Genomic DNA, 196,950 nt, shown 5'->3' with positions numbered 1-196,950 from the left:
CGCCGATGAAGCGCTGAGGGATGATTCGACGCGGCTTGTCGCCCGCGCGCGGCAGGCGGGCGTCGACGCATGGCTCGAAATGTGGCCCTGCGTGCCGCACGCATGGCAGCTAATGAGCTTTCTCCCCGAAGCGCAAGAGTCGCGCGCGAAAGCGATCAAATTCTTGAAGGCGCACGTAGCATAGAGCCGGCGTCTGCCGCGCGCTTGGCGTCCGGTAAGCCACTCATTCGGCCGCGAGCGGCATGTCGTCCGGCATGCTCCGTCCGGAGCGCGTGAGAAAGCGATGGCACTGCTGTTCGCGGTCATAGCCGAGCAGCGTGCCGAGCATGAAGTCTTCCTCCGCGGTGAGCGCATTGAGCGGACGGGTGACGATGGCGCGCGCCACGGCGACGAAGGCCGGCCGGCCAAAGAAGAGATTGGCCTTGACCGGGCTGAGATCCTGGACAAAGCGGGGGATGCCATGCGCGTCCAGCTTGGCGAGCGCCAGCGCCAGCTCCGGTCGGGTGACGGTCATCAGAAACAGGCCGCGAACGCCTCTCCCATATTCGTAAATATTGTGGTGAATGAGCCGCAGCACCGGCGCGGTTTCGACGGACCGATAGGGCGCCGACGAGAGCGGCGGAGCGCCGTCGCAGATCAAAGTAACTGGCTCAGCCATGCGGTCACTCTTTTTTCGGTCATGCCGGATTGGGTGTCCTGGTCGAGGGCGAGGCCCACGAACTTGCCGTCCCGCTCGGCGGTGGAGCCGACATAGTCGTAGCCGGCGGTTTCGGTGAAGCCGATTACCTCTGCGCCGAGCGCCGACACTTCGTCGTAGAGGATGCCCATCGCGTCCACGAAGGAAAGCGGATAGGTCTGCTGATCGCCAGTGCCGAACAGGGCGACCTTCTTTCCCTTCAGATTGGCGCCGCGCAGCTTGTCGATGTTCTCTTCCCAGTCCGTCTGCAGCGTGCCGTCGCCATAGGTTGGCGAACCGAGAATCAGCAGATGGCAATTCTCGAAGTCGTCGGTCGTGGCCTCCTTGATGTCGATCGACCGCCCCTGACATTTTTTCGAAATTTTGGAAGCTACCCCCTTCGTCGCGCCGCCGTCGGAACCGAAGATAACCGTGATGCTCATGCCCGCGCCTCTTTCCGCGAAATCGAGAGCATTTTCCGCCGAAGCGGCTGCCGGTTCGGCGTAGAAAATGCGTCAATTCAAGAAACTAGATCGCGTTCATGAATCGATGATTCGTGAATGCGATCTTGTCGTCAATTTCAGCGGTCAGTAGGAAGCCCCTAACAGTCCTTCCATTGATAAACGCCGCTAATGACACGCATAGCGTATCGCATGTTCAGTACTGATAAAAAGCATATGTTTTGGAAAATGTGTAACGATCCAGTTTATACTCTGGATTTATTTTAATTACGAAACATGGAGCTGCTTTCGTGGCGGCCACAATGAGCTGGGCGCGCCGATCAGTGGCTCGCGCCGCCCCACGGTCCTTGCGGCGGCGACAGCGGCGCAAGTCCATCTTGAGGCAGGAAGGCGGCTTCGGCCTTGCTCGGCGCATCGGCGGACTCGGGCGGCGCTTCTCCCTCGGTCGCGACCGGTAGGTCCCGACCGCCAGCAAATTCGACCAACGCCGCGATGCGTGCGTCGACGCTCGGATGAGTCGCGAACCAGCCCGATCCGGGATGAAGCGCCGGCGATTCGATGAAGAAATATTGCATGCGCGACGGCATTTTCGGAATCGCCGCATGCGCCTCGATCTTGCGCAGCGCCGAAATCATCGCGTCGGGGTTTTTGGTCAGTTCGACGCTGCCGGCGTCGGCGAGGAATTCGCGCGAGCGCGAAATCGCGAAGCGGATCAGCACCGAGGCGCCCCAACTCAGCGCGATGATGAACAGCGCGAGAAGAATGGCGAGGGCGGCGCCGCCATTGCCCCTGCGGCCATTGTCGCGCTCCGGACGATGCGGCGAGAAACCGAACGGGAAATCCCAGCGGCGAATGGTCAGATCGGCGACGAAGGCGAAAATGCCGGCGAAGATTACCGCGATCACGAGAAGCTGGGCGTCGCGGTTGCGAATGTGCGTCAGTTCATGCGCGAGCACCGCCTCAAGCTCGGCGTCGGTCAAATCGCGCGTCAGACCGCGGGTCACCGCGATCTTGTACTGGCCCTCTTTCAGCCCGGAGGCGTAGGCGTTGAGCGAGTCGCTTTCGATGATCTGCAGCGCCGGGATTGGCACGCCGCGCGAGATGCAAAGGTTTTCGAGGAGGTTATATATGCGCGGCGACTCGGCGCGGGACAGAGCCGCCGCGCCTGTCGCGAAATCGATCATCTTCTGATGGAAGCGATAGGCGATGGCGAACCAGATCGCCGCCGCGATGACGCCGATCGGCCAACCGCGCTTCAGATCGTCGACGGCGAGCATGAAAATATAGTCGAAAGGCGCGCCGGGATGCACGCTCATCGCTTCGATGATGAGCGCGAAGGAAAACATCAGCGCCAGCAACAGGACGACGAAGCCGGCGAGCAGAAAGGTCGAGCGCAACTCATTGGCGCGAATGTAGGAGTAAAGGCCGTAGGCTTTGAACATGATATTTTCCGCTAAAGTCGCCGCTGTCGTCCCCGACGCGAAAGAAGCGCGCGATCGGGAATCCGCCGAGAACTCGAACTGCGTTCGGCTGAATCAGGATTCCCGATCGGGAATTTCCGCTCGTCGCTTGCTCGCGCCTAAAACTCCACTTTCGGGGCGGTTTCGATCGCGCGCTGCTGGGTCTCGTCGAGTTCGAAATAGTCGAGCGGCTCGAAGCCGAAGCGCTGCGCGATGAGGAAGCCGGGAAAGCCTTCCCGCGTGGCGTTATATTCGGCGACGGTGTTGTTGAGGAACCGCCGCGCCGCGGAAATCTTATTCTCGATATCCGACAATTCGCTCTGCAACTGCTGGAAGTTCTGGTTCGCCTTCAGATCGGGGTACGATTCGGAAAGCGCGATCAGCCGCGACAGGGCGCCGGTCAACACGCCTTCGGCGGCGCCCTGCTGCGCCGCTCCCTGCGCCGACACGGCGGCGTTGCGCGCCTTCACCACATCCTCGAGGGTGCTTTTCTCATGAGTGGCGTAGCCTTTCACCGTCTCGACGAGATTGGGCACGAGGTCGTGGCGCTGCTTGAGCTGCACATTGACGTCGGAATAGGCCTGTTTGCCGCGCTGGCGCAGCGACACAAGGCCGTTGTAGACGCCGACCAGCCAGAAGCCGACGGCGGCGATGAGCCCCAGAAAAATCAGCAAAGCCATGGCGCGCGCTCCCCGTGGCGCGCCGCCTCCGCGCGGCGGCGATCGCTTTTTGCGCCTGTATGTTATCCGCCTTTCGCGGCTTGGCAAAGACGCGGTTTGGACGATCACGAAACCTTTTTATGCTGACTGCGTTGTTCTATCGCGATCGTCCGGCGCTGCGGCGGCGGCGCCTTTTTATAGAGGAGTTATTTCCATGCGTTGTTCCTGCATCAACTGCATCGTTCCGCCACATATTCTTTTGCGGCTTGTCGAGAGCGACAAGAAGGAGTTGCGCCAGATCGCCATGCGCACTCTGCTGACGACCACCCGTTTGCGCGGCCAGAGATCGGTTCGCGCGAGTCTGACGCTATCAAACATGGGCGCAGCGCAGCGCACGGTTTTTGATTGCCGCAATTCGACCAATCTGTCCGCAGCGCGAGTCGCGCGCACCGAGGAAGGGCCGGCGTCGTCCGACGCAGCCATTAACCGGGTGTTCGATGGTCTCGGCGCGACGCGCGATTTCTACAAGGAGGTCTACAAACGAGACTCGATCGACGGCCGAGGCATGCGTCTTAACGGCTTCGTCCATTACGACCGGGAATACAACAATGCGTTCTGGGACGGGAGCGAGATGGTCTTCGGCGACGGCGACGGCATGCTGTTCAGCGATTTCACCGGCTCGCTCGACGTGATCGGCCATGAGCTGACCCATGGCGTCACCGAAACCAGCGCCGGCCTGGTCTATCACCGGCAGTCCGGCGCGCTGAATGAGTCGGTCTCCGACGTGTTCGGCTCGCTGGTCAAGCAATGGAGCTTGAATCAGTCCGCCGAGGACGCCGACTGGCTGATCGGCGCCGACATTTTTACGCCGGCGATCGCCGGCGACGCGCTCCGCTCGCTCAAGAATCCGGGGAGCGCCTATGACAACGACATTTTCGGAAAGGATCCTCAGCCCGACCACATGAGCCGATATGACGACCTGCCAGATACGGAAGAAGGCGACTTCGGCGGCGTTCACATCAACTCGGGCATTCCCAACAAGGCCTTTTACCTCGTCGCGACAGAGATCGGCGGCTACGCCTGGGAAGCGCCCGGCCAAATCTGGTATGAATCGCTGAGGGCGTCGAGTCCGACGACCGACTTCAGAGGCTTCGCCGAACTGACCTTCATGATGGCGGACCGTCTCTACGGGACAGGGAGCCGGGAACAGCAGGCGGTTGCTTCCGCCTGGCAGGAAGTCGGGGTTCGCATCGCTCCGGTCGTCGCGCGCATGGAGACCCCGCCACGGGCGCGTCGGGGCAATGGCCAGACGCAACGCGAGGAGGATTCGCTCGCCGCGCTATCGCGGCAGGTCGCGGCGCTCGCGGAACAGGTGTCGGCGCTCTCGCGGGAGGTGAACGGCGCCAAATCGCGGCGCGTTTCGGCGCGCAATTGAACCGGGCGCCATCGGCGGAGCGCTGACGCGATTATTACGGGAGAACGATGATCGTATCCTTGTCCAAGCATGGCGGTCTGGCGGCGGGCATACGCCTGCGGCAGCCGCCCGTCGTGGTTGACGCGAAGGCGCTGCCGCCGGAAGCAGCGCGCGATCTCGGCAATATGATCGACGCCGCCGTCAAGGCGAGCGAGCCTCCCTCGCCCGCCGAGCCGCATCCCGACAGCATGTCCTATACAATCACGGTCGAGCGGGAGGGGACTACTGTCACGCTCAAGGCGCGAAATTCAGCGATGAGCTCCCCCTTCCGCGAGTTGCGCGACTGGATAGAAAGGCACGGCCGACGAAACTAGGCGAAGGCCTCCCGGTTGCGTTTGACGCACGCTCCAGGCGCGCCTATCTCTTGGAAACTCTCTCGGAAACGCAAAGAGCCACGGCGAACATCAATGGCCATTCTGCCGATCATCACGCTTCCTGATCCGCTGTTGCGGAAGGTCTCCGAGCCGGTCGACCGGGTCGACGACGCAGTGCGGCGTCTGCTCGACGATATGCTGGAGACGATGTACGAGGCGCCGGGCATCGGCCTTGCCGCGATCCAGGTCGCCGTCGCCAAGCGCATCGTCGTCGTCGACATCGGCAAGACCGAGGAGGAGCGGGCGCCGCTCTTCCTGATCAATCCGGAAATCATCTGGGCGTCGGAGGAGCTGCGCGTCTATCAGGAAGGCTGCCTGTCGGTGCCCGACTATTACGAGGACGTGAAGCGCCCGGCGCGCGTGCGCGTGCGCCATCTCGACCGGGACGGCGCCGCCCAGGAATTCGACGCGGATGGGCTGCTCGCCACCGTGGTGCAGCATGAGCTCGATCATCTCGAAGGCGGCCTCTTCATCGACCATCTGTCGCGCCTGAAACGCGAGCGCGTGGTCAAGAAGTTCAACAAGGCGGCGCGCTACGACGAAATCGCCGCCGAGCGTCGCGCCGCCGCCGACCGCCAATCGGAACAAGCCGGGGCCTGACGATTGCGCGACCGCTTGCGCGTCGTCTTCATGGGCACGCCTGACTTCGCCGCCCGCCTGCTCACGGAAATCGTCTCGCGAGGCCATGAGGTCGCGGCGGTCTATACGCAGCCGCCGCGTCCCGCTGGGCGCGGCATGGGCGAGAAGAAGTCCGCCGTGCATGTTCTGTCGGAGAGTTTGGGCCTCCCCGTCCGCACGACGAAAAGCCTCAAAAGCGCCGAGGCGCAGGCGGAATTCGCGGCGCTCGACAGCGATGTCGCGGTCGTCGCCGCCTATGGCCTGCTGCTGCCCCAGCCGATTCTCGATGCGCCGCGATATGGCTGCCTCAATCTTCATGGCTCGCTCCTGCCCCGCTGGCGCGGCGCCGCGCCGATCCAGCGGGCGATCATGGCGGGCGACGCCGAGAGCGGCGTCATGGTGATGAAGATGGAGGCCGGTCTCGACACCGGGCCCGTCGCCCTGACCGCCAAGACCCCGATCGACGCCGAAATGACGGCGGGCGAATTGCACGATCGTCTCGCCGAACTCGGCGCGCCGCTGATGGGCGAGGCGCTCGATCTGCTTGCGACAGGCGAGTTGCATTACACGCCGCAGGCCGAAGAGGGCGCCTGTTACGCGCAAAAGATCGACAAGGGCGAGGCGCGGATCGATTGGCGGCGGTCGGCGGCGGACCTCCACAATCTTGTGCGCGGACTCTCGCCCTTTCCGGGCGCTTTTTTCGAGGCCGACCTCGGCCATGGCGTGGAGCGCGTGAAAGTTTTGCGCACGCGGGTCGAAGCGGGGAAGGGGACGCCGGGCGCCGCCCTCGACGATGACGGGCTCATCGCCTGCGGCGCGGACGCGCTGAGGCTGTTGCGCGTGCAGCGCGCCGGCAAGGGCGAGATGGATTTTGGCGAATTCGCCCGCGGTCGCAGGCTGACGAAGGGCGTGACATTGGCATGAGTTCGAGGCTCGGCGGGCGCCTTCGGCGACGGCGGCCGGCTAAGGGAAGTTTTGAGTTCGAATAGAGTGTGAAATTCATCGTGAATATGTCAGGTTTTCACAATGACGAAACCGCCAGTTCTCGATCCGATCCTTGCGCGCTTCCGAGCCGCGCTCATACAGGCCTATGGCAAGAGGCTCGTGCGCGCTGTCTTATTCGGCTCGCGGGCGCGAGGCGACGCTCGGCCGGATTCTGATTACGATATCGCGGTTTTCCTGCAAGAGCCCGAAAGCTTGTGGCAAGAAAGCGGACGTCTCGCCGAGATTGAAACCGACATTCTCTACGACACCGGCGCCGTGATTAACGCGCTCCCCTTTTCCCTCGGAGCCTATGATGCGCGCACGCCGCTCATGCACGAGCTTCGGCTCGATGGCCTCGACCTGTGACTCAGCCGGAAACGGGCGCTTATCTCGCAAAAGCGCACCAAGCATTGAAGGAGGCGCGCATCGTCGCCGACAATGATCTCGCCGAGGCGGCGGGCCGAGCAGCCTATCTTGCCGCCTACAATGCGGCGCAGGCTTATATTTTTGAACGCAGCGGAAAGATTGCAAAAAGTCACAATGGCGTTCGCAGCGAATTCGCGCGCCTTGCCAGGGAAGAACCCCGCATCGACAGGCGCTTCGTTACTTTCTTGGCGCGCGCATACAATCTCAAGGCCACGGCTGATTACGCCACTGGCGCCGACGGGCGCATCAGCCTTTCTGAAGCGGCGCAGGCGATCGAAAGCGCCGGAATTCGTCGACGGCGTTTCTCGAGTGCTAGCCTCGGAAAATTGAAGTGAACCCGCATTCCGTCGATGAGACTCCGCGAATTCGATACAGCTTCCGACAGCGTAAATGCCCCGCTTCGCACTGACCATCGAATATGACGGCGCGCCTTTCGTCGGCTGGCAGCGGCAGGCGAATGGCGTTTCCGTCCAGCAACGGCTCGAAGAGGCGATCGCCGCGATCAATGGCGGCGCGCGCGCGGTCGTGCAGGGCGCCGGCCGCACCGACGCCGGCGTGCATGCGCTGGGTCAAGTGGCGCATGTCGATCTCGCCCCCGACTGGCGCGCCGATCGGCTGCGCGACGCGATCAATGCGCATCTGAAGCCCGATCCGATCGCGGTTTTATCGGCGCGCGTGGTCGGCGACGATTTCGAGGCGCGCTTTTCGGCGATTCGCCGCCATTATCGCTATGTCATCGACAACCGCCGCGCGCCTCTCGCGCTTGGCCTCGGTCGGGCCTGGCACGTCAAGCGTCCGCTCGACGCGCAAGCCATGCACGACGCGGCGCAGTCGCTCGTCGGCCGTCACGACTTCACCACCTTTCGCGCCGCCGAATGCCAGGCGAATTCGCCGCTGCGCACGCTGGAGCGTCTCGACGTGCGTCGCGACGGCGAACGCATCGAGATCGTCGCTTCGGCGCGCTCCTTCCTGCATCATCAGGTGCGCTCGATGGTCGGCTCGCTGGAACATGTCGGCGGCGGCAAGTGGCGCATCGAGGATCTGGCGCTGGCGCTTCACGCAAAAGACCGCGCGCGCTGCGGACAGGTCGCGCCGCCGCACGGTCTCTATCTTGTCGCGGTCGATTATTAGCGAGCGGCGACGCCCGTCACCGCTTGTCGCCCGTTCCCGCGGCGCCGTCGGGCGAGGGCGTGGCGGCTCCGCGTTTTGAGGCTTGTGGCGACGTTGCCGGATGTTTGCGGGCGCCGGGCGGCTTCGCGGACCGCGCTTCCTTGGCGAGCGCGCCATGAATGGGGAGAAAATTCGCCGACAACACGGCGGCCAAAACGCCGTTCACGCTGGGTCGCTGATTCATCGCTTGATGGTCCCCTCGAAGATGAGACCCCCCGCCGAATCGTCCGGCCCGCCCCGCAGACATCAGAGCGGCGAACAGCGATCAAGATGCGTCGCGGTCAAGCCTGCGCTGCGGTGATTTTATGGCGGAATTCGCGCAGTCAATCGCAATGTGACGAAGCGCTTAATGAATTCTTAAGATTGCGACCGATTATTCGCCGTCGCCCGCTTCCGCATCTTCCGGCTTGATTGCCTCGCTCGGCGATGTTTCGTTCTTGACCGGCAGAGTGGCGGGAAGCCGGACGACCGGCCGCTGCGCGGTCGGAGTCTTCTCCTGCGCCAGCGCGCCGTGAATCGGGATGATGCTTGCGGACAGGACCGCGGCGAGGATGCCGTTTACGCAGGGCCGACGATTGGTCATGTGTCCTCCCTCGACGTTGCGGCCCCGACTCAGCTGCCGCGGCGCCTATTGAGAGTCAAAAAAATGGCAAGAAAACGTCGTGATCCGATGAATGCAGCCCGATCCAGTTCAAGAGCCGCTGAACCAATTGTAGCCCTTGTCCTCCCAGTAGCCGCCAGGATAGTCGTTGGTCACGAAGATTTCATGAATGAATTTGGGGTTCTTGAATCCAAGTTTCGTAGGAATTCTTAGGCGTAGCGGAAAGCCATATTTGGCGTCCGTGAAATCGAGCGCGAGCAACGTCTGCGGATGCAGCGCGCTCGGCATGTCGATGCTCGAATAATATTTGTCGGCGCATTTGAACCCGACGTAGCGCGCCGTGAGATCGGCGCCGATTCGTTCGAGAAAATGCCGGAAGGCGACGCCGCGCCATTGGCCGATCGCGCTCCAGCCCTCGACGCAGACGAGGCGGGTGATCTGGCGCGACTGCGGCAGCGTGCGCAGGTCGCCGAGACTCCAAGGCCGCTTGTCGGCGATCAGGCCCGAGAGCTGCAGCCTGTAACTCTCGCCGTCGATGCGGGGAACATCCTTCTCTTCATAATAGGCGTTGAAGGGGTAGGGCGTCGCGATGTCGGCTTCGGCATAGGTCGGCGCGAGTCTTGTCGGATCGAACAGCGCCGCCTGCATTTTGTCGTTAAAGCGCGACATGGCGAAAAGCAGCCGATCGACGTCGTCGTCATCCTTCAAGGTGCAGCCAGAGAGCAGCGACAGCGCGCCGAGCGACAGGCCCTGCTTGAGAAAGAGCCGGCGCTCCAGTCGCGCGATCTTAGGCCCGAAGGCGGAAAGGCGAGACCGCTTCATCAAGGCGCCTCAGCGCGGCCGGTGAACATCGGCGCGAGCACGCCTTTCACGCCGAGGGCGAGGCCGATATGGACGACAAGGAAGGCGACGATCGCCGCCATGGCGAAGAAATGCACGAGTCGCGCTGTCTCATAACCGCCCATTAGCGCCGTCAGCCCTTGCAGCTGCACGGGCTTCCAGATGGCGAGGCCGGAGAAAATGGCGACGATCGCGGCAAGAATGACGCCGACATAGAGCAGGCGCTGAGCGGCGTTGTAGCGGCCCGGCGCATGGTGGAGACGGCCTTGGACTGCGAGAATGACGTCGTCGAGCACGCGCCCGAAGGAAATCGGCAGAAAGCTTTTTCGGAAGTGACCTGAAACGACGCCATAGGCGAGATAGGCCGCGCCATTGAACGCTAAGAGCCACATGCCGGCGAAATGCCAGGCGAGCGCGCCGGCAAGCCAGCCGCCAAGCGTAAAGCCTCGCGGAAATTCGAAGCCAAAGAGCGGCGAGGCGTTGTAAATGCGCCAGCCGCTCAGCACCATGACGAAAATCGCGAAGGCATTCACCCAATGAGTCACCCTCACGAAGAGCGGGTGGATTACGCGCGGCGCCCTGGCGCCGGCCGCATCGAACATGGCGGGTCCCCCTTGTTCGCAACCATGCGAGCCTCCAGGCTCGCGAAAGCTCCGGCGACCGATCCAGTAATTCCATCCGCATCGCCTTACGCGCCAACATATGGCGCGCGGGCGCGAAAGCCAAAGGCGACGGGCGCGCGCGTTGACAGGCGGACCGCCTTCGCCCATGACGGCGAAGCTTTTATCACGCGGGAACATGGCGGCTCATGCGCGTCTTCGTGACCGGCACAGCCGGCTTCATCGGCTTTCATCTGGCAAAGCGACTGCTGGAGGCCGGGCATCTCGTCGACGGCTACGACGGCATGACGCCCTATTACGATTTAACTCTTAAGGAGGCGCGCCGCGCCATCTTGCTGCGAACCAACGGCTATCGCGATACGATCGCGATGCTCGAGGACATGGAGGCGCTGACCCGCGCCGCCGAACAGGCGGCGCCCGACGTCATCATCCATCTCGCCGCGCAGGCGGGGGTGCGCTATTCGTTGGAAAATCCGCGCGCCTATGTCGACGCCAATCTCGTCGGCGCCTTCAACGTGATGGAGATCGCGCGTCTCTTGAAGCCGCGTCATTTCTTATGGGCCTCGACAAGCTCGGTCTATGGGGCGAGCCCCACCGTGCCTTTTCACGAGAGCGACCGGACCGATTTTCCATTGACGCTTTACGCCGCGACCAAGAAGGCGGGTGAAGCCGCGGCGCATTCCTATGCGCATCTGTGGTCGATCCCGACGACGATGTTTCGCTTCTTCACTGTTTATGGACCTTGGGGCCGGCCGGACATGGCGCCGCTAAAATTCGTCGACGCGATCGAGAACGACCGAATCATCGACATCTACAATCACGGCGACATGTCGCGCGACTTCACCTATGTGTCGGACTTGGTCGAAGGCGTCGTGCGCCTGATCGATTGCGTTCCGGAACGCGACTCAGGCGACGACAGCGTTTCGCCGGTTGCGCCCTATCGCATCGTCAATATCGGTCGAGGAGAACCGGTCAAGCTTCTCGACTTTATCGATACGATCGAAAGAGCGCTCGGCAAGAAGGCGAAGCGCAACTATCTCGACATGCAGCCCGGCGACGTGCCGCGCACCTTCGCCAGCGCCGATTTGCTCGAGCGCCTGACCGGCTATCGTCCGCATACGTCGCTCGACGAAGGCGTCGCGGCGCTCGTCGAGTGGTATCGCGAGTATCGACGCGCGCATGGGGCATTGGCGTATTGAGCCCGTCTTTGCCGGCGCCGGCGCCGTCGTCGGCCGGTGCGGCACATGAGGCGGGCGGCGCCGGGCTCGACGAAAAACGCGAGCTCTCGCCGGGAGGCGCCACATCATGCGCCTTGTCGTCGTTATGCGGCGAGCGCTTCGAGAACGGCTTTGGGATTGCGTCTTAGAACGAGGAGCAGCGTGCGAGCGGCGCCGCTCGGCGCGCGGGACCCATCCTCCCATTTGCGAAGCGTGCCGACGGCCGTTCCGAGAATTGCCGCGAATTGCTTGCGCGTGAGGCCAGCCTGCTGACGAATCGCAATAATATCGGCGGCGCTTGGCGCCGGGTGAACCTTTAGGCCAGGAACCGCCTCGTTCCGCGCATGCGCCGCCGCTTGTTCCAGGCTCTTTACAAGATCGTTGAACAGCGCTTCTTTCATGTTCGTTTCCTTGGGCGGATGATTTCGACGAGCCGCAGCAGCACGGCCTTCTGCTCGCTGGAAAGATCGTCCCGCTCGTTCTTGGCGTAGGCGAGCAGCAGATAAATCGGCAACGTCTGGTCATGGAAGTAGTAGATGACCTGTGCGCCGCCTCTTTTTCCTCGACCCGCCAGGGGAACTCTGACTTTTCGAAGCCCTCCGGTTCCGGGGATCAGATCGCCGACGTCCGGGCTTGCAGCCAGGAGATCGACTATCGCGCTCCGCTCGCTTTCGCTCATCAACCCTTCGGCGCGAGACAGGTAGATTTGCGTCTCGGCGACGGTATGAAGCGGCTTCTTCACGCGCCGAATGTGCCCCATTGGGGCTTCTAAATCAAGCGCGGTCCAAGCCGCAGAAGTCTTTCACATTCCCGCTGGTTGGGTGAGATTGACCCTGGGGCTCCTCGACGCCGAGGCGCCGATGCTGGGCTAGGCGCCGGCGCGACCTAAAGCCAGTCCGGCACATGATCCATCGCGATGATCTCTTCGACGCTCTGGCGCTTGCGAATGACGGCGTAACGCGCGCCATCGACCAAGACTTCCGGAACGAGCGGGCGCGTATTGTAAGTGCCGGACTGCACCGCGCCATAGGCGCCGGCCGTCAGCACGCCGAGCAACTCGCCGGCGCGCGGCTTGATCATCTCGCGTCCATGGGCGAGAAAGTCGCCGGTCTCGCAGACTGGCCCGACGACGTCGGCGACGATTCTTTGCCGATCGGCGCTCTCGCGCGCGGGGATGATGTCGTGCCAGGCGTCATAGAGCGTCGGGCGCACCAGATCATTCATGCCGGCGTCGACGATGACGAAGGTCTTGGCGTCGCCATGCTTCACATAGATGACGCGCGTGACGAGCACGCCGGCGTTGCCGACGATGAGCCGTCCCGGCTCCAGCGCGAGCCTGCAGCCGAGACCGCCGAAATGTTTGCGGACGATCTTCGCGTATTCCTCGGGATGGTAGGACTGCGGATCGTCGCCCTCATGATAGGGAATGCCTAAGCCGCCGCCGAGGTCGACATGCGAAATCGCATGGCCGTCGGCGCGCAGGTCGCGCACCAGCTCGGCGAGCAGCGAAAAGGCTTCGTCGAAGGGCGCGAGATCGGTGAGCTGGGAGCCGATATGCATATCGGCGCCGGCGATCTCGATGCCAGCGAGCTTCGCCGCGAAGGCATAGACCTCCCGCGCGCGCGACAGCGGCACGCCGAATTTGTTTTCGGCGAGGCCGGTGGAAATCTTCTTATGGGTGCGCGCGTCCACGTCCGGATTGACCCGCAGCGACACGCGCGCGGCGCGCCCCAACGCGACCGCCGCCTGCGACAGGGCTTCAAGCTCCGGCTCCGATTCGACGTTGAAACAAAAAATGCCGGCATGAAGCGCTGCGGCGATCTCCTTCGCCGTCTTGCCCACGCCGGAAAAGGTGATTTTTTCGGGCGCGACGCCAGCGGCGAGCGCCCGCGCCAGTTCGCCGCCGGAAACCACATCCATGCCGGCGCCCTCTTTCGCCAGAAGACGCAGCACGGCCTGATTGGAATTGGCCTTCACCGCATAACAGACGAGCGCGTCGAGGCCGGCGAAGGCTTGCGAGAACACGCGATAATGGCGCCGGATGGTTGCCGCCGAATAGCAGTAGAAGGGCGTCCCCACCTCTTCGGCGAGCTTATGCACGCCGATCTCTTCGGCGTGGAGCGCGCCGTTCCGGTAAGCGAAAAGATGCATCGGCTTAAAGCAGCGGGTCGAGCGGGAAGGGGTATTGATCCGGCGGTCGATTGCCGATGGTTCCGGGGATTGGCGGCGCCGGGGCGTTCTCCGGCGCGGGCGCCCCAGGAGCCGCCGCTTTGGTTTGGCCGGCCTCGGTCTGGGCTCGAAGATAGGCGCCGCGCGCCTGGGTCTCGGGCGGAAGCTCCAGCGGGCCGCGCCGGCCGCAAGCGCCAAGGCTCGCGGCGGCGAGCGCCAGCGCAAGAGCCGCCGCGGCGCGGCGGGTAAGGAGCGGCAAACGAGGCGTCACGGCGATTCGTCCCAAAGGAATGCCGGCGCACTATAGCGATGAAGCGAAAAAAGGCGAGGGCGCCGCCGCGAAGCGCCAAGCTTCCCTTTCGCGCGAAGACGGTTCTTCTTGCGATCGATTCCGGCCGGGCGACATCCGCGCCACTCTGGCGACATCCTCATAACATGCTTAAGGAATCATTGATCGAACCTTCGCGGTTCGGGACGGCGCGCGCCGGGAAACGGCTGAATTTGTCGCCTTGGAGGATTGCTCGCTCCGCCCTCCGTTAACCGAAAAAGCTCGAAAATCCAGGCTATTCATCGGTTCGGCTTTACGATTGGGCGTCGCCGTGTTTAGGTCCGGCATGGTCAGCGTTCTGCGTTTATTCGCCATTCTCGTCGCGGTCGTTCTTCCGACGACCCTCCCCGCAGGCGCCGCGGTGCGCATCCGGATCGATCTTGCGACCCAAAGCCTTGAGGCGGTGACCCCCCAGGGCGAGACCGTGAGATGGAAAATCTCAAGCGGCCGGCGGGGTTACGAGACGCCTGCGGGCAGTTACGGCGTCATGCGCATGGAGGCCGACCATCATTCCGACGAATATGAGCAGGCGCCGATGCCCTATTCGATCTTCTTTTCGCCGCGCGGCCTCGCCATCCACGGCAGCTACGAGCGCGGGCTGGGCCGTCCGCTTTCCCATGGCTGCGTGCGGCTCGCGGTTCCCAACGCGCGGCAGCTCTATGAGTGGGTCGAAAAACATGGGGCGACGATCGAAATCACCGGCGGCGGCCGGACGATCGCCCGCGACGAATTCGAGCGCCCGCGCGAGGCGCGCCAGCCGCGCGCCCAGCCGCGACCGATTTACCGCCCCGCCGATCAGGAGCCGACCTACCAATCCAGCTTCGGAGACTTTCCCTTCTGACCGCCGCCGCCTTTGCCCGCCGTTGCATCTCGGCAACAGTCGTCGACAGAATCGCGGTGAATGCTGCGGCGCGTTTGCTGGGGCGCCGCTTAGCGAGTAATGCTCGGATTTCTGGCGCTTGTTGATGACCGAGCAGAGTAGAGCCATTGACGACATCCAAGACCCCCCTCCTCGACCGGATCGCCACTCCCAAAGATTTGCGCAAGCTCCGCCCCAATGAGCTCAAGCAGGTCGCCGACGAATTGCGCCATGAGACGATCGACGCCGTCTCGGTCACCGGCGGGCATCTCGGAGCGGGTCTCGGCGTCGTCGAGCTGACGGTCGCCCTGCACTATGTGTTCGACACGCCACGCGACAAGGTGATCTGGGACGTCGGCCACCAGACCTATCCGCACAAAATCCTCACCGGCAGGCGCGACCGTATCCGCACGCTGCGCATGGGCGGCGGCCTCTCCGGCTTCACCAAACGGGCCGAAAGCGAATATGACGCCTTCGGCGCCGGCCATTCCTCGACTTCGATTTCGGCCGGTCTCGGCATGGCGGTGGCGCGGGACCTCGCCGGCGGCGACAATCATGTCGTGGCGGTGATCGGCGACAGTTCGATGTCCGCCGGCATGGCCTATGAGGCCTTGAACAACGCCGGGGCGCTGCATTCCCGCCTGATCGTCATCCTCAACGACAATGACATGTCGATCGCCCCGCCGACGGGGGCCATGTCGGCCTATCTCGCCCGCTTAGTGTCCGGCGGCGCCTATCGCTCAATCCGCGAGGCGGCCAGACAGCTCGCCAGCCATTTGCCGCGGTTCATCTATGACAAGGCGCGCAAAGCCGAGGAGTTCTCGCGCAGCTTTATCACCGGCGGCACGATGTTCGAGGAGCTCGGCTTCTATTATGTCGGGCCGATCGACGGGCATAATCTCGACCATCTGCTGCCGGTGCTCAAGAATGTGCGCGACAAGGACGACGGCCCGGTGTTGGTGCATGTCGTCACGCAAAAGGGCAAGGGCTTCGGACCGGCGGAGGAATCCGCCGACAAGTGCCACGCCGTCAATAAGTTCGACGTCGCGACCGGCATTCAGATCAAGCCCAAGGCCAATGCGCCGACCTATACCAATGTGTTCGCCAAGGCGCTGATCGCCGAAGCCGAACATGACGACAAGATCGTCGCGATCACCGCGGCGATGCCGTCGGGCACCGGCTTAGATATTTTCGGCAAGGCCTTTCCGCACCGCACCTTCGACGTGGCGATCGCCGAGCAGCACGCCGTCACCTTCGCGGCGGGGCTTGCCTGCGAAGGCTACAAGCCGTTCTGCGCGCTTTATTCGACGTTCCTGCAGCGCGGCTATGATCAGGTCGTCCATGACGTGGCGATCCAGAACCTGCCGGTGCGCTTCGCCATGGACCGCGCCGGCCTGGTCGGCGCCGACGGCCCCACCCACGCCGGGGCCTTCGATCTCGCCTATCTCGGCTGCCTGCCGGGCTTCGTCCTCATGGCGCCCTCGGACGAGGGCGAGCTGATGCATATGGTGGCGACCGCGTCGGCCTATGACGCGGGACCGATCGGCTTCCGCTATCCGCGCGGCGAGGGCGTCGGCGTCGAACTTCCGGAGCGCGGCGAGATTCTCGAAATCGGCAAGGGCCGCATCCTGCGCGAAGGCTCAAGGGTCGCGATCCTATCGCTCGGCACGCGGCTCGCCGACGCGATGAAGGCGGCGGCGGAGCTAGAAAATTACGGTGTGTCGACGACGGTCGCCGACGCCCGTTTCGCCAAGCCGATCGATCGCGACCTGCTGCGCGGGCTCGCCGCCAATCACGAAGTCCTCATCGCCATCGAGGAAGGCGCGATCGGGGGCTTTGGCGCGCAGGTCTTCCAGGCGCTCGCAGAAGACGGGCTGCTTGACGGCGCGCGCGGCGCGTTCAAATTCCGCAGCATGATTCTGCCCGACGCCTATATCGACCACGACAAGCATGAGCTGATGATCGCCAGGGCGATGCTCGACAGCAAGGCGATCGTCGCCAGGGTTCTCGAGCTTTTGGGCGATGAAAAAGGCGCCGCGCGGGTGATGATCGCGTGAGCGGAACCTGTCCGTTTCGCGTCAGGGCTCCGAACTCGGATTAATTTGAGCGCACTTTCAGCCGTCCTGGCCGAGCTTGTCCCGGCCGCCCTCGCTGGACAATCGCGAAACGCTTCGCGCAGAGACGGCATGTCCAGCTCATGTTTTTACAATTGCTGGGCCTCCTTGCGAGGATGGCCGCGACAAACCCGGCCATGACCCGGTGAAATGGCGCCTCCTTAACCTGGATTCGGAGCCCTGTGACTCGCATCGGACGCGTTGACGCGGCGTGGTTCTGTCGTCTAGAACTAAACAATTGCGGCGCGCGGCTTTAGGAGCCGCGAGTAATTTTTTGAAAGGCGATTTCAATGACGTCGTCGGAGGAACTGCGACTTCCTTCCCAGTGGGAAGGCTTCGAATCATGGCAAAAGGACGCGCGCGGCGCGACGCTTGTCGTCATCCTTCATGGACTGGGAGTGTCATCCGGTCAAATCCAGCTCCCGGCCGGCGCCACCCGCGACAGTATGGCCGACGCGATCGATTTGGCGAAGAAAGCGTTTAACGCCGGAGGCGCCGACATTTACGCGCCGACGATGCCTTATTTCAGATGGCGCGATGGCACGGGCGCCGCCGCGATCGTCGAAATGATCGCGGACGATCTCGATCACTTATGGAGGACGCGCGGCGGCTATTCTCGGATCGTTTTCGTCGGCCACAGCATGGGCGGCGTATTGCTGCGCCGCGTTTTTCTGCATGGCGCGTCGCGTTCGCCGGATTTCGCCGGGAACGATCGCGACGACATTCCCGGCGTTCCGCGCGACTGGTCGAAGAAGGTGGAACGGCTTGTGCTCATTGGCACATGGGACAAAGGGTGGAGCGTCTCCGACCGAGATTCCTGGTGGGCGGCGGTCGGTTTGAACCTGCTCGGATTCTGGTCGCGCGCCGTCAGGTTCCTTGGCCAACTCGGGCCGCAGAAGGCCGACGCCGACAAGGGCTTTATTCGAAAATTCATCGACAAGGCGAGCAATATCGGCCGCACGATGTTCGATATGAGGCGAGGCTCGACGTTCATTGTGCAAACGCGCCTGAAGTGGATGGCTTACCGCCGCTGGTTCGACGAGAAGTCGATCGAGCAATACAACAATATCCAAGCCGTATCGGGGCGCGAACTCAAGCGTGCGCCCGACGGGGAGAACAACCCGCTTGTCGTCCAAATAATCGGCACGACCGACGATTTCGTTTCGCCGCTCGATCAGGTCGACAATGACGTCGACGGACGGTTTGAGAAGGATCCGAACGAGCGCAAGTTCTTCCTTCTGGAAATGCCCGAGACCAACCATATGGAGGCGATCAGGTATTCCAGAACCGAGGACGGCGAGAGGAAGAAGGCCTTTCTGACCGCGCTAATCGGCGAGAAGACCGCGCCGACGAAATTTTCGTCGAACAAAGAAGAAATAGAGATTCCGGCGCTGATCGACGTGACGAAAAATCCGGTGTTCTTCGAAGACAATCCGATGGAGCCGAAGCACGATGTCGAAAATGTCGTCTTCATCATCCACGGCATTCGCGACAATGGCTATTGGACGCATCGGATCGCCAAAGCGATTAAGGAAACCGACGCCCGGCGGCGCAGTCCTGCGCCGCCGCAGCTCGTCACCTGCACGCCGACTTACGGCTATTTTCCGATGGGCGAATTCCTGCTGCCCTGGATTCGGCAGCAGAAAACCGAATGGTTCATGGACCTCTACGTCAATGTGAAAGCGCGATATCCGAACGCAAGACTCCATTATGTCGGACATTCGAACGGCACTTATCTCGCCGCCAACGCATTGGAGAAATATCCTGCGGCGCGCTTCGCCAATATTTATTTTGCGGGCAGCGTCGTGAACCAGAATTTCGAGTGGACGAAGCACCTCAATCGAGGCGCAATCGAACGGTTTCACAATGCGCGGGGCGCGACAGATTGGGTGGTCGCCCTGTTGCCGAAAAGCGTGGATTATTTCTCCGATCTTGGCGGGGGCGGATTTGACGGCTTTACCGAATTAGGCGACTCTGCCCATGACGCGCGCCTCACGCAATCCGAATATTTCGCGCTCGGCGGCCATAGCGGCGCGATACAGGAAAGGCATTGGAACGGAATTGGCAATTTCATCGTCAACGACCTGAAACCGGACGAAAACCCGCGTCTGTTCGTAAAGGCGCCCTATCGGTTCCTGAGCGTTCTTTCCGATCTGCGTATCGGAATCCCGGCTGGATTGCTCTTCGGCCTCATCCTGATCCTGTCGCCGGCTTCGATCGCCGTGGCGATCGACTGTCTGACCGAGTTTTTCGTCACTTTCGCGAGTCTCCCGCTGCACCTGTTCAATTGGCTGCTTGCGCTGGTGGACAAGCTTTTTCCATTCAAATGGCATTGGCTGAGCTATGCGATGCTCGCCTTCGCGGTCGTCATTCTCACCGGCCTGCTGGGGCGATTCGTCAAATGGGTCAATGCGAAATATTCCGCCCTCGTCGCCTTGGCGCGTTCAAAGGGGATCGACTTGAGCTGGACTCGAATTGTCGAGGTAAAGCCGATACATATTCTGGTCGGCGGTTTTCTCGTGACGGTCTTCGGGACGCTGCTGCCGCTGATCGCCCATGAGGCCCAGCTCATTCACGCAGGCTCCAAGAGCTTCGCGGTCGGCTCCGCGCTCACTCTTGCCGGGGCCATGGCCTTTGTGAGCTTCGTGCTCACGCGCTTTTAGGCGGGCTGACGTCGAGAGAGAGCTTGGGTGATCCGCTTCATTCGCGAAACGGGAGCGGTGAATGCGGCTCCTGGCGCCTATGCTCTCTGGCTCCGGCTTGGCGCGCCGTTGACCGCGACGGCCGGCGGAATCGCCGTTACGCTCGAATCCGGCGATTACCTCTACTGCGGCTCAGCCAAAGGCCCCGGCGGATTGCGGGCGCGGCTCGCGCGGCATAGGCGCAAAGATAAGCGCGCGCATTGGCATGTCGATCAGCTGACCCTGCAGGGGCAGGTTCTCGGCGCTTTCATTGTCGAAGGCGGCGACGAATGCGCGCTCAACGCCGCGCTCTCCGCCTTGCCGATCCCCCTGCTGGGCTTCGGCAGTTCGGACTGCTCTCGATGCGCCGCCCATTTGCGGCTCTGGCCAAAGGGCGCGGCGCTTCCCTCCGACTGGGAAAATGCTAGGAAGGCGGCCGAGTCGCCGCCTCCCGATTGAGGGAGGCGCGCCGAACGGGCATAGGCCCCTTCGGCGCCTGTCACCCCACCCCGGACTGCTGCGCAGTCCGACCCTCCCTCTCAAGGGGAGGGTGAGAACCCGTCGCGGGTCGTCGTTTATGTCCAAAGACGAAAGTAAAACCAAAGTCGAAGCGCGAACCCCTCGCGGGCTCGCTGACCGCGAGGCTGGCGAACTCGCGGCGACCTCGCGCATGCTCGACGTCATCCGCGAGGTCTATGAGCTTTACGGCTTCGAGGCGCTGGAGACGCCGTCGATCGAATATACCGACGCGCTCGGCAAATTCCTGCCCGATCAGGATCGGCCGAACGAGGGCGTCTTCTCCTTTCAGGACGACGACGAGCAATGGCTGTCGCTGCGCTATGATCTGACCGCGCCGCTCGCGCGTTTCGTCGCGCAGAATTTCGAGCGGCTGCCAAAGCCCTATCGCTCCTATCGGGTCGGCCCGGTCTATCGCAATGAAAAGCCGGGGCCGGGGCGTTTTCGCCAATTCATGCAGTTCGACGCCGATACCGTCGGCTCCGCCTCGCCCGCCGCCGACGCCGAAATCTGCATGATGGCCGCCGACGCGATGGAGCGGCTCGGGATCGCGCGCGGCGACTACGTCATCAAGATCAATAGCCGCAAGGTGCTCGACGGCGTCATGCAGTCGATCGGCCTCGCGGGCGAGGAGAACGCCGGCCGCCGCCTCGTCGTGCTGCGCGCGATCGACAAGCTCGACCGGCTTGGGCCTGACGGCGTCCGGCAATTGCTCGGCGCGGGCCGCAAGGACGACAGCGGCGATTTCACCAAAGGCGCCGGCCTCGATCTGCCGGCGATCGACACGATCCTCTCCTTCAGCCTCGGCGGCCAGTATCGCGACGGCGCGCCGGCCTTCGATCTCTTCGGACTGCTCGGCAAAAGTGAGGTCGGCGCCCAGGGCGCCGAGGAGCTTCTGGAAATCGAGGACCTCGCGCGCGACGCTGGCTTCGGGCCGGACCGCATTCGCATCGACCCCTCGATCGTGCGCGGGCTCGAATATTACACCGGCCCGGTTTTCGAAGCTGACCTCACCTTCGAGACCCGCGACGAGAAGGGACATCCGGTGCGTTTCGGCTCGGTCGGCGGCGGCGGCCGCTATGACGGGCTGGTCGGTCGGTTCAGGCCCGAAAATACGCCGGCGACCGGCTTCTCGATCGGCGTCTCGCGGCTCTTCGCGGCGCTAAAGCTGATCGGCAGCCCGATCGTCTCGGCCCGTCCCCATGTCGGCCCGGTGGTGGTGCTGGTGCTCGATCGCGACCGGCTCGCCGATTATCAGCGGATGGCGGCGCAGTTGCGGGCCGCCGGGATCGCCGCCGAACTCTACCTCGGCGCGGCGGGGATGAAGGCGCAGATGAAATACGCCGACCGGCGCAACAGCCCGCTCGTGATCATCCAGGGCTCGGACGAAAAGGCGCGCGGGGAGGTCACGCTCAAGGACCTCGTCGCCGGCGCCAAGGCCGCCGCCAATATCGCCACCAATGAGCAATGGAAGGCGCTGCGCCCGGCGCAATTCGCCGTTCCCGAAGAGGAACTCGTCGAAGAGGTCAAGAAGGCGCTCGACGAACAATTTTAGGCTGCGGCGAAACCCGTCATTGCCACGCGCGCCGGCGCGTATAGGCTTCGCCAAGCGATAGAGGAGCAAACCCGATATGAATGGCGACACGCCCAAGTCAATCGTTCATCCGACCGATCTCTCCTTCGCGAGCCTCGACGCCTTCGCCCATGCGCTGCGCATCGCCGTGGCCTGCAAGAGCATGTTGCACATTCTGCATATCGAGGCGCCCGAGACCGAGGAGGACGACTGGGATCGCTTTCCGCAAGTGCGCGAAATGCTGGCGCGCTGGAAGATGATTTCGCCCACCGCGACGCGGGCCGAGGCGGTCGAAGCGCTCGGCGTCAAATTCGTCAAGGCCGCGGTCGAGTCGGAGTCGCCGGTGATGGGGGTGTCCGCTTATGCCGAGCGGCACCTCTGCGATCTCTTGGTGATGATGACCCGGCCGCGCAGCGCCCTGGAGCGCCTGCTCGAAGGTTCAATCGCGGAGGAGACGGCGCGCGAGACTCATCTGCCGGCGCTGTTCCTGCGCGAGGACCAAAAGGGATTCGTCGATCGCGAAACCGGCGCGGTGTCGCTCAACACCGTGCTGATGCCGGTCGAGGCGACGGTCTCGCCGCTCGACGCCTTTCGCCATGTCGCCGACATTGCGCATCGTCTCAACCCCGCCGCCGACGTCATGCTGCTGCATGTCGGCGACGAGTTGCCGATATTCGAAGGGCTGCTGCCGCATATCGAACTGCGCCAGGGGCCGGTGGTCGAGACGATTCTCGACTACGCCAGGGAGATCAAGGCCGATCTCATCGCGATGCCGACGCGGGGACGCCAGGGATTGCTGGAAGCCCTGCGCGGCTCGACGACGGAGCGCGTGCTGCATGAAGCCCCGTGCCCGCTGCTCGCCTCGCCGGCGAGATGAATGCACTTAATGGGTTGGCTGAACGTATTCGAGGATACGGTCCCATGTGAAAACCCTAATACCATGCGACTGATATAACATAGTACTTCGAATAGACAGAGACTCCCGTGCCTTATCGGAAGCTGTAATATCTCCATGGCTTTCAATCATGCGGTCTTTGCTGCGACCTATAATAATTCCTCCAGCCTTGATGTTTCTCGTGTGCAGTATGTTAAACCTTGCTCTGAAGTTGTCATCATTGACGGCGTGATAAACATAGTGTATTAACTGATTTTCTCCCTTAAAAAATTCTTTTGTTGGTCTGCAACGATTTTTGTTATCGTCAAACTCAAATAAATAACACTGAGGAGCCTTCAGCTCCAAATGTATGCTACCTGCTCTTCATGATTTTGATCGGTTTTTATCGTCGCTGAAATAATGAAATCCGTTGATCCAAAGAAATTGCGATCTTCACGAGCAAAGTTTCTGTGCAACGGAGTTTGAGGGATGAGGAGCCCCGCCGCATGATGAAGAAATGTGGCGCATTGTGTTTCTGTATGGCTTTCGGTCGAGTTAACCAGACGCTCGAATTCGTCAAATTCTGCAGCGTCCATGATTTTTTAGTATCCATCTCGAAAATGGCGAGCAAGTAGAAAGTCGATATGCTCAGAAATATTTTCAAGATTTATATTCGAACCAAGCTGCATAATGTATAGAGTTCCAGATGATGACCAGTTTTGTTGTTCATTTTTATTTCTTATATTTGGATTTGAAATAACTATTGAAGAACCAGGTTGAAGAGAAACAGCGCACTTCTCGAACGCATCAAGTTCAATCCTCCGTAAAATTCGTCCTGAGTTGTCGAGGGTAACCATTTCTTGTGCATTCACGTCTCCAATAAGACCTGGAAACGGGTCGCCAAAAAGCGCAAATCTTTTCTCTGCGGCATCGATGTCTTCTGCTGCAGACACCTGCAAGATTATACTATTACCTACTGCCCAAAGCTGTTCTCTCGTTTCGGAAGTGCCGTATAAGTTTTGCAACAGGTCTGGAGGGGCCTTGTCTATGCGATTTGCGAGGACCCATTTCAATCGCTCTGTTCCAGGCAAAATTGGGTTGGGTTTTTTTGTAAGTTGGCTAATGAGCATGCTTTCAAGCATTTGCTCCATAACGGTGACATCTATGATGCCCTTTTTGGCTGCAGCATCCGCTGCTTCGAGAGCGTCGTAGTAAGGACCTTTATTAGATGCGATTTGTTCAGGAATCGTATGAGTTCCAGGCAGCAAAGTACCGAGTTTCACCAATAATACCAGATAGGAAACCGCCCTAGCCGTTCTTCCATTTCCGTCCGCAAACGGATGAATCCAGTTCATCCTCCATAGAACATATGCAGCAAGATGTATGGCTGTTTTAGTCGACCACTGCGTGTTGACATAGTCGCAGAGACCGGCCACCTCATCCGAAATGTCCAAAAAGTTTGGCGGTGCGTGACTGCTGCCAGAAATCGCTACAGGTGAATTTCGATATGTTCCCGCCAAATGATGAATGCCTTGGAGGGCAACGTTCTGCAAATCAACAATCATCCTCTGTCTTAATTTCCACGAGTCGCCGAGGTCGACCGCTTCATTAAATAATTCAAAAATTTTTTCATACTGTTTTATGCCATTTTCGGCTTCTTTCAATGCTTTTTGTAGCGGATCTTCGATCAGATCCCGGTCTTGTGCTTTTCTATGCCTGTCTTCACTCATTTTTTAGGCTGCGTGTTGCTTTCTTTGTCGTGAAGTTTGGCGTCAGCAACTTCGACTATTTCCCTGGTTATGAGCGGGTTTTCTATGTATGTGTTACCGTAGACAAAGCTTTTCCGTTGAGCTCTTCGCTCAAAGACGCTCATTTCGATTTTGCGGGCCTGTGCGATCAACTGAGATAGCACTTCAGACATTAAACCCTCCTCTACGTTTTTTGATTCGCCAAGTTACCGCTTCGGCTTGGTTATGTGTAGCCGGAATTAAGAGATCGTGCAGAAGGTTGAGAAAACAAGCGTTCGCAGGCGTTACAGCGAGCGCTGGAAATGCAGCACGCCGCCTTGGGCGCCCTTCAGGATCAGGTCGTCGCCCTTGGTGTCCCAATAGGGGCCGGAGAGCAGGACCGCCCAATAGTCGTGTTCGAGGGCCGCGAGCGGGCCTTCGCATTTACGTTCATTGATCGCCGGCATGGTGCGCGGCCCGAGCCGGTTGGGGCCGATGACGAAAATCCCCGACCAGTTCTTGCAGCCTGAGAACCCATTGGCGCGGCCCGTCGAATCGATCGAAATCCACATTTCGACCGGCGGCGCTTTGCCATTGATCTCCTTGAGCACGAAATTCTGATTGTGCGGGAACGGCTGATAGCGGGGAATGCCGCCGGTCTCCTTGTTTTCGTCCTGCGGCTGCTCCGTCTCTTGTGGCGGCTTTGCGCGGCTCTTGGCGCCGGACGGCGCGGCGGCGAGCGCAACGGCGCAGAGCGAGGCGGATAAGGCGAGCAAAATCCTCTTCATCGCGTCAATCATCCTCTCATCAGGCGCCCGGCGCCGGCCCCTCCCGTCCGCGGCGCGGCGCCTTTATAGCATGCTCGGCAGGACGCGGTCAGGCGGGCGGTGGCCGTCCATGAAGGTCTTGATATTGATAATGACTTTCTCGCCCATATCGATGCGGCCTTCGATGGTCGCCGAGCCCATGTGGGGCAGCAGCGTCACCTTGCCGGCCTTGGCGAGCTTCAACAATTTCGGCGAGACGGCGGGCTCATGTTCGAAGACGTCGAGGCCGGCGCCGGCCATCTCGTCGGCCTCCAGCATGCGCACCAGGGCGTTCTCGTCGACGATCTCGCCGCGCGCGGTATTGACCATGATGGCGTGAGGACGCAGATGCGAAAGTCGCCGCGCGGAGAGCAGATGATAGGTCGCTGGCGTATGCGGGCAGTGGATCGATACGATATCGACGCGCGCCAGCATCTGATCGAGCGACTCCCAATAAGTCGCCTCCAATTGCTCTTCGATCTCGGCGCCGAGCCGCCGGCGGTTGTGGTAGTGGATCGAGAGGCCGAAGCTTTTCGCCCGCCGCGCCAGGGCCTGGCCAATCCTGCCCATGCCGACGATGCCCAATCTCTTGCCGGTGATCCGATGGCCGAGCATCCAGGTCGGCGACCAGCCCGGCCAGGAGCCGTCCGGGATCGCATTCGCGCCTTCGACCAGACGGCGCGCCACCGACAGAATCAGCGCCATCGTCATGTCGGCCGTGTCTTCGGTGAGAACGCCGGGCGTGTTGGTGACCGTGATCGAGCGGTCGAGGGCCGAGGCGACGTCGATATTGTCGACGCCATTGCCGAAATTGGCGATGAGCTTCATTTGCTCGCCGGCCTGAGCGATCAGATGGGAATCGATGCGGTCGGTGATGGTGGGCACCAGCACGTCGGCGGTGCGCATGGCCTCGACGAGTTCGTCATGAGTAAGCGGCTTGTCGCTCTCGTTGAGGCGCGCGTCGAACAGCTCGCACATGCGGGTTTCGATCACCTCGGGCAGCCGGCGGGACACGACAACGAGCGGCTTCTTTTTCGGCATATCCCTGGTCCGCCTCCGCGTTTATGTTGTGTTGCAGCAGCGATTCTGCGATTGCGATGATGATCTTCGCCGCTTGGCGGCGGCGGATGAAAAGGCGCCGGCGTGTTCCGCCGGCTTCAACCGGGTCTTAACGGCGGTCGGCGACAAAACCAATACGTCCCCTCTGGCGGGCGCATTCGACTTCCTAGCAGATGACAGGCCAAAGACAAGCGAGCGATCGATCCACCATGTCGCGAATAAAAGCAGAATTTGCGCCAATTTCGAGGGCTTTCGCCGAGGCTTCGAAACATTTCGGAATTCGTCCGCAGAGCCGTGTCGCCGCATTCGTCGCGGCCATCCTCGCGGCGTTTTGTTGCGCGATGCACGCGCACGCTCTGGAGCCCCAGAAAGGTCCGGTCAGCGGCCTGCCCTTGCCGCGCTACGTGAGCCTCAAATCCGATCGCGTGAATGTGCGCGAGGGGCCGAGCAAGGAACATCCGACCCTGTGGATTTACGAACGCGCCGCGCTGCCGGTCGAGATCACCGCCGAATTCGAAACCTGGCGCAAGATCCGCGATTCGGAAGGCACGGAAGGCTGGGTGCTGCATTCGCTGCTGTCGGGACGGCGCACCGCTTTGGTCGCGCCGTGGAAAAAGGAGCCGCAACTGCTCGTCGCCGAGGACCGTAAGACGCCGCTGGCCAAGCTCGGCCCCGGCGTCATCGGCAATTTGCGCGACTGTGACGGCAAATGGTGCCGCATCGCCGGCAAGGGATTCGACGGCTACATACAGCAGGAAAATCTCTGGGGCGTCTATCCGGGCGAGAAATTCGAATAGTCACGCCGACGGCGTCGCCGACAGGCGGCTCTTGAGTTTCTCGAGCGCCGTCGAAATGGCGCCGCGACTGAAGGGCTTGGCGACGACCGGCGCATCGGCGTGCGCGCCGAGCACGCCCTGGTCGCCATAGCCGGTCACGAAGGCGAAGGGTTTATGCCGGCGCTCGAGGACGCCGGGGAGAACATGCGCCTTCTGGCCGTTAAGATTGATGTCGAGAAAAGCGAGGTCGAAGTCTTCGCTTGTCGCCTTTTGCAGGGCGTCCTGGACATTGCCGGCGGTGGCGACGACCTGCGCGCCAAGCTCCTCGAGGAACATTTCGAGCGCCATGGCGATGACCGCCTCGTCTTCCACGATCAGGACCCGGGGCGCGCTCATTTCAGCAGGTCCACGGCGAGAGGAATATCCATCGCGCAGCGCAGCCCTTCGGGCGGAAATTCGATCGAGACTTGCGCGCCGGCGTCGGACGCCAGCGTTTTCTCGATCAGTCGCATGCCGAATCCCTTCTTTTTCGGCGGCGACACGGGCGGCCCGCCATGCTCGCGCCAGACGAACCGGAGCATGGGCGTTCTCCTGTCGGAGTCAATGGTCCAGTCGACGGCGACCCGTCCCCCGGGCTTTGACAGGGCGCCATGAGCGACGACATTGGCGCATAATTCATGCAGCGTCATCGCGAGACTCGACGCGATGCGCGGGCTGACGTCGACGGCGGGTCCCGAGATTTCGAAATTTTCGTGGCCCGCCGGCGTAATCGCCACGCCCACGAGTTCCCGGACTTGCGCCTTCGCCCAATTTTCGCGCGTGAGAACGTCATGCACGGCGGCGAGCGCCAGCAGGCGGTTCTCGAACAGCTCCACCGAATTGGGCTTGAGCTCGCGCAGCGAATGCATGGCGAGCGAGTGAACCGTCGCCAGAGTGTTCTTGACGCGATGATTGAGTTCGTGAACGAGCAGCTGCAAGCGCTCGCGATCGCGCTCCTGTTCGGTGACGTCGGTGTTGGTGCCGAACCAGCCGACGATCGCGCCATTCTCGCGCAAGGGTTCGACGCGCGTCAGGAAGGGCCGAAACAGGCCGTCGGCGCCCCTGAGCGGAAAGATCATCTGGAAGAATTCGCCATGTTTGAGCGCATGCGTCCAGCGCTCCAGAATTTTAGGCAGCACATCGGGGTGATGGACGGATTGCCATCCCCATCCCGCCATCTCCTCGGGAGTCGTGCCGGTATATTTATACCAGCGGTCATTATACCAGAATATCCAGCCGTCTGGACGCGCCATCCAGACGAGGTTCGGGACGGAATTGGCGAGCGCTTTAAGCTGCGCGCAGGTAAGATCAGATTCTCTTTCCTTCGCCAGTCGCGACATTTCCCCCGCCCGACTCTCGATGAGGTCGGCGCCCCCCTAAAGCAACGCCGAACTCTTTATGGAAGTTTATCATCCTTTCCTCAACTAGGGCGGCGTCAGGCGCGGCGTAGACGCACGACAACATCAACGCGCGCGACGCGCAAACCCTCCGGCGGCCGGGGAAGATCGGAAACCGATATATTCGCCCCGGAGATGTCGTATAGTTCGCCGTCGTCTTCAAGCAGAAAATGATGGTGGTCGGCGGTGTTGGTGTCGAAATACACGCGCGCCCCGTCGACGGCGATTTCGCGCAACAGGCCCGCCTGAGTGAACTGGTGCAGCGCGTTGTACACGGTGGCCAGCGAGACCGAGAGGTCGGCCGCGAGCGCTTCTTCATAGAGCCGTTCGGCCGTCACATGGCGGTCGCCGTCCTGACCGAACAGCAATTCGCCGAGCGCCAGCCGCTGGCGCGTCGGCCTCAAGCCGGCGTCGGCCAGCAGTTCGCCGACCGGCTTGCGCGGAGCGGCGTCGGGCGGACCGATCGGAGTTTGGTCGGCGTCCATTCGCGGCCTTCTACTGGCGATTTTCCTTTGGCATCATAGGGACACTGGCGGGAAATTCAACGCCGCTCAACGGTTGCGGCCGGTTCGCCACGACGCTTTCGGCACGGGCGAGCCTATGTTACGGATCGCTTCGCCCAAAAGCGACGCCCATGCCGGCGCCGATAAAGATTAAGGGCGCGCCCGAAGGCGCTAAGGGAGTATGGGCCTTAGAGCCCTAAACGCGAGGAATAAGGAAATATGGGCGAAAGGCGCTCCTCATTCGGCTACGAGGACTTACTGGCGTGCGGCGAGGAGAGGCTGTTCGGCCCAGGAAATGCGCAGCTGCCGCTGCCGCCGATGCTGATGTTCGATCGCATCACCGAAATATTCGAAGAGGGCGGCGAACACGGCAAGGGCTATATGCGCGCCGAACTCGACGTCAAGCCGAGCCTGTGGTTCTTCGACTGCCATTTTAAGGGCAATCCGGTGATGCCCGGCTGTCTTGGCCTCGACGCGCTGTGGCAGATGGTCGGATTCTATCTGGCTTGGCTCGACAATCCGGGGCGCGGCATGGCGCTCGGCGTCGGCGAGGTGAAATTTTCCGGCCAGGTCCGGCCGCATACGAAGCTCGTCACCTATGGCGTCGACTTCACGCGCCTGCGCACCGGCAAGCTGGTGATCGGGCTCGCCGACGGCTGGGTGGCGGCGGACGGCGAGCGCATATATGAGGCCAAGGACCTCAAGGTCTGCCTTGCCAAAGAAGCGACGGCCGCCTGAAACCGATAGCAAGATCGCGCGGGACATGCGGCCTGCGCCAGGGGAGAGCGAGATGAGACGAGTCGTCGTCACCGGCATGGGCATCGTGTCGTCGATCGGCAACACCACGCAGGAGGTCGTCGCCTCGCTGCGCGAAGCGAAATCCGGCATTGTGCGCGCCGAGAAATACGTCGAACTCGGCTTTCGCTCCCAGGTGCACGGCATGCCGACATTGGACCCCTCGACGGTCGTCGATCGCCGCGCCATGCGCTTCCATGCGACCGGCACGGCCTGGAACCATGTCGCCATGGATCAGGCGATCCGCGACGCCGGCCTGACGGAAGCAGAAATCTCGAATGAGCGGACCGGCATCATCATGGGCTCCGGCGGCCCCTCGACCCACACGCTTGTCGAAGCGGCCGACATCACCCGCACCAAGGGACCCAAGCGCGTCGGACCTTTCGCCGTGCCGAAATGCATGTCCTCGACCGCCTCGGCGACTCTCGCCGTCTGGTTCAAGATCAAGGGCGTCAACTATTCGATCTCATCGGCCTGCGCCACGTCCAACCATTGCATCGGCAACGCCTATGAGCTGATCCAATACGGCAAGCAGGACATGATTTTCGCCGGCGGCTGCGAGGAGTTGGAGTGGGAGCTGTCGGTGCTCTTCGACGCCATGGGCGCGATGTCGTCCTCCTACAATGATCGTCCGGCGACCGCTTCGCGGGCCTATGACAAGAATCGCGACGGCTTCGTCATCGCCGGCGGCGCCGGGGTGCTGGTGCTGGAGGAACTCGAACACGCCAAGGCGCGCGGCGCGAAAATTTACGCCGAGGTCGCTGGCTATGGCGCGACCTCCGACGGTTACGACATGGTCGCGCCGTCGGGCGAAGGCGCGGTGCGCTGCATGAAGCAGGCGCTGGCGACGGTGAACTGCCCGATCGACTATATCAATCCGCACGCCACCGCGACGCCGGTCGGCGACGCCAAGGAGATCGAAGCCTTGCGCGAAGTCTTCGGCGTTGGCGACAAATGTCCGCCGATCGCGGCGACGAAATCGCTCACCGGCCATTCGCTTGGCGCGACCGGCGTGCAGGAGGCGATTTATTCGCTGTTGATGATGCAGAACGGCTTCATCTGCGAAAGCGCCAATATCGAAGAGCTCGATCCCGATTTCGCCGACATGCCGATCATGCGCGCGCGCCGCGACAATGTGAAACTCGGCGCGGTGCTGTCGAACTCCTTCGGCTTCGGCGGCACCAATGCGACATTGGTGTTCAAGCATCCGGACGCTTGAGGCGAGAAGGTTGCGGCAAATTTTTCGGACAAACTTTTCATGATCGAAACTGGTGAAGAGAAGCCAGATCGTTCGTCACCATGGCATGAACCGGAGGCGATACGGGCGGCGCTCTTGACGTCGGCGTTCGCTCTACTCGTTGCGCTCGTCAGCGGCGCAGCCTATTTTTACGCTGCGTGGCCCGTCGCCTCGGGAAAGAATCGCGAACTCGACATCAAGCTCGTCGAAGTCGGCATCGCAATCCTGTGCGCCGATCCCAAGGACGAAAATACCGCGAAAATCCGCCGCTGGGCGATTGAACTCGTCGAAAAGAACTCGCGCGAAGCATTCACGCCGGAAGAGAAGGTCGAGATGCTGGGCAGGGCGGTGATTGCCAATTTCGCTGTCGACCCCCTTAGGGACCCCCGAAATTTCGCCGTGCCAAACCCTGGCTCCGATCGAAAAGAAAATGCGCCAGCCTAACCACCAAAATAGCCGCCTAAACTCCCTCTCCCCGCTTGCGGGGAGAGGGCTGGGGTGAGGGGCCTGGATATTACTCGGAGCGTTTCTATGCGCGGAATCCATTTCCACGAACGCCATCGGAGCCGCGAGTTGCGGGCGGCTCAGACCAGCGCCGAACAGCGCCTGTGGGGCGCGCTCAGAGGCCGGCGCCTCAGCGGCTACAAATTCGCGCGCCAGGAGCCGATCGGGCCGTTCTTCGCGGATTTTGTCTGCCGCGAACATGCTCTCGTCGTCGAAATAGACGGCGCGACGCATTCGAGCGACGAAGAACTGGCGCGGGACGCGTTTCGCGAAGCCTTCTTGCGACAGCAAGGCTACAGGGTCATACGGTTCACGAATGACGAGGTCTATCGAAATTTCGAGGGTGTCTGTGAATCAATCCTCGCGGCTCTGGAAAAACGAGAGACGTTGTAGCCCAAATCCCATGCCCCTCACCCCGGCCCTCTCCCCGTTTCACGGGGAGAGGGAGTGCGCCTGACGCCCTATTGACCAAGGCGGGAGCATCAGGGAAGAAGCGGTATGTTGTTCATCGTGGGCGGCGCTCCGCACCCCATCTTCGAGGAAAAAGATCCGAATGACGGCTGCGACCGGTCTCATGCAGGGTAAGCGCGGGCTCATCATGGGCGTCGCCAATGATCATTCGATCGCCTATGGCATCGCGCGGGTTCTGGCGCGCCACGGCGCGACGCTCGCCTTCACCTATCAGGGCGAGGCGGTCGCAAAGCGCGTCAAGCCGCTTGCCCAGGAGCTTGGGTCGAGTCTCGTGCTGCCTTGCGACGTCGAGGATCTTTCGACCGTCGATCAAGTGTTCGCCCGTCTCGAATATGACTGGGGAGAAATGGACTTTCTCGTCCATTCGATCGCCTATTCCGACAAGAGCGAATTGAAGGGGCTTTACGCCGACACGTCGCGCGAGAATTTCATCCGCACGATGGTGATTTCCTGCTTCTCCTTTACCGAGGCCGCGCGCCGCGCCGCCGCTCTGATGAAGAAAGGCGGTTCGCTCTTGACGGTGAGTTTCGGCGGCGGCACCCATGTCATGCCGAATTACAATGTCATGGGCGTCGCGAAAGCCGCGCTCGATTCATCGGTGCGCTATCTTGCCGCCGATTTCGGCGATCGCGGCATTCGGGTCAATGCGCTGTCGCCCGGTCCGGTGCGCACCATGGCCGGCGCCGGCATCACCGGCGCGCGCGCGATGGGTTCCTTTCAAAAGAAGCACTGTCCGCTGCGTCGAATGATCACGCTGGATGAAATCGGCGGTTCGGCGCTCTATCTCTTGTCCGAGCTTTCGGGGGGCGTCACCGGCGAGGTCCATCTCGTCGACGCCGGCTACAACATCATGTTGCAGCCGCGTCCCGAAGACCTCAACGGCGAGGAGTGAGCGAATGAGGATTGCGGCGTCCTTGGCCCTGGCCCTGTTTGCGGCGTCGGCGATGGCCGCGGGCGCCGATCCGTCGACCGGCGAAAAAATCGCCAAGTCCGAATGCGCGTCGTGCCACGCGATCGGACGCGACGCCAAGGCTACGAGCCCCGATCCGAAAGCGCCGCGTTTCATAGACGTCGCCAAAATGCCGTCGACCACCGAATTGTCGCTTAAGGTGTTCCTGCGCTCGTCGCACCGGAACATGCCGAACTTCATTCTCGCCCCTGAAGAGATCGACTCGCTTGCCAGCTATATTTTGGAGCTTGGCGGAAAATAGCGCGCCGCGATTCCGATTCAAATGACGCCTTGCTCCATTGACCCGTCGGCGCCACAATCGGAGCGACAGGCTGGATACCCGCCAGTTCGAATGGCTGCAAGGCGGCCGATAAATTTATCAGGAACTGGACGCGCAGAGTTCCATATTGCTTGGAGATTCGATGTCACCGGATGTGTTGCGGCGGATTGAATAGGACAAAACACGAATACTCTTACGGATGGTGCGGCCCCTACGTTCGAGCTGGATCGCGCAATGGGCGCGCCGGCAGCGAACATACTCAACGAAGTTGCGGCGGACTGGCGATTGCCTGCTTTCCGTTTCTCGCAAAGAGCCCAATCGGCGAATCAGCGGACGCTCTGATTGGCGATTGTCCGGCTTGGCGAACGAGGAAGAAGGGGGAACATCATGGAGCCGGCATCTTATGGCGTCGAAGGAGTAGCCAACGAGGACCGCGCCTACCGGGGGTCTCGGTTTGCGGAAGTTCGCGATGCGATTTTCGCCAATCCCTATCAGAAAATCTGGGGCGCCGCTGGCGAGCCGCCCCTGCCGCAATCTAATGTGACCCTCTCCGGCGCGCTGCGCGGCCTCCTCAAATTCCGACCGCCGCAGATCGCGCAGGCTTCCAGGCGAATTGTCGATTCGCATGCCGACCTGCGCTGGGGTCCGGATCGATTGGGCTACCGCCGTCTCCTGCACCCCAACGGCATTTGTCTGACCGGCCTGTGGGAGATCACCGAGGATTCCGGCTATTCGGGCTATTTTAAAAAGGGCAGCAAAGGCTTGGTTATCGCTCGATATTCCACCTGCTGCACCGCAACCCGGCGCGGAGAAACCCGGTCTCTGTCGCTCGTTGGAAAGATCTATCCGACGATCGACTCGGGCCATCTCGAGCCGCTACGGCCCGCGAGCTTTATTACCCAGGAAGACATCGGCGGAGATTATACGCGCTACATTAACGATGCGCGGCTGCACAACGCGCCGAGCGTGACGCCTTGGCGACGCGGCAAAGGCCTTCTCCTCATCGCCATTGAGGGAATAGTGTTTGCTCTGGTCGACAAGAGAAACAGCGAACGCCAGCTGCATCAGATCGCCGAGCTTGGCAAGCCGCAGGGCGAACCGACATGGACGCCGAGAGTCATGCGATTGTCCGTCGCGCAGCGCCAACCGAGAATCAAAGGCGACGAACTCGATTTTCGCGACGAAATTCTCGGCCAGATATTCGATCCGGGAGACCCGGAGCCAAAGCGCACGCTCGCGTTCGATATAGATGCGACGGACGAATTGACTGAATTCGAGGCTCTGGGCTTCACCAGACGCAAATACGCCAATTGGCGCCGCCTTGGTTCGGTGACGTTCGACAACGCCGTCGCCTCCTATAACGGCGATCATGTGATTCATTTCAACCACCCAGGGTGGCGAAATGACAGAAACGACCCCAGCACCGCCGTTAGACGCGGCTTATCGGGTTAAATGCGCCGTCGACATTGGGCGTTGTCAGGTCAGCTGAACCGATGGCGCCCGAACGTAGGCTCGAAGGTCAAGATTTGCGCTTTGAAAGGCGGTTGGGGCTTGACGCCGGCGCGCGCGACGCCAAGCTTCATGGGAAGCTCGAACGTCTGCGTTTCTCACGCTCTTCAGTCATCGCCCGCCAGTCATCGCCATGACATGATTGAGGGATTGAACCGGACGAGGCGAGAAGCGACAAAAAACGAACATCAAGCGAAACGTCGATTGAGAGGATTGTCGATTGAATGCTCCAGGAACCTGGCGGCGGCTGGCGCGGGGGCAGCGTGACTCAGCAGGATAACGAACTGATGCAGGCCGACGCGCCGGGACCGCCGGTCGTCAGGCCACGAGAAAACGCTGGATTTCTTGAGTCGTTTCGCCGCCGATTGCCCAAAGGCGCATTGAGCGCGCTGGGCGTCGGGGCCAGTCTCGCGGTGTTTGCGCTCGCCGCTTACATTCTCGGCAAGACGCTCTCCAACCTGAGCTACGCCGATCTGATGAACGCGTTCCGCGCGACGAGCGCCACGCAAATTCTCGCGGCGCTCGCGCTCTCGGCTCTCTCCTATGTCTTCCTCACCGGCTATGACGTCGTCGCCCTGTGGCACATGCGCGCGCATGCGCCCTATCGCGTGGCCGCGCTCGCCTCCTTCGCCAGCTATGCGATTTCCTTCAATCTCGGATTTCCGATCATCACCAGCGCCGCCGTTCGCTACTGGATTTACTCGCGCGTTTCGCTGAGCGCGCTGCAGGTCGCCAATATCACCGTATTCGCCGGCGTCACCTTCTGGCTCGGCATGACGCTGATGATGGGCGTCGGCTTCGTTTACGGCGCGAGCGCGCTCGCCGCGCTTGACGGCGCGCCAGCCCTTCTTCACGCCATTCCGGGCGTGCTGATCCTCGGCGGCGTGCTGTTCTATTTCGGTTGGGTGACCTTCGAGCGCCGCAGGATCGAGCTGCGCGGCCATGCGCTCGATCTGCCGGGCTTTGTCCCGACCGTGGCGCAGTTCGCGCTCGGCGTCGCCGATCTATGTTGCGCCGCCGGCGCGCTTTATGTGCTGCTTCCGCCCGGCGTGCCACTGGATTTTGTGCCATTCGTGGCGGTCTATATCGTCGCCTGCATTCTCGGCGTCATCAGCCATGCGCCGGGCGGCATCGGCGTCTTCGAAGCGACCATGCTGCACGCCATTCCCGCGGCGTCGCAGGAAAGCGTGCTGGCGTCGCTGCTTTTGTTTCGCATGGTGTATTACTTCATTCCCTTCGTTGTCGCGCTTGCGCTTCTGGGCGCCGACGAAGGCGCGCGGCGCTGGACGACGTTACGCGAGGCGATCGCGCGCATTCTGGAGGAGCGCTCGAATTGAACGGCGCGGGTTCAGTCGCCATGACCCTATCGGCTCAGCAACGCAAATGGCGCGATCAGGCGATGGATCTCCTGGCGCCGGTGATCAATGCGCTTCCGGAGCCGATTTTCGTCATCGACTCCGAAACCCATGTCGTCGCGGTAAACGCCGCGGCGCAAAGCCTCTCGCCGGCGATTCGGCTAAACGAGCCGCTGTCGCGTGGTCTTCGCTCGCCCGACATGCTCGACGCCGTCGCCCGCGTGCTCGGCGGCGGCGAGACGGAGAAAACCGTCTGGGTCGAACGCCTGCCGGTCGAGTGCTGGTTCGAGGCCCATATCGCGCCGATGCAGATCGAAGGATTCGAGTCCGCCGCCATCGTGAGCCTTCGCGATCTCACCGAGTCCCGGCGAGTCGAGCGCATGCGCGTCGACTTCGTCGCCAACGCCAGCCACGAATTGCGCACCCCGCTCGCCTCGCTGCTCGGTTTTGTCGAGACCCTGCAGGGACCGGCGCGAGAGGACAGCGAAACGCGCGACAAATTTCTCGCCATCATGCGCGAACAGGCGCAGCGCATGGCGCGGCTGGTCGACGATCTTCTGTCCCTGTCGCGCATCGAGCAACATATGCACCTTCGACCGGCGACGCCTGTCGATCTGACGCTGCTCGTCGCCCATATCGTCGACACGCTGTCGCAGATCGCCGAGGAAAGGGGCGTCGCGATCAATCTCGATCTCCAGCCGAACGTCGTCGCGCCGGGCGATCGCGACGAACTCGCCCGCGTCATCGAGAATCTGGTCGAGAACGCGTTGAAATATGGATGCGCCGAGCACGGCGCCTGCAAGCCGATCGACATCTCGCTCGTCCGCAAGGGCGCGCTCGTCGTTCTGTCGGTGCGCGATTACGGTCCCGGAGTCGCGCCGGAGCATATTCCGCGACTGACCGAGCGCTTCTATCGCGTCGACGCGGGCAAGAGCCGCGCCAAGGGCGGCACTGGCCTGGGGCTCGCCATCGTCAAACATATCGTGTTACGACATCGCGGCCGGCTGGCGATTGAGTCGGCGCTCGGCGAAGGGACGCTGTTTCGCGTCATTTTGCCGGGAAGCGAGGCGGCGTGATTAATTTAAAAAGCTGATATTTAGGATGTTTGCTTGTCATAAAATTGTAATGATTATGTCACAAAAACCTATTGTCGGGCCGCTAGTTTCTCGCGCGCGATGACGCGGGGCGCGCATCGCTTAGTCTGTTCTCGAGCGAAAGAGACCTCCAAATGATCTCGAAGATTTTCAGGCGCGGCGCTGGCGCAGCGCTTGCGCTTGCCGTCTTGGCCGGCGCGGCGAGCGCGCTGGACATTTCCGGCGCCGGCGCCACCTTCCCCTATCCGATCTACGCCAAATGGGCCGAGGCCTATAAGAAAGAGACCGGCAACGGGCTCAACTATCAGTCGATCGGCTCCGGCGGCGGCATCAAGCAGATCAAGGCGCGCACGGTCACGTTCGGCGCCTCCGACCAGCCGCTGAAGGCCGCAGACCTCGAGTCCGCCGGCCTCATTCAGTGGCCCCAGGTGATCGGCGGCATCGTGCCGGTCGTCAATCTCGCCGGCGTGACCGGCGGCGAACTCACGCTCAGCGGCGACGTGGTGGCCAAGATTTTCCTCGGCGAAATCGTCAAATGGGACGATCCGGCGATCAAGAAGCTCAATCCGAAGGCGAAGCTTTCGTCGGAGCCGATTGTCGTCGTCCATCGGTCCGACGGATCGGGAACGACCTTCAATTTCACCAATTACCTCTCGAAGGTTTCGCCCGACTGGAAGTCGAAGGTCGGCGAGAACACTTCGGTCGAATGGCCGGTCGGCATCGGCGCCAAGGGCAATGAAGGCGTCGCGAACAATGTCGCCAACACCAAGGGCGCGATCGGCTATGTCGAATATGCCTACGCCAAGCAGAACAAGCTGACCCACACGAAGATGGTCAACAAGGACGGCAAGGTCGTCGCGCCGAGCATGGATTCCTTCCAGGCGGCCGCGGCGGGCGCCGACTGGGCCCATGCTGAAGGGTTTTATGAAATCCTGACGAACGAGCCTGGCACGAAGGCCTGGCCGATCACCGCCGCCACCTTTATTCTTCTGCCCAAGGAGCCCACTGACGCGGCGGCCGCGGGGGAAGCTTTGAAATTCTTCAGCTGGGCCTTCGCCCATGGCGGCAAAATGGCTGAAGAGCTCGACTATATTCCGATGCCGAAAACGGTGGTCGAACTCATCAAGAAGACTTGGGCCGGCGTCAAAGGGACCGACGGCAAGCCGCTCTCGTCGCTTTGACGCGGCGAGCCGAGGCTTGCTTCAACGAACTCAGATGGCCGCCTCAGGCGGCCGTCTGCGGGCATTGGCGCCCTTCCAATCCGGGCGGCGCCGGGAGTTGAGCGAATGTTCTCGATCGAGCCGAGCCGGCGAACCGGCAATGGAGCTGGCGGGGAGGCGGATTCGGAAATGTCGGAAGTAGTCTTGCAACAAGTATCGTCGCCGTCAGCGACAGCCGATCGATCGCGCGCGCTGAGCAGGATGGCGCTTGTCGACAGGATATTCCGCGAGGCGACGCGCGGCGCGGCCGTGATCGTGCTGGTGATCCTCGGCGGCGTCATCGTTTCGCTCGTCTATGGCTCATTGCCAGCGATGAAGACTTTCGGTTTCGGCTTCCTCGTGTCGCAATCGTGGAATCCGGTCACCGAAAATTTCGGCGCGCTGCCGGCGATCTACGGCACGATCATGACTTCGGCCATCGCCATGCTGATCGCCGTTCCCGTCGGCCTCGGCATCGCCATCTTCCTTACCGAGCTTTGCCCTTATATCCTGCGCCGGCCGATTGGCACGGCGATCGAACTCCTGGCCGGCATCCCGTCGATCATCTACGGCATTTGGGGCCTCTTCGTGCTGGCCCCGTTTCTGCAGTCGCATGTGCAGCCGGCGCTGATCGCGGCCTTTGGCGACATTCCCGTGTTCTCGATGCTGTTCGCGGGCCCGCCATACGGCATCGGCATGCTGACGGCGGGCTTCATTCTCGCGATCATGGTGTTGCCCTTCGTCGCGTCGATCTCCCGCGACGTTTTCGAGACGGTGCCGCCGGTGTTGAAGGAAGCGGCGAGCGGAATCGGCTGCACGACCTGGGAAGTGATGCGCTATGTGGTGATGCCCTATACGCGCGTCGGCGTGATCGGCGGCGTCATGCTCGGGCTCGGCCGGGCGCTCGGCGAGACGATGGCGGTCACTTTCGTCATCGGCAACGCGCACAAGATTTCCGGGTCGCTGCTCGCGCCGGGCACGACGATTTCGGCGACCATCGCCAATGAATTCACCGAGGCGGTCGGCGATCTCTACACGTCGGCGCTGATCGAACTCGGCCTGATCCTCTTCGTCATCACCTTCATCGTTTTGGCGATCGCGCGTTACATGCTGATGCGCATCGAACAAAAGTCAGCGTAGGGAGACGCTCATGTCGCTTTACGCAACTCGACGCAGCGCCAATTCCATCGCGACGACGCTCTGCTGGGTCGCCGCGATATTCGGGTTGGCGTGGCTGTTTTTGATCCTCGTCGCGCTGCTTTACGAAGGCGTCCGCGGCCTGTCTCCGGCGGTCTTCGCCGAGATGACGCCGCCCCCCGGCAGCGCCGGCGGATTGCTCAACGCCATCGCCGGCTCGCTGATCATGACCGCGATCGGCGTGGCGATCGGCACGCCGCTTGGCATGCTGGCCGGCACTTATATGGCGGAATACGGCCGCTATTCGAAGCTGACGCTCGTCGTTCGCTTCATCAACGACATTCTGCTGAGCGCCCCCTCGATCGTCGTCGGCCTGTTCGTCTACACGATCCTCGTGCATCCGATGGGCCATTTCTCGGCGATTTCGGGCGCGGTGGCGCTGGCGCTGCTCGTCGTTCCGGTCGTCGTGCGAACCACCGAGGACATGCTGCTGCTCGTGCCCGGATCGATGCGCGAGGCGGCGTCGGCGCTCGGCGCGCCCCGTTCGCATGTCGTCGGCCAGGTCGCTTATCGTGCCGCCAAGGCGGGGCTGATCACCGGCGTGCTGCTGGCCGTGGCGCGCGTGTCGGGCGAGACCGCGCCGCTTCTGTTTACGGCGCTCAACAACCAGTTCTGGAGCACCGATCTGGCTGCGCCGATGGCGAGCCTGCCGGTGGTGATCTTCCAGTTCGCGCTCTCGCCCTACAAGGATTGGCAGCAACTTGCCTGGACCGGCGCGCTGCTGATCACCGTCGCAGTTCTCGCCCTGTCGATCGCCGCGCGCACGCTGAGCGCCGGCCGGAGGAAATCGAAATGAACGCCGCCGTCCACGCCCCGAAAGAGCCGCCGACAAAAGTCACGGTGCGCAGTCTTGATTTTTATTACGGCGCCGATCGTTCGCTCAAGAACATCAACCTGCCGCTTCACGCCAATAAGGTGACCGCCTTCATCGGTCCTTCGGGCTGCGGCAAGTCGACCTTGCTGCGGGTCATGAACCGCATGTACGACCTCTATCCCGGACAGCGGGCGGAGGGCGAGGTGCTCCTCGACGGCGAAAACATTCTCGACCCCGCGATCGACCTCAACGCCCTGCGGGCGCGCGTCGGCATGATTTTCCAGAAGCCGACGCCCTTCCCGATGTCGATTTACGAAAACATCGCCTTCGGCATTCGGCTCTATGAAAAACTGCCGCGCGCCGATCTCGACCAGCGGGTCGAAGCGGCGCTGCGCGGCGCGGCGCTTTGGGACGAGGTCAAGGATAAGCTTCAGGCAAGCGGCCTTGGGCTTTCCGGCGGCCAGCAACAGCGGCTCTGCATTGCCCGCAGCGTCGCCGTGCAGCCGGAAGTGATCCTGTTCGACGAGCCCTGTTCCGCGCTCGATCCGATCTCGACGGCGAAGGTCGAGGAACTCATCGACGAGCTGACGAACCGCTACACGATCGCGATCGTCACCCACAACATGCAGCAGGCGGTTCGCGTCTCCGATTACACCGCCTTCATGTATCTCGGCGAACTCGTCGAATTCGGCGAGACGGACGACGTGTTCAACAAGCCGAAAGAGAAGCGAACGCTCGACTATATCACCGGCCGTTTCGGCTAACCGCGATTCAAGGACGGCGCCCATGAGCGATCATATTGTGAAATCCTACGACCGCGATCTTGAATCCCTCGGCCGCCGCATCGCTGAAATGGGCGGCGTCGCCGAAAAAATGCTGGCGGAGGCGATGGATGCGCTGTCGAGCTTCGACGTCGACCTCGCCCATCGCGTCGTCTCCAGCGATCCGCGGCTCGACGCGCTGCAGCGCGAGATCGAGGAGAACGCCATTCTCACCATCGCGCGACGGCAGCCGCTCGCGGTCGACCTGCGCGAATGCATCGCCGCGATTCGCATTTCCGGCGATATAGAGCGCGTCGGCGATCTTGCGAAAAACATCGCCAAGCGAACGCTCAAGATCGTCTCGGAGGCCCGCGTGCCGCGCGCCATCGTCGGTCTGAAGTCGATGCATGAAGTCGCGGCGATGCAGCTGAAGGACGCGCTCGACGCTTACGCCCTGCGCGACACGGAGCGCGCGCACGCGGTGTGGCAAAATGATTCCGATCTCGACGCGCTGGAGGATTCCGTCTTCCGCGATCTCCTCACCTTCATGATGGAGGATCCGCGCAACATTTCCTTCTGCACGCATCTTCTGTTCTGTTCGAAGAATCTGGAGCGCATCGGCGATCACACGACCAATATTTCGGAAACGGTGATTTATCTCGTCACCGGCGAGGCGATGCCCACCGAGCGGCCGAAATCGCGCGTTCCCGATTTCGGCGTGAAGGATGAGGCGGCGCAATGAACGAAGTGACTTCCGTCGTCGTACAGCGCAGCGGCAAGAGCGATCGGGCGCCGCGCATTCTGGTCGTCGAGGACGAGACATCGCTCGCGACGCTGCTCGTCTATAATCTCGAGGCCGAGGGCTATCAGGTCGAGCATGTCGACAATGGCGACGAGGCGGAGCTGCGACTGGCCGAGTCGCCGCCCGACCTCGTCATTCTCGACTGGATGCTGCCGGGGGTTTCCGGTCTCGAAATCTGCCGGCGGCTGCGCGCCCGCGACAGCGCCAAGGACATGCCGGTGATCATGCTGACCGCGCGCGGCGAAGAAGGCGAGCGCGTGCGCGGGCTGTCTGTCGGCGCCGACGACTATGTCGTCAAGCCGTTTTCAACGCCCGAGTTGATGGCGCGGGTGCGGGCGCTGCTGCGCCGGGCGCGGCCCGAGCGCGTCGCCTCGCGGCTGACCCTTGGCGACATCGATCTCGATCGCGACACCCGCCGGGTGCGGCGATCGGGACGTGAAATTCACCTCGGTCCGACCGAGTTCCGGCTGCTCGAATATTTCATGGAGAAGCCGGGCCGCGTGTTCACGCGCGCGCAATTGCTCGACAGCGTCTGGGGCATGTCGGCGGAGATCGACGAACGCACCGTCGACGTTCATGTCGGACGTCTGCGCAAGGCCATGATCCGCGGCCGCGAGAAGGATCCGATCCGCACGGTGCGCGGCGCCGGCTATTCCTTCGATGAAACCTTCGGTCACGAATGACCGTGGTTATGGCTTACGCGTAGCGCTGCGCCCTGAGTTGATCGCGCGCGCGGCGGCGATCCTGGGCCGGCTGATAGGCGACGCGCGCATGATAGGCGCAATAGGGCCCGCCGCCGATGCTTGATTTGCCGCCGCAGAAGCGGAATTCCGCCGATGTCGGATCGCCCATCGGCCAGCGGCACATGGATTCGCGCAGCTCCATGAGCGTGACGCGCTCCGACATCGGGATCACCACTTCTTCTTCAGGCGCGCGCCGCGGCGCGGCCAGCGCATGCGGCGCGAAAGCAAGCGCGAGATTGCCGTGCGACGCGGCGCCGTTGATGCGCGGCTGCGGCTGACGCGGCGCTTTGGCGACCCGCGGCCGCTGCGCGCTGACGGTCTTGGCGCGCTCGGCGAGCCCGAGCCGGTGGATTTTGCCGATGACGGCGTTGCGCGTGATGCCCGGCCCGAGTTCGGCCGCCACTTGACTGGCGCTCAGCCCGTCGCTCCAGAGTTTGCGGAGCAGTTCGACGCGTTCGTCGGTCCATGACATTAGGCTTCTCCATTCTTTCGGGTCGAGCGCGGATCGGACTCTTCCTCCGACCGCTGCGCAGGCCTGAAGCCCAGCGGCGATGTGACGCGCATCAACACTCGAGAGAACGCGCCCGAACAAACGACGCGGGCGCCGACTAGAAACTTTCTGTTTACTTTGAATCACGCGCGAGTCGCGCTGGCAAGCGCGCGCTGGCGTTCTCAACAGTCTTTCACAACGACTGTTGCCGGAAGGACTCACCCGCGCGCTTTGCCGCGATGCAGCTTTTTTCGCCAATGATCCTGCGGCGTCATGGATTTGACCGCGTCGGGCGGCAAGCTTAAAATCCCCGTCGAACTGCCGCCCTCAACAGGGCGGCGCTTTGTTTTTTTAAGCTTCCACCGGTCGAAGCCGGCGACAGGAGGCGTGGAGCAGGGCTGTTGACGTCAGCGCTTTATCCGACCTATCCGCGCGCCGATCTCGCGTTCAAACAGGGAGAAGGCGCGTGGCTGACCGCGGAAAACGGCGACCGCTATCTCGACTTCAGCGCGGGCGTCGCCGTGTTGTCGCTCGGCCACAATCATCCGCATCTCGTCGAGACCTTGAAGCGCGCCGCTGACGCGCCCTGGCATGTCTCCAATCTGTTTCGCATCCCGCCAGCCGAGCGGCTCGGCGAGCGGCTCTGCCAAGCGACATTCGCCGATCTGGTCTTTTTCACCAATTCCGGCGCCGAGGCCGTGGAATGCGCGATCAAGACCGCGCGCAAGTTCCACGCCGTCAACGGGCAGCCGGAACGCTATCGGCTGATCACTTTCGAAGGCGCCTTCCATGGCCGTACGCTGGCGACGATCGCCGCGGGCGGCAACCCAAAATATCTTGACGGCTTTGGACCGCCGGTCGAGGGCTTCGATCAGGTTCCCTTCGGCGATTACGACGCTGTCGAAGCGGCGATCACGCCAGAGACCGCCGGCGTGCTGCTCGAACCGATTCAGGGCGAAGGCGGGTTGCGGGTCTTTGCGCCGTCGTTTCTGGCGCGGCTGCGGGCGCTGTGCGACGCGCGCGGCCTGCTGCTTGTCCTCGACGAAGTGCAATGCGGCGTCGGCCGCACCGGCAAGTTTCTCGCCTGCGAACATGCCGGCGTCGCGCCAGATATCGCGGCGCTCGCCAAGGGGCTGGGCGGCGGCTTTCCGCTCGGCGCCTGTCTCGCGACGCGCGAGGCCGCCAAGGGCATGACGCTTGGCGCCCATGGCTCGACATTCGGCGGCAATCCGCTGGCGACGGCGGTCGGCGGTGCGGTGCTCGACGTCGTGCTCGCTGACGGATTCCTGGCGCGCGTCTCGCGCCTCGGCGCGCTGCTGCGCCAGCGGCTGGCTGAACTCGAGGATCGTTATCCGTCGCTGATCGAAGAGATTCGCGGCGAAGGTCTGATGTTCGGGCTCAAGACGAAAATTCCCAACGTCGATTTCGCCGCCGCGGCCCGCGCCGAGGGTCTGCTGACGGTGCTCGCCGGAGACAATGTCGTGCGTCTGTTGCCGCCGCTCGTCATCGACGAGAATGACATCGCGGCGGCGGCGGCGCGCCTCACCGCCGCATGCGCTCGGCTCGCCGCGCCCGCCGAAAAGCTCGGAGCCGCGTGATGACCGCCCATTCGCTGACGCGGCCGCGCAGCTTTCTCGACCTCTCGGATCATTCCGGCGAAGAGCTGCGCCACATTCTCAATATCGCCAAATCGCTGAAGTCGCGCCGCGTCAAGGGCGCCGAGCCGACCGAACGGCCGCTCGCCGGCAAATATCTCGGCATGGTGTTCGACAAGCCGTCGACCCGCACGCGCGTCTCCTTCGATATCGCAATGCGCGAACTCGGCGGCGAGACGATCATGCTGACCGGCGCGGAAATGCAGCTGGGCCGCGGCGAGACCATCGCCGATACGGCGCGCGTCCTCGCGCGCTTTCTCGACGCCGTGATGGTGCGCATTCTCTCCCATCCCGATCTCATGGAACTGGCGCGCTACGGCAATCTGCCGGTCATCAACGGGCTGACCAAACAGTCGCATCCCTGCCAGGTGATGGCCGACGTCATGACGTTCGAAGAGCATCTCGGTCCGATCGAAGGGCGCACGGTGGCCTGGAGCGGCGACGCCAATAATGTGCTCACAAGCTGGGTACACGCCGCCTGCCGGCTGGGCTTCACGATCAATGTCGCGACGCCGAAAGAATTCGCGCCGTCGGAAGAACTCATCGGCTGGGCGAAGGCCAATGGCGCGAGGATGAATCTGACGCGCGACGCCTGGGAAGCGGTCGCTGGCGTAGACGCGGTGATCACCGATTGCTGGGTGTCGATGGGCGACGCCGACGAGGATGAGCGCCGCGCCGCGCTCGCGCCCTATCAGGTCGACGCGAAACTGATGGGCGCGGCGGCGAAACATGCGCTCTTCATGCATTGCCTGCCGGCGCATCGCGGCGAGGAAGTCGCCGCGGAAGTGATCGACGGGCCGCAGTCGGTGGTCTTCGACGAAGCGGAGAACCGGCTGCACGCCCAGAAGGGGGTGTTGTGCTGGTGTCTCGCGCCGGGGCAGGTCTGATGCCGCAAGGCGGCGATCCGGCGCCGAGCCGCCCGGCGGCGCTTTATTCCGAGGATGACCGGATATTGCCCTTCGCGGTCGAGGCGCTTGACCTGCGCGGCCGCATCGCGCGCCTCGGCCCCATCGTCGATTCCATCCTCAATCATTACGCCTATCCGCCGCAGGTCGCGCGACTCCTCGGCGAGGCGGTGACGCTTGCCGCGCTGCTCGGCTCGATTCTCGAATCGCATGGACGCTTTCAGCTGCAGACGCGCAGCGACGGCCCCGTCGACATGCTCGTCGTCGATTATGACGCGCCGGGAAAGCTGCGCGGCTTCGCCCGTTTCGACGCCGAGCGCGTCGCGCAGATCCGCGACGCCGCGCCGGCGGCGCTGTTTGGGCGCGGCCATCTCGCGCTGACCATCGAGCGCGAGGAAGACGCCGCGCGCTACCAGGGCGTCGTGCCGCTCGAAGGAGAGAGCCTCGCCGAGGCGGCCCATCTCTATTTCCAGCAATCGGAGCAGATTCCGTCTTTCGTCAGACTGGCCGTCGCCGAAAGCGTCACGCCGCAGGGACGCAGCTGGCGCGCCGGCGGATTGCTGCTGCAATATCTGCCCTCCGGCGGCGCCCGCGCCCGCGATCTTCCTCCGGGCGACGCGCCCGAAGGCGCGGAGGAACTCATGGAAGAAGATGACGATGATCATTGGACCGAGGGCCAGGCGCTCGCCGCCACCCTCGAAGATCACGAACTCGTCGATCCGGCGCTGTCGGGCGAGCGACTGCTTTACCGCCTGTTCCATGAGCGCGGCGTCAAGGTCTTCTCTGAGCGCGCGCTCGAGGAATTCTGCCGTTGTTCGCATGAGCGCATCGACAAGCTCCTGAAAAGCTTCTCGCCGCAGGAGCGCCGCGACATGATCGGCGACGACGGCCGCATCGGCGTCACCTGCGAGTTCTGCGGCACGCTGCGCAGCTTCGATCCAGCCGATTACGATTGACCCGGAGGCGGAGTAAAGTCATGTCCGCTGAATTCATTTTCCCGCCGCCGCCATGCCCAAGCGTCGCCATCGCCCATGACGCGCGGCGCTTTCCGGTGCGGCGAATTTTCTGCGTCGCGCTGAATTATGCCGCCCATGCCCGCGAGATGGGGAAAGAGCCGGCGAAAGGCGGAGAGCCGCCGGTGTTTTTCGCCAAGCCCGCCGACGCGGTCGTCGAAAGCGGCGGGACGATTCCCTATCCGTCGCTGACGCATGATTTCCACTACGAGATCGAACTGGTCGCGGCGCTCTCCCGCGGCGGCGCCGATATCCCCGTCGAGCGGGCGCTCGACTGCGTCTTCGGCTATGCCGCCGGAATCGACCTGACGCGGCGCGATCTGCAAACCGCGGCGCGAAACGCCGGCCGCCCGTGGGACATGTCGAAAGGCTTCGATCATTCCGCGCCGATCGGCGCCATAAGCCCCGTCGCCGAGATCGGCCATCCGGCGCAAGGTCGCATCGCGCTTTCCGTCAATGGCGTCCTGCGACAGGAGGGCGATCTTGGCGATCTCATCTGGAGCGTGCCCGAAATCATCGCCGCGCTGTCGCGCAACGTCGCGCTCGCACCGGGCGATCTGATCTTCACCGGCACGCCCTCAGGGGTCGGACCGCTTCTTGCCGGCGACCGGGTCGACGGCGAAGTCGAACATGTCGGGTCCGTGGCCGTAAGCATCGGAAAATAGATGATGTTGCGCCAGACGGGGAAAGCCGGCTATTTGCAGGAGCGTGAAACGCCTTCGCGCGACCTATCGCAGCCGTCGTTGCGCCTCCCCCGCGCCGCCGGCGCGCGAGGCTGTGGACATGCCGGTCAATCTCGATCCTGAAGACTGGGACGAATTTCGCGCCGAGAGCCATCGCGCGCTCGACTTGATGCTCGACCATCTGCGCGATTTGCGTGAACGCCCGGTCTGGACGGCGCCGAGCGAAGAGGCGTTGGCGCGATTCAAGCGCGGCCTGCCCCAGGAGGGGCGCGACTTCTCCGCCATGCTCGAGGATTTCGACCGCTATATCAAGCCCTTCGCGACCGGCAACACCCATCCGATGTTCATGGGCTGGGCGCAGGGCGCCGGCACGCCGGCCGGCATGATCGCGGAAATGCTCTCCGCCGGCATGAATTCGAACTGCGGCGGACGCAATCACATCGCGATCGACGTCGAGCGCCAGATCGCCGCCTGGATGGCCGAGGCCTTCGGCTTTCCGGCGGAGGCGAGCGGCATTTTCGTCACCGGCACCTCGATCGCCAATTTCCTGTGCCTGCTCGTCGCCCGCGACCAGGCCTATGGCGATAATGACGTGCGGCTCAATGGGCTCTGCGCGCAATCTGGCCAGCTCATCGCCTATGCCTCGCGGGAGGCTCATAATTGCGTCCGCCAGGCGATGGAGCTCGCGGGACTCGGCGCGCGTCATCTGCGCCTCATCCCTTCCGACGAGCGCCGGGCGATGCGGGTGCGCGATCTTCGCCGCGCCATCGCCGCCGACCGGGCGGCGGGCTTCAGGCCCTTTCTGATCGTCGGCACGGCGGGGACGGTCGACACCGGCGCGATCGATCCACTGGACCGGCTCGCCGACGTCGCCCATAGCGAGGACATGTGGTTCCATGTCGACGGCGCCTTCGGCGCGCTGGCGGCGCTCTCGCCGGCGCTGAAACCATTAATCAAGGGGCTGGAGCGCGCCGACAGCATCGCCTTCGACTTCCACAAATGGCTGCATGTTCCCTATGACGCGGGCTTCTTTCTGGTGCGCGATCCAGAGGCCCATAAGCGCGCCTTCGCCGCCAACGCCGCCTATCTGACCCGTGCGCCGCGCGGCCTCGCGGCCGGCGATATCTGGCCCTGCGATCTCGGCCCCGACCTGTCGCGCAGCTTTCGCGCGCTCAAAGCCTGGTTCACCATCGAAACCTTCGGCGCGAAGCGTCTCGGCCAATGTATCGAGCAGACCTGCCGCATGGCGAAGCGGCTCGAATCCTGGATCGTCCAATCGGACGCCTTCGTGCTGCGCGCGCCGGTGACGCTCAATATCGTCTGCTTCGGCGTCAAGGATGACGAGGATGGTTCGCTCGCCCGCGAAATCGTCATGGAGCTGCATGAGCGCGGCGAAGCGGCGCCGTCGCTGACCATCCTCGACGGGGTTCCGGCGATCCGCGCCGCGATCATCAATCACCGGACCGAAGAACGCGACATCGACGCCTTTACGCAATTCCTCGACGCCGCGCTGAGGCGCGCCCGCAAGGAGCCGCATGATTTCGGCGCCCTCGTCGAGCCGCACGGGCCGGGCAAGACAAGGCTGTCCGAAGATTGACGCCGCGCCTGTCGTAAGCCTGTCATATTCCCCCGGGCTCTCTTTCTAACCTTCCCGTGAGCGCCGCCATGATCCCAGACCGCCTCGTAACAGCGCCCTATCCGCACATTCCAGGCTGCCAGTGGCTCCTGCGGTTTAACGGCGAGGGCGAAGCTGAGGCGGGAACCGCAGAGGATTTCGAAACTCTCGGCGCGCCGCGCGAGGGATTCTTGTGGCTGCATATGGATCTTACGGATGTGCGCACGCGCCCGCTGCTCGCCCGGATTAAGGCGCTTCCCGAAGAAGCCTGCGAATCGCTGTGCGATCCCGTCGATCATCAGCATCTTGAATATTCAGAAGGGATGTTGAACGGCGCGCTGCTCGATCATGAGCGCGATCTCAGCGGGCCGACCTCGCGCACCGATTATGTCCGCTTCGCCTCTGGCGCGAGCTTCTTCATTAGCGCGCGACGGTTGCCGATGGACAGCGTCGAGCAGACGCGCATCGCCGTCGATCGTGGCGCACGGATCGCCTCGCCGATCGATCTGTTCGAATATCTGACCGACGCGCTGATCGACGGGCTGGCGCGAAAAGCCGCGGAGCTTGGCGCGGCCTTCGATCGCGTCGAGGACCGCATTATCGACCAGCGTGGGCGTCTGGCGCGGCCGGCGCTCAGCGCCGCGCGCCGCGAGGCGGTGCGCCTGGCGCGCCAGATCAGCGGCCTGTCGACCACCGTGGCGCGGCTCGAAAACATCGAGGAGGAGGAGGGCGAGCAGCGCGACGACGACCTTCGCGCGGCCGCCGCGCGACTGGTTCAACACGCCGGCGCCCTGAACCAGGATGTGATGAGCCTTCAGGAGCGCGCTCGTCTGCTGCAGGACGAGCTCAACGACCTCCTCAGCCTGGAGACCAACGACCGGCTCTATGTGTTGACCTTGACGACGATGCTGCTGCTGCCGGCGACCTTCGTCACCGGCTTTTTCGGCATGAACACCAAGGACCTGCCGTTTCTCGAGACCGACAATGGCACGCTCTACGCGACCATTCTCTGCCTGCTCGCCTCGGCGACGGCGCTCTTCCTGATGCGCCGCTGGGGCCTCGCCGGCGTGCCGGAGGGCGACGAGCCGCGCCCCCGGCGCGAGCGCCAGGACCGCCCGGCGGACCGGAGTTTTTGAGGTTAGCCGCTCGAATTGCGGGGTTTACAGTCGCGCGTGCGCCGCCTAATTTCCGCGCCGATCGCGGCGAGGCCGCTTCGCATACCCGCAACTGGAAAGATCATGCGCGCCGAACCGCTTGCGCTCAAAGCCGACATCGAGCAGTCCATCGGACTGCTGAGGAGGCATCTTTGACGTCGATACGTCGCAACGCCGCCTCGCCGAATTGAACGTCCGCGCGGAAGACCCCGCGCTCTGGAACGATCCCGAAGCCGCGCAGAAGCTGATGCGCGAGCGCACCCAGCTCGAGGAGCAGATGGGCGCGCTGTCAGGCCTCGCGCGCGAACTCGACGACGCGCTGACCCTCGTCGAGCTGGGCGAGTCGGAAGGCGACGCGGATACTGAGAAAGAGGGCGTCGAGGCGCTGAAAAGCCTGTTGAAACAGGCCCGCGCCCGCCAGATCGAGGCGCTGTTTTCGGGCGAGGCCGACGCCAATGACACTTTCATCGAGGTTCATTCCGGCGCCGGCGGCACCGAGAGCCAGGATTGGGCGCGCATGCTGTTTCGCATGTACGCCCGCTGGGGCGAGCGCCATAAATTCAAGGTCGAGGTGATCGAGGAGACGCCGGGCGAAGAGGCGGGCATCAAATCCGGCACGATTCTCGTCAAGGGCCACAACGCCCATGGCTGGGCGAAGACCGAGTCCGGCGTGCACCGGCTGGTGCGCATCTCGCCCTTCGATTCGAATGCGCGTCGCCATACGAGCTTCGCCTCGGTCTGGGTCTATCCGGTGGTCGACGACCGCATCGAGGTGAACGTCAATGAGTCGGATTGCCGTATCGACACGTATCGATCGTCGGGCGCCGGCGGCCAGCACGTCAACACCACCGATTCGGCGATCCGCATCACCCATTTGCCGACAGGGATCGTCGTCGCCTGTCAGGCCGAGCGCTCGCAGCACAAGAACCGCGCCACCGCTTGGAACATGTTGCGCGCAAGGCTCTATGAGCTGGAGATCGAAAAGCGCGAGGCCGAGGCCAATAAGATCGCGGCCTCGAAGACCGACATCGGCTGGGGCCATCAGATCCGCAGCTATGTGCTGCAGCCCTATCAGCTGGTGAAGGATTTGCGCACCGGCTTCACCTCGGGCACGCCCGCCGACGTCCTCGACGGCGAACTCGACGACTTCATGCAGGCCTCTCTGGCGCAGCGCATATATGGCGGAGGCCCCGAGAAGGTCGAGGACGTCGAGTAGCGGGTCTTACGCCCATTTCTCGACCGTCAGGCCGGGAATGTCGTCGAAATCATCGGTGTTGGCTGCGACCAGCGTCAGGCCATTCTCAAGCGCCTGGGCGGCGATCATCCGGTCGAGAACGCGGCGCCGCTTCTGGTCGACCTTGCCGAGCAGCGCGCCATAGGCGTCGGCGGCGCCGCGATCGAAGGGCAGCACGTCGATATTTTTGGCGATCAGCGCGATATTCTCGGCGAGCCGTCCGTGGTTTTCGGCCCCGGTCGCGCCGGCGAGCGTTTCCGCGAGGCTGATCGCCGAAATCGCCACATCGCCAATCTCAAGCGCCGACAGCCGATCGAGCACGCCGGGCAGGCCGAGCGCCGCGGCGATGACGACATTGGTGTCGAGCAGATAGCGGGCCATGGCGCTAATGCGGCTCGAACAGGCGCTTCGGCGGCTTGAACTCCGGGCGCGCGATGGCGACAGGCGCCGGCGTCGCTCTCAGCCGCGCCACGAGTTCGGCCATGTCGAGCCGCAGCGGCGTCACCACGAGGCTTCCTCCCTGGCGGCGCACGACGACTTCGGCGCCCTCGTCGAAGGCGATGCCGCGCGGCAGCCTGACCGCGAGACTATTGCCGGATTTGAAAATGCGAGTCGCGCTCATGACGCAAATGTGACGCCGGCATCGCAAACTGTCAATCTATGTATATATTTTTGACGGCTGCGATTCCGGCCAGCGCGGACATGCCGCACAAAACCAACTGCCGGCTGACGAGGATTCGCCGTCCGCACAACGGCGGCAGTCGACTTGATTGCCGCTTCCGGCGCATGCTATTTGCGGCAGCCCATGGCTGCGGAGAGGTGGCTGAGTGGTTGAAAGCACCGCACTCGAAATGCGGCATACGGGCAACTGTATCGGGGGTTCGAATCCCTCCCTCTCCGCCAGTATCTGATAATAAAAAGTTGAATTTAAAGTAACTTCTGCGGCGACTGCAGCCGCACTCGAAATCACGGACTGGCGGGAAGCAGCGGCTGCTGCAAAATCGTCGAGTTTGTGGGATGCGACCGGCTGTTGATCCAGGCGCCGAGACCTCCGCCGACGCCCGCGGCCGGCAGCAGGAGCATCCCGGCAGTGTCTCCATCCGACAAGGCCTGCCCGTTCTCCTGGGGCGGCTCAAGCTGCGAAAACTCTTCTTTCGAGCACAGCGCCGGGCTGGTGGCGCAGGCTTTTGCATATATTTGAGAGTTCGCCGCCGCCATCGCAGGTTCCGCCGCCGCTTCCGCGCAGACGGCGCCGGCAGCTCCGGATTGCGCCGCGAGGGCCACCGAGAAAAAGCTATGTGGCTCGGCGCTGAACAGCTTCATGAAAAAATGCGAAAGGGACGCCGCCGCCCTATCCTGCGAAGCCGCCGCGGTCGAGAAGAAATTGGCCGGCGCCGCCAAGGCGAGCTTCACCAAGAAATGCGTCAAGGACGCTACGGCAAAGCCGAGCGGGCAATAAGGCGAGCAGGCCTGCGCGCCGCGATCAAAAATCATCATCCTCGAGAAATACGTTGCGGTCGTTAGGCCGCCACTTATTGTTCGCCGCATCTTGAATTCTTTGGTGCGATCTTGAGAGCACATGGCGAAGCCCCTCGCCGGGCGCGAGGTCGAAACTCTGTTCCAGCGCCGTGCGGCTGACATAGACGCGGACCAATTGGGCGCCATATTGCGCTTCCCAAAAATAATAGGCCCGGCCATCGCGATAATGCATCGTCGGCGGATCGATCTCGCCGACGACGACATCCAGCAATTGCAACATGTCCGCTCCTTGCCGCTGAATCATGCGTCGTCGAAACCGGGTCGTCGCGAGACTGGCGGCGGGCCCTAAAACCGCGCCGCGTCGACAAACCGAGGAGTTGAAGGTCCCGCGACCAGTCCGAATGGAAATGGCGCGCTCTTTGTAGCAGATCGGCGCCTTCGCCCTTTTACGCAAATGTGTCGCGAATATTGCGCGCATCGCAACGGCTGTGACGAAAAAGCGTTCGCGAAAGGGGCAAATCGACTCCACGCAAAGCGGACACGATTGGAAAGGTCGGCGTCCGCGCTACGCGCCCCAACGAAAAGCGGCGGCCTCTAAAAGGTCCGCCGCAAGTCGATAGCCGACGCCTGAAAACGGGGGACGGACGCCTGCTACCAGTTCCCACCTTCAGTGGTTGCCACGTCATAGCACAATGGCGCCTCCGCCCATTTTTCGCGATTGTGTCTCGACTATTGCGTTTCGCTCGGCGGTTGTGGCGAAAAATCGTTCGCGAACCTCCACGGCGCGCTGAATAGGGGCGCAATCGCCCGAATGCAGAGGACTCATTGCCGATGGAGTTTGCTTTTCAGCAGTTTCCATAAGTCGATGACGTGCGGCCTCGCCCATTCGAAGAGGGCCTTCGCGCTTTTGAACGCCAGGCGGCTCAAGGTTTTCACCAATTCAACCGCTCGGTCGAACCATGGTAAAAACCAGCTGTCATGCGGGATTTTCGCCCGCGCCCAGGCGACCCAGTCGTCGCCGATCTGCGACGCCGCGCGCCCCAACACGCCCCACGGATCGTCAACCGACGCGCGCGCCACTGCATCACGAAACCGAGCAAACTCGGCCACAACCTCGGCCCGCATGCGACGCTCGTCGTCGAGCTGGCGCGAAAGCTCCACGGCGTGCGTGGCCTCTTGCTCCGCATGGCGCTCGCTCGCCTCGGCCTTTTTTTCGCTGCGCTGTGCGTCCAGCACATCGGCGGCGATTTCTCTAACCGACTCGTCGACTTGCAGCGCCATGGCCTCGTATTTGGTAAGTATATTGTCGCGCTGCTCGGTCACATCGCGCAGGAGGGCGAGCAATTCCTCGCGGCTGAGATTTTCGTGCTCGATGTCGGCGGGGACCTTTGGGAGTGGACTGCCGGGCAAATTCGCCTCCGGATGAGCTTTCCTTGCCGCCGCCGTTGGCCGCGAGAGCAAGGCCAAGATGGGCCACGCTATTAAGTAATGCGGTTAACGCGCGCTGTCCAACGCGACGCGTTGGATTGCTTATCCGCTGAACGAGAAAAGTTCGGGCGTGCTCGGCGGCGGTCGCCGGCTATCGCGCCAGCGCCGCGACGCCCGGTAGAATCTTGCCTTCGAGCCATTCGAGGAAGGCGCCGCCCGCCGTCGACACATAGGAAAATTCCTGCGCGGCATGCGCCTGATTGAGCGCCGCCACCGTGTCGCCGCCGCCGGCGACCGAGAGCAGCTTCCCCTCGACGGTCAGCCGCGCCGCCGTCTGCGCCACAGCATTGGTGCCCTCGTCAAAGGGCGGCAGCTCGAAGGCGCCGAACGGGCCGTTCCACACCAGCGTCTTGCATTTGGCGAGAAGCGTCTCGACATGGGCGATCGACTTCGGTCCGACGTCGAGGATCATGTCGTCATCGCCGACATGATCGACCGAGACGATATGCGAGGGCGCATGCGCCTCGAACTTTTGCGCGACCGTGGCGTCGATCGGCAATACGATGTCGCAGCCGGCCTTTTCCGCCTTCGCCAAAATCTCCCGCGCGGCGCCGGCGAGATCATGTTCGCACAGCGATTTGCCGACGGCCTTGCCCTGCGCGGCGAGGAAAGTATTGGCCATGCCGCCGCCGATGACGAGATAGTCGACCTTCGCGACGAGATTGCCGAGGAGTTCGAGCTTGGTTGAAACTTTCGCTCCGCCGACGATCGCCATCACCGGGCGCTCGGGATGGGCGAGCGCCGATTCAAGCGCTTCGAGCTCCGCCTGCATGGCGCGGCCGGCAAAGGCGGGCAGCCGATGCGCGATCCCCTCCGTCGACGCATGAGCGCGATGCGCCGCCGAGAAAGCGTCGCTGACGAAAATGTCGCCATTCGCGGCGAGCGCCTCGACGAAGTCGGCGGCGTTCTTTTCTTCGCCCTTGTGAAAGCGCGTATTCTCGAGCAGCGCGACGTCGCCGTCGTTGAGCGCGTCGACGACCCGCGCCGCCGCTTCTCCGACGCAGTCGTCGGCGAAGGCGATTTTGCGCTTGAGCGCATGTTCGAGCGCCGGAACGATTTGGCGCAACGAGTCCTCCTCGACGCGCTGGCCTTTCGGCCGGCCGAAATGCGAAAGCAGCACGACTCTGCCGCCTTTTTTCGTGATCTCCTCGATCGTCGGCAGCGCGCGCTCGATGCGCGTCGCGTCGGTGACGCGCCCTCCCTCCATCGGCACGTTGAGATCAACGCGCAGCAGCACGCGCTTTCCTTTGACGTCGACATTGTCGAGAGTGCGGAAGGCGGTCATGCTATCTCTTCAGAAAATTCATCGCAAAGATCAGGATGCCCGAGCCGAGCGCCCAAGTCGTGAAGACGATCGCAAGCATCGTCCAAGTGCTGGGGAGCGCGGCGAAGCGATGACCAATCCCGCTCAATTCGCCGTCCATCTTTGCTAAACGGCCTTTGACGTCGGCGAAAACCTCGACCAGACCCTTGATGTCATTACTTAAGCCCTTGAGTAAGGTCTTTATTTCGGCCAAGTCAGATTCGAGTCGCGCGACGCGCTGCTCAAGCATGGGATCCTCCGGGCCGCCGCCGTCGCCAGAACCACCTTTGTTTCGTGGTTCGCCAGGAAACGGGACGACGTTATTCATCGCCGACCTCAGCGCCATATTCTTCGGGCCTGGCGCCGTCCAACACGGCTTCCGCGAATTGTTCCAGATGTCCGCAGTGTGTGCAAATAAGCGTGAGAAGCTTCTGAGAGATGGATTTTTCGTGGTACGATCCGTCGACGCCTTGGTAGCGACGCAGATAGGTCCGAAATTGCGCCTTAGGTTCTTCGACGAGGCCGAAATCCCGATGACCGCACATTCGACATGCCATATCTGGCGCGCGCGCCCGTAGTCTGCGCGCCAAATCCTCGGCTATTTCGTCCGGCCGCGATCTAATTGTCAGGCGATCCATTCGATCCTCCAGACCAACCCTCGGCTCCGCGCTTAAATCAGTTTCCCGATCGTCGCCGCGACATCGGTCATGCGGCCGGAGAAGCCCCATTCATTGTCGTACCAGGAGAGGATCGACACGAGAGTGCCGTCCATGACCTTGGTCTGGTCGAGATGGAAGCAGGACGACAGCGGATTGTGGTTGAAGTCGATCGACACGAGCTTCTCGCTCGTATAGCCGAGCACGCCCTTGAGCGGCCCGTCCGCGGCGGCCTTGATCGCGGCGTGCACCTCGTCCTTCGTCGTCGCGCGCTTGGCGAGGAACTTCAAATCGACCGCCGAGACATTGGGAGTCGGCACGCGAATGGCGTAGCCGTCAAGTTTGCCGTTGAGTTCGGGCAGCACCAGCCCGACCGCCTTCGCCGCGCCGGTTGAGGTCGGAATCATCGACAGCGCCGCGGCGCGGGCGCGATAGAGATCCTTGTGCATCGTATCCAGCGTCGGCTGGTCGCCGGTGTAGGCGTGGATCGTCGTCATGATCCCCTTGTCGATGCCGACCGCCTCATGCAGCACCTTGGCGACCGGCGCGAGGCAGTTGGTCGTGCAGGAGGCGTTGGAAATAACGAGATGGTCTTTCGTGATCTTGTCGTGATTGACGCCATAGACGACGGTGATGTCGGCGCCCTCGGCGGGCGCCGAGACCAGCACGCGCTTCGCGCCGGCGTCGAGCAGCAGCTTCGCCTTGTCGCGCGCGGTGAAGAGGCCGGTGCATTCCAGCGCGATGTCGATCTTGAGGTCCTTGTAAGGAAGCTCGGCCGGATTCTTGATGGCCGTCACCTTGATCGGGCCGCGGCCGACGTCGATCGTGTCGCCGGCGACTTTCACCTCATGCGGAAAGCGGCCGTGAACGGAATCATAGCGCAGCAGATGGGCGTTGGTCTCGACCGGGCCGAGATCGTTGATGGCGACGACTTCGAGGTCCGTGCGCCCGGTTTCGACGATGTAGCGCAGGATATTGCGGCCAATGCGCCCGAAGCCGTTGATCGCCACTCTCACCGTCATTTCATAACTCTCCTTGCGCCGCGGCAAACTTGCGGGGCCCTCGTGCTTCGCGCCCTGGGCTGCGAAGTCTGGCGTTTGATAGCACCTCGCGCCCCCCTGTCAACGCAATGAGGCCGCGCCGTTGCGAGCGGTTTCGATTTGCTTGAATCATGCTAGGAACACAGCTGGCAGGCGAATCGCCCGGCGGGGTTCGCCGCGCCGAAAGCCTTGTGAGTCCGGCGACCGGCGATGAACCATTCAGATAAGCGCGACGACGAAAACGCCAAGAGGTTAGCGGCCGACATCGCCGAATTGCAGACGGCGATCGCGCAATTGGAGCGCACCGTCGCCGCCAGGCTCGAAGACGAGCTGTCAAACGCCGAACTTCAAGAAGAACTCGCCATCATGCAGGACGACCGTTCGCGACTCGCGCTCGATCTCGACGCCGCGCTGGCGCGGCAGAACGCCTTGGAGATGAGCCGCGACGAAGTGTTGCGCCGGCTTGAGGCCGCGAGCCAAGGCGTCGCCGCCGCGCTCGGCGCAGTTGCGGCGGCGCCGGCTCGGGAGGGCTGACATGGGCTCCGTCGTCCTCTCCATCGCCGGCCGCACCTATCGTATGTCCTGCGAGGACGGCGAGGAACGGCGGATCGAAGAAATCGCCCGTTATCTCGAGGGCAAGATCGAGTCGATGCGCGCGAATTTCGGCGAGATCGGCGAGCAACGCATCATCGTGATGGCGGCGCTCGCCATCGCCGACGAGGCGACCGACGCGCGCGCCAAAGCGCAAGCCGTGGAAGGCGAGTTCGCCGGCTTGCGCGCCGAACTCGACGCCGCGCGCAAAGCGAATGACGCGCTGTCGGCGCGGGCGTCCGAGGCGCTCAGGGACGCGACGCGCCGGCTCGTAAAGCTCAACGCCGATCTGTCGAAGCCGGTCGCGCCGGCGGACGACCTTCCGTAGAGTGACGTTCCGGAACTCTTCGAATTACTTCGCCGCCCAGTCCAAAATGCTCGGATCGGTCTTGGCCTTTTCGAGATTGTCCGCCTGTTCGGACAATTGATAATTGCGATGCTGCGCCGTCATCGCCTCGGCGCCGTCCGACATGATCGCGATTTTCATTTGCTCGGTGGCGAGACGATTGAGCTCGTTGATCCATTGATTGAGATGGAGCATCAGCTTGCGTTTGCGCTCGCTTTGAATCTCATGCGACGAATCATTGTTCTCGGACAGCGCCAGTTCCGCTTCGGTCTCCGTGATCATCCCGTCGATCTTCTTAAGGTTCTCCTCGGCGGCGGCGAGCTGGTCGGCGGCGCCGGCCTTCGCCTTTTCCACCGCCGCTTCGGCCTCGGCGCGCGCCTTCTTCAAATTGTCGAGGCCGTTCTGCAGCCATTTCGACTGAAGCTTGAGGAGCGAGTCGCGCGGCACGCCGCTGATGCCCAGCGAATTCGGAATGGGGAAATATTGACCAAGCTGCGCGGCGGCGGCGGGCGTGGCGAAACCCGCCCCAAGCCAAGTCGTGGCGGCGATCAGGCCGAGAAGCGACAACGTCCTGCGCAGGCCGACCGTTTTGCGACGGAAGCTCATGATTTCTCTCCCCATAGGCAGCGCTTTTCGACGCGCTTTTCTCGCTCAAACTGGGCCATCGATCGGCTTCTGGCAAGTGACGAAGCTCGGCGCCCCCTTAAGAAGCCGGCGCGCAACGCTTGACTGACGCGTCGTTTTCGCGCGAGCCTGCGTGCGCCGGGGGAACCCCGCCCGGCGGCGCGCGTCAGAACCGCCGCCAGGGGGCTGAGAGGCCGCGAGATGCGCCGAGAGGCGCGGGCGCGGCGACCCTTCGAACCTGATCCAGTTGAGACTGGCGGAGGGATGGTGTCGGCAAAATTCATAGAGGAGCGCCGTTCATGCGCGTGCGCGTGATCGGCGCCGGCGTGGCCGGCCTTTGCGCCGCCTATGCGCTTGCGCGCAAGGGCGTCGACGTCGAGATCGTCGAACGGGAGCGGGGGCCGGGCCTGGGCTGCTCGCGTTTCGCCGGCGGCATGATCGCGCCCTGGTGCGAATTGGAAAGCGCCGAGCCTCTGGTCGCGACATTGGGCGAAGAGGCGCTCGACTTCTGGTCGCGCGACATCGGCGTCGCGACGGTCGCCGGCAGCCTTGTCGTGGCGCCCCGGCGCGAGCGCGCCGAGCTTTTCGATTTCGCCCGACGCACCAGAAATTTCGAAACGCTGGACGGCGCGGAAATCGGCGCTCTCGAGCCTGATCTCGCGGGGCGTTTCGAGGCGGGGCTGTTTTTTCGAAAGGAAGCGCATCTTGATCCCCGCGCGGCGATGGCCGCGCTCGTCGGCCGCCTCGCGCGAATGCCGAATGTGGCGTTTCGTTTTGCGCAGGATGGCGCGGAGCCGGCGCCCGCCGCGGATTGGACCGTCGACTGCCGCGGCCTCGCCGCGCGCGAGGCGCTTCCCGGCCTTCGCGGCGTCAAGGGCGAAATGCTGATCTTGCGCGGCGAGGAGATTTCTTTCACGCGTCCGGTGCGCATGCTGCATCCGCGCCGGCCGGTTTACGTCGTTCCGCGCGGCGAGGGACTGTTCATGGTCGGCGCGACGATGATCGAGAATGAGGAGCGAGCGCGGGTCACCGCGCGCTCGATCGTCGAACTCGTCAATTCCGCCTTCGCCATCCATCCGGCCTTCGCCGAGGCCGAAATCGTCGAGACCGGCTCGGATCTGAGGCCGGCTTTCGCCGATAATCTGCCACGCCTTTTGAAACGGGATCGCGCACTCTATATCAATGGGCTCTACCGCCACGGGTTCCTGCTCGCGCCGGCTATGGCGCGCCGTGTTGCTGAAGTCGTCGTTAACGACGGGTATTTCCCCGAGGTGATGGATGCTCATTCAAATCAACGGGCGGCCCCAGGACGTGCAGGCCACCACATTGCAAACGCTGCTGCAGGAACTGGGGTATGACGAAAGGACGGTCGGCACCGCCTTGAATCAGGAGTTCGTGCGCGCCAAGGATCGCGCCGAGACGCCCCTTCGCGAGGGCGACGCCGTCGAAATCGTGACTCCGAGACAGGGCGGGTGACGATCGCCGCCTTCCGGGGAATCCGGCTTCGTGCTAGGAATAATCCATGAGCACAATGATTTCCGAAATCTATGACGTGCGTCGTGACGCCGGCGCTAGCGAGGAAAAAGCGCGCAAAGCGGCGGAGTCGATGGCTGGCGTCGACAACAAACATCAGGACGTGAAGCATGAATTCGCGACGTTGCGCGGCGAATTCAACACAATCAAATGGATGTTGGCGACAAATCTCACGCTGACGCTTCTCGTGCTCGGAAAGCTCTTCCTGAGGTGACTTGCGGGTCACTTGCGGGTGGAGGCGACCAATGACCAGCGCCGATCCCCTCACCCTCTATGACGTCGCGCTGTCCTCGCGGCTGCTGCTCGGGACGGCGCGCTATCCTTCGCCCGCCATCCTCGCCGAGGCCATTCGCGCGTCGGGCTGTGAAATCGTCACGGTTTCGCTGCGGCGAGAGGCCGGCGGGGCGCGGGCGGGGGAGGCGTTCTGGAGCCTGATCCGCGACATCGGCGTCCTTGTGCTGCCCAACACCGCCGGCTGCCGAACCGCCAGGGAGGCGATCGCGACGGCGCAGATGGCGCGGGAAGTCTTCGCGACCGATTGGATCAAGCTCGAAGTGATCGGCGAGGAGGACACGCTCCAGCCCGACGTCTTCGGGCTCGTCGAGGCGGCGCGGATTCTCGTCGACGACGGCTTCAAGGTTTTCCCCTATACGACCGACGATCTCGTCGTCGCGGAAAGACTGGTCGACGCCGGCTGCCGCGTGCTGATGCCCTGGGCGGCGCCGATTGGCTCCGGACGGGGCGTCAATGATATTTTCGCTTTGAGGGCGCTGCGCGCGCATTTTCCGGATACGCCGCTCGTCGTCGACGCCGGGATCGGCGCGCCCTCCCACGCCGCGCTGGTGATGGAGATGGGCTATGACGCGGTGCTGCTCAACACCGCCGTTTCGCGCGCCGGCGACCCGGTTCTGATGGCGCGCGCCTTCGCCCTCGCAATCGAAGCGGGGCGGGCAGGCTTCCGCGCCGAGCCGATGACTCCGCGCGACATGGCCGAACCGTCGACGCCGGTCATCGGTCGCCCCTTCGACAGATTGGCCTGAGGGAACCGGAGAGTGGCGGCTCTGAAGCTCGATCCCTTCTATCTCATCGTCGACGACGCCGACTGGCTGAACCGCTTGCTGCCGCAGGGCGTCAGGCTGGTTCAATTGCGCGTGAAGGATCGCGACGAGGCCGAGACGCGCGCGCAAATTGCGATGGCGCGGGACATCTGCGCGCGAGACGGCGCGCAGCTCGTCGTCAATGATTACTGGCGGCTCGCGATCGACGAAGGCTGCGACTTCGTCCATCTCGGCCAGCGCGATCTCGACGGAGCGGACATTGCGGCGCTGCGCCGCGCCGGAGTCAGGATCGGCGTTTCGACCCATGACGAAGCCGAACTCGACCGCGCCCTCTCCCTCGTCCCCGACTATGTCGCGCTCGGGCCGATCTATCCGACGCTCCTGAAACAGATGGCTTTCGCGCCGCAGGGCCTCGCCCGGATCGGCGCCTGGAAGGCGGCGATCGGCGAGACGCCGCTGGTCGCCATCGGCGGCCTTAGTCCCGAGCGCGCCATCGCCGCGCTCGCCGCCGGCGCGGACAGCGCCTGCGTCGTCACCGATATTTTGCGCAATCCTGAACCAGAGGCGCGCGCGCAGGAATGGTTGTCCGCGACACAGGCCTGGCGCCTTGGCGAGGGCTTCTTCGCGCCGGATTACGACGGCGCCAGAATATGCCCCTCGCCCAATCACGGCCCGCGGCTCCGGCCGATCTCGTCGTTGGTGCTCCATTACACTGGGATGAAAACCGGCGAATCGGCGCTCGCCCTGCTCTGCAACCCCAACTCGAAGGTCTCGGCGCATTATGTCGTCGAGGAGGATGGCCGCGTGCTGCAACTCGTGCCTGAGTCGCGGCGCGCCTGGCACGCGGGGGTAAGCTTCTGGGCCGGCGAGACGGACATGAATTCAACGTCGATCGGAATCGAAATCGTTCATCCCGGCTACCTCGACCCGCGCCCCTATACAGCCGCGCAAATCGAGGCGACGGCGGCGCTCGCCAAGGACATCTGCCGGCGCCGCGCGATACCCCCTGAGCGCGTGCTGGCGCATTCCGACATCGCCCCCGACCGCAAACGGGATCCCGGCGAGTTCTTTCCCTGGGAGGAGCTCGCCAGGCGCGGCGTCGGGCGCATTGTCGAGGAGATCGACTGTGAAGGCGCGACGACCGTCGCGCTCGGCGATGAAGGCGCGAAGGTCACCTCGCTCCAGCGCGACCTCGCCGCTTACGGCTATGGCGTCGAAGCGACCGGCGTCTACGACGCGCAGACGGTTTTGGCGGTCGAGGCGTTTCAACGCCACTTCCGCCGCGCCAAGGTCGACGGCCGCGCCGACGGCGAAACCCGCATGGCGCTCGCCCATCTGCTCGCGGCGCTGGGAGAACGCGTATGAGAGCCGTCGTCGTGACAGGCGGGTCGACGGGGATCGGCACCGCCTGCGTCGACCTTCTGGTCGAGAAGGGATTTCTCGTTTTCGCCTCGATCCGCAACGACGCTGACGCCGAGTCGCTCGCTGAGCGGTACGGCGGGGCCGTCGTTCCACTCTATTTCGACGTCACCGACGCCGACGCCGTCGCCGACGCTGTGCGAAGCGTCGAGGCGCGGCTTGCCGGCGAGACGCTCGCCGGCCTCGTGAACAACGCGGGCATCGCGGTTCCCGGACCTCTGTTGCATCTGCCGATCGAGGATTTCCGCCGCCAGATCGAGGTCAATCTCATCGGCCAGCTCCAGGTCATCCAGGCCTTCGCGCCGCTGCTCGGCGCGGGCGAAGCGCGGCGCGGCGCGCCGGGGCGCATCGTCAATATGAGTTCGGTCGCCGGGCGCTTCGCCGCGCCCTTCCTTGGCGCCTATAACGCCTCGAAATTCGGGCTTGAAGGCATGTCGGACGCGCTGCGTCGGGAGCTGATGGTCTATGGCGTCGACTTGATCCTGATCGAACCGGGGATGATCGCGACGCCGATCTGGGACAAGGCCGAGGAAACCGATTTCAGTCGATTCGAGGGCACGCCCTATGTCGCTCCAGGCCGCAGAATGCTGAAATGGCTTGTCGAGGAAGGCCGCCGCGCCCCCGGGCCGGAGGTCGTCGCGCGGGCGGTCTTGCGGGCGCTTACCGACCGGCGCCCGCCCGTCCGCATCCCGGTCGTCAGAAGCCGCTTTGCCGACTACACGCTGCCCAGCCTGTTGCCGGCGCGACTTGTGGACTGGCTGACGGCTCGGCGGCTGGGGATGTTGAAGAAGGTTTCAGGTGGCTCACCGCATTGAGTGCGATCACCTCAGCGTTTCGCGAAGATCAGATAGCGTCGCCATGAGCGTCAAAGCTTCGAAAGGCGAAGGCTCGAAGCCGAGCGATACATAGAAAGCGGCAGCTTCAGTGGAGATCGCGTGAACCAGGACGCCTCTGATGCCGATCGTCTCCGCCGCCTGCAGGACGCGCTGAGTGGCGTCGCGGATCAGCGCGCGTCCAAGACCCTGCCTTTGTCGAGTGTGATCGATTGCTAGGCGGCCGAGCACGGCGACAGGCACGGGATCAGGCATATTGCGACGAAGCCTTGCCGACGCTGCGCCGATCGCGACCGCGCCGGACGCGAGCGCATAGTATGCGATGACGCGAGGACCATCGCAGACGACATAAGTCCGGGACGCGCCGCTCGCTTGATTGGCGCGGGCGCGGCGTCTGAGCCAATCGTCGAGAACGGGAACGCCACAGTCGAAGGCGGTCAGTTCGTCAGCGTTGGTAATGGGGCGGGGCGGACTGGGCGTCACTCCCAGGGCGCTTTGGTTGTCATCATGCGCCGCAGCCTCTCATTTGGCGCGGGCGGCGCATCGAGCCGTTCGACGAAGCGCGCATAATCCTGCGGACTGACGTTGAACAGGGTTCGATCCAGCAGAGCGTCCTGGGCCGCCCGGCGCCCGGCCTCGAGCAAAAATTCGGTTCGGGTCTTGCCGAGCAATTGCGCGGCGCGCCCAATAAGTTCGCGATCCTCGGGCTTGACTCGAAGATTGAGCGTCTCGCGCTTCGCCGTTGAATGATTGCCGGCCATAGGTGTTTTCTCGTGCCTTTTAGCCCTCTTAGCATGCCGTAACGCCGATGTCATTACAGTCACAAGCCGGGAACGCCCTTCAGTTTAAGATGATTCTTGAACGAATCGCTCTCTGCCGAAAAGGACCGCCATGTCTCCCGTTCCCGATCGACTTTTCATATGTTTCGGCCAACTATTTGAAGGCGCCGCCGAAGGGCGTTTCGCCATCGGCGCGCTCATCTTCGCCTTCTCCTTAAGCTCCATTATAGTTTCGATCTGGCTCTTTAGCGGCGCTTGACCTTGACGCCGTTACGGGCGACCTAAAGCCAACGCAACAGCCGCGACGAGAACCATGACCGACGCCGTTTTGATCGAGGCTCCCGAGACCCGCCTGCCTGATCCGGTCGCCGCCGAGCCTGCCGCCCGCCGGCGCACCTGCGCGGTCGAGATCGGGACCGGACCCGGCGCCGTGGCGGTCGGCGGCGGCGCGCCGGTGGTCGTCCAGTCGATGACCAACACCGATACGGCGGACGTCGAGTCGACCGTCGCGCAGGTAACGGCGCTGGCCCAGGCGGGCTCCGAGCTGGTGCGCATCACCGTCGATCGCGATGAGGCGGCCGCCGCCGTGCCGCACATCCGCGACCGGCTGGACCAGAAGGGCGTCAACGTCCCGCTGGTTGGCGATTTCCATTACATTGGCCACAAGCTTCTCGCCGATCATCCGGCCTGCGGCGAGGCGCTCGCCAAATACCGCATCAATCCGGGCAATGTCGGCTTCAAGGAAAAGCGCGACAAGCAGTTCGCCTCGATCGTCGAGCTTGCCGCCAGGCACGGCAAGGCGGTGCGGATCGGCGCCAATTGGGGCTCGCTCGACCAGGAGTTGCTGACCTATCTCATGGATTTGAACCACGCCTCCGACCGGCCGCTCGACGCGCGCGCCGTGACCCGCGAGGCGCTGGTCCGCTCGGCGCTGATGTCGGCGCGCCGCGCCGAGGAGATCGGCCTCGATAAAAACCGCATCGTCATTTCGGCGAAAGTCTCGGCAGTGCAGGACCTCATCGCCGTCTATCGCATGCTGGCCGAGCGCAGCGATTATGCGCTGCATCTCGGCCTCACCGAGGCCGGCATGGGCTCGAAGGGCGTCGTGGCGTCCTCGGCGGCGCTGGGCGTGCTGCTGCAGGACGGCATCGGCGACACGATCCGGGTGTCGCTGACGCCCGAGCCCGGCGGCGACCGTTCGCTCGAAGTGCGGGTCGCCCAAGAAATTCTGCAAACCATGGGCTTTCGCACCTTCGTGCCGCTGGTCGCCGCCTGTCCGGGATGCGGGCGCACGACCTCGACGGTGTTTCAGGAACTTGCGCGCGACATCCAGGCGCATATCCGGGAGCGCATGGCCGTCTGGCGCATGCACTATCCCGGCGTCGAGACGCTCAATGTCGCGGTGATGGGCTGCATCGTGAACGGGCCTGGCGAATCGAAACACGCCGACATCGGCATTTCGCTTCCGGGGACCGGCGAGACGCCGGCCGCGCCCGTCTTCATCGACGGCAAGAAAGCGATGACCCTGCGCGGCGAAGGCATCGCCGAGGACTTCACCCGCATCGTCGACGATTACGTCACCCGCCGCTTTGGCGGCGAGAAGGGCGAGGCGGCGGAGTAGGCACACGCCCACGGTTTTTCGCGCGTCATGCCCGCGCTTGTCGCGGGCATCCATGCGGCGCCGCCACGCGAGCCTTGCAGCTTTCGCGCATCGTCCCGGCGTGGATGGCCGGGACAAGCCCGGTCATGACGTGTGATACGAGTTCCGGTTGATCTGCTCGGCTGTCATTCCAGACGCGCGCAACGCGCGCGATCTGGAATCCAGAGCAAAACCAGCATTCTTGAATTGGCTTTGGATTCCCGATCAGGCCTTCGGCCTGTCGCGAATGACACAGCCCCAGCGAACCGATCAGCCGGAATCCGTGTGACGGTTTCCGGTAGCGACGGCCTGCCCCTGTTGCAACGCCTCCGCCGCCTTGCGCAGGTCGCGCCAGGCGGCGGGCTTCAGCGCCGCGCTTTTCAGCATCGCTTCAAGACTCGAAAAAACGAAGGCGCGCGCGACATGCGCGCCGCAGCGCGCTTCATGAATTTTGCCGCGCAGCTTGCCGACCGGCTGGTTCGTCGCGAGCATGGCCCGCGCCGGCGTCTCGCCAAAGAGCAGCAGAATTTCCGGCTGCGCCAATTCGACCCGGCGGCGCGCGAAGGGCGCGAAAATCGCCGCCTCATGCGGCGTCAGCGCGCGATCGCCGGGCGGTCGCCAGGGCGACACATAGGCGAGCGAAGCGCTGGCGCGATCGAGGCCGATCGCCGCGAGCATATTGTCGAGGAGCTTCGCCGAAAGCCCGCCGAACGCTTCGCCGCTCGCTTCTTCGGTCGCGCCCGGCGCGGCGTCGAAGGCGATGATCCGCGCGTCGGCCTTCCCGGCGCCGAACAGAAAATGCTGGGCCATGTCGCGAAAGGGCGCGTGGGGAAATTCGGCGAGACGCGCGGCGAGGTCGTCGAGACCGCGCGCGCCGGCCGCAGCCTCCTCCGCGGCGCGAACGGCTGCATCGGGCGCGACGATCGGCGCCGCTGCGGGGCGCGGGCGTTCCATCGCTATTGACGGCGGCGGTGGAGTCGGTCGCGCGGCCGGCTCCGCGATTTCCGCGACTGGCGCAACGCTCGCCAGCGCGCTGTCCGCATAGCGGTCGTGCGGCGCCTCATCGAGCGCGAGATCGACTCCGCTTTCGACATACCAGTCGAGAAGCGCGAGGAGCGCGGCGCGGGTTTCGGGAGCGGAAGACACGAGGCAACTTACCTCACCCGCCCCTTGAGGGGGAGGGTCGAACGGCGAAGCTGTTCGGGGCGCAGTGAAAAGTTCAAGCGATCCTTTGGTCACCCCCTCCCGGCCGCTTATCAGCGGCCGACCTCCCCGCTCAAGGGGGAGGTGGCGCGCGCTTCATGGCGGGGTCAACAGCAGCGAAACGCCCGCTCGCCGCTGGCGCCGAAGCGGGCGTTCTCTCGGGCGCGGAAAAATTCGTCGCGCGTCATGATCGGCGCGCCTTCGTGCTGCGCTTGAACATGCGCGACATAGGCGTCGTAATCGCCTTGCCCGACCATCAGCCGCGCGCCGTCGCGCAGCTTCCGCGCAAGGCGATTGAGATCAAGCCCCAGCGGGCTGCAGATCGTGCAATTCATCCTCGGTCTCCCGCGTAGTGACATGCTGCGCGGCGCGCGCGGCGCGAATCGCTCTGATCGCGAAGCCGAGCATCGCCAGAACCAGCGTGACATAGATCGCGCAGAGCGTCGCGTCGACATAGTCGTTGAAGATGACGCGCTGCATTTCGGCGAGCGACTTCGCCGGCGCCAGCAGCTGACCCTTGTCGGCGGCGGCCGCGAATTTTTTCGCATGCGCCAGAAAGCCGATGCGCGGGTCGTCGTGGAAGATTTTCTCGAACGCCGCGGTCAGCGTACAGATATAGAGCCACGCCGTCGGCGCAATCGCGACGAAGGCGTAGCGCTCACGTTTCATCCGATAGAGCACGACGACGCAGAGCGTCAGCGCGATCGCCGCCAGCATCTGATTGGCGATGCCGAACAAAGGCCACAGCGTATTTATGCCGCCGAGCGGATCGATCACCCCCTGATAGAGGAAATAGCCCCAGCCGCTGACCGCGATCGCGGTCGCGGCGAGATTGGGCGCCCAGGCGCGCGTGTTGCCGAAGGCCGGGAAGAAGGCGCCGAAGAGATCCTGGATCATGAAGCGCGCGACGCGCGTGCCGGCGTCGATCGTGGTGAGGATGAAGAGGGCTTCGAAGAGAATGGCGAAATGATACCAGAAGGAGCGCATCGCCGTTCCGCCGACGGCGGAAGAGAGAATATGCGCCATGCCGACGGCGAGCGTCGGCGCGCCGCCGGTGCGCGACAATATCGTCTTCTCGCCGACCTCGTTCGCGACGCCGGACAGCGTCTCCGGCGTCACCGCGAAGCCCCATGCGGAGATCGCCGCGGCGGCGGAATCCGGCGTCGCGCCGATCAGCGCCGGCGCGCTGTTCATGGCGAAATAGACGCCGGGCTCCAGAACGCTCGCGGCGATGAGCGCCATCACCGCGACGAAGGATTCCATCAGCATCGCGCCATAGCCGATGAAACGCGTCTGCGTTTCGTCGCCGATCATCTTCGGCGTCGTGCCGGAGGAAACCAGCGCATGAAAGCCCGACACCGCGCCGCAGGCGATGGTGATGAACAGAAACGGAAACACGCTGCCGGCGAAGACCGGGCCCGTGCCGTCGATGAACCGGCTGATCGAAGGCATTTTAAGTTCGGGCCAGACGATGAAAATGCCGAGCGCCAGCGACAGGATCGTGCCGATCTTCAAAAAGGTCGAGAGATAGTCGCGCGGCGCGAGCAGCAGCCAAACCGGCAGGACCGAGGCGACGAAGCCATAGAAGATCAGCATGAAGGCGAGAGTCTCGCCCTTGAAGGTAAAGAGCGGCGCGAGCAGCGCGCTCTCGGAAACCGTGCGGCCGAAACCGATGCTTGCGAGCAGCAGAACGAAGCCGATCGTTGACATTTCGGCGATGCGCCCCGGCCGCAGATAGCGGCCGTAGATTCCCATGAAGACGGCGATCGGCAGCGTCGCGAAGACGGTGAACGCGCCCCAGGGACTGTCGGCGAGCGCCTTGACGACGACGAGCGCCAGCACCGCGAGCAGGATGATCATGATGGTCAAAATGCCGACCATAGCGATGACGCCGGGCACGCGCCCCATCTCGGTCTTGATCAGATCGCCGAGCGAACGCCCGTCGCGCCGCGTCGAAATGAACAGGATAAGAAAATCCTGCACGGCGCCGGCGAAGATGACGCCGGTCAGCAGCCATAATGTTCCCGGCAGATATCCCATCTGCGCCGCGAGCACGGGACCGACCAGCGGGCCGGCGCCGGCGATGGCCGCGAAATGATGGCCAAACAGCACAAATTTATCGGTCGGCACATAATCGAGCCCGTCATTGCGGCGAAGCGCCGGCGTGCGCCGGCGCGCGTCGAGTCCGAGCACGCGCTCGGCGATGAAGCGCGAATAGAAGCGATAGCCGATGACGTAGGTTCCGATCGCCGCGGTGACGAGCCACATCGCGTTGACCGGCTCGCCGCGCGACAGGGCGAGCGTGTAGAGCGAATAGAGCACGAGCGCGAAGACGAACGCCCAGGGAAGCAGCTTCAACGCGTGACGGTGGTCGGCGATGTTCGTTATCGACATATGGCCCTCGGATGGCGCCGACGCCCGGCGCGCCGGCGCAACGAAACTTATAATTTCGCTAGGGTCAAGGGATCGCGACGGCGGTCGAAATTTTTGCGTACCGCCTCGGCAAATGGCGGCTCTTGCGGCGCGACCGCCGCAAACAGAGTCATCGATGAATGAAACTTCAAATCATCCATTCACCGAGCATTGAGGACGCGCTTGAAAATTTCTTGGATCGTCGGCGTCATATGTAGCGCACCGTGGCGAACATGCCTGCCGCCTGATGGTAAAGGAGATGGCAGTGGAACGCCCACCAGCCGGGATTGTTCGCGTCAAACGCGAAGACGACGCGTTTCCCTGGCGTCACCATCACCGTGTCGCGCACCGCGCCGGGGAAGCGCTTGCCGTCGATCTCCACCACTTGAAATTGGTGCCCGTGGAGATGCATCGGATGAGACATCAGCGTCTTGTTCTCGAGCACGATCTCGACGCGCTCCCCTTCCGCGACGGCAAGGGGCGGCTCCTCCCGGCTCCAGACAACGCCGTTGATCGACCAGACATATCCGTTCATGTCGCCGGTCAGGTCGATGTGATGAATTCGGTCTGGTTTGCGTTTGGCGAGCGGCTTCGTAGCGCGCAGCCGCGATTCCAAGTTGAGGGTGAGCGCTGGCGAAGGCGTCGGCGCGATTTCCGGAACGCGAGTCACCGGACCGCGTCCCGCCACAAGGATCACGCCGGTCTGTCGGCGTTCGCCTTCGACAATCGCGAGAACCGGAAAAGCGCCGGGACCGCGTGGAACGTTGACGAGGATGTCGAGGCGCTGAGCGACCGAGATCGGAAAGCGACGTCCCGTGATTGGGCGCACGCTGAATCCGTCAACCGCGACAAGATCGCCGCTCAGCGCGCCAAGATCGATGTGATAGGCGCTCATGCACGAACTGTTGATGACGCGCAGGAGTATCGGTTCGCCAGGCTCGACGCGGATCGTTTCGGGGTCTGCGAGCGTGCGGTCATTGGCGAGATACGCGTCATAGCGCACGTCGTTCAGGTCGGGCCTTCGAACTTCGCCTTTCTTCGCCCGAAGACCGGGCGCGGCGTGTTTCTTTCGCAGCTCCTCATAAATCTGCGCGGCGGGCGTGAAGCTGAAATCCGCCAGCATGATCGTCGCTTCCTGCTGAGCCGGCGGGTTGCGTGCGTCGCGAATGATGAGCGGCGCCGCGAGCAGAGATTGTTCCTGGAGGCCTTCATGCGAATGCATCCAGAACGTGCCGCCGAAGCGCAGCGGGAAGTCATATTCGGCGCTGGCGCCGGGCGCGATCGGCGGCCCGGAAATGCCTGGAACGCCATCCTGGCGCCAGGGTGGCGCCATGCCATGCCAGTGAATGAGAGTCGGCGCATCAAGTGCATTGTCGACGCGAACCCGGAACCGCCGTCCCACTTCCGTAACCAAACCCTGCATGCCGTCCGGCTGACGAATGCCGAGCGCCGACGCGGGCTTTCCGTTCACTTCGATGCCGCGCCGCTCGACGCGCAGGATGGTGACGGGCGGGGGTTTTTCCCCTGGGGCGACCGAAGTCGGCTGCGCCCACAAGCGGTGCGGCAAAGCCACGTAGGAGGACAAGGCGCCGAGCAGCGCGGATCGACGTGACAGCATGGCGGTTGCCTGTTCAAAGGGTCCTCACGCGAGCGAGAACCCGGCTATGGGTGGTCATCCATGAGGATTTCCGATCGAACCGCCTAATTTTGCAAGGGTCAAGGGATCGCGCCGACCGTCGAAATATTTGCGCAGCGCTTCGATGAAGAGCGGCTCTTGCAGCGCGGCGGCGGCGAAGAGAGTCATCGACGAATGAAATTTCAGATCGTCGGGAGAACCGAAAATCTCATGCGCGCTGCGGTCTTGGACCTTGTTGACGAGCGCTGCGCATTCCTTAAGCCGCGCGCCCAATAGGGGATGATGGAGATAGGCGCGCGCTTCAGCCAGCGATCCGATCGCGTAGCGCTGCGCCATGGCGCTCGCGCCCAGCCCTTCGATCTGCGGAAAGACGAACCACATCCAGTGACTGCGCTTGCGACCGGCGGCAAGCTCCGCCGCCGCCTGCGCATAGATCGGCGCCTGCGCCGTGACGAAGCGATGGAGGTCGTAAGGGTCGTTCGAAGCGCCGGTCATGACCAAATCCGTTGATCAATTCTGCTGTCATTCCCGACGCGCGCAACGCGCGCGATCGGGAATCCAGAGCAAGACCAGAATTCTTGAATTGGCTCTGGATTCCCGGTCGGACCTACGGTCCGCCGGGAATGACAAGCCAATCAATTCCCTATCACTCCGCCGCTTGGGCGGCGACGGGCTCATAGTTCAGGATCGGCGCGAGCCAGCGTTCGGCTTCGCGGGCGTCCATGCCCTTGCGGCGGGCGTAATCCTCGATCTGATCGCGCTCGATTTTGGCGACGCCGAAATAATGCGCGCTGGGATGCGCGAGATAGAGTCCGCTGACTGAAGCCGCCGGCGTCATCGCGAAACTTTCGGTCAGCTTGACGCCGGTGCGCTTTTCGGCGTTGAGCAACTCAAAGATCGTCGCCTTTTCGGTGTGATCGGGCTGGGCCGGATAGCCGGGCGCCGGGCGAATGCCGGCATAGGGCTCGCCGGCCAATGCGTCGGGCGCGAAATTTTCCTCCTGCGCATAGCCCCAGAACTCCCTGCGCACGCGCTCATGCATACGCTCGGCGAAGGCTTCGGCGATGCGGTCGGCGAGCGCCTTGACCATGATCGACCCATAATCGTCATTGGCGCGGGCGTAGCGCGCGGCGATCTTTTCTTCCTCGGCGCCGGCGGTGACGACGAAGGCGCCGATATAGTCCGCCTTGCCGCTCTCCTGCGGCGCGATGAAATCGGCGAGCGCGAGATTGGCCTTGCCGTCGCGCTTCTGCAATTGCTGGCGCAGCGTGTGCAGCGTCGCGATTTTTTCATTGCGCGACTCGCCACTGTAGAGCGCGATGTCGTCGCCGATCGCATTCGCCGGCCAGAAGCCGATGACGGCCTTCGGCGTGAACCAGCGTTCCTCGACGATTCGCTTCAGCATGGCGCGGGCGTCGTCGTAGAGCGTCCGCGCCGCCTCGCCGCGTTCGGGATCGTCGAGCAGCGACGGATAGCGCCCCTTGAACTCCCAGGTCTGGAAGAACGGCGTCCAGTCGATATAGGGAACAAGTTCGCCGACGTCATAGCTCGCGAATGCGCGCGGCCCGGTGAAAGTCGGACGGACCGGCTCATATGCCGCCCAATCGATTTTGAAGCCGTTGGCGCGCGCCTGTGCGAGCGGCACCCGCAACTTGTCGGCCTGCGCACGCGCATGCGCCTCGGCGACGCGCTCATATTCGGCGCGCGTCTGAGCGATATAGTCGCCGCGCGATTTTTCCGAGGCGAGCGCCTGGGCGACGCCGACCGCGCGGCTCGCGTCGGTGACATAGACCGCCTGGCCGCGCTTATAGTTCGGGCTGATCTTGACCGCGGTATGCACGCGGCTCGTCGTCGCGCCGCCGATGAGGAGCGGCGTGTCGAGGCCTTCGCGCTCGAGCTCCGAAGCGACGAAGCACATTTCATCGAGCGAGGGCGTGATGAGTCCCGAAAGGCCGATGAGATCGACTTTTTCCTTTTTCGCCGTTTCGAGAATCTTCGCCGCCGGCGTCATCACGCCAAGATCGATGATTTCGAAATTATTGCAGCCGAGCACCACGCCGACGATATTCTTGCCGATGTCATGCACGTCGCCTTTGACGGTCGCGAGCAAAATCTTGCCAGCGGTCGATCGCGCGTCCTTCTCCTTCTCCATGAAGGGCATGAGATAGGCGACCGCCTGTTTCATGACGCGCGCCGACTTCACCACTTGAGGCAGGAACATTTTGCCGGAGCCGAAAAGATCGCCGACGACATTCATGCCGGCCATCAGCGGCCCTTCGATCACGTCGAGCGGACGCGTCGAAGTTTGCCGCGCCTCTTCGACATCGGTTTCGATATATTCGGTGACGCCATTGACCAGCGCATATTCGAGACGCTTGCCGACGGCGGTTTCGCGCCAGGCGGCGTCCTTCTCCTGAGTCCTGGCGCCCGCGCCCTTGAACTTCTCCGCGAGTTCGACAAGACGCTCGGTCGAATCCTTGCGGCGGTTCAGCACGACGTCTTCGCATAAGTCGCGCAGTTCGGGATCGATCTCGGCATAGACCGCGAGCTGGCCGGCATTGACGATGCCCATGTCCATCCCCGCTTGAATGGCGTGATAGAGGAACACCGAATGCATCGCCTCGCGCACCGGCTCATTGCCGCGGAACGAGAATGACAGGTTCGACACACCGCCCGACACATGCGCATGCGGCAGATCGCGCTTGATGACCCGCGTCGCCTCGATGAAATCGACGCCGTAATTTTCATGCTCTTCGATGCCGGTCGCAACCGCGAAAATATTGGGATCGAAGATGATGTCCTGAGGCGGAAAGCCGACCTCTTGCGTAAGGATTTTATAGGCGCGGGCGCAGATTTCGGTCTTGCGCGCCAGCGTATCGGCCTGGCCTTTCTCGTCGAACGCCATGACCACGACGGCGGCGCCGTAGCGGCGCACCTTGCGCGCGTCGGCGATGAATTTCTCCTCGCCCTCCTTCATCGAAATCGAATTGACGACGCCCTTGCCCTGCAGGCATTTGAGGCCGGCTTCGATCACCTCGAATTTGGAGCTGTCCACCATCACTGGCACGCGGGCGATGTCGGGTTCGGCGGCGAGCAGATTTAAAAACTCGACCATGGCGCGCTCGGAGTCGAGCAGGCCTTCGTCCATATTGACGTCGATCACCTGGGCGCCATTCGCGACCTGATCGCGCGCGACGTCAAGCGCCGCGGCGTAATCGCCATTGGTGATCAGCTTGCGGAATTTCGCCGATCCGGTGACATTGGTGCGCTCGCCGACATTGACGAAGGGAATGTCCTTCGTCAGCGTGAAGGGTTCCAGGCCGGAAAGCCGCAGCATCGGTTCGGTCGCCGGAATGTCGCGCGGCGCGACGCCTTTGACGGCATTGGCGATCGCGGCGATGTGATCCGGCGTCGTGCCGCAACAGCCGCCGACGACATTGACGAGGCCGGAGCTCGCGAATTCGCCGACGAGCTCCGCCATATATTCCGGGCTTTCGTCATAGAGGCCGAATTCATTCGGCAGGCCGGCATTGGGGAAGGCGCAGACGCGCGTGTCGGCGACGCGCCCGATGTCGGCGATGTGCTGACGCATTTCGCGCGCGCCGAGCGCGCAGTTGAAGCCGATCGAAAACGGCTTGGCGTGGGCGAGCGAATTCCAGAAGGCGATCGCCGTCTGGCCGGAGAGCGTCCGGCCCGAGAGATCGGTGATCGTGCCGGAAATCATGATCGGGAAACGCGTGCCGACGTCGTCGAAGGCGTCTTCGAGCGCATAGAGCGCCGCCTTGGCGTTCAGCGTGTCGAAGACGGTTTCGACGAGCAGAACGTCGGCGCCGCCTTCGATCAGGCCGAGCGCCGCTTCCTTATAGGCCGCGCGCAGCTCGTCGAATGTGACGGCGCGAAAGCCGGGGTTCGATACGTCGGGCGAGATCGACGCGGTGCGGTTGGTCGGCCCCATCGAGCCGGCGACGAAGCGGCGCAGGCCGGTCTTCGCCGCGACTTCGTCGGCAGCCGCCCGCGCCAGCCGCGCGCCGGCGCAATTGAGTTCGAAAGCGAGATGTTCGAGCCCGTAGTCGGCTTGCGCGATCGTCGTCGACGAAAAAGTATTGGTTTCGATGAGGTCGGCGCCGGCTTCGAGATAGGCGACGTGAATCGCCTTGATCGACTCAGGCTGGGTCAGCGTCAGCAGATCATTGTTGCCGCGCAAATCCCTGGCGTGGTCGGCAAAGCGCGCGCCGCGGAAATCCGCTTCCTTGAATTTGTGGCGCTGAATCATGGTGCCCATGGCGCCGTCGAGAATGAGAATGCGGCGCGACGCCGCCTCTTCGAGCGCTTTGAGAATATTCGGGCCGTGAGATTTATCGAAGGTCATGCAAGCGCCTTTTCACGCAAGGGGCGGACGCCGAGGAGATGGCAGATGGCGAAGACGAGGTCGGCGCGATTATTGGTGTAGAAGTGGAATTCATTGACGCCGGCGCGCGCGAGACTCATCACCTGTTCGACCGCCGTCGTCGCGGCGATCAGCGCGCGGGTTTCGGGATCGTCGTCGAGGCCGTCGAAGCGTTCGGCGAGCCAGCGCGGCACGCTCGCCCCGGCCTTCTGAGCAAAGCCCGCGACCTGTTTGAAATTGCGGATCGGCATGATGCCGGGCACGATCGGAATCGTTATGCCCCGCCCGCGCGCTTTGTCGAGAAATTTGAAGTAGACGTCATTGTCGAAGAAGAACTGGGTGATGGCGCGCGTCGCGCCGGCGTCGACCTTCGCCTGCAGCGCGTCGAGGTCCTGTTCGATCGAGGCGCTTTCCGGATGGCCTTCGGGATAGGTCGAGACCGAAATTTCGAAGTCGCCGATCCGGCGAATGCCGGCCACGAGATCGGTCGAGTTGGCGTATCCGTCGCGATGCGCCTCGAATTTCGTGCCGACGCCGGTCGGCGGATCGCCGCGCAGCGCGACGATATGGCGGACCCCGGCTTCCCAGTATTCGCGCAGAATGGCGTCGATCTCTTCGCGCGGCGAGGAGACGCAGGTCAGATGCGCGGCGGGTTTCATGTCGGTCTCGCGCACGATGCGCGCGACGATCGAATGGGTGCGCTCGCGGGTGGTGCCGCCGGCGCCATAGGTGACGGAAACGAAATGCGGCTTGAGCGCCGCCAGCCGATTGATCGTCTGCCAGAGCTGGGTCTCCATCTCCGGCGTCTTCGGTGGAAAGAACTCATAGGAGATCGCAAAATGATTTTGCGACGACATGGGATGAAGCGCGTTAAACATCAGACTGTCTCATAGGATGCGGCGGGAAGGGGATCGGCGACGACGCGCGGATCGCGCGCGAGCCACAGGGATACGGTGAGCTTGGCGCCTTCTTTCGCGTCGGGGGCGAGTTCGCGACGCTGGACCACGTCAAGGCCCGCCTGCGCCAGCAGACCGGTGATTTCGGCATCCGAAAACCCCAGGCGGCGATGCGCGTGCTTGTCGCGCAGCGTTTCCTCATCATGGGGCGCGAAGTCGATGACGAGCAGGCGACCGCCAGGCGCGAGCACTCGCGCCGCCTCGCGGAGCGCGCGGCCGGGATCGTCGAGAAAATGCAGAACCTGATGCATGACCGCGAGATCGATCGAGTTGCGTTCGATCGGCAGCGCGTAGATGTCGCCCTGGCGCAGCTGCACATTTCGAAGGCCGGTTTCCTCCAGCCGGCCGCGGGCGGCGGCGAGCATGGCCGAGGAGAGATCGACGCCCACGGCCCGTTCCGCCTGGGGCGCGAAGAGCTCCAGCATGCGGCCGGCGCCGGCGCCGAGATCGAGGAGATTGCGCACCGGCCGGTCGCCGACGATTTCGCGCATTGCCGCTTCGACGCGCTCCTCCGGAACATGCAGCGCGCGAATGCGGTCCCATTCCTCGGCGTGGGCGGCGAAATAGCGGGCGGCGTTTTCGGCGCGGGCGTGACGCACCTGTGCGAGCCGGGCCCTGTCGCCAGCAAGAAGGGCGTCGTCGGCCTCGAGCCAGCCGACAATGGCGCGCGCCAGGGCGCCCGCTGGCCCGGCCGGCGACAGGCGAAAGAACGCCCACGCCCCTTCGCGACGGCGCTCGACGAGGCCTGCTTCGACAAGCAGCTTGAGATGGCGCGAGACGCGAGGTTGAGACTGGCCGAGGATCGCCACGATTTCGCTCACCGTCAGTTCGGATTGGGCGAGCAGCGCCAGGAGCCGCAGGCGGGTTTCCTCTCCGGCGGCGTTCAGCGCCGCGAGCGTCGGTTCCAGGGATAATCTGGCTATGGCCTTCATGATCGCTCCGCGAGATATAAAGATATCTATATACGTCAAATCAAACCTGCGCAACTGCCGTCGGATTTTTTTGGCGACTGAGCGCTTGACCGAATGGGAAAGCAGGTTCATCCTTCCTGTTACGTCGCACCCGTCGATCGGACAGCATGATCGGCAGGCTCGCTCGGGCGGGACCTCGAAGCGAAAGCGATCCTGGACAGGCCTGCAATTCCCCTGTTGTCAGGCCGGACCGAGCAACATCGTTGCGAGAGGAGCATGACGCCACCGGGTCAGACCTGTTGACCGGCGTTTCGTTCCGGTCACTGGGCGGTCAGGAACAGCTGCCTGATCCGCCCAACCCCAAAAAATTCGACATTCTGTCGGGCGGCCGTAGCAAAGGCCAAGCGTCGGGCGCCCGAACCCAGACTGGACAATCCAGACCTGCTTCCGCTTGAGGAGCAAACGGCCCCGTGAGCTTTCGCGCCACGGGGCCTGATTTATTTTAAGCAGACGGAGCGGGCCGATCGGCGCCGCCGCCTGATCTTCTTCCTGCCGAACTTGCCGGTCTTCGCCTGCGCCGTCTCGCGCCGGCGACCCGACGGCCATGGGCGCTCGACCGGCTTGTGCGGCGACGCAACGCCGCCGCCGCCGCCTTTCCCTATGCTTCGCGCGGTCTGGTCGAAAGCGAAACCAATTCGACCCCGCATGTTGGAGAAGGCGAATGACCTGCGAGACGCATGAAAGTGGCGCGAGCGCCAAGACTTGGACGATTATCGTCTGGGCGTCGATGTTGCTCGGCCCCGTCGCTTTCTTCTTGTCGCTTCTATCGTTCGGCGTTTGGCTCGTCGGCATGGGCGCCGGTTGGTGGGGCGCCTCGGAGAACCCGCCGTCCGATTCCGCGATCTTCGGTCCGATCATCGCGGTTATTCTCGCCGAAGCGATCGGCGCCATCGTCGCCTATGTGAGGCGTGGCGAACTCGCCGGCTCGCCCTTCGCATCGCACGCAAACTCGGCAATCCAGACATTCTGGATCATGTTCGCGGGCTTCGCGGTCTCGATTTGCCTGGCGTTCTCGCTGATGTTCGTTCCGAATATCGAAGCGGCAGGATTTGGCGTCGGGGCGCTGCTTATCGTGCTCTTCACCCTGCCGCTGCTGTTTATCTGGAAGACTTTCCGCGTCGCGAAAGGATTGCGCCGCGCCATGAAAGGCGAACCGATCGCCGACGATCCGAACCGCTGGTCTTAAGCTTGCGCGGCGAGCCGGCGCGAACGCCGGCTCATCATTACCGCTTCCGAGCGCCGATCTTAAGCCGGCGTTTTTTCTTCTTCCTTGCTGACGACTTCGAGGAAGGTTTCCGCCGCCTCGCGCCGCTCGAAGACATGCGGCTGCAAACCGCGCTTGGAGAGCGCTTCCTTCATCTTTAAGCGCGCGAAGGCGCTCGTCGCATAGCGGGTCGTCGTCAGATAATATTGCTGGCTCATCACGTCGATCATTTCGGCGTAATCGTCGTAAAGCGCCTCATTGATCTTCCAGCCGTCGTGATTGACGACCGAATTGACCCGCTTGCCAACCTTCTCTGACGCCTCGATCAGCGTCTTGCGTAGTTCATCGATGTCTTTCTTGGTGCGGGCGTGCCAGCCTTCGAGATTGACGAACAGGATGTTGCGGTCGGCGTCGTAAGTGACGCGATCCGACATGTTGAGATTGATGAGGTCAGCGAGCAGCCCCATCGGCTCGTCGATGAAGATGCGCTTATCCATCAATTCGGGATGTTCGACGATCGGCTTGAAGTCCATATGCGCCAGAATATCCTTGTCGATATCGATCCCCGGCGCGACCTCGATCAGTTCGAGACCCTTGTCGACCAGTTTGAACACGCAGCGTTCGGTGACGTAATAGACCGGCTGCTTGCGCTTTTGCGCGAATTTGCCGGAGAAGGTGATCTGCTCGACGGCGTTGAGGAACTTCTTGTTCCTGCCCTCCTGCAGAATATTCACCTTGCCGTCGGCGATTTCGACGCGCAGGCCGCCATTGGTGAAGGTGCCGGCGTAAACCACGAGCCTTGCATTCTGGCTGATATTGATGAAGCCGCCGCAGCCGTTGAGGCGCCCGCCGAATTTCGAGGTGTTGACATTGCCCTGCAGATCGCATTCGGCCATGCCGAGACAGGTCATGTCGAGACCGCCGCCGTCATAGAAGTCGAACTGCTGGTTCTGCTGAATGATCGCGTCGGCGTTGGTCGCCGCGCCAAAGCTCGACCCGGCGGCGAGCACGCCGCCGATCGCGCCGGCCTCGGTGGTCAGCGTGATATAGGGCGTCATCTTTTCTTCATTGGCGACGGCGGCGATGCCTTCCGGCGCGCCGACGCCGAGATTGACGACGCCGTTCGGCGGCAGTTCGAAACTGGCGCGCCGGGCGATGACTTTGCGCTCGTCGAGCGGCATTTTGGCGAATTTCTCGACCGGCACGCGGATTTCGCCGGCAAGCGCCGGATTGTGGATCACGCCGTAATTCATCCGGTGCATTTCCGGCGGATCGGCGATGACCACGGCCGAAACCAGAATGCCCGGCACATGCACGTCTTTCGGCTTGATCGACCCCTGTTCGACGATGCGCTCGACCTGGGCGATCACCAGTCCGCCATTGTTATGGGCGGCCATCGCCTGGGCGAGATTGTCGAGCACCAGCGCCTCGCGCTCCATCGAAATATTGCCGGAAGGATCGGCCGAGGTGCCGCGAATGAAGGCGACGTCGATTTTGGTGGCGATGTAGAACAGCCACTCCTCGCCCATGATGTTATGGTATTTGACCATGTCCTCCTTGGTGCGCTCATTCACCTTGCCGCCGCCGAAACGCGGATCGACATAAGTGTAGAGCCCGACCTTGGAGAAGAGTCCCGGCTGTCCGGCGGCGCAGGCGCGGTAAAGCTGCGAGATGACGCCCTGCGGGAGATTATAGCCGCAGATTTTATTGTCCTGCGCGGCCTGGGCGACTTTCGGCATGCGGCCGAAATTGGCGGCGATGACCCGGCGCAGCAGACCTTCGTGATGGAAGCGGCCGGTGCCGAGACCCTTGGAGTCGCCGGCGCCGGCGGTCATGATCAGCGTGAGGTCGCGCGGATGCTGGGTCTCGACGTAGCGCTTTTCCAAAGCGGCGTGCAAGGCTTCGGGGATGCAGCTCTGGACGAAGCCGGTAGTGGTTACGACGTCATTGTCGCGAATGAGCGCGATCGCCTCGTCGGCGCTAATGACTTTGTTGTCTGCCATTTCCTCAGGGTTCCCTCGCTCCCCACTCTTTTGGTGCGGAATGTTGTCTTAGCCGCCTCTGCGGGCGTCTTGCACAAAATGAGCGATCAATCGTAGAGACCGCGTCGCCCCAGCGCAATAGCGGCGATGCGCCGCAGCGCGGCGCAATCCCGCTGCAGCGCGGGAAATTCACCGTTAGTCTCTTCGGTAGACGCAGCCCTCGAAACAGCTGTCGCGAAAGATGCCGACCTCGGCGAGGCTCGGCAGTTCGGGCGCGAGGTCGCGCCAGATATAGGCGCAAAGATTTTCGAGCGTCGGCTTTCCCAAGCCCTCGAGGTCGTTGAGAAAGGAATGGTCGAGACATTCGCGCAGCTCATTGAGCCTGCGGCCAAGCTTGCCGAGATCCATCACCCATTCCTCCTCGAAGGTGCGTTCGCCGCGCAAGGTGACGCGCACGCGGAAGGAGTGGCCGTGGAGATTGCGGTATTTGCCGCCCTCCGGCGCCTCGGGGTCGTAAAGGGCGTGCGCCGCCTCGAAATAGAATTCGCGAAAGACCTCGAACGTCGACACGTCTCACTTCACCCCGATCGCCTTGTGGGTTTGCAGGGACAGACGCCAGCGCGGATGCGCCAGGCAGTAGCTGACCGCCGCCTCCGTATTGCGCGAAACATCCGGCCCGTCCATGGGCTGAAGCAGAAAATGCTCGAAGTCGAGGCGCTCATATTCGCCGGGCTCGACCCCCGGCTGAGGGAAGACGAGCTTCAGCTCCGCGCCCCTCGTCTGCGCCAGCGGGGCGCCGGCCTTTGGCGACACGCAAATCCAGTCGACGCCCGAAATGACGGGCAGCGTGCCGTTGGTCTCGATGGCGATTTCGAACCCTTGCTGGCGCAGCGCCGCGAGCAGGGCCGGGTCGATCTGCAGCATCGGCTCGCCGCCGGTCAGCACCGTAAAGCGCCGCTCGCGGTCCTCGCCCCAAAGATGCGCCAGATGGCTGGCAAGCGTCGCGGCGTCGGCGAATTTGCCGCCGCCATCGCCTTCGAAGCCGACGAAGTCAGTGTCGCAAAATTGGCATTGCGCGGCGGCGCGATCCTCCTCGCGCCCGCTCCACAGATTGCAGCCGGCAAAGCGGCAGAAGACCGCAGCGCGGCCGGCGTTGACGCCCTCGCCCTGCAGCGTTTTGAAGGCTTCCTTGACGACATAGGCCATTGCCCGCTCTAACTCGGACGCCCAGCGGCGTAAAGCGAGACCGGTCCTATCCGTTCTTGGGCAGCTCCTTGTCCTTGCCGTCGGGCTCGGCCGGCGGCTGCGGTCGCGGATCGAGACTGCGAATATAAGTGACGATGTCGTCGATCTCCTTGCGCGACAGATGCATGTCGGGCATCGGCGGATGCGGGTCCATCAGGAAGCCGCCAAGCTTCTTTTTGTCCGTCCGGCGTTTGGCGATGTCGAAGAAGGACGGGGCGTCGGCCGAGGCGCTGGTCTGATCCGACGCCACGACATGGCATGCGGCGCACCAGCGCTTGGCGATGGTCGCGCCGCGCTGGGCCTCGCCCGCCGCAAGGGCGAAGGTTGCGAAGAATGCGGCGCCGCCGGCGAGAGCCGTTGCGAGCGTCAGGCGTCGAAGCTGCATGGGATTTCCTTATGCCGTTTCCATGGAAGCGCGAGCAGTCGATTCGACTCGCATCAAAGCACAGGCGCGGTCCCGGAACATCACCGCGTCCGGGGCTCGCCTTGCGTCAGGACGACGCGGGCCGCTCAGATCGGGCGCGGCATTTCTGCAACAGCGGTGTGATCCGATTGCAACAGTTTAATAGATTAGCGGGTCGCGCGGCACAGACGCGCCGCCAGCCCCTTTTCAGACACAAAGGCTGAGCTAAAGTGCTCATGTCACAAGCTCATTCGAGATGCGGAGACAGGCGCCGAAGGCTTTCGCTTTCGGCGACGGGTTCCTTCTTTCCCTCTCGCTGATCGGCGGTGGCGGCTGGCGTACGGCCTTGCGACGTCGGGCGTCTTATTGGTTGAGGAAAGTCGGAACATTATGGTCGCTGACATTCATAAGGGGCTGATCTCGACCTCTCGGCTCAGCGCGCGCGGAGCGTTGCCGACCTGCCTGTTGGCGGCAAGCCTCGGCGTGCTCCTGACCGCCTTCGTCGCGCCAGCCCCCGCCCTCGATTCGACGCACGCGACCGCCAAAGCCCAATCGCAGCCGCTGACGATGTTCAAGGATCCGCGCGCCGCGTTGCGGGCGGGGCTGGAAAGCTATCATGCGGGCGATTCGGCGACCTCTGTCGCCGCGCTGCGTTATGCCGCCGAGGGCGGCGAGCCGCTGGCGCAATGGAAACTTGGCCGGATGTACGCGGAAGGCGACGGAGTCGTTCGCGACGACGCCAAGGCCTATGACTATTTCTCGCAGATCGTCGATCATTACGCCGACGACGAACCCGATCCGCGCGAACGATCGATGGCGGCGAGCGCCTTTGTCGCCGTGGGCGTCTATCTGCGCGACGGGGTTCCCGGCGCCAAGATCAAACCCGATCTCGATCGCGCCTTCGATCTCTTCCGCTATGCGGCGACCTATTTCGGCGCCGCCGACGCCCAGTACAATCTGGCCCGCATGTATCTCGAAGGCGCCGGCGTGAAGAAGAACCTCCGTCAGGGCGTGAACTGGCTGGAGCTCGCGGCGCGCAAGGGACATCCGCAGGCGCAGGCGATGCTCGGCCGAATGATGTTCACCGGCGAGGCGAGCGGCGAGCCTGACCGCGCGCGCGGGTTGATGTATCTTACCCTGGCGCGCGACGCGGCGAGCGGCGCATCGCGCGATCAATGGATCGTCGAGTCGCACGCCGAAGCGCTGAACGCCGCGAGCGAAGCCGACCGCAGAACTGCCGGCGCGATGCTTGAGGGCTATCTGCGCGAACGCAACTGACCTGATTCAGCCGGCGCGCGCCGCGGCCCCTTTGAGCTTCACCGGAATGGTCAGGAAGCGACCGCCGTCGGCGTGCGGCGGCGGAAACTTGCCGGCCCGAATATTCACCTGAATTGAAGGCAGGAGCAGCCGGGGCGCGGCAAGTTCCTTGTCGCGCTTCTGTCGGTCGGCCACGAATGCCTCTTCGCTGACCCCGTCCTTGATCTGCACATTCTTGGCGCGTTCTTCGCCGACCGTCGTCTCCCAGGCGTAAACATCCCGTCCAGGGGCTTTGTAGTCGTGGCACATGAAGAGCCGCGTCTGCGGCGGCAGCTCCAGAATGCGGCGGATCGACCGATATAGCGCCTGGGCGTCGCCGCCAGGGAAATCCGCCCGCGCCGTCCCATAGTCGGGCATGAACAGCGTATCGCCGACAAACACCGCGTCGCCGATCTTGTAAGAGATGTCGGCCGGGGTGTGGCCCGGCGTGTAAATCACTTCACAGTCGATCTCGCCAATTTTGAATCGCTCGCCGTCCTTGAAGCGGCGGTCGAAGCAGCCGCCGTCGGCCTTTATGTCCTGCGCGTCGAAAACCGGTTTGAAGAGCTTCTGGACCTTGTCGATATGTTCGCCGATGCCGATCTTAGCGCCTGTCGCCGCCTTGACGATCTGCGCGGCGGAAAGATGGTCGGCATGCGCATGAGTTTCGAGCGCCCAATCGATCGTCAAGCCGTCGCGCGCCGCCTCGGCGAGAATTGCGTCGATCGAATGCGAATCGGCGACGCCGCTCGCCGGGTCATAGTCGAGCACGGGGTCGACGATCGCCGCGCGCTTCGTCGCGGGGTCGCTGACGATATAAGTGATCGTGCTGGTTGCCTCGTCGAAGAAGCCCTTCACTGACGGCGCCTGCGGCATCGCTTTCTCCTTCATTGCAGCGCTCCTGCGCGTCCCGTTCTTTCGGGCTTGCGCCTGGCCACATATATGCGATATATCTAAATAAGCAAGTTCTAATGTTATCCAAGCGTAGGAGCGCCCGCTGTTCGATCTTCCTCTCGATGTCGTGCTCGGTCTGATCTCCGGCGCATTCGTCGGTTTTACGCTCGGCCTGGTCGGCGGCGGCGGCTCCGTGCTGGCGGTGCCGCTGCTTGTCTACTTCGTCGGCGTTCCCAGTCCGCATGTCGCGATCGGCTCGAGCGCGGCGGCGGTCGCGATCAACGCGGTGATGAGCCTTGCCAACCATGCGCGCGCGGGAACGATCAAATGGCGCTGCGCGTCGGTCTTCGCGCTTTTCGGAATAGCCGGCGCATTCGGCGGATCGAGTCTCGGCAAATTCATCAATGGCGAGAGGCTGCTCGCGCTTTTCGCACTGTTGATGATCGTCGTGTCCTATCTGATGCTTCGCCGTCGAGGATCGCCGGGATTTCCGGCAGTCAGGCTCAATCGCGAAAATTTTCCCCGCCTTGTCGGCGCGGGACTGACGGCCGGCGCGCTCTCCGGCTTCTTCGGCATCGGCGGCGGCTTCCTGATCGTGCCGGGACTGATGTTCGCTTCCGACATGCCGATTCTCAACGCCATCGGTTCGTCGCTCGTCGCGGTCGCCGCCTTCGCCGTGACGACCGCGGCGAATTATGCCTTTTCGGATCTCGTCGAATGGGAGCTTGCCGGAACGCTGGTGGTCGGCGGCGCGGTCGGCGGATTGATCGGCGCCGTGGTGGCGCGACGCCTGTCAAAAATGCGCGGCGCGCTGAACGCCGTCTTCGCGACGGTCATTCTGGCGGTGGCGTTCTATGTGCTCTGGCGTAGCGGCGCCGCCCTTGGCATATCCGATTATGCGGCGAATTCGGCGTAGATCGCGACGTGATCGGAGGGCTTCTCGCCGGCGCGCATCGATTTGACGATCTCTACCCCAGAGAGCCGATCCGCGGCGCGCGGCGAAAGCAGCAGGTGATCGATGCGCAGCCCCTTGTTCTTCTGCCAGGCGCCGGCCTGATAGTCCCAAAATGTATACAAACCGCCTTCATCCGAAGTGGCGCGAAGCGCGTCGGCATAGCCGAGATTGAGCAGGCGCTGATAGGCGGCGCGGGTCTGCGGCAGAAACAGCGCGTCGCCAAGCCACGCTGAGGCCTCATAGACGTCGCGGGCTTGCGGAATGACATTGTAGTCGCCGGCGAGAACCGTCGGCTCCTCAAGCCGCAGCAGCGCCTCGGCGTGGCGCGCCAGCGACTCCATGAAGGCGAGCTTGTACGTATATTTTTGCGTGTCCGGCGGATTGCCGTTCGGCGCATAGATCGAGGCGATGCGCATCACGCCGCCGGCGCCGTCTTCGACGACCGCTTCGATGTAGCGCGACTGGGCTTCGCCGTCGAAACCGGGCAGACCGAGAATCACGTCCTGAAGCGGCGATTTCGACAGCAGCGCGACGCCGTTGAATCCCTTCTGTCCGTGGATGGCGACATTATAGCCGGCGTCCTCGATTTCGAGCCGGGGAAAGGCGTGATCCTCGCATTTCGTTTCCTGCAGGCAGAGAACGTCAGGCGCCGTATCGCGCAAAAAGGCGAGAAGCGGCGTCAGACGCTGCCTGACCGAATTGACGTTCCACGTCGCGACGCGCACAGTCGACTCCTAGCGCTGCACGCGCGCTAGTCGAGGCGATAGGCGGCGTGGCAGGCGTTGCAGGCTTGCACGACTTGCGACAATTCGGCAAGCGCTGGACGCATGTCGCCGCCGGGGCCGATCTTGGCCGCCTCCTGCGCGAATTTGCTCGCCTGCTCATGCATCGTCAGACCGAGCGCGCGCATGTCGTCTGGCATGTGCGACGCCATCATCGCCGGCATTTCGCCGAGTTCGCCGCTCTTGGCGTTCGGCTTGCACGCGGCGGCGCCAGGGGACGCCATGCTGAGCCGCGCGTCGGCGATCTTCGCCGCCGCCGCGCCGTCGCCCTTGGCGAGCGCCGCGAGAATTTCGGCGATGGCTTCCGCGTGTCCGCGCATATGGGAAAGCATATGCGCCCGCATCGGCGACGGAAAATCGACCTCCTGGCGCGCATCGTTCATCTTCGGCGACATTTTCATATGGTCCATGTCCATATGTTTCATGTCCATGTGCTTCATATGCTCGCTATGCTCGTCGTCGCCGGCGATCGCGGCGACGGCGAAGAGCGAAACTCCGCAGGCCGCGGCAAAGAGAACTTTCCTGATCATGGCCTCCCCCTTCATAGGATGTTAGAGAGCGTATCGCGCCGGGCGCCGTGACGCACGAGACGAATCGTCACGGCGGCGCGCAGCCGGGAAGATTGATGCTTCGTCCGATGCGCAGCTTCCTGGGATCAAGCGAAGGATTGACGGCGGCGATGTCGCGCCAGCGGCTTTCATCGCCGTAGAGCCGCTTTGCGACGGAGCGCAGCGTGTCGCCGCGGCGCACGGCATAGGTCTGCGGCGCAGCGGCCGCCTCTGGCGGGTTTTGCGCCGAGGCGGGCGTGATCGCAGCCTCCGAGGCGACCGGTTCATGTTCCTGAGACGCCATCGGCGACGGCGCGTCGATCACGACGAACTCGCCATGCAACATGCCCATCCAACAGCTCCAGGGAATGACGCCGGTCTTCTCGGGCGTGAATTCGATCGTCTGGCGCCCCGGCATAAGTTTGATTTCGAGTTTGAGGGAGGGAACCAGGATGTGACTGTTGCAGCTCGTCACTTCCGTCGCAGTGATCGCCCATTTGACCGGGACGCCGCGCAGCAGCGTAAAGCGATTGGGCTTATAGCCAAGTCCGTTGGCCTCCATTTCGATCATCTGCGTCTTCGGCGCGTCGGGCGCCTCCTGCAAGGGAGGGGCAGATTCGGCAGGCGCGGGCCGCCGCCAATTCGCGATCATCGAAGCGAGATCGGCGCCGGAGCCGGTGAGGATCAATCCGCGGTTGATCATCACCGCGCCGAGCGCGACGACGATTACGCCGGAAGCCGTCAGCAGACGATGGGTCACGGCGCCTGACAGCACCGTGGTCAGCGCGCCGAAGGCGAGCATCACCGGCAAGGTCCCAAGGCCGAAGACGAACAGCGTTTTCGCGCCTTCGACCGGGCTGCCGGTTCCCGCCGCCATCACATACATCGCCTGCAACGGCCCGCAGGCGATCATCAGCCCGTTGAGAAGGCCGATGACGAAGGGCCGATGACGTCCATCCGCTTCGCGGTTCACCCAATCCTGGAGCGGCCTTGGCAGGCCGAGCCGAAAGCGGCGCAGCGGCGCGAACAGGCCCAGCATATTGAGCCCGAAGATGATCAGAAACGCGCCGGCGGCGACGCCCGCAATGCCGCGCAGCGTCGGCGTGAACGCGACGAAGGCGCCGAGCCAGCCGAAGGCGGCGCCAATCGTCGTGTAGGACAATGTCTTTCCCGCGCCGTAAGCGAGATGCGAGAGGAAAGACGCGCGCGCAGCGCGCGCGTCGGACGTCGCGTAACTCACGACGAAGCCGCCACACATGCCGATGCAGTGAAACCCGGTCAGCAGCCCTAAGAGAAACAGCAGGCCGAGACTCATATGCTGGGCGATGTCGGGTTCGCCCTCGGCGCTGATCCAATGCGTGTCGAAGAGAATAAGCGCGGCGAGCGCGGCAAGCGCCGCGACGACAATCGACAGTCTTGCGAGCGGCGATCGCCGGCGCCGCGCCTCCTCGGTCAGAACGACGCGATAGCCATTCCTTTCTACCCGGTCGCGGATCGCGGCGAAATCCGTGGCGTCGGCGTCGTAGTCGACGACCACGGTCTCGGTCGGATAGCTGGCCGTGACGCTGCGCACGCCCGCGAGTTTTCTGAGCGCGGCTTCGATGACATGCTCGCAGCCATGGCAATGCATGCCGCGGGCGTGAAAGGTGATCGACGTCTCGTTCATGTATCGCTTCGCCGCGCAGCGCTGAATTGCGGTCGACGCGCTTGGGCGTCGGCCCGATAATTTCGTTGGCGCGCGCCGTGGCCTAGGCGCGAGCGAACGATTTGCGGAGTTATTTGCCGAGCGTGTCCACGCCGATGAGCTTATAGGCGGGGCAGAAATTGATGAAGGCGGTCGCGAGCGGGATGAGCCCGACGAGCCCCCACAGCGTTTGCGGACCAATAAAGACGAGGCTGAGCAACAAGAGGCCGGCGACGATGCGGATGATCCGATCGGCCTTTCCGATATTGGCTTGCATGACTGTCTCCCTGATTGAGGCGGCCGTGCAAGCCTATCGCTTGGCGTGGACTCTCTCAGCGACTAAGTCGCTTAGCGCGCGGCCGTCTATTTCTTTTGCCTGTCGTCGTCGTCGAGCTCGAGCCACATGGCGTTGAGAATCGCGAAGGCGCAGGCGAGCCCCAGTCCCAATATCCAGGAAAAATACCACATGCTTCGCCGCCTCCCGCTCAATAATAGTAATCGTCGCCGCGACGGATCGCCGCTTCGCTGACGGCGCCGCGCAGCACGTAATAGACCCAGCTCGTATAGGCGAGAACGATCGGCAGAAAGACGATCACCGCCAGGAGCATGAGAGAGAGCGTCGCTTTGCTGGAGGAAGCGTCCCATACGGTGAGGCTCTGGCTCGGATGAGACGACGACGGCAACAGGAAGGGAAACATGCTGAAGCCCGCCATCGTCGCGACGCCCGCGACCGAAAGACTGCTGAAGAGAAGCGCGATCCTTTTCGCCGCGAAGGCGAGGGCCAGCGCCGCGATCAACGCGCCGGCATAAGCGGCGACAGGCGCGGCGATCATCCAGGGAAAAGCGCGATAATTGTCGAACCAGGCGCCGGCCTCGCGTGTCACCGTTTTCGCCAGCGGATTGGAGGGCCCCGCGTGGTCGATCGCACCGGCGATGCGATAGCCTTCGACGCCGAGCAGGGTCCATAGTCCCGCGACGGAAATCAGCAGCACAAGCAGGATCGCCGCGAGCGCGCCAAATCGGCGGGCGCGGGCGGCGACCTCGCCATCGCTCTCGCTCTTCACGCTGAGCCAGGCCGCGCCCTGCATCGTCAGCATCGCCACGCTGACGAGGCCGCAGAGCAAAGCGAACGGATTGAGCAGGCCGAGGAGGCCGCCTTCATAAGTTGCGCGAAGCGCCTGATCGAAATGAAAGGGGACGCCCTCGAGAAGATTGCCGAAGGCGACGCCGAAGATCAGCGCGGGCACGAGGCCGGAAACGAAGAACAGCCAGTCCCAGGTCTCGCGCCATCCGCTGCTCGGTCTTTTGTCGCGAAAGGTGATCGCCACCGGCCGCAGAATGAGGCCGATCAGCACCAACAGCATCGCAAGATAGAAGCCGGAGAAGGACACCGCATAGAGCGGCGGCCAGGCGGCGAAAACCGCGCCACCGCCGAGGATGAACCAAACCTGATTGCCTTCCCAGACCGGTCCGATCGTATTCAGCGTCACCCGCCGCTGCGTGTCGTTGCGGGCGACGAAAGGATGCAGCATGGCGACCCCGATATCGAAGCCGTCGAGGATGGCGAAGCCCACGAGCAACACGCCGAGCAGCGCCCACCAGATGAGGCGGAGCGTCATATAGTCGAACATCGCTTTCGCCTTTCTATCGGGTTTGCGCCGGCGCCGGCGCGGGAAGCACGGGCGCGCCGGAGGTTAGAGGTTCTGGCTCCGAATGCGGGCCGATGCGGACATATTTGACGATGAGCGCGACATCGACGATGGCGAGTGCGCTGTAAAAGAGCACGAAGGCCGCGAGGCTCGCCGCGACATTCGACGCCGGGACATTGGAGACGCCGAGAAACGTCGGCATCGTGCCGTCGATGATCCATGGCTGCCGGCCGTATTCGGAGACGATCCAGCCGAGTTCCGCGGCGATCCAGGGCAGCGGCAGGCTATACATCGTCAGACGCAGGAACCAGGGCTTTCCGCAGCGTCGCCGGCTCGACAGATAGAAGGCGACGGCAAATAGCGCGATGAAATAGAAGCCCAGCGCCACCATGATGCGGAACGACCAGAACAGCGCCGGCACGTTGGGAATCGTCGACAGCGCCGCTTCGTGAATCTGCGCGTCGGTCGCATTCTCGATATCGGGACGAAAGCGCTTGAGGAGCAGCGAATGGCCGACGTCGCGCATCGAGGCTTCGAGTTCCGGCGGAACGGCGGCGTTGGGACGGCCGCCCTCTTTAGCGAGCCATTGATAGGCGGCCATGCCGTTCTCGATGCGCGTCTGCGCGCGCTCGACGAGCGCCTTGACGCCTTCAACGGGCGTGTCGAGCGAACGCGTTGCAATCAGTCCCAACACATAGGGAATTTTGATTTCATAATTCGTCGTCTCATCCTTGAGATCGGGAACGCCGAAGAGGGTGAAAGACGCCGGCGGCGGCTCGGTCTCCCACATCGCCTCGATCGCGGCGATTTTCATTTTCTGGTTTTCGCCCGCCGTATAGCCGCTCTCATCGCCGAGCACGACGACCGAAAGCGCCGAAGCGAGGCCGAAGCTCGCGGCGACAGTGAGCGAGCGGCGGGCGATGTCGACATGGCGACGATTCAGCATGTAATAGGCGCCGATCGACATGACGAACATCGCGCCGGTGACATAGCCGGCGCTGACCGTATGCACGAATTTCGACTGCGCGACGGGATTGAACAACACCTCCGTGAAGGATGTCAGCTCCATGCGCATCGTCTGCGGATTGAAGGCGGCGCCGACCGGGTTCTCCATCCAGGCGTTGGCGACGAGAATCCACAGCGCCGAGAAATTGGCGCCAAGCGCCACGAGCCAGGTGACGATGAGATGCTGCACCTTGCTCAAGCGATTCCAGCCAAAGAAGAACAGGCCGACGAAGGTCGCTTCGAGGAAGAAGGCCATCAACCCTTCGATGGCGAGCGGCGCGCCGAAAATATCGCCGACATAATGGGAGTAATAGGCCCAATTGGTGCCGAACTGGAATTCCATGGTGACGCCGGTGGCGACGCCCATCGCGAAGTTGATTCCGAACAGCGTGCCCCAGAATTGCGTCGCGTCGCGCCAGACTTTTCGCCCGGTCATCACATAGACGCTCTCCATGATGGCGAGCAGCAGGGCGAGGCCGAGCGTCAGCGGCACGAACAGGAAGTGATACATCGCCGTCAGCGCGAATTGCAGGCGCGAGAGGGTGACGACGTCGAGTTCGAACATGTTGAGCTCCAGATGTCAGCGCGGCGTAGCGGCCGAGAGCGTTTCCGCCATCTGAGCCGGCGTCACTTTAATGCGATGTGCGGGACCGAAAAATGCGACATAGAGCGCAATAAGCGCCATCAATTTGAAAGCGAGCGCGATCGCGATGTCGCGCGCGAGCGGCCGTGTCCGCATTGCGTCATCCCAGTGTTGCCTCGCCGCTGGCGCCCTCACGAAAGGGCGCGACGCAGGCGTTCGATACCGAGCAGCTTCATGATGTAACGCTCGTATACAGGTTCGCTCTGTCCCTTGCGGACCTTGCGAAGGAAATATTTTTCATAGGCGACCTTGGCGAGATGCACCCATCGCCCCTCGCTCGACCAATTGACGTTACGCGGCGGAATTTGCGGCTTTGCGACAAAGGCGACGCCCTTGTCGCCAAAATCCGCCAGGCAAACCGCATTCCAGGTGCCTTCTTCCCTCGCTTCGCGTCCTGCGATCAGCGCCACGATATTATGCGCCGTCGCCGTCACCATCGATTCGATCATATAGCCGGTTTTCGGCGTGCCGGTCGGCACCGGGGTCGCCTCGACGGGCGGGATCGCGACGCAGACGCCTACGCCGAAAACATTCGGATACTTCGGATTGCGCTGGTTCTTGTCGATGATGACGAAACCGCGCGGATTGACCAGTCCCTCGATTCCCATCAGCGCGTCGACGCCTTTGAACGCCGGCATCACCATGGCGAATTTGAACGGCACGTCATGTTCTTTCTTGACCTGTCCGTTCTCATCAAGTTCGGCGCATTTGAGAAGGCCGGGTTCGATCGCCGTCGTCTTGGCGTTGACGATCCATTTGATGTCGCGATCGCGGAACGCCGATTCGAGCATCCCCTTGGTGTCGCCGACGCCGCCGAGCCCGAGATGACCGATATAGGGCTCGGACGTGACATAAGTCATCGGCACCTTGTGCCTGATGCCGCGTCGACGCAGGTCGGTCGAGAGGATCATGGCGAATTCATACGCCGGGCCGAAGCAGGAGACGCCGGGCGCCGCGCCGATGATGATCGGCCCCGGATCCTTACAGAATTCCTCATAGGCTTTCGATGCGAGCTCGGCGTGCTGCAAGGTGCAGATCGAATGCGTGTGTCCGCCGTGCGGTCCAAGCCCGGGCAATTCTTCGAAGGCGAGCTTCGGTCCCGTTGCGATCACGAGATAGTCGTAGGAGACGCTCTCGCCATTCTCCAGTTCGAGACGATTTTCGTCGGGCAGAACGCGCTTGGCGCCGACAGGAATGAAGCCAATTTTCTTGCGCTTGAACACTGGCGCGAGCGGCACCTTGATCTCGTCTGGCTTGCGCCATTGCACGGCCAGCCAGGGATTGGACGGCGTGAACTGGAAATTCTCGAGGTTCGAGACGACCGTGACCTGATGCTGCTTGCCAAGCCCCTCGCGAACTTCGATGGCGGCGGCGACGCCGCCGATCCCTGCGCCCATGATCACGATATGCGCCATTCAATCCTCCCCCGCGCTTTGCGCGCCTGATTTATCGTGCTGACGGCAAACGCCGAGCCTGAGAGAGGACATGCGCGATCAAGAAGCGCGTGTCCGCGACTTAGTCACGCTGCGCATCGCAGAGCGAACGCAATGCGGCGAGATTGACGATTTCGGCGCCGCCGCGCGACAATTTTACCCAGCCTGAACGTTCGAAGGCTTTTAGCGTGCGGCCGACGACTTCGCGCGCCGTGCCGAGATCCGCGGCGAGCGACTGCTGCGTGGCGACGATCTTGTCGCCGGCGTCGCGAAGGGCGAGCAGGCGTTCCGCCAGCCGCACGTTGATCCGCGTGCAGACGATCTCCTCGATGCGCGACATCAGTGTCGCGAGCCGCTTGCTGTAGCCGTCGAACACCAGCGCGCGAAAGCCTTGCGATGCGTTCATCAGCGCCGCGAACCGATCGGCGGGCACGACATAGGCGGTCACGTCGGATTCGGCGACGCCTTCGGCGGCGTAGGCGTCGTCCGAAAGCAGCGAGGCTGTGGTCAGAACGCAGGTTTCATTGGGGCCGACTCGGTAGAGCACGATCTCGCGGCCCGATTCGGTCACCCGCTGCACCCGTACCGAACCCGAGACGATTAGCGGAAAATGCGCGCAGTGATCGCCGGGGCGAAACAGCACGGCGCCGCGCGGGATGTGCTTGCGGACGGCGCCCTCGCGCAGCAGTGTCTTCGTCGCGGCGTCGAGGCTGCGCAGGGAAGGCGTTTCTTCGACCCAATCGGACGGCATCGTCTGCTCTTCGGTTGGCGGGCGATCCAAGGTCCCCATTGCGAATGCGCGGCTTCCGTTACGCGCCGTTGAATTTTCGAAAAAATCTAAAAGGCGGCGCCGGATTTGGCGCCGAGCCGTTTCAGCGCCAGCGCCAAGGGGCAAAAGCCGGTAAAGGCCGCCTGAACCAGATTGGCGCCAACAAATGCCGCGAGCAAGAGCCACCAGGGGCTCGCGAGTTGCGACAACAGCAGACTCAATAAGACCATGGCGCCGGCGAAGGCCATGACGAGTCGGTCGATGCTCATGGCGAATGCTCCTGACGAAGGGCGCCCCGTTTGACCCGCTTGCGCGGTTTTGCCGTCTTGGCGCATTGGTCCGCGCAAAACATTTCATAGAGCAGGCCGATGATTCGCGAGACGTTGTCATTGGCCAGGGAATAATAGATCGTCTGCGACTCGCGGCGGGTTTTGACGAGCTTGTCTTCGCGCAGCCTCGCGAGATGCTGGGAGAGCGACGACTGGCTGAGGCCGATCGCCTCCTGAAGCTTGGTCACCGACAGTTCGCCGCCGTGCAGCTGGCACAGCACCATCAACCGATGGCGGTTGGCGAGCGCCTTGAGAAAGCTTTCGGCCTCCGCCGCCTTCGGCGCGAGCTGAAGCAGATTTACATTCATGATCACTAAATTATGAAAAGCGAATATATTTGTCAAGTTCGCCTTGCGACATTAAATGCGCTATTGCTAAATTACCTTTTGTGCATATAACTGGCCGTATGAAACCAATGCGCCGCCTGCCTGTCGCGCTGATGGCGCTCCTCGCCGCCTTGACGTTCTCCCCGATCGCCAAGGCGGGAGAGGCGACGGTCCGCGTCGCGCCGGTCGACGATCTGAAGGCGGTGGTCGCGTCGGTCGAGCCGGCGCATCAATTGACCGCGCGGGCGCGCATCGGCGGCACGGTGAGCGCGCTCAAAATCAAAGAGGGCGATGACGTCGCCGGCGGCGCCGAGATCGCCATGGTCGTCGATCAGAAGCTCTTCCTGCAGATGCAGGCGCTCGATCAGCGCATCCAATCGCAAGAGGCGCAGCGCGACAAGGCGCAGGCGGACTTCGGCCGTGCGCAGGAATTGTTTCGGCGCGGGGTCTATACCAAGGCGCTGTTCGATCAGGCGAAGACCGCGTTCGACGTCGCCGAGCGCAATCTCTCGGCGTTGCGGTCCGACCGCGGGGTGATCGAGCAACAGGCGGCGGAAGGCTCGGTGCGCGCGCCGGGGCCGGGACGTATCCTCACCATTCCCGTCTCCGTCGGACGCGTGGTGATGCCCGGCGAAACCATCGCGACCATGGCCGAGGACAAATACATCCTGCGCCTGCAATTGCCGGAGCGCCATGCGCGCTTCATGCGCGCCGGCGACAAGGTCGAGATCGGCGCGCGCGGCCTGCACGGCGGGACGGGCGAACGTAAGCAGGGACGCGTGCGCATCGTCTATCCCGAAATCCAGGGTGGCCGCGTCATCGCCGACGTGGACGTTGAGGGGCTCGGCGATTATTTCGTCGGCGAACGCGCGCGCGTATACGTCACGACCGGCAAGCGCGATACGATCCTCATCCCGCGCGACGCGGTCTATCGGCGCGCCGGCGTGGACTTCGTCCGACTCGCCTCCGGCGAGGAAATCGTCGTGCAGCTTGGCGAGAAGCGCGGCGACGCCATCGAGATTCTTTCCGGCCTTCAGGACGGCGACGTGGTTTCGACGCCATGAGCGAGGAGTTTCGTCCCGGCATTTCGGGAACGCTGACCCGCATCTTCATCAATTCGCCGTTGACGCCGTTGCTGCTGCTCGCCTCGATTTTCGTCGGGCTGATCGCGTTGCGTTCGCTGCCGCGCGAGGAGGAGCCGCAGATTTCCGTGCCGATGGTCGACATTATGGTGTCGGCCAACGGCTACAAGGCGCAAGACGCGATCGAACTCATCACCCGGCCGCTTGAGGATATCATCAAGGGCGTCAATGGCGTCGAACATGTCTATTCGCAGACGCGCGACGACAATGTGGTGGTCACTGCGCGCTTCTACGTCGGCACGTCGCAGGACAACGCCGTGCTGCGCATCCACGACAAGATACGCGCCAATATTGGCGATCTGCCCAAGGGCATTCCCGAGCCGTTGATCGTCGGCCGCGGCATCGACGATGTGGCGATCGTCGTGCTGACGCTGTCGGCGAAGCCTGAGCGCGCCGACCGCTGGACCGACAACGGCCTCTTTCAGGTCGCCGAGGAATTGCAGCATGACCTCACCAAGGTCGATAATGTCGGCTCGAGCTACATCGTCGGCGGCAGCCCCAATCAGATCCGCGTCGAACCCGATCCTGAACGCCTGTCGCAATATGGGGTGACGCTCAACCAGCTGATCGACAAGCTGACCAACGCCAACCGCTCTTTTCTCGTGGGGGCGTTCCGCGAGGACAATCGCGCGTTGCCGGTCGTCGCAGGGCAGACTCTTCAGGGCGTGCCCGACATCGGGCTGCTGCTGCTCACCACAAGGGACGGCAGGCCGGTCTATGTGAAGGATGTCGCCGATGTGCGCGTCGGCGCCGCCGAGCCGGACCGGCGCAGCTGGACGATGACCTGCAATGCGGCGGGCGGTCTCGATAAGCGCCCTGCCGTCAGTATCGCCATCGCCAAGCGCAAGGGCGCCAACGCCGTCGTCGTCGCCGACGAAATCATGCATCGGCTCGACGCCGTCAAAGGCCGCATCGTCCCCGACGACATCGAGATCGCGGTGACGCGCGATTATGGCGAGACCGCCACCGAAAAAGCCAATGAGCTGCTCTTTCATCTCGCGCTTGCGACCGTTTCGATTGTCGCGCTCATCGTCGTCATGGTCGGCTGGCGTGAGGGCGTCGTCGTCTTGGTGATCATCCCGACGACGATCCTGCTCACGCTCTTCGCCTCCTGGCTGATGGGCTATACGATCAATCGCGTCAGCCTGTTCGCGCTCATCTTCTCGATCGGCATCCTGGTCGATGACGCCATCGTCGTCGTCGAGAATATCGTGCGCCATTGGCATATGCGCGGCGACCGAAGCATGATCGACACGGCGGTCGAGGCAGTGGCGGAAGTCGGCAATCCGACGATCGTCGCGACGCTCACCATCATCGCCGCGTTGCTGCCGATGATGTTCGTCTCGGGTCTGATGGGCCCCTATATGAGCCCCATTCCGGCGAACGCCTCGCTCGCGATGGTCTTCTCCTTCTTCGTCGCGATGACGATCACGCCCTGGCTGTTGCTCAAGATCGCCGGCAAGCGTTTCGAAGAGGAGCGCGGCGAGGGCGCCGATCATGCGCATGAACGCGGCGCCATGGGCGATTTCTACGTCCGCGTCGCGACTCCCTTGCTGCAGGGACGCAAGCGCTCGCAACGGTTTCTCACGGCCGTCGGCCTCGCGACGCTGCTCTCGATGGGGCTGTTCGTCACGAAGACCGTTCGCGTGAAGCTTCTGCCCTTCGACAACAAGTCCGAAATCGCGGTCGTTGTCGATCTGCCGCGCGGCGCTTCGCTCGAAGAAACCGATCGGGTGCTGACGGCGGCGGCCGAGCGCCTTAAGGACATTCCGGAACTGACCTCGATTCAGTCCTATGCGGGCACGGCCGCGCCCTTCAACTTCAACGGACTTGTCCGGCACTATTACTTGCGCAACGCGCCCGAGATGGGAGATCTCGCAATCAATCTGCAGCCGAAAGGCGAGCGCAGCCGTGCAAGTCATGCGATCGCGCTCGACATTCGCAAGAAGCTCGAAGGCCTGCCGGCGCCCGAACACACCGCGATCAAGGTCGTCGAAGTGCCGCCGGGCCCGCCCGTTCTGTCGACGCTGCTCGCCGAAGTTTACGGTCCCGACGCGCAGTCGCGGCGCGATCTCGCGGCGAAGGTGCGCAAGGCCTTCGACGCGGTCGATTTCGTCGTCGACACGGACGACAGCTACGGCCAGCGCGCCGAACGCCTGCGCTTTGAAATCGATCAGGAAGCGCTCGAATTTCACGGCGTCGAGGAACGCGCCGTTTACGATACGATCGGCGCCCTGGTCGGCGGCGTGAAAATCGGCTTCTCCCAAAAAGGCGGCGGCGCCAAGCCGGTCGACATTTCCGTCGCTTTGCCGCGCACGGCGATGACGACGAGTGAGCGCATTCTGTCGACGCCGCTGCCGGCCGGCGGCACGGTGCGTCAAGGCGCCAATGTCGAACTCGGCGATGTCGTCAAGGCGACGCGGGAACTCGGCTCCTATCCGATTTTCCGTCACAATGGCCGCTTCGCCGAAATGGTCAGCGCCGAGGTCGCCGGGCGCTTCGAAGCGCCGATCTATGGCATGCTCGCGGTCGAGAATGAGATCAACAAGATCGACTGGGGACCTTCGGGTCCGCCAACGGTCAAATATCACGGCCAGCCGCTCGACGATTCGAAGCCGACGCTGCTCTGGGACGGCGAATGGGAGGTGACCTATGTCACTTTCCGCGACATGGGCGCGGCCTTCATGGTGGCGCTGCTCGGAATCTATCTCCTCGTCGTCGCGCAATTCGGTTCGTTCAAACTGCCGCTGGTGATCCTCGCCCCGGTGCCGCTGACGCTGGTCGGCATCGTCATCGGCCACCTCTTGTTCAACGCCGCCTTCACCGCCACGTCGATGATCGGCTTTATTGCGCTCGCTGGCATCGTCGTGCGCAATTCGATCCTGCTCGTCGACTTCATCCGGCATTTGCGCGCGCGAGGGATGAATTTGCGCGCGGCGCTGATCGAAGCTGGCGCGGTGCGCTTCAAGCCGATCTTTCTCACCGCCGCCGCGGCGATCATCGGCGCCGCCTTCATCCTCACCGATCCGATTTTCCAGGGCCTCGCCATTTCGCTCGTCTTTGGCCTCGCTTCGTCGACGGCGCTGACCCTGCTCGTCATCCCCGCAATCTATGTCGTCTTGCGCGACGATAAAATCCCAAGGAGGGCCTGATGATCGAAGACTGGGCGGCGCTCGCCAAGAAGCTCTCCGCCGATATAAGGGAATTGCGCGTCGGCGCGCCGGAGACGATGAAAGCCTTTTCGGCGATGGCGATGTCGGCGGGCGCGCAGGGCGCGCTCGACGCCAAGACCAAGGAACTGATCGCGCTCGCGGTCAGCGTCGCGGTGCGCTGCGACGATTGCATCGCCTTCCACGTCAAGGCCGCGTCCCAGCGCGGCGCGACGCGCGACGAGGTGATGGAGACGCTGGCGATGAGCATCTACATGGGCGCCGGGCCGTCGGTGATGTATGCGAGCCATGCGCTCGCCGCCTTCGCCCAGTTCGACGCCGAAAAGCAAGCCTGAGAAGAAAGGAACGACAATGACTCTGGGCTCTCTCCTGTCGAAACTTGCCGGCGGCGGCGCGACGCCGACGATCGAGCATGATGATTTCTGCCGAATCGTCGCGGATAAATCCTGCGCCATTGTCGATGTGCGCGAGCCGCATGAATATCACGCGGGCCATGTGCCGGGCGCGAAGAACATGCCGCTTTCGATCTTCGATCCGACGAAGCTGCCGAAGGGCGATGTCGTTCTTATTTGCCAGGCGGGCGGGCGTTCGGCCAAGGCGCTGGCGCAGGCGCAAAGCGTCGGACGCAAGGATGTCTGTCACTATGCGCCGGGCACCGGCGGCTGGCGCGCCCGCGGCGGCGCGGTGGAGTGATATGATACGAGATCGGTTTGACTAATTCGGCGGTCATTCCCGACGCGCGCAACGCGCGCGATCGGCAATCTAGAGCAAGTCCAGTGTACCTGGATCGGCTCTGGATTGCCGGTCAGGCCTTCGGCCTGCCGGCAATGACATCGCTTAAGCCAACAGATCGCCCTGATGCGTCTCAGTTCGTCATTGCGCAGCGACGGCGCGCAATGACGAAACTTGCGATGATGCGGCTCACGCCGCCTTTCCGAGCTTGGTCGCTTCCGCGACTTCGTTGATTTTGCCGGTCTTCACATCATAGATGTAGCCGTAGATCGGAATGTTTTTCGGCACCAGCGGATGCGAACGGATGCGCGCCACGTCCTGCGCGACGCTTTCCTCCTGATTCTTGATCGTGTGCCATTTGATGAAATGGCCGGCCGAGCAGCCGCCGCCATGTTGCGGGTTCGACCAGTTCTTGCCGTCGAACGCGGCCGTCGCGAGGTTATCGTCCAACAAGCCGCTCATCACCTCGTCGCAGAAGAGCTCCATGCCGCAATTGGTGTGGTGAATGACGAACCACTCATTGGTGCCGAGCAGCTTGTGCGAGATGACCAGCGAACGAATCGCGTCATCCGACGCGCGCCCTCCGGCGTTGCGGATGACATGCGCGTCGCCTTCGGCAAGGCCGGCGTATTTCGCGGGATCGAGACGCGCGTCCATGCAGGTCAGGATCGCGAAGCCGCGCGCCGGCGGCAGCGCGAGTTCGCTCTTCTTTCCGAAATTGGCGGCGTAAGCATTATTCGCAGCGACAACCTCGTTGACGATCTGGCTTGCCATGTCTCTCTCCCGTGTTGCGCATGTTGCTTACAAATTTTTCTTGACCAGCCTCAACATTGAAGCGCTTCAGCCTTCTTTTCAAGCAAACAAGCCGCGCGATCTTCGTGACATAGTCGCTTGACGATCATCGATATATATTGCGGGAAAGCTGGCGCTGTTATTGTATAACATTCGTTCAAACGCGCGCCGCAAAGGAGATGGCTGTCAAAAATGTCCAGTCCAGCAGATTTTTTTCCTGGTTTCGCTTCGCATTGGATCGATGCGCCGGCAGGCAAAATCTTCGCCCGAGTCCATGGCGAAGGCCCGCCCTTGGTTCTGTTGCACGGGTTCGGCGAGACGCTTGTCGCCTGGCGTAAGATTGCGCCGGCGTTGGCCAAGCGCTTTACTGTCGTCGCAATGGATTTGCGCGGCTATGGCTGGTCAGCCGCTCCGGAGAGCGAAAGAGGCGAGAATTATACGAAGCGGGAAATGGCGGGCGATGTCGTGGCTGTGATGGAGTCGCTCGGCCATGTGCGCTTCGCGCTCGTCGGTCACGACAGAGGCGCGCGCGTCGGCCAGCGCCTCGCGCTCGATCAGCCAGGCAGGCTGGAAAAAATCGCGCTCATCAACATCGCGCCGATCGACGATGATTTCGGCGACGGCGATTTGCAGCGCGTCGGACGGGCGCGCTTCCTCGCCGCCGACGCGCCCAAGCCTGAAGAGCTTATCGGGCTCGATCCGATCGGCTTTCTCGACGATGCGCTGAAGAACGGCGCGAAGGCGAAATCGCTCGAGCCCTTCGGCGCGGCGGCGCTTGCCGCCTATCGCCAGGCGTTCAACGACCCGGCGCGCATTCACGCCTTCTGCGAAGATTTTCGCGCCGGCGCGACGATCGATCGCGAGCATTTGAAAGCGGACAGAGCGGAGGGCAAGAAACTCGCCGTGCCGACGCTCATCGTCGCGGGCGAAGCGAGTTTCCCGAAGACGTCTCCCGCGCTCGCCGCCGCCTGGGGCGAATGGGGCGAGGACATCGTCGAGGCGCGCATCGACTGCGGACTGTTTCCAATGGAGGAAGCGGCCAGGGAGACGCTCGCCGAATTGGAGAATTTTCTGTGAGTCTCTACCGCGGCAAGACCGTCGCGCTCGCGCTGGGCGGCGGCGGCGCGCGCGGACTTGCGCATATTTGCGTGCTCGAAGCGCTCGACGAGATGGGGGTGCGGCCGGTCGCCATCGCCGGCGCCTCGATCGGCGCGATCATCGGCGCCGCTTATGCGGCCGGCTTTTCGGGCGCGGAACTGCGCGCCCATGCTCAGGCCATTCTCAAGAATCGCATCGGACTCGCCCGCCGACTGCTGCATGCGCGGGCGCGCGGACGCAAGCGGCTGCTGTCTCGGGTCGCGCATCCGCTGCTGTTCGACGGCGAACGCTTTCTTCAGGCCTTTTGGCCGCACGCCATGCCCGAGCGCTTCGAGGATTTGAGCATTCCGCTGCAGGTCGTCGCGACCGATTTTCGCCGCCGCGTCGAGGCGGTCTTCGCGACCGGGCCGCTGCGTCCCGCCGTGGCCGGGTCGATGGCGATACCCGGCATCGTGCGCGCCGCCGCCAGCGATCACGGCTATTTCGTCGACGGCGGATTGGTCAATCCGCTGCCCTATGATCACCTTTGGGGCCTTGCCGATATTGTCATCGCCGTCGACGTCTCCGGCAATTTCGGCGTCGAGTCAGGCAAGGGAGCGCCCTCCGCCTTCGAGACGATGATTGTCGCGAGCCAGATCATGATGAACGCGATCAGCTCGCGAATGATTGCCGAGAAGCCGCCCGACGTGTTGATCCGGCCAGAGGTGCATCAATATCTCGCGCTGGACCTCTTTAAGGCCTCTCGCATTTTCGCCGCCGGCGACGCCTGTAGCGACACGCTGCGCCATGGGCTGGCGCAGGCGGCGCTGCGCTTAGAAGCTCACCGCCGCGCCTGAAAGAAGTCGCGCAGCAGCTGCGCCGACTCGCTCTCGCGAATGCCGCTATAAACTTCGGGCCGATGATGGCAGGTCGGCTGCGAGAAGAACCGCGGCCCATGCTCCACGCCGCCCCCCTTCGGATCGCTCGCCGCATAATAGAGCCGCCTGATGCGCGCAAAGCTGATCGCCGCCGCGCACATGGCGCAGGGTTCGAGCGTCACATAGAGATCGCAGTCGACGAGGCGCTCCGATCCGATCTCGGCGCAGGCCTCGCGAATGACCAGCATCTCGGCATGCGCCGTCGGGTCAAGGTCGCGCAATGTGCGATTGCCCGCAGCCGCGATCACTTCGCCCCTGCGCGCCAGCGTCGCGCCGACCGGGACTTCGCCTGCGGCGGCGGCGGCGCGGGCTTCGTCGAAAGCGGCGGCGAAAGCATCCCTGCCGTTCATTTTCATCTCTCAAGCGATCGCGCTTCAAAGCGCGCCTGCCGCCTGCTATCAGAACCCATGACTGAAAAGAACCGCAATACCCGCGCCGGCGTCGCCGGCGGCGATCGACCCTTGCGCCGGCGCGGCAAGGAGGCGCCCGCCACGGACGCCGCCGCGAGCAAAGGCGCGAGGCCGACAAAGCCACGCTTCGACAAACCCCGTTTTGATAAGGCACGCTCTGACAAATCCGCTGCGCCTCGCGCCGATAGCGCGCACGGCAGGCGCCCCGTGAAGAAACCCGTCGTCGCGCTTGAACGCGCGCCTCACGACAAAGCCTTCGAGGGCGAGCGGATCGCCAAGGTCATGGCGCGCGCCGGCGTGTGTTCGCGCCGCGACGCCGAGCGCTGGATCGCCGAGGGCCGAGTCGCGGTCAACGGGCGCGCGCTGATCAGTCCCGCCTTCAATGTGCGGGACAGCGACAAAATCACGATCGACGGCGCGCCGATGCAGGAACGCGAGCGCACCCGGCTCTTTCTCTTCCATAAGCCCGCTGGCTATGTCACCACGGCGCGCGACGAGGAAGGCCGCGCCACGGTGTTTTCCTATCTCGAGGAGCGCCATCTCGATCTGCCGCGTCTCGTCAGCGTCGGCCGGCTTGACATCAACACCGAAGGGCTGCTGCTGCTCACCAATGACGGCGGGTTGGCGCGCACGCTTGAATTGCCGGCGACCGGCTGGACGCGGCGCTACCGTGTGCGCGCGCATGGCGCGATCGATCAGGCGCGACTCGATACGCTGCGCGACGGCGTCACGATCGAGGGGGTCAATTATGCGCCGATCGAGGCGCGGCTCGAACGCGCGCAGGGCGCCAACGCCTGGATCGCGATGAGCCTCACCGAAGGCAAGAACCGCGAGATCAAGCGGGTCATGGCGCATCTCGGGCTCGACGTGACGCGGCTGATTCGCGTCTCCTACGGGCCTTTCCAGCTCGGCGATCTTGCGGAAGGCGCGGTGGAAGAAGTGCGGCTGAAGACGCTGCGCGAGCAATTGGGCAAATCGCTTGCCGAACTCGCCGGCGTCGACTTTGCTGCGCCGCTGCGCGAGAAGACGCCCGAGGAGCAGCAGGAAGTTCGTGAGCGCATCGCGAAGCGTCCGCGCAAACATGTCTCCACGTTGCGCGAGGAAGGCGACGCGCGGCGCGACGCCGGTCCCCGCGCGCGGGTGACGCGCGGCGCCGTCGCCGACCGCAAGGGCCGCGCCGTCGCCGTCGAGCGGGTGACGCCGGTTCGGGGCAAGGCGCAGGAAGAGACTCCATCGCGCAATGCGCGGCGTTTTGAATCGATGCGCGGCGATGGTCCGCGCCACCGGCAGGAGGCGGGAGCGGCGCGCCCAAGGCGCGACGGCGCGCCCCGCGACGAACGTTTCCTTGGCGAGGAGAGACGCCGTCGCGACGACCGCGCCGCGCCCGAACAACGCAGACCGCCCCGCTTCGAAGAAGCGCCTGGGGCGCGTCCGGCGCGCGCGCCGCGTGAGCGAGGGGACGAGCGACGCGACGAATTTTCGCGTGAGACCCGGAGATTCGAGAAGCGGCCCGACGATCGCGCCAGCGCTCAGAGAAATTTTCGCGCGGCCGATCGCGATGAGGCGCGTTTTGACAAGCGTCCGCCGCGTCGGGACGGCGACGAGGCGCGACGGGACACGCGCGGCGTTGGCGCAAATCGGCAGGAACGGCCGCGAACATTCGACAAGCGCCCGCCGCGCAGCGGCGAGCGTGAATTTTCGGCTGGCGACCGCCCACCCCGCGAGCGCAAATTCGATCAGCCCCGCTCGGGCGGAGACGCGCGGCCCTCGCGCAGCGGCGGACCGTCTCGGGGCCCGCACAAAGGTCCACATAGCGGACCAGGCAAAGGTCCAGCGGGCGGCCGAGGCGCGCCGCGCAAAGGACCGCCCAAAGGACCCTTCAAGGGACCGCGCAAAGGGCCGCCTAAAGGACCGCGCAAGCCGCGCGGCGCTTAAACCATGCGCATCGTCGGCGGCGCCCTGCGCGGTCGCGCGCTTTCCGGACCGCGCTCGCAGGCGATCCGGCCGACGTCGGAGCGGCTGCGCGAATCCGTCTTCGACATTCTCGCGCATCGCTTCGGCGATCCGGTTTCCGGCGCCAAAGTCATCGACCTCTTTGCGGGCGCCGGCGCGCTCGGGCTAGAAGCTCTGTCGCGCGGCGCGGCGCTCGCGCTTTTCGTTGACGACGGCGCCGAGGCGCGCGCCCTGTTGCGCGCCAATATCGAAGCGCTGGGACTTGGCGGCGTTACCCGCATCTTTCGACGCGACGCGACAAAGCTCGGGAACGCGCCGCCGGGCGAACAATTTTCGCTCGCCTTTCTCGACCCGCCTTATGGCAAGGAACTAGCGACGCCCGCCCTCGCGGCGCTCATCGACGGCGGCTGGCTGGCGCCGGGCGCCGTCGTCGTCATCGAGGAAAGCGCCAAGGCGCGGATCGATCTGCCACCCTGCCTGTTACGCGAAGACGAGCGCGCCTATGGCGACACGCAATTCGTCTTCGCGCGTTACGTTTCTTAGCGCTTCGACAAGACGCGTTCACTCGAAGGCGACTTGGACGCGCGTCACCGCGCGGTCGAAGAATCCCGTCGGGAGATAGCACAGCGGATTGGTCGCCAGCGGCGCTTCCTTGCAGTGCTCATGCGCGCTCGACCAGGAATAGCCGGCGCGCGCCATGCAGCCGAGAATGTATTGGCGAATTAAATGATCCGGATCGATGCGGCGGTTTTGGGGATAGGCCGATTCGCCATCCAATTCGCAGGCGGAAGTCTGAATCTGCTGCGCCTTGAAGAAGGAGGAACTCGATCCGATCAATCCGGCTTCGGCGCCGACGACCATCGCCAGTCCTCCAAAGAAGGCGGCGACCGCCGTCACCTTGCTCGCCTTGAACTGCACGTCGAGCAGCGAAAGCAGGCCGGCCGCCGTCAAGGCGACGCCGATGAAGATTAACACGAGAATCATGACTATCTCCGTCTTCTGAGTAGTGTCGCGCCGCCGCCTGGCGATTGCGCGTAGACAATTCGTTGCGTCGCGCGACGCGATGGCGTCGGCGAAAGAGCGCAACGAAGCTCATGAAGGGAGTGTGTGTGTCGAACGCGTCGTGGTCTGCGACTTAGTCACGAGCGTTCAAGCTTTGCTTAAAGCGCAATGGCCGCCTTCAAAGCTTCTTCTTCAATTCATATAGCGCCGCCAGCGCTTCGCGCGGCGTCAACTGGTCAGGATCGATCTCGTTGAGTGCGTCGCGCAGCGCGTCCTTTGGCGCCGAAGCCTCGGCGACGCGCGCGAAAAGCGGCAGATCGTCGATCAAGGTCTCGACCGGGGCGCGACGATCCGCCGCCTCCAATTCAGCGAGTATCGCGTGCGCGCGCGCGACGACGCTTGCCGGCAATCCTGCAAGCTGCGCGACATGCACGCCATAGGAGCGATCGGCGGCGCCTTTGATCACCTCATGCAGAAACACGATCTCGCCGGCGTGATCGGTCACTTTCATCGTCAGATTGACGAGACGCGGCAGTCGCTTCGCAAGCTGCGTCAGTTCGTGGAAATGCGTGGCGAATATCGCGCGCGAGCGATTAACCTCATGCAGATGTTCGATCGTCGCCCAGGCGATCGACAGCCCGTCGAAGGTCGCGGTGCCGCGGCCGATTTCGTCGAGAATGACCAGCGAGCGCGGGGTCGCGCAGTTTAGAATCGCCGCGGTTTCGACCATCTCGACCATGAAGGTCGAACGCCCGCGGGCGAGATCGTCTGACGCGCCGACGCGCGAGAACAGCCGATCGACGACGCCGATGCGCGCCGATGTCGCGGGCACGTAAGAGCCGATTTGCGCCAGAAGCACGATGAGCGCGTTCTGACGCAGATAGGTCGATTTGCCGGCCATGTTCGGCCCGGTGACCACGGCGATCCGGCCGCTCTCGGCGCCGCCGAGATCGCAATCATTCGCGGCGAAGGCCTGGCCCTGCGATCGAAGCGAGGTCTCCACGACCGGATGGCGCCCGCCGACGATGTCGAAATCGAGCGAGGCGTCGATCATGGGGCGCGTCCAGCCGCGCTTCTCGGCGACTTCCGCAAGCGCGCCATAAAGGTCGAGCCGCGCGAAAGCCTCGGCGAGACGCTGCAAGTCTTCCGTCTTCGCGCGAATCTCGGCGGCCAGAGCGTCGAACATCGCCAATTCGCGCGCCAAGGCGCGATCGGCCGCCGACGAGATTTTTGCTTCAAGCTCGACAAGTTCGCGCGTCGAAAAACGCATCGCGTCGGCCATGGTTTGGCGATGCGTGAAGGTCGCGTCGAATGGCGCCCGCAGCAGCCGTTCGCCATGCGCCGGCGAAACCTCAAGAAAGAAGCCGAGAAAATTATTGTGCTTGATCTTCAGCTTCGTTCCGGTGAGTTCGGCATAGCGCCCCTGCAGTTCGGCGATCACCTTGCGGCTCTCGTCGCGCAGCCGTCTTGCGTCATCGAGTTCGTCGTCGCGGCCTTCGCGAATGAAATCGCCGTTACGCTTGTCGAGCGGCGGATTGTCTTTCAATGCCGCGCCGATATTTTGCGCGAGCCCGATATCGGCGCCAGCGAGCGTTTGCGCCTCCGCGCCGATTTCCGACGGCGGCTCAAGCGGCGCGAAGAGAAGGGCGATGTCCCGCGCAACCTCAAGCGCGACGCCGACGCTGGCGAGATCGCGCGGTCCGCCGCGCTCAAGCGACAGTCGCGACAGAGCGCGAAAAAGTTCCGGGGCGCGGGCGAGTCTGGCGCGAAGCGCGCCGCGTAAGTCCGGCCTTTCGATAAGGAAGGCGACGGCGTCGAGCCGTGCGGCGATTGATCGCGCATCCGTTAAGGGCGCGGCGATGCGCTCGGCGAGAAGCCGCGCGCCGGCAGGCGTGACGGTGAGATCGACGACTGACAGCAGCGAGCCCTCGCGCGCGCCCGACAGCGTGCGGGTCAATTCGAGGTTGGCGCGAGTCGCTGCGTCGATGTCGAGCGTCGTCGCTTCACGCAGACTCGTCGGACGCGAAAGCGCTGGGCGCTGTCCCTTTTGCGTGCGCTCGACATAGAGGATCGCCGTCGCGGCGGCGGCGAGTTCGACATTGCTCAAGGCGCAAAAGCCGTCGAGCGTCGCCACGCCGTAAAACTCCATCAGGCGCTGCGCCGCATCGGCGCCGCCGCCAATTTCGCGGCCAATCGGCGCGACCGGAATGCCCGCCGCCTCGAAAATCGCCGCAAGCGAAGAGTCCCCGCACAGCGCATCGGCGGCGACGATTTCGCGCGGCTCGAGACGCGCGATCTCGGCGCCGAGCGCATTATCCTGGCGCGTGCAGAGCATGAAGGCGCCGGTCGAAATATCGACGCTCGCGAGGCCAAATCGCCACGTCCCGTCGTCACCGCGTAAGCGCGCGATCGCTAGAAAGGCGTTGGGCCGCGCCGGATCGAGCAAGGCGTCTTCGGTGATCGTGCCGGGCGTGACGAGCCGCACGACGTCGCGCCGCACCACCGATTTCGCGCCGCGTTTTTTGGCTTCGGCGGGGTCTTCGATCTGTTCGCAGACCGCGACGCGATGACCGAGCGCGATCAGTTTTTGCAGATAATCATTGGCGCGCTCGACCGGCACGCCGCACATCGGAATGTCTTCGCCGAGATGCTTGCCGCGCTTGGTCAGCATGATGCCGAGCGCCCGCGAGGCGGTCTGCGCGTCTTCGAAAAACAATTCGTAGAAATCGCCCATGCGATAGAACAGCAGGCAATCGGCGTTGGCCGCCTTGATCTCGATATATTGCGCAATCATCGGCGTCGCGCGCGCCGACGCTCTGTCGTCGGGTCCTGGCGTGGAAGGGGGCGCGGCGTGTTTCATCGGCGCGAGTGTAGCGGCGTCGGGGCTTAAGCGCCACGCGGGACGCACACTCAGATGTGGACGACATGACCGCCTGCGATTAAACTTTCCTCGCATAATTGATTGCTTGATGAACTATGGAGGCAGGAATGAATTTTTCCGCCAGGCGATTTGTTGTTCTCGCCGCCGCCGCGAGCCTTTGTCCGTCAGCGCTTGCCGCAGAGCTTTGCCCGCCAGAATCAACCACTCCTTGGAGCGTTTCAGCGCCGGCTTTTTCGAAGGCCGACGCGCGCGAAAATATCAGCGGCTTTGTTTGCGCGCCGGATGCGCCGGATTATTGTCTCGTCGTCGCCGATGAAGGCCGTGAGGCCGCCTTCGTGAGCCTGCACGAGGGTGGATTGGCCGCGATCGGCGCACCCTTCGCCTTGCCTGTCGCGTCTCACGAATTCGACGCCGAGGGTGCCACGACCGACGGCAAATTTTTCTACATCGCCGGTTCGCAGTCGGTGAAGCGAAGAACCTGCGAGGACCATCCCGCGAATCGTGTCGTGCTGCGCTTCGACGTCGACCCGGCGAGGCGTCCGCCAGTTACAATCAAATCTACCGGCGAACTATGGAAGATTATCGAGAGCCTGCCGGAATTCGCTGGTCACGCCGGGCCCAACGCATGCCTCGGCGACAATTCTCCGCAAAGGAGGACCGATCTCCCGGGCAAGCAAGGCGTTAATATCGAGGGCGTCGCAGCGAAGGACGGGCGACTTTATTTCGGCTTCCGAGGCCCAGCGATCGACGGAGATGCGTTGCTTTTGGGCGTCGACGCAAAGGCCCTCTTTGAGGGCGGCGCCGCAGCGCCGAGCGTTGCCCGCATAAAAGTAGGAAAAAAGCGCGCGATTCGCGATCTGACGATCGCAGATGGCGCGCTCTTGGCGCTCGTCGGCCCGGATGACGACAATCTTCCCTTAAACTATTCAGTCTTCCGAATTGAAAGTCCCTATCAGGGGTCGGCGAGAGCAGCCGAACTCGCGGCGCTCGATTTAGATAAAGCTCCTCGAGACAAGAAAGGCGAACCGATCAAGCCGGAAGCTATTGCGCTGTTGGACGCGACTCCAGAGCGTTATCGCTTGCTCGTGCTTTCGGACGGGGGCGAAGACGGAGCGCCGCTGGTCTTCAACATTCCACGCAGGCCATAAGAGAAAAACCCACAAGAGCGTTCTTCTGGGTTTTTTCAGTTCCGCTCCGTGGCCAAGCCGCAGCTGCGCTGATGAGCGTTGTCGCAGCTGAAAGGAAGTAGAGAACGATTCCTGATTTGCGGGTCATCTTCGTCGCCTCCTTCGTCTTGGCGATCTTCGCAAGGCGTTGACGGAGGATGCAGGCGGGCGTTTCGCTTCTTCCGCTCTCCGAAGATTTTGTGGCGGAGACGCTGGTCTTTGCGAGGCCAAAACGCTTGTGAACGCGGCGGCGCTCCGGTTATGGTCGCCGCGCTGCGTTGCAACACCAAAGGGGCGGGCATGGCCGACGACATGGCGGGGACTCGGGCGGACGGAGAACAGCGCGCGACGATTTCGGACAAGGAGGCGCTGCTCTTTCATTCGCGCGGCCGACCTGGAAAGCTCGCCGTCGTCGCCTCGAAGCCGATGGCGACTCAGCGCGACCTGTCGCTCGCCTATTCGCCGGGCGTGGCGGCGCCCGTGCTCGCCATCGCCAAGGACCCTTCCGCTGCTTTCGACTTCACGACGCGCGGCAATATGGTCGCCGTCATTACCAATGGCACCGCGATCCTCGGCCTCGGCGATCTCGGCGCCTTGGCGGCGAAGCCGGTGATGGAAGGAAAGGCGGCGCTGTTCAAGCGTTTCGCCGACATCGATTCGATCGATCTCGAAATCGATGCGAAGGAGGTCGATGAGTTCGTCAACGCGGTGCGCTATCTCGGCCCGTCATTCGGCGGAATCAATCTCGAAGACATCAAGGCCCCGGAATGTTTCGTCATCGAGGAGCGGCTGCGCGACCTCATGGACATTCCGGTGTTTCATGACGATCAGCATGGCACCGCGATCATCTCCGCCGCCGGCCTGATCAACGCGCTGCTGCTGACCGGACGCGACATTGGCGATGCAAAGCTCGTTTGCAACGGCGCCGGCGCTGCGGGCATCGCCTGTCTCGATCTCGCCAAGGCGCTCGGATTCGATTCGCGTAACGTCATCCTGTGCGACACCAAGGGCGTCGTCTACCGCGGCCGTCAGGAAGGCATGAACCAATGGAAGAGCGCGCATGCCGTCGACACCAAGGCGCGCACGCTGGCCGAGGCGCTGGAAGGCGCTGATATTTTCTACGGCCTTTCCGTCAAGGGCGCCCTGACGCCGAAAATGCTTCACGCCATGGCGGACAATCCGATCGTCTTCGCGATGGCCAATCCCGATCCGGAAATCACGCCGGAAGAAGCGCGCGCCGCGCGCGCCGACGTGATCATCGCCACGGGTCGTTCCGACTATCCGAACCAGATCAACAATGTTCTCGGCTTTCCCTATATTTTTCGCGGCGCGCTCGACGTTCGCGCCCGCACCATCAATATGGAGATGAAAATCGCCGCGGCGCAGGCGCTCGCCGAACTCGCGCGCGAAGACGTGCCCGATGAAGTGGCGAACGCCTATCGCGGCGCGCGGCCGCGTTTTGGACGCGATTATCTTATCCCGGCGCCTTTCGATCCGCGCCTGATCTCGATCATCCCGCCGGCGGTGGCGCTTGCGGCGATGGACACTGGCGTCGCGCGACGGCCGATCGTCGACATGAAGGCCTATCGCGCCGAACTCTCGGCGCGCCGCGATCCGATCGCGGGGCTGATGCAGACCATTCACGAACGCGTGCGCCGCGATCCCAAACGCGTCGTCTTCGCCGAGGGCGAGGAAGAGCAGGTGATCCGCGCCGCGCTGGCCTTCGTTCACCAGGGCTTCGGGCGCGCCGTGCTGGTCGGCAGGGAGGATCGCGTCAAGGATGCGGCGGCGAACGCCGGCCTCGAATTGCCCCCCGAAATCGAAATCCACAACGCCAAGCTCTCTCACCGCAACGCCGTCTATGCGCAATTCCTGTTCGAGCGCCTGCAGCGCAAGGGATTGCTGATGCGCGACTGCCAGCGGCTGATCAATCAGGACCGCAATCATTTCGCCGCGGCGATGGTGGCGCAGGGCGACGCCGATGCGATGGTGACGGGCGTGACGCGCAATTTCTCCCATGCGCTCGAAGACGTGCGGCGCGTCATCGACCATAAGCCCGGCCACCGTGTCATCGGCGCTTCGCTGATTCTCGCCGCCGGCCGCATCGTCGTCGTCGCCGACACGGCGATCACCGAAATGCCCGACGCCGAGGAACTGGCTGAAATCGCCATCGAGGCGGCGGGGGTGGCGCGCCGCATCGGCCTCGAGCCGCGCGTCGCCATGCTGGCTTTTTCGACCTTCGGCTACCCGCCGGGCGAACGCACGGCGCGGGTGCATCAGGCGGTCAAAGTGCTGGACCGGCAGCGCGTCGATTTCGAATATGAGGGGGAGATGGGCGCCGATATCGCGCTCAACAAGGATTTGATGAGCGCCTATCCGTTTTCGCGCCTCACCGACACGGCCAATGTTCTTGTCATGCCAGCGTTTCATTCGGCGGCTATTTCGACAAAAATGTTACAGGAGCTTGGCGGCGCGACCGTGCTCGGGCCGCTGATCGTCGGACTCGACAAACCGATTCAAATCGTCCAACTCGGCGCGACGGACACTGAAATCGTCAATATGGCGGCGCTCGCCGCCTTTGGCGTCGGGGGGTAACCCGCCCACCCTAGTCGGGGAGGGTCGCGCCCTAGGCGCGGCGGGTCCCCGCATCGCGCCCCCTGCTCACGCCTGCCACCCGCGCGGCTTCCCCCTCAGCGGGGAGGCGAGCGCATATGAAGCGAGAGATGAACGCTCATGAATATTGCGATGATTGGTTCGGGCTATGTGGGTCTGGTTTCGGGCGCCTGTTTCGCCGATTTCGGTCATAACGTGATTTGCGTCGACGCCGACGCCGGCAAGATTGCGCGTCTCAAGGCTGGCGAAATTCCGATCTACGAACCCGGCCTTGACGAACTCGTCGCCAATAATGTCGAACAGAAGCGGCTCTCCTTCACCACCGAACTCGAAGCGTCGGTGAAGAGCGCCGACGCGGTCTTCATCGCGGTTGGCACGCCGTCGCGGCGCGGCGACGGCCATGCGGATTTGTCCTTCGTCTACGCCGCCGCCCAGACCATCGCCAACGCGCTGGACGGCTTCACGGTCGTGGTCAACAAATCGACCGTTCCCGTCGGCACCGGCGACGAGGTCGAGCGCATCATTCGGGAAGTCAATCCGGACGCCGATTTCGCCGTCGTGTCCAATCCCGAATTCCTGCGCGAGGGCGCTGCGATCCAGGATTTCAAGCGACCCGACCGCGTCGTGATCGGCGTCGAGGATGAACGCGCAAAGGAGGTGATGGAGGAAATCTACCGGCCGCTGTCCCTCAACGCGCCGCCGCTGGTCTTCGTCGGCCGCCGCACCTCGGAACTCACCAAATATGCGGCGAACGCCTTTCTGGCGACCAAGATCACCTTCATCAATGAAATCGCGGATCTCTGCGAGAAGGTCGGCGCCGACGTGCAGGACGTGGCGCGCGGCATCGGTCTCGACAAGCGCATCGGCGGCAAATTCCTGCACGCCGGTCCCGGCTATGGCGGCTCCTGCTTTCCGAAAGATACGCTGGCGTTGATCAAGACCGGGCAGGACGAGGGCGCTTCGCTGCGCATCGTCGAGACGGTGGTCGCAGTCAATGACGCGCGCAAGCGGGCGATGGCGCGCAAGGTCATCCATGCGCTCGGCGGCTCGGTGCGCGGCAAGAAGATCGCGCTCCTCGGACTGGCCTTCAAGCCCAACACCGACGATATGCGCGACGCGCCCTCGCTCGCCATCGTCGCCTCGCTCGCCGGCGACGGCGCCAAGGTGCACGCCTATGATCCCGAGAGCATGGCCCAGGCGCGTCCGCTGATGCCGGAGGTCACCTTCCACGACAACGCCTATTCGGCGCTGGAGGGGGCCGACGCGCTGGCGATCGTCACCGAATGGGACGCCTTCCGCGCGCTCGATCTCGACCGGGTGAAGAGCCTCTTGAAGCAGCCGATCATTGTCGATCTGCGCAATGTCTATCGCCCGGGCGACGTGCGCAAGCGCGGCTTCACCTATGTGAGCGTCGGGCGGAAGTAGGACGGATCATCCCGTTTCCGTCCGACCCGCCCGCGGACTATTCTTGACGCGCGTCTTGCGCGCGATTGAGAATCAGGGGCAAAATCAACGCTTCCGGAACTGCTCTGGAGTCCCGGCCGGGCTTCGGCCCTGCGGGAATGGCGCGTCAAGCGAAAGCGATCAACGGGAATTGATGTCGGGTGGGGCCTTTGGGAATGACGGACGACGAAAGAGCCATTCGCGAACTGGTCGAGGCGTGGATGGTCAGCAGCAAGGCGGGCGACCTTCCAGCGGTTCTCGATCTAACGACTGACGACGTGATTTTTATGACGCCGGGCGGACAGCCGTTCGGCAAGGCGGCCTTCGCCGCCGCGTCGGAAAACATGAAGAGCGTTTCGCTCGAAGGACATAGCGAAATCCAGGAGCTCAAGGTTTTGGGCGACTGGGCCTATCTGCGCAATTACGTCGAGATGACCGCGACGCCAGTCAACGGCGGCGCCCCCGTGCGTCGGACCGGCTATACGCTGACCATTCTGCGCAAGGAAGCGGACGGACGGTGGCGGCTCGCCAGAGACGCAAATCTCATGGCGACGGACGCCTCCTGAACCCAGCGGACCGACGACGGGCGCAGCCGCGCCGGCTCACTGCGCGGCGAGCTTGATCTCGGGATAGCTACACTTCTCGCCGTTCTTCTCGTCGACATGGAGATGCGACGGCGGCTCGACGAAGGGGATGCCGAGAGTCTGCCAGACGTCGACCAGCGCCTCGACGAGGCCCGCGATATGTTCATGCGTGTGGCGCGGCGTCGGCGTGACGCGCAGCCGCTCGCTTCCCTTCGCCACGGTCGGATAGTTGATCGGCTGGATGTAGATCGAGTGGCGTTCGAGCAGCATGTCGCTCGCCGCCTTGCACAGTTCGGCGTCGCGCACCATCACCGGCACGATATGCGAGCCATTGTCGAGCAGTGGCAGGCCGGCGGCGGCGAGGGCGTGTTTGGTGATATGCGAGGCGCGCTGATGCGCCGCGCGCAGATCGGGCCGGCGCTTGAGCAGACGCACGGCGGCGCAGGCCGCGGCGGCGACGGCCGGCGGCAGCGCCGTCGTGAAGATGAAGGAGGCGGCATAGGAGCGGATCGCGTCGATGATGACGGCGTCGCCGGCGATATAGCCGCCCATCGTGCCGAAACCCTTGGCGAGCGTGCCCTCGATCACATTGACGCGGCCCATCACGCCTTCGCGCTCGCAGACGCCGCCGCCGCGCGCGCCATACATGCCGACCGCATGGACTTCGTCGACATAGGTCATCGCGCCATAGCGCTCGGCGAGGGCGACGATGTCGGCGACCGGCGCGATATTGCCGTTCATCGAATAGAGGCTTTCGAAGACGACGAGCTTGGGCCGCTCGCCCGCTTCGATCAGCAGCTCTTCGAGATGCGCGAGATCGTTGTGGCGGAAGATTTTCTTTTCGGCCCGCGAGCGTTTCACGCCCTCGATCATCGAATTGTGATTGGAGGCGTCGGAGAGAATGACGCAATTGGGCAGGAGGTCGGCGATGGTCGAAATCGCCGCGAGATTGGAAATCCAGCCAGAGGTGAAGACGAGCGCCGCCTCCTTGCCGTGAAGGTCGGCAAGCTCGTGCTCAAGCTCGACAATCGCGTGGCTGGTGCCGGAAATGTTGCGGGTGCCGCCCGAGCCGGCCCCGACCCGCGCCGCCGTGTCGATCATCGCGGCGATCACCTCGGGGTGCTGGCCCATGCCGAGATAGTCGTTGGAGCACCAGATCGTCACCGGCTCGACCGAGCCGTCGTCGCGATGCCAGTTGGCGAGCGGAAAAAGTTCGACGTCGCGCTCGAGATGGGCAAAGACGCGATAGCGGCGCTCGTCCTTGAGACGGGAGACGGCGGCCTCGAAGTAACGCCGATAGACCATGCTCCAACCCTTTTATTTTTCTTGTCCATGAGTATGACGACATGGCCCCCGTCCTGCCCGTCGTCCAGTTTGGACGGTTTCTTACATAGCCGATCCGTGACAGGAATGCGAGTGGCCGAATGACGCGCCGGCGGCTCTTTTCTTCCCGAATGTCGGGCCACCGGGAGGAAAACCGATGGCGCCACGCCGGGCGAAGCCGCTATTCAAACAGCGCCTTGCCGCTGCGCCTTCGGCGGCGCTGTTTGGGGCGGGACGCTTGATGCGTGACCATCGGGCGCGCATGGCGTAACGAGGCGGCTTAACGAGAGAGAACGGGGCGCGCAGGACGGCGATGAAGCTCTACACGAAAAAAGGCGATCGGGGCCAGACCAGCCTCTTCTCAGGCCGGCGGGCGGCGAAATTCGACCCGCGCGTCGCCGCGGTCGGCGACCTCGACGAATTATCGGCGAGCCTCGGGCTGGCGCGGGTCGCCTTTCCGGATTCGAGCGAGCTTTTGTGCGGCGCGCAAAAGGCGCTCTATAGGATCAGCGCGATTGTCAGCGCAGAGGCGCGGCAGATCGATATTCGATTGGACGATTCCGAGATTGAAGCGCTCGAAGCCGAGATCGACCGCGCCAGCGACGCGCTGCCGCCCTTGCGCGATTTCATCTATCCGGGAGAGGCCGAGGCCAGCGCCCGCCTCCACATGGCCCGCGCCGTCGCGCGCCGCGCCGAGCGCAGCATCGCCGCGCTGGAGGAGCCGCCGGCGCCAGACAATGTTCTCGCCTATCTCAACCGCCTGAGCGATCTGCTGTTCGCCCTGGCGCGAGTCGCGGACCAGCAGAGCGGGCATGGGGACCGCATGCTGGGCGTGTGAGGATGTTGGGGTAAGCGTTGTCGGTCTCGCTCATCCGGACTTCGAGAAACGTGGCGCCATTCGGCTCAGCGTGCGATCGCGAAAAACGAAGTGGTGGACCAGGGCCGAGCCTGCATGGATCATGGCGAGAATGATCAGCCCGTTGGCTAGCGCCTCATGAATTTCCTTCATGTCATGCGCAAAGCTCTTGTCCTTGATCCATGGCGAGGCGATATCCGCTATCCCAAGCAAGGAAAGCGAGTCTCCGTCGGCGAATTGGGTCGCGACGCCGAAGGCGACGACGGCCGCCAGCAGCGCGTAGAGCGCAAGATGGACGATCCTGGCGGCGACATCGCCCAGGCTGCCCAGCGGCGTCGGTTCGGGAGGCGGCGGCGGATCGATGAGACGCCAGCCGATGCGAATGATCAACAGGATCGCGATCAGCTCGCCCGCCGAAACATGGATTTGCTCCCCTAGCTCGCGCGCGCCTCCACGCGGCAGGTCTTCGCCCACGGTTCCGAGCGTCCATGCGACGCCCACAAGAAGCACGGAAAACCAATGCACGATTTGCGCGGCTGCGCCATAGCCTCCCTGAGAATTACGCCACTGCATTGACGGCCTCCCTGTATCGCTCCGCAAATCTCGATCAACGCAACATGGCTCTCCAACTCGGCAAATTTCGGTCGAACGTCGCGAATAATTGCGGCAAAATGTATCGGTGAAACGTACGTTCAGTCTCCAATGGGAGGGCGCTGTTCTCGGGACGCGAGACGTTTCGGTCCGATTTTCCGCAAAGCGCAGAAGCGAACTCTCGCGTTGTGACGAAAGACCGTCTTTCTCGCTCGCAACGCCGCGATCAACGCGTTGGTCTGAGCTGCGGCTCGGGTCGTTCGCCGCGAAGCGGGTGCGCCTTGCGGCCGCCGCGCTGGATGGAAGCAGGCGCCGCGTCGCGCGCGATCAAGTCCTCCGCAAGTTCGAGGCAGCGCTTCGCAAGCATGGCCGCGCCCTCCGCGAGTTCCTTGGAATGTCGCACGATCTCGACATTTCTTTCCATATCTTCGTGCGACCAGCCGCGCGAGTGAGCAATGAAGGGAAATTGAGGAAAGATGAATCCGAGTTCAGCGAAAAATCCAAGCATTTGTCCCGCCACTGCCTGAATGTTGTCTTGCCCGCCCACAATGATGAAGCCCGCAACCTTGTTGCGTATGAGAACTCGATTGCTGATTGTGATTTGGTTCTGAACGCAGTTGAGCCGCTCAGCCATCTTAAAATAGAGCGAGGAGGCGGCCCCCCAACGGATAGGCGACGCTACCAGGATTGCGTCGGCCCAATGCACCATCGCCTCATAGATGCGGTCCATCTGATCATTTTCGTCCATTTGCGTTATCGAACACGGCCATGTGCACGCATGCGCCGACTTCGAATAATATCCTTCACAGGCGCGGAATTTAAGCTCGTTCAACCTGATCAGTCGCGTCTCGGCGCCGAGTTTCTCGGCGGCTTTCAGGGCTTCAGCGAGGACATGGTCGGAGCCCGAAAATCGGGGATTTGAAGCGTCCATCACCGTCGTCGCAATGCCGGCAAGACGCAATGGTCCTGGCGCGCGTTCGATCCGTCGCGCAAGCGGATGCGGCGCGTGCGGCGCCTTCTTGCGCTTGGTGACGGCGTTCAGATCAATCAGAACGCGCCCGTTCTCGACTTTCACCGGATAGGCCGGAACGCAATCCTGTTCGAAGCCGGGTTCGCCGATCCCTGTGCAACGATGGAATTTCCAATTGTGCCATGGACAGACAATGTACTCTCCGTCCAACCGGCCGTCGCCAAGCGGCCCGCCGACATGGTTGCAGGCGTTGGAAACCACCCCGATTTTTCCCTTCTTGAAAGAGACGGCAAATTCCGTGTTGGCGGCTTTGACACGGCGCAGCGGCCGATTGGAAGCTTCCTCCAGAGAGCAGATATCAAGCCAATTCTCGTCGCCAGCCATCGCTCTGTGACCTTATTCTTCGGATTGGCGCCGCGTTGCCATCGCAATCTTTGACAGATTGGCGTTCTTGGCAAGCAGGCGCGGTCGGGGACAAAACACTGCGACCGAACTGCAATCGGCAGTATTTTTTGTGCTTTTCAGTTTGTCTGCGCGGTCATGACCTGACCTGCGTCAGGGGCTGCCCGCGGCGGTAACGCCAAGAATTAGGCTCTCATAGACGACGAAGGAAGCAAGGCAGCGAGGCAGAAGGCGACGCCGGGAACGCGGCGCACGAGCAGGGCGGCGCTTTCGCCGGCGAGCAGTCCGATGACGCCGAGCGCGCTCGCAGGCGGATTGGCGCCATTATAGTTGAGAAATTTTCCCTTTGTGGCACGATATGTTTCAAATGATGCGGCGCAGAACGGTTGCGAAGCGCGAGAGCGGAGCCGCGTCATCGCCCCGGTTTCGAGGGCTCATTTGTAATGAAACCGCTTGATATGATCGGTGGCTCTGCTGCGCTGGAAACCATTGTCGATGCATTTTATCACCAAGTGATCGGCGATGAGGAGCTCGCGCCGTTCTTCACGGACACCGACATGCGCAGGATGCGCGCGAAGCAAAAGGGCTTTCTCTTGATGGCCCTCGGGAGCCCCGTTTTATATACGGGGCGCGATCTCGATGAAGCTCATGCTCGGTTACGCGCACAAGGCATGGGTCCGCATCATGTCGAAAAAGTCATTGGGCTTGTAATCAATATTCTCGAAGGCGCCGGCGTTCCGGTTCAGATCGTCGACCATGTCAGGACGGTTCTGGAGGCCTCCAAGCGATCCGTTCTGGGGTTGGAATCCGGAATGAAGGGGTCGTTGGCGGCTGCCGATCAGGACGCTTCCGATCTCCGCGAGTCGTGTCAGAAAGCCACCGGCGTCTTCCTTGGCCGGGTGAGGCTGGACCCTGAATTGAAGGCGTTCTTCAGCTCCAGGGACGGATCGGATCTTAGCGCGCTTTTTGCGCCGCCGCGCTCCTCGAGCTTGCAGACAATGATCCTGGAGATCGTCGCCCGCGCCAGAGGAGACGAAACCGCCTACACGGAAGCCGACTATGGCAAACAACACGCCTGGCTCGTCGACGGTGGGTTGAATACATTATTGTATAATCGAACCATCGACCATTTGATCGCGGCCTTGGCTGAAGTCGGTCTGAAGCCGGACCTTTTGGCGAGGGTGGGCGCCACCGCTCGCGCACTCCGCTCTAATATGCTCGCCAAGGGAGACCCAACCGTTTCCGATCTTGTGAGAGTTGAGGAGTCGGTTGCGTCGTCGCTAGAGGAATACCTTCGACTAACCGAAAAGAAAGGCGGTTTGACGCTCTATCGCGGACACGCCGACGCGCACCGCTGGCCCTTGACGCCAGGACTTGGACGTTTGGCTGGTCCCAACAGCGCGCTTTCTCTCGGCCGGTTCGGAAGCTGGCATGAATTGGAGGACTATATTTTAACCCGGTTCCAACGACACGCGGCGCAATATCCGCCCAACCTGCCTGGCACGAAAATCGATTGGTTGGTTTTGGGGCAGCACCACGGGCTTCCGACGCGCCTGCTCGACTGGACCGAAAACCCTCTCGTCGCGCTTTATTTTGCCTTGGAACAAAATCTTCAAACAGAGTCGTCAGTCTGGGTGATGGAGCCGCGTTACGTCTATTCGATCGACATCGATTTTGAAAAGATCAATCACATCGAGGTCTATTTCCCAAAGGCCATCGACCAGCGGATCGTTTCGCAAAGAGGCTGCTTTTCGGTTCAGCCGTTGCCGAATGGATGCTCGCCATTTGTGCCGATCGACGAGAACCAGGAGCTCATCAATGAAGGGTTGAGCCGACTCTCGCGGATCGTGATCCCGAACTGTCGCCAAACCACAGCGCGCATGATGGCCCAGATCAACCGTCTCGGGATCGACGGCAATTTCATTTACCCCGGTCTCGATGGTCTGGGCCGCCAAATAACAACGGACATTCTGGCGGATGTCATCAGAATGTGAGCGGGAACGATTCCTGATTAGTGACCGAATTTGGGGATCGGGAAGGTCCGCTTTGGGGCATGACCTGCTTTCGTACCGGCTCCCTCGCGCCTAAATCGGACGCGAGGCGAAAGTCTTCGACGGAACGCGATTGACCGCCGCAGCGCCTGCGGTCTTCGACATCAACAGCGCGGCAAATGCGCCGAGATTGATGAAAAAGATTCGCATCACCACCGGCGCAGTGAAATGGTCGACGCCGGGACCGGTCGCGGCGGTGACGGCGAGAACCAGGCTCTCATAGACGACGAAGGCGGCGAGGAAAGCAGCGAGCCCGCCGGCGAATCCAGGAAAGCGGTGGGCAAGCAGGCCGGCGCTTGCGCAGGACAGCAGCGCGATGACGCCGAGCGCGGCGCCCCAGAACAGAGTCGTCGCGTCGGTCGGATAATGCAGGAAAAGAAAGCCCGCCGCCTGATTGACGAACCAGATCGCGCCGGTCAGTGCTAAGGCCGCGCGGCGCGTCGCGGTTAGCGCCGCCGCGGCGGCGAAGCCGGCGAGCGGAACGGCGCAGGCGAACGCGAAGCTCGACAGAAGGCTCGCGCCGATAAGCGTCGCCGCCCATAGTGCGAAGCGGCGATCGAGCGAAACTTGGGAAAGCGTCAGCGTCATATCGGTCTCCTTTTGGTTGAGCGCCGCGAAGCGGGCGAGAAAACATTAGAAAGTTCAGGCATGTTCGAAGCGGGTCGCGGCGCGATCGATCGGATCGGGCTCATGCAGGCCGAACCAGCGCGCGCGCAATTTGTCCCACAGCGCGAGGCGCGACCAGTCCGGCTCTTTAAGCACTTTGTCGGTCGCGGGATCGAGGAAGGGATTGGGCAACAGCACGCTGATCTGCTGCTCGCCGGCGCCGTTGAAGAGTTGCAACCCCCACGACATCGGCACGCAGCTCGTGTTGCGGCGTCGATAGAGGTCGGCGCGCGAGGTGCGCCTGAGCTTTGCAAGTTCGGGCGACGTCGGGCGAGCGCGCGAACCCTTGTTCTCGCCGATGCAGACGTGAAAATGCGTGACGCCGAAGGCGACGGTGAGATAGCCGTCGAGCAGCCTGATCCGCGTCGGCGCCCGGTCGGCGTGGATTTCCCACGCCGCGCCCTGAATGATCGGCCCGAAGACGATGTCGCGCCAGTGATTCTCGAAGAGATCGCGAATGAGTTCTTCGAGACTCGCCGTATCTGTCGGCAGAGAGAAGACATCGAGCGCCGCGCCGTCCGGCTCGACGACGCGCGTGGGAGCAAAATCAGCAATTCCTGTCATGGCCATGCGCTTTCTGTTCTCTACGGAAGCAATCTTCGCGCGCTTTTGCGCGCGCAAAGATGTTCGCTGCGCGAACTCAGAACGACAGTTTAATCGATCCACGGAACGTCCGAGGGGACCCGATCACGTTATAGTTGTACCCTGGTAGATTCCATCCCACCTGAATCGGATTGGTGTAGGGCACGGCGTAGCCGAAAGGATGAGCGGCGTCGAAGGCCTGCGGACCCAAACCGCCGGTGGTGAAATAGGTCTTGTCCAAGAGATTGCTCACATTGAGTTGCGCGATGATCTTGAACTGCTCGAAGCTGAATTCATAGCTCCCGAAGAGGCCGACAATTCCATAGCTCGGCGTCGACTGGCCATAGACATAGCTGCCGTCATTCGCCCAATGATAGAAGGGGAGGTAGCCGGTGTAATCGTAACGCGCGCCCAGCCTCAAACCCTTCATCTCGCCGTGCTTGAATTCATATGCTGTCGACAGGGAGCCGACGTTGCGCGGAACGAAGGGGATCGGCGATCCGACCGTCGGAACCCCGAGATAAAATGGATTTGATTTGGTGGTGATCGCGTCGGTGTTGGCGTAGGCGAGATTCACGCTCCATCCGGGCAGGACTTCGCCCTGGATGTCGAGCTCCGGCCCCTGCGAACGCCCTTCGCCGACCAGCATGACGTGGTTGAAATCGTTTGGAATGCCGATTGGAATGTTCGTCTTGACAAGATGATAGTAGGCTGCCGTCGCCTGAACTTTCCCGTCGAGCACTGAGAATTTGATCCCTCCCTCGACCTGTGCGCCAGCGCTTGGGGGCGTCGGGTCATTCGTGTTCAAGACCAGCTTGCCGTTGTAATTCGGGCTGTAAGACTCGGCGTAATTCCCATAGAGGCTCATCCATTCGAGCGGCCGCCACAACATTCCAATGCGCGGCGTCACTCTCTGATTTATGAATTGCCCTCTCGTGGTGATCGTATCGAAGTTGCAGGGGATCGCTAATCCCGCAAAAGCGTTCTCGGAAAACGGCCCACAGAACTTCGAATTGTCCGTCGTTCCGGTTCTGCTGTTGATATATTGATAGCGGGCGCCGCCGAGCACGGTGATTCCGTAAGGCAGCTTAATCTGGTCTTGTAGATAAACGCCGAGATTGTCGGCGTATTGCTCGGTCGCCGCGAAGGGATAAAGACCGGAAATGGGCGTCGGCGGTTGCGGCGCGCCGAACAGGACCGCCGAACTATAATTCGCCGCAATCAAATTCTGGCCTCTGAAATTGTAACGGTAATAATCTAGGCCGGACAGCAGCGTGTGATTGAGATGCTCGCTGGTGTTGAAATGTCCAACGAGATTGACCGTCGTCGCATATTCGGCCTGCCTGTTGTCCGACGGGAAAGCGCCCCAGTTCAGCGTGACATTGTTCGGCGAAGGGAAGGCGAAGCAGGATGTGCTTCCGGGCGTAACGCAATCGCTGATGAAGCCGAAGCCGCCGGCGTTGAGCCAATCGCTACGCAATAATTGCATAAAGGCGGTTTGCTGGATCGACCAGTCCTTATTGAAGTCGTGATGCCACGTGAACTCAGTGAAGTTTTGCTGCTGATTGTAAGGCGAACTCGGCCCCCAATTGAAGCTGCGTCCTAGCCAAAGCGGATTGAACATCCCGAGATAGGGCGCGAAGTACCAGTCTTGATTCAGGCTGTTCTGTTGGAATTGAGTGGACGCTCTCACCCATGTGCCGGCGTCGATATGCCATTTCACCACCGGGTTGATCATCAAATTTCGATTATAGTCGAATGCACGGAATGACCCGTCATTTTCGTAAGACATGATGACGCGATAGAGTAGATTCTTGTTTTCCGTCAGAGGCCCGGTGGCGTCGAGCGTGGTGCGGTAGCCGGAATAGCTGCCGATCTGCTGCTGCAGCGAGAAAGCGGGCTTGGCCAAAGGCTGTTTCGTATTGATATTGACGATGCCGCCGGGCTCCACCGCTCCATAGAGGATGGCCGCAGGGCCTTTCAGAACTTCGACGCTCTCGACATTGGCCATTTCGAGATTGCTGGCGCCCGTGAAATTGAGGCCGAAGCTATCGACCCTGAAACCGTCCCGAAAATAATTTTGGGTGGGAAATCCCCGAAGAATGATTTGTCTGAATGAATTTCCCAGAGCCGCGTCGCCGCCGCCCGAGAAGGCGACGCCGCTGACGTTCTTCAACGCCTGGTCGATCGTGATGGCCTGCTGGTCTTCGAGCATCTGGCGCGTGACGGTCCGCGTCGTGACCGGCGTCTCCATGACCGGCGTGTTGACCTTGGTGCCGACCGACTGGATCGGCGCGGCATATGACGTCGGTTCATTGCAGACGCCGCCGGCGCAAAGTTGCCCGTTGTTCCCGGGTCCTATGTCGGTCCCGTTGTTGTCGGCCCCCGCCTGTTGGCCGGCGGCGGCGCCCACCGTCTCAGCGTTGCGGACGCTCGGCTTGGGCTTGCCGATTTCAATGATCGGAAGAATGTTTTGGCCGAGAGCCGGCGAGGAGAAAGCTGCAGTTAGGAGCAGGATGGGCGAGCTGCGCCGCACGGCGCGGCAAAGGCCGCCTTTCGGGGCTTTCGGGGATTGGGAATTCATATGTATCGACTCGCAGCAGACGTGGGCCGTCACTGCGAAGGTCTTTGCCCATACGCCGATAAGGCGAGGGGCATCGGCCGCATCGGTGCACCCCGCCCGACGCTTTCGCGCGTGACCACGAAGCGACGGCAGGTCTCCTGGCTCGCGGGTTGTCGCCGAAAGACCGCCTTCCCAGAGCGTTTCGCCCCAGTGGCTTATTGGTCTTTGGCTCGCCGCTTACAGTTGCGGGGGCAGCCGCGGAATTGCGCGCGAAGCAGCGCGCTCACCGCATTCCCATTTTGATCCCGTTGGGAACCGTCAACTGCAAAATAGACTGGCGATCGCCGTGCGAGTCAAGAGCGTAACGGACAGAAGTGACGGCGATCAGCAATCCGACGCTGGCAAAGGTTCTGATCCTGATGCGGCGATTTTCTCATCGACAGCCGCCACAAACATCATGAGGCTCTCGTTGTGACCGCAAGCGGCGTCAAGGTTCTTTCTTCTTTTATAACCATCGGAAATTATTTTGTATGTTCTATGATCCTTGGCGTAGGCGCAAGATTTCCTACGAAGCTCCCTTCGTAAGTGATCTTCGCAAGATTTTATCCGCTTCTTACCGGCGACAGTTTTTCCGTGAAGCGGCAATAACCAGCACTCTGTCGAGTGTACGGCGATGGCAAAGATAATTCTATCTTCGAATTCCTCGTACAAGACACCTACATGTTTTGCAATGCAGGCTATTACGTCTTTCACAATTTCAGCTACGGCGCGATCCACGCCGCCTGTTGTTAATGCAACATCAAAATTCTCGTGTCCTGCGCAATCGGTATCAATATGAATGACGAGGAAATCGTTGTGTTCGAGCGCGCCCTGAATTCGTTCGCCGATGGAGCAATATTCAAATACCTTTTCCCACCCCCCCTGAGACCCGCATCTCGACTGATCGGTTGCGTCCCGGACCGGTTGTTCAAAGTTCACAAAAACATCGTCCACCATCCCCTGGCAAATGCAATTTATTATCGTTTCCAACACGGCTTGATCTGTAATACCCTCGGCGACAATCGAAAAAGTGAGCATGCTGACACTCAAAATCCTTTCGGCACGCCGCCCAGCGAACCACGCAGAAACGCTTCGGATAATCTCGTAGGAGATCCCGAACTCCTTAGTGGTTTCTTATAATTTCTCACTCGCGTTTCGCCACTTTCGCTGCGATCGACGATAAAAAGCTTTTGATCTTCATCATCTAGGTTCAGTCCGTCGAGGACGGCTGGGTTGTGGGTGGTAAGTAGAACCTGCTTCTGGTGTCGAGCGGACATAGCCACTAGTTGTTTCATCAGCGCTTCGCAAAGCTTTGGATTCAGAGATGCGTCGATATTGTCGACGGCGAAGAACGTCGGCGTCAAGTCGGTCGAAAAAAGCGCGAAATAAAACATTAAAAAAAGAAATCCCTCGTTTACACTTCTCTGATCGTCATAAAAACGACCTCTCCCAAGGAATATGTCGCGGACTTCCAGCCTATCTTGGAGTTGATCAGAGTCTTGAACTACGCGAAAATCCTTAAACCAGCCAATAAGCTTGAGAGCAGACTTAATCTCTTCCACCGCTACCGGGTCTTTTTGCGAAAGTACGCTTAGTAGTCTCAGTAACCCCTCACCATTGACACCAAGCGGCTCGATCTGTCCTTCTCGCTCAAATACTCTCAAGGAAGTATTTTCCGGTGAAAATATAACAAAATTTGCAATTGAACTATGACTTTCAGATCGTGATGACCCGAACGCTCCGAAGATAAAATTAGCGACGACGTTTGGTCGTTTCAGCCGAACATTTCGTTTAATTGATTTGTCTCCGCTATTTAATGTCTCAGTGATAACTTTAACAAGCTCTTTCATATCTTCAATTATTGTTTCTTTTTCTACCTCATTCGAATGAATAAATTCATCCACCTTTGATTTGATATGGTCATCTTGTATCGCTCTTAGCGAATCTTTAACCATGACATTCCAGCGTGCATAAGGCTTATTATCATTTTTTATTACATATTCTACCGTCGACGCCTCATCAGTGACTTTTATTGTAATCGGATCATTCAATTTAGCCCCCCTAAAGGCGGGACGCATTAACTGCGGCGGCGTCACTCGTACTCCTCGGGCCACTAGAAACTCGTTGTCCAGCTTGCCGGCATTCGCAGCGCCAGCCAATGCAATTGCTTCGAGAATGTTACTCTTTCCCGCTCCGTTTTCTCCAATTAGGACATTAACCCGGCCCAGTGAGAGCTTAAGATCGACGATCGATTTGTAGTTGTTTACAGCGATTTCCTTAAACACGGAGGCCCCTTAGAAGCGCGAGGGTCACGTCGACAGCAAATAAGCTGCGCCGCTTGGTGTTTGCTGTCCTCTTTTCAACCATCAAGACGACAGCGCCGCAAGCACCCGCGCCCAGGAGCGCGTCCCCTTGTGGAATGAGGTGTAGGAATATTTTTCGTTCGGCGAATGAATGCGGTCGTCGTCATGGGCGAAGCCGATCATCAGCGAATCCATATTGAGATCGCGCTTGAAGGCGCCGACGATCGGGATCGAGCCGCCGCAGCCGGCGAGCACCGCCTCTTTCCCCCATTCTTCGGCGAGCGCGCGGCGGGCGCGATTGAGCGCCTCCGAGCCGAAGGGAAGCTGCAGCGCGTTCGATGCGCCGTGCGACAGGAATTCGGCGCTGGCGTCGGCCGGCAGACGCTCGCGCACGAAGTCGCGAAAGCTTTCGAGAATCGTCTTCGCGTCCTGCTTGCCGACGAGGCGAAACGAAAACTTCGCCGACGCCTGCGCCGGCAGCACCGTCTTCGAGCCAGCGCCGGTATAGCCGCCGATGATGCCATTCACGTCGCAGGTCGGGCGCGCCCAGATTTGCTCCATCACGCCGACGCCCGCTTCGCCGCCGACTCGCGTCAGGCCGATTTCGGAAAGCCACTTGCCTTCGTCGAAGTCGATGGCCCGCCATTGCTCCGCGATGTCTTCCGGGATCTCCGGCACGCCGGCGTAAAAGCCCGGCAGCGTCACCTTGCCCTCGTCGTCGTGCAGCTCGGCGATGATTTTCGCCAGCACGTGAATCGGATTGAGCACCGGCCCGCCGAACATGCCGGAATGAAGATCGCGGCTCGGCCCTTTGATGATCACCTCTTCGAGCGCCAGTCCGCGCAGCATCACCGTGATCGCCGGCGTCGAGGCGTTCCACATGCTGGTGTCGCAGACAAGCGCGAGATCGGCGGCCGCGAGCTCATCCTTATTCGCCGCGAGAAAGCCGGGAAGCGACGGCGAGCCGGTCTCCTCTTCGCCCTCGAAGAGAAAAGTGACGTTGCAGGGCAGGCCGCCATTCGCCTCGAAGGCGCGGCAGGCTTCGAGAAAGGTCATCAGCTGCCCCTTATCGTCGGAGGCGCCGCGGGCGACGATGTCCTTGCTCTCCTGGCCGTCCTTGCCATCGGCCAGTCGCGGCGCGAAGGGCTCGCTCTCCCACAATTCCAGCGGGTCCGGCGGCTGCACGTCGTAGTGGCCGTAGAACAGCACATGCGGCGCATCCTTGCGCTTCGCCTTGGCGTGGCCGACGACGATCGGATGGCCGGGCGTCTCGCGCACCTGCGCCTCGAAGCCGAGTCCGTTGAGCTGATCCTTCAGCCAATTCGCCGCGCGCAGACATTGCGCCGTGAAGGCGGGATCGGTCGAAACTGAAGGGATGCGCAGAAGATCGAACAGGCGTTCGCGCGAAGCGTCGAGATTGGCGTCTATCGTGGTGAGGACGGCGTCGATCGCGGCCATGAAGTGACTCCTCGGTGAAGAGCCGAAACTAGTGCGGATGCGTGGCGAGGAAAAGACGCGGGGGCCGATGCGCCGTCATGGCGGCCCAGACGCGCAGCTCTTCGTGGATGGCCGCGACAAGCGCGGCCATGACGAGCGGGGAGTTCATTCGTTCGGCGCGAGCATTTTTTCCGGCCGCACGATCGCGTCGAATTCGGCTTCCGTCACCTTGCCCGATGCGAGCGCCTCCTCCTTGAGGCTCGTGCCATTGTGATGGGCGGCGCGGGCGATTTTCGAGGCTGCGTCATAGCCGATCGTCGGCGCGAGCGCGGTGACGAGCATCAGCGAGCGATCGAGGAAGCGTTTGATATTGGCCTCATCAGCTTCGATGCCGTCGACGCAACGGGCGACGAAACTGTTGATTCCATCCGCGAGCAGGATCGTCGATTCGAGCAGCGCGAAGCCGACGACGGGCTTCAGCACATTGAGTTCGAGATGGCCCTGCGACGCGGCGAAGGTGATCGTCGCATTATTGCCGAAGACGCGGGTGCAGACCATGGTCAGCGATTCGACCTGAGTGGGATTGACCTTGCCGGGCATGATCGACGAGCCGGGCTCGTTCTCCGGAAGCTTCAACTCGCCAAAGCCGGCGCGCGGTCCCGAGCCGAGCAGGCGAATGTCGCAGGCGATCTTATAGAGGCCCGACGCCAGCGCGTTGAGCGCGCCATGCGCGAAGACGATCGCGTCATGAGTCGCGAGCGCTTCGAATTTGTTGGGGGCGGAGACGAAAGGCAGTCCGGTCTGCTCGGCGATATCGGCGGCGACTTCTTCGCCAAAGCCCTTGAAGCTGTTGACGCCGGTGCCCACCGCCGTGCCGCCCTGGGCAAGCTGGAGAAGATCGGCAAGCGTCGTTCTGATGCGCCTTACCGCGTTTTCGGCCTGCGCCGCATAGCCCGAAAACTCCTGACCGAGCGTTACGGGCGTGGCGTCCTGCAGATGGGTGCGGCCGATCTTGATGATATCGCCGAATTGCACCGCCTTGGCGTTGAGCGCGATATGCAGCCGCTCGACGGCCGGAATCAGCCGGCCGGAAATCGTCGTCGCGCCGGCGATATGCATGGCGGTCGGAAAACTGTCGTTCGACGACTGGCCGAGATTGACGTGATCATTGGGATGGACCGGCGATTTCGAGCCGCGCGGCGCGCCGAGCGTTTCATTGGCGCGATTGGCGATGACCTCGTTGACGTTCATGTTGGTCTGGGTGCCCGAGCCGGTCTGCCAGACGACGAGCGGAAAATGATCGTCGAGCTTGCCGTCGATCACTTCGCGCGCGGCGGCCTCGATCGCATCGGCGAGTTTAGGGTCCAGCAGGCCTTTTCTGGCATTGACCCTGGCGGCGGCGAGCTTGACGCGGGCCAGCGCATGGATGATCTCGATCGGCATGAGATCGCCGCCGATCGGAAAATTTTCGCGCGAACGTTCGGTCTGCGCGCCCCAATAGGCCCAGGACGGGACGGCGATGTCGCCAAAGGAGTCGCGTTCAATTCTTGTATCTTCGGTCATCGGCTCGCTCGCATGGGAGGGCGCGTTGCGCGCGCTTTCCTATGCGGCATTTCCGAGGAGCGTTCAATCGCGCGAAATTTCCGAGAGTCGCTCGGCCGAGGCCCATTCGCGCCGATCGGCGGAGGGCGTGGTCGACATCAGTTCCGAGAGTCGATTGCGCGCGCGGTTCACCCGGCTTTTCATCGTGCCGGGCGCGCAGCCGCAGATTTCCGCGGCTTCCTCATAGGACATGCCGGAGGCGGCGACGAGGATCAGGGCCTCGCGCTGATCGAGCGGCAGTTTCTGCATCGCGTCGCGGAAGTCGAGAAAGTCCATATGCGCATGCTGCGACTCGGGCGCGACCAGACGCGCGGCGATGACGCCGTCGGGATCCGGCGCCTCGCGTCGGCGCTTGCGATATTCGCTGTAATAGATGTTGCGCAGGATGGTGAACAGCCAGGCGGTGAGATTGGTGCCTTCCGAGAAGGTGGCGAGACTGCCCCAGGCTTTGACCAGCGTTTCCTGAACGAGGTCGTCGGCGCGATCGGAATTTCCACAGATAGACACCGCGAAAGCGCGCAAACTCGGAATGGCGGAGATGAGCTCAGCCTTCAGTCCCTGTCCCGCTGAATGCGCTTCTTCGCTTGCCGTCACTCACTCTTCCTCGGCGCGTCTGACGTCGCCGAAGAGGATAGCACATTCGTTTCGAGTTGGTTCAAAAGTTTCAGAAACCGATCGGGAACTGGCTGAGCCACGACGTCGTCGTAAAGATTGCGGAGCTCCTTTCCGATCGAGTCTTGGAATTCCACCGATCTTTGGCGTTGTACCGGCTTGGCGCTGCAACGCGCTTCGGCGCCTCCTCGGCGACGATCGCCGAATTCGTCACGCGTCATTACCCATCCTGTGAACGTCTCCAGCCGGCGAGGGCCGGGTCTCGGAGAATACCGCCCGTCGCCCGCGAAAGCATCATCCTCTGCTTTCGCGCGCGCAACTATATTCTCCGGATTCTTGTTCCCCATGGAGCCCTCTATTTTAATATGCATGATTTCTGGAGCCGCCGCGTTATAGTGCGCCGCAAGGACGATAGGCAAAACGCGCCGCTGAAGGATTGGTTCCCTAAAATGCCACGCAGTTTTGACGCATTGTCCAAGTTTTGAATCGGCTTAGCTCGCACGCGCCTCTTTCGGGAGGCTGGGCGCCGCTGGAGTTGTAAGGCATGTCGGCATCGAAGGAAATTTCCGCGCATATTCCCTATTTGAGACGTTTCGCGCGCGCATTGGTCGGAGACCGTGAGGGCGGCGACGCCTATGTGCTGGCCACTCTCGAAACCGTCGTCGCGGAACCCGGCCGGATTTCCGAATCAGAAGACCTGCGCGTTGCTGTTTACCGTTTGTTCCTGAACGTCTGGGCGTCGTCGCCGATCAACGCCCATATCGACCGGTCCGGCGCGCTGGAGGAAAACGGCCGTCGCAACCTCGAGGCGATTTCGCTGAAGCCGAGAATCGCCTTTTTGCTGCAGGCGCTTGAAGGATTCGACCTCGACCAGATCGGGCAGACTCTGCAGGTTTCGGAGCGAGAGGCCGGCGAGTTGATCGAGGCCGCGAATGGCGAGATCGCCGACCAGATCGCCACCGACGTGCTGATCATCGAGGACGAGCCGCTGATCGCGCACGACCTGAGGAGCATCGTCGAAGAGCTGGGACATCGCGTGATCGGCATGCCGCGCACCCACGCCGAGGCGGTCGCGGCCATAAAGGAGAACAATCCCGGGTTGATTCTGGCGGATATCCAGCTCGCGGACGGCAGTTCGGGGCTCGACGCCGTCAACGAAATTCTAGGCTCGCTGTCGACGCCGGTGATTTTTGTCACCGCCTATCCCGAGCGGTTTTTGACGGGCGAACCGCCGGAGCCGGCCTTTCTGATCGCCAAGCCCTTCAACGTCGAGAGTCTGAAGGCGGTGATCAGCCAGGCGCTGTTTTTCGACCGGCGCGCCGGGCGACGCGAGCGGACCGTGCCATGGGTCGGCATTTGAACGATTTAACTTTTTGATATTATTGATATTTTTTCCACAGCGCCGCTCGCTGAAAAATCGATCCCAACGCCAAGATAAATTGTCGCGGCTAAGAAACAATGGCCGCTGCGGCGAGTTATAGCCATAGGCGCTGGGGGAAATGTGAGGCGGCCCATGGAGGAGATGAAGAAATCCAGTCGCGGTTTCGCGTCGATGGATCCCGAAAAGCAGCGCGCGATTGCGCGCAAAGGCGGACAGAGCGTTCCTGACGAAAAACGCAGTTTTTCGCAGAACCCCGATCTTGCGGCCCGCGCAGGGCGCAAGGGCGGTCAGAGCGTGAATCCGGCCAAGCGGAGTTTTTCCCGCGACCATGCGCTGGCTTCCGAGGCCGGCCGCAAGGGCGGACATGCTTCGCATGGAGGCGGCGCCCAAAAACGCAGCGTGCCGCTCTAGAGCAGGTTCCGAAAAAGTTGACAGACATTTTCGATGAGAACCTGCTCCAATGTTCTGATTTTGAGCGATTCCTTATCGATCACATGATTCCATGTGATCGGGAAGCGCTCTAAAGAGCGCTTTCACCGATGCGGGTACCGCTTCGGCGATAGAGAGCGTTACAAAACAGGAAGCCGAAGCCAGATCCGATGCCATCGGATCGGACGAGGAGCGTGGGCCTTATGCGGCGAAGGGTTTTGAGCGCTGTTCGATGAGCGAATAGAGCGCATCGTCGTTGCGCGTCGCCCGCATTGTCGCGACGAGGTGAGGATCCCTCAGCATCCGAGCGGCGCAGGCAAGCGCTTTGAGATGGTCGGCGCCCGAACTTTCCGGGGTCAGAATCATAAAGACCAGATCGACCGGCGCGCCATCGAGCGAGCCGAAGTCGACGGGCCGGTCGAGGCGGCCAAAGAGTCCGCAAATCCCCTTTAACTTGGCGAGCTTGCCGTGCGGGATGGCGATGCCGTCGCCGATCCCCGTCGAACCCAGCCGCTCGCGGTGCAAAAGCGCATCGAAAATCTCGCGCGCCGGCAGTCCGCAGATTTTCGCCGCCTTGTCGCTGAGTTCCTGGAGGAGATGCTTTTTCGTCGTCGCCTTCAGCGAGGCGCACACCGAATCTGGCGAAACCAAGTCCGTTGACCGCATGTGACGATCACCCTGCTTCTCTTGGGAGGTCTAGGGCCGACAAAGGCTTTGACCATCCTTGAAATTTCACCGTTTCGCTATTTTCGCCAAAATCCGAAGGGACATGGGAAAATCGCAAAATACATGCCGAGAAGGCCGTTATTATGGCCTCCTTGCGACGTTTTTTCCTTTGGCGAGGATCCTTCCGTCAGGCCGCGCCACCCTCCGCTTCGGGCGTGTCGATCCAGCCGATATTCTGGTCGCCGCGCCGATAGACCACATTCACGCGGCCGGTGTTGGCGTGCCGAAACACCACCACCGGCGCGCCGGTGAGATCGAGGTCGAGCACCGCCGCCGAAACCGACAGCCGCCGCAATTCCGTGGTCGATTCGGCGATGATCGCCGGGCTGAACTCCGCGGGCGCATCACTGTCCTGGTCGGGCGCCTCGATCACATGATAGGCGACGACCTCGGCGTCGCCGCCGTCGCCCGCCCCATGGCCATGTTCGTGATGGCTCTTGAGCCGGCTTTTGTAGCGGCGCAGGCGTTTTTCGATGCGCTCGGCCGCCTGATCGAAACAGGCGTAAGGCTCCTGCGCCCGGCCATCGGCCTGCAGCACGATTCCTGAGGCGAGATGCAGGCTGCAGTCGGCCCGATACCCCGAACCCTCAGGCGAAATCGTGACGTGGCCGGTGACGCGACCGTCGAAATATTTGGCCGCCGCCGTCTCCAGCCGCTGCGTAACATGGACGCGCAGGGCGTCGCCGATGTTGATGTTCTTACCGGAGACCCTGAGAGACATTTTCTAATCCGAACTTTCTTTGCGAGCGCTGATTCAGTCGCGGCAAGAACGGCCGCGCGCTAGCCGCGCCGCCGTTGGACTCACCGCTTGTTACGCTAATGCGCCCCGCAACTTCCGCCCGCGCCGTCGGCGGATCGCCGACAATCTGGTCAAAGAGCGGAAATTGCGCGCAGCGTTAGAAGCCCCGGCGCTTGAAGTCAATGGAGTCTTTCCCTTCTGGCGCCCGCCTGCCGACCGTTCGGTCGATCGTAGATTAATGGGCTGTGAGACGCGCCTGCGCAAGCTTGGCGCGGCGCCGATCGACCGAAGACGGAATCCGCAGGCTGTCGCGGTATTTTGCGACCGTGCGCCTGGCGATGTCGATGTCGCTCGCCTTCAGCCGCTCGACAATGGCGTCGTCCGACAGAATATCGTCCGGCGTCTCGCGGTCGATCATCTGCTTGATGCGAAAGCGCACCGCCTCGGCCGAATGCGCCGCGCCGCCGCTCGTCGTCGCGATCGAGGCTGAGAAGAAATATTTGAGTTCGAAGACGCCGCGCGGCGTCATCATATATTTGTTCGACGTCACCCGCGACACTGTCGATTCATGCATGCCGATCGCGTCGGCGACCGTGCGCAAATTCAGCGGACGCAGATGTTCGACGCCATGCGCCAGGAAGGCGTCCTGCAGGCGCACGATTTCGGAGGCGACGCGCAGAATGGTGCGGGCCCGCTGCTCCAGGCTCTTGGTCAGCCAGTTGGCGTTCTGCAGACAATTCGAAATGAAGCTCTTGTCCGTGGCGGCGGTGGCGGCGGCGCTGACCTGCGCCGCATAGCTGTGATTGACGAGCACCCTTGGCAGCGCGTCGGCGTTGAGTTCGACGTGCCAGCCGCCGTCAGCCGCCGCCCGCACGATCACGTCGGCGACCAGCGGCTGGATCGGCGCGCCGCCAAAGGCCCGGCCAGGCTTGGGCTCCAGCCGGCGCAGCTCGGCCGCCATGTCCACGATGTCTTCGTGGTCGACGCCGCAAAGCTTGGCGAGCTGCGCGAAATCGCGGCGCGCGACGAGCGGCAGGTTGGCGATAAAGGTCTGCATCGCCGGATCATAGCGATCGCGCTCCTTGAGCTGGATCGCGAGACATTCCGCCAGATCGCGCGCGCCGACGCCGGAAGGGTCGAATGTCTGGATGATTGCTAGGATGCGCTCCGCATCGGCTCTGTCGGCCTCAAGACGGGCGGCGATCTCGCCTAAATCCTCGCGCAGATAGCCGCTGTCGTCGATTCCGTCGATGACCGCCTGGCCGATGATTCGATGACGCGGATCGGGGCAGGCGAGCGCCAGCTGTTCGGCGAGATGCTCGTGGAGATTCTGCCGGTCGGCGACATAGGCTTCGAGATTGGGCGCTTCGCCGTCGGCCGACCCGCCGCCGGCGGCGCCTGTCCACGACGTGGCGGAAAGACCCGCGCCGTCAGGGGCTTCGTCGCGCGTGCGCTCGCCGCCGATCGAGGGGCCCTCGGGGTCGAAGGCGTTGCTCATGTCGGCGCCGAGATCGGCGGAGAGCGTGGCGGAGTCGACGGCAAGATCCTGGCTGGCCCAGTCGCCTTCCTGAGGCCCTTCGAACGCGTCCCCGGTGCCCGACTCATCGCCCGGGCGGGATTCCGTTGCGTCGCCGCCGCCGTCGCCCTCCTGCGCCTCGAGCAGCGGATTGCGTTCAAGCTCGTCGTGCAAAAAGGCGGAAAGCTCGATATTCGAGAACTGCAACAGCTTGATCGCCTGGAGCAGCTGCGGCGTCATCACCAGGGCCTGGCCCTGACGCATCATCAGTTTGGTGGAAATCGCCATTTCGCCCGATCCACGCGAACGCTTCCGACCGCCTGTCTACGGCCCGATTTTTGCTTATATCACTTCGGGCGCGCCTGCACAGGGCCAAAAAAGCAGCGTTCCGCCAAGCAAACTGCCCAAGCGTTAATCAGCGTTGCGGATTGTCTCCGACGGGCGAAGCGACCTGAAAAAACAGCGCGCTAGGGTCGTTACATCCGGAAATCTTCGCCCAGATAAATGCGCCGAACGTCCGGATTGGCGACGATCTCCTCCGGCGCGCCTTCGGTCAGCACATGGCCATTGTAGATAATATACGCACGGTCGGTGAGGCCGAGCGTCTCGCGGACGCTGTGATCGGTGATCAGCACGCCGATGCCGCGCGCCTTGAGATGCCGCACGAGGTCCTGAATCCCGCCGACGGCGATGGGGTCGATGCCGGCGAAGGGCTCGTCGAGCAGCATGAAGGAGGGATGGCCGGCAAGCGCGCGGGCGATTTCGCAGCGCCGCCTTTCGCCGCCCGACAGCGCCACGGCCGGCGTATGGCGCATCCGGGTGAGGCGGAATTCGTCGAGGAGCGCCTCAACCTCCTCTTCGCGCTTCTTGGGATCGGGTTGAGTGATTTCCAGAACGGCGCGGATATTGTCCTCGACCGACAGGCCCCGGAACACCGACGCCTCCTGGGGCAGATAGCCGATCCCAAGCCGCGCCCGGCGATACATGGGCAGCGGCGTCACATCATAGCCGTCGAGCGAAATCACGCCCTTGTCGGGCTTCACCAGCCCGGTGATCATATAAAAAACGGTGGTCTTGCCGGCGCCGTTCGGGCCGAGCAGGCCGACCGCCTCGCCGCGCGCGACATGAAGGCTCACATCCTCCACCACGCGGCGCGATTTATAGGATTTCGCCAGATTATGGATCGACAGCAGGCCCTGGCCGTCGAATCCGGGGGGCTCCTGGTAGGCGGAGTGCGGCTCGAAGCCCGGCGGCTCGTCCGGTTGGAGCGCGGGCGCCGGTCCCCAGAAGTCCTTGTCGCGCGCCGCCTCTTCGGCGTCTGCGCCTAAATTTTGGGCGTCGGCGTCGAGCCATTGGCTTTCGGCGGCTTCGTCAGGTTTCCGCGACCGGCGGACGCCCTCGGCGAGCCGCGCCAGCGACCGGCTGGCGGCGCGAAAACGCGTCGAAATGGCGGAAATATAGCTCAAGCGCGCCTTGTCCGTCGCTCTTTGCATCCAAGGTTTGGAAGCGTCAAACGTGCTCTATCCGATGAGCGCCGCATCTGAAATATGTGGTGTGCGGCGCCTTGCTGCGAGTCGCCGTCACGCCCAAGGGCGTTTGGCTGCGGCCTGCTTTTCATAGTCGCCAATCTTGTTGGCCTTTTGGAGCGTCAGACCGATGTCGTCGAGTCCGTTCAGCAGACAATGTTTGCGAAAAGGATCGATCTCGAATTTGATCACGCCGCCGTCGGGCCCGCGAATCTCCTGCGCTTCAAGGTCGACCGTCAAGGTGGCGTTGGCGCCGCGGCTGGCGTCGTCCATGAGTTTGTCGAGCTCGGCCTGGCTGACCGTGATCGGCAAAATCCCGTTCTTGAAGCAGTTATTATAGAAAATGTCGGCGAAGCTCGTCGAGATGACGCAGCGGACGCCAAAGTCGAGCAGCGCCCAGGGCGCGTGCTCGCGCGAGGAGCCGCAGCCGAAATTGTCGCCGGCGACGAGAATGCTGGCCTTGCGGTAGGCCGGCCGGTTCAGCACGAAATCCGGGTTCTCGGAGCCGTCTTCCCGGTAGCGCATCTCCGAAAACAACCCCTTGCCGAGGCCGGTGCGCTGAATGGTTTTGAGATATTGCTTGGGGATGATCATGTCCGTATCGACGTTCATGATCGGCAACGGCGCGGCGACGCCGACAAGCGTGACGAATTTTTCCATTTTCCTCGGGCCAGGGACGGCAATGTCCAGGGCCCATGTAGCAAATCGGCCGGTCCGCCGCAAAGCGCCGCTCCGGGCCGGGCCGAACTCTCGCAGGCGCGGCGCTCGCTTCGGGCCGGGCCGGCCCGCGCGCTCGCACGGGCGCGCGGCCTTCTGCTAACATGTCGGCAATGGATGGCGCGCCGCTCGTGAAATGATCCTGCAGAATCTGATCCCGCAAAATTACAATTGGCCGGTCGAAGCGGTCGGCTATCTCGCCGCCGCGGCGAGCGTGTTCGTCTATGTGTCGAACACGATGATCCCGCTGCGCATCGCCGCGATCCTCGCCAATGCGCTGTTCGCCTTCTATTTCTTTCTCAAGGGACTCTATCCGCTCTTCGCGCTCAACGCCTTTCTGGTGCCGGTCAATGTGCTGCGGTTGCGTCAGATGCAGCGCCTCGTCTCCGACATTCGCGCCGCCGCTTCCGAGGATTTCGATTTCGAATGGCTGCGGCCCTATATGAAGCACCTCAAACTTTCCGAGGGCTTCGTTCTGCATCGCCAGGGCGATCTGTCGGAGGAAGCCTATCTTTTGGTGCGCGGCGACATCCATCTGCGCGAGCCCGACGTGACGCTAAAGCCCGGCGCGCTGTTTGGCGAGATGGGCATGTTCACCAATGAAAACCGCCGCACCGCCACCGCCGTCGCCGCGACCGACGTCGAACTGCTCTGCGTGCGCTACGACGATCTGCTGCAGCTCGCGGCGCAGACTCCGCAATTCGGCTTTTACCTGATGCGGCTGATGGTGCGGCGCATGCAGCATAATGTGGAGTTGGCACGCGCGGAAAAGCGATGAGCGGGCGTTTCATCCCATGCGCGTCTTGCCCGCGCTTGTCGCGGGCGCCCACGCGAACGTATCGGCCATGACGAACTCTCGAAGGCGTCAAAAATAATGTCGCAGAAAATCTACCCCGTTCCGGACGATTGGAAGACGAACGCGCGCATCGACGAAGCGAGCTACCGCCGGCTCTATGAGCGTTCGATCGTGGACCCCGAGGGCTTCTGGGCGGAACAGGCGCAGCGCATCGACTGGATCACGCCCTTTTCGATGGTGAAGCGCACCAGCTTCGATACGCATAATGTCTCGATCCGCTGGTTCGAGGACGGCACGACCAATGTCGCGATGAATTGCATCGACCGGCATCTGCCGGCGCGCGCGCATCAGACCGCGATCATCTGGGAAGGCGACGATCCTTCGGTCTCGCGCCACATCACCTATGCCGAGCTGCATGAGGAAGTCTGCCGCTTCGCCAATGTGCTGAAAAAACACGGCGTCAAGAAGGGCGACCGCGTCACCATCTATCTGCCGATGCTTCCCGAAGCGGCTTTCGCGATGCTCGCCTGCGCGCGCATCGGCGCGATTCATTCGGTGGTTTTTGGGGGCTTCTCGCCGGATTCGCTTGCCGGCCGCATCGCGGATGCGGAATCGAGCGTCATTGTCACCGCCGACGAAGGTCTGCGCGGCGGCAAGAAGATTCCACTGAAAGCTAATGTCGACGCCGCGCTCGACAAGGTTTCGGCAAAGACGGTCATCGTCGTGACGCGCACTGGCGCGGCGATCGACATGCAGCCCGGCCGCGACTTTCGCTACGAGGAAGAAGCGGCGCGCGTTCACGCCGATTGTCCCTATTCCGAGATGGAGGCGGAGGACCCGCTGTTTATTCTTTATACGTCTGGCTCGACCGGCAAGCCGAAGGGCGCGCTGCATACCACCGGCGGCTATCTCGTCTATGCGTCGCTCACCCATGAACTCGTCTTCGACTATCGCGACGGCGACGTCTATTGGTGCACGGCGGATGTGGGTTGGGTGACCGGCCACAGCTATATCGTTTATGGCCCGCTCGCCAATGGCGCGACGACCTTGATGTTCGAAGGCGTGCCGAATTATCCGAGCGTGTCGCGCTTTTGGGAGATCGTCGACAAGCATAAGGTCGATAGTTTCTACACCGCGCCGACCGCGATTCGCGCGCTGATGGCGGCGGGCGAAGGGCCGGTGAAAAAAACCAGCCGCAAATCGCTGCGCCTCTTGGGCTCGGTCGGCGAGCCGATCAATCCCGAAGCCTGGGAGTGGTATCACCGAGTCGTCGGCGAGGGACGCTGCCCGATCGTCGACACATGGTGGCAGACGGAGACCGGCGGCGTGCTGATCTCGCCGCTGCCCGGCGCGATTGATTTGAAGCCCGGCTCGGCGACGCGGCCGTTCTTCGGCGTCGCGCCCGAAATCGTCGATCAGCTCGGCAATGTTCTTGAAGGCCAATGCGAAGGTCTGCTCGTCATCGCCGACTCATGGCCGGGGCAGATGCGCACCGTCTATGGCGATCACGAGCGTTTCGCGCAGACTTATTTTTCCGCCTATCCCGGCAAATATTTCACCGGCGACGGCGCCAGGCGAGATTCCGATGGCTATTACTGGATCACCGGCCGCGTCGACGACGTGATCAATGTCTCCGGCCATCGCCTCGGCACGGCGGAAGTCGAAAGCGCGCTCGTTGCGCATGAGAAAGTGTCGGAAGCCGCCGTCGTCGGCTATCCGCACGACATCAAGGGGCAGGGCATCTACGCCTTCGTCACGCTCAATCAGGGCGTGGCGCCGGGCGAACATCTGCGCAAGGAGCTTGTGCATTGGGTGCGCCAGGAAATCGGGCCGATCGCGACGCCCGACATCGTGCAATTCGCGCCCGGCCTGCCGAAGACGCGCTCGGGCAAGATCATGCGGCGCATCTTGCGTAAGATCGCGGAGGGTGAATTCGGCGCGCTGGGCGATACGTCGACGCTCGCCGATCCCGGCGTGGTGGATGAGCTGGTGAAGCAGAGGCCGGGGACTTAGGTCCGACGCATGGCTTCAGGGCTCCGAATTCGGCTTGATTTCAGCGCTCCTCCAGACGTCATGGCCGGGCTTGTCCCGGCCACCCACGCCGGGACATCGCGAAATGTTTCGCGCAGAGACGGAATGTCCGCGCCTCATATTTTCGCATTTGCTGCGCGTCGTCGCGTGGATGGCCGCGACAAGCGCGGCCATGACGCGGTGAGATGACGCGTCGTTAAGCCGGATTCGGAGCCCTGTGATCGGCCTCGATCGCATTTCCAGAAATGTCGGTTCGCACCTATGATGGCCCGACGGGGCGTGACGGAAGGGAGTTGGGCGATGGCTATTCGAACAATCAGTGCGGCGCTGGCCGGCGGGTTTCTGTTGATCGCGTCGGCTGGAGCCGCTTGCGCCGAAAACGCCATCCCGCACGGCAAGAAGGCCATTCCGCAGGCCATCAGCGATCAGGCGGCGGCCGGCAATCTTTCGTCCTTCATGCACACGAACAAGGACGGAACCAAGACTGGCATCCCGCGCGGCAGGTCGAATAATTCAATTCCCAAAAATTAGAACCGACAATCAGTACGTCGGCGGCTCGTTTTCATCCGCGTCGCCATTTCGAGCTCGGTGATGCTCTCTTCCGTCATTGCGGCGGCAAGCTGCTCCGCGATGAATTCCTTAATTGCGTGATCCTCACATGATTCCAACATACCCTCGCTAGCAAGAAAATCGTCGAAAGTTCCTCGCTCACGCCGGCTTTCCGTTTCGTGGCCATTATCTCGCCTCGACTTCGCGCCTCCGCAAACATCGTCGCCTCCGTGCGAGGCCGCACAGTCGCGCGGCGTTGCGCGCCATAAATCACTCGCGTCTTGTAATCGCAAGACGAGCGTTTGCTGCGAACATTCGCGTTCGCAGCCGACGTTGTGTGCCTCGTATCAGGAGAAACGTCATGAAGACCGCGTTGTTTTTCGCCGCCGCCATTGCGGCCGGCGCCCTGAGCATCGACGCGAGCGCCGCGCCGATCGGCGCTTCGCTGCAGGCGCCCGATGAATCTGTCCAGAACGCAACACTCTCTTGGCGCTGTGGCAAAAATAATCCTGCGTCTTGGGGCACGTTCGGCAACGGATGCCTCAAGCAGAAGCGCAACTGGGGCAAGGGCAGATCGTCCTCCGAGCCTGGCAACGCCCGTCACTCGTCCGACTATCGCTCGTAAGGCGCGAGGGCGTGTTCGCGACGTTTCGCAAGACGCCTAGCCTAGCGCAGGTTCCAAGACTTGGGGCCTCTCTTTCAAGAAAGAGGGGCCCTTGGCGAAGGGAAGCGCTAGACTCCCGCCGGATCGGCCTCCGACGAACGCCTGCTTGAGACTCTGCGCCGCGGCGCTCGCCAGCGAAATGCCTTGCTTGATCGAATCAAAAACTATTTGTCTTGAGTGCTTTTTTTATCGAACAGCGCCAGCGCTTCCGGCGCGAGCAGACCGCCGGTGATTTCGATGTCGGCGAAGGGCGCGGCTTGCGCCACGGCCATGCTGGCGATCATGATCTGGCCGAGTCGTTTCGACAATTGCTGGATCGACGCGGCGAAGACCACGCGCCCGATCCCGCACCAGACGATCGCGCCCATGCACATCGGGCAGGGCTCGCCCGACGTGTAAAGCGTCGCGCCGTTAAGCTCCTTTGCCGGATGGTCGGCGACGAAGCGGCGAATCGCCACCATCTCGCCATGCGCCGTCGGATCATTGTTCGTCACGCCGAGATTGCGTCCCGTCGAGACGATCTTGCCGTCGCGCACGATTACCGCGCCGAAGGGAAAGTCGCCCTTGGCGGCCTCGGCGAGCGCGAGCCGCATGTAGGCCTCATCCTCGGGTCGGACCGGCGAGGGCTTCCCCTTGGCCTCAGCGCCCGTGGCGCCAAGGGCGGCGAGACCGGCGCCCATCGTCGCCAGCGCGGCGCGTCGATCGAAGCGACCCGCGCCGCAATCGCATGTCTTTTGGCTCATCTCCCGCTCCTGCGCGCTTGGCGAGAGCCAGCTTGACATGCTGGACCGGGCAATGCCACTCGCGGCGGCGCAATTGAAACGCAATTGAAAAGAGCGAGGGCGGTTACGCATGGCGAAGGCTTTCATTTTTCCAGGTCAGGGGTCTCAGGCGGTCGGCATGGGCAAGGCGCTCCATGACGCTTTTGCGCCGTGTCGCGCGGTGTTCGCCGAGGTCGACGACGCTTTGTCGCAGCCGCTCTCAACGCTGATGTTCGAAGGCCCCGAAGCCGAACTCACGCTCACCGCCAACGCTCAGCCGGCGCTGATGGCCGTTTCTCTCGCCGCGATTCGCGCGCTGGAGGCCGAATGCGGCCTCGATCTCGCGCGCGACGCCGCCTTCGTCGCCGGCCATTCGCTCGGCGAATATTCGGCGCTCGCGGCCGCCGGCGCGCTGACGATTTCGGACACCGCGCGGCTGCTGCGCATTCGCGGCGACGCCATGCAGAAGGCGGTTCCGGTCGGCGAGGGGGCGATGGCGGCGCTGCTCGGCGCCGAGCTCGATCAGGCGCGGGCTATCGCTGAAGAGGCGGCGGCGAATGGCGTCTGCCAGGTCGCCAATGACAATGGCGGCGGACAGGTCGTGCTGTCAGGCGCAAAGGGAGCGATCGAAAAGGCGATCGACATCGCCAAGGAGAAGGGCATCAAGCGCGCGGTGCTGCTGCCGGTCTCCGCGCCCTTCCATTGCGCGCTGATGCAGCCCGCCGCCGACGCCATGCGCGCGGCGCTTGCCGGCGCGGCGATCGGCGTCCCTTGCGTTCCGGTCGTCGCCAATGTGACGGCGGAACCCACGCGGGACCCCGAAGCGATTCGCCGCCTGCTCGTCGAGCAGGTCACCGGCGCGGTGCGCTGGCGCGAATGCGTCGCCTATATGGCCGATCACGGCGTGACGAAATTCGTCGAATGCGGGTCGGGCAAGGTTCTGGCGGGGTTGCTGAAGCGCATCGCGCCGCAGGCCGCCGGCCTGTCGGTCGGCGCGCCCGTCGATGTCGACGCCTATCGCGCCTTCGCGTAACCGTCCGGAAGGCGAGACAAAAGAAAAGGCCCGGTCGCGAGGACCGGGCCCATTCTCTCGAACCGTAAGGTCGATCTGTCGGATTAGTACTTGGCCAACACCGGCGCCGGAGAGCCGAAGTTGAAGTGGTAGTTGATGCCGGCGCGGATCGTGTGGAAGCGCGTGCGGTTGTTGGTGCTGTTCAGGCCCCAGCCGGGGTTGAACGCCCAGGCCCAGTTGTTGTTGTTCCCGGTGCCGCTGATCTGAGTATAGAGATACTCGACCTTAGCGGACCAGTTCGGGAAGAACATCCACTCGGCGCCGCCGCCGGCGGTCCAGCCGGTCTGCACCGCAGAGTTCTGGCTCCACCAGCCGTTGCGCTGCACTTCGCCATAGGCGAAGCCGCCCGTGCCATAGACCAGCAGTTGCGGGCTCAGCAGGGTGATGCCGACGCGGCCGCGAACCGTGCCGAACCAGTTCAGGCGCGCCGAAGCGCCGCCGCCGCCGAAGCCGAACAGCCAGCCGTTGTTGTTGCCGCCGCCCGAACCAAGGCTCGTGCCCTGGAAGTCGGTCTCGGCGCCGACGACGAACATCGGCGTGACCTGGAAGTTGTAGCCGATCTGGCCGCCGCCGATGACGCCGCCGGTGTTGTTGTTGCCGTTGTTCCAGCCCCAGTTCCAGCCCTGGTTGGACGAGTTGGAGGCATAGAAGCCGCCGCCGAGGTTAAGACCGGCGTAGAACCCGGTCCAGGTCATGATCGGCGGCGGGGGGATATAAGGCGGAGGCGCCTTGTGGGTGGGGAGGTCGGCGGCGCTCGCAGCGCCGGCGAAAAGCGCCGTCGCCAGAGCCAGAGCCGAGATCGCTGTCTTCATCTCTCTATCCTTCAGTTCGAGCCAACTTAAATTAATAGGCGCGCGTCGGTCCTGTGACTCTTTCGGACGTCTAATGACGCTGACCCCCAAGCACGGCGGAGTGTGGTCAAAAACATCGCGGGAAACAACAAACAGAAGGTAAAATCAGGCCCAAATGACCCAAAAGATTTCCACTGTTGCAGTTGCGCCACATCGGGTTTTTGGGCGTTTTCCGATGCGCAATCCGGGCAATTCGGCCTCGAATCCGGCGTTTGCGAAAACGAAGCCGAGCTTGCGCCGATTTTTCCCGCTTCTGGCCAGCGCACCGGAGTGCCCGCCGCGCCAGATCGCCGACCTGTGGCGTTGAACCGCGGCTGAAAAAAGGCCAGTCCGTCCGATTGAGCTATAAGGCTCGCGTCATCGAGCGGGAGGAGACAAGGAAAATGTTCGATCTTAACGGCAAGACCGCGCTGGTCACGGGCGCGAGCGGCGGTATCGGCGCGGCGATCGCGCGCGCGCTGCATTCGGCCGGCGCGACCGTGGCGCTTTCCGGCACCAGGAAAGACGCGCTCGAGGCGCTTGCCGGCGAATTGAACGGCCGCACCCATATTCTGCCCTGCAATCTTGCGCAAAAGGACGAGACCGAGAAACTTGTGCCGGCCGCCGAGGCGGCGATGGGCGGGTTGGACATTCTCGTCAACAACGCCGGCATCACCCGCGACATGCTGTTCATGCGCCTCAAGGACGAAGACTGGGACGCCGTTCTCAACGTCAATCTGACGTCCGCCTTTCGTCTGTCCCGCGCGGCGCTGCGCGGCATGATGAAAAAGCGCTTCGGCCGGATCATCGGCATCACTTCGGTCGTCGGCGTGACCGGCAATCCGGGGCAGGGCAATTACGCCGCCGCCAAGGCCGGCATGATCGGCATGTCGAAATCGCTCGCCGCTGAGGTCGCCTCGCGCGGCGTGACGGTCAATTGCGTCGCGCCGGGCTTTATCGAGAGTCCGATGACCGACGCGCTGACTGATGCGCAGAAGGAGTCGATCCTGCGCATGGTCCCGACCGGACGACTGGGAACCGGCGCCGACGTCGCCGCCGCCTGCGTCTATCTGGCGAGCGCCGAAGCGGGCTACGTCACCGGGCAGACGCTCCATGTGAACGGCGGCATGGCGATGATCTGACGTATCCGGTCCAATCCTCGGTTTGTCCGCTGCCGCGCGTCCCTGTAAACCTGCGTCGCAGCGCCGCGCGCCCCCTCTCGCCATGGTCGGGGAAGTATGCTACCAGACCCTCGCCGCTGAGGGGCGGCGTCGCCGCGATTTCAGCCCGGGGCGCAAGCCGCCAAGCGTTTTGCCGAGCGTCTTGCGCATGTCAGGACGGTCGGCTGGCGATTGCAAGTTAAAGGAATGAATGGCGATCATGGAGCGCGCCAAAGGGCTCGCTCCAGGTCGCCATAAGGCGCGAGTAAGCGCCAAACGCAGACAGGGATCAAAGAAGATGAGCGATGTCGCCGAGCGCGTGAAAAAGATTGTTGTCGAGCATCTCGGCGTCGAAGCCGACAAGGTCGTCGACAAAGCGAATTTCATTGACGATCTGGGAGCCGATTCGCTCGATACCGTCGAACTCGTCATGGCTTTCGAGGAAGAATTCGGCGTCGAGATTCCCGACGACGCCGCCGAGACGATTCTCACCGTGGGCGACGCGGTGAAGTTCCTGGAAAAGGCGAAAGCCGCCTGACGAACCGAGCGAGGTCCAAACGCGCGGCGACTCCTTTCAGAGGATTCGCCGCCGTTGGCGTTGTCGACAACAATAAAGTTCGAGAGTAGAGCCATGCGCAGGGTGGTCGTCACCGGTCTTGGCGTCGTTTCTCCTTTGGGCTGCGGCGTGGAGACGAATTGGCGCCGTCTGGCCGCCGGAGAATGCGGCTTCAAGCGTATCGACACATTCGAGGTCGCTGATCTCGCTTGCCAGATCGCCGCGGTCGTGCCGAGGGGCGACGGCAAGAACGGCTCATTCAATCCCGACGACTGGTTCGATCCCAAAGAACAGCGCAAGGTCGATGATTTCATCATCTATGGCGCATGCGCCGCGACGCAGGCGCTCAAAGACGCCGGATGGGTCGCCGATACGCCTGAAAAGCAGGAAACCACTGGCGTTCTGATCGGCTCCGGCATCGGCGGCCTTGGCGGCATTTACGAAACTTCCGTCACCTTGCGGGAAAAGGGGCCGCGCCGCGTTTCGCCCTTCTTCGTTTCCGGCCGCATCATCAATCTCGCCGGCGGCTATGTGTCGATCATGCACGGCCTTAAGGGTCCTAATAACGCCGTGGTGACGGCTTGCGCGACCGGCACGCACGCGATTGGCGACGCGGGGCGCATCATCGCGGTCGGCGACGCCGACGTGATGGTCGCCGGCGGCGCCGAATCGCCGGTCAACCGCATTGGCGTCGCCGGCTTCGCCGCCTGCCGCGCGCTGTCGACCGGCTTCAACGATCGTCCCGAGGCCGCGTCGCGTCCCTATGACAAGGATCGCGACGGCTTCGTGCTTGGCGAAGGCGCCGGCTGCGTCGTGCTCGAGGAATATGAGCACGCCAAGGCGCGCGGCGCGAAAATCTACGCCGAACTCATCGGCTATGGCATGTCGGGCGACGCGCATCACATCACCGCCCCCTCGCCCGACGGCGACGGCGCCTACCGCTGCATGAAGGCGGCCCTAAAGCGCGCCGGCGTTTCGGTCGAGGACATCGACTACGTCAACGCCCATGGCACGTCGACGCCGCTCGGCGACGAGATCGAACTCAAGGCGGTCGAACGCCTTCTCGGCAATGTCGAACCCAGGCTCGCCATGTCGTCGACGAAATCGGCGATCGGCCATCTGCTCGGCGCCGCGGGGGCCGTCGAAGCGATCTATTCGATCCTGGCGATGCAAAACAATGTCGCGCCGCCGACCCGCAATCTCGACAATCCGTCGGTCGATACCGCGATCGATCTCGTGCCGCACAAGGCGCGCGAGAAGGAGATCAACATCGCGCTGTCGAATTCCTTCGGCTTTGGCGGCACCAACGCCTCGCTCCTGTTCCGCCGCGCGGCTTGAGCGCGCCAGTTCGCGCGCTCATTACAGACTGCCCCGCGCCTGGCGCGCCGACTGAAGCGCCGAGTTCCTGAATTCGCCACAATGAGGCATAGTGTAAGTCGCCGGCGAACAGGCCGCGTGAAATTTTCGGCTTTTTGATGGGCGTGTGGCGATGAGCGAAGCGGACGAAACGGGCGCGCCCGACAAGCCGACAGCCGCTGGCGCGTCGCGGCCGGCGGCCGAACCGGCGCCGCCAGGCGCGCAAACCGCCGCGCCGGCCGCCGCTATAGAGCCCGAGACGCGCCCAGCCGCGCCGGCCTCCCCCGCGCCGCCGATCGAGGCTCCGGCTGCAACGCCGCCCGCCGAAACGCCGGCCGCCTCCGCGCCGGCGCCCTCGCCGCCGACCGCGACTCCGCCAGAGCCGGCGCCCTCGCCGCCGATCGTTTCGAAAGTCGAGGCGTCTCTCAGCGAAGCTCCCATGGAGCCGGTCGCGCGTCCCGCTGATATCGCAGCAATGCCGACGCCGGCGCCGCCGGTCCCGCCGCCGATCTCGGCGAAGGTCGAAACGCCTCGCGTCGAGCCCCCGAAGCCGCCTCCCGCTAGAGTCGCTCCGGCCGCGCCGGCGGCGCCGGTCCCGCCGCCGATTTCGGCGAAGGTCGAAACGCCTCGCGCCGAATCGCCGAAATCGCCCGTCGCGCCAGCCGCTATCGTCGCGCCGACCGCTTCTGCGAAGCCTGCAGGAACAGTGGCGCCCGCCGCGCCTGCGCCGCCGGCCCCGCCGATTTCGGCGAAGGACGAAACGCCTCGCGCCGAGCCGCCGAAAGCCCCCGCCGCGCCAGCCGCTGAAATCGCAACGCCTGCGCCTGCGCCTTCAACGACCGCTCCAGAGGGCAATTCCTCGCGTCAGGCGCCGCCGCCAAGCGCCGAGGCGCCGCCGGTCGGCGCGCCCGGCCCGCGTTACGCCGCGACGCCGGACGCCGCCCAGACGGGCTCCGGGATCTACCGGCGGCGCGCCACGCTGGAAGGCGCCAAGCAGGTTTTGCAGCCGCAGGCGGCGCCCGCGCCGCCGCCAAAAAAGAAGAAGAAGCGTCGCGAAGGCACGCTGTCGATGGCGAGCGGCTTCTTGAGCTTCATCCTGGTCGCCTTGGTCGCGGGCGCCTTCGGCCTTGTCGCCGCCACGCACAAGCTGAAAGCGCCGGGCCCTCTCGCCGCCGACAAGGTCGTATTTATTCCGCCGCGCAGCGACCTGCTGGAAATCATCTCTCAGCTCGAACGCGAAGGCGTTATCGCCAGTTCGACGCTCATGCAGCTCGGCCTCGTTCTCGAAGGCAAGCTCGGCAAGCTGAAGCCCGGCGAATATGCGTTCAAGAAAAACGTCAGCCTGCGCGACGTGATCGATCAGATCGCCTCCGGCCGCCAAGTCATGCATAGCGTCACGATTCCCGAAGGCCTCACCTCGGAGCAAATCGTGCAGAAGCTTAAAGAGGCCGAGTTGCTTGCGGGCGACGTCGCCGACCTTCCCAAGGAAGGCGCTCTGCTCCCCGAAACTTATAAATTCCCGCGCGGCTATCCGCGAGCGCGGCTGATCGCGAAAATGCAGGAAGATCAGCGCAAGACGCTCGAAGCGATCTGGTCGAAGCGCGCGCCCGACCTGCCGTTGCGCACGCCCTATGAATTGGTGACGCTGGCGTCGATCGTCGAAAAGGAGACCGGCAAGGTCGAGGAGCGGCCGCGCGTCGCCGCGGTCTTCGTCAATCGGCTGCGCAAGGGCATGCGCCTTCAGTCCGATCCGACGATCATCTATGGGCTCGTCGGCGGCAAGGCGACGCTGGGTCGGCCGATCATGCGGGCCGAAATCGAGAAATGGACGCCTTACAATACTTACGCCATTGACGGCCTGCCGCCGGGGCCGATCGCCAATCCCGGCCGGGCGGCGCTTGAAGCGGCGGCGCATCCGGCGCCGACCCATGATCTTTATTTCGTCGCCGATGGCACGGGCGGGCACGTCTTCTCCGAATCCCTCGACCAGCATTCGCGCAACGTTCAGAACTGGCGCCGGCTGGAGAAGGAAAAGAACGACGAATCGCCTGATCGCGCCGCGCCTGGCGTTCCGGCCCCGGCGGCGCCTAAGCCCGATAAGCGCACCGAGGCGCCGATCGGCCGTCTGGTCGCGCTCTCCGAGCGCCACGAAGACTATCCGCCGGGCGGGGCGATGGCCGCGGATGACGGCGCGACCCATCGTCTCGGTAAATTCGCTTACGCCGAAGCCGATTTTTTCCTAGGGGGCCACGGCGACCGCACGCAGGCCTATGGAGCCGAATTGGTCCGCCTCAGACCGGCGCGGCCCTTCTTTACGGAAGAATCGGCGCAGCCGCCTGCGAAGGCCTTGTTCGACGCGTCGCTGCTTGCCCGTCGCCCGCCGCCCCCCGACGCCGAGGACGGGGAGGAGCGGCTCAATCCGGACATGACGACGGTTGCGCGCCAAAGTCCGGACGCCCAGCCTGACGATGGCTCCGACCCCGCGAGCTATCCGGTGTCGGCCGCGCAGCGCGCCGAGCAGCGCGCGCGCGCGGCGCGGCTGGGTCTCGCGGCGGGCGCCGACGATTTGCCCGAGACACTGTCGCGAAACGCCTCACAGGACGTCGCGCCGCCTCCGGAAGCGACGGCGTTGGCGCCGACTGGCGGTCGGCCCTTTCGTCCGCGGGCTTTCGACGCCTCGGAAGGAACTCCGCTCGACCCGTTGCGCGACAAAAGCTGGGACCTCACTTCGTCAAAGACGGTCCCAGCGAGCGCCGAATTGCGGTAAAGAGGTCGCGGCGGTAGTGAAGCGCGGCGCGGCGAAGCCGCACGCCCATCCGCCTTCCCGGAGCCGCCGTCGCACATGAGCCTTCACAGCATGACGGGATTCGCCCGCGTCCAGGGCGCCGTCGCCTCTTTCCGCTATGCCTGGGAACTCAAGAGCGTTAACGCGAAGGGGCTCGATCTGCGTCTGCGCGCGCCGCCCGATTTCGACGGGGTGGAAATCAAGGCGCGGGAAAAGATCGCCGCACGGCTGGCGCGCGGCTCGATTTTCGCCAGTCTTGCCGCAAGGCGCGAAGACGAGAGCCAGATCGCCCGTCTCAATCGTCCCGCTCTCGAGGCGCTGCTCGCGGCGCTCGCCGAACGACCAGCGCCCGCCAATGTCGGACCCGCGACGCTCGATGGTCTCTTGGCGGTGCGCGGCGTCGTCGAGATTGTCGAGCCGGAGCTGTCGGAAGCAGAACGCGCCGAGCTCGACGCGCGCATTCTCCAATCCCTCGACGAGGCGCTTGACGCGTTGATCGCTTCGCGCCGGGCGGAAGGCGACGCTCTGGCGGCGGTGCTTCGGCGGCGGCTCGATCGCATCTCGACGCTCGCGGCGCAGGCCGACGCCGCGCCGGGGCGACAGCCCGAAGCGATTCGTACGCGGCTGAAGCAGCAGCTCGCGCGAATCATGGAGAACGCCGAAGGGCTTGATCCGACGCGGCTGCACCAGGAGGCGGCGCTGCTCGCGGTTCGCGCCGACATTCGCGAGGAGCTCGATCGGCTGAAAGCCCATGTCGAGAGCGCGTCCAAACTCCTTGTCGCGGGCGGGCCGGTCGGCCGTCGCCTGGATTTTCTGGCGCAGGAGCTTGGGCGAGAGACCAACACCCTCTGCGCCAAATCGAACGATGTGGGGCTGACCGCGATCGGGCTTGAGTTGAAAATCGAAGTCGAGCAGCTGCGCGAGCAGGTGCAAAACATCGAGTGAGTCGCGAGGTAGCGAGTAGCGAATAGTGAGTAGACAGAGGCGCAGCCACTCTCTACTCACTACTCACCACTCACCACTCACCACTCACTATTCGCTCTCGAATCTCATGTCCGCCAATCCAGTCCACCGCCGCGGCATCGTTCTCATTCTTTCCTCGCCGTCGGGCGCGGGCAAGACGACTCTGACGCGGATGCTGCTGCAGGATCGCGGACTCGATCTGACGCTGTCGATTTCGGTGACGACGCGGGCGCGCCGCTCGAGCGAGGTCGACGGCATTCATTACAGCTTCATTTCACAAAAGCGTTTCGTCGCCATGCGCGACGCCGGCGAACTCTTGGAATGGGCAGAGGTGCACGACAATTTCTACGGCACGCCGCGCGCGCCGGTGGAAGACATTCTCGCGCAGGGGCGCGATTGCCTCTTCGACATCGACTATCAGGGCACGCGCCAGGTGCGCGAGAAAATGGGCGCCGACGCCGTCACCGTCTTCATCCTGCCGCCGTCGATGGATGAATTGCGCGCGCGACTGGAACGGCGCGCGGAAGACACGCGCGAGGCCATGGCGCGGCGGCTCGAAAATGCGCGAAAGGAAATCGCGCGCTGGAAAGACTATGATTATGTGATCGTCAACGACGATCTGCAGCGCGCCTTCGACGATCTGATCGCGATCCTGCGCGCCGAGCGGCAGAGACGGCCAAGACGCGACAAGGAAATCGAACAATTCGTCGCGCAATTGCTGAGCGAATGAGGCTCGCGAGCGCTTCATCCCGCGATACGCGACAGTTCCCGCGCCAGCGCCACGAAGCCCGCGACATCGATTTCCTCCGCGCGTTTCGTCTCTTCCATGCAGGCCGCCGCAAGTAGCGCCGCAGCGTCGACGCCGAGTGATTTCAAACTCTGACGCAACATTTTGCGGCGCTGTCCGAAGGCGGCCTGCGTCACGCGCGACAGGGCGCGCGGATCGCAGTCGAGCGGCGCTGGATTTGGAACAAGCTCGACGACGGACGACGTGACTTTGGGCGGCGGCTTGAAGGCCGCGGGCGAAACGTCGAAGAGAATGCGCGCCTTCGTTCGCCAGCCGCATAATACAGCGAGCCTGCCGTAATCGGCGCGTTCCTTCGGCGTCGCGACGATGCGCAGCGCCACCTCTTTTTGAAACATTAGAACATAGCGATCAAAGACCGAAGGCCAGGGCTCCGCCTCGATCCATTTCGTCAGCAGAGCAGTCGCGATGTTATATGGAAGATTCGCGCAAATGCGCGCAGCGCCACGGCTGTCATTCCCGACAGGCCGAAGGCCTGATCGAGAATCCAGAGCGGCCGCGCTCTCGGAATTTGTGCTGGATTCCCGATCGCCCGCTGCGCGGGCGTCGGGAATGACAGGCGCATAATTTCGAACAAGCTGCGCGACATCGATCTTCAGCGCATCGCCTTCGACGATCGTCAAGCGGCCGGGATAATGCGCCGCGATTTCTTCCAGCGCCGGCAGGCAGCGCTTGTCGCGCTCAACCGCGATGACGCGCGCGCCTTGCGCGAGCAGCGCCCGCGTCAGGCCGCCGGGGCCGGGACCGATCTCGACGACGATCGTCTCGTCGAAGGGCCCGGCGGCGCGGGCGATGCGCGCGGTGAGATTGAGATCGAACAGGAAATTCTGTCCGAGCGTTTTCTTCGCGTCGAGTCCGAAGCGGGCGACGATGTCTCGCAGCGGCGGCAGCGCGTCAGCCACTTACGTCATGCGTCCTGCAAGCTTGATCGCTTCGATGAGACTCGTCGGATCGGCGATTCCCTTGCCGGCGATGTCGAAGGCCGTGCCATGATCGGGCGAGGTGCGCACGAAGGGCAGGCCCAGCGTGACATTAACGCCGCGTTCGAAAGCGAGCGTCTTGATCGGAATCAGCGCCTGATCATGGGTTGGACAAAGGGCCACGTCGTATTTCGTCCGGGCCGCCGCGTGGAACATCGTGTCGGCCGGAAAAGGTCCGGAGGCGTCGACGCCGCGCGCGCGCAATTCGGCGATCGCCGGCGCTATTGTTTCGATCTCCTCGTGGCCGAGCGCGCCGTCTTCGCCGGCATGGGGATTGAGCCCGGCGAAGGCGAGGCGCGGCCGTTCAATGTCAAAGCGCGTCTTGAGGTCGCGCGCGACAATCTCGCCGGTTTCGACAATCAAGTCGCGGGTTAGGCGTTTGGGCGCCTCGCTCAGCGGGATGTGAATTGTCAGCGGAACCACCGCCAGTTCCTGCGACCACAGCATCATCACGGCGCGATAGTCGCCGCCATAATGGCGATGCGCGAGTTCGCCCAAGAATTCCGTGTGGCCCGGATGTTTGAATCCCGCTTTGTACAAAACCGATTTCGCGATCGGATTGGTGACGACGGCGCGCGCTTCGCCTCTTGCGACGCATTCGACCGCCCGCTCGATGGATTTGATCGTTGGTTGCGCGTCCGCGGGATCAGGACTGCCGGGGACGCCCGTGACGTCGCAGCCGATATCGACGACGGGCAGGGCCCGCGAGAATATTTCGCAAGCATGGTCCGGCGTCGTGGTTTCGATCTCTATTTCAAGCTCAAGACAGGCCGCGACGCGGGCAATAAAAGCTGCATCGCTGAGCAAGAAAAACGGCGGCATATCGTGCGCGCGCCGCTCGACATAGGCCTTGAGCGCGAGTTCGGGTCCAATTCCCGACGGATCGCCCTGCGTAAGGGCGAGCGGCGGCGCGGTCATTGCGGCGCCTTCGCCGGCGTAGGCGTACGCAAGCGAGCCGAATAGTTTTCGTGCCGCTCTCTATGTGCGCGCAGCATGATGAGGTCCAAAAACAACGAGCGTCGCTCAAGGGAAGCGACGCTCAGCATTCGCCTGCGGCGTGGGAAGGAAAACTCAGGCCTTCGCGGTCTGGGCGTGAGCCACGCCTTCCTTGTCGAACAGCGCGACAAGCTCGCCGCTCTGGAACATTTCCTTGGTAATGTCGCAGCCGCCGATGAATTCATTCTTCACATAGAGCTGCGGAATCGTCGGCCAGTTCGAATAGGCCTTGATGCCCTCGCGGATGGCGCCGTCGGCGAGCACGTTGATCGCCTTATAGGGCACGCCGAGGTGGTTGAGAATCTGCACCACTTGCATGGAGAAGCCGCATTGCGGCGCCTGCGGCGTGCCTTTCATGAAGAGCACGACGTCGGAGGATTCGATTTCGCTTTTGATGCGGGCGTTGGCGTCGTCTGACATGTCGATTGCCTTTGTTGCGGCGTTCAAGGCGCCGGTGGAGAAATTATGGCGTCCGCGTCGTCAGCTGCAAGGCATGCAGCTCGCCGCCCAACCGGTCGCCAAAGGCGGCGTTGACCATCTGATGCTGCTTGACGCGGCTGAGGCCCCGGAAGCTCTCGGAGACGACCGTCGCCGCCCAATGATCGTCATCATTGACGAGAGCGGTCAACTGCACCTCAGCGTCGGGTATGGCGGTCTTGATGAGACGCTCGATTTCAATAGCGGGCATCGGCATATCATGGGGCCTTTGTCGGGAAAGCGTCCGAAAACGCGTGGTCATCGCCGGCCATGAAGGCCGGCAGCGGCGTTTCATGCGCCTCGCGCAGCTCAGTCAGCAATATCGGCGTCTCGCCTGGAAGGATCAAGGCGTCGCCGCCGACCCGGCCGATCCCCTGGACCCGCACGCCCGCAGCCGCCCCCTCGCGAACGACCGCGGCGGCCTCGCCCGGCGGAACGGCGAGGAGATAGCGCGCCTGATCCTCTCCGAACAGCACGGCGTGTTGGGGGCCAGTAGGGATATCCCGAATTTCGGCGCCCATGCCGCCAGCGAGCGCCATTTCGGCGAGCGCCACGGCGAGGCCGCCGTCGGAGAGGTCATGGGCGGCGCTGGCGCGGCCGGAAAGAATGAATTCCCGCACGAAATCGCCGTTCCGGCGCTCGGCGGCGAGGTCGACCGGCGGCGGCGCGCCGTCGGTCCGCCCGCAGAGATCATGCGCATAGGCCGACTGGCCGAGCCAGCCCGAGGTCTTGCCGATCAGCAGGATGACATCGCCCCCGCGCGCGAAGCCGGTCCGCGCCGCCTTGGCGACGTCGGCGATCACCCCGACGCCGCCGATCGCCGGGGTCGGCAAAATGCCGGCGCCCTGGGTCTCATTGTAGAGCGAGACATTGCCGGAAACGATCGGGAAATCGAGGGCGCCCGCCGCTTCGCCGATCCCCTGCAGGCAGCCGACGAACTGGCCCATATATTCGGGCCGCTCGGGATTGCCGAAATTGAGATTGTCGGTCAGCGCCAGCGGCGTCGCGCCGCGTACGGTGATGTTGCGCCAGCTTTCCGCGACCGCCTGCTTGCCGCCCTCGTAAGGGTCGGCGGCGCAATAGCGCGCGGTCACGTCAGTGGTCAGCGCCAGGCCTTTTGGCCCGTCCTTCACCCTGATCACCGCGGCGTCGCCCCCTGGGGCGCGTACGCTGTTGCCGAGAATGAGGTGGTCGTATTGCTCCCAGACCCAGCGCTTGGCGCAAAGGTTCGGCGTCGAAAGGAGTTTGAGCAGCGCTTCGCGATTGGACAACGGCGGTTCGATCGAGGCCGGGTCGAGCGGCGGCTGTTTCGGCGTCGGCGTAAACGGCCGGTCGTAGACCGGCGCTTCGTCGCCCAATTCCTTGATCGGCAGGTCGGCCTTCACCTCGCCCCGATGCTTGACGACGAAGCGCAGCGTGTCGGTGGTCTGGCCGATGATCGCGAAATCGAGGCCCCATTTCTTGAAAATCGCCTCTGCCCCCGCTTCGAGTTCGGGCTTTAACACCATGAGCATGCGCTCCTGGCTCTCGGAGAGCATCATCTCATAGGCGCTCATGCCCGCTTCGCGGCAGGGCACGGCGTCGAGGTCGAGTTCGATGCCGAGATTGCCCTTGGCGCCCATCTCCACCGCCGAGGAGGTGAGGCCGGCGGCGCCCATGTCCTGAATCGCGATGACGGCGCCCGACGCCATCAGCTCCAGACAGGCCTCAAGCAGCAGCTTTTCCGAGAAAGGATCGCCGACCTGCACGGTCGGCCGCTTTTCCTCGGCGTCCTCCTCGAAGGCGGCCGACGCCATGGTCGCCCCGTGAATGCCGTCGCGCCCGGTCTTGGAGCCAAGATAGACGATCGGATTTCCCACCCCAGCGGCCGCCGAGTAGAAAATCGCGTCGGCACGCGCGAGGCCGACCGCCATGGCGTTGACCAGGATATTGCCGTCGTAGGAGGCGTCGAATTCGGTCGAGCCGCCGACCGTCGGCACGCCGAAACTATTGCCGTAGCCGCCGACGCCCGCGACGACGCCGGCGACGAGCTGGCGGGTCCTGGGATGCGCCGGCCGCCCGAAGCGCAGCAGGTTCAGGCAGGCGATCGGCCGCGCCCCCATGGTGAACACGTCGCGCAAAATGCCGCCGACCCCGGTCGCCGCGCCCTGATAGGGCTCGATGAAGGAGGGGTGGTTGTGGCTCTCCATCTTGAAGACGCAGGCGTCGCCGTCGCCAATGTCGATCACGCCGGCGTTCTCGCCCGGACCGCGAATCACCCAGGGGGCCTTGGTCGGCAGCTTGCGCAAATGGATGCGCGACGATTTGTAGGAGCAGTGCTCGTTCCACATGGCCGAGAAAATGCCGAGCTCGGTGAAGCTCGGCCTTCGGCCAATGAGTTTCAGGATGCGCTCATATTCGTCTGGCTTGAGGCCGTGGGCGGCGGCCAGTTCCGGCGTGACGGCGGGTTCGGTCGCGCTCACTTATCCTCGCAATTGGGCGAAATCGCCGTGCGGTTCATGTGTCTATGCCGCGCTGCGGCCGGCGGAAGGATTACTGCGCAGCTTTTGACGCGGCAAGCCGCGCGACTGCCTAAAATCCTACCCGCCGCCACCGCCGTGGCAGCGGCTGCAGCAAATCGGCGTCGGCTATCTCACATGATTTACAGGGATTGTTGCCCTAGAGCCACAGCCGCAAAGAATGAGCACGCCACAGCCCAATTTTGCGTCACCCGTAGTTGCATTACCAAAATTTTATAGCAACGTGACAGGGACTTCGGCGCTCGGCGTCGACCGTCGAACCGCAGAATTTAATCCGGGGGTTCCGATGAAATATTTTGTTCGCGGCGTGCTCGCCGCGCTTTTGGTCGGGAGCGTTGGCGCTGCCGCCAGCGCCGCTGATCTGCCGAGCTACAAGGCGCCGCCGCCGCCTCCGCCGCCTGCGTTCACCTGGACCGGTCTCTATGGCGGCGTCAACATCGGTTATGCCTTCGGCGACAATGCTCAGGAAACCGGCGGCCTCGGCTATATCACCGGGATCCCGGTCGGGGCGGTGGCTCCGCTAACGGTAGCGCCGTTCGGCTCGGCCTGGAGCATCCCGCAGAATTTGCATGGCGTCACGGGCGGCGGCCAGATCGGTTATAATTATCAATTCAACCCGTGGCTCGTCCTGGGCGCCGAGGCGGACATCCAGGCCGCCGATGTGGTGTCCCACAGCAACACCGCGCTCGGTCTCATCGACGGCGCCGGGCCCCACATACAGAGCGTGAACTCGACGAAGAACGTCGATTGGTTCGGCACGGTGCGCGGCCGGATCGGCTTGACGCTGCCGTCCCTGCCCAATCTGATGGCCTACGGCACGGGCGGCTTCGCCTATGGCCAGGTCATCAACAACGTTGGCTTCGCCGACAATTTCCTCGCGGCCGGCGTAAGCTCCGTCGGTCACGGCTATTTCGACAACACCAAAGTCGGCTGGGCGGCGGGCGGCGGCCTCGAATGGTCGCCTTCTATGTTCCCGTCGTGGTCGCTCAAGGCCGAATATCTCTATGTCGATCTCGGCTCGACGCGCGCCAATTCCGTGCCGCTCAACGGCGGCGTCGCGGCGCTTCAGGGACTCGGCCCCACGACTCCGATATTCGCCGCGACGCATAGCTCGCCGACCCGCTTTCACACGCTTCGTGCGGGCATCAACTGGCACTTCGACCCCTTCGCGGCTGTCGCGCCTTCGAGCACGAGCGGCGCTCTGCCGTCCGTCAAGGGCCCCCCGCCGGCTCCTGTGGACAGCTATCAGCCGTTTCAGGTCCGCCTGAAGATTGCCGGCGTCTCTCCCTTGGACGGCCATGGCAGAGTGTTCGACTCGGGAGCCGGATATCCGGGCTTGGGCGCCATTGGCGTGCTGTCGGGCCTGACCGGCGCGAATGGCGTCCTCGCCGGCGCGAGCACCAATACTTCCTCGTCAGTCATCCCGATGCTTGACGCGGCCTATTACCTCAACAAAAACTGGGCGATCGAAGCGATTTGCTGCGTGGCTCCGCATCACATCCAGGGCACCGGAACGATCTCCAGCGACTTCGCTCGCGCTTGGCTGTTCCCGCCGTCTGTCATGCTGCAGTACCATGTCACCAATTTCGGCGCCTTCCAGCCCTATCTCGGCGTCGGCGTGAATTTCACGACCTTCTGGAATACCCGCGTCAACAACGACACCTGGGCCATTCCTTTCGCCCCCGGCTCTCCGCTTGCCGGCGCGGGGGGAGTCCTCGCCACATTCCAATATGCTACAGTCTCCCCGTCTTGGGGCGCGGTTGGCCAGGCCGGCTTCGACTTCATGCTCAACGAGCATTGGGGCGTGAACCTCGACTTCAAATATATTGGGCTTCATCCGATGGTTCACTCCACGGTGATCAGCTTCGCGCCAGCGGCGCCTGCACTTGGAGCGATCTTCCTCCCGGTCAAGGTGTCGCTGCCGATCAACCCGATCGTCGTCTCCGCGGGTCTGACCTATCGCTTCGGCGGCAGCCTCCTTTCGCCGCTGTTCTGATCGCCTAAAAGAAGCCGGCCCATCGCTGGCCGGCTTCAGCATAGTGAAAAACCCCTGGCGCGAGCCGGGGGTTTTTTTGATTCGATCTTTGCTTGGTCGAAGGCGTCTGCGCTCAGGAGAAGCCTTCGTCCATGCGCTGCGTTTGATACTGCCCGACCTTGCGATAGCGATAGAGATAGGTCGGCACGATCGCCTCGATCGATTGAGGATAAGCGATTCCCAACCCTTCGAGCGTCCGTCCTTCCGTCTTCGCCGCGTCGCTGACGACATTGTCGTGCTTGAGCAGCTCGACCTGATCCCGCGTCATGCGCAGGAGTTTGGGGAAGAGACCGAAGGACAGTTTGGTCAGCATTTGCGTCAGCGCGGCCATGAGCTTGCCGACGCCGAAAGAGAGTTTCAGCGCGGTGCGTTGGCGCTGCGCGACCTTGAGCACATAGTCGATGAGCTCCGCGAAGCTTTTGACTTCCGGTCCGCCAAGCTCATAGACGGCGCCCGGCTTGGCGCGGCCGGCGATAGCGGCTGCGACCGCTTCGGCGACGTCGCCGACATAGACCGGTTGGAATTTCGTGTCGGCGCCGACGATCGGCACGACCGGAAAATAACGCGCCATCGTGGCGAAGCGATTGAAGAAGTCGTCCTCCGGCCCGAAGATGATCGAGGGGCGCAGAATGACGGCGGAAGGGATCGCCGCGAGCATCGCGGCTTCGCCTTCCGCCTTGCTCCTGCCATAGGCCGAACGCGACTCCGGGTCGGCCCCGATCGCGGAAATATGCACGACATTGTCGACGCTGGCCGATTTCGCGGCTTCGGCGATGACGCGCGCCCCGCCGGCCTGCACGCTCGAGAATTTCTGCGCGCCGGTTTCGGCGAGGATGCCGACCAGATTGACCGCCGCCGACGCGCCTTGCAGGGCCGCCGCGATCGATTCGGGATGACGCACATTGGCCTGCACCGCCATCACCTGGCCGACGCGGCCGAGTGGCTGGAGATAGAAGGCGAGGTCGGGCCGCCGGCAGGCGACGCGCACGCGCCAGCCGTCGCGGGCCAGCGCGCGCACGACATGGCGTCCGACGAAGCCCGAGCCGCCGAAGACCGTCACCACCCGTCCCGCGCCAATGCTCTGATTATTGTCGCCGATCATCGCGATTCGCTCCGCTTGCGCCGCGCCGGCCGCGGCCGGCGCGTATAGATCGCCAACGCTCTAGCGAAATTCGGCGCCAAAGGAAATGCGCGAGAAGCCGCAGATTCGGCGGCCCGTTCTTTTGACGATGGCGCGCATTGACAGGCGCCGCCCGCTGCCCCTATGAGACGCGCTTGATGCCCAGGTGGCGGAATTGGTAGACGCGCTGGTTTCAGGTACCAGTGGTGAAAGCCGTGGAGGTTCGAGTCCTCTCCTGGGCACCAGTTATATTGATTTAATCACAAGATTTCAAATAGTTGCTGGAAGACACATTTTGTGGTCCCACAACCAGTCCCACACTTTCGCGCGGCCACTTAATGGCTGCGCTTGTCTCTCGCCCAAGCGCGTCGCCGGATTACTTTGCTGGGTGGCTCGCTCCAGCTTAAACGCAAATCTCGCTCGTGCCGGCGAGGAATGGCATCACGCGCTACCCTTCGCCGAGTTCGCCCGCCATGAAGGATTTCAGCCGCAAGAGCCTGACGGATTGTCCGCGCATTTCCAATGCGGGTAATGATCACCGCGGTTACGCATGAGTTTGTTCGCGCCTGGCTTCATTTCATCGTAGGAAAGGCCCTTGCGATTAGCGCGGACATCTCGGGAGACCGCAGGGTGCGGATCATGGAAGATGCCGAAAACGCCGGTCTCGTGATCCGCATAAGCGTACCCAGTCGTCGAGAGCGACAGACCGCTCGCAATCAAGCTGATGAATGCAGTCTTTTTCATCGAGAACTCCTTTCCTGTCCAACAACAGTAAAGTAGGCGTCTTCCCTGCTATAGAAAAATAGATCGTTTGAATATTTTACATCGCTTTTTTCGATGTGTTCTCCGCTCTTTTTCGCTGACAGCTGGAATGATTTCGGTGTCAATCGAAGTCCCTGATATCAGCTAGTTTCATTCACAATGGCGGCTTGATGCATGGGTGACCCCAGAACAAAAAAAACGTTGAAACAACGGATGGAGATGCGGCGTGGTCACGATTTGAGCGTGCCGTTGACGCCGCCGTCAAGAGCGGCCCAAAGCACAAGGTGACGCCAAAGGCCAAGCTGATACGCATGGGGGCGGACGCTTCGCGCATCGAGGCGAAAGGATATGGAAAGGCGCATCCTATCGCGAGCAACGACACCGAAGACGGACGAATGAAAAATCGTCGCGTCTCCCTGGGCGTGATCGCAAAGTAGCGAACCGGGGCTCACAGTCGAAATGGTGGCCAGGCCTGACGCCGAGCTACTGTCCGGCCGCTGCTCAATAGATCAGGCGCTCGCGCCGGCGTGTGGCGGCGGCTCGGATTTCAAAGCTCGCATTTCCCGGCTCCTTTCGAGTCCGGTTGCGGGCAATCCTATGCCTTTGATCAGCGCATAGATCGCCGGAATCACGATAAGCGTCAGCAAGGTCGAGGAGACCATGCCGCCGATCATCGGGACAGCGATGCGCTGCATGACCTCCGAGCCGGCGCCCGTGCTCCACAATATCGGCACGAGACCCGCCATGATGGCGACGACCGTCATCATCTTGGGGCGCACCCGTTCGACGGCGCCGAGCATGATGGCGTCGCGAAGATCGGCCTTGGTGAACGCCTTGCCTCGCTTGGCGCGCGCCTCGGCGACTTCGTTCATCGCCGCGTCGAGATAAATCAGCATGACGACGCCGGTTTCCGCGGCGACGCCGGCGAGCGCGATGAAGCCCACGCCAACCGCGACGGACATGTTGAATTTCATCAGCCACATCAGCCAGACGCCGCCGACGAGGGCGAAAGGCAGCGAGAGCATGACGATCAATGTCTCGGTCATTCGCCTGAAGTTCAGGTAGAGCAACAGGAATATGATCGCGAGCGTGACCGGAACGACAATGCGCATGCGCGTCTCGGCGCGCTGCAGATATTCGAACTGACCGCTCCAGACGGCGTAGGAGCCGGCAGGGAAATCGATGGCCTCGCCGACGGCTTTTTGGGCTTCGGCCACGAAGCTGCCGATGTCGCGGTCTCGAATATCGACGAAGATATAGACGGCGAGCTGTCCATTCTCGGTGCGGATGGAGGTCGGGCCGCGGACCAGCTCGACCCTGGCGACCTCACCAAGCGGGATGGTTCCGCCGCCGGGAAGCGAGATGAGGACATCGCTCGCGATCGCGCGAGGATTTGAACGAAAGTCCCTGGGGTAACGGATGTTGACGCCATAGCGCTCGCGTCCCTCGACCGTGGTGGTTACGGTTTCGCCGCCGAGCGCCGTGGCGATTGTCGCCTGCACGTCGTCGATCATCAGGCCGTAGCGCGCAAGCGCCGCCCGATCTGGCGCGATGTCGAGATAATATCCGCCCATCACGCGCTCGGCAAAGGCGGACGAGGCGCCGCGCACGCCCCTGATGACTCTTTCGGCCTGCCGCGCGAGCGCTTCGAGCTTCGAAAGATCATTGCCCATGATTTTGACGCCGACCGGCGTCTTGATGCCGGTCGCGAGCATATCGATCCTGTTGCGGATCGGCATGGTCCAGGCGTTGGAAACGCCCGGGAACTGCAATGCGGCGTCCATCTCCGCGACGAGGCTATCGATCGTGACGCCCGGCCGCCATTCTTCCTTCGGCTTGAGATTGATGATGGTCTCGAACATTTCGAGCGGCGCTGGATCGGTCGCCGTCGATGCGCGGCCGGCCTTGCCGAAAACCGACTTCACTTCGGGAAAGGATTTGATGATCCGGTCCTGCGTCTGCAGCAGCTGCGCGGCCTTGGTCACGGAAAGACCCGGGAGGGTCGTCGGCATATAGAGCAACGCGCCTTCGTTGAGCGCCGGCATGAATTCCGAACCGAGCTGGCGCGCGGGAAGGATCGTGACGGCAAGAACGCCGACAGCCAGAAGGATCGTTGGAATCTTCGCATTCATGACCAGGCGGATGATCGGCCGGTATATGGAAATCAGCGCCCGATTGATCGGGTTTCTTTCCTCCGAGACGATCTTGCCGCGCACGAAAACAACCATCAGCGCCGGCACCAGCGTGACGGACAGCAGCGCGGCCGAAGCCATGGCGAAGGTCTTCGTGTAGGCCAGCGGGCTGAACAGCCGGCCTTCCTGAGACTCCAGCGTGAAAATCGGCAGGAACGACACCGTGATGATCAGCAGGCTGAAAAATAGCGCCGGTCCGACTTCAGTCGCCGCATCGATCAAAATGTCGAGGCGCGGCGTATCTGGCGCGGCCCGCTCCAGCCGCTTGTGCGCATTCTCGATCATCACGATCGCGGCGTCGACCATCGCGCCGATGGCGATGGCGATGCCGCCGAGACTCATGATGTTGGAGCCAAGGCCGAGCGCCTTCATCGCCGCGAAGGCCATGAGCACGCCGACCGGCAGCATGATGATCGCCACCAGCGCGCTGCGAAAATGCAAGAGGAAGACGACGCAGACGAGCGCGACGATGACGCTCTCCTCGACAAGCGTGCCGCGAAGCGTTTCGATCGCGGCGTAGATCAGCTCGGAACGGTCGTAGACCGGCAAAATCTCAACGCCCTTGGGAAGGCTTGGCGCGATCTGCGCTAGCGCCGCCTTAACATTGTCGATGACGGTCAGGGCGTTGGCGCCATATCGCTGCAAAGCGATTCCGCTCGCGACCTCGCCTTCGCCATTGAGCTCGGTGACGCCGCGCCGCTCATCCGGTCCGAGCTCGACGCGGGCGACGTCCTTGAGCAGGAGCGGCGTTCCCTCGCCGGCGCGCAAAACGATGTTTTCGAGATCGGCGAGGTTTTTCAGATAACCCCGTCCCCGAACGATAAACTCGAATTCCGAAAGCTCCACCGTTCGGCCGCCGACATCGGCGTTGCTGGCGCGAACGGCTTCACGAATCCTGGGAAGGGGAATGTTGAGGGCGCGCAGCCGGTTGGGATCGACGACGATGTTGTATTGTCGCACGTAACCGCCCACGCTCGCCACTTCGGCGACCCCTTCGGCCTTGGCGAGGCCGTAGCGCAGCATCCAGTCTTGAAGCGAGCGCAATTCCGCAAGCGTCATCTGCTTTGCGACGAGCGCATATTGATAGACCCAGCCGACGCCCGTCGCGTCAGGACCGAGAACCGGCGAAGCGCCGGCCGGCAAGCGTTTTGTCACGGCGCTCAGATATTCGAGCACGCGCGAACGCGCCCAATAGACATCCACGCCGTCTTCGAAAATCACATAGACGAAGGAGACGCCGAAAAAGGAGAAGCCGCGCACCACCTTCGAGCGCGGAACCGTCAGCATGGCGCTCGCCAATGGATAGGTGACCTGGTCCTCGACGACTTGCGGCGCCTGTCCGGGATATTCGGTAAAGACGATCGCCTGCACGTCCGAAAGATCCGGGATGGCGTCCAGCGGCAGAGTGCGCAGCGCATAGAGGCCTGCGGCGATCGCAAAGAAGGTCCCAAGCGACACCAGCACGAGATTGCGCGCCGACCAGGAGATAAGCCGGCCGATCATTTGCCCGCCTCGCCATGATCGAGCGCCTCCAGCGCCGCTTTCAGATTGCTCTCCGCATCGATCAGGAAGTTGGCGGAAGTGACGACGCGGTCTCCTTCGGCGACGCCGCTTTCGATTTCCGCATAGCCGTCTCCGTGACGGCCGATTTTGACTTGCCGTGGCTCGAAGCGGCCTTCGCCCTTGTCGAGAAGCACGACCTGTCGCTTGCCCGCGTCGATAATCGCGCTTTCCGGCGCAGCAAGGACCTTCCCCTTGCCGCCGGTTTCGATTTCGACGTCGGCATACATGTCGCCGAGCAGCAGGCCCTCCGTATTCGGCAGCTCGATGCGCGCCCGCGCGGTGCGCGTCTCCATGTTCAGATGGGGATAGATGAGCGCGACGCGTCCCTTGATCGGCCGATCCGGATAGGACCTCGTGCGGATGATCGCCGTCTGACCCGCAGCGACGGATTCCACGTCTCGCTCGGGAATATCCGCGAGCACCCACACGACGCTATGATCGACAATGCGAAACAGCATCTCTCCAGGCGCCGCCCGCATGCCGCTCAAGGCCTTGCGTTCGATGACGTGGCCGTCTTGCGGCGCCGGCCAGGTGATGACGCGGGGAACGCGGCGGCTCCGCGCTATCGCGGCGATCATGGCGTCGTCGAGGCCAAGATTGACGAGCCGCCGCCGCGCGCCTTCGATTCGCGCCGAGGAATGGGCGTTCAGCACCGCGACATATTCGGCGGCGGCGTTGGAGAGCTCGGGCCCATAGATGCGCATGAGCGGCTGGCCCTTGCGCACATAGTCGCCCTCCGCGAATTTTTCGACGGATTCGACGAATCCCTCGAAACGAAGCGACACGACCGACATGCGGCGCGGATCAAAGTCCACGCGTCCAGACGCGCGAACAGGAACGGCGATCGTCCGCCGCTGGACAGGCTCAGAACGAACGCCCGTCTTTTGCAGCTTGGTGGTGCTGATGACGACCATGGAGGAGTCCTGCGCCTCGTCTTCATAGACGGGCACATAGTCCATTCCCATCGGATCTTTCTTTGGGACAGGCGACGTGTCGGGAAGTCCCATCGGGTTGCGGTAATAGCGGATGCGTCGGCTGCGGTTTTCCTGATCGCCGGGCGCAGGCGGCTTGTCTTCGAAGGAGACGTCTTCGCTGGCGCGGACGGCGACAAAGTCCTTGCCGGCCGCGTTCTTCTTCGGCTCGGCGGAGTAGAAAGGCCCATCGGGATCACGATAGTAGATCACCGGCCCCGTTCCGACTTGGGTCTCGGCAGGCGCGCGCGCCGGCTCCCGGGCGCGCCAAAGCATGACGCCGGCGCCGCCGAACGTCGCCACGGCGAGGGCGGCCGCGAAAAAAAGCTTCGCGCCCTTCATAGCGAACCTCCGGCGAGGCGTTCGAGGTCGGCGTATCGGCTCTGCTCCTCGATCCTCAAGCCGAGGAGCTCCAGCTCGATGGCGCGCAAGCGACGCTCGGAGTCGAGGAGCGCGGCCAGGCTCGTCGTGCCGGCGTCAAATCCGCTGCGCGCCGTGTCGATCGACAATTTCGCCGGCGGGAGCTGTCGCTGTTCGAATATCTTGATCGCCTTGCGAACCGCCTCGAGCCGGAACCATGCCTCAGCGACTTCGCCGTCGAGGCGAATGCGAAGCGCCTCATTGCGCGCCTGCGCGGCCCCAACGCTGGCGCTCGCCGCCCGCTGTTCGGCGTCCTTTGCCTCATATTGCAGCGGCACCGTAAAGCCGAGCATAAACATGCCGCTGTTATCGCCGGTCGGGCGTTGCACGAAGTTCGCGCCAGCGGTGATGTCTGGATAGTAGTTCAGATCGGTGAGCTGCTTGGCCGTCGTCGCGGATCGCACTTGAGCATGGGTGGCGGCAAGCTGCGGGTTGGATGCGCGTGCGAGGTCCTGAACGCCGGCAAGCGTCAGTTTTGTTTTGAGTGCGGGAAAACCCTTGGGCGCGCCAAGCGGCGCGCGCGCGTCGCGCCCGATCAAGGCGTTCAACCTCGCGGCCGCCGATTTCGCTTCCCCTTCGCGGCGCGCAACATCTGCGGCGGCGGTTGCGGCTTCGAGTTCCGCCTTGATCACTTCTTCTTGCTGGACCGAACTTGCGCCGTAGCGCAGGCGTAACAGCTCAAGCAGTTGGTCGACCCGCTGCTTCAGCGACTTCGACAATTCCACCGCGCGCTGCGCGGCGTTGTATTGGGCGAAGGCGGTCTTGACGCGCGCGACGAGGTCAATCTCGACTGCATGACTTCGGTGCCAGGCGGCGTCAGCGTCCGCTTCGGCGACGCCCCTCTCCAGATCAGTCTTCCCCCAAAGCCTGAACGTCTGCTGAGCGCCGATCCACCGCTGACCGACTCCACGACCGTTCACATCCCAAGCCTGTAGCGTGACCACGGGATCCGGCTGGACGCCGGCGGCGCCGACGCGCTGGGCTGCGGAATCCGCATCAAGAACCGCGGCTGCCACCTCGGGGCTGAGTTTTTTTGCCAAAGCGACGACGCTCTCGGCCGTTGCGCCGGGCGCCTCGCGCTCGGCCGCAGAAGCGGGCGCGATCGACAGGTTCAAGACCAGCACTGCAATTAGAGGCAAACGGAGGCGTTGCATCATCGCGCAACCCGAACGACAAGTCGGTTCTGCAGCGTTCCGACTTCTCCCTGAAGCTTTGCCGCAAGGGAGATGCGCCAACGTCCCTCGTCAGTTAGGTCGACCTTGAATCGATAAAGGCCAGGTCGTGGGGCTTTTGTCGACTCAATGGCGCTCGACATCGCTTCCATATCGTCCGGCGCCATGTCGAGTCTCATGGCGAAGATGATGGCGTCGGACACGAGTTTCCCGTCCGGCTTGTGAATCAACCGCACGTCAATGACTCCAGGTCCCGTCTTGAGCGCCGACTGGACCAGCTCAAAAGCATAATCATCGATGGCCGCGCGGGCGTGCCCTACGCCAAATGCGAGGAGCGCCAGCAGCGCGCCGGCGGCAAGCTGCCTATTTTTCTTTTTCATTAGCGTCATCTCTCGCTTCCTCTCGGAAGCTGGTGCTGCGGGAAATGCTGTCGCGCGAATAATCTGCGCAAATGCGCGCGCGGACAGGCGGAGGCCGATTTGATCAGCGCAAAGCAAGGGGAGCCGGCGACGTGGCCGTCGACGCGCCAAGGCGCGCTGAAAAATGGCTCTAGCGCAGCTTTAAGAGATCGGTGGACGAAGGCTGGGTGGGCTCGAGACGCCTCGATACGTCGCATCGTCGGCGGGCTGCGTCCGCAGCCCTAGCTCGGCCATGCGCGCCGCCGTGAAAGTCACGTGAGGCGCGAGCTGAATCGCCCCGCAGATGAGAGAATCGCAATGTCGCAGCGCCGCCGTGTGATCGACTGGATGATCCGGACAATCGTCAACCGCCGACATTCCCGCGCATGAATGCGCGACTGGCGCAGCAAAATTCGACGCCGCGCCCGAGAGTGCGGCGACGACAACCATCGTGCAGACGATAAGGCGCAGCCAGTTCTGCTTCATTTCCGTCCTCTGAGCGATTGATAGCAGAAAGCTCTTCTGCCCGCAAAAGACTCGGACAGGATCAATCGAAGCCCGAATGCTGGATGGTCTTCCGCTGAGTTCCTGCGCTAACGCACCGATGATGCGGCTTTGCGTATTCGTTGCGGTGATCGTGAGCTTCTTCCGAAAACAACTTCGTTGTCTCCTGCAATGATGCCTCGCCGCCCTGGACGCCCGCTTGCGGCGGCTAACCAGATCTTATCCAATCATCAAGGCGATCCGTGCGAGCGACGCGCTAGGCGTTGGCTCCGCCGCGCAAGCGTTTCAGCGTCGATACAGTTGTTCAATTTCGACTGCGTTCATTCTTGGTATTGCTTGTCCATGACAGGCTCTGAACGGCGCGTTTGAACTGAGATGGCGCTGGAAGCGGCTAGCGCGTCCGGGAAGGGCCTCAAGCGGCCTCCCGGCCCAAGCTCTTGGCGCTTCGAAGAAGGGGCTTCTAGCGCGTCTGGATCAATGCCGCAGGGCGGGGACTTCGAGGAGCGGTTTGGACAGGGCGCGCATCCGCTGCGTCTGAAAAACTCAAAGCGGATTGTCGCCGGCGGCGGCAGGATGCGATTTTTTTCGGCGTATGGCGCTGCCTCTTAGGCATCGCGCGCTGAGCGAGCCCGTCCGCGGGAGGGATGCGCATGCGCGCGGTTTTCGCGGCGAAGCCTTACAAATCCGCCATTCTACCCCTGCGAAAGATTGTCGGCCACAGCGTCGCTGTAGGTGGCGCCCGTATTGCATTCTTAATCGCGAAGGCGTCGTGCGCGACGCCACGGTCCATAGAGGGGCCCCCAGCATCGCCGCTGTCCTGAATGTCTGCCGAGCAGACGTTCAGGCAGCGGCTTTTTGTTTTTCTGGCGCGCTCGGACGAGTCGCAGATGAGGTTCGCGATGAAGAAAGCACAATCGCATCGGTCGATGGTTCGACGATCGCAAGGCGCGCTGGCGTTGGCAATGGCGACGACGATCGTCGCGGCCGACGCGAACGCCGCCCCCCGCAAGGCCGCGGTCGCGGAAGTCCCTTCGGTAAAGGCTCAGCCCGCGACGACCCCGCCCGCGCCGCCTCCGCCGCCGCCCGCGCCGATGGGAGTGTTCGGCGCCGATATGCCGGCCGCCGGCAAGCTCGTGCTTTCCGTCACCCCGATCTTCGCCAATCTGTCGGGCATCAAGATGGGGACGCGCACGGTCTCTAACGAATATATCGTCACCCATGTGCCGTTCTTTCTCAATCCCAAGCAAACCGTGCGCATCATCCCGCAAAATATCGCGCTTGCGACCCAGATCGTCGGCCTCAGCTACGGCGTCACGAAGGATTTCGCGGTGGTTCTCACGGCCGGCATGGTCGAGAAAAATCTCAACGCCCTCACCTTCAAGGGCGCTTCGGGAATTCTGCCGCTCGGCAGGAGCCTGCCGGGAACGACGAGCCTTGCCGACGTCACCCTGTCGGGCGTCTACCGCATTTATCAGGACGACATCCACCGCATCCAGCTTTCGCTCGGCTTCACCTTCCCCGTCGGCAGCTACTCGGCCACTTTCTCTAACTTTCTCCTGCCCGACGGCACCCGTCGCAACGTCCGGGCGTTTTACGGGATGCAGCCCGGGACCGGCACGTTCGATTTCCTCCCTGGAATCGTCTATGCGGGCTATCTGGGGCCCTGGTCATGGGGTCTTGGCTATCGCGGGCGCTTTCCGCTGGCCCCAAATAACCTGGGCTATTCCTGGGACGAATTGCTCAACTATCGCCTGACGTTCCCCTTCGGCCCCACGCCGTCGGGAGGTTACCGCTGGGGCGATCTGCACGAATTTAACGCCTGGGGCGGCTATACCTGGACGCCCGGCCTCACTACGACCTTCCGCGTGAGCGGTTCGACCCAGGGCCCGATTCGCGGCTTCGATCCGGAAATCCGCGGCCCGGCCGTGCCGGCGAATCCGGCCTTTTACGGCGGGCAGCGGGTCGAACTCTTCGGCGGCGCGACGATCAGCGGCAAGTTCATCGGTTACGAGAGCACGCTGCTCGCGATCGAGGCGGGCCTGCCCGTCTACCAGAATCTCAACGGTCCGCAGATCATGAAAAACTGGCAGGCGGGCATGTCGCTGCGGTTCAAGATATAAACGCGCGGATCGCGCCGGGCGAGGATCGCCAGCCTGAGGGCTGGCGGCGCGCCTGCCCGGCGCGCGCCCACCGATGCGCGCAGCGGACGCCGCCAATTGAAAATCGTCATCGTCGACGAAAGTCCTATTCGCTCGTTGATCCTGCAGGAAGGACTGCGTGACGCCGGTTTCACGCAGGTCGAGCGCATTGGCGAAATGCATAATCTGCTGAAGCAGATCTACGCCATCGATCCCGACGTCATCCTGATCGATCTGGAAAATCCCTCGCGTGATACGCTCGAACAGATGTTTCAGGTCAGCCGCGCCGTGCGCCGGCCGATCGCGATGTTCGTCGACCAGAGCGATACGGCGTCCATTCAAGCCTCGGTCGACGCGGGCGTCTCGGCCTATATCGTCGACGGGTTGAAAAAGGAGCGCATCAAGTCGATCCTCGATCTGTGCGTCTCGCGTTTCAAGGCCTTCTCCAAGCTTCAGGACGAACTCGAGCGCGCCAAATCCGACCTCGAGGAACGAAAGACGATCGAGCGCGCCAAGGGCCTGTTGATGAAGGCGAAGAAGCTTACCGAAGACGACGCCTATAAGATGTTGCGCGGCGCGGCGATGCGCGAAAACAAGAAAATCATCGACATCGCGCGCTCGGTCATCACCGCGGCGGAGATGTTCAAATGACCGGCAAGGCGCTTGTGAAAATCGGCTTCATTCCGCTGGTCGACGCCGCCGCGCTGCTGATCGCCGCGCATAAGGGCTTCGCCGCGGCGGAAGGACTCGATGTCGAACTGATCCGCGAAGTCTCCTGGGCGAATATCAGAGACAAGCTCGCCATCGGCCGTTTCGACGCGGCGCATCTTCTGGCGCCGATGGCGGTCGCGTCCACCCTCGGGCTCGGTCATGTGCGCGTACCGCTCGCGACGCCGATCAATCTCGCCACGAATGGCAATGCGATCGCCGTGTCGACGGCGCTGCACGCCGAACTCGCGGCGCAAGGCGCGGTCGCGCATCCTGGCGAAACCGCGCGCGCGCTGGCGGCGATCGTGGCGCGTCGCCGCGCCGAGGGGCGGGAGCCGCTCACGTTCGGCATGACCTTCCCGTTTTCCATGCATAATTATCAGCTGCGCTACTGGATGGCGGAAGGCGGCGTCGATCCGGATGAAGACCTGCGGCTCATCGCTCTGCCGCCGCCCTACATGGTGGAAAATCTCGCGCGCGGCCAACTCGACGGATTTTGCGTGGGCGCGCCATGGAGTTCTGTCGCGGTCGACGCCGGCGTCGGCGTCATTCTGCATTTCGGCTGCGAGATTTTCGAGCGCGCGCTCGAGAAGGTTCTCGCGCTGCGCGAGAGCGTCGCCGACGACGACCCCAATCTCGTCGCCGCGCTGGTCCGAAGCGTCTCTAAGGGCGCCGCCTATGTCGATGCGCCGCAAAATCTCGAGGAGGTTTCGCAGATTCTCTCGCGCCCGGAATATGTCGGCGTCGACGCCGAGATCATTCGGCGCGTGCTGACCGGTCGGTTGCGCGTCAACGGTCAAGAGACGCGCGAGAGGGACGACTATCTCATCATTGGCGAAGCGAGCGCGATGCGGCCCGATCCGCGCCAGGCCGAATGGATCTATGCGCAAATGCTCCGCTGGCGGCAGACGCGCTATTCCCCGGCGATGGCCGATAAGGCGAAGTCCGTCCTGCGCCCGGACCTTTTCGACGCCGCCATCGGCGGCTCGCATGATCGACGCGAAATTGCGGCCTTCGCGGGACCCGCTTTCGACGGCCGGAGCTATGAGGATTATCTCGCCGGCTTCGCGATCGGACAGCGGCTCTAAGCGCCGAGCGGCTGTTCAAAAGCGCCATGCGTTAGGCGCCTCGCGCCTAAGCATTCGGCGCCGGACGCGGCGCCGATCGCCGTCGAAGATGGAAGAACACCTGTAATTTCAAAAATATATTCTATTGGATGGCTCTGGCCCGAATTGTGCAGTTATCCAATCGGTCAACGACGATCGCCGGTCCGCCGGGGCGAGTCCAATGCTGGGCTCCGTCACAGAAGCGGTTGCGCAATTTGCGGCGCGCTTCGGTCGTCTTGCCCGTTTCCCACAATCCAGGCGAAGCGACTTGTGACCGGACCGTTCGGCCGTTCAGCAGAGTCGACGCATGACAGGTTTGCACGTTTGTGAAAGTCGCGAGAAGCTCGTCGTCATCGGCGCCGGCATGGCCGCGACCCGTTTCGTCGAGGAGCTTATAAACCGCGCGCCGGATCGTTACGACATTCTGGTGATCGGCGAAGAGCCGCGGCTTGCCTATAATCGCGTGCTGCTGTCTTCCGTTCTCGCCGGCGATTTGTCGGTCGACGACATTGAACTCAAGCCTCGGCAGTGGTGGCAAGCGGCCGGCGTCGCCGCGCTCAGCGGCCGCAAGGCGGTGCGGATCGACGCCGCCGCCCGGCGCGTCATGCTCGATGATGGGAGCAGCGTCGACTATTCCAAAGTCTTGCTCGCGACCGGCTCGCATGCGGTGAGGCTGCCGATCGACGGCGCCAATCTGCCGGGCGTGCATATTTTTCGCGACGTGCAGGACGTTGAGGCGCTGTCCCGGCTCGAAGGCAGGGGCGCGCGTACGGTCGTCATCGGCGGCGGGCTTCTCGGGCTGGAAGCCGCCTATGGGCTGGCGCGGCGTGGCGTCGACGTGACGCTCGTGCATGTCATGGATCGGCTGATGGAGCGCCAGCTCGATGCGGCGGGCGCCGACATCCTGCGCCGGCTTGTCGAAGAAAAAGGCGTGCGCGTGCTGCTCAACGCCAATACCGCGCGCATCACGGGTTCGGGCCGCGTCGAAGGCATAGAGTTCGCCGATGGTCGAACTCTTCCCGCCGACGCCGTGATCTTTGCCGTCGGCATTCGGCCTAACGCCGACCTCGCGCGACAGACAGGTCTTAACGTCGGGCGCGGCGTGATCGTCGACGACGGACTAAAGACGAGCGAAGCGGAAATTTTCGCGATCGGCGAATGCGCCGAACATCGCGGGGTCTGTTACGGCCTCGTCGAGCCCGCCTATGAGCAGGGACGGGTTCTCGCGATGCGGCTTGCCGGAGAAGACGCGTCCTATTGCGGCAGCGTCGTCTCCACCAACCTCAAAGTCTCCGGCGTGCGCGTGTTCTCGGCCGGCGATTATCTTGGCGAAGACAATGCGCGCCGCATCGTCTGCAAGGACCCGCGCATGGGAATTTATCGCAAGCTTGTCGAGCGCGACGATCGGCTCGCTGGCGCGATCCTGATCGGAGATACGAGCGGGGCGGCCCATTTCCTCGATCTCATTCGCTCCGGCGCGGATATTTCGTCGATGCGCGACGACTTGATGTTCGGCGCGCCCGTTCAGAAAGCCGCCTGACATGTCCGCCGATTTCACGCTCGATCAAAAGCGCTATCTCGAAGGATTCGCCGCCGGCTTCTCGGCGCGCGGCGGTAAAACGGCGCCGCCCGTGCCCGCGCAGCCGATGGGACCGGACGCGGCGCATTTTGCGGCGCAGGATCGCGTCACCGCCGCGGGTGGCAAGCTGAACGATCAGGAGAAATGGAAGCGCGAGGAACATCCGTTCGACGCCTGGCCGCGCCTCGTCGCGCAAGCAAAAGAGAATGCGCCGCCCAAGCCCGCCGACAATTTCCGCTGGCGCTTCTATGGCCTATTTTATGTCGCGCCGGCGCAGGATGCTTATATGTGCCGGCTGCGCATCCCTAATGGCGCGCTCAATCAATGGCAGTTCGCCGGCCTCGCCGATCTCGCCGAAAATTACGGCGGCGGCTATCTGCATGTGACGACGCGCGCCAATATTCAGATCCGCGAAGTGGCGCCGAAAAACGCCGTGAACATTGTCGAGGCGATTCAGGATCTCGGCCTGTGGAGCAAAGGGTCCGGCGCCGACAACATTCGCAATGTCACCGGAACGCCGACCGCCGGAGTCGATCCGCAGGAGCTGATCGATACGCGCCCCTATGCGCGGGCGATGCATCATCACATTCTCAATGATCGCTCGCTTTACGGCCTGCCGCGCAAATTCAATATCGCCTTCGACGGCGCGGGATTGATCGGCGCGCTGGAAGACACCAATGACATCGGTTTTCAGGCCGTCGTCGTAAAGGACGGGCGCGGGGTCGCGCCGGGCGTGTATTTCCGGCTGGCGCTCGGCGGGATCACCGGCCACAAGGATTTCGCCCGCGATACGGGCGTCATCGTGCCGCCTGACGACGCGGTGGAGGTCGCCGACAAGGTTCTGCGGGTCTTCATTGACCATGGCGACCGCGCCAACCGCGCCAAGGCACGCCTCAAATATGTGCTCGACGCCTTCGGCTTCGATAAATTCTTAGAAGCCGTTGAAGAAAAGCTCGGCCGCAAGCTGCTGCGCGTCGACGCCGATGCAATTGATGCGCGTCCGCGACAGGATCGCGCCGCGCATATCGGCGTGCATCCGCAGAAGCAAGCGGGCTTCAACTGGATCGGCGTCGCTTTGCCGGTCGGACGTCTTACCCCCGAGCAGGCGCGCGGTCTCGCCGAGATCGCGCGCCAATTCGGCGACGGCGGGCTGCGTCTCACGGTCTGGCAGAATGTGCTGATCACCGGCGTCGCCGACGAAAGCGTCGCCGACGCCGTCGGGGCGATCGAGGCGCTTGGCCTCGCGACGAAGGCGTCGCCAATTCGCGCCGGGCTTGTCGCCTGCACGGGAAATTTCGGCTGTCGGTTCGCCGCGGCCGACACCAAACGGCACGCCGAAGAAATCGCCGCTTATTGCGAAACGACGGCGGCGATCGACACGCCGATCAATATTCATCTCACCGGCTGCCATCATTCATGCGCCCAGCATTACATCGGCGACATCGGACTGATCGGCGCACGCGTGCCGATCAATGACGAGGGCGACACGGTCGAGGGCTATCACATTCTCATCGGCGGCGGATTCGCCGAAGACGCCCGCATCGCCGCTGAACTCCATCAGAATGTGAAGGCGGAAGAGGCGCCCGAAGCGGTCGCGAAAATTCTTCGCGCCTATCGAAAGAACCGCGCGAGCGCGGAGGAAACCTTCGTCGACTTCGCGCGGCGCCATGACATCGAGACGCTGCGTCGCGTCGTGAATGAGGAGAGCGCGGCGTGACCGACATGTCCAACCCGCCCTTTCTCATTCCGCCGAGCGCGCCTTTCACGCCCGAGCAGCGCGCCTGGCTGAGCGGGTTCTTTGCCGGTTTCGCCGCGCCTGACGACGGCGCGGTCACGCCGCTGTCGCCGGAAGCCAACGCCGCGGTTCTGGCGGGCGCATCCGCCGACGCCGACGATGGCGAAGCGCCCTGGCATGACCAGACTCTGGCGCTCGATGCGCGGATGCAACTCGCGCAAGGCCGGCCGCTGCGCCGGCGCATGATGGCGGCGATGGCGCAGCAGGACTGCGGCCAGTGCGGGTATAATTGCGAGTCCTATGCCGATGTGCTCGCCGCCAAGAAGGAAACGCGGCTCAATCTCTGCGCGCCCGGCGGCAAGGACACCGCGCGGATGCTGAAAGCGCTCGCGGCGGAGCTGGACGAGGCTCCAGCTCGTGCGCCGGCGGAGCCCGCCCTCGCTTCAGAACCAGCCGTAGCGCCGACGCCGGGCCGCTCGCGCGACAATCCTGTCGGCGCGACCTTTCTGTCGCGTCGCCGGCTCAATGGGGAAGGTTCGGAGAAAGACACCTGGCACATCGAATTCGACATCGGCGCGAGCGAACTGACTTACAACGTCGGCGACAGTTTCGGCGTGTTTCCCAAAAACGATCTCGGCCTCGTCGACCAGATCATCGCCATGCTCGGTGCCTCGCATGTGACGCCGGTGCGCGAAAAGACTCTGCGCGAAATATTGTCGAGCGACGTCGCGCTCTCGCCGGCGCCGGACGCGCTGTTCGAATTGATGTCCTTCATCACCGGCGGCGCGCAGCGCGAGAAGGCGCGTTTGCTCGCGCAGGGCGAGGACCCTGACGGCGACGCCGCGACGCTCGATGTGCTCGCCGTGCTGCAGAAGTTTCCCAACGCGCGTCCTCATCCCGAAGCTTTTGTCGAAGCGCTGGAGCCGCTGCAGCCGCGTCTCTACTCGATTTCGTCATCGCCGAAGGCGTCGCCCGGACGCCTGTCGCTGACCGTCGACGCCGTCCGCTATGTGATCGGTAAGCGCAAACGTCTCGGCGTCGCGTCGACTTTTCTCGCCGAGCGCATTGCGCCAGGCGACGCCCTTCCGGTCTATGTGCAGCCGGCGCATGGGTTCAGCCTGCCCGGCGATCCGGCGACGCCGATCATCATGGTCGGGCCGGGCACCGGCGTCGCGCCGTTTCGCGCCTTTCTACATGAGCGCGCGGCGACCCATGCGAGCGGCCACAACTGGCTCTTCTTCGGCCATCAACGCTCCGCCTGCGATTTCTTCTACGCCGACGAATTCGAAACGATGAAGGCGACCGGGCTGCTCACGCGCCTGTCGCTCGCCTGGTCGCGAGACGGCGCGGAGAAATTCTATGTGCAGGACCGCATGCGCCAGACCGGTCGCGAATTATGGGCGTGGCTTGCTGAAGGCGCGCATTTCTACGTCTGCGGCGATGCGCAGCGCATGGCCAAGGATGTCGAGCGCGCGCTTGTCGACGTTGTCGCAGAATTCGGCGCGCGCAGCATAGATGAAGCGGTCGCCTTCGTCGCGCAGCTCAAAAAGAGCGGGCGCTATCAACAGGATGTGTATTGAGGCCGCGCATGCTCGACGGAGTCCTGGCGCCACCGCCGCACCAAATATTGCAGGCTGACGCGCCGCCGATCCAGGCGTCGGCGACGCGCTCGACCTGTCCCTATTGCGGCGTCGGCTGCGGCGTGCTCGCTTCGGCGAGCGCCAAGGATGTCGTCGGCGATCCCGCCCATCCGGCGAATTTCAGCCGGCTCTGCTCCAAGGGCTCGGCGCTGGGGGAAACGCTCGGACTCGACGGGCGGCTTCTTTATCCGATGCGCCGTCAGGCTGACGGCGCCTTGGCGCGGGTAAGCTGGGATGCGGCGCTGGACGAAGCCGCGACGGGCCTTCGCCGCATCGTCGACCGGCACGGCCCCGACGCAGTCGCGGTCTATCTCTCCGGCCAGCTGCTGACCGAAGATTATTATGCCGCCAACAAGCTGATGAAAGGCTTCATCGGCTCAGCCAATGTCGACACCAATTCCCGCCTGTGCATGGCGTCGACCGTCGCCGGCCACAAGCGCGCCTTCGGCGCCGATGTGGTGCCGGGCTGCTACGAAGATTTGGACGAAGCCGATCTCATCGTGCTCGTCGGCTCGAACGCCGCCTGGTGCCATCCGATTCTGTTTCAGCGCATCATGCGCAACAAGGAGGAGCGCGGCGCAAAGCTCGTCGTCATCGACACGCGCCGCACGGTGACGGCGGAAAGCGCCGATCTGTTCCTGCAGATCGCGCCGGGCGGGGATCAGGCGCTGTTTTGCAGCCTGCTTGTCTATCTCGACAGGTTCGGCGCGCTCGACGCCGACTATATTCGGCAATACACGACCGGCTTCGAAAGCGCGCTGACGGGGGCGCGGAACATCGCGCCGTCGATCGAAGCGACGGCGATGTCGACGCAGCTGCGCGAGGTCGATATCGCGGCCTTCTTCGAACTCTTCGCGCAAACGCCGCGCACGGTCACCGCCTTCTCGCAGGGCGTCAATCAGTCGGCGCAAGGCACCGACAAGGTCAACGCCATCATCAACTGCCATCTCGCGACTGGCCGCGTCGGCGTCCCCGGCTCTTCGCCGTTCTCGCTGACCGGCCAACCCAATGCGATGGGCGGGCGGGAGGTCGGCGGTCTCGCCAATACTCTCGCCGCGCATATGGGCTTCGACGCGGACAGCATCGATCGCGTTGGTCGCTTCTGGAGCGCGCCGCGCATGGCGCAGCGCGAAGGCTTGAAAGCGGTGCAAATGTTCGACGCGATCGCGCGCGGCGACATCAAGGCGCTGTGGGTCGTCGGCACCAATCCGGCGGCGTCCCTTCCCAACGCCGACGCTGCGCGCGCCGCTCTGGCGAAGCTCGATCTCTTCATCGTCTCCGACAATGTGACGTCGAACGATACGATCAACGGCGGCGTGCATCTGCTGCTGCCGGCGCAGGCCTGGGGCGAGAAAAGCGGCACTGTGACGAATTCGGAACGCCGCATTTCCCGACAACGCGCTTTTCTGCCGACGCCGGGCGAAACCCGCCCGGACTGGTCGATCTTCGCCGATGTCGCGCGACGGATGGGATTTGCGGGATTCGACTATCGCTCGGCCGCCGACGTCTTTCGCGAACACGCCGCTCTGTCCGGCTTCGAGAATAATGGCGCGCGCGCTTTCAATATTGGCGGACTGGCGCGGCTGAGCGACGCCGAATATGACGCGCTCGAACCGACACAATGGCCGATTCCTGCCGGCGAGCGCAAAGGCCGCGAGCGACTGTTCGCCAAAGGCGGCTTTTTCTCGCCGGACCGACGAGCGAAATTCATCGCGCCGGCGAAGCCCGTCTTGGCGACGAAGCTGACCGAAAATTTCCCGCTTCGGCTCAACACCGGCCGCATCCGCGATCAATGGCACACCATGACGCGAACCGGGCTGAGCCCCCGTCTCGCGCGCCATCTCGCCGAACCTTTCGTCGAGATGAGCGCGTCTGACGCCGATCGCTTTGGCGTCGAAGACGGCGGCTTCGCCCGCGTCGAGACGCCCTATGGCGACTGCGTGCTGCGTGCGGTCGTCACCGACCGTCAGCCGGCAGGTCATATTTTCGCGCCGATCCATTGGACCGACGAGACCGCCGCGCATGCGCGCGTCGGCGCGCTCGTCGCGCCATTCGTCGATCCATTCTCGGGGCAGCCGGAAGCCAAGGCGACGCCGGCCGCGATGACGCCGGCGCGCTTCGCGCGTCAGGGCTTCTTCCTTTCCCGCACGCCGATGATTCTGCCGAGAGGCGTATGGTGGACGAGGGTCGCCGTCGTTGAGGGCTTTGGCTATCGCGTCGCCGGCGATCTCACGGATGACGATTGCGCGGAAACGATCCGCGCCGCCGCGCCCAGCGAAGACGTGATCCAGCTGATCGACGAAACAAAGAGCCTTTTCTCGGGCGCGGCCTTTGTCGACGACCGGGCGACGTTGATCTGGAGTCTCGCGCCGCTTTCGCCGCCTTGGGATTTGGCGCTCGAACTCTTCTCCCGCGAACGTCTCGATCAATCGGAGCGGCTGTCGCTTCTGTCCGGTCGTTCGGACCGGTCATCGGCGACTGACGGTCCGCTCGTCTGTTCCTGCTTCAGCGTCGGACAAAAGACAATCGAAGCCGCGATCGCGCAGGGTTGTCGCTCGACCGTCGACGTCGGCAAGGCCGTCCGCGCGGGTTCAAATTGCGGCTCATGCCGGCCGGAAATTGAACGTCTCATCAAGGCCTCTTCAGCCGCCGCCTCCCCGACGGCTGAACAACACGCATAAACAAAGAAGGAGTACGGTATGAAACTCGCTGACTTCAGGAAGGCTGGTCATTGGCCGACGCTGCTTGCGGCCTTCCTATATTTTGACATCAGCTTCATGGCCTGGGTCTCGCTCGGTCCGCTGATGATCTACATCACCAAGGACATGCCGATCTCGGTCGAGGACAAAATCTCGCTGGTCGCCATTCCGGTTCTGGGCGGGGCGTTTTTTCGCGTGCCGCTCGGTCTGCTCTCGGACGCGATAGGTCCCAAGATGACCGGCATCGCCGCGCAGGCGGTCGTGATGTTCGCCGTATCTCTCGTCTGCGTCTTTGGCTTGACGAGCCCGATCGCGATCGCGCTTTTCGGTCTCTCGCTCGGACTGGCCGGCGCCTCCTTCGCCGTTGCTCTGCCACAGGCCGGCCGCTGGTATCCGCCGCAATATCAGGGTCTGGTGATGGGCATCGCCGGCGCCGGCAATATGGGCGTCGTGCTCGACACGCTGTTCGCGCCGTCGATCGCCGAGGCGTTTGGTTGGCGCACGGTCTATGGCGTTCTGCTCGCGTTGATGGTGCTGGTGCTCGTCATCTATTCCTTCGCCGCCAAGGATGCGCCCGGCGCCAAAACCCAGACTGACTTTTCCGGCTATGGCAGAATGCTTGCGGATTCGGACAGCCGCTGGTTCATGTTCTTCTATTTCATCACCTTTGGCGGCTTCGTCGGTCTCGCCTCGGCGCTTCCGCTCTATTTCACCACGCAATATCACGCGACCGGAGTCGCCGCCGGGTTGATGGTGGCGCTGATCGTCGCCTTTGGCTCGGGGTTCCGGCCGGTCGGCGGTTATATCGCCGACCGCATCGGCGGGGTGAAGACATTGTCGTTTCTCTTCGTCATCGTCTCCGCCTGCTATTTTGCCGTCGCGCTTCTTCCGGCCGGACCGGCGCCGGCGAAGGGCATAGCGGGATGGAACTTGCTGCAGCTGCCGCCTGTCGCCTTCGCGGCGGTGGCGTTGTTCTCGATCGGCGTATTGTCTCTCGGCATGGGCAATGGCGCGGTGTTCCAGCTGCTGCCCCAGCGCTTTCGCCGCGAGATCGGCGCGATGACCGGACTGGTCGGCGCGGCGGGCGGATTCGGCGGCTATTTCCTCGCCAAGACTCTCGCCCTTTCCAAGGGAGCGACCGGCGGCTTCATGGTCGGTTTCGGCTTCTTCGGTTTCCTTGCGCTGCTCGGTCTCGTAGGCTTGATCCTCGTGAAAACGCGCTGGCGCACCACCTGGGGCGCAGTTTCCGGCGCGCGAATCTAAGCTGAGAGAGCTGCGTGTCAGTCCGCGTCGTGCATGATTTACAAGTCGAAGCGGGCTTTGCGACGCAAAAGGGCCGGCGGCCTGACAATCAGGACTATGTCGCCCTTTGCTTTGGTCCCTGCGGCGGCGGCGCCTTGCCTGGCGTCGTCGCCGCTGTCGCCGACGGCGTCGGCGGCCACAAGGGCGGACGCGCCGCCGCCGAAACGACGGTGCGCGCTTTCATCGACGGCTATTATGCGCAGCCGGAGACTTTGGGCGTCGCGCGCGCCGCCGCCCGCTCGCTCGAAGCGGCGAACGGGTGGATCGCGGCGCAGTCGAGAGTCGACCCTGCTCTGGAAGGAATGGCGACGACATTCAGCGCGCTGATCCTGTCGCGCCGCAGCGCCTTCATCCTTCACGTCGGCGACACGCGCATCTATCGTTTAGCCGGCGACGGAATCGAAAGATTGACCAAGGATCACACTTTCGGTCAGGGCGATTTCGCGCATGTGCTGCGTCGCGCCGTCGGTTTCGAGGATGCGCTGCTGTTTGATCACGGGCTGCTTAGTCTCAATCTTCATGATCGATTTCTGCTCTGTTCGGATGGCGTCCATGGCGTGTTGGCCGACAGCAGGCTGAGCGCGCTTCTCGCCGAACGACGCGCGCCGCAGGAAACCGCCGATCGGATCGTCGAGGCGGCGCTGGAGATGGGCAGCAATGACAATGTCACGGCGCTTGTCGTCGACGTCGTCGATGTGCCGCCCGCCGACGAGCGGGCCTTGTCGCGCGCCTTCGCGGGTCTGCCGATTCGCGAACTGCCGTCGATTGGAGATGTCGTCGACGATTTTCGAATCGACGCGCTTCTCTCCGAAGGCCGTTACAGCCGCGTGATGCACGCGACCGATCTGCAGAACGGCAAGGCGGTCGTTCTGAAATTTCCGCATCCGCGCGTCGCCGATGACGACTCCTACCGAATGGCCTTCGTCAATGAGGCCTGGGTCGCGGCGAGGGTGAGAAGTCCGTTCGTCGGCGAAGTGATTGAACTGCTGCCAGGCCGACAAAGCCGGCTCTATTCGGTCATGCCCTTTTACGATGGCGAGACTCTGGAAGCGCGGCTGCGTCGCGAGCCGCGAATCGATCTTGCGGAAGGCGTCTCGATCGCGGCGCGCCTGTCGCGCGCCATCGCGACCTTGCATCGCTCCGGCGTCATCCATCGCGATATCAAGCCGGAGAATGTCATCCTGCTCAAGGACGGCGGGCTGCGGCTCGTCGATCTCGGCGTCTGTCGCGCCGCCAATCTCGAAAGTTTGCCGGAAGCGCATGCGCCAGGCACGCCGAGCTATATGGCGCCGGAACTCTTCGACGGCGCTGCCGGCGACGAAGCGTCGGATCAATTCGCCTTCGGGGCGACGGTCTATCGGATGTTCAGCCGTTGCTATCCTTACGGCGAAATCGAACCTTTCAGCCGACCGCGCTTCACCAAGCCGTTGCCGCTCGCGCAAAGGCGGCCCGACCTTCCTGCCTGGCTCGATGCGGCTATCCTGAAGGCGATCGGCGTGGAGCGCGCCGATCGCTTTGGCGACGTGCTGGAATTTGCCTTCGAACTCGAAAATGGTTCGGCGCGGGCGCAGCCGCTGACGCCGCGCAAGAAGTCGCTCTACGAACGTAACCCTCTTATTTTTTGGCGGGCGCTCTGCCTGTTGCTCGCGCTCCTGTTGGCGATCGCCGTTTTCCATCGGTAGCCGGAAGCCGTCGGCTGCGCGTCAAGCGCCGCGTCGCTCAGTCAAGGCGCGCGCATAAAATTGAGCAATGACGCGCTCAGACTGCCGCCGGTAAAGACGATCGTCGCGCCAAGCGCGAGCAGCGCGACAAGGTTCAACGTCAGCTCATTCGCGACCCCGACCAGCGCCAGCACGCCGAGCACGATCACGCCGAGGCCCGAGAGCGCCTGAACGCCGGCCGAGCCAAAGGCCATTTCGCGCGAGAGAATGTCGCCGCTTGCGAGATCGACCGCGCGTTTGCTTTTCAGCGCTTCCTGGCCGAGCGCGTGCAGCTGCCACACGGCGTTGCTGCTGAGGAGCAGGGCGGCGCCGAAGGCGATGGCGGCGATCGGCGTCAAGACGGCAGCTTCAATGCCGAGCACCGAGAGCACGCCAAGGACGATGCCGGCCACGCCCACGAGGAAAATAACCGACAGGCTGCTGCCGCCGAGCCCCTCGACCTGGGAAGGAGTCGAGCCGGCCGGGAATATGATGCGCGCATATTCGGACGCCATGGTTCCGCCAAGAGTCAGCAGAGCGGCGCCAAACACAATCGTCGCGATCGCGGCCATGTTCGGCGCGTTCACGCCCGCAAGGCCGACGATGGCGATGACGATCGTGGCCAGACCGCCAATCGCGTCGGCGAGCCCGCCATAGACCGCGGTTTCGCGAAACGCCGATTCTCGAGAGGTGATGGACATGGCGTTGTCTCCACATTTGCGATGGCGCCGGCGCGACAACGCGCAACTGCAACTAGCGTCGGATTCGCTTCGTCAAGCCCAATCGCGCCTTTGCGCCGGCGTCGGCGCCGCGCTCACCCTTTGTCAGGCGGGGCGCATGAAGGCGAGGAGGATTGTGTTCAGGCTGCCTCCTTTGAGCGTCAGCGCCGCGCCGAGAATGAGCAACGCCACGAGATTGAATGTCAGGTCATAGGTCGCGCCCGACGCGGCAAGCACGCCGAGAAGGATCGCGGCCAGCCCGGCAAAGCTCTGTACGCCAAGCGAATCAAATATCATCTGATTCGCCAGCATGTCTCTTGCGCTCGCTTCGCCTGTCGCGGCCGCGCGTCTGACGATGTTGAGATGCCAAGCAGAGACGCTGCTGAAGACGAGTCCCGCGCCGATCATGATCGATGCGATGGGCGTCAGCACGGCGGAGTTCACGTCGAGCAGCGCCAGCGCCCCAAGCGCCACTCCTACGGCGCCCAGCAGAATAACGGCGAAACGCGCCGCTGCAGCCAAGGCGCTGACCGGCGTCGTGGCGCCGGCTTCAACGCAAGCCTGCGCATATTGCGCCAGAAGCGATCTTCCCTGCAGCAAGAGAGCGACGCCCAAAAGGATCGTCGCGATCGCGGCAAGGATCGGCGCATAAAGACCCGCCAATCCCAAAACCGCGAGAAGGACCGCGGTGACGCCGCCGATGTCGTCGATCAAGCCAAAAGCGGCGCGCTCGCGATACGTCGAGCGCCGGAGCATTGTCGACATGGGCTGTCTCCCGTCTCTTTTTCAAGGACAGGACTTAAATTGGCGGCGATTTCGGCGTGACAAGATCGCCGCCATTGGCGCCCGAGGCCTGACCGACAGTCACATCGCGCGGATGCGTCGGCGCTCCTTCGCAAAGCTCGGGGGGGTCAGTCGAGAACCTTGCCGCCTGCCGCTGCGCAGGCGGCGTCGGACTCCATGAAGATCCAACCCTGGCCCTTGCAGGAATTCATGCCTTTGCAGGCGTTCTTCGGCGAATGGCAATCGGCCTTGCCTTTGCAGCTGTTGGCGCCGAGGCAATGCACCTTGCCGGTCGAGGCGGCCTTGGCGGGCGGCGCGGCGCCGGCCAGAACGATTGATACAGCGGCGATCGCCAGCGTCGCTCCCTTGCACACATCCTTTTTCATTTTTCCTCCTCTTGGCTTTTTGAGGCTCCCACAATGATTCACGCTCGCCAGGATAGAGCAAAGCGACAGCCGAAGATAATGGCGACCAAAGCAGAACTTCGCGGCCATGCCCGCGTCTGTGCGAGGCGGTTTCCTCTCGGTCTTGCCGGCGAGCCGCCGACCAATCCCGCGCCGGGCGTGGAAATGCTTGACATTTCCAGTATGAAGCCGCATAATTTTTTTCATACTAAAGCGGCGTGACCATCGAGTCGCCTCGAGTTCCGTGCGCGGCAGGTGACGCGGCGATGCGTCGCAAACCTCAGCCAAACACACGCGAAACTTGAGGCCGCAGTTCGCGGGAAGGCGAAATGTGGAGCGGACAGACATGGCTCCTGGCCATTGCGACCTGGGCAATCATTGCGATTGGCGGCATCGTTTATCTCATCGTTGATCGACGACGCGAGAAGAAGTGACATCTTCGCATGGGTCGCCGTCGCTCAACGCCGTCAGCGCCAGGGCGCGGCGTGCGGAAGCCAAACGCATCGCTGGCTCAAAGCGATTTGCGCGATGGCGTGCGCGACATCGCTTCGCCTGAGAGCAGCAGCTTCGGTTGACAAGCTCGCCCGAAACGGGTCGGATCGAATGCGATGAGGCGTGAAGCCGCACGCAAGGCGTTTCTAAAGATTCATCGAATCATCGGCCTCTTCGTTGGGGCGGTGTTCGTTTTGGTTGGGCTGAGCGGCGCCATTCTCGCATTTCGCGAAACGATCGATGAAATGCTGAACGCCTCAATCATGCGCGTCGACGTTCCCGCGCAGGCGTCTTACCGCTCGACGGACGACATACTCGCCGCCGCTCTCGCGGCGATGCCCGCCGACGGTAAGGCGGAAAGACTGACGATGCCGCGCGGACCCGGGTCGGCGGCGACGATCACCTATATGGTCGAGACGGACGATTTCGAAACCGATGTTTATCAGCTGTTCGTCGACCCTTACGCCGCGAAGGTGAATGGGCGGCGGCTTTATCTGCATGGCGACAAGACATTTTCGCAGCCGCTGATCCCGATCGTTATGATCTTTCATTGGACGCTGCTGCTTGGAGTCAACAACGCCTATGTGCTGGGTTCGCTCGCCATCCTTATGTTCTTTTCCATTCTGATCGGACTGTATCTGTGGTGCCCGCTCTACGGCGACTGGCGTCTGGGCTTGAAAATCAAATGGGGCGCCAGCGCCGAACGACTCGCCTATGACGTGCACCGGAGCGTTGGCATCTATTGCGCCGCGATTTTACTGGTCACGCTGTTTACAGGCGTCGCCATGATCTTCAAGCCGGCGACGCGGTCGGCGACCGCTTTGTTTTCTCCCGTGCGTCCTGATCCTGAATTTGGCGCTTCGACGCCGCTTTCAGGCCAGCCGCCGATCGGCGTCGGCGCGGCGGTTGCCGCCGCCGATAAAATCTTTCCCGATGGAAGGCTCCACTGGATTCTTCTGCCAAGCGCGCCAACCGGCGTCTATGTCGTCGGCAAGCAATCGGACGATGAACCCAACCGAACCAATACAAATCGAAATGTCGGCGTCGATCAGTACAGCGGCAAGGTTCTCTATGTCCAGGATCGCGAAGGCTTCACCGCCGGCGAGAAATTTCTCGAATGGTTATTCCCGCTGCATTCCGGCGAAGCGTTTGGCGCGATCGGACGTTCGATCGTGCTATTTGTCGGGCTGACGCCGCTGACGCTTTACGTCACGGGCTTTTTGAGATGGCGACAGAAGCGCCGAGCGCGAAGGCGAGCGAAATATTGAGATATCGCATCTGAACGCTGTGCGCGTCTCGGCTCATTGCCCGACCAGGATCGGCATCTCGATCGTGTCCTCGGCGTTCTTCGCCTCGCCGAAAGCAAGTTTGAGCAGATATTTCCCCTTATGCGCGACGGTCGATTCCAAAGTGATAAAGCCGCCTGAACTCGGCCGCGCCGGCAGGGCGCTTATCTGTCTGAGCGCGCCGTCGGATTCAACCTGATAGAAGGACAGCGCGATGGATTCGTTTCGCGCGTCCTTTTCCATAAGCGTGACGGAAAAAATCACTTTGCCCGTTCCCGGCACGCGGTCGCAATATTCGTCATATTTGCTCATATCGTTGGTCGCGCCGCCGGCGTTCTCGTCGGAGTCGGGGAGGAAATATGTCGTGAGATGCACGGAATAGAAATCACTGACCCCAAGACATTCCGATATCGTGCGATCGCCCGCCTTCTCAGCCGGTTGTAGCGTATGCGCCTTCCAAAAGTCGGCGACGTATTGATTGAGCGCCGGAACCCAGAGGCGATAGGAAAACGCCGCGGCATTGACGCCGATCAGCAACACGATGCCTGCGAAAACCAGTAAGTTCAGACGCCCTGGACTCATCGCCTGCGCTTCCTTTCCCTTACGCCGAAGGCCATCTCGCTATAGAGCGCCGGTCATTCGCGCTCGCGTCTTCGACAGGCGCCCCGTCTTCGTGGGATTTGCCTCAAGGGCGCACCTCGAATTCCCAGGCGCCGCTGACGAGATGGCCGTCGGCCGATAGCGCCCGATAGCGCACCGTATATTTGCCGGGAGTCAAGCGATTGACGCTGACCGAGACATGGCTCGGATCGGCGCTGTCGATCGCCGCGTCGCGCTTGTCGACCCTCTCGCCTGCGGCGCTCACCACCGCCAAAGCGGCGAAGGCGTCGCGGATGCCGGCGTCGTACCAAACCTCCACCTTTCCGATATCCTCCGGGCCGACGCCGCCTTGCGCCGGGGAGGTGCGAACGACGATGGCATGCGCCAGAATGATCGCCGGTTGCGATGACTCTCGCGACGGGCGCGAAGGCCCGGTGAGCACAATCGCCGGAGCGGAGCTGATCGGCTGATCGCGCCTGCTTGGCGAAATATCCGAGCCCGCTTCGCGCGCCGCCGCGCTCGCGGATATCGTTGCGGTCAAGAGGAACGCCCCGAAGAATAGTGGACGGCGCGCTCGCCGGCTGGCGAAAATCCAAAATCTCGCATATGCGCTCGTCCTCATTCGGCAACGTCCAATAGCCATTCACGGCCGGCTCGCGAGCAAAGGTCATATTGGGGCGGCGCGACCGGCATTTTATATTGTCACAGACCCGACCGGCGACGCCATCCGGATGACGCGCCGAAATCGCGAGACGCTATACGCGGTCGCCGGACTTGAGGTTGTCCTTCGCTCCGGATATGCAAGTTTTATATAAACTGCATACGTCGCGGGCTCGCGGCGCGTCAAGGGAGCGCCCCAATGATGTGGTCGCCAATTCGTGCGCTGACGGCGGTTTTGGCGCTCATCGCGACTGTGTCGGCGGCCCGCGCCCATACGGCGGATATTTCCAGCAGCCGCATCGCGCCGGAAGGGCAGGGCCATTATCGCGTCGAGGTCGGCTTTCTGGGGACCGACATCGAGCGCATGTTCGCAGAGAACAAGCCGCGGAGCGATGTCGATCTGACCGAGCCTGGCGTCATCGAGGGGATGATCGGCAAATTTATCCAAAGCCGCGTCGATCTGCAGAATGCGGAAGGTCAAACCTGTCCGAGCGCGGTGGTTTCGGTCGGCGAAGACCCCACCAACCCGTCCGACTCGAAAGTCGTGCTGAGCATGGATTGCAGCGCCGTTCAGGGTCAAATCTATTACAACCCCGCGAGACTTCTCGCAGCGCAGGGGCCGCGGGCGAAACATCTCGTCAGCATCGGCGAGAAGCGCGACGACTCCAATCTGACCGAGGCGCAGCGCTTGGGCCGGGAGCCGGCGCCTGGACAGGTCATGATCTATCCCGGCGATCCGATGATCGATCTTTCCAAACCGTTGCTGACGCCTTGGCAACTCGCGCCGAAATTCTTTTCGGCCGGCGTCGAGCATATCATGACCGGCTACGACCATTTGTGCTTCCTGATCGCCGTGATGCTGTGGGCGACGCGCGTCTGGCCCGTCGTCAAGATCGTGACCGCGTTTACGGTCTCGCATTCGGTGACGCTGTCGCTCGCGGCGCTCGAACTCGTCAATCTGCCGAGCCAATGGGTTGAGATCGCGATCGCGCTGTCGATCATTTATGTCGCCGTCGAAAACTTCTTTTCGCGAAAGGTCGACGGGCGCTGGCATGATACTTTCGCCTTCGGCTTCATCCATGGCTTTGGTTTCGCCAGCGGCCTCATCGAACTCGGCGTGCCCCAGCGCGCCATCGTGCCGGCGCTGGCGAGCTTCAATATCGGCGTCGAGGTCGGCCAGATCGGCGTCGTGCTGATCGTTCTCCCGATGCTGCTTTTCGCCGACAGAATGTTCAACCATGGACAGCGCAGTCCGCTTCTCGTCAAGCTCTGCTCGGCGATTATTGCCGGCTTCGGCGTCTATTGGTTTTTCATGCGCGTCTCCGAACTAAGCTAGTCGGCGCTCGTAACGCGATCAGCGTTAGCGCCGTGGCGTACCTCGAATACCGGCCCCTTCCATCTTCAGCGCCGGCGCCGCGTCTTCATGCATTTCGATCGAGAGCCTGATTCGCAGGCGCCTTGGGCGTCGCTTTGATCGTCGCTTGCTGTGCAGGACCGCGTTTACGCCGCCTTAACCTTATGCACTGGCGCGTCACGCTGCGCATTGAATCCAGTCATCCACGCTTTATTTCTTGAAAGCGCTTGCGCTATTCCGGCGCTTATATGCAATTCATCTTGCATTCAGCGACCAGCGAGGAAAGTCCAGCATGGCGAATGCAGCGATGTGGCGAGCGGATGACGTCGAGGTCTCAGCGGTCGATGACCTGGACCTCTCCGCATGGGCGCGTAGCAATTGCGAGGCGAGGGAACTTTACGAAGAAGCCCTGCGGCGCGGCGAGGGACTTGCGGCTTCGACCGGCGGGCTTGTCGTTGAAACTGGCGTTCACACGGGCCGTTCGCCGAAGGATAAATTCGTCGTTTGCGACGCGCTGACCGACCGGACCATCTGGTGGGACAACAATCAGCCGATGACGCCCGCGCAATTCGATCGGCTTTACGACGACATGGCCGCGTATGCGCGGCGGATGAAGCTCTTCGCTCAGGACCTTCATGCCTGCGCGACCCCGGCCCATCAGCTCAACATTCGGGTTTTCACCGAATATGCTTGGCACGCGCTGTTTGCGCGTCATCTCTTCGTTCCGGCCGACGGCGACTCCAAACGCTTCGAACCGGAATTGACGGTTCTGGATCTCCCGTCATTTCAGGCCCACCCCTCGCGTCACGGCTGTCGTTCCGGCACGGTGATCGCGATCGATTTCTCGAGGGGCGTGGTCTTGATCGGCGGCACGCAATATGCCGGCGAGATTAAGAAATCGATCTTCACCTATCTTAACTTTATTCTGCCCGCGAAAGGCGTGCTGCCGATGCATTGCGCCGTCAATGACGGCGAGCATGGGTCCGCCGTTTTCTTTGGGCTCTCCGGGACCGGCAAGACGACCCTCTCCGCCGATCCGGCGCGCAGCCTGATCGGCGACGACGAGCATGGATGGGACGAAAGCGGGCTCTTCAATTTCGAAGGCGGTTGTTACGCCAAGGCGATCCGCCTATCGCAGCATTCGGAGCCCGATATATTTGCGGCCTCGCATCGGCGCGGCGCGATCCTTGAGAATGTGTCGTATGATCCGCACGCCGGCAGGTTCGATTTCGATGATGAGTCGAAAACCGAAAACACGCGGATCGCCTATCCGCTCGGCTTTATCCCCAATGCGTCGGCCACTCGCCGCGCCGGCCATCCGCGCAATGTCGTGATGCTCACCTGCGACGCCTTCGGCGTCCTGCCGCCGATCGCGCGGCTCACGCCAGCGCAGGCCATGTATCATTTCCTCTCCGGCTATACCGCCAAAGTCGCGGGGACGGAGCGCGGCGTCAAGGAGCCACAGGCGACCTTCTCGGCCTGTTTCGGGGCGCCCTTCATGCCGCGGCGGCCGACCGAATACGCCAATCTGCTGCGCGACTTCATTTTGTCCAGCCAAGCGAACTGCTGGTTGGTCAATACCGGCTGGACGGGCGGCCCCTACGGCATCGGGCGCCGGATGCCGATCGCGGCGACCCGCGCGCTGCTGCAGGGCGCGCTCGACGGCTCGCTCGCTCAGGGAGACTTCAGAATCGATCCATCATTCGGCCTGAGCGTGCCCGCGTCGGCGCCGGGCGTTGATCCCCGAATGCTTGATCCGGTCCAGACTTGGTCGTCGCGCGAGGATTTTGGGCAGATGGCGGATCGGCTTGTCGGCATGTTCGAAACCAATTTCCGCACGCTCGCGCTTGACGTCGATCGGCAAGTGCTTGACGCCCAGCCCGGCCGCATCCGGTAGTCGCTTCAGCGTTTGTCGCCGCTTGAAACTTCGCCCACGCGAGAAAATATAGGCACTACCACCGCGCGCCATCGGAGATGCGCATGCGCCACTGGACGCCTACCCTCGACTTCGATCTCGGCGACGTCGCCGACCGCGTGCGCGGCGCAACCGAGGCCTTCGCGACGGCGGAGATCGCGCCCTTAGCGCAAGAGATCGATGCGCAAAACGCCTTCCCTGCGGACCTCTGGCCCAAGCTCGGAACGCTCGGCGCCCTGGGACTGACCGTGCATGAGCGCTACGGCGGCTCGGGAATGGGCTATCTCGAACATGTCCTCGCCATGGAGGAAATCAGCCGCGCTTCCGCTTCGGTCGGGCTGTCCTACGGCGCTCACTCCAATCTTTGCGTCAACCAAATTCACCGGAACGGCTCCGAGGAACAAAAGCAGCGCTATCTGCCGAACCTCGTCGCGGGCCGTCACGTCGGCGCGCTGGCGATGTCGGAGCCCGGCGCCGGGTCCGACGTCACCGACATGCGACTCAGCGCAATCAAGCGCGGCGATCATTACCTGCTCAACGGCAGCAAGATGTGGGTGACCAATGGTCCCGACGCCGATGTCGTGATCGTCTACGCCAAGACCGACCCTGGCGCGGGGCCACATGGCATCACCGCCTTTATCGTCGAGCGGGGATTCCGAGGCTTTTCTTCCGGCGCCAAGCTCGACAAGCTCGGCATGCGCGGCTCCAACACCTGCGAACTCCTGTTCGAGGACTGCGAGGTTCCGGAAGACAACGTGCTTGGTCTGCCCGAACGCGGCGTCAATGTGCTGATGAGCGGGCTGGATTACGAGCGCGCGGTGCTTGCCGGCGGACCTCTGGGAATCATGCAGGCCTGCATGGATGTCGTGCTTCCCTATGTGCACGAACGCAAGCAGTTCGGTCACCCGATCGGCGAATTCGAACTGATGCAGGGCAAGCTCGCCGACATGTACACAGCGGTCATGGCGACGCGCGCCTATGTCTATTCGGTCGCCAAGGCCTGCGATCGCGGCCGCGTGACACGCAAGGACGCGGCGAGCGCAATATTATTCGCGGCCGAGCGCGCGACATGGATGGCGCTGGAGGCGATTCAATGCCTCGGCGGCAATGGCTATATGAACGACTATCCGACGGGCAGATTGCTGCGCGACGCCAAGCTTTACGAGATCGGCGCCGGAACGAGCGAAATCCGGCGCATGTTGATCGGGCGCGAACTCTTTCAGGAGACGGCCTGACTTTGGATTGAATCCATGCCCCGCTTCGACAGCCTTGTGAATGTGAAAGACGCGGATTACGCGAAGAACTATCAATTCATGGCCGAGCGGGTCGCGGAGCTGAAAAGGATTGCGGGGGAGATTCGCCTCGGCGGCGACGCGGCCGCGCGCGAACGCCATCTCGCGCGCGGGAAAATGCTGGCGCGTCAGCGCATTGACGCGCTCATCGATCCCTTGTCGCCCTTTCTCGAAATCGCGCCCTTCGCGGCGCATGGCATGTATGACGGGCGCGTCGCGGCGGCCGGAGTCGTCGCCGGCGTGGGCCGCGTGCATGGGCGCGAATGCATGATCGTCGCCAATGACGCCACGGTCAAAGGCGGCGTCTACTTTCCCTTAACGGTCAAGAAGCATCTGCGCGCGCAGGAAATCGCGGCGCAGAATGATTTGCCCTGCCTTTATCTGGTCGATTCCGGCGGCGCCAATCTGACCAGCCAGGAGGACGTCTTTCCCGACCGGGATCATTTCGGCCGCATTTTCTTTAATCAGGCGACGATGTCGTCGCGCGGCGTCGCGCAGATCGCGGTCGTCATGGGCTCCTGCACGGCCGGCGGCGCCTATGTGCCGGCGATGTGCGACGAAACCATCATTGTCCGCAATCAAGGCGCGATATTTCTTGCCGGGCCGCCGCTCGTCAAAGCGGCGACCGGCGAAGTCGTGAGCGCCGAGGAGCTCGGCGGCGCCGACGTGCATTGCCGTCGCTCCGGCGTCGCCGATCATTGCGCCGAGAATGACGCGCATGCCTTGGAGATCGCGCGGGACATCGTCGGCAATCTCGGCCCTGCGGGGACCATGAAGGTTGCGGTGAGGCGGCCTGCGGAACCTTGTTACGACCCGGCCGAAATCTATGGTCTGCTGCCGCAGGATCCGCGAAAGCAGTTCGACATCCGCGAAGTGATCGCGCGCCTTGTCGACGCCAGCGAATTCGACGAATTCCGCAAGCTCTATGGACCGTCGCTGGTGACCGGCTTCGCGCATATCCATGGCTATCCGGTCGGGATTGTCGCCAACAATGGCGTCTTATTCCCCGAGAGCGCGCAAAAGGGCGCGCATTTCATCGAACTTTGCGCGCGGCGCCAGACGCCGCTCTTGTTCCTGCACAACACCACGGGGTTCATCGTCGGCGCGAAATATGAAAGCGCGGGGGTCGCCAAGGAAGGCGCGAAAATGGTGACGGCGGTGGCGACCGCCGCGGTTCCAAAGCTCTCGATTATTGTCGGCGGCAGCTTCGGCGCCGGCAATTACGCGATGTGCGGGCGCGCCTATTCGCCGCGATTTTTATGGATGTGGCCTGGCGCGCGCATCGGCGTCATGGGCGGCGAACAGGCGGCGAGCGTGCTGACCCGCGTCAAGCGGGAAGCCATGGAGAAGCGTAAGAAGGAATTTTCGGCGGCCGAGGAGGAAGATTTCGCCCGCCCGATTCGCGAACAATATGAGCGCCAAAGCCTGCCCCTCTATTCGAGCGCGCGGCTTTGGGACGATGGCGTCATCGATCCGCTCGACACGAGACGAACCGTCGCGCTTGCCCTATCTTTCGCGCTGAAGGCGCCGATCGAGGAGACGCGCTTCGGCCTGTTTCGTATGTGAGCGAACTTTCATGACCGCTTTGCTGGAATCGATCGACGCGAATGGCGTCGCGACGTTGACGCTCAATCGGCCGCAGAAGCGCAACGCCCTCGACCCGGAGCTCATCGGCCTGCTCAAGGACGCCGTCGAAGCAATGGAGGCGCGCGCCGATATTCGAATCATTACCCTAGAAGGCGCCGGAGACTATTTTTGCGCCGGCGGCGATATCGGCGCGATGATCGGCGTCGCGCAAGGCTCGTCCAATGCGAATGAACAGGACGCTTTGGCGCTCGCGCAAATGCTGCACGCTCTGGATATCGCGTCAAAGCCTACGATCGCCCTGGCCAAGGGCGTCGTGGTCGGCGGGGGCGTTGGTCTGCTGGCGTGCTGCGACATCGTCATCGCCGCCGATGACGCGTCTTTCTCGCTCAGCGAAGTGCGGCTCGGATTGCTGCCGGCGATCGTCGCGCCCTTTCTCATTCGTGCGATTGGCGCGCGGCAGCTGCGCCGATATGCGTTGACGGCGGAGCGGTTTTCCGCCGCCGAGGCCCAGAGGATGGGTCTCGTGCATCGCGTGGCGCCGGCGTTGGAGACGGGCCTCGCGCATGCGGCGATCGTCGCCGAATTGCTTCGCGGCGCGCCGGACGCGCAGGCGGACGCAAAGGCCTTTTTCGCTGAATGCCATGGCCAGGGCGTCAATGCGGAGCTTCTTCGCGAGGCCGCGCATCGTTTGGCTGCGCGAAGATCGAGCGCCGAAGCGCGGGAAGGTCTTTCCGCCTTTGTTGAAAAGCGCCCACCGAACTGGCTCGCGGCCGATTGAAATGATGCGCAAGCTCCTCATCGCGAACCGCGGCGAGATCGCTTGCCGGATCATGCGGACAGCGAAGAGAATGGGCGTCGCGACCGTCGCCGTTTACTCGGAAGTCGACGCGCATGCGCAGCATGTCGAATTGGCCGACGAAGCCTATCTGCTCGGACCCGCCCCGGCGCGCGACAGCTATCTCTCGATCGAGAAAATCATCGAGGTCGCGAAGCGCTCCGGGGCCGACGCATTGCATCCCGGCTACGGCTTTCTTTCCGAGAACGCCGATTTCGCTGAATGCTGCGCGGCGAATGGATTGATCTTCGTTGGACCGCCGCCGCGCGCGATGCGGCTGCTTGGCGCAAAGAGCGCCGCCAAGGCGGCGATGGCGCAGGCGGGAGCGCCCGTTGCGCCGGGTTCACGCAGTGGCGATGACGCCGAACTTATCGAAGCCGCGCACGCCATCGGCTTTCCGCTGCTCGTCAAGGCGTCGGCCGGCGGCGGCGGCAGGGGCATGCGCATTGTTCAATCGCCCGAAGAATTGTCATCGGCGCTCGACGGCGCCCGGCGCGAAGCGCGCGCGGCGTTTGGCGACGATACGCTGTTCGTCGAAAAATATTTCTCCGGTTATAAGCATGTCGAAATCCAAATCTTCGCGGACTCGCATGGCGGCGTCATCTCCTTTCACGAGCGCGACTGCTCCCTGCAGCGTCGCCGCCAAAAGATCATCGAAGAGACGCCGGCGCCTGGGCTGACGCCGTCGCTGCGCCAGCAGATGAGCGACGTCGCGGTCCGGGTCGCGCGCGCGGCCGGCTATGTCGGCGCCGGCACGGTCGAATTTCTAGTCGGCGACGACCACTTCTATTTTCTTGAAATGAACACGCGGCTGCAGGTCGAACATCCGGTCACCGAGATGGTTTCGAACCAGGACCTCGTCGAATGGCAGCTGCGCATCGCCTGTGGCGCGCCGCTTCCCTTCACTCAAAATGAGCTGAAGCTAAGCGGCTGCGCGATCGAGGCGCGGCTTTGCGCCGAAGACCCCGCGCGCGGCTTTTTGCCTGCGGTCGGCGAGATTGTTCACTTTCGGGCGCCGCAGCCCGCGCCTTTCCTGCGCATCGATTCGGGCGTTCGCGCCGGCGATCAGGTCGCGCCTTACTATGACTCGCTGCTGGCGAAGCTGATCGTCCATGGCGAGAACCGCGCGCAGGCGCTGGCGCGCCTGCAGGCGGCGCTTGAAGAGTTTGAGATCGTTGGAGTCTCGACCAATCTCGATCTGCTGCGGGCGATTGCCAAGAGCGACGCCATGGCGCGCGGCGATTACGATACGGAATTCGTTGCGAATAATATCGATACGCTGACTGCCCCTGCTGCGACGGACATTGATTTGGATCGCGTCCTTGTTGCGGCGGCGGCGTCATTGTTCCTCGTCGACATTCAGCGCGCGGCGAAGGAATCGAGCGAGGCGCTCGGCGACAATTGGTCGCCCTGGGCCAAGGCTGACGCTTGGCGCATCTATGAATGCGCCGGCTGCGAATTCGCTGTTACGCAGGCGGGCCGAATTCTAAGGGCGCACATCCTGCGGCCGCAAAACGCTGGCTTTTCGCTAAGTTTTGGCGGCGTCGTGTCTTTCGTGGAGTTTGAGAAGAAAGGCGATCGCCTGCTTCTGCGTGTTGGCGCAGTTAAGCTTGAGGTCGCGACCATTGTCATGCGCGACAGCCTCATCATCGTTCTACGCGGTAGAAATCATGTCGTGGATTGGTTACGGACAGCGGCGTCTCTACAGGATCGGGGACCGTCCGACGATCGTGTGCGCGCGCCGATGCCGGCGACCGTCACTCGCGTCGCCGTGAGGCCTGGCGAATTGGTCAGCAAAGGGCAGACGCTCGTGGTTCTGGAGGCAATGAAAATGGAGATCGCTGTGGCCGCGCCGCATGACGGCGTCGTCAAGAGCGTCGCCTGCGCGGTGGGCGACATGGCGAAGGAAGGCGCGGAACTTGTTATGCTGGCGCAAACAAAATGCCCATAAATGTCCCCTCACGAGTCTGTATCGTGGAAGTCGGCCCTCGCGACGGCTTGCAGAATGAGAAGTTGACGCTGTCGCCGCAGGTAAGGGCCGAGTTCATCAACCGTCTCGCGGCCGCTGGGATCAGGCGCATCGAA

193 protein-coding genes, 2 tRNA genes and 2 riboswitches (1 of these 197 only partly in view) are annotated in these 196,950 nt (G+C 62.9%); of the genes, 98 read left to right on the top strand and 97 right to left on the bottom strand.

Features of this window, described 5'->3' with window-relative positions:
* A partial coding sequence (locus U1E20_RS11815) for an alpha/beta hydrolase (protein ID WP_409980798.1) occupies positions 1-184 on the top strand: 184 nt, incomplete at its 5' end.
* A gap of 39 nt (positions 185-223) precedes the next feature.
* Here the strand turns inward: U1E20_RS11815 and U1E20_RS11810 are convergent.
* The 4 genes from U1E20_RS11810 to U1E20_RS11795 all read right to left on the bottom strand — a co-directional run bounded on the left by U1E20_RS11810 (position 224) and on the right by U1E20_RS11795 (position 3,277).
* A complete protein-coding gene (locus U1E20_RS11810) occupies positions 224-658 on the bottom strand; it encodes a DUF2023 family protein (protein ID WP_409980797.1) in 435 nt (144 codons plus the stop codon).
* The gene (gene fldA / locus U1E20_RS11805; RefSeq protein WP_409980796.1) at positions 637-1,119 is read right to left on the bottom strand and encodes a flavodoxin FldA; all 483 of its coding nucleotides are present in this window, start codon (positions 1,117-1,119) and stop codon (positions 637-639) included. The genes U1E20_RS11810 and fldA overlap by 22 nt, the downstream gene beginning before the upstream one ends.
* Before the next feature lie 338 nt (positions 1,120-1,457).
* Positions 1,458-2,579, bottom strand: coding sequence for a M48 family metallopeptidase (locus U1E20_RS11800; RefSeq protein ID WP_409980795.1), 1,122 nt, complete (start codon positions 2,577-2,579; stop codon positions 1,458-1,460).
* 137 nt (positions 2,580-2,716) lie between these two features.
* Positions 2,717-3,277: a LemA family protein gene (locus U1E20_RS11795; RefSeq protein WP_409980794.1), complete on the bottom strand. Its 561-nt coding sequence runs from the start codon at positions 3,275-3,277 to the stop codon at positions 2,717-2,719.
* A 193-nt stretch (positions 3,278-3,470) separates the two neighbouring features.
* Between U1E20_RS11795 and U1E20_RS11790 the strand changes: the two genes are divergently transcribed.
* The 7 genes from U1E20_RS11790 (at position 3,471) to truA (ending at position 8,263) form a co-directional block, all read left to right on the top strand.
* Positions 3,471-4,691, top strand: coding sequence for a M4 family metallopeptidase (locus U1E20_RS11790; protein ID WP_409980793.1), 1,221 nt, complete (start codon positions 3,471-3,473; stop codon positions 4,689-4,691).
* Positions 4,692-4,738: 47 nt separating this feature from the next.
* Positions 4,739-5,044 carry a protealysin inhibitor emfourin gene (locus tag U1E20_RS11785; RefSeq protein ID WP_409980792.1) on the top strand — a complete coding sequence of 102 codons (306 nt, stop codon included), beginning with the start codon at positions 4,739-4,741 and terminating at the stop codon, positions 5,042-5,044.
* Between the two features lie 93 nt (positions 5,045-5,137).
* Entirely contained in the window at positions 5,138-5,704 is a 567-nt protein-coding gene (gene def / locus U1E20_RS11780) for a peptide deformylase (RefSeq protein ID WP_409980791.1), read from the top strand.
* 15 nt (positions 5,705-5,719) lie between these two features.
* Positions 5,720-6,646, top strand: a complete 927-nt coding sequence (fmt, locus tag U1E20_RS11775; RefSeq protein ID WP_409980822.1) for a methionyl-tRNA formyltransferase — start codon at positions 5,720-5,722, stop codon at positions 6,644-6,646.
* Positions 6,647-6,748: 102 nt separating this feature from the next.
* Positions 6,749-7,072 (top strand): nucleotidyltransferase domain-containing protein, encoded by a 324-nt coding sequence (locus U1E20_RS11770; protein WP_409980790.1) that lies wholly within the window; start codon positions 6,749-6,751, stop codon positions 7,070-7,072.
* Positions 7,069-7,467 carry a HEPN domain-containing protein gene (locus U1E20_RS11765; protein ID WP_409980789.1) on the top strand — a complete coding sequence of 133 codons (399 nt, stop codon included), beginning with the start codon at positions 7,069-7,071 and terminating at the stop codon, positions 7,465-7,467. The genes U1E20_RS11770 and U1E20_RS11765 overlap by 4 nt, the downstream gene beginning before the upstream one ends.
* A 55-nt stretch (positions 7,468-7,522) precedes the next feature.
* Entirely contained in the window at positions 7,523-8,263 is a 741-nt protein-coding gene (gene truA, locus U1E20_RS11760) for a tRNA pseudouridine(38-40) synthase TruA (protein WP_409980788.1), read from the top strand.
* 412 nt (positions 8,264-8,675) lie between these two features.
* Here the strand turns inward: truA and U1E20_RS11755 are convergent, their stop codons facing one another.
* From U1E20_RS11755 to U1E20_RS11745, 3 genes are all read right to left on the bottom strand, one after another.
* On the bottom strand, positions 8,676-8,885 hold the full coding sequence (locus U1E20_RS11755) for a hypothetical protein (RefSeq protein WP_409980787.1): 210 nt from the start codon (positions 8,883-8,885) through the stop codon (positions 8,676-8,678).
* 108 nt (positions 8,886-8,993) lie between these two features.
* Entirely contained in the window at positions 8,994-9,725 is a 732-nt protein-coding gene (locus U1E20_RS11750; protein ID WP_409980786.1) for a molybdopterin-dependent oxidoreductase, read from the bottom strand.
* Positions 9,725-10,345 carry a cytochrome b/b6 domain-containing protein gene (locus tag U1E20_RS11745; protein ID WP_409980785.1) on the bottom strand — a complete coding sequence of 207 codons (621 nt, stop codon included), beginning with the start codon at positions 10,343-10,345 and terminating at the stop codon, positions 9,725-9,727. Before U1E20_RS11745 ends, U1E20_RS11750 begins: the two co-directional genes overlap by 1 nt.
* Before the next feature lie 206 nt (positions 10,346-10,551).
* Between U1E20_RS11745 and U1E20_RS11740 the strand changes: the two genes are divergently transcribed.
* Positions 10,552-11,562: an NAD-dependent epimerase/dehydratase family protein gene (locus U1E20_RS11740; RefSeq protein ID WP_409980784.1), complete on the top strand. Its 1,011-nt coding sequence runs from the start codon at positions 10,552-10,554 to the stop codon at positions 11,560-11,562.
* 122 nt (positions 11,563-11,684) lie between these two features.
* On the opposite strand, the gene U1E20_RS11735 is transcribed toward U1E20_RS11740, so the two are convergent.
* The 4 genes from U1E20_RS11735 to lptM form a co-directional block, all read right to left on the bottom strand.
* Positions 11,685-11,981, bottom strand: coding sequence for a helix-turn-helix domain-containing protein (locus U1E20_RS11735; protein ID WP_409980783.1), 297 nt, complete (start codon positions 11,979-11,981; stop codon positions 11,685-11,687).
* The gene (locus tag U1E20_RS11730) at positions 11,978-12,340 is read right to left on the bottom strand and encodes an addiction module toxin RelE (RefSeq protein WP_409980782.1); all 363 of its coding nucleotides are present in this window, start codon (positions 12,338-12,340) and stop codon (positions 11,978-11,980) included. Before U1E20_RS11730 ends, U1E20_RS11735 begins: the two co-directional genes overlap by 4 nt.
* 125 nt (positions 12,341-12,465) lie before the next feature.
* Positions 12,466-13,731: a diaminopimelate decarboxylase gene (gene lysA / locus U1E20_RS11725; RefSeq protein WP_409980781.1), complete on the bottom strand. Its 1,266-nt coding sequence runs from the start codon at positions 13,729-13,731 to the stop codon at positions 12,466-12,468.
* A 4-nt stretch (positions 13,732-13,735) separates the two neighbouring features.
* Positions 13,736-14,020: an LPS translocon maturation chaperone LptM gene (gene lptM / locus U1E20_RS11720; RefSeq protein WP_409980780.1), complete on the bottom strand. Its 285-nt coding sequence runs from the start codon at positions 14,018-14,020 to the stop codon at positions 13,736-13,738.
* Positions 14,021-14,348: 328 nt separating this feature from the next.
* On the opposite strand from lptM, the gene U1E20_RS11715 reads away from it, so the two are divergent.
* From U1E20_RS11715 to U1E20_RS11690, 6 genes are all read left to right on the top strand, one after another.
* Positions 14,349-14,918: a L,D-transpeptidase gene (locus U1E20_RS11715; protein WP_409980779.1), complete on the top strand. Its 570-nt coding sequence runs from the start codon at positions 14,349-14,351 to the stop codon at positions 14,916-14,918.
* A 146-nt stretch (positions 14,919-15,064) separates the two neighbouring features.
* Positions 15,065-16,993 (top strand): 1-deoxy-D-xylulose-5-phosphate synthase, encoded by a 1,929-nt coding sequence (dxs, locus tag U1E20_RS11710; protein WP_409980778.1) that lies wholly within the window; start codon positions 15,065-15,067, stop codon positions 16,991-16,993.
* Positions 16,994-17,340: 347 nt separating this feature from the next.
* Positions 17,341-19,713 carry a lipase family alpha/beta hydrolase gene (locus U1E20_RS11705; RefSeq protein WP_409980777.1) on the top strand — a complete coding sequence of 791 codons (2,373 nt, stop codon included), beginning with the start codon at positions 17,341-17,343 and terminating at the stop codon, positions 19,711-19,713.
* 27 nt (positions 19,714-19,740) lie between these two features.
* Positions 19,741-20,190, top strand: a complete 450-nt coding sequence (locus U1E20_RS11700) for a GIY-YIG nuclease family protein (protein ID WP_409980776.1) — start codon at positions 19,741-19,743, stop codon at positions 20,188-20,190.
* Positions 20,191-20,308: 118 nt separating this feature from the next.
* Positions 20,309-21,802, top strand: coding sequence for a histidine--tRNA ligase (gene hisS / locus U1E20_RS11695; protein WP_409980775.1), 1,494 nt, complete (start codon positions 20,309-20,311; stop codon positions 21,800-21,802).
* 76 nt (positions 21,803-21,878) lie between these two features.
* Positions 21,879-22,697 carry a universal stress protein gene (locus U1E20_RS11690; RefSeq protein WP_409980774.1) on the top strand — a complete coding sequence of 273 codons (819 nt, stop codon included), beginning with the start codon at positions 21,879-21,881 and terminating at the stop codon, positions 22,695-22,697.
* Positions 22,698-23,050: 353 nt separating this feature from the next.
* Here the strand turns inward: U1E20_RS11690 and U1E20_RS11685 are convergent, their stop codons facing one another.
* The 5 genes from U1E20_RS11685 to U1E20_RS11665 all read right to left on the bottom strand — a co-directional run bounded on the left by U1E20_RS11685 (position 23,051) and on the right by U1E20_RS11665 (position 26,268).
* On the bottom strand, positions 23,051-23,290 hold the full coding sequence (locus U1E20_RS11685) for a hypothetical protein (protein WP_409980773.1): 240 nt from the start codon (positions 23,288-23,290) through the stop codon (positions 23,051-23,053).
* Positions 23,291-23,296: 6 nt separating this feature from the next.
* Positions 23,297-24,424 (bottom strand): Fic family protein, encoded by a 1,128-nt coding sequence (locus tag U1E20_RS11680; RefSeq protein WP_409980772.1) that lies wholly within the window; start codon positions 24,422-24,424, stop codon positions 23,297-23,299.
* Positions 24,421-24,615: a hypothetical protein gene (locus tag U1E20_RS11675; RefSeq protein WP_409980771.1), complete on the bottom strand. Its 195-nt coding sequence runs from the start codon at positions 24,613-24,615 to the stop codon at positions 24,421-24,423. The genes U1E20_RS11680 and U1E20_RS11675 overlap by 4 nt, the downstream gene beginning before the upstream one ends.
* Positions 24,616-24,726: 111 nt before the next feature.
* Positions 24,727-25,209 (bottom strand): META domain-containing protein, encoded by a 483-nt coding sequence (locus U1E20_RS11670; protein ID WP_409980770.1) that lies wholly within the window; start codon positions 25,207-25,209, stop codon positions 24,727-24,729.
* A 63-nt stretch (positions 25,210-25,272) separates the two neighbouring features.
* Entirely contained in the window at positions 25,273-26,268 is a 996-nt protein-coding gene (locus tag U1E20_RS11665) for a 2-hydroxyacid dehydrogenase (RefSeq protein WP_409980769.1), read from the bottom strand.
* Between the two features lie 359 nt (positions 26,269-26,627).
* Here U1E20_RS11665 and U1E20_RS11660 point away from each other — a divergent pair, with 359 nt between their 5' ends.
* Entirely contained in the window at positions 26,628-27,083 is a 456-nt protein-coding gene (locus U1E20_RS11660) for an SH3 domain-containing protein (RefSeq protein ID WP_409980768.1), read from the top strand.
* Here U1E20_RS11660 and U1E20_RS11655 read toward each other — a convergent pair whose 3' ends face one another.
* The 3 genes from U1E20_RS11655 to irrA form a co-directional block, all read right to left on the bottom strand.
* Positions 27,084-27,458, bottom strand: coding sequence for a response regulator (locus U1E20_RS11655; RefSeq protein WP_409980767.1), 375 nt, complete (start codon positions 27,456-27,458; stop codon positions 27,084-27,086).
* On the bottom strand, positions 27,455-28,441 hold the full coding sequence (locus U1E20_RS11650) for a sensor histidine kinase (protein WP_409980766.1): 987 nt from the start codon (positions 28,439-28,441) through the stop codon (positions 27,455-27,457). Before U1E20_RS11650 ends, U1E20_RS11655 begins: the two co-directional genes overlap by 4 nt.
* Before the next feature lie 95 nt (positions 28,442-28,536).
* Positions 28,537-28,983, bottom strand: coding sequence for an iron response transcriptional regulator IrrA (gene irrA / locus U1E20_RS11645; protein ID WP_409980765.1), 447 nt, complete (start codon positions 28,981-28,983; stop codon positions 28,537-28,539).
* 237 nt (positions 28,984-29,220) lie between these two features.
* Here irrA and fabA point away from each other — a divergent pair, with 237 nt between their 5' ends.
* The 15 genes from fabA to phoB all read left to right on the top strand — a co-directional run bounded on the left by fabA (position 29,221) and on the right by phoB (position 42,651).
* Positions 29,221-29,739: a 3-hydroxyacyl-[acyl-carrier-protein] dehydratase FabA gene (fabA, locus tag U1E20_RS11640; RefSeq protein ID WP_409980764.1), complete on the top strand. Its 519-nt coding sequence runs from the start codon at positions 29,221-29,223 to the stop codon at positions 29,737-29,739.
* A 52-nt stretch (positions 29,740-29,791) separates the two neighbouring features.
* Positions 29,792-31,015 (top strand): beta-ketoacyl-ACP synthase I, encoded by a 1,224-nt coding sequence (gene fabB, locus U1E20_RS11635; protein ID WP_409980763.1) that lies wholly within the window; start codon positions 29,792-29,794, stop codon positions 31,013-31,015.
* Positions 31,016-31,054: 39 nt separating this feature from the next.
* Positions 31,055-31,477: a hypothetical protein gene (locus U1E20_RS11630; RefSeq protein ID WP_409980762.1), complete on the top strand. Its 423-nt coding sequence runs from the start codon at positions 31,055-31,057 to the stop codon at positions 31,475-31,477.
* Positions 31,478-31,564: 87 nt separating this feature from the next.
* Complete coding sequence (locus U1E20_RS11625; protein ID WP_409980761.1) at positions 31,565-31,930, top strand: endonuclease domain-containing protein; 366 nt, start codon at positions 31,565-31,567, stop codon at positions 31,928-31,930.
* Positions 31,931-32,090: 160 nt separating this feature from the next.
* Positions 32,091-32,900 (top strand): enoyl-ACP reductase FabI, encoded by an 810-nt coding sequence (gene fabI / locus U1E20_RS11620; RefSeq protein ID WP_409980760.1) that lies wholly within the window; start codon positions 32,091-32,093, stop codon positions 32,898-32,900.
* A gap of 4 nt (positions 32,901-32,904) precedes the next feature.
* On the top strand, positions 32,905-33,219 hold the full coding sequence (locus tag U1E20_RS11615; RefSeq protein ID WP_409980759.1) for a c-type cytochrome: 315 nt from the start codon (positions 32,905-32,907) through the stop codon (positions 33,217-33,219).
* Between the two features lie 405 nt (positions 33,220-33,624).
* Positions 33,625-34,689, top strand: a complete 1,065-nt coding sequence (locus U1E20_RS11610; protein WP_409980758.1) for a hypothetical protein — start codon at positions 33,625-33,627, stop codon at positions 34,687-34,689.
* A 281-nt stretch (positions 34,690-34,970) separates the two neighbouring features.
* The gene (locus U1E20_RS11605; RefSeq protein WP_409980757.1) at positions 34,971-36,083 is read left to right on the top strand and encodes a lysylphosphatidylglycerol synthase domain-containing protein; all 1,113 of its coding nucleotides are present in this window, start codon (positions 34,971-34,973) and stop codon (positions 36,081-36,083) included.
* A 20-nt stretch (positions 36,084-36,103) separates the two neighbouring features.
* Entirely contained in the window at positions 36,104-37,177 is a 1,074-nt protein-coding gene (locus U1E20_RS11600; RefSeq protein ID WP_409980756.1) for an ATP-binding protein, read from the top strand.
* 152 nt (positions 37,178-37,329) lie between these two features.
* On the top strand, positions 37,330-38,376 hold the full coding sequence (gene pstS, locus U1E20_RS11595; protein WP_409980755.1) for a phosphate ABC transporter substrate-binding protein PstS: 1,047 nt from the start codon (positions 37,330-37,332) through the stop codon (positions 38,374-38,376).
* A gap of 240 nt (positions 38,377-38,616) precedes the next feature.
* Positions 38,617-39,534 (top strand): phosphate ABC transporter permease subunit PstC, encoded by a 918-nt coding sequence (gene pstC / locus U1E20_RS11590; protein ID WP_409980754.1) that lies wholly within the window; start codon positions 38,617-38,619, stop codon positions 39,532-39,534.
* 10 nt (positions 39,535-39,544) lie between these two features.
* Positions 39,545-40,387 (top strand): phosphate ABC transporter permease PstA, encoded by an 843-nt coding sequence (gene pstA, locus U1E20_RS11585; RefSeq protein ID WP_409980753.1) that lies wholly within the window; start codon positions 39,545-39,547, stop codon positions 40,385-40,387.
* Positions 40,384-41,169: a phosphate ABC transporter ATP-binding protein PstB gene (gene pstB / locus U1E20_RS11580; protein ID WP_409980752.1), complete on the top strand. Its 786-nt coding sequence runs from the start codon at positions 40,384-40,386 to the stop codon at positions 41,167-41,169. Before pstA ends, pstB begins: the two co-directional genes overlap by 4 nt.
* Positions 41,170-41,191: 22 nt before the next feature.
* A complete protein-coding gene (gene phoU, locus U1E20_RS11575) occupies positions 41,192-41,908 on the top strand; it encodes a phosphate signaling complex protein PhoU (RefSeq protein WP_409980751.1) in 717 nt (238 codons plus the stop codon).
* Positions 41,905-42,651, top strand: a complete 747-nt coding sequence (gene phoB, locus U1E20_RS11570) for a phosphate regulon transcriptional regulator PhoB (RefSeq protein WP_409980750.1) — start codon at positions 41,905-41,907, stop codon at positions 42,649-42,651. The genes phoU and phoB overlap by 4 nt, the downstream gene beginning before the upstream one ends.
* A 13-nt stretch (positions 42,652-42,664) precedes the next feature.
* On the opposite strand, the gene U1E20_RS11565 is transcribed toward phoB, so the two are convergent.
* Positions 42,665-43,183 carry a GcrA family cell cycle regulator gene (locus U1E20_RS11565; RefSeq protein ID WP_409980749.1) on the bottom strand — a complete coding sequence of 173 codons (519 nt, stop codon included), beginning with the start codon at positions 43,181-43,183 and terminating at the stop codon, positions 42,665-42,667.
* A gap of 419 nt (positions 43,184-43,602) precedes the next feature.
* On the opposite strand from U1E20_RS11565, the gene U1E20_RS11560 reads away from it, so the two are divergent.
* The 7 genes from U1E20_RS11560 (at position 43,603) to prfB (ending at position 51,442) form a co-directional block, all read left to right on the top strand.
* On the top strand, positions 43,603-44,799 hold the full coding sequence (locus tag U1E20_RS11560; RefSeq protein WP_409980748.1) for an aspartate aminotransferase family protein: 1,197 nt from the start codon (positions 43,603-43,605) through the stop codon (positions 44,797-44,799).
* Entirely contained in the window at positions 44,799-45,743 is a 945-nt protein-coding gene (gene argF, locus U1E20_RS11555; RefSeq protein WP_409980747.1) for an ornithine carbamoyltransferase, read from the top strand. The genes U1E20_RS11560 and argF overlap by 1 nt, the downstream gene beginning before the upstream one ends.
* Positions 45,743-46,717 carry an Hsp33 family molecular chaperone gene (locus U1E20_RS11550; RefSeq protein ID WP_409980746.1) on the top strand — a complete coding sequence of 325 codons (975 nt, stop codon included), beginning with the start codon at positions 45,743-45,745 and terminating at the stop codon, positions 46,715-46,717. The genes argF and U1E20_RS11550 overlap by 1 nt, the downstream gene beginning before the upstream one ends.
* Positions 46,718-46,737: 20 nt before the next feature.
* Positions 46,738-47,439, top strand: a complete 702-nt coding sequence (locus U1E20_RS11545) for a fumarylacetoacetate hydrolase family protein (RefSeq protein ID WP_409980745.1) — start codon at positions 46,738-46,740, stop codon at positions 47,437-47,439.
* Positions 47,440-47,557: 118 nt separating this feature from the next.
* Complete coding sequence (locus U1E20_RS11540; RefSeq protein WP_409980821.1) at positions 47,558-49,054, top strand: pyridoxal phosphate-dependent decarboxylase family protein; 1,497 nt, start codon at positions 47,558-47,560, stop codon at positions 49,052-49,054.
* A 68-nt stretch (positions 49,055-49,122) separates the two neighbouring features.
* The gene (locus U1E20_RS11535; RefSeq protein ID WP_409980744.1) at positions 49,123-50,208 is read left to right on the top strand and encodes a CorA family divalent cation transporter; all 1,086 of its coding nucleotides are present in this window, start codon (positions 49,123-49,125) and stop codon (positions 50,206-50,208) included.
* Between the two features lie 102 nt (positions 50,209-50,310).
* A protein-coding gene (gene prfB / locus U1E20_RS11530) for a peptide chain release factor 2 (protein WP_409980743.1) occupies positions 50,311-51,442 on the top strand; the annotation gives its coding sequence in 2 pieces (ribosomal slippage) (positions 50,311-50,379 and positions 50,381-51,442; 1,131 coding nt in all).
* Between the two features lie 6 nt (positions 51,443-51,448).
* Here prfB and U1E20_RS11525 read toward each other — a convergent pair.
* Both U1E20_RS11525 and U1E20_RS11520 read right to left on the bottom strand, forming a co-directional pair.
* Positions 51,449-51,841, bottom strand: a complete 393-nt coding sequence (locus U1E20_RS11525; protein WP_409980742.1) for a PIN domain-containing protein — start codon at positions 51,839-51,841, stop codon at positions 51,449-51,451.
* 4 nt (positions 51,842-51,845) lie between these two features.
* Entirely contained in the window at positions 51,846-52,082 is a 237-nt protein-coding gene (locus U1E20_RS11520; protein ID WP_409980741.1) for an antitoxin, read from the bottom strand.
* A 191-nt stretch (positions 52,083-52,273) separates the two neighbouring features.
* Here U1E20_RS11520 and U1E20_RS11515 point away from each other — a divergent pair.
* Positions 52,274-52,363, top strand: a tRNA-Ser gene (locus tag U1E20_RS11515).
* A gap of 63 nt (positions 52,364-52,426) precedes the next feature.
* Here U1E20_RS11515 and U1E20_RS11510 read toward each other — a convergent pair.
* The 7 genes from U1E20_RS11510 to gap all read right to left on the bottom strand — a co-directional run bounded on the left by U1E20_RS11510 (position 52,427) and on the right by gap (position 57,408).
* Positions 52,427-52,957 (bottom strand): hypothetical protein, encoded by a 531-nt coding sequence (locus U1E20_RS11510; RefSeq protein ID WP_409980740.1) that lies wholly within the window; start codon positions 52,955-52,957, stop codon positions 52,427-52,429.
* Complete coding sequence (locus U1E20_RS11505; protein ID WP_409980739.1) at positions 52,944-53,219, bottom strand: hypothetical protein; 276 nt, start codon at positions 53,217-53,219, stop codon at positions 52,944-52,946. The genes U1E20_RS11510 and U1E20_RS11505 overlap by 14 nt, the downstream gene beginning before the upstream one ends.
* A 542-nt stretch (positions 53,220-53,761) precedes the next feature.
* Complete coding sequence (locus U1E20_RS11500) at positions 53,762-54,283, bottom strand: hypothetical protein (protein ID WP_409980738.1); 522 nt, start codon at positions 54,281-54,283, stop codon at positions 53,762-53,764.
* 235 nt (positions 54,284-54,518) lie between these two features.
* A complete protein-coding gene (locus U1E20_RS11495; RefSeq protein ID WP_409980737.1) occupies positions 54,519-55,712 on the bottom strand; it encodes a phosphoglycerate kinase in 1,194 nt (397 codons plus the stop codon).
* 1 nt (position 55,713) lies between these two features.
* Positions 55,714-56,058, bottom strand: coding sequence for a hypothetical protein (locus U1E20_RS11490; protein WP_409980736.1), 345 nt, complete (start codon positions 56,056-56,058; stop codon positions 55,714-55,716).
* Positions 56,051-56,275, bottom strand: a complete 225-nt coding sequence (locus U1E20_RS11485; RefSeq protein WP_409980735.1) for a hypothetical protein — start codon at positions 56,273-56,275, stop codon at positions 56,051-56,053. Before U1E20_RS11485 ends, U1E20_RS11490 begins: the two co-directional genes overlap by 8 nt.
* A 125-nt stretch (positions 56,276-56,400) precedes the next feature.
* Positions 56,401-57,408: a type I glyceraldehyde-3-phosphate dehydrogenase gene (gene gap, locus U1E20_RS11480; RefSeq protein ID WP_409980734.1), complete on the bottom strand. Its 1,008-nt coding sequence runs from the start codon at positions 57,406-57,408 to the stop codon at positions 56,401-56,403.
* 228 nt (positions 57,409-57,636) lie between these two features.
* Between gap and U1E20_RS11475 the strand changes: the two genes are divergently transcribed.
* Together U1E20_RS11475 and U1E20_RS11470 are read left to right on the top strand one after the other, a co-directional pair.
* Positions 57,637-57,960: a DUF4164 family protein gene (locus U1E20_RS11475; protein ID WP_409980733.1), complete on the top strand. Its 324-nt coding sequence runs from the start codon at positions 57,637-57,639 to the stop codon at positions 57,958-57,960.
* A 1-nt stretch (position 57,961) separates the two neighbouring features.
* A complete protein-coding gene (locus U1E20_RS11470) occupies positions 57,962-58,345 on the top strand; it encodes a cell division protein ZapA (RefSeq protein ID WP_409980732.1) in 384 nt (127 codons plus the stop codon).
* A gap of 24 nt (positions 58,346-58,369) precedes the next feature.
* On the opposite strand, the gene U1E20_RS11465 is transcribed toward U1E20_RS11470, so the two are convergent.
* Positions 58,370-58,969 carry a hypothetical protein gene (locus U1E20_RS11465; RefSeq protein ID WP_409980731.1) on the bottom strand — a complete coding sequence of 200 codons (600 nt, stop codon included), beginning with the start codon at positions 58,967-58,969 and terminating at the stop codon, positions 58,370-58,372.
* A gap of 188 nt (positions 58,970-59,157) precedes the next feature.
* A riboswitch (TPP riboswitch) is annotated at positions 59,158-59,270 on the top strand.
* 16 nt (positions 59,271-59,286) lie between these two features.
* On the opposite strand from U1E20_RS11465, the gene U1E20_RS11460 reads away from it, so the two are divergent.
* Genes U1E20_RS11460 through U1E20_RS11435 form a run of 6 tightly spaced genes read left to right on the top strand, consistent with a single transcriptional unit; the run spans position 59,287 to position 63,812 of the window.
* Positions 59,287-60,345: an FAD-dependent oxidoreductase gene (locus U1E20_RS11460; protein WP_409980730.1), complete on the top strand. Its 1,059-nt coding sequence runs from the start codon at positions 59,287-59,289 to the stop codon at positions 60,343-60,345.
* On the top strand, positions 60,299-60,463 hold the full coding sequence (gene thiS, locus U1E20_RS11455; protein ID WP_409980729.1) for a sulfur carrier protein ThiS: 165 nt from the start codon (positions 60,299-60,301) through the stop codon (positions 60,461-60,463). The genes U1E20_RS11460 and thiS overlap by 47 nt, the downstream gene beginning before the upstream one ends.
* 46 nt (positions 60,464-60,509) lie before the next feature.
* On the top strand, positions 60,510-60,734 hold the full coding sequence (locus U1E20_RS11450; protein WP_409980728.1) for an integrase: 225 nt from the start codon (positions 60,510-60,512) through the stop codon (positions 60,732-60,734).
* A 31-nt stretch (positions 60,735-60,765) separates the two neighbouring features.
* The gene (locus tag U1E20_RS11445; RefSeq protein ID WP_409980727.1) at positions 60,766-61,560 is read left to right on the top strand and encodes a thiazole synthase; all 795 of its coding nucleotides are present in this window, start codon (positions 60,766-60,768) and stop codon (positions 61,558-61,560) included.
* A 12-nt stretch (positions 61,561-61,572) separates the two neighbouring features.
* Complete coding sequence (locus U1E20_RS11440; RefSeq protein WP_409980726.1) at positions 61,573-62,943, top strand: thiamine phosphate synthase; 1,371 nt, start codon at positions 61,573-61,575, stop codon at positions 62,941-62,943.
* Positions 62,940-63,812, top strand: a complete 873-nt coding sequence (locus U1E20_RS11435) for an SDR family NAD(P)-dependent oxidoreductase (protein WP_409980725.1) — start codon at positions 62,940-62,942, stop codon at positions 63,810-63,812. The genes U1E20_RS11440 and U1E20_RS11435 overlap by 4 nt, the downstream gene beginning before the upstream one ends.
* A 6-nt stretch (positions 63,813-63,818) precedes the next feature.
* Here U1E20_RS11435 and U1E20_RS11430 read toward each other — a convergent pair whose 3' ends face one another.
* Together U1E20_RS11430 and U1E20_RS11425 are read right to left on the bottom strand one after the other, a co-directional pair.
* On the bottom strand, positions 63,819-64,313 hold the full coding sequence (locus U1E20_RS11430; RefSeq protein ID WP_409980724.1) for a GNAT family N-acetyltransferase: 495 nt from the start codon (positions 64,311-64,313) through the stop codon (positions 63,819-63,821).
* The gene (locus U1E20_RS11425; RefSeq protein WP_409980723.1) at positions 64,310-64,591 is read right to left on the bottom strand and encodes a DUF1778 domain-containing protein; all 282 of its coding nucleotides are present in this window, start codon (positions 64,589-64,591) and stop codon (positions 64,310-64,312) included. Before U1E20_RS11425 ends, U1E20_RS11430 begins: the two co-directional genes overlap by 4 nt.
* 331 nt (positions 64,592-64,922) lie before the next feature.
* Between U1E20_RS11425 and ispG the strand changes: the two genes are divergently transcribed.
* Entirely contained in the window at positions 64,923-66,230 is a 1,308-nt protein-coding gene (gene ispG, locus U1E20_RS11420; protein WP_409980722.1) for a flavodoxin-dependent (E)-4-hydroxy-3-methylbut-2-enyl-diphosphate synthase, read from the top strand.
* Between the two features lie 288 nt (positions 66,231-66,518).
* Here the strand turns inward: ispG and U1E20_RS11415 are convergent, their stop codons facing one another.
* The 9 genes from U1E20_RS11415 to U1E20_RS11375 all read right to left on the bottom strand — a co-directional run bounded on the left by U1E20_RS11415 (position 66,519) and on the right by U1E20_RS11375 (position 77,774).
* Positions 66,519-67,394: a uracil-DNA glycosylase gene (locus U1E20_RS11415; protein WP_409980721.1), complete on the bottom strand. Its 876-nt coding sequence runs from the start codon at positions 67,392-67,394 to the stop codon at positions 66,519-66,521.
* Positions 67,395-67,558: 164 nt separating this feature from the next.
* On the bottom strand, positions 67,559-67,786 hold the full coding sequence (locus U1E20_RS11410) for a YbdD/YjiX family protein (RefSeq protein WP_409980720.1): 228 nt from the start codon (positions 67,784-67,786) through the stop codon (positions 67,559-67,561).
* Entirely contained in the window at positions 67,752-69,845 is a 2,094-nt protein-coding gene (locus U1E20_RS11405; RefSeq protein ID WP_409980719.1) for a carbon starvation CstA family protein, read from the bottom strand. The genes U1E20_RS11410 and U1E20_RS11405 overlap by 35 nt, the downstream gene beginning before the upstream one ends.
* Before the next feature lie 47 nt (positions 69,846-69,892).
* Positions 69,893-70,024 carry a DUF1810 family protein gene (locus tag U1E20_RS11400; protein WP_409980718.1) on the bottom strand — a complete coding sequence of 44 codons (132 nt, stop codon included), beginning with the start codon at positions 70,022-70,024 and terminating at the stop codon, positions 69,893-69,895.
* A gap of 47 nt (positions 70,025-70,071) precedes the next feature.
* Positions 70,072-71,481 (bottom strand): multicopper oxidase family protein, encoded by a 1,410-nt coding sequence (locus U1E20_RS11395; RefSeq protein ID WP_409980717.1) that lies wholly within the window; start codon positions 71,479-71,481, stop codon positions 70,072-70,074.
* A gap of 54 nt (positions 71,482-71,535) precedes the next feature.
* Positions 71,536-71,994 carry a DUF1810 domain-containing protein gene (locus tag U1E20_RS11390; RefSeq protein WP_409980716.1) on the bottom strand — a complete coding sequence of 153 codons (459 nt, stop codon included), beginning with the start codon at positions 71,992-71,994 and terminating at the stop codon, positions 71,536-71,538.
* 151 nt (positions 71,995-72,145) lie between these two features.
* Positions 72,146-75,868 (bottom strand): methionine synthase, encoded by a 3,723-nt coding sequence (metH, locus tag U1E20_RS11385; protein WP_409980715.1) that lies wholly within the window; start codon positions 75,866-75,868, stop codon positions 72,146-72,148.
* On the bottom strand, positions 75,865-76,764 hold the full coding sequence (metF, locus tag U1E20_RS11380; RefSeq protein ID WP_409980714.1) for a methylenetetrahydrofolate reductase [NAD(P)H]: 900 nt from the start codon (positions 76,762-76,764) through the stop codon (positions 75,865-75,867). The genes metH and metF overlap by 4 nt, the downstream gene beginning before the upstream one ends.
* Positions 76,764-77,774, bottom strand: a complete 1,011-nt coding sequence (locus U1E20_RS11375; protein ID WP_409980713.1) for an ArsR/SmtB family transcription factor — start codon at positions 77,772-77,774, stop codon at positions 76,764-76,766. Before U1E20_RS11375 ends, metF begins: the two co-directional genes overlap by 1 nt.
* A gap of 700 nt (positions 77,775-78,474) precedes the next feature.
* On the opposite strand from U1E20_RS11375, the gene U1E20_RS11370 reads away from it, so the two are divergent.
* The gene (locus tag U1E20_RS11370) at positions 78,475-78,999 is read left to right on the top strand and encodes a hypothetical protein (RefSeq protein WP_409980712.1); all 525 of its coding nucleotides are present in this window, start codon (positions 78,475-78,477) and stop codon (positions 78,997-78,999) included.
* Positions 79,000-79,058: 59 nt separating this feature from the next.
* Here U1E20_RS11370 and U1E20_RS11365 read toward each other — a convergent pair whose 3' ends face one another.
* The 4 genes from U1E20_RS11365 to U1E20_RS11350 form a co-directional block, all read right to left on the bottom strand.
* Entirely contained in the window at positions 79,059-81,020 is a 1,962-nt protein-coding gene (locus U1E20_RS11365; RefSeq protein ID WP_409980711.1) for an acyl CoA:acetate/3-ketoacid CoA transferase, read from the bottom strand.
* 174 nt (positions 81,021-81,194) lie between these two features.
* A complete protein-coding gene (locus tag U1E20_RS11360) occupies positions 81,195-81,569 on the bottom strand; it encodes a 6-pyruvoyl trahydropterin synthase family protein (protein WP_409980710.1) in 375 nt (124 codons plus the stop codon).
* 3 nt (positions 81,570-81,572) lie between these two features.
* Complete coding sequence (queE, locus tag U1E20_RS11355) at positions 81,573-82,205, bottom strand: 7-carboxy-7-deazaguanine synthase (protein WP_409980709.1); 633 nt, start codon at positions 82,203-82,205, stop codon at positions 81,573-81,575.
* Positions 82,206-82,251: 46 nt separating this feature from the next.
* Complete coding sequence (locus tag U1E20_RS11350; protein WP_409980708.1) at positions 82,252-82,629, bottom strand: c-type cytochrome; 378 nt, start codon at positions 82,627-82,629, stop codon at positions 82,252-82,254.
* Positions 82,630-83,037: 408 nt separating this feature from the next.
* On the opposite strand from U1E20_RS11350, the gene U1E20_RS11345 reads away from it, so the two are divergent.
* The gene (locus tag U1E20_RS11345; protein ID WP_409980707.1) at positions 83,038-83,925 is read left to right on the top strand and encodes a tetratricopeptide repeat protein; all 888 of its coding nucleotides are present in this window, start codon (positions 83,038-83,040) and stop codon (positions 83,923-83,925) included.
* A 6-nt stretch (positions 83,926-83,931) separates the two neighbouring features.
* Here U1E20_RS11345 and U1E20_RS11340 read toward each other — a convergent pair whose 3' ends face one another.
* Entirely contained in the window at positions 83,932-84,819 is an 888-nt protein-coding gene (locus U1E20_RS11340; protein ID WP_409980820.1) for an MBL fold metallo-hydrolase, read from the bottom strand.
* Positions 84,820-84,964: 145 nt separating this feature from the next.
* Between U1E20_RS11340 and U1E20_RS11335 the strand changes: the two genes are divergently transcribed.
* Positions 84,965-85,753, top strand: a complete 789-nt coding sequence (locus tag U1E20_RS11335; RefSeq protein ID WP_409980706.1) for a sulfite exporter TauE/SafE family protein — start codon at positions 84,965-84,967, stop codon at positions 85,751-85,753.
* Here U1E20_RS11335 and xth read toward each other — a convergent pair.
* The 12 genes from xth to U1E20_RS11275 all read right to left on the bottom strand — a co-directional run bounded on the left by xth (position 85,732) and on the right by U1E20_RS11275 (position 94,978).
* A complete protein-coding gene (xth, locus tag U1E20_RS11330) occupies positions 85,732-86,517 on the bottom strand; it encodes an exodeoxyribonuclease III (protein ID WP_409980705.1) in 786 nt (261 codons plus the stop codon). The genes U1E20_RS11335 and xth overlap by 22 nt on opposite strands.
* Positions 86,518-86,543: 26 nt before the next feature.
* Positions 86,544-87,104, bottom strand: coding sequence for a cytochrome c (locus tag U1E20_RS11325; protein ID WP_409980704.1), 561 nt, complete (start codon positions 87,102-87,104; stop codon positions 86,544-86,546).
* A gap of 67 nt (positions 87,105-87,171) precedes the next feature.
* Entirely contained in the window at positions 87,172-88,788 is a 1,617-nt protein-coding gene (locus U1E20_RS11320; protein WP_409980703.1) for a sulfite exporter TauE/SafE family protein, read from the bottom strand.
* Positions 88,789-88,897: 109 nt separating this feature from the next.
* Positions 88,898-89,083, bottom strand: coding sequence for a DUF2892 domain-containing protein (locus tag U1E20_RS11315; protein ID WP_409980702.1), 186 nt, complete (start codon positions 89,081-89,083; stop codon positions 88,898-88,900).
* Positions 89,084-89,169: 86 nt separating this feature from the next.
* Positions 89,170-89,274, bottom strand: coding sequence for a cytochrome bd-I oxidase subunit CydX (cydX, locus tag U1E20_RS11310; protein ID WP_409980701.1), 105 nt, complete (start codon positions 89,272-89,274; stop codon positions 89,170-89,172).
* A 17-nt stretch (positions 89,275-89,291) separates the two neighbouring features.
* On the bottom strand, positions 89,292-90,437 hold the full coding sequence (gene cydB / locus U1E20_RS11305) for a cytochrome d ubiquinol oxidase subunit II (RefSeq protein WP_409980700.1): 1,146 nt from the start codon (positions 90,435-90,437) through the stop codon (positions 89,292-89,294).
* Between the two features lie 13 nt (positions 90,438-90,450).
* A complete protein-coding gene (locus U1E20_RS11300; RefSeq protein WP_409980699.1) occupies positions 90,451-92,025 on the bottom strand; it encodes a cytochrome ubiquinol oxidase subunit I in 1,575 nt (524 codons plus the stop codon).
* Between the two features lie 15 nt (positions 92,026-92,040).
* Positions 92,041-92,199, bottom strand: a complete 159-nt coding sequence (gene cydP / locus U1E20_RS11295; RefSeq protein ID WP_409980698.1) for a cytochrome oxidase putative small subunit CydP — start codon at positions 92,197-92,199, stop codon at positions 92,041-92,043.
* Between the two features lie 35 nt (positions 92,200-92,234).
* A complete protein-coding gene (locus U1E20_RS11290) occupies positions 92,235-93,518 on the bottom strand; it encodes an NAD(P)/FAD-dependent oxidoreductase (protein ID WP_409980697.1) in 1,284 nt (427 codons plus the stop codon).
* Between the two features lie 100 nt (positions 93,519-93,618).
* On the bottom strand, positions 93,619-94,287 hold the full coding sequence (locus U1E20_RS11285) for a Crp/Fnr family transcriptional regulator (protein WP_409980696.1): 669 nt from the start codon (positions 94,285-94,287) through the stop codon (positions 93,619-93,621).
* Positions 94,288-94,373: 86 nt separating this feature from the next.
* Positions 94,374-94,574 carry a DUF2892 domain-containing protein gene (locus U1E20_RS11280; protein ID WP_409980695.1) on the bottom strand — a complete coding sequence of 67 codons (201 nt, stop codon included), beginning with the start codon at positions 94,572-94,574 and terminating at the stop codon, positions 94,374-94,376.
* Positions 94,571-94,978 (bottom strand): ArsR/SmtB family transcription factor, encoded by a 408-nt coding sequence (locus tag U1E20_RS11275; RefSeq protein WP_409980694.1) that lies wholly within the window; start codon positions 94,976-94,978, stop codon positions 94,571-94,573. Before U1E20_RS11275 ends, U1E20_RS11280 begins: the two co-directional genes overlap by 4 nt.
* 71 nt (positions 94,979-95,049) lie before the next feature.
* On the opposite strand from U1E20_RS11275, the gene U1E20_RS11270 reads away from it, so the two are divergent.
* Genes U1E20_RS11270 through U1E20_RS11255 form a run of 4 tightly spaced genes read left to right on the top strand, consistent with a single transcriptional unit; the run spans position 95,050 to position 99,965 of the window.
* Positions 95,050-96,024 carry an efflux RND transporter periplasmic adaptor subunit gene (locus tag U1E20_RS11270; protein ID WP_409980693.1) on the top strand — a complete coding sequence of 325 codons (975 nt, stop codon included), beginning with the start codon at positions 95,050-95,052 and terminating at the stop codon, positions 96,022-96,024.
* Positions 96,021-99,254 carry an efflux RND transporter permease subunit gene (locus U1E20_RS11265; protein WP_409980692.1) on the top strand — a complete coding sequence of 1,078 codons (3,234 nt, stop codon included), beginning with the start codon at positions 96,021-96,023 and terminating at the stop codon, positions 99,252-99,254. The genes U1E20_RS11270 and U1E20_RS11265 overlap by 4 nt, the downstream gene beginning before the upstream one ends.
* Positions 99,254-99,607 carry a carboxymuconolactone decarboxylase family protein gene (locus U1E20_RS11260; protein WP_409980691.1) on the top strand — a complete coding sequence of 118 codons (354 nt, stop codon included), beginning with the start codon at positions 99,254-99,256 and terminating at the stop codon, positions 99,605-99,607. Before U1E20_RS11265 ends, U1E20_RS11260 begins: the two co-directional genes overlap by 1 nt.
* A 16-nt stretch (positions 99,608-99,623) precedes the next feature.
* The gene (locus U1E20_RS11255; RefSeq protein ID WP_409980690.1) at positions 99,624-99,965 is read left to right on the top strand and encodes a rhodanese-like domain-containing protein; all 342 of its coding nucleotides are present in this window, start codon (positions 99,624-99,626) and stop codon (positions 99,963-99,965) included.
* Positions 99,966-100,193: 228 nt separating this feature from the next.
* Here U1E20_RS11255 and U1E20_RS11250 read toward each other — a convergent pair whose 3' ends face one another.
* On the bottom strand, positions 100,194-100,778 hold the full coding sequence (locus U1E20_RS11250; protein ID WP_409980689.1) for a beta-class carbonic anhydrase: 585 nt from the start codon (positions 100,776-100,778) through the stop codon (positions 100,194-100,196).
* Between the two features lie 210 nt (positions 100,779-100,988).
* On the opposite strand from U1E20_RS11250, the gene U1E20_RS11245 reads away from it, so the two are divergent.
* On the top strand, positions 100,989-101,873 hold the full coding sequence (locus U1E20_RS11245) for an alpha/beta fold hydrolase (protein ID WP_409980688.1): 885 nt from the start codon (positions 100,989-100,991) through the stop codon (positions 101,871-101,873).
* Positions 101,870-102,730, top strand: a complete 861-nt coding sequence (locus U1E20_RS11240) for a patatin-like phospholipase family protein (protein WP_409980687.1) — start codon at positions 101,870-101,872, stop codon at positions 102,728-102,730. The genes U1E20_RS11245 and U1E20_RS11240 overlap by 4 nt, the downstream gene beginning before the upstream one ends.
* On the opposite strand, the gene U1E20_RS11235 is transcribed toward U1E20_RS11240, so the two are convergent.
* Complete coding sequence (locus tag U1E20_RS11235; protein WP_409980686.1) at positions 102,715-103,167, bottom strand: nucleoside deaminase; 453 nt, start codon at positions 103,165-103,167, stop codon at positions 102,715-102,717. The two genes, U1E20_RS11240 and U1E20_RS11235, sit on opposite strands and share 16 nt — an antisense overlap.
* A 261-nt stretch (positions 103,168-103,428) precedes the next feature.
* On the opposite strand from U1E20_RS11235, the gene U1E20_RS11230 reads away from it, so the two are divergent.
* Both U1E20_RS11230 and rsmD read left to right on the top strand, forming a co-directional pair.
* A complete protein-coding gene (locus tag U1E20_RS11230; RefSeq protein WP_409980685.1) occupies positions 103,429-105,156 on the top strand; it encodes a pseudouridine synthase in 1,728 nt (575 codons plus the stop codon).
* A gap of 3 nt (positions 105,157-105,159) precedes the next feature.
* Positions 105,160-105,717 (top strand): 16S rRNA (guanine(966)-N(2))-methyltransferase RsmD, encoded by a 558-nt coding sequence (rsmD, locus tag U1E20_RS11225; RefSeq protein ID WP_409980684.1) that lies wholly within the window; start codon positions 105,160-105,162, stop codon positions 105,715-105,717.
* 18 nt (positions 105,718-105,735) lie between these two features.
* On the opposite strand, the gene U1E20_RS11220 is transcribed toward rsmD, so the two are convergent.
* On the bottom strand, positions 105,736-106,158 hold the full coding sequence (locus U1E20_RS11220) for a hypothetical protein (protein WP_409980683.1): 423 nt from the start codon (positions 106,156-106,158) through the stop codon (positions 105,736-105,738).
* A 196-nt stretch (positions 106,159-106,354) separates the two neighbouring features.
* Complete coding sequence (gene mutS, locus U1E20_RS11215) at positions 106,355-109,090, bottom strand: DNA mismatch repair protein MutS (protein WP_409980819.1); 2,736 nt, start codon at positions 109,088-109,090, stop codon at positions 106,355-106,357.
* Positions 109,091-109,164: 74 nt separating this feature from the next.
* Between mutS and U1E20_RS11210 the strand changes: the two genes are divergently transcribed.
* The 4 genes from U1E20_RS11210 to U1E20_RS11195 all read left to right on the top strand — a co-directional run bounded on the left by U1E20_RS11210 (position 109,165) and on the right by U1E20_RS11195 (position 114,845).
* Positions 109,165-110,205, top strand: coding sequence for a DUF3616 domain-containing protein (locus tag U1E20_RS11210; RefSeq protein ID WP_409980682.1), 1,041 nt, complete (start codon positions 109,165-109,167; stop codon positions 110,203-110,205).
* A 318-nt stretch (positions 110,206-110,523) separates the two neighbouring features.
* Positions 110,524-112,818, top strand: coding sequence for an NADP-dependent malic enzyme (locus U1E20_RS11205; protein WP_409980818.1), 2,295 nt, complete (start codon positions 110,524-110,526; stop codon positions 112,816-112,818).
* 138 nt (positions 112,819-112,956) lie between these two features.
* Entirely contained in the window at positions 112,957-114,261 is a 1,305-nt protein-coding gene (locus tag U1E20_RS11200; protein WP_409980681.1) for a UDP-glucose dehydrogenase family protein, read from the top strand.
* A gap of 194 nt (positions 114,262-114,455) precedes the next feature.
* Entirely contained in the window at positions 114,456-114,845 is a 390-nt protein-coding gene (locus U1E20_RS11195) for a YybH family protein (RefSeq protein ID WP_409980680.1), read from the top strand.
* Positions 114,846-114,881: 36 nt separating this feature from the next.
* Here the strand turns inward: U1E20_RS11195 and hemA are convergent, their stop codons facing one another.
* Positions 114,882-116,168: a 5-aminolevulinate synthase gene (gene hemA, locus U1E20_RS11190; protein ID WP_409980679.1), complete on the bottom strand. Its 1,287-nt coding sequence runs from the start codon at positions 116,166-116,168 to the stop codon at positions 114,882-114,884.
* A gap of 331 nt (positions 116,169-116,499) precedes the next feature.
* On the opposite strand from hemA, the gene U1E20_RS11185 reads away from it, so the two are divergent.
* Entirely contained in the window at positions 116,500-117,024 is a 525-nt protein-coding gene (locus tag U1E20_RS11185; protein WP_409980678.1) for a cob(I)yrinic acid a,c-diamide adenosyltransferase, read from the top strand.
* A 30-nt stretch (positions 117,025-117,054) separates the two neighbouring features.
* Here the strand turns inward: U1E20_RS11185 and U1E20_RS11180 are convergent, their stop codons facing one another.
* Positions 117,055-117,615 carry a cytochrome b gene (locus U1E20_RS11180; RefSeq protein WP_409980677.1) on the bottom strand — a complete coding sequence of 187 codons (561 nt, stop codon included), beginning with the start codon at positions 117,613-117,615 and terminating at the stop codon, positions 117,055-117,057.
* Positions 117,616-117,859: 244 nt separating this feature from the next.
* Positions 117,860-118,987, bottom strand: coding sequence for a Rieske 2Fe-2S domain-containing protein (locus U1E20_RS11175; RefSeq protein WP_409980676.1), 1,128 nt, complete (start codon positions 118,985-118,987; stop codon positions 117,860-117,862).
* A gap of 461 nt (positions 118,988-119,448) precedes the next feature.
* Here U1E20_RS11175 and U1E20_RS11170 point away from each other — a divergent pair, with 461 nt between their 5' ends.
* The gene (locus U1E20_RS11170; protein WP_409980675.1) at positions 119,449-120,999 is read left to right on the top strand and encodes an FRG domain-containing protein; all 1,551 of its coding nucleotides are present in this window, start codon (positions 119,449-119,451) and stop codon (positions 120,997-120,999) included.
* A gap of 90 nt (positions 121,000-121,089) precedes the next feature.
* On the opposite strand, the gene U1E20_RS11165 is transcribed toward U1E20_RS11170, so the two are convergent.
* The 9 genes from U1E20_RS11165 to U1E20_RS11125 all read right to left on the bottom strand — a co-directional run bounded on the left by U1E20_RS11165 (position 121,090) and on the right by U1E20_RS11125 (position 131,081).
* Positions 121,090-121,644, bottom strand: coding sequence for a hypothetical protein (locus U1E20_RS11165; protein ID WP_409980674.1), 555 nt, complete (start codon positions 121,642-121,644; stop codon positions 121,090-121,092).
* 54 nt (positions 121,645-121,698) lie between these two features.
* Positions 121,699-122,286: a hypothetical protein gene (locus tag U1E20_RS11160; RefSeq protein ID WP_409980673.1), complete on the bottom strand. Its 588-nt coding sequence runs from the start codon at positions 122,284-122,286 to the stop codon at positions 121,699-121,701.
* Positions 122,287-122,362: 76 nt separating this feature from the next.
* Positions 122,363-124,888: a TonB-dependent siderophore receptor gene (locus U1E20_RS11155; protein ID WP_409980672.1), complete on the bottom strand. Its 2,526-nt coding sequence runs from the start codon at positions 124,886-124,888 to the stop codon at positions 122,363-122,365.
* Between the two features lie 109 nt (positions 124,889-124,997).
* Positions 124,998-125,202, bottom strand: a riboswitch (cobalamin riboswitch).
* Between the two features lie 49 nt (positions 125,203-125,251).
* Positions 125,252-125,944, bottom strand: a complete 693-nt coding sequence (locus U1E20_RS11150) for a hypothetical protein (protein ID WP_409980671.1) — start codon at positions 125,942-125,944, stop codon at positions 125,252-125,254.
* 8 nt (positions 125,945-125,952) lie between these two features.
* Positions 125,953-127,191: an AAA family ATPase gene (locus U1E20_RS11145; protein WP_409980670.1), complete on the bottom strand. Its 1,239-nt coding sequence runs from the start codon at positions 127,189-127,191 to the stop codon at positions 125,953-125,955.
* An 81-nt stretch (positions 127,192-127,272) separates the two neighbouring features.
* Positions 127,273-128,667: a M20/M25/M40 family metallo-hydrolase gene (locus U1E20_RS11140; protein WP_409980669.1), complete on the bottom strand. Its 1,395-nt coding sequence runs from the start codon at positions 128,665-128,667 to the stop codon at positions 127,273-127,275.
* A gap of 144 nt (positions 128,668-128,811) precedes the next feature.
* A complete protein-coding gene (gene fumC / locus U1E20_RS11135) occupies positions 128,812-130,209 on the bottom strand; it encodes a class II fumarate hydratase (RefSeq protein ID WP_409980668.1) in 1,398 nt (465 codons plus the stop codon).
* A 63-nt stretch (positions 130,210-130,272) separates the two neighbouring features.
* A complete protein-coding gene (locus U1E20_RS11130) occupies positions 130,273-130,842 on the bottom strand; it encodes a sigma-70 family RNA polymerase sigma factor (RefSeq protein ID WP_409980667.1) in 570 nt (189 codons plus the stop codon).
* On the bottom strand, positions 130,839-131,081 hold the full coding sequence (locus tag U1E20_RS11125) for a NepR family anti-sigma factor (RefSeq protein ID WP_409980817.1): 243 nt from the start codon (positions 131,079-131,081) through the stop codon (positions 130,839-130,841). The genes U1E20_RS11130 and U1E20_RS11125 overlap by 4 nt, the downstream gene beginning before the upstream one ends.
* A 323-nt stretch (positions 131,082-131,404) precedes the next feature.
* Here U1E20_RS11125 and U1E20_RS11120 point away from each other — a divergent pair, with 323 nt between their 5' ends.
* The gene (locus tag U1E20_RS11120; RefSeq protein ID WP_409980666.1) at positions 131,405-132,220 is read left to right on the top strand and encodes a response regulator; all 816 of its coding nucleotides are present in this window, start codon (positions 131,405-131,407) and stop codon (positions 132,218-132,220) included.
* 153 nt (positions 132,221-132,373) lie between these two features.
* The gene (locus U1E20_RS11115) at positions 132,374-132,652 is read left to right on the top strand and encodes a KGG domain-containing protein (RefSeq protein ID WP_409980665.1); all 279 of its coding nucleotides are present in this window, start codon (positions 132,374-132,376) and stop codon (positions 132,650-132,652) included.
* A gap of 219 nt (positions 132,653-132,871) precedes the next feature.
* Here U1E20_RS11115 and U1E20_RS11110 read toward each other — a convergent pair whose 3' ends face one another.
* From U1E20_RS11110 to leuD, 5 genes are all read right to left on the bottom strand, one after another.
* Complete coding sequence (locus U1E20_RS11110) at positions 132,872-133,336, bottom strand: PTS sugar transporter subunit IIA (RefSeq protein WP_409980664.1); 465 nt, start codon at positions 133,334-133,336, stop codon at positions 132,872-132,874.
* A gap of 187 nt (positions 133,337-133,523) precedes the next feature.
* Entirely contained in the window at positions 133,524-134,117 is a 594-nt protein-coding gene (hpf, locus tag U1E20_RS11105; RefSeq protein ID WP_409980663.1) for a ribosome hibernation-promoting factor, HPF/YfiA family, read from the bottom strand.
* Positions 134,118-134,370: 253 nt separating this feature from the next.
* Positions 134,371-135,939 (bottom strand): RNA polymerase factor sigma-54, encoded by a 1,569-nt coding sequence (gene rpoN / locus U1E20_RS11100; protein WP_409980662.1) that lies wholly within the window; start codon positions 135,937-135,939, stop codon positions 134,371-134,373.
* A gap of 188 nt (positions 135,940-136,127) precedes the next feature.
* Positions 136,128-137,117, bottom strand: coding sequence for an LPS export ABC transporter ATP-binding protein (lptB, locus tag U1E20_RS11095; protein ID WP_409980661.1), 990 nt, complete (start codon positions 137,115-137,117; stop codon positions 136,128-136,130).
* Positions 137,118-137,231: 114 nt separating this feature from the next.
* Positions 137,232-137,837, bottom strand: coding sequence for a 3-isopropylmalate dehydratase small subunit (gene leuD, locus U1E20_RS11090; protein ID WP_409980660.1), 606 nt, complete (start codon positions 137,835-137,837; stop codon positions 137,232-137,234).
* Positions 137,838-138,030: 193 nt separating this feature from the next.
* On the opposite strand from leuD, the gene U1E20_RS11085 reads away from it, so the two are divergent.
* The 4 genes from U1E20_RS11085 (at position 138,031) to U1E20_RS11070 (ending at position 141,895) form a co-directional block, all read left to right on the top strand.
* Positions 138,031-138,672: a Crp/Fnr family transcriptional regulator gene (locus U1E20_RS11085; RefSeq protein WP_409980659.1), complete on the top strand. Its 642-nt coding sequence runs from the start codon at positions 138,031-138,033 to the stop codon at positions 138,670-138,672.
* 96 nt (positions 138,673-138,768) lie between these two features.
* Complete coding sequence (acs, locus tag U1E20_RS11080; RefSeq protein ID WP_409980658.1) at positions 138,769-140,703, top strand: acetate--CoA ligase; 1,935 nt, start codon at positions 138,769-138,771, stop codon at positions 140,701-140,703.
* Positions 140,704-141,021: 318 nt separating this feature from the next.
* On the top strand, positions 141,022-141,252 hold the full coding sequence (locus tag U1E20_RS11075) for a hypothetical protein (RefSeq protein WP_409980657.1): 231 nt from the start codon (positions 141,022-141,024) through the stop codon (positions 141,250-141,252).
* Between the two features lie 379 nt (positions 141,253-141,631).
* Complete coding sequence (locus U1E20_RS11070) at positions 141,632-141,895, top strand: hypothetical protein (protein ID WP_409980656.1); 264 nt, start codon at positions 141,632-141,634, stop codon at positions 141,893-141,895.
* Positions 141,896-142,098: 203 nt separating this feature from the next.
* On the opposite strand, the gene U1E20_RS11065 is transcribed toward U1E20_RS11070, so the two are convergent.
* Positions 142,099-142,677, bottom strand: coding sequence for a nucleoside deaminase (locus tag U1E20_RS11065; RefSeq protein ID WP_409980655.1), 579 nt, complete (start codon positions 142,675-142,677; stop codon positions 142,099-142,101).
* Positions 142,678-142,786: 109 nt separating this feature from the next.
* Here U1E20_RS11065 and fabD point away from each other — a divergent pair, with 109 nt between their 5' ends.
* On the top strand, positions 142,787-143,728 hold the full coding sequence (gene fabD, locus U1E20_RS11060) for an ACP S-malonyltransferase (RefSeq protein ID WP_409980654.1): 942 nt from the start codon (positions 142,787-142,789) through the stop codon (positions 143,726-143,728).
* An 83-nt stretch (positions 143,729-143,811) separates the two neighbouring features.
* Here the strand turns inward: fabD and U1E20_RS11055 are convergent, their stop codons facing one another.
* Complete coding sequence (locus U1E20_RS11055; RefSeq protein WP_409980653.1) at positions 143,812-144,579, bottom strand: outer membrane protein; 768 nt, start codon at positions 144,577-144,579, stop codon at positions 143,812-143,814.
* A 154-nt stretch (positions 144,580-144,733) separates the two neighbouring features.
* Here U1E20_RS11055 and U1E20_RS11050 point away from each other — a divergent pair, with 154 nt between their 5' ends.
* From U1E20_RS11050 to gmk, 7 genes are all read left to right on the top strand, one after another.
* Entirely contained in the window at positions 144,734-144,925 is a 192-nt protein-coding gene (locus tag U1E20_RS11050) for a hypothetical protein (RefSeq protein ID WP_409980652.1), read from the top strand.
* A gap of 76 nt (positions 144,926-145,001) precedes the next feature.
* Entirely contained in the window at positions 145,002-145,739 is a 738-nt protein-coding gene (fabG, locus tag U1E20_RS11045) for a 3-oxoacyl-[acyl-carrier-protein] reductase (RefSeq protein ID WP_409980651.1), read from the top strand.
* Positions 145,740-146,055: 316 nt separating this feature from the next.
* Positions 146,056-146,295, top strand: coding sequence for an acyl carrier protein (locus U1E20_RS11040; protein WP_014891668.1), 240 nt, complete (start codon positions 146,056-146,058; stop codon positions 146,293-146,295).
* Positions 146,296-146,388: 93 nt separating this feature from the next.
* Positions 146,389-147,651 carry a beta-ketoacyl-ACP synthase II gene (gene fabF, locus U1E20_RS11035; protein WP_409980650.1) on the top strand — a complete coding sequence of 421 codons (1,263 nt, stop codon included), beginning with the start codon at positions 146,389-146,391 and terminating at the stop codon, positions 147,649-147,651.
* A 151-nt stretch (positions 147,652-147,802) separates the two neighbouring features.
* Positions 147,803-150,436, top strand: coding sequence for an endolytic transglycosylase MltG (gene mltG, locus U1E20_RS11030; RefSeq protein WP_409980649.1), 2,634 nt, complete (start codon positions 147,803-147,805; stop codon positions 150,434-150,436).
* 75 nt (positions 150,437-150,511) lie between these two features.
* The gene (locus U1E20_RS11025; protein ID WP_409980648.1) at positions 150,512-151,399 is read left to right on the top strand and encodes a YicC/YloC family endoribonuclease; all 888 of its coding nucleotides are present in this window, start codon (positions 150,512-150,514) and stop codon (positions 151,397-151,399) included.
* A gap of 106 nt (positions 151,400-151,505) precedes the next feature.
* On the top strand, positions 151,506-152,147 hold the full coding sequence (gene gmk, locus U1E20_RS11020) for a guanylate kinase (protein ID WP_409980647.1): 642 nt from the start codon (positions 151,506-151,508) through the stop codon (positions 152,145-152,147).
* Positions 152,148-152,161: 14 nt separating this feature from the next.
* Here gmk and U1E20_RS11015 read toward each other — a convergent pair whose 3' ends face one another.
* The 5 genes from U1E20_RS11015 to purL all read right to left on the bottom strand — a co-directional run bounded on the left by U1E20_RS11015 (position 152,162) and on the right by purL (position 157,137).
* Positions 152,162-153,124, bottom strand: coding sequence for a ribosomal RNA small subunit methyltransferase A (locus U1E20_RS11015; protein WP_409980646.1), 963 nt, complete (start codon positions 153,122-153,124; stop codon positions 152,162-152,164).
* Positions 153,125-154,120 (bottom strand): 4-hydroxythreonine-4-phosphate dehydrogenase PdxA, encoded by a 996-nt coding sequence (pdxA, locus tag U1E20_RS11010; protein WP_409980645.1) that lies wholly within the window; start codon positions 154,118-154,120, stop codon positions 153,125-153,127.
* A gap of 153 nt (positions 154,121-154,273) precedes the next feature.
* Positions 154,274-154,618 (bottom strand): Grx4 family monothiol glutaredoxin, encoded by a 345-nt coding sequence (gene grxD, locus U1E20_RS11005; protein WP_409980644.1) that lies wholly within the window; start codon positions 154,616-154,618, stop codon positions 154,274-154,276.
* A 43-nt stretch (positions 154,619-154,661) separates the two neighbouring features.
* On the bottom strand, positions 154,662-154,892 hold the full coding sequence (locus tag U1E20_RS11000) for a BolA family protein (protein ID WP_409980643.1): 231 nt from the start codon (positions 154,890-154,892) through the stop codon (positions 154,662-154,664).
* A gap of 1 nt (position 154,893) precedes the next feature.
* On the bottom strand, positions 154,894-157,137 hold the full coding sequence (gene purL / locus U1E20_RS10995; protein ID WP_409980642.1) for a phosphoribosylformylglycinamidine synthase subunit PurL: 2,244 nt from the start codon (positions 157,135-157,137) through the stop codon (positions 154,894-154,896).
* 343 nt (positions 157,138-157,480) lie between these two features.
* Between purL and U1E20_RS10990 the strand changes: the two genes are divergently transcribed.
* The gene (locus U1E20_RS10990; RefSeq protein WP_409980641.1) at positions 157,481-159,190 is read left to right on the top strand and encodes an OmpW family outer membrane protein; all 1,710 of its coding nucleotides are present in this window, start codon (positions 157,481-157,483) and stop codon (positions 159,188-159,190) included.
* 112 nt (positions 159,191-159,302) lie between these two features.
* Here the strand turns inward: U1E20_RS10990 and U1E20_RS10985 are convergent, their stop codons facing one another.
* Positions 159,303-160,331: a complex I NDUFA9 subunit family protein gene (locus U1E20_RS10985; RefSeq protein ID WP_409980640.1), complete on the bottom strand. Its 1,029-nt coding sequence runs from the start codon at positions 160,329-160,331 to the stop codon at positions 159,303-159,305.
* A gap of 178 nt (positions 160,332-160,509) precedes the next feature.
* On the opposite strand from U1E20_RS10985, the gene U1E20_RS10980 reads away from it, so the two are divergent.
* Positions 160,510-160,594, top strand: a tRNA-Leu gene (locus tag U1E20_RS10980).
* A 238-nt stretch (positions 160,595-160,832) separates the two neighbouring features.
* On the opposite strand, the gene U1E20_RS10975 is transcribed toward U1E20_RS10980, so the two are convergent.
* The 5 genes from U1E20_RS10975 to U1E20_RS10955 form a co-directional block, all read right to left on the bottom strand.
* The gene (locus U1E20_RS10975) at positions 160,833-161,093 is read right to left on the bottom strand and encodes a hypothetical protein (RefSeq protein WP_409980639.1); all 261 of its coding nucleotides are present in this window, start codon (positions 161,091-161,093) and stop codon (positions 160,833-160,835) included.
* 527 nt (positions 161,094-161,620) lie between these two features.
* Positions 161,621-164,806 carry an efflux RND transporter permease subunit gene (locus U1E20_RS10970; protein WP_409980638.1) on the bottom strand — a complete coding sequence of 1,062 codons (3,186 nt, stop codon included), beginning with the start codon at positions 164,804-164,806 and terminating at the stop codon, positions 161,621-161,623.
* Entirely contained in the window at positions 164,803-166,179 is a 1,377-nt protein-coding gene (locus U1E20_RS10965) for an efflux RND transporter periplasmic adaptor subunit (RefSeq protein WP_409980637.1), read from the bottom strand. Before U1E20_RS10965 ends, U1E20_RS10970 begins: the two co-directional genes overlap by 4 nt.
* Complete coding sequence (locus tag U1E20_RS10960) at positions 166,176-167,396, bottom strand: TolC family protein (protein WP_409980636.1); 1,221 nt, start codon at positions 167,394-167,396, stop codon at positions 166,176-166,178. The genes U1E20_RS10965 and U1E20_RS10960 overlap by 4 nt, the downstream gene beginning before the upstream one ends.
* A 14-nt stretch (positions 167,397-167,410) precedes the next feature.
* Positions 167,411-167,818 carry a FixH family protein gene (locus U1E20_RS10955; RefSeq protein WP_409980635.1) on the bottom strand — a complete coding sequence of 136 codons (408 nt, stop codon included), beginning with the start codon at positions 167,816-167,818 and terminating at the stop codon, positions 167,411-167,413.
* Positions 167,819-169,230: 1,412 nt separating this feature from the next.
* Here U1E20_RS10955 and U1E20_RS10950 point away from each other — a divergent pair.
* The 9 genes from U1E20_RS10950 to U1E20_RS10910 all read left to right on the top strand — a co-directional run bounded on the left by U1E20_RS10950 (position 169,231) and on the right by U1E20_RS10910 (position 182,920).
* A complete protein-coding gene (locus tag U1E20_RS10950; protein WP_409980634.1) occupies positions 169,231-170,451 on the top strand; it encodes an alpha-amylase in 1,221 nt (406 codons plus the stop codon).
* 96 nt (positions 170,452-170,547) lie between these two features.
* Positions 170,548-171,120, top strand: coding sequence for an ANTAR domain-containing response regulator (locus U1E20_RS10945; RefSeq protein ID WP_409980633.1), 573 nt, complete (start codon positions 170,548-170,550; stop codon positions 171,118-171,120).
* Complete coding sequence (locus U1E20_RS10940; protein ID WP_409980632.1) at positions 171,117-172,265, top strand: CmpA/NrtA family ABC transporter substrate-binding protein; 1,149 nt, start codon at positions 171,117-171,119, stop codon at positions 172,263-172,265. Before U1E20_RS10945 ends, U1E20_RS10940 begins: the two co-directional genes overlap by 4 nt.
* 325 nt (positions 172,266-172,590) lie before the next feature.
* Entirely contained in the window at positions 172,591-173,823 is a 1,233-nt protein-coding gene (locus U1E20_RS10935) for an NAD(P)/FAD-dependent oxidoreductase (RefSeq protein WP_409980631.1), read from the top strand.
* Position 173,824: 1 nt separating this feature from the next.
* Positions 173,825-175,579 carry a NirA family protein gene (locus tag U1E20_RS10930; protein WP_409980630.1) on the top strand — a complete coding sequence of 585 codons (1,755 nt, stop codon included), beginning with the start codon at positions 173,825-173,827 and terminating at the stop codon, positions 175,577-175,579.
* A 5-nt stretch (positions 175,580-175,584) separates the two neighbouring features.
* Positions 175,585-177,177: a sulfite reductase subunit alpha gene (locus U1E20_RS10925; RefSeq protein WP_409980816.1), complete on the top strand. Its 1,593-nt coding sequence runs from the start codon at positions 175,585-175,587 to the stop codon at positions 177,175-177,177.
* 8 nt (positions 177,178-177,185) lie between these two features.
* On the top strand, positions 177,186-179,918 hold the full coding sequence (locus tag U1E20_RS10920) for a molybdopterin-dependent oxidoreductase (RefSeq protein WP_409980629.1): 2,733 nt from the start codon (positions 177,186-177,188) through the stop codon (positions 179,916-179,918).
* Between the two features lie 18 nt (positions 179,919-179,936).
* Positions 179,937-181,199, top strand: coding sequence for an MFS transporter (locus tag U1E20_RS10915; RefSeq protein ID WP_409980628.1), 1,263 nt, complete (start codon positions 179,937-179,939; stop codon positions 181,197-181,199).
* 14 nt (positions 181,200-181,213) lie between these two features.
* Positions 181,214-182,920, top strand: coding sequence for a bifunctional protein-serine/threonine kinase/phosphatase (locus U1E20_RS10910; RefSeq protein ID WP_409980627.1), 1,707 nt, complete (start codon positions 181,214-181,216; stop codon positions 182,918-182,920).
* Between the two features lie 41 nt (positions 182,921-182,961).
* On the opposite strand, the gene U1E20_RS10905 is transcribed toward U1E20_RS10910, so the two are convergent.
* From U1E20_RS10905 to U1E20_RS10895, 3 genes are all read right to left on the bottom strand, one after another.
* On the bottom strand, positions 182,962-183,639 hold the full coding sequence (locus tag U1E20_RS10905; protein ID WP_409980626.1) for a hypothetical protein: 678 nt from the start codon (positions 183,637-183,639) through the stop codon (positions 182,962-182,964).
* A gap of 123 nt (positions 183,640-183,762) precedes the next feature.
* Entirely contained in the window at positions 183,763-184,422 is a 660-nt protein-coding gene (locus U1E20_RS10900; RefSeq protein ID WP_409980625.1) for a hypothetical protein, read from the bottom strand.
* Between the two features lie 146 nt (positions 184,423-184,568).
* Entirely contained in the window at positions 184,569-184,826 is a 258-nt protein-coding gene (locus U1E20_RS10895) for a hypothetical protein (protein WP_409980624.1), read from the bottom strand.
* Between the two features lie 626 nt (positions 184,827-185,452).
* Here U1E20_RS10895 and U1E20_RS10890 point away from each other — a divergent pair.
* The gene (locus U1E20_RS10890; protein ID WP_409980623.1) at positions 185,453-186,604 is read left to right on the top strand and encodes a PepSY-associated TM helix domain-containing protein; all 1,152 of its coding nucleotides are present in this window, start codon (positions 185,453-185,455) and stop codon (positions 186,602-186,604) included.
* Positions 186,605-186,637: 33 nt separating this feature from the next.
* Here U1E20_RS10890 and U1E20_RS10885 read toward each other — a convergent pair whose 3' ends face one another.
* Positions 186,638-187,204, bottom strand: a complete 567-nt coding sequence (locus tag U1E20_RS10885; RefSeq protein ID WP_409980622.1) for a hypothetical protein — start codon at positions 187,202-187,204, stop codon at positions 186,638-186,640.
* 103 nt (positions 187,205-187,307) lie between these two features.
* Positions 187,308-187,763, bottom strand: coding sequence for a copper resistance protein CopC (locus U1E20_RS10880; protein ID WP_409980621.1), 456 nt, complete (start codon positions 187,761-187,763; stop codon positions 187,308-187,310).
* Between the two features lie 318 nt (positions 187,764-188,081).
* Here U1E20_RS10880 and U1E20_RS10875 point away from each other — a divergent pair, with 318 nt between their 5' ends.
* The 7 genes from U1E20_RS10875 to U1E20_RS10845 all read left to right on the top strand — a co-directional run.
* A complete protein-coding gene (locus U1E20_RS10875; RefSeq protein WP_409980620.1) occupies positions 188,082-189,218 on the top strand; it encodes a HupE/UreJ family protein in 1,137 nt (378 codons plus the stop codon).
* Between the two features lie 310 nt (positions 189,219-189,528).
* Positions 189,529-191,133 carry a phosphoenolpyruvate carboxykinase gene (locus U1E20_RS10870; protein WP_409980619.1) on the top strand — a complete coding sequence of 535 codons (1,605 nt, stop codon included), beginning with the start codon at positions 189,529-189,531 and terminating at the stop codon, positions 191,131-191,133.
* An 83-nt stretch (positions 191,134-191,216) separates the two neighbouring features.
* On the top strand, positions 191,217-192,386 hold the full coding sequence (locus U1E20_RS10865) for an isovaleryl-CoA dehydrogenase (protein ID WP_409980618.1): 1,170 nt from the start codon (positions 191,217-191,219) through the stop codon (positions 192,384-192,386).
* 15 nt (positions 192,387-192,401) lie between these two features.
* Positions 192,402-194,009 (top strand): carboxyl transferase domain-containing protein, encoded by a 1,608-nt coding sequence (locus U1E20_RS10860; protein ID WP_409980617.1) that lies wholly within the window; start codon positions 192,402-192,404, stop codon positions 194,007-194,009.
* A 10-nt stretch (positions 194,010-194,019) separates the two neighbouring features.
* Positions 194,020-194,808: an enoyl-CoA hydratase-related protein gene (locus tag U1E20_RS10855; protein ID WP_409980616.1), complete on the top strand. Its 789-nt coding sequence runs from the start codon at positions 194,020-194,022 to the stop codon at positions 194,806-194,808.
* A gap of 1 nt (position 194,809) precedes the next feature.
* Entirely contained in the window at positions 194,810-196,816 is a 2,007-nt protein-coding gene (locus U1E20_RS10850) for an acetyl/propionyl/methylcrotonyl-CoA carboxylase subunit alpha (RefSeq protein ID WP_409980615.1), read from the top strand.
* Positions 196,813-196,950: the start of a hydroxymethylglutaryl-CoA lyase gene (locus U1E20_RS10845; RefSeq protein WP_409980815.1), read on the top strand. Its footprint extends 780 nt past the window's final position; only the first 138 of its 918 coding nucleotides appear in the window; the start codon lies at positions 196,813-196,815; its stop codon lies off the right edge, out of view. The genes U1E20_RS10850 and U1E20_RS10845 overlap by 4 nt, the downstream gene beginning before the upstream one ends.

It is taken from the genome of Methylocystis sp. (genome assembly GCF_046349115.1).
GTDB lineage: Bacteria > Pseudomonadota > Alphaproteobacteria > Rhizobiales > Beijerinckiaceae > Methylocystis.
Note: the sequence above shows the minus strand (reverse complement) of the source record. Positions and strands in the feature narration are given on the sequence as shown.

What these genes read in the sequence shown, in the direction of transcription:
- U1E20_RS11810 (WP_409980797.1), bottom strand. Translation starts at nt 658, where the DNA reads ATGGCTGAGCCAGTTACTTTGATCTGCGACGGCGCTCCGCCGCTCTCG.
- fldA (WP_409980796.1), bottom strand. Translation starts at nt 1,119, where the DNA reads ATGAGCATCACGGTTATCTTCGGTTCCGACGGCGGCGCGACGAAGGGG.
- U1E20_RS11800 (WP_409980795.1), bottom strand. Translation starts at nt 2,579, where the DNA reads ATGTTCAAAGCCTACGGCCTTTACTCCTACATTCGCGCCAATGAGTTG.
- U1E20_RS11795 (WP_409980794.1), bottom strand. Translation starts at nt 3,277, where the DNA reads ATGGCTTTGCTGATTTTTCTGGGGCTCATCGCCGCCGTCGGCTTCTGG.
- U1E20_RS11790 (WP_409980793.1), top strand. Translation starts at nt 3,471, where the DNA reads ATGCGTTGTTCCTGCATCAACTGCATCGTTCCGCCACATATTCTTTTG.
- U1E20_RS11785 (WP_409980792.1), top strand. Translation starts at nt 4,739, where the DNA reads ATGATCGTATCCTTGTCCAAGCATGGCGGTCTGGCGGCGGGCATACGC.
- def (WP_409980791.1), top strand. Translation starts at nt 5,138, where the DNA reads ATGGCCATTCTGCCGATCATCACGCTTCCTGATCCGCTGTTGCGGAAG.
- U1E20_RS11770 (WP_409980790.1), top strand. Translation starts at nt 6,749, where the DNA reads ATGACGAAACCGCCAGTTCTCGATCCGATCCTTGCGCGCTTCCGAGCC.
- truA (WP_409980788.1), top strand. Translation starts at nt 7,523, where the DNA reads ATGCCCCGCTTCGCACTGACCATCGAATATGACGGCGCGCCTTTCGTC.
- U1E20_RS11755 (WP_409980787.1), bottom strand. Translation starts at nt 8,885, where the DNA reads ATGACCAATCGTCGGCCCTGCGTAAACGGCATCCTCGCCGCGGTCCTG.
- U1E20_RS11750 (WP_409980786.1), bottom strand. Translation starts at nt 9,725, where the DNA reads ATGAAGCGGTCTCGCCTTTCCGCCTTCGGGCCTAAGATCGCGCGACTG.
- U1E20_RS11745 (WP_409980785.1), bottom strand. Translation starts at nt 10,345, where the DNA reads ATGTTCGATGCGGCCGGCGCCAGGGCGCCGCGCGTAATCCACCCGCTC.
- U1E20_RS11740 (WP_409980784.1), top strand. Translation starts at nt 10,552, where the DNA reads ATGCGCGTCTTCGTGACCGGCACAGCCGGCTTCATCGGCTTTCATCTG.
- U1E20_RS11735 (WP_409980783.1), bottom strand. Translation starts at nt 11,981, where the DNA reads ATGAAAGAAGCGCTGTTCAACGATCTTGTAAAGAGCCTGGAACAAGCG.
- U1E20_RS11730 (WP_409980782.1), bottom strand. Translation starts at nt 12,340, where the DNA reads ATGGGGCACATTCGGCGCGTGAAGAAGCCGCTTCATACCGTCGCCGAG.
- lysA (WP_409980781.1), bottom strand. Translation starts at nt 13,731, where the DNA reads ATGCATCTTTTCGCTTACCGGAACGGCGCGCTCCACGCCGAAGAGATC.
- U1E20_RS11705 (WP_409980777.1), top strand. Translation starts at nt 17,341, where the DNA reads ATGACGTCGTCGGAGGAACTGCGACTTCCTTCCCAGTGGGAAGGCTTC.
- hisS (WP_409980775.1), top strand. Translation starts at nt 20,309, where the DNA reads ATGTCCAAAGACGAAAGTAAAACCAAAGTCGAAGCGCGAACCCCTCGC.
- U1E20_RS11690 (WP_409980774.1), top strand. Translation starts at nt 21,879, where the DNA reads ATGAATGGCGACACGCCCAAGTCAATCGTTCATCCGACCGATCTCTCC.
- U1E20_RS11685 (WP_409980773.1), bottom strand. Translation starts at nt 23,290, where the DNA reads ATGGACGCTGCAGAATTTGACGAATTCGAGCGTCTGGTTAACTCGACC.
- U1E20_RS11680 (WP_409980772.1), bottom strand. Translation starts at nt 24,424, where the DNA reads ATGAGTGAAGACAGGCATAGAAAAGCACAAGACCGGGATCTGATCGAA.
- U1E20_RS11675 (WP_409980771.1), bottom strand. Translation starts at nt 24,615, where the DNA reads ATGTCTGAAGTGCTATCTCAGTTGATCGCACAGGCCCGCAAAATCGAA.
- U1E20_RS11670 (WP_409980770.1), bottom strand. Translation starts at nt 25,209, where the DNA reads ATGAAGAGGATTTTGCTCGCCTTATCCGCCTCGCTCTGCGCCGTTGCG.
- U1E20_RS11665 (WP_409980769.1), bottom strand. Translation starts at nt 26,268, where the DNA reads ATGCCGAAAAAGAAGCCGCTCGTTGTCGTGTCCCGCCGGCTGCCCGAG.
- U1E20_RS11660 (WP_409980768.1), top strand. Translation starts at nt 26,628, where the DNA reads ATGCACGCGCACGCTCTGGAGCCCCAGAAAGGTCCGGTCAGCGGCCTG.
- U1E20_RS11655 (WP_409980767.1), bottom strand. Translation starts at nt 27,458, where the DNA reads ATGAGCGCGCCCCGGGTCCTGATCGTGGAAGACGAGGCGGTCATCGCC.
- U1E20_RS11650 (WP_409980766.1), bottom strand. Translation starts at nt 28,441, where the DNA reads ATGTCGCGACTGGCGAAGGAAAGAGAATCTGATCTTACCTGCGCGCAG.
- irrA (WP_409980765.1), bottom strand. Translation starts at nt 28,983, where the DNA reads ATGGACGCCGACCAAACTCCGATCGGTCCGCCCGACGCCGCTCCGCGC.
- fabA (WP_409980764.1), top strand. Translation starts at nt 29,221, where the DNA reads ATGGGCGAAAGGCGCTCCTCATTCGGCTACGAGGACTTACTGGCGTGC.
- fabB (WP_409980763.1), top strand. Translation starts at nt 29,792, where the DNA reads ATGAGACGAGTCGTCGTCACCGGCATGGGCATCGTGTCGTCGATCGGC.
- U1E20_RS11630 (WP_409980762.1), top strand. Translation starts at nt 31,055, where the DNA reads ATGATCGAAACTGGTGAAGAGAAGCCAGATCGTTCGTCACCATGGCAT.
- U1E20_RS11625 (WP_409980761.1), top strand. Translation starts at nt 31,565, where the DNA reads ATGCGCGGAATCCATTTCCACGAACGCCATCGGAGCCGCGAGTTGCGG.
- fabI (WP_409980760.1), top strand. Translation starts at nt 32,091, where the DNA reads ATGACGGCTGCGACCGGTCTCATGCAGGGTAAGCGCGGGCTCATCATG.
- U1E20_RS11615 (WP_409980759.1), top strand. Translation starts at nt 32,905, where the DNA reads ATGAGGATTGCGGCGTCCTTGGCCCTGGCCCTGTTTGCGGCGTCGGCG.
- U1E20_RS11610 (WP_409980758.1), top strand. Translation starts at nt 33,625, where the DNA reads ATGGAGCCGGCATCTTATGGCGTCGAAGGAGTAGCCAACGAGGACCGC.
- U1E20_RS11605 (WP_409980757.1), top strand. Translation starts at nt 34,971, where the DNA reads ATGCTCCAGGAACCTGGCGGCGGCTGGCGCGGGGGCAGCGTGACTCAG.
- U1E20_RS11600 (WP_409980756.1), top strand. Translation starts at nt 36,104, where the DNA reads ATGACCCTATCGGCTCAGCAACGCAAATGGCGCGATCAGGCGATGGAT.
- pstS (WP_409980755.1), top strand. Translation starts at nt 37,330, where the DNA reads ATGATCTCGAAGATTTTCAGGCGCGGCGCTGGCGCAGCGCTTGCGCTT.
- pstC (WP_409980754.1), top strand. Translation starts at nt 38,617, where the DNA reads ATGGCGCTTGTCGACAGGATATTCCGCGAGGCGACGCGCGGCGCGGCC.
- pstA (WP_409980753.1), top strand. Translation starts at nt 39,545, where the DNA reads ATGTCGCTTTACGCAACTCGACGCAGCGCCAATTCCATCGCGACGACG.
- pstB (WP_409980752.1), top strand. Translation starts at nt 40,384, where the DNA reads ATGAACGCCGCCGTCCACGCCCCGAAAGAGCCGCCGACAAAAGTCACG.
- phoU (WP_409980751.1), top strand. Translation starts at nt 41,192, where the DNA reads ATGAGCGATCATATTGTGAAATCCTACGACCGCGATCTTGAATCCCTC.
- phoB (WP_409980750.1), top strand. Translation starts at nt 41,905, where the DNA reads ATGAACGAAGTGACTTCCGTCGTCGTACAGCGCAGCGGCAAGAGCGAT.
- U1E20_RS11565 (WP_409980749.1), bottom strand. Translation starts at nt 43,183, where the DNA reads ATGTCATGGACCGACGAACGCGTCGAACTGCTCCGCAAACTCTGGAGC.
- argF (WP_409980747.1), top strand. Translation starts at nt 44,799, where the DNA reads ATGACCGCCCATTCGCTGACGCGGCCGCGCAGCTTTCTCGACCTCTCG.
- U1E20_RS11550 (WP_409980746.1), top strand. Translation starts at nt 45,743, where the DNA reads ATGCCGCAAGGCGGCGATCCGGCGCCGAGCCGCCCGGCGGCGCTTTAT.
- U1E20_RS11545 (WP_409980745.1), top strand. Translation starts at nt 46,738, where the DNA reads ATGTCCGCTGAATTCATTTTCCCGCCGCCGCCATGCCCAAGCGTCGCC.
- U1E20_RS11540 (WP_409980821.1), top strand. Translation starts at nt 47,558, where the DNA reads ATGCCGGTCAATCTCGATCCTGAAGACTGGGACGAATTTCGCGCCGAG.
- U1E20_RS11535 (WP_409980744.1), top strand. Translation starts at nt 49,123, where the DNA reads ATGATCCCAGACCGCCTCGTAACAGCGCCCTATCCGCACATTCCAGGC.
- U1E20_RS11525 (WP_409980742.1), bottom strand. Translation starts at nt 51,841, where the DNA reads ATGGCCCGCTATCTGCTCGACACCAATGTCGTCATCGCCGCGGCGCTC.
- U1E20_RS11520 (WP_409980741.1), bottom strand. Translation starts at nt 52,082, where the DNA reads ATGAGCGCGACTCGCATTTTCAAATCCGGCAATAGTCTCGCGGTCAGG.
- U1E20_RS11510 (WP_409980740.1), bottom strand. Translation starts at nt 52,957, where the DNA reads ATGATGATTTTTGATCGCGGCGCGCAGGCCTGCTCGCCTTATTGCCCG.
- U1E20_RS11505 (WP_409980739.1), bottom strand. Translation starts at nt 53,219, where the DNA reads ATGTTGCAATTGCTGGATGTCGTCGTCGGCGAGATCGATCCGCCGACG.
- U1E20_RS11495 (WP_409980737.1), bottom strand. Translation starts at nt 55,712, where the DNA reads ATGACCGCCTTCCGCACTCTCGACAATGTCGACGTCAAAGGAAAGCGC.
- U1E20_RS11490 (WP_409980736.1), bottom strand. Translation starts at nt 56,058, where the DNA reads ATGAATAACGTCGTCCCGTTTCCTGGCGAACCACGAAACAAAGGTGGT.
- U1E20_RS11485 (WP_409980735.1), bottom strand. Translation starts at nt 56,275, where the DNA reads ATGTGCGGTCATCGGGATTTCGGCCTCGTCGAAGAACCTAAGGCGCAA.
- gap (WP_409980734.1), bottom strand. Translation starts at nt 57,408, where the DNA reads ATGACGGTGAGAGTGGCGATCAACGGCTTCGGGCGCATTGGCCGCAAT.
- U1E20_RS11475 (WP_409980733.1), top strand. Translation starts at nt 57,637, where the DNA reads ATGAACCATTCAGATAAGCGCGACGACGAAAACGCCAAGAGGTTAGCG.
- U1E20_RS11470 (WP_409980732.1), top strand. Translation starts at nt 57,962, where the DNA reads ATGGGCTCCGTCGTCCTCTCCATCGCCGGCCGCACCTATCGTATGTCC.
- U1E20_RS11465 (WP_409980731.1), bottom strand. Translation starts at nt 58,969, where the DNA reads ATGAGCTTCCGTCGCAAAACGGTCGGCCTGCGCAGGACGTTGTCGCTT.
- U1E20_RS11460 (WP_409980730.1), top strand. Translation starts at nt 59,287, where the DNA reads ATGCGCGTGCGCGTGATCGGCGCCGGCGTGGCCGGCCTTTGCGCCGCC.
- U1E20_RS11450 (WP_409980728.1), top strand. Translation starts at nt 60,510, where the DNA reads ATGAGCACAATGATTTCCGAAATCTATGACGTGCGTCGTGACGCCGGC.
- U1E20_RS11445 (WP_409980727.1), top strand. Translation starts at nt 60,766, where the DNA reads ATGACCAGCGCCGATCCCCTCACCCTCTATGACGTCGCGCTGTCCTCG.
- U1E20_RS11435 (WP_409980725.1), top strand. Translation starts at nt 62,940, where the DNA reads ATGAGAGCCGTCGTCGTGACAGGCGGGTCGACGGGGATCGGCACCGCC.
- U1E20_RS11425 (WP_409980723.1), bottom strand. Translation starts at nt 64,591, where the DNA reads ATGGCCGGCAATCATTCAACGGCGAAGCGCGAGACGCTCAATCTTCGA.
- ispG (WP_409980722.1), top strand. Translation starts at nt 64,923, where the DNA reads ATGACCGACGCCGTTTTGATCGAGGCTCCCGAGACCCGCCTGCCTGAT.
- U1E20_RS11410 (WP_409980720.1), bottom strand. Translation starts at nt 67,786, where the DNA reads ATGAATTGCACGATCTGCAGCCCGCTGGGGCTTGATCTCAATCGCCTT.
- U1E20_RS11405 (WP_409980719.1), bottom strand. Translation starts at nt 69,845, where the DNA reads ATGTCGATAACGAACATCGCCGACCACCGTCACGCGTTGAAGCTGCTT.
- U1E20_RS11400 (WP_409980718.1), bottom strand. Translation starts at nt 70,024, where the DNA reads ATGGATGATTTGAAGTTTCATTCATCGATGACTCTGTTTGCGGCGGTC.
- U1E20_RS11395 (WP_409980717.1), bottom strand. Translation starts at nt 71,481, where the DNA reads ATGCTGTCACGTCGATCCGCGCTGCTCGGCGCCTTGTCCTCCTACGTG.
- U1E20_RS11390 (WP_409980716.1), bottom strand. Translation starts at nt 71,994, where the DNA reads ATGACCGGCGCTTCGAACGACCCTTACGACCTCCATCGCTTCGTCACG.
- metH (WP_409980715.1), bottom strand. Translation starts at nt 75,868, where the DNA reads ATGACCTTCGATAAATCTCACGGCCCGAATATTCTCAAAGCGCTCGAA.
- metF (WP_409980714.1), bottom strand. Translation starts at nt 76,764, where the DNA reads ATGTTTAACGCGCTTCATCCCATGTCGTCGCAAAATCATTTTGCGATC.
- U1E20_RS11375 (WP_409980713.1), bottom strand. Translation starts at nt 77,774, where the DNA reads ATGAAGGCCATAGCCAGATTATCCCTGGAACCGACGCTCGCGGCGCTG.
- U1E20_RS11370 (WP_409980712.1), top strand. Translation starts at nt 78,475, where the DNA reads ATGACCTGCGAGACGCATGAAAGTGGCGCGAGCGCCAAGACTTGGACG.
- U1E20_RS11365 (WP_409980711.1), bottom strand. Translation starts at nt 81,020, where the DNA reads ATGGCAGACAACAAAGTCATTAGCGCCGACGAGGCGATCGCGCTCATT.
- queE (WP_409980709.1), bottom strand. Translation starts at nt 82,205, where the DNA reads ATGGCCTATGTCGTCAAGGAAGCCTTCAAAACGCTGCAGGGCGAGGGC.
- U1E20_RS11350 (WP_409980708.1), bottom strand. Translation starts at nt 82,629, where the DNA reads ATGCAGCTTCGACGCCTGACGCTCGCAACGGCTCTCGCCGGCGGCGCC.
- U1E20_RS11345 (WP_409980707.1), top strand. Translation starts at nt 83,038, where the DNA reads ATGGTCGCTGACATTCATAAGGGGCTGATCTCGACCTCTCGGCTCAGC.
- U1E20_RS11340 (WP_409980820.1), bottom strand. Translation starts at nt 84,819, where the DNA reads ATGCCGCAGGCGCCGTCAGTGAAGGGCTTCTTCGACGAGGCAACCAGC.
- U1E20_RS11325 (WP_409980704.1), bottom strand. Translation starts at nt 87,104, where the DNA reads ATGATCAGGAAAGTTCTCTTTGCCGCGGCCTGCGGAGTTTCGCTCTTC.
- U1E20_RS11320 (WP_409980703.1), bottom strand. Translation starts at nt 88,788, where the DNA reads ATGAACGAGACGTCGATCACCTTTCACGCCCGCGGCATGCATTGCCAT.
- U1E20_RS11315 (WP_409980702.1), bottom strand. Translation starts at nt 89,083, where the DNA reads ATGCAAGCCAATATCGGAAAGGCCGATCGGATCATCCGCATCGTCGCC.
- cydX (WP_409980701.1), bottom strand. Translation starts at nt 89,274, where the DNA reads ATGTGGTATTTTTCCTGGATATTGGGACTGGGGCTCGCCTGCGCCTTC.
- cydB (WP_409980700.1), bottom strand. Translation starts at nt 90,437, where the DNA reads ATGTTCGACTATATGACGCTCCGCCTCATCTGGTGGGCGCTGCTCGGC.
- U1E20_RS11300 (WP_409980699.1), bottom strand. Translation starts at nt 92,025, where the DNA reads ATGTTCGAACTCGACGTCGTCACCCTCTCGCGCCTGCAATTCGCGCTG.
- cydP (WP_409980698.1), bottom strand. Translation starts at nt 92,199, where the DNA reads ATGCGGACACGGCCGCTCGCGCGCGACATCGCGATCGCGCTCGCTTTC.
- U1E20_RS11290 (WP_409980697.1), bottom strand. Translation starts at nt 93,518, where the DNA reads ATGGCGCATATCGTGATCATGGGCGCAGGGATCGGCGGCGTCGCCGCC.
- U1E20_RS11285 (WP_409980696.1), bottom strand. Translation starts at nt 94,287, where the DNA reads ATGCCGTCCGATTGGGTCGAAGAAACGCCTTCCCTGCGCAGCCTCGAC.
- U1E20_RS11280 (WP_409980695.1), bottom strand. Translation starts at nt 94,574, where the DNA reads ATGAGCATCGACCGACTCGTCATGGCCTTCGCCGGCGCCATGGTCTTA.
- U1E20_RS11270 (WP_409980693.1), top strand. Translation starts at nt 95,050, where the DNA reads ATGCGCCGCCTGCCTGTCGCGCTGATGGCGCTCCTCGCCGCCTTGACG.
- U1E20_RS11265 (WP_409980692.1), top strand. Translation starts at nt 96,021, where the DNA reads ATGAGCGAGGAGTTTCGTCCCGGCATTTCGGGAACGCTGACCCGCATC.
- U1E20_RS11260 (WP_409980691.1), top strand. Translation starts at nt 99,254, where the DNA reads ATGATCGAAGACTGGGCGGCGCTCGCCAAGAAGCTCTCCGCCGATATA.
- U1E20_RS11255 (WP_409980690.1), top strand. Translation starts at nt 99,624, where the DNA reads ATGACTCTGGGCTCTCTCCTGTCGAAACTTGCCGGCGGCGGCGCGACG.
- U1E20_RS11250 (WP_409980689.1), bottom strand. Translation starts at nt 100,778, where the DNA reads ATGGCAAGCCAGATCGTCAACGAGGTTGTCGCTGCGAATAATGCTTAC.
- U1E20_RS11245 (WP_409980688.1), top strand. Translation starts at nt 100,989, where the DNA reads ATGTCCAGTCCAGCAGATTTTTTTCCTGGTTTCGCTTCGCATTGGATC.
- U1E20_RS11235 (WP_409980686.1), bottom strand. Translation starts at nt 103,167, where the DNA reads ATGAAAATGAACGGCAGGGATGCTTTCGCCGCCGCTTTCGACGAAGCC.
- rsmD (WP_409980684.1), top strand. Translation starts at nt 105,160, where the DNA reads ATGCGCATCGTCGGCGGCGCCCTGCGCGGTCGCGCGCTTTCCGGACCG.
- U1E20_RS11220 (WP_409980683.1), bottom strand. Translation starts at nt 106,158, where the DNA reads ATGATTCTCGTGTTAATCTTCATCGGCGTCGCCTTGACGGCGGCCGGC.
- U1E20_RS11210 (WP_409980682.1), top strand. Translation starts at nt 109,165, where the DNA reads ATGAATTTTTCCGCCAGGCGATTTGTTGTTCTCGCCGCCGCCGCGAGC.
- U1E20_RS11205 (WP_409980818.1), top strand. Translation starts at nt 110,524, where the DNA reads ATGGCCGACGACATGGCGGGGACTCGGGCGGACGGAGAACAGCGCGCG.
- U1E20_RS11200 (WP_409980681.1), top strand. Translation starts at nt 112,957, where the DNA reads ATGAATATTGCGATGATTGGTTCGGGCTATGTGGGTCTGGTTTCGGGC.
- U1E20_RS11195 (WP_409980680.1), top strand. Translation starts at nt 114,456, where the DNA reads ATGACGGACGACGAAAGAGCCATTCGCGAACTGGTCGAGGCGTGGATG.
- hemA (WP_409980679.1), bottom strand. Translation starts at nt 116,168, where the DNA reads ATGGTCTATCGGCGTTACTTCGAGGCCGCCGTCTCCCGTCTCAAGGAC.
- U1E20_RS11185 (WP_409980678.1), top strand. Translation starts at nt 116,500, where the DNA reads ATGAAGCTCTACACGAAAAAAGGCGATCGGGGCCAGACCAGCCTCTTC.
- U1E20_RS11180 (WP_409980677.1), bottom strand. Translation starts at nt 117,615, where the DNA reads ATGCAGTGGCGTAATTCTCAGGGAGGCTATGGCGCAGCCGCGCAAATC.
- U1E20_RS11175 (WP_409980676.1), bottom strand. Translation starts at nt 118,987, where the DNA reads ATGGCTGGCGACGAGAATTGGCTTGATATCTGCTCTCTGGAGGAAGCT.
- U1E20_RS11170 (WP_409980675.1), top strand. Translation starts at nt 119,449, where the DNA reads ATGAAACCGCTTGATATGATCGGTGGCTCTGCTGCGCTGGAAACCATT.
- U1E20_RS11165 (WP_409980674.1), bottom strand. Translation starts at nt 121,644, where the DNA reads ATGACGCTGACGCTTTCCCAAGTTTCGCTCGATCGCCGCTTCGCACTA.
- U1E20_RS11160 (WP_409980673.1), bottom strand. Translation starts at nt 122,286, where the DNA reads ATGACAGGAATTGCTGATTTTGCTCCCACGCGCGTCGTCGAGCCGGAC.
- U1E20_RS11155 (WP_409980672.1), bottom strand. Translation starts at nt 124,888, where the DNA reads ATGAATTCCCAATCCCCGAAAGCCCCGAAAGGCGGCCTTTGCCGCGCC.
- U1E20_RS11150 (WP_409980671.1), bottom strand. Translation starts at nt 125,944, where the DNA reads ATGCTCACTTTTTCGATTGTCGCCGAGGGTATTACAGATCAAGCCGTG.
- U1E20_RS11140 (WP_409980669.1), bottom strand. Translation starts at nt 128,667, where the DNA reads ATGGCCGCGATCGACGCCGTCCTCACCACGATAGACGCCAATCTCGAC.
- fumC (WP_409980668.1), bottom strand. Translation starts at nt 130,209, where the DNA reads ATGACCGAAGATACAAGAATTGAACGCGACTCCTTTGGCGACATCGCC.
- U1E20_RS11125 (WP_409980817.1), bottom strand. Translation starts at nt 131,081, where the DNA reads ATGACGCGTGACGAATTCGGCGATCGTCGCCGAGGAGGCGCCGAAGCG.
- U1E20_RS11120 (WP_409980666.1), top strand. Translation starts at nt 131,405, where the DNA reads ATGTCGGCATCGAAGGAAATTTCCGCGCATATTCCCTATTTGAGACGT.
- U1E20_RS11115 (WP_409980665.1), top strand. Translation starts at nt 132,374, where the DNA reads ATGGAGGAGATGAAGAAATCCAGTCGCGGTTTCGCGTCGATGGATCCC.
- U1E20_RS11110 (WP_409980664.1), bottom strand. Translation starts at nt 133,336, where the DNA reads ATGCGGTCAACGGACTTGGTTTCGCCAGATTCGGTGTGCGCCTCGCTG.
- hpf (WP_409980663.1), bottom strand. Translation starts at nt 134,117, where the DNA reads ATGTCTCTCAGGGTCTCCGGTAAGAACATCAACATCGGCGACGCCCTG.
- rpoN (WP_409980662.1), bottom strand. Translation starts at nt 135,939, where the DNA reads ATGGCGATTTCCACCAAACTGATGATGCGTCAGGGCCAGGCCCTGGTG.
- leuD (WP_409980660.1), bottom strand. Translation starts at nt 137,837, where the DNA reads ATGGAAAAATTCGTCACGCTTGTCGGCGTCGCCGCGCCGTTGCCGATC.
- U1E20_RS11085 (WP_409980659.1), top strand. Translation starts at nt 138,031, where the DNA reads ATGATCCTGCAGAATCTGATCCCGCAAAATTACAATTGGCCGGTCGAA.
- acs (WP_409980658.1), top strand. Translation starts at nt 138,769, where the DNA reads ATGTCGCAGAAAATCTACCCCGTTCCGGACGATTGGAAGACGAACGCG.
- U1E20_RS11075 (WP_409980657.1), top strand. Translation starts at nt 141,022, where the DNA reads ATGGCTATTCGAACAATCAGTGCGGCGCTGGCCGGCGGGTTTCTGTTG.
- U1E20_RS11070 (WP_409980656.1), top strand. Translation starts at nt 141,632, where the DNA reads ATGAAGACCGCGTTGTTTTTCGCCGCCGCCATTGCGGCCGGCGCCCTG.
- U1E20_RS11065 (WP_409980655.1), bottom strand. Translation starts at nt 142,677, where the DNA reads ATGAGCCAAAAGACATGCGATTGCGGCGCGGGTCGCTTCGATCGACGC.
- fabD (WP_409980654.1), top strand. Translation starts at nt 142,787, where the DNA reads ATGGCGAAGGCTTTCATTTTTCCAGGTCAGGGGTCTCAGGCGGTCGGC.
- U1E20_RS11055 (WP_409980653.1), bottom strand. Translation starts at nt 144,579, where the DNA reads ATGAAGACAGCGATCTCGGCTCTGGCTCTGGCGACGGCGCTTTTCGCC.
- U1E20_RS11050 (WP_409980652.1), top strand. Translation starts at nt 144,734, where the DNA reads ATGACCCAAAAGATTTCCACTGTTGCAGTTGCGCCACATCGGGTTTTT.
- fabG (WP_409980651.1), top strand. Translation starts at nt 145,002, where the DNA reads ATGTTCGATCTTAACGGCAAGACCGCGCTGGTCACGGGCGCGAGCGGC.
- U1E20_RS11040 (WP_014891668.1), top strand. Translation starts at nt 146,056, where the DNA reads ATGAGCGATGTCGCCGAGCGCGTGAAAAAGATTGTTGTCGAGCATCTC.
- fabF (WP_409980650.1), top strand. Translation starts at nt 146,389, where the DNA reads ATGCGCAGGGTGGTCGTCACCGGTCTTGGCGTCGTTTCTCCTTTGGGC.
- mltG (WP_409980649.1), top strand. Translation starts at nt 147,803, where the DNA reads ATGAGCGAAGCGGACGAAACGGGCGCGCCCGACAAGCCGACAGCCGCT.
- U1E20_RS11025 (WP_409980648.1), top strand. Translation starts at nt 150,512, where the DNA reads ATGAGCCTTCACAGCATGACGGGATTCGCCCGCGTCCAGGGCGCCGTC.
- gmk (WP_409980647.1), top strand. Translation starts at nt 151,506, where the DNA reads ATGTCCGCCAATCCAGTCCACCGCCGCGGCATCGTTCTCATTCTTTCC.
- pdxA (WP_409980645.1), bottom strand. Translation starts at nt 154,120, where the DNA reads ATGACCGCGCCGCCGCTCGCCCTTACGCAGGGCGATCCGTCGGGAATT.
- grxD (WP_409980644.1), bottom strand. Translation starts at nt 154,618, where the DNA reads ATGTCAGACGACGCCAACGCCCGCATCAAAAGCGAAATCGAATCCTCC.
- U1E20_RS11000 (WP_409980643.1), bottom strand. Translation starts at nt 154,892, where the DNA reads ATGCCGATGCCCGCTATTGAAATCGAGCGTCTCATCAAGACCGCCATA.
- U1E20_RS10990 (WP_409980641.1), top strand. Translation starts at nt 157,481, where the DNA reads ATGAAATATTTTGTTCGCGGCGTGCTCGCCGCGCTTTTGGTCGGGAGC.
- U1E20_RS10985 (WP_409980640.1), bottom strand. Translation starts at nt 160,331, where the DNA reads ATGATCGGCGACAATAATCAGAGCATTGGCGCGGGACGGGTGGTGACG.
- U1E20_RS10975 (WP_409980639.1), bottom strand. Translation starts at nt 161,093, where the DNA reads ATGAAAAAGACTGCATTCATCAGCTTGATTGCGAGCGGTCTGTCGCTC.
- U1E20_RS10970 (WP_409980638.1), bottom strand. Translation starts at nt 164,806, where the DNA reads ATGATCGGCCGGCTTATCTCCTGGTCGGCGCGCAATCTCGTGCTGGTG.
- U1E20_RS10965 (WP_409980637.1), bottom strand. Translation starts at nt 166,179, where the DNA reads ATGAAGGGCGCGAAGCTTTTTTTCGCGGCCGCCCTCGCCGTGGCGACG.
- U1E20_RS10955 (WP_409980635.1), bottom strand. Translation starts at nt 167,818, where the DNA reads ATGACGCTAATGAAAAAGAAAAATAGGCAGCTTGCCGCCGGCGCGCTG.
- U1E20_RS10950 (WP_409980634.1), top strand. Translation starts at nt 169,231, where the DNA reads ATGAAGAAAGCACAATCGCATCGGTCGATGGTTCGACGATCGCAAGGC.
- U1E20_RS10940 (WP_409980632.1), top strand. Translation starts at nt 171,117, where the DNA reads ATGACCGGCAAGGCGCTTGTGAAAATCGGCTTCATTCCGCTGGTCGAC.
- U1E20_RS10935 (WP_409980631.1), top strand. Translation starts at nt 172,591, where the DNA reads ATGACAGGTTTGCACGTTTGTGAAAGTCGCGAGAAGCTCGTCGTCATC.
- U1E20_RS10930 (WP_409980630.1), top strand. Translation starts at nt 173,825, where the DNA reads ATGTCCGCCGATTTCACGCTCGATCAAAAGCGCTATCTCGAAGGATTC.
- U1E20_RS10925 (WP_409980816.1), top strand. Translation starts at nt 175,585, where the DNA reads ATGTCCAACCCGCCCTTTCTCATTCCGCCGAGCGCGCCTTTCACGCCC.
- U1E20_RS10920 (WP_409980629.1), top strand. Translation starts at nt 177,186, where the DNA reads ATGCTCGACGGAGTCCTGGCGCCACCGCCGCACCAAATATTGCAGGCT.
- U1E20_RS10915 (WP_409980628.1), top strand. Translation starts at nt 179,937, where the DNA reads ATGAAACTCGCTGACTTCAGGAAGGCTGGTCATTGGCCGACGCTGCTT.
- U1E20_RS10905 (WP_409980626.1), bottom strand. Translation starts at nt 183,639, where the DNA reads ATGTCCATCACCTCTCGAGAATCGGCGTTTCGCGAAACCGCGGTCTAT.
- U1E20_RS10900 (WP_409980625.1), bottom strand. Translation starts at nt 184,422, where the DNA reads ATGTCGACAATGCTCCGGCGCTCGACGTATCGCGAGCGCGCCGCTTTT.
- U1E20_RS10895 (WP_409980624.1), bottom strand. Translation starts at nt 184,826, where the DNA reads ATGAAAAAGGATGTGTGCAAGGGAGCGACGCTGGCGATCGCCGCTGTA.
- U1E20_RS10890 (WP_409980623.1), top strand. Translation starts at nt 185,453, where the DNA reads ATGAGGCGTGAAGCCGCACGCAAGGCGTTTCTAAAGATTCATCGAATC.
- U1E20_RS10885 (WP_409980622.1), bottom strand. Translation starts at nt 187,204, where the DNA reads ATGAGTCCAGGGCGTCTGAACTTACTGGTTTTCGCAGGCATCGTGTTG.
- U1E20_RS10875 (WP_409980620.1), top strand. Translation starts at nt 188,082, where the DNA reads ATGATGTGGTCGCCAATTCGTGCGCTGACGGCGGTTTTGGCGCTCATC.
- U1E20_RS10870 (WP_409980619.1), top strand. Translation starts at nt 189,529, where the DNA reads ATGGCGAATGCAGCGATGTGGCGAGCGGATGACGTCGAGGTCTCAGCG.
- U1E20_RS10865 (WP_409980618.1), top strand. Translation starts at nt 191,217, where the DNA reads ATGCGCCACTGGACGCCTACCCTCGACTTCGATCTCGGCGACGTCGCC.
- U1E20_RS10860 (WP_409980617.1), top strand. Translation starts at nt 192,402, where the DNA reads ATGCCCCGCTTCGACAGCCTTGTGAATGTGAAAGACGCGGATTACGCG.
- U1E20_RS10855 (WP_409980616.1), top strand. Translation starts at nt 194,020, where the DNA reads ATGACCGCTTTGCTGGAATCGATCGACGCGAATGGCGTCGCGACGTTG.
- U1E20_RS10850 (WP_409980615.1), top strand. Translation starts at nt 194,810, where the DNA reads ATGATGCGCAAGCTCCTCATCGCGAACCGCGGCGAGATCGCTTGCCGG.